Here is a 230,686-nt window from a genome sequence, read left to right as displayed (position 1 = left end):
GGGCGTAATATGCTGCTGAACTGCGCATGGAAAATGGAAAATCAATCTGAATTACCGCTGAAGGAAATATCAATGATCAAAGCATTCTGTACAGAAATGGCACAAAGGGTCATTGATAATTGCATGCAAATTTGCGGTGGGATGGGGTTGACGAACGAAATGAAACTTGAAAAAGCGTGGAGATGGGCAAGGATGATGCGTATTCCAGATGGGACAACCGAGATTCAAAAAAGAACAATTGCGAAAAAATTGTTGCAAGGCGATTTGCAATTTTGATTTGAAAAAGAAATGAAAGCGGTTACTTTCATAAGAAGAGGAGTGAGATAGATGAAAAAGGTTTTCGCTATTTTGGGCTTGGCGTTTCTATTAATCCTAGGTGCTTGCAGTAAAGTGGACAGTGGTTCAGAGAACAGTGACTCTAAAAAAGTATACGAGTTGAACGTCAGTAACATTCAGCCTTCCACGCATCACTACGTGTACAACGTTTATGAACCATGGACAGAATTTGTGGAAAAAGAAACTAATGGACGTGTGAAGGTAAATGTATATCACGGAGGGACTTTAGGAAAGCCGACTTCAGCTTTTGAAGATACCCGAGGTGGTATTGCCGATATAGGGTTGGTCATTTCAACATACTATTATGATAGTATTTTCTTCCCTTACACAATTGGAAACTTGCCGTTCGCTTTCCCGGATTCTCAGGTAGGCAGTGAAATCATGACGAAGTTCGGGGAAAAATACGCTGTCGATGCAATTGAAGAAGAAGTTCATTATTTGGGTGGAAGTTATGTAACCGATCCATATAATCTATTTTCCCAAAAACCAATTCGAAAAATTGAAGATATAAGAGGATTGAAAATGAGAGTTCAAGGTAAGTCGGATGTCCCGCTTGTAGAAGCGTGGGGCGGTGTTCCTGTATCGATTCCTTTGGATGAAACGTATGAAGCTTTGCAAAAGGGTACGTTGGATACCGCTTTCTATTCGACAATCGGCGTTTTGGGTCACAAATACTATGAGGTGGCACCAAATGTAATGAAATTGGGAACAACCGTTACGCCTGTTACGCCAATCATGAACAAAGAATACTATGAATCGCTGCCAGAAGACTTGCAAAAAATGTTTGATGAAGTGCTTGGACCGAAATTGGCTGAGTTGTTGAGTGAGACGCACAAAAAGGAATTGGACAAAGCGTATGTCGAACTGGATAAGCTAATTGAAGGCAAGGGAGAAATCATTGAATTGGCTCCTGAAGAAGAGGCGAAATTTAAAGCTTCCGCAAAGACGATTTGGGATGATTGGGTCGCAGATGCGAATGCGAAAGGTTATCCGGGAGATCAGATGATGGAGGACTTTAAAAAAATGATTCTTGAAGAAGGATTACAACTACCGTTCTAATTTTAGTGGAAAAGAATATGTCTTGGTTGTCAATCAAGACATATTTTTTACATATGGAGGTGAAATAAATGGGAATTGTGGAGAAGTGGATAGGGTTTCTAACGACAATTTCAAGATGGATTGCGATTTTCACAATGACGAGTATGGTGATTTTTACGACTTATGCAGTCATCAGCCGTAACTTGGGTGCTCCAGTCGTGGGAGATGTTGAATTCATGCAACTTGGCATGGTCGTGTTAATTATGTTCGCGCTCGCATACACGCAAAAAGAGAATGCCCATATTTCCATCGGATTGATTGTCGATCGGTTACCGCGAAAAGTTCAAGAATTTATAGATGTCATCAGCTATCTTTCCACGTTCATCATTTGTATCCTCATTGGATGGGTCAGCTTAAAGATTGGATTGAATTCAATGATCGGGAATGTGAAAACGACAGATTTGCTTGGCGTCCCACATTTTCCGTTTCGATTCATCATCGCATTAGGTTTTACGATGTGGGGGCTGGAAGCCCTGTTAAAGGTAGTCCGTTCCACTGTTATTTTCTTTGCTGGAAAGGAGGAGTAATGTGAACATCGAGCTAATCGGATTGATGGGCATTGTGTTAATGTTCATTCTCATGTTTTTGAGATTCCCGATTGCCATTGCGATGGCGATACCCGCTTTTCTTGGAATATGCTATTTAAAAGGCTGGAACACACTTACTACCGCTATTGAGACAATTATTTGGGATCATAGCTTCAGTTATACACTAACTACAATTCCTCTTTTTATATGGATGGGCGAATTGCTATTTGTGTCAGGCATTAGTAATGAATTGTTTAAAATGTTCCGCTTGTGGATGGGGCGTTTAAGAGGGGGACTCGGCTTAGCGACAATTGGTGCGTCAGCGATTTTTGCGGCTGCTTCCGGCTCTAGCTTGGCGACAACTGGAACAATGGGTGCGATTGCATCGAAGGAGATGGATCGATTCGGATATAAAGATTCGTTCTCCGCTGGGACAATTGTTGCTGGAGGAACGTTGGGGATTCTTATTCCACCGAGCACGGCATTTATCGTTTATGGCATGTTAACCGAGCAATCCATCGGAAAGCTTCTTATTGCAGGTATTATCCCGGGCATTATGTTAACCGGGTTATATATGTTAACAGTCTATATTTCAGCGAGGCTTGATCCGGACATTGCCCCTGTAACATCTGGCGGTGGATGGAAGGAAAGAATCCTTTCTCTCAAATCGACAATTTGGATCTTAATCTTATTTAGCGTCGTTATTGGCGGAATGTATATCGGTTTCTTCAGTCCGACGGAAGCAGCAGCAGTGGGTGCATTTGGAGCCATGCTTACAGCTTTACTGAATCGGAAATTGACGTTCAGGAATTTTATCGAGTCTGCCTCCAATACGTTAAAAACTACCGGTTTCTTGTTTGCCATCATGTTGGCAGCATTCATGTTAAATTATTTTCTTGCAATTACGAGAGTTCCGATGCTTATGGCGGATGCGATTGATTCACTTTCTATGCCGAACTTTGTCATATTTATGCTAATCATCGTTATGTATCTCATTCTTGGTGCTTTCATGGATTCTTTGGCGATGATCGTCATTACGATTCCAATTATTTTACCAATCATAAATGCAATGGATATGGATTTAATATGGTTTGGGGTGATTATTGTTTTGATCATTGAATTAGGGTTAATCACACCACCGGTAGGGATGAATTGTTATGTATTGAAAGGAGTTTCTAATTATTCACTTGAAACTATCTTCAAAGGTGCAGCCAGGTTTATTATTCCAATCATTGTAATGATTCTCATCTTGTACTTCTACCCTGAAATTGCATTGTTTCTACCATCCAAAATGTAATGAATCATATGGGAAGAAATGCTAGTTTCAGACAAATAGAAATAGAGAGTGGAAATGCATTCATTTCTTCACTCTCTATTTTTTTTCGTCAATCGTGTTTAACGAGCCGATGGATGATGATGGCGATTTGAAGGTTCAGACGGTTTTGTGTGTGCGCTAAATCGATTTCCAGTATTTCTTCAATCCGGTTTAACCGATAGCGCAGAGTGTTGTAGTGTATATGTAGCTTTTCAGCTGACACTTGAATAGCTGATTCGTTATCCAGAAACACCTCTAATGTTTTCAGTAACTCAGATTTGTTTTGATTCTCATATTTAATGATTTTTCCGAGGTATCGATCCATAAATTCTTTCATGTACTCCGTATTTTCCGTATTGAATAACAACCCAATGATTCCAAGTTCCTTGAAATGTACAATGGGTGTTTTGAATTGAAATGAATGGGCGAATTCAGCAGCTTTTTTCGCCTCGTTGAATCCTTTTAGATAGTCTTTTACTTGTACTATGGCGTTGCTAATCCCGATGCGGAATTGTAGGTCAGGATGCTTGTCCTCTACGTAGTTGAGCGCGAATTTTGCTACGGTCCGGATATTTTTTTCAGGTGTGACGAGGATGATTTTTTGACCTTGAATCATGCTAAGTGGCAATAGTTCCTTATCAATCAGGTAACTGAACTTTTCCAGCACCCGATTCAGCGATGCCGTATGGTCCTCTTCACCTTCTATTGGGCTCATTACAAGAATGGCGTACGTCTTTTCAAATGAGATGTTTAAATAACGCGCTCTTCGAATGAGATTTTCCTCTGTTTCCAGCCCTGATATCAAATCATGCAAATAGTCTTGGCGCAATCGATTTTCAACTTCAATGCTCGTTTTCTCTTGGTTGATTTGCAGTGCAAGGACGTTTTTGGCTTGCTCGATTGCAACGACACTCAACCGATCAAATGCATTCATTCTTTTAGGAACGATTACATATGCAACAGTCCGATTATGCAGGGTAATCGTGAAAACGGAGAAGGTTTGATTCTTATGGATTACTTCAAAAGAAGTTTGATGATTATACTCGGATTGAAGGACACATTTATACAACTCCGCGTGATTGAAATGGTCAATGTTGTAAGTCGCATTTCGCGGCGCTGCTTCGTAAATGCAATTGCCAAATTCATCGAGCAATAAAATCGGTTCTTCAATGAAATTGGCCACTTTTTGTAAAATCCCTTCGTTTCCGCCCTTATTGAGTGCTTCTTCAAAGAGTTCGTCGTGCAGTTCACTTACCCGGACTTCATTTGAATACAGTTTTGCATTTGAAATGGACAGTGCTGTTTGGTAACAAAAGTTTTTGAGCATTTGCAGTAAAGGCAGCTTGGAATGATACAAAACGGTTCGAGCTAAAAAGATGATGCCAATCCGTTCGCCATGAGCAACCAATGGGGAACAGATAAGGGAAACGATGTTTTTTTCCTTCAGGTTTTGAAGAAGTGGGCTTTCCAAAGATGTATGCTCGGAAATATCCGCCAAGATGAACGGTTCCTGATTGTTCGATAATTGCATTTGAAACGGTGAATGTAGAGATTCCTCGAAAAACAACAGATCGGATTTCCCGATACCGGCAACTGCTTCGATACGCATGCAAGCTTTCTCATGATTTATCATTCCGACGAGGACAGAGTGTGCTTTGGAAACATCCAATAGATGCGTAGCACTTAAATTCAGAATATCGGTCAGCGGGGCTAGAGAAGCGACTTCCAAGTTGATTTGATGCAGGATTTCGAATGTACTGGTAGAGAATTTCAAGAAATCCGCTTTCTGCTTTAAAGTTTGAAGTGCATAAAAGTGTGATTGTAATTTTTCATCTCTGTAATCCTCATGAAGTCTCGCTTTTAATGCATCCCATTTTATCTCATCGTAATGGTTGCTTTGGATGAGTGGAATCAGTTCACCAATAAAGTCACTGTAAGTGAGTTCGCTTTGGATCATCGGAAGGCTCCTTTCAATTCTCTCATTTTTAAATCTATTAATTAGTATGAATTATACAACAAAGTGAGTGAGTATTGTAGTTAATTGACATAGTTGACCTTTTAGAAAAGAAGTAAAATGAGGGAAATAGTGTAGATGAAAGGGGTTATTCAATGAGATTTCAAGATCGGATCGCAATCGTGACGGGCGGGGCGGATGGAATTGGCAAAGAAATTGCTCGCAAAATGCTTGCTGAAGGCGCTACAGTCATCATTACCGATATTAATAAAACCGCTTGTGAAGATACGGTGACGGAATTTCAAATGGACGGTTTCAACGTTCATTCATTTCCAGCGGATGTTTCACAAAAAAAAGAAGTAATCGAAGTGATTGAAAAAACAAAAGAACAGTTTGGAAAGATTGATATTTTAGTGAACAATGCGGGGGTTGTCCGTGATGCAAGGATAACTGAAATGGAAGAGGAAGATTGGGATCTTGTAGTAGATGTCTGTTTAAAAGGTTCCTTCCTTTTTGCTAAATATACGGCTGAGCATATGATTTCTCAAGAATACGGGAAAATTGTCAATATTGCTTCCCGTGCTTATTTGGGAAATCCGGGACAGTCCAATTATTCCTCTGCAAAGTCCGGTGTTCTCGGTCTGACGAAAGCGCTTGCAAAGGAATTGGGCAGGTACAACATTACTGTAAATGCGATTGCGCCAGGTTTGATTGAAACAAATGCATTACGGAACCATCCGAAGGCCGAAAAGATTAAAGAGCTTCAAAAGCGTGATTCACCCATCAAACGTGTAGGCACAACCGAAGACGTTGCAGATGCAGTGATGTTTTTCGCATCGGATGCTTCCTCTTATATTACAGGGGATATTTTACACGTGACAGGCGGAAGATTCGGCTAATCGAACGGGAGGCGAACGCAATGGCAAATATCGAACGTAAAGCCATTCCCATAATGGATGGTTTGTGGCAAATGGAAGCAGATGACAATCCACACTTGATGGGAAGTCGATGCAGGGCGTGTGGAGAGATGTTTTTTCCTCGAAAAACCCTGAATTTTTGTATGCATTGTCATAAAGAGTCATTGGAAGAGATACTATTTTCCGGCAAAGGACGCGTCTTGATGCTAACAAAAGTGGAAAGACAACCAGCTGGCGGTTTTTATAAAGGTGAGGTTCCTTATACATATGGAATCGTGCAATTGGATGAAGGAATAAATATATTCTCACAGCTCGTGGATGATTCTACGCTATCGGCTGATGAACGTGTCGAGATGGTTGTAGTGAAGTTGTATGAAGAAGATGAGCACGATGTCATGACTTTCAAGTTCAAAGCGGATAGCACGCTCCGGGAAGGGGTGAGAGATGATGGTGAATAACGCCCAATGGAAAGATGTATATGTTCAAGGAACCTATACAACAAAGTGGGGTTTTTTCCCTGGTGTTTCTACCAGTTCGATGGGAGCAGAAGCGATTGTAGCTGCCTTAAAAGACGCTCAAATCAAGTGGGGAGAAGTGGACGCAGTTTTTGCAGGAAGTGTCTATCAAGGAACAGCTTCCGGGCATCGAGTAGTAGGTGAAGTTGGATTTACGGGCATTCCCATCGTCAATGTAGAAAATGCTTGCTCAAGCGGAGCTACAGCTTTTCGACTTGCTTACGATTCAATTCGTTTAGGGCAATACAAAACCGTACTCGCCATCGGATTTGAAAAAATGCCCAGGGGACCGATTCCGAGTACTGCTTTTCCAAGTTGGCAGTTAGCGATGGGCTTTAATGTGCAACCGGCTAATTATGCACTGGAAACGATGGAATACATGCACCAATACGGAGCTACTGTAGAGGATTTCGCGAGAGTCAGTGTGAAAAACAGGCGAAACGGTTCGCTAAATCCCAATGCCCGATTCCAAAAAGATGTCACCGTAGAGGAAGTGCTCCAATCGGCAATGGTCGCATCTCCACTTCGTTTACTGAATTGCTGTCCATTGGCGGATGGGGCGGTCGCGATGATTTTGACGAATAAGCCGACGAGCGATCGTGCAATTCGTGTTGCAAGTTCCGTATTGGTATCGGGTGTATACGGGGAAGAATCGTATCAATCCGGCATTACGGCAAGCGTCCACCACTACCCTTCGGAAGGCATTGTCGAAAAGTCAGCCCGGGAAGCGTACGAAAAGGCAGGCTGCGGTCCAGAGGATGTCCAGGTCGTGCAAGCATACGACAGTATGGGACCTGGTGAATTGTGGGACATTGAAAAACTTGGTTTTTGTGCAAGAGGAGCAGCACCTGAATTGTTGCGCGAAGGTGTCTTCGATTTGACGGGAAGATTGCCGGTTAACACGGATGGCGGACTGTTATCCAGAGGTCATCCACTTGGTGCGACGGCTTTGGCACAAATTCATGAGATTGTATTGCAATTACGGGGAGAGGCCGGTCATCGACAAGTGTCCGATCCTAAGGTCGGTTTGGCACATGCGATGGGGGCAGGTCCAAATAGTGCAGTAACAATATTACAGCGGTGAGGGGGTAGAAAAGGATGGAAGATAGTGGGCTGTTCTATGAGGATTTTCAAATAGGAGATAAATTCTTATCTCCTTCACGTACTGTTACAGAAACGGATGTCGTCAATTTTGCAGGATTATCAGGTGATTATAATTTGCTTCATATGGATAAGGAGTATGCCAAAAACACAGTTTTTCAAGAACGGATTGCTCATGGGTTGTTAGGCCTGTCTATCGGGTCCGGCCTGTTTACACGCACAGAGCTGAATCGACGAATGAGTAAAAATCTGATTGCACTTTTAGGTCTTGAATCATGGAAGTTTTTAGCGCCTATCAAAATTAGCGATACGATTCACCTGGAAATTGAAATCATTGATAAGAAGGATACGAGCAAACAAGATCGTGGAATAGTGAAATTTAATCGGAAAATCATAAATCAAAACGGAATCACGGTTCAAGAGGGATTGACACCGATGATGATTGCAAGGAGAACGAACTAGGGGGATTTGGAATGGCTTATCAATTAACGGATGAACAAGTAATGATCAAAGAGACATTGGTGAAATTTCTTGAAAAGGAAATTGCACCTATGGTGGAAGAATATGAACGAAATGAAAAACCTGTTACAAAGGAGATTGTGCAGAAGCTTGTCCCTTTTGGCTTTTTGGGTGGGCTGCTACCCGAGGAAGCAGGCGGCCATGGTCTGGATTACACAACCTATTTTACAATGATAGAAGAATTATCCCGAGTATGGCCTTCTTTACGAGCGACGGTCGGCATTTCCAACTCCGTCCTCACGCATATCTATGAATATGGGACGGAGGAACAGAAGGAAAAACACTTAGGTCCGTTGCTGCGCGGGGAAAAGCTCGGTTTCTTTGCCCTTACGGAGCCGAATGTCGGATCGGACGCATCAAGCGTTGAAATGCGTGCTGAATTAAAGGATGAAAAATGGATTCTGAATGGCACTAAAATCTTCATCACCAACGGCTTGGAAGGTGAAATTGGCATTGTCATCGCACAGACAGATCAAACATTAGGGAATAAAGGGATTGCCGCTTTGCTGATTGATAAAGAAGAAACATCTTTTCTAGCTACAAAAATCGAGAAAATGGGTACTGTAAGTTGTCCGTTTGCTGAACTGGTTTTCGAAAACAGTGAAGTCCCTGCCGAAAATGTTCTAGGCAATGTAGGAGAAGGATTGAAACAAGGGTTGAAATTTTTGAACAGTGCACGTGCCATGGTTGCATATATTGCCACAGGCATTTCTCAAGCTTGTTTGGATGCTTCCATTAAATATGTGAAGGAGCGCCATCAGTTCGGGAAGCCGATTGGAAGTTTTCAATTGATTCAGGAAAAGATAAGTGAAATGATTACGTTGACGAATGCGATGCGCTTGCTCGGGCAGCAAGCAAGCTCCTTGCTTGACCAAGGGAAAGATGCAAAAGTGGAATGTTCAATGGCCAAATACTTTGCAACGGATCGCGTACTAAGAGTAGCGGAAGAGGCTTTGCAGATCCATGGAGGGTACGGGTATACAAAAGAGTTTCCTGTAGAGCGCTATTATCGTGATATCCGGTACTTTACCATTGCTGAGGGAACAAACGAAATACAAAAATTGATCATCGGACGAGAAGTGTTAGGCATATCCGCTTTTGTGTGACCACAATTGGAAATGAATGAGAGAGGTGACCGAAGTGAGAATGCTAGAAGGAATCAAGGTTGTGGACTTGACGAATTTATTGCCGGGTCCTTTTGCAACCAATATTTTGGCGGAATTAGGGGCCGAAGTGATAAAAGTGGAGCGGCCTGATGGCGGTGATCCGGCTCGTCATATGATTCCAGGGTTATTTGAAACATTGAATAGACAAAAAACGAGTGTAGTGCTCGACTTGAAAAACAAGCAAGATCAGGAAACACTCAGGGAATTGATTGAAAACAGTGACGTACTAATTGAAGGTTTTAGACCAGGGGTTATGGAAAGATTAGGTTTCGGGAAAGAGGATGTTGCAAAACTTAATCCAGAACTCATTTATTGTTCCATCTCGGGCTACGGGCAAAATGGACCGTACCGCAATCTTCCGGGACATGATTTGAACTACTTGGCGGTCGCTGGTGTCCTGAGTATCAGCGGGCAGCCGAATGGAGCCCCGGAAGCGGCTGGAGGTATTCAAATCGCAGATCTTGCTGCTTCACTCTATGCGACGATTTCAATTTTAGGGGCATTATTGAATAAAGTGCGTACGAATTCAGGCGGCGTTTATCTCGATGTATCTTTGGTGGAAAGTGCACTTGCTTTAATGGGTCCCCGCATTGCGGAGTATTATGGAAGGAACGAACCAACCAAGTCCGATTTTATGAGCAGGGGAGCATACAACACATTTCTGACGAAAGACATGAAATATATTTCTATTGCTTGTGTAGAAGAGAAGTTTTGGGAAACTTTTTGCGAAACTGTTGGAATGAAAGAATTTTTACTCGACAATTTGTTTAACAGTTGGACGAAGCGAATGGAAAATGCTGAAATCATTAATCGCAAAATTGAAACGATAATTGCTCAAAAAACATTGTCCGAATGGCTGGCGATATTCAATGAAGTCGACTTACCCGTCAGTCGTGTCAACATGATTAACGATTTGTTGAAAGATCCGCATTTGAAGTATCGGAATGCAATCATCGAAGAAGATAATCGGATTAAAATCCAATATCCAGTGAAGATAGCGCTTCAAAATGATTAAAGTAAAGGGGAAGTAAAGATGGGTCTTTTAGATGGAAAAGTTGCGATTATTACAGGAGCAGGAAGAGGAATCGGCAGAGAAACTGCATTGTTGTTCGCAGAAAATGGTGCAATTGTTGTCATTTCAGATTTGGACACACAACCTGCGGCTGAAGTGGAAAGCGAAATCGTGAAAAACGGAGGCCAGGCTCTTGCGATTTGCGGGGATATTACAAATTCGGAGTTTCCACGTCTGTTGATAGAAGAAACGGTAGAGAAGTTTGGAAGAATCGATATTTTAGTGAATAACGCCGGTGTGACACGTGATAGTTTGATCCATAAAATGACGGATGAACAGTTTCAACAAGTGTTGGATATCCATTTGGTCGCTCCTTTTCGATTAATCCGCGAGGCGGCTCCTTATATGCGAGAAGCAGCAAAAAATGAAATCGAACAAGGGATTGTGAATTACCGGAAAATCATTAATGTCTCATCCGTTTCAGGTCTTCGGGGAAATGTGGGACAAGCAAACTATTCGTCTGCCAAAGCAGGAGTTGTTGGATTGACAAAAGTCGTTGCCCAGGAGTGGGGGCGTTATAACATCAATTCAAATGCGGTAGCGTTTGGGTTCATCGAAACAAGGATGACACAATCACTTGAATCTAGTGAAGACCAGACAGGCATTCCAGACAAAGTGAGGCAAATGTTTATCGACAAAGTCCCGCAAAAAAGGACGGGGCAGACGCGGGAAGCAGCGGAGGGAATCCTTTACCTTGCTTCTCCAATGTCCAATTATGTGAATGGCCAAGTGTTACAAATTAACGGTGGTTCTTACACTTGATTTGACAATAAGAAGGAGACGGGTGGTGATGGGATGTATGAAAAAATCGGACCCATTGAAATTTTTGGAGACAATTCAAGCAAAGTGCCGTTTTGTACGACATTGCTGCTGACGAACGACCGGGAATCCGCATTATTGGAATGCGGAGCCGGTTTCGACAGTTTGAAGTATATTGAAAAAAACTATTTCGTGCGTGATATTTACTTAACCCATCATCACATCGATCACGTGTGGGGCGTCCCTTTTTTCCCGAAAGCTAACGTGTATATCAATCCGTTTGATTTTGAAAAAGCTTCGGATATCCATGCCATCTCGCATGCGGACGGAATGCTAGCATTTCAAGATGAGAAGACATTTCCAATTTGGTTGAAGCAACAGGAAAACAGGCATTTCGGGGACATCTCCATTGGAAAACGTACAATTCAGGCGGATTATATATATCCGATGGATAAGCCGATTGAAATTGCGGGCATCGATGTACATTTTATCCATGCCCCGGGCCATTCGGAAGGGTATACGGTCCCATATATTGAAAAATACGGAATTGCCTATGTAGGAGATTTCGACTTGACATCCTTTGGTCCATTTTATAATGAATTGGAAGCCGAAATCGACGATTTTATCACATCCGCAAAAAAAGTTGGAGATCTTGGAGCCAAGTACTTTGTAACGGGGCATCATAAAGGAATCGTTTCCAAAAAGGAGTATAACGAAAAAGTCATCGATTTTTTAAATATAATTGAAAAGCGGCATGAGAAAATTTCCCGGTGTATCCGTAATGGGGTCTCCCCGGATCAATTGATTGAACAAGACATTTTTTATCGGAAAGAACAACGAGAAGGTTCGATTTTACGTTTAAAGAATGAAGTCATCGGCATCTATAAACATTTGCAACAGTTGCTGAGGGATGATGAGGTTTGTACGCAATTTGTTGAGGCGTTTATTCAGACCCATATTGCTAGGCCGGAATACTTGAAATGGTAGTGGAAAGGGGCTTGGAAAATGAGAAGAAAATGGCATGATTTTTATCCTGAAGGAATTCCTTATGACGTGGAAATTCCAACGGATGTATCAATTTACGATACCTTCGAAGAGGCAGTTGGAAAATCCCCATCATCACTCGCTGTCATTGATGAGGAACTTGTGATGACCTATTCGGAATTAAAGGTAGCCACGGAGCGTCTTGCTAAATATCTTTATAAGCAGGGTATGAAAAAAGGCGATCACGTCGCGGTGATGTTACCGAATTGTGCAGAATACGTCGTGTGCTATTTTGCCCTACAACGGCTTGGCTGCACGCAAGTCCAAGTAAATACACTCTATCAGTCGAGCGAACTTACCCATATCTTGAATGATAGTAAGGCTAAATGGATTGTATGTGATGACGCCCAAGTCCCTAAATTGAAGGCAATCGAATTAAGTTCAGAAATCGAAAAAGTTGTTTTTGACGCGGAAAGGGATTTATTTCAACGTATCTGCTTTCATGATGAGGAGACAGCAAACATCCAATTGCCGAATGTCCCAATCAATCCAATGGAGGACGTCGCCTTCATTCAATACACAGGCGGCACAACCGGTAATGCAAAAGGTGTAATGCTGACACATTATAACATAGTCGGCTATATCATTCAAAACCGTGTATTCTACTTTTTAAGGGAAAATGAAGAGATTACACTCGGCAATACACCAATGGCTCATGTAATGGGGATTGGCTACCTTAATCTTACAATCGCTGTGGGTGGTACCTATATTATTGTGAGACGGTTTAACATCCTAAAAGTGAAAGAGTTGCTGCTAAAATATGCTCCTACTATTTTTATCGGCGCGCCAACCATTTATATCGCTTTACTGAACAGTGATGAGATTGACGACGATGATTTAAAAAGTTTGAAAATATGTACATGCGGAACAGCACCGTTACCGTTGGAAGTGATCAAGGAATTTGAAGAACGTTCTGGTGCGCAAATTATGGAAGGCTATGGAATGTCAGAAGTACTTGTTACACATCGCAATCCACTATCGCAAAAAAAGACTGGTAGTATCGGAATTCCAATCCCGGGCGTCGATTGCAAAATCGTCAAGCTGGAAGATCGAAATGTGGAAGTTCCCGCAGGCGAAGAAGGGGAATTGCTGATCAAAGGACCGCAAGTGATGAAGGGATACTGGAACAACCCGGATGAAACCGCTCAAGCATTGATTGACGGATGGATGGCAACGGGCGACATCGCGGTGATGGATGAAGACGGCTATTTCTTTATTGTGGGAAGAAAAAAAGATTTGATCATTGCAAGCGGCTATAATATTTATCCGATAGAGGTTGAAAATGTAGTTTATGAACATCCTGCCGTATTTGAAGCGTGTGTGTTCGGCGTGCCAGATTCGTATCGTGGAGAAACGGTTAAATGTGTTATTGTGCTGAAGGAAGGTCAAAAGATGACTGAAGAAGAAATCATATCCTTTTGCAAAGAAAGGCTTGCAACGTATAAAGTGCCGAAAATTTTTGAATTCCGTAAGTCTCTTCCTAAAACAGCGGTCGGAAAAATAATGAAACGGCAACTGATGAAAGAAGAGTTAATGAAATGAACCCAGCTTAGATGGTAACGGAATGTTACTGTTTAAGCTTTTTTATTACTTTGCTTTGAGTGTATATGGAGTTAACAATAAAAACTAAGTTCTTTGTAGGTTTCCTACATAGTAAGAAGCATAGAACAAACGGTAAAGTGGTAGTAATCTTTTGAATAAAAGAAAAATGGTGTGAGAAAAAGTTGACATTTATAAAAAGGGGGATACGTGCATGAAAAGAAAAGTCAAAGTGATTGGCGTCGACATGGTGAAGTTTGTAAAGCCCGGTATGCAGGATCCATACGAAGTGATGGCATCCAAAGCGATTAAAGGTGCAATTAAAGATGCGGGAATTGAGTTCAAAGAAATAGAACATGCCTATGCCAGTTATGTTTATGGTGACAGTACTTCTGGACAAGCGGCCTTGTATAAAGTCGGTGTAAGCGGGATACCTGTTTTTAACGTCAATAATAATTGTTCATCCGGCTCTACGGCTCTATTTCTGGCCCGGCAGGCAGTCGAGAACGGTATTGTTGAATGTGCGCTAGCGTTCGGCTTTGAAGAGATGAAGCCCGGAGCGCTTTCGACAGTGTACGGAGATCGAACGACGCCGATGAAGGCATTTGTCGATCGATTAGAAGAGTTGATGCCTGGTTATTCATTGGAATCTCCACGTGCAGCTAGAATGTTCGGATCTGGCGGAATGGAATACATCGAAAAATATGGGGCGAGCCCGGATATTTTCGCCAAAGTGGCGGTGAAGACGCGCAGCCATGCCATTCATAATCCTTACTCGATGTTCGACAAGCCTTTGACAGTTGAGGAAGTGCAGAATTCACCGATGATTTTCCCTCCCTACTTGACAAGATTCTGTGCATGCCCACCATCTTGCGGTGCCGCGGCTGCAATTATCTGCAGCGAGGATTTCGCGAAAAAGCATGGGCATGAGGATGCTGTCGAAATTATCGCCCAGGCGATGGCTACAGATAACGAGCTGACATTTACAACAGGTGCGATGAATTTGGTAGGAGCGGACATGACGAAACGGGCTGCGAGTCAAGTATTCGAACAAGCGGGTATCGGTGTAGAAGACATTGATGTCGTCGAACTGCATGACTGCTTCACCCCGAACGAAGTGATCACCTATGAAGGGCTTGGCCTATGCGAAGAGGGGGGAGCCGAGAAGTTCATCAATGACGGTGACAATACGTACGGTGGAAAGTTCGTTGTCAATCCTTCGGGCGGCTTGATGTCCAAAGGCCATCCGATCGGAGCGACCGGTTTGGCGCAATGTACCGAATTGGTCTGGCAGCTTCGGGGAGTGACCGGGAAAAGACAAGTGGAACATGCGCGCGTAGCTTTGCAACACAACCTTGGTCTTGGCGGTGCGGTCATTGTGACGATGTATAAAAAAACATGATGGGGGTGGCTAAATGCGGTATGACCATTATCATTCAATCGACATCCGGATGGATGGAGCAGTCTGTATCGTTTCATTGAATAAACCTGAATTGCGCAATGCGCTTGCCGAGGAGATGCGAGAAGAATTGAAGGAATTCTTCCAAATGGTTGGTGATGACCGTTCAGTTCGATCGATTGTTTTGACAGGCAAAGGAAACGTGTTTTCAGCGGGCGGCAATTTAAAAGCACTTCAACTACTAGATTCTAAAGAGATTCAAAACAGGATGGAAAGAAGTCATGAACTGATCCGACTCATGCTTCGTTTGCAAAAACCGATCATCGCAGCAGTCCACGGTGCAGCTGCGGGTGCCGGCTTTAGCTTAGCACTTGCGTGCGATATGATTTTCGCAGCGAAATCTGCGGTTTTTATACAAAGTTTCATCAAAATTGGAGTTGTTCCCGATTTAGGTTCACTATACTTCCTCCCGCAACTCGTTGGCAGGCATAAAGCGATGGAACTGATGCTTCTTGGGGAGAAAGTGCATTCTGATGAAATGCAGAAGCTGGGTGTTGTCAATCGTGTAGTGGAAGATGGAGAGCTGCTCGGGGAAACATTGCGTGTTGCAAGGCAAGTGGCGGGAAATCCAACATTAGCAATGGGGCTTATTAAACAAATGGCAACCTCAGGTACGTTGGAAGAATTGGAAAAGACGTTTGAAGCTGAAAAACAGTCACAAAGCATTTGTTTTGAATCCGACGACTTCAAAGAAGGTGTGCAAGCATTTTTCGAAAAACGAAAACCCGTCTATCATTGATGCTTTAGACGGAAAAAGGAGGGAACTTGCTTGGTCTATGCCGATCCGCGTTTAGAACAAATCAAAAATACGAAGATTGATTCATTCACCTATAGGATTGAAAAAGGGAAGATAAAGGAATTCGCCACCGCCCTTGGCTATACCAGTGAAAAGTACTTAAATGGCGATGCAGTGCCGCCAACTTTTCCGACTGTCATTGAATTTTGGGGCGGGCAAATTTCCATGTCAAAGGTTCTCGGATTGAACTTGTCCAAAGTGCTGCACGGGGAGCAAAGTTACGAGTATGCCGGCGTTCTAGAAGCAGGGGATGAAATCACCGTTCATACGGAAGTCGAAAAAGTTTTTATGAAAGCAAAGATGAATTTTATCGTGTTGAAAAAGACATTTCTAAATCAGCACGGGGAATTGGTGCTTATAAGCCGCTCAACAATTATTGAAAGACATTAGGAGGCGATTGGTTTGACGGTTAGCCGGCATTTAGAAACGTTGCAGAAAGAAAAGATAACCCATACACAGATTGTCCGGTATGCTGGGGCATCAGGTGATTTCAACCCGATCCATACAGTCGTCCCTTTTGCGCAAGAGGCGGGGCTAGGAGACGTCATTGCACATGGCATGATGATTATGGGCTTTGTCGGCCAGGCGATTGAAGGTTGGTTCCCATCGGGCCGGTTAGATAACTTTACAGTTCGTTTCAAGGCGATGACAAGACCCGGCGAAAAAATCATGATCAATGGCTGTGTTACGGATGATGCTGGCGACCGGCTGCATTGTGAGGCATCTGCGGCCAATGAAGCGGGAGAAGTGAAAGTGGAAGCCAAGTTCACAATCCGCATACAGCGATAGGAGTGAGGGAAGTGGACATAGTGGATGGGAAGGAAAAGAAGATGCTCGGGAAGACAATCATTCCGGTCATTATGGCACCAATGTTCCTAGTCTCTAGCCCGGAATCAGTCATTGAAGCTTGTAAAGCAGGTATAATCGGGACATTTCCTCTGCTGAATGCACGGAGTCCCGAAGCGCTGGAAAATTGGTTTCAGACGATTCGTGAAGCATTAGATCCGGCGAAACTCAATACGTCAGAAATCATTTCGCCATGGGGAGTCAATCTTATTGTACATAAGACGAACAGGCAGCTAGATGTACATTTGGAGGCAATTCGGAAATACGAGCCTCCGATTGTCATTACTTCACTTGGCAATCCCCAGGCGATTGTAGATATTGTCCATGATTACGGTGGCGTGGTCCTGTCGGATGTCATCTCCACCAAGCATGCCCGAAAAGCGGCAGAAGCGGGTGTGGATGGGCTCATCCTTGTCTGCAACGGTGCTGGTGGTCATGGCGGTACGCTGAATCCGTTTGCATTTGTGGGTGAGGTTAAGCAATTTTGGCAAGGGCTAACAATTGTAGCGGGCTGCATTTCGAACGGTCGGGACATTGCTGCCGTACAAGCGTTAGGAGCGGATTTCGCTTATATGGGTACGAGATTCATAGCGGCGGAGGAGACGTTGGCGGACGCTGAGTATAAGGAAATGCTACTTGAAGCTACAGCGACGGAGATTCTTTACACCGGTGCCATCTCGGGCGTCAAAGGAAATTATTTGATCCCAAGCATCGTGAAGGCTGGTCTCGATCCCGAAAATTTACAGCAGAAACGAGATTTTAACTCCAACTTCCGCGAAAATGAACCGAAAGCATGGAAAAATATTTGGGGTGCTGGGCAAGGCGTCGGGGCAATCACAGAAATCCAATCGATTGCATCAATCGTGGAAAGGTTACAGGAGGAGTATCTTCAAACAGTAGAGCGATTACGGCATATTTGAAAATACGTGTTGAATATACAATGGAGGTTTTGTTGAATGAACATTTATGTACTTGTAAAACGAACATTCGATACTGAAGAAAAAATCACAGTGAAAGACGGGAAAATTGTAGAAGACGGAGCCGAGTTCATCATCAACCCGTACGATGAATACGCGATAGAAGAAGCGATTCAAATCCGTGACGCACAAGGCGGTGAAGTGACGGTCTTGACAATCGGCGATGAGGAAGCGGAAAAGCAATTGCGCACAGCACTCGCAATGGGGGCGGACAAAGCCGTTCTTATCAATACGGAAGATCTTGATGAAATGGACGAATTCACGGCGGCAAAAATCATCGTTGACTATTTGGACGACAAAAAGGTAGATCTGATCCTTGCAGGAAACGTTGCAATCGATGGGGGTTCCGGCCAGATCGGTCCACGAGTCGCCGAATTGCTAGGCATCAACTATGTTACGACAATCACAAGCCTGGAAATAGATGGTTCATCCGTGAAAATCGTCCGTGACGTCGAAGGGGATTCCGAGACACTCGAAACATCACTCCCATTGTTGGTGACTGCGCAACAAGGCTTGAATGAGCCACGCTATCCATCCTTGCCTGGCATCATGAAAGCGAAGAAGAAACCGCTTGAAGAGCTAGACCTTGACGATCTGGACATTGACGAGGACGATGTGAAAGCAAAAACGGAAACGTTGGAAGTATACTTGCCGCCACAAAAAGCGGCTGGCCGTGTACTGGAAGGCGATATTGCAGCGCAAGTACAAGAACTTGTCGCTTTGCTCCATTCAGAAGCAAAAGTCATTTGACAGATTCATAAATCAGGAGGGATTCATTATGTCTAAAAAAGTGTTAGTGTTCGGGGAAGCACGCGAAGGGACTTTACGATATGTTTCATTTGAAGCAATTGCTGCTGCGAAAACGGTGGCAGGAGCCGGCGAAGTTGTAGCAGTCCTGCTCGGTGATGGTATTGCTTCGCTAGCAGAAGAATTGATTCAATATGGGGCGGACCGTGTTGTAACAGTGGAACACCCACATTTGAAATATTACACATCGGATGGTTACAGCCAAGGATTCATGGCCGTGTACGAACAGGAAAAACCGGAAGCGATCGTTTTCGGCCATACGGCACTAGGGAAAGATTTGTCACCGAAAATAGCTAGTAAACTATCAACCGGCTTGATCTCCGATGTGACAGCGATTGAAGGGGAAAACGATGATGCGCTTTTTATCCGGCCCATCTATTCTGGGAAAGCGTTCGAAAAAGTGAAGCACAAGGATGGCATGCTACTTTTCACTGTCCGTCCAAACAACATCGCTTCTCTTGAAAAAGACGGCAGTCGTACTGGCGACGTCACTTCCTTGTCGGTTGATATTACAAATCTCCGCACCGCCATCAAAGAAGTGGTACGCAAATCGACAGAGGGCGTCGATCTTTCCGAAGCAAAAGTGGTCATTGCTGGCGGTCGGGGCGTGAAAAGCGCAGACGGTTTCAAGCCGCTGCAAGAGTTGGCGAATCTTCTCGGCGGTGCAGTCGGCGCATCCCGCGGTGCATGTGACGCGGATTACTGTGATTACTCCTTGCAAATAGGGCAAACAGGTAAAGTCGTTACACCGGATCTTTACATCGCGGCAGGAATTTCGGGGGCCATTCAGCATATGGCTGGGATGTCCAATTCGAAAATCATCGTAGCCATCAATAAGGATCCTGAAGCAAACATATTCAAGGTAGCCGATTACGGAATTGTCGGCGATCTGTTTGAGGTTATCCCAATGATGATTGAAGAAATCAAACAGTTGCATGTGCATGCATAACACCTAAAAATAGCGCAATCAAAATCAGCTTTCCGACAGGTAAACCTCGGTTTAAAGGAGAAAGATGGGTAAGTAAAATCGTTCTAGCAATGCAGTAGGCAAGGAAAACTATCAAAAACACTTTGACAAACCGGGCTATCGTATTCACTTCTTTAAGTGCGTACGATAGCTCGTTTTTTTATTTGGACACGAAGTAATCGAGTCGCTTAATTTTGATGAAAAGTCTAACACTTTCCGTTATGAAAATTCATATTGACATTCCAAATCCAAAAGAATACACTTTTTGAGTAATGTGTTACACTATTTGCTTGAGAACATCATTAGAGTAACCTTTTGAGAACCGTCTACCGCAATGTGGTACCGGTTACACACTAAAGAAGTAATTGGACATAGAGATAAACTTGTCTACGAAGAAGGAAAAACAACAGGTTGCCATATTTTTTATTAAAAATGTGTAACCGGTTACCTACTTTTCCGAAAACTGAGGAGGATTTTGAGAATGAGTATAGTATGGGGGATCTTCGGATGTGCGGTTATTTTATTTATTGCATATCTTATGTCCGAAAACAAAAAGATTATTAACGTTCGAACAATGCTCGTTGGATTTTTTGCACAGGTCCTATTAGGATTTATCGTCCTTAAATGGGGAGCTGGAATTGCAGTCGTTGAGTTTGTATCTGACGGTGTCAATAAAGTGATGGGGTACGGGATGGAAGGTCTCTCCTTCGTATTCGGTTCATTAGCAGATAAAAACGGTCCGGTTGGATCTATATTTGCCATCAATGTACTAACCATTATGGTTTTCCTATCTGCTTTGATTTCACTTTTATATTATTTCGGGATTATGCAGCTGATTGTAAAAGTGCTCGGTGGATTAATTTCAAAGTTCATGAAAACGGGGTATGTCGAATCGACAAATGCCGCGATGAATATCTTCTTAGGGATGACACAGTCGGCTATTTCCGTAAAGCCGTATATTAGCCGGATGTCTAGGTCGCAAATTTTCGCCATCATGGTTGGTGGATTGGCTTCCGTTTCGGGGGCAGTTTTAATCGGGTTGGCTGCAATGGGTATTCCAATCGAGTACTTGCTATCTGCAGCGATAATGTCCGCGCCCGCAGGTTTAATGCTTGCAAAGCTGATCATTCCTGAGACAGATCCTCTCAATCCAGATGAATGGAAAGAGATGGACGACTATATGGGTGAATCTAAAAAAGACACCAATATTATGGATGTCATTATCAATGGCTCTAGGGAAGGGTTAAACCTCGCTGTCAATGCAGGGATCATCTTGATTTCTATTATTGGACTTGTTGCATTGTTGAACGGAATATTAGGCGGGGTCGGATCATTATTCGGATTCCCTGAGCTCTCATTTGAAACGATCACGGGGTATATCTTTGCGCCGGTCGCGCTCATCATCGGTATTCCTTGGGATGAAGCACTTGCTGCAGGGAACTTGCTTGGACAGAAAATGATTTTAAATGAATTCGTTGCATTTACATCGTTTTCAACGATGATTGAACAATTCTCCGAAAAATCGATTGCAATTCTGACATTTGCATTATCCGGCTTTGCGAATATCGGATCAATCGGAATCATTCTCGGGATTATGATCGGTGTAGCACCGACTCGTAAAAAGGATATTCAAGCGATGGCTCTTAAAGCATTGATTGCTGCTACATTAGCTAACTTGCTAAACGGAGCGATTGTAGGAATATTCTTCTTCTAAATCTACTAGAGAATCTTGACGCATACCCTTTTGTCATGCACACTATGTGTAACCGGTTACCGATAATTACCAATGGAGTGATTTGGAATGGCTTCTATTAGAGATGTTGCAAAACATGCAAGCGTATCCGTTGCAACCGTGTCACGGGTGTTGAATGACAAAGGGTATGTGGGTGCAGAAACACGGAAGAAAGTGGAGGCCGCGATCGCGGAATTAAACTATCGACCAAATGAAGTTGCAAGAAGCTTGTTCAAAAAGCAATCGAAAACGATCGGTTTGATTCTGCCGGATATTATGAATCCTTTCTTTCCTGAATTAGCTCGGGCGATTGAAGATACTGCATCCAAACTAGGATATACCGTGATTTTATGCAATTCCGATGAAGATGAGGAAAAAGCACAGCGGTACGTAGATGTTTTGCTTCAGAAATATGTAGATGGCATTATCATCTCCTCCAACACAATACAGGAAAAAACGATTCGTGAGCTGACTATACCTGTCGTTTGCATAGACAGGGAAATTAGTAAAGATATCCCGACAATTGTCGTTGACAATAAAAACGGCGCGCGAATGGCTACCCGCTTTTTAATAGAAAAAGGGCGTAGGAAAATCGCACATATTAGAGGGCCGCTCGATATAGTAAACGCCAATGAGCGCTGTGAAGGCTATCGAGAAATAGTGGCTGACGAACAATGGTTCAACGAAAGTTATATCGTCAATGGGAATTACCGTATGGAAACGGCAACAGAGGCGGTGTTGGAGCTTTTACGGCAGCATCCCGAAATTGATGGGATTTTTGCTGCGAATGATACGATGGCGATTGGTGCGATGAAAGCGGCCTACCAGCATGGATTAAAGGTTCCTGAAGATATTTCGATCATTGGATTTGATGGCATCGCTTTAGGGAAGGCGTCAATACCAGAACTGACAACGATTGAACAGCCTTTGTATGAGTTAGGGCAGAAGGCGGCAAAGGTGCTCATCAAGCTCATAAAAGGGCAAGTCATCGAAGAAACATTTTATCAATTTGATGTTCAATTAGTGGAGAGAGATTCAACGTAAGGAGGGTGGAATCATCATGGGACAAGCCCCTAACATAACAATCGTCGGAAGCATCAATATGGACATCGTGACGATTACCGATCAACTGCCTAAAATGGGCGAAACGATACTCGGTCAGCAGTTTCAAATGAATCCAGGTGGTAAAGGTGCAAACCAAGCAGTCGCGTCCGCGAGACTTGGCGCAGCCGTTCAAATGATTGGCTGTGTAGGTGAAGATCTTTTCGGTAATGAGATGATTGCACACCTTAACAGCGAAGGCGTTGACGTGAGCAATGTGGAACAAGTTGCTACACAGACTGGAACTGCTTCCATCACCGTTTCCAATAAAGATAATAATATTATTGTTGTACCAGGTGCGAATAATCATGTGACGGCTTCATTCGTGGAAGCTAAGAGAGACGTAATTGCGGAGAGCGATATACTAATCCTGCAGCTTGAAATTCCGTTGGATGGTGTCCTAAAGGCAGTTGAAATTGCGACGAAAAATGGCGTTATTGTCATATTGAATCCGGCTCCTATCCGTGAGCTGCCAGCTGATCTACTGAACAAAGTCGATTATTTAACTCCGAACGAACATGAAATCAAGCATTTGACGAATGAGAAAAATCATGCAGAACTCATTGAGAAAGTGATCCTGACAAAAGGCAGTGAAGGTGTTTCTTATTTCCAGAAGGGGAAGGAGATAAACATTCCGGCTTACACCATTGACGTTGTAGATACGACGGGTGCTGGCGATTCATTCAACGCCGGCTTTGCTGTTGCATTAGGGCAAGGGTTATCTGTAGAAGCTGCTTGTCTTTATGGAAATGCAGTAGCTGCTTTATCAACGACAAGGCTCGGCGCTCAAACGGGAATGCCGACTGCTGATGAAGTGCAGGAGTTTCTAAGCAATAAAAACTAAGTAAGAGGAGTGAGTGGTTTGAAAAAGGTCATTTTAGACGTGGATACGGGTGTAGATGATGCACTCGCCATCCTTTATGCAGTTAATAGTAAACAACTAGATATTCTTGGTATTACAGCAGTATCCGGTAATGTTCCGCTTGAGCAAGTGAATATCAATACAAACAGGATCGTAAAGCTATTGGGAGTGGAAGACCAAATCAATGTGTATAAAGGTGCAGACCGTCCACTCTTAAAACAGCCTTATCACGAGTTCAGAGTACACGGGAATGACGGCGTCGGCGGAGCGCTTGACGATATCGCGATCGATTTTCCTGAACATGATGTCTTTGCTCCGGATTTTATTATCGAGCAAGCGAAAAAGCATAAAGGCGAACTTACGCTAATTGCAGTCGGACCGCTTACGAACGTTGCGTTGGCTGTACGTAAAGAGCCAAGGTTAGCTGAATGGCTGAAAGAAGTCATCATTATGGGTGGCCTCGTCCAATCAGCGGGAAGAGGAAATACGATTCCGACATCTGAATTCAATATTTACGCGGATGCAGAAGCAGCAAAAATCGTTTTCCATTCAGGAATGAACATAACATTAGTAAGTTTAGACGTTACGAGACAAGTGTTGCTGACAGAAGAGCATATCGAGGAATTAAAAGGTACGAAGTATTACGATTTTGTTAAGCAAAGCACTGTCGATTACAGACAATTTTCGATTGACCTCTACGGCATAAATGGTTGCGCGTTGCACGATCCATTGTCGGTCGGTGTCGCTCTAGATCCGACGTTCGTTCAAACAGAAAAATATTATGTCGATGTAGAAACAGAATCCGAGCTCAGCTACGGTCAAACGATCTGTGACTTCAGAAACATCCTGAAAAAAGAACCAAACGTCAACATCTGCGTCGGTGTAGACAGCGAAAGATTCCTGGAAAATTTCTTAGAGTACTTAAAGAGATAATGAAAAAAATACCGCCAGGTTCATCGCCTGCAGCGGGATTTTTTACCTTTCTGTTCAGCGATTAAAAACCAGCTATCAAACGAGTAGTTAACTCGATGGAATAGCTGGTTTTTATGTTATACTAATATGCTTGCTAGTACCTGTTTTGAACTGGCACTAACTAATGAAAATGATAAAGTTGAGGAATGCATATGTCGAATGAACAATTGAAAAAAGGGAGTCTTTTGGCGTTTTTGCCGCTCATTGTCTTTGTTGTCCTGTTTATCGGCTCAGGAATCGTGACGAAAGACTTTTACAATATGCCTTTGAACGTCGCGATGCTTATCGCGGCAGCCGTGGCGCTTACAATGAATCGGCGGGAGACGTTCAGTAAAAAGGTCGATGTTTTTATGAAGCATGCGGGGCATCCGAATATAATATTAATGGCTGTCATTTTTCTTTTGGCGGGTGCCTTTGCGGGCGTGGCGAAAGGAATGGGGGCCGTTGAATCGACGGTCAATTTAGGTTTGTCGTTGCTGCCCGCGAATTTGCTTATAGTCGGCTTGTTTGTCATCGGCTGTTTCATATCGATTTCGATGGGGACGTCAATGGGTACGATTGTCGCGTTGGCTCCAATCGGTGTAGGGATTGCCTCCCAAACTGACGTCCCGGTAGCGCTCGCCATGGCAACAGTTATTGGCGGCGCGATGTTTGGGGATAATTTGTCGATGATTTCGGATACGACGATTGCGGCGGTCCGGACGCAACAGACAAAAATGAAGGACAAGTTCAAAGTGAACTTCTTCATCGTTCTTCCTGGTGCGATAGTGACCATGATTCTCCTCGCTCTGTTGACACATGGCAATTCGGCGGAATTAATGGGTGAATATCCATTCGAATTGATTAAGATCTTGCCGTATGTAGCTGTTTTAGTGGCAGCACTGCTCGGTGCGCATGTATTGATTGTGCTAGTTGGCGGAACAATTTTTGCTGGCGTCATTGGATTGCTGGATGGTTCCTACCAGTTGGATACCTTCTTGCAGACGGCATCAGCCGGGATTATGTCGATGGAGGACTTGGCGATTGTTTCTATTTTGATTGGCGGAATCGTGGGGATCATTCAGCATAATGGAGGTCTGGATTATTTGCTGCGTGTCATTACGAGTAAGATCAAGTCGAAAAAAGGCGCCGAATTCGGCATTGCAGGGTTAGTGAGTGCGGCGGATATTGCAACCGCCAATAATACAATAGCAATCATCATTACGGGTCCCGTCGCAAAACGCATCGCGGATGAGTACGGTATCGATCCCCGGAAGTCGGCCAGTTTGCTCGATACATTCTCAAGCGTCTGGCAAGGCGTCTTGCCGTACGGTGTCCAAGTATTGGCGGCTGCAGGATTAGCTGCTATTTCACCGTTAAGCATCATTGTCTATTCGTTTTATCCTGTCCTGATGGGGATTTGCTGTGTCATTGCGATTTTGATAGGTTATCCGCGGTTTAAAAAAGCATAGGTGAAAAATAAAACCCCTTGAAATTTCAACGTTTCAAGGGGAAGGGACGGTTTTTGAAGCTGTTCCTTTATTTTATTCATCCCAATTTTGATCACAGGATAAGTTGCTCGATTGAAAAAGTAATCGGGAATAAAAAGTCGTCCAGAAAGTCGATGAATTGATTTTCTGGACGCTTTTTATATATTATCATTCAATAGATCAAAATTTAAATCGATGTACCGTCTTACTCAATTCCTCGCTTAGTTCTGTCAACGTTTCTGCAGCCTCGGTTACTGTTTGAATCGCGCGTAACTGTTCTTCTGAAGATGCACTTACTTCTTCGCATGCTGCTGCGGTTTCTTGTGAAGTGGCTGCCATTGTTTGGATTGTTTCGCTCACTTCGTCTTTGTAGCCGGCAACTTTTTGAATCTCCTCGTAGATTGAGCTGATTGATGATTCCATATCGGACATAACTGCAGTTAGTTGACCGAAAGTTGCTTCGGTGTCGTTGACAACATGGCCTTGTTTACGGAAGTTTTCCCTTGTGTCAATCATTTGTTGAGAGACTTGTTGAGCGCCTTCTTGTAATTCAATGACAGTCATTTTTACCTCTTCCGTCGATCGAACCGATTGTTCAGCCAATTTACGGACTTCATCTGCAACGACTGCAAAGCCTTTGCCATGTTCTCCGGCGCGTGCTGCTTCAATGCTTGCATTCAGTGCTAGCAGATTTGTTTGCGATGAAATCTCGGTGATCGTTTCCATCACACCGCCGATTGCCTTCACTCTTTCTTCGAGTGTGTCAATCACGTCGGCCATGGACCGCATTTCAATCTCCCAGTCTCCAAAAGATTGTTTTAGCTCGTTCATTTGAATTTGTCCATTGGAATTCATGTCACTGACCCTTGTGGCAAGTTCCTGCATTTGGGCCGCTTTCTTCTCAATTTCATTAATTTCCTTACCTAATAATTCGGCTTGTTCCGTAACTGCTTCAGCATCTTCAGCAGAGCGGGATGCACCATTCGCGATTTCTCCGACAGCGTGAGCGACTTCATTGCTTGAGGCGTTTGTTTCCTCCGCGGTCGCGCTTAAGGTTTCAGAACGTGTGTGTACGTCCTCAGCAGATTGATTGACGACAGCGATTACAGCATTTGTGTCTTCAATCATATTATTGAAGTAGTTTCCAAGTTCACCGATTTCATCTTTTGTTTTAATGGACGATCTGACAGTCAAATCACCATTAGAAACTGCTTGCATAAGAGTTTTCAACTTGCCGATTGGTTTTACTGTGCGGTTTATGATCGGGTAGAGAACTGCGATGAGTAATACTAAAATACCACCGGCAATAATGATCATGCCAAATCGCATAGAGTTGGCCAACAGATCAATTTCTTTCGTATCGTATATCGCGGCTACCTTCCATCCTAAGCCGGACACTGTCGCAAATGTATTGACTCTTGAAACTCCGTCATCAGTGTATTGAATTTCGCGACGTTCGCTACCGCTTTGATAATCATACATTTCAGCTACGTAAGGCAAGTCGATAATATTTTCCCCTGCCAATACTGGATGTACCATCGCTGTTCCTTCTGCATCGAAAAGTGCGATAAATCCGTTATGACCAATGTCCTTATTCGAAACAGTTGCTGCCAATTTGTCCATACGAATATCAAGACCTAACACGCCGACAAGCTCCCCATTTTTTTGAACTGCTTTTATAGCGCTGATCGTGTATTCGCCTGTCGCACGATCTATATGCGGTTCTGTCCAATAAACTTTGTCGGGATTTGCGGCCGCTTCTTGGTACCATTCATACTCAGTTGGATTATAGTCACTGCCCAAATCAGCGTTCGGAACGGTTAGCATCTCTTTCGATGGCAAAGCGAAATAAAGCATAGACGTATTATCATATAAAGTTTGGAATGAATAGAATTCCTGTTCCATTGCGGTTATGTATTCTTCAAAATTGCCATCTACATTAGCAAAATCCGTTACGTAAGAGGAATTAGCCAACTGAGTGAGCCCTTTCTCATGCAAATCAATGAAGTTTTCAACATAAGAACCTATTTCATGTACAAGCACTTCACTTTGCATGATTAGATTTTCCCTTGTTTTATCCTTCACATGAATACTTGAAAGTACAGTCATGAGAGTCATGCCGATAATGAACAAGACTGATACTGTAACGATAATTTTGGTTTTAATTGACGTAAACATAGGTGCACCTTCTCTTTCTATAGGTAAAATTACATACAACCTTACATTTCGGACCATTACGAAAAATGTTTAGCTATTATTAAATAATAATAGTGTTCATAATTTGTTTACTATTTTAATATTGAGAAGGAAGCGATTTCAGAATCTTTTCGGTGCCAATTTTTTCAGTGCCTGTGTAAGAAACTATTCAGACTATGCACTACAATTGTATAACCAAAACCAACAAGTCAGTAGTCTCAACTGAGGGTTCACAGATATTTGTATTTTTATCAATTTAGATGAATTGTCATAAATGTGTGATGCACAGGCACCGTTTTGTGATGCAGAGCACCGATTTGAAGAGTCCACAAAAAATAAATCCCGCCTGGCGAATAGCCAATGCGGGATTTATTTGGTGGTTCACATTTTAAACCGGTCGATTGCAAGGTTCAGTTTTTCACTTAAGTCTGTCAGTGTTTCTGCAGCATCTGTGACGGATTGGATTGCACGGAGCTGCTCGTCAGTTGAAGCGCTGACTTCCTCGCATGCTGCCGCTGTTTCTTGGGACGTGGCCGCCATTGTCTGGATCGTCATCGTAACTTCATCCTTATGATGGGCTACGCTATGAATTTCATTGGAAATCGAGTCGATTGAAGCTTGCATCGTCTCCATTAAATCGGATAGTTGGGCGAATGTCTTTTCCGTTTCTTGGACGACGCTTTCTTGGTCACGGAATGTAGCGATTGTTTCATCCATCTGGGATGTTACGAGTCGTGACTCTTCTTGCAATTGCAGGACGGTCACTTTGACTTCTTCCGTAGCACGTGCGGACATTTCCGCAAGTTTCCGGACTTCTTCTGCGACGACCGCAAAGCCTTTTCCATGTTCGCCTGCGCGAGCTGCTTCAATGCTTGCGTTCAGTGCGAGAAGATTCGTCTGTGAAGAAATGTCAGTGATCGTTTCCATGACTCCGCCGATCTCCTTAACCTTTTCGCCGAGCGTACTAATTGCGTCGTTCATCGACTTCAGATTTGCACCTGACGATTCGAATGTCTGTTGAAGATTGTGCATTTGGGTTTGGCCGTTCGCATTCATCTCGCCTGTATGCTCTGCGATTGTCTTCATTGAAATCGCGCGTTCTGTAATGTCATTAATCTGCCGCCCGAGTTCATCGGACTTTTCCGTTACCGTTTCGGCATCTTCCGCGGATCTTGAAGCGCCATGTGCGATTTCATTGACAGCATGTGCGACTTCCGAGCTGGATGCACTCGTCTCTTCTGCCACGGCACTTAAACTTTCCGAGTTTGTCCTGACATTGTCTGCGGATTGATTTACAACTGAAATGATGTCATGCATGTTGGCAATCATCTTGTTGAAGTTTTCGCCAAGCTGTCCAATCTCATCTTTCGTACGGATATCCGATTGAACGGTCAAATCGCCTTCTGCGACGTCATCCATCAAGCTTCGGAGACGGGCAATCGGTTTCAACATCCTGCTAATGAGGAAGTACAGACCGATACCGACAACTGCGAGTGTAATAATTGAAATGATGAAAATGGAAAGTAACAGCTGCCGGGACATTTCCATAAGTTTATTCTGTTCATAGACTGTGCTGACCTTCCAACCAAACTCGGGGATTGTCGAATGGACACTGATCATCTTTTTGCCATTCTCATCTTTGAATGCCTCATCCCCCTGGTCCGAACTGTACATATTCTTGACATAGGCAGTCTCCATCAAATTTTCCCCGCTTAACGTCGGGTGTGCAATCGCCGTGCCGTTTTCGTCAAAAAGTGTGGAATAGCCATCATGCGGAATATATGTCGAGTTCAGCATGTCGGTGATCGCGGACAACATGAGGTCAACCCCGGCCACACCGACTACTCTTCCGTTCTTCTCGACAGCAATGGAAGCAGTAATCATGAAGTTGCCGCTGACCTCATCGATGTATGGTGACGACCATTGAACCTTGCCAGGTTCACCAATCGCGATTTCATACCATGGACGGCTCGTCGGATCGAAGCCGCTCAAATCGGACACCGGGTAGATGACCGTATGCTTGGATGGTTGTGCATAATAGACTGCCACTGCATCGGAATAGACTTCCAAAAAGCTTTCCAGTCTTTGAACCAACTCCGCTTCACTTACAATTGAGCCTCTAGGGCCAGTGAAGTCCATGATTTCATCCGAGTCGGTAAGTGAATCAATGCCTTTCGAATATTGTGCAAGAAAGTTCTCCACAGCGTGCCCGATCTGGTTCGAAATGGCATCACTTGAATCGATTACGCTTTCCAACGAACGTTTCTTCACTTGTCCATTGAGCATGAATGCCATGAGTACAGTTCCCACAAAGAATAAAATAAGAGCCGCAAAGATGATTTTTGTTTTTAGCGATTTGGCCATAACTATTTCCCCTTATTAGTAAATTTGGTCTATATGTTTTATTTCGACAAAATCTGATGCGATTCAAGTGGTATCCCGGTTGGGTGAATAATATATTTCAGCTATTACTATTTTCCGAATTTTTCCGGTGCCTGTGTAAGAAACTATTCAGACTATGCACTACAATTGTATAATCAAAACCATTAAGTCAGCTGTTTCAACTGTTTGTTTACAGATGTCAGTATTAATATTAATTTAGATGAATTGTCATAAATGTGTGATGCACAGGCACCGAAAACTGAATAATGAACAAGTTTTCTGGAATTTTCATTCATTTGTTTAAAAGTATCGTATAATAAAAGAAAAAACGACGGGGGAATTCCATTGGACTATTTATATAATCCTTACACGACAACTCGCCACACTGTATTTGCTCGGAAAGGAATGGTGGCGACGTCGCAACCGCTAGCGGCTCAAGCGGGCATTGAAGTGATGCAAAAGGGCGGGAATGCGGTGGATGCGGCGATTGCAACTGCCGCTGCGCTCACTGTCGTTGAACCGACTACGAATGGAATGGGCGGCGATGCGTTTGCGATTGTGTGGATGAAGGATAAGCTTTACGGCTTGAATGCGTCGGGGCCAGCGCCGGAAGCATTGACGCATGAGGCGATGAAAGAGGCGGGGCATGAAAAGATACCTGCAATGGGTTATGCGCCAATTACGGTGCCCGGGGTTCCGTCTGCTTGGGCAGAGCTGTCGAAACGATTTGGCAAGCTGCCTTTGATTGAGTCGCTTGCTCCGGCAATCCGCTACGCGGAGGAAGGGTACCCGCTTACGCCGATTTTAGGGAAATATTGGCGCATTGCTTACAAGAAATTCGTAGAGCATGATTCCGCTGAATTCGACGAATGGTTCAAAGTGTTCGCGCCGGATGGCCGGGCTCCTGAAATCGGGGAAATGTGGAAGTCACCGGATCATGCGAAGACTTTGCGTTCCATCGGTGAAACGAATGCGGAGTCGTTTTACAGAGGAGAGCTTGCGGATTTGATTGATGCGCATGTAGCGAAAAACAATGGCTATCTCCGTAAATCTGATCTGGAAAAGTATAAAGCAGAATGGGTCGACCCGATCTCGACAAATTACAAAGGCTATGACGTATGGGAAATACCGCCGAACGGGCAAGGCGTCGTTACGTTAATGGCGCTTAATATCTTCTCGGAAATGAATCCAGCGGTACTAAACGACGTAGAGTCGCTACACGAACAGATCGAGGCGATGAAGCTGGCGTTTACCGATGGAAAGGCGTTCATTACTGAAGAAAAGGATATGCCGATCGACATCGAGCACTTGCTGTCGAAGGAATATGCGAAGAAGCGGGCTGCTACAATTACAGAACGGGCATCAGTTCCGGAGCCGTACGACTTGCCGAGAAGCGGGACGATCTATTTGGCGACTGCAGATGAAGAGGGCAATATGGTTTCATTCATCCAATCGAATTATATGGGCTTCGGATCCGGTGTTGTCGTGCCGGGAACGGGCATCACGCTTCAAAACCGCGGCATGGATTTTTCGCTCGATCCGGCACATCCGAACGTATTGAAGCCAGGCAAACGTTCCTATAACACGATCATCCCGGGATTCCTGACGAAGGACGGACAAGCGGTAGGGCCGTTCGGAATCATGGGCGGGTTCATGCAGCCGCAAGGCCATTTCCAAGTCATCGTCAACACGATCGATTACCATCTGAATCCGCAAGCGACGCTCGATGCACCGCGCTGGCAATGGATCGAGGGGAATAAAGTTCATGTCGAACCGAATTTCCCGAACCATATCGCGCAGGCACTCACCCGATTGGGACATCAGATTGTACCGACATTGGACAGCGGATCATTCGGCAGAGGACAAATCATTTGGCGCAATCCGGAAACAGGCGTCCTTTCAGGCGGCACAGAATCAAGGACGGATGGAACGATTGTAGCTTGGTAAGCGAATATCTCCTTTCTGGTTTTCTACCGGCAAAGGAGGTTTTTTTTATTTATCTACCGACAATGTCATCCAATTCAGAACAGTCTTATGATAAAATAGTTAGAAAGAGACACTGGGGTAGGTGAGATTCCATGCAGACAAAGCCCATATTACTATCCAAGCTGATGCCTCCGACTCCATCCGCCACGTACATGCGGAGAGCTTCGTTCATTAAAAAGATGAAGATGGTGGACCGGGTGAAGCTGACGTTGTTGCATAGCGGGGCGGGGTATGGGAAGAGTTCGGGGCTTTCTGCGTATTTCCATGACACAAAAGCTGTGTATAGCTGGTATTCGGTGACAGGTGAAGACGATGACGTCTATCCGTTCATCACTTATCTGACGCAAAGCATTCGCCGTGTCGTGCCGGAGTTCGGTGCATCGTTATCCGAATGGGACAGGCCGAATTTGCATCCAAAGGAATTGGATCTCGAACGATGGCTCGCCCTTTTCATCAATGAGCTTTGTGAAATCGATCCACCTCTCTTCATTGTCATCGACGATTTCCATCACGTCGACCATGTATTTTTAGTGAATTATCTTGTTGAAAAGATGATTGATTCATTACCTCCCAACACCCGCATAATCGTAGCAACGAGGAACCGTCCACGTTGGGCGAGCCTCGTAAAGTTGAAAGTGACGGGGCAACTATGCGAATTGACGGAAGAGGACTTTCTGTTTTCGGAAGAGGAAGTGGCCGTCTTCTATGAGGATTATTTTGATCAAACACTTACCGATGCAGAGGCAGCTTCTGTCATCCGGTTGACGGAAGGATGGGCGATTGCCGTCAATCTGCTCGCACTCCATCTCGCGGGTGGTGAAACCCATTTGCCGACCGCAATGAAACCCGCATTGCATGACTTGTTTGCCTATCTTTCCGAGGAAGTTTTCAATCGGATGGGTGAAGAAGAGAAGGAATGGTTATTGGCCTTTTCGATTTTCCCAACGTTTTCATTGGAGATAGTCGAAAGTTTTTATGGGAATGAAGCGGCAAGCACACTCCGGAAGCTTGCGGAACGCCATGTGTTCATCCAATCGCTAGGGGAAGGGACATACCGGTATCACGCGCTGTTCCAACAATTTCTGGAACGGAAATGGCAAGCGGTCAATTCTGACCAGTTTTATTCAACCCAAAAACAGGCAGCGGAATTTTATCTTCGGCAATCAAACCCGATTCAAGCGATTTCCCATGCCGTGAAAAGCGGGGATGCGTCATTCATCGGGCAAATTATCGTCGACAACGGCGTTGCTCTGATTAAAGCGGGCCAGTTCGAGTGGCTGCTTGAAATCATCAAAAGCTTGTCGCCGGACGTTTTCGCACAGTTCTACCCTCTCTATTTCTTCGAAGGAGAGGCGCATCGGTACCGTGCTTTTTACGAGAAAGCACGAGTGGCATATTCGGCATGCATCGAAGCGGCCGAAAAACGGGGTGACGATTATTTTGCGGGGCGTGCACATGCCGGCATCGCAAATATTTACCTTGATACGATCCAACCAGGATTGGCAGATCCGTATTTAATGAACGCAATCCTCTTCGCCGAGAAGAGCGATAGGACGAGCGTATTGGAAATGGAATTGTTGAAACGGCAATTCGCGGAAAATCTCGTCAACCTGGGGAAGGCATCTGATGCTGCAAAGTGGGTGGAGCAGGAAATCCATGATAAAAGCATCCTACGCGAAGGGAATTTGGATGCGAGGATTGCGTTGCGCACGGGAAAACTACGGGAGGCGCAGGCGTACTTGTCGGAACGGGTGGACAGTTTGACGCTGCCTGATGCATACCGGGAAACGGATATCCTCCTATCCTTGATCTACTCGATGACCGGCGAGAATGGACTTGCTTTGGAGAGTGCTGCAAGGGGGATACAGCTTGGTCGGAAGGAGAAATCGGGCTTTATCGAAGCGGTCGGGCTTATTCGTATGGGGCATGCGAAAATTATAGCCGATCGGGGCGATGTGGCGATTGCGAAAGACCATTATATCCGGGCGATTGAGCGGATGGATGAGCTGAACGTTTCGCGCGGTAATGCAGAGCCGTATATGGGATTGTCTATCGTGGCTGCACGGCAAGGGGATTTTGCAGAAGCGATCCGGTACGGGGAAGCAGGCTTGCGGGAGACGGAGCGCGTCAATGATGGCTGGTTGTCTGCATTGATCCATATTGGACTTGCAATAGTACATTTTTACGCGAACAACGAAACGGATATGGAACAGCATCTGAATGAGGCGGGGCGGCTTTTCGGGGAGTGCGGTGATTTGTACGGGGAAATGGTGACTGCGTTTTGGTCGATGAATTTGTATGACCGGACAAAGGCGGACCGGCATTACTCACAGCATGCGGAACGTTTTTTCACGCTTTGCCGAGACTACCTTTTCTTTTTGACGAACGACACAATCTTCGGCCCATTCGACCGCCAGTCCATTCATCCTTTAGTACTCAAGGCTGCACGTATCCATAAAGAAAACGGCGACATTCAGCACGCAATCCACCTACTTGGTTTGGAGGACACCGTTTCACATCCCGGGTATAAAATGGAAGTTCAATTATTAGGACCGTTCGCGATTCATCTTGGGCTTGAGGAAGTGGCCGACCGAAAGTGGCAACGCGATAAGTCGAAGGAGATTTTCATTTATTTGCTGTTGAATAAAAATCGATACGTCCCGAAAGAGGAAATTATGCAAGCGCTATGGGAAGATGCCGATGACAAGAGCGCCGACCGGGATTTCAAAGTGGCATTGAATGCTTTGCTGAAAGTGATTGAGCCGAATCGCAGTGCGCGAGAAAACCCGTTTTTCATTCTCCGGAAGCAGACGATGTACCGGCTGAATCCGAGAGCGGATATCAGGACAGATCTTGAACGTTTCAAAAGGCATGTGGAAACGGGACTGTCGGAGAAGACCGCCGAAAAAGCGGTCGACCACCTATTGAAAGCAGCCGCGCTCTACAGAGGGAAACTGTTTGAGGAAAAGCTGTCCGTCGATTGGATTGCGCAAGAGCGTGAACGTGTCGAGCAGCTGTACATCCAAGCACTCGAACGCCTCGCCCAGTCATATACGAGATTGCAAGACTATGGCAAAACGATCGAGTGGGCTGAGAAGCTTTTGCGGATCGACCAGACGTGGGAGGAAGCATACCGTCTGCTCATGTACGCCCACTATCAGTTGCAAAACCGCCCGCAATCGATTAAATGGTACCGGAAGTGCAAATCCGTTTTACAAGAAGAGCTCTCCATTGAACCGATGGAAACGACAGAGCAAATGTACAAGATGATTATGAATGAATTATAGAGAAGTTTTGACTAGAATGGATCCTTCGCTCTTGCAAGGGTCCATTCTTTGTACTTCAGGGTCCATTCAATTGAGTCAAAGGTCCATTTACCTCACGTCAAGGTCCATTCTTCTCAACAAGGGCTCGTTCTTCCAACGGCAAGGTCCATTCTTTCGCAGCCAGGGTCCATTCTTCCTAATTCAAGGTCCATTCCCCTCTGTAACTCATTTGCAACTCCCATCCAATAGAGTAGTAGACAGAAAGAAAGCGTTTACAAAACGAGTGGAGAGAGGAGTTGCAGTATGAAGAAGAAATTGTGGTTGGTCTTATTGTTTGCAATGGTGCTTGTCATCAGTGCGGCTTGCAGCAAATCGGAAGAAGGGGAAGCGTCAACGGAAAAAGAAACACCATCGAAAACGACACCGGTGTCTGGAGATAACAAAACTGAAGAGCAAGGCACGATCAAAATCGGCGTCCTCGCCTCATTAACCGGTGCGCTTGAGTCATACGGTAAACAGACAAAGCAAGGTTTCGAGCTCGGTCTTGAATATTCGACGGGCGGCACGATGGAAGTCGCAGGAAAGAAAATCGAAGTCGTTTATGAAGACACGGAAACGAAGCCGGAAGTCGCTGTCCAAAAAGCGACGAAGCTTCTTGAAGAGGACGAAGTTGATTTCCTCGTCGGTTCCTCCAGTTCAGGTGACACGCTCGCAGTCCTTCCTTTAGCGGAAGAGTACGAGAAAATCATGATCGTCGAGCCGGCGGTTGCGGATAGTATCACTGGTTCCGAATTCAATCCATTCATTTTCCGGACGGGGCGTAACTCATCTCAAGATGCTGTCGCGGGGGCGGCTGCCATCGCAGGTCCTGGTGTGAAAATCGCGACATTCGCACCGGATTATTCATTCGGCTGGGATGGTGTAGCGGCGTTCAAGAAGGCGGCTGAAGATCTAGGTGCTGAAGTCATCATCGAAGAATTCGCGGATCCTGCAGCAACGGATTTTACATCCAATTTGCAGAAGATCATTGAAGCGAAACCGGATTATATGTTTGTCGTCTGGGCTGGAGCGAACTCGCCTTGGAACCAGATCGCAGATTTGAAGATGCAGGAGAAAGGCATCAAGATCTCTACAGGTGCACCGGATATCCCGGCACTTTCCATTATGGAGCCGCTTGTCGGCATGGAAGGGTTCTCCGTCTACTATCACACGCTTCCTAATAACGAAGTGAATGATTGGCTAGTGAAGGAACATAAGGCTCGCTATAACGGCGAAGTTCCGGATTTATTCACACCGGGCGGCATGTCCGCAGCAATCGCAATCGTCGAAGCATTAACGAAGTCGAATGGCAATGCGGATGGCAACGAACTGATCAAAGTCATGGAAGGAATGTCTTTCGAAACACCGAAAGGAACGATGACTTTCCGTTCAGAAGATCACCAAGCATTGCAGACGCTTTATTCCATCAAACTCGAAAAACAGGATGGCGTCCCGTATCCGGTTCCAGTTCTTATCAGAGAGCTTTCGGCTGATGAAACCGAGCCGCCGATCAAAAACTGATCACCGACGGCAATAAAATACAGTAGGACAGTGGTATCGCTGTCCTTCTCAATCGGATGGAAATCTCTATCCGATCGAGAAGGACGGGGAAGGAGGAGAACGATTGGAACCGATCATACGAACAGAAAACCTGACCATCCGATTCGGTGGGCATACGGCCGTATCGCATGTGAATTTTGAAATGCCGCCACGGCACTTGAAATCGATCATCGGGCCGAACGGGGCGGGTAAAACGACATTTTTCAACTTACTCAGCGGCGAACTGAAGCCCACGGAAGGGGACGTCTATTTCAAGGGGGAATCGATGGCTTCCTTATCGGCTGTAGCCCGGACGCGGAAGGGGCTCGGCCGTTCATTCCAAATTACGAATGTGTTTCCGAATTTGACCGTGCTGGAGAATGTCCGGCTGGCTGTCCAATCAAAGGAGAAGATCCGATATCAAATGGTCCGCCACTTCCTTCATTATAAACAGCTCATCGAAGAGGCGGAGAAACTGATCGCCCTCGTACTGCTCGATGGAAAGGAACTTGCCATCGCTAGCCAATTATCCCATGGCGAGAAGCGGAAGCTCGAAATCGCGATGCTGCTAGCGCTCGATACGGAAGTGCTGCTGCTCGATGAACCGACGGCAGGCATGTCCCTCGAGGAAGTGCCAGCGATTTTGGACGTCATCCGGAAGATCAAACAGACCGGTGAGAAAACGATTTTGTTGATCGAACACAAGATGGATATGATTTTGGACCTGTCGGATTCCATCATGGTGCTCTTCAACGGCAAGCTGCTGGCGGATGGAAGTCCGCAGGAAATCATGGACAATGAAACCGTACAAAATGCGTATTTGGGAGGACTTTACGATGAAAACCTTGCTGAAAGTTGAGGACATCCATACGCATATCGGCCAGTACCATATCCTTCAAGGGGTATTCTTCGAAGCGCGTGAAGGGGAAGTGAGCGTGCTGCTCGGGCGCAACGGGGCGGGGAAGACGACGACGTTGAAGACGATTATGGGCTTGACCCCGGCTTCGAAAGGCGCAGTCCTTTTCAATGGACAGGACATCACGAAAAAGCCGACATATACGATTGCGAACGGTGGCATCGGCTATGTCCCGGAAGACCAGGGCATCTTCGGCGATTTGACCGTCGAGGAGAATATGAAAGTTGCCATGCGGAAGGAAGACGAAGCTGCGTTTGCCCGACAGGATTATGTGCTGGAGCTGTTCCCGGATTTAAAGACGTTCTGGAAGAAGGACGGCGGGCATCTTTCTGGCGGTCAGAAGCAGATGCTTGCGATGGCCCGGGCGTTCGTCAATGACAGCAAGCTGCTCCTCATCGATGAGCCGTCGAAGGGACTCGCGCCGATCGTCATCGAGAAGGTGATGGAAGCGATTACGGAGATGAAAAAAAGTACGACGATTGTACTTGTCGAACAGAATTTCATGATGGCGAGCCGGATCGGAGACCGTTATACGCTCATCGATGACGGGGAGACGGTTCATGCGGGTGAGATGAAGGATCTGATCCACAATGAAGAAGTGAAACGAAAATACTTAGGAATCGGATGAAGGGGGCTGCACGATGGAATTACTCATCAATTTGACGGTGAACGGTTTGGCGACGGGCATGCTCATCTTCCTTCTTGCTTCCGGATTGACGCTCATTTTCGGTCTGATGAGCGTGCTGAATTTCGCGCATGGCGGACTGTTCGCGTGGGGCGCTTACTCGGGCGTCTGGTTCTATACATTGTCAGGAAGCTTCCTTATCGGTATTCTTGGCGCCATCATTACGGGAATCATTCTCGGTTACATTACCGAAAAGCTGATCATCACGCCGGTTTACGGCAATCACGTACAACAGATCCTCATTACGCTCGGCTTCATGCTTGTCCTGACGGAGCTGTTGAAAGTCGTTTGGGGTCCGAATCAAATGGCTGCGAAAGTACCGTCGTACTTGGCGGGAAGCTGGGAATTCGGGGATGTCCTTATCATTAAATACCGGCTATTCATCATCATTGTAGGCTTCGCGGTATTCGGCGTTTTCCAATACATGCTTCAGAAGACGAAAATCGGCTTGATCGTCAGGGCGGGAGTCATGGATAAAGACATGGTGCAAGCGCTCGGCATCAATATTAAACGCGTTTTCCTGTATGTTTTCATGGCGGGCTCTGCACTTGCGGCGTTGAGCGGTGTATTGATGGCGCCATATTCCGGAGTTATCTATGCGGAAATGGGCTTTGAGTTTGCGATTTTGGCGTTCATCGTCGTTGTCATCGGCGGAATGGGCAGCTTTCCGGGATCGTTGTTCGCCGCTATTCTAGTCGGCCTCGCGGGAAGCTATATGGCGTACTACGTTCCTGCTCTATCACTTGCGGTCAATATGATGCTCATGGCTATCGTATTAATTTTCCGTCCGCAAGGGCTTTTTACGGCAAAGGGGTGACGGCATGAAAAACAAATTTCACTGGAACAACCTGTTTCTCGCAATCATTGTTGTTGTGCTCGCCGTTTTCCCGTTTGTTTCGGATTCAAGGACATGGACGATTTTATTGACACAGATTTTCATCTTTTCGATTTTGGCGATGAGCTATGATATTTTGCTCGGCTATACGGGCATCGTGTCGTTCGGGCATGCGATGTTCTTCGGGATGGGGGCGTATACGACAGCCGTTATGCTGAAGCGGATGGAGCCGACAATCGGCGTCTTCATTCTGTCGATCGTTTGCGGAATGCTGCTCGCGGCATTGATCAGTTTTTTCATCGGCCTGTTGACGTTGCGGCTGAAAAGTCATTTCTTCGCAATGCTCACTTTGGCCGTTTCAGGGCTGTTTCTAGTGCTTGCGGAAAAGTGGCGCACGGTGACGCACGGAAATGACGGCTTTACGTTCAAGGCACCCGAGTTTTTCAAGGACCGGATGATGTTTTATTTCGTAACGCTCATCTGCCTTGTGCTCGTCTACTTGCTGTTGCGACGTTTCGTCAATTCCCCGTTCGGACGCGTCCTTGTCGCGGTGAGGGAAAATGAACAGCGTACAAGATCACTCGGATTCAATACTTTACATTACAAAGTCATCGCATCCGTCGTCGCGGGCGTCATCGCTAGCTTGGCGGGCTCGCTGTACGCGGTATCCTTGCGGTTCGTCAATACAAGTGTTCTGACGATGGATATTACGCTCGACGCCTTGCTTATGACGATCATCGGCGGCGTCGGAACGTTGATCGGCCCGATTGTCGGTGCAGGTGTCATCGAATTGACGCAGCATTATTTATCCGGACTGGCGAAAGATTATCCGATTTTCGAACGATGGATCATTTTCTTCGGCATCGTCTATATTCTGGCGGTAATCTTCTTCCCGCGCGGCATCGTTGGAACGGTTCGTGAAAAACTTTGGAAACGGAAAACGAAAACGCGTCCTGTCGGGAAGGGGGAGGTCTCATGACGATTGTCGGGATTGTCAGTACAGGCACGTATATCCCATCGACAAAAATGTCTGCTGCAGAAATCGCTGAACGGTCCGGATTGCCCGCGGACGTTGTGAAAACGAAGATGGGGATTACGGAAAAACCGATTCCTGGGGAGCATGATCACACCGTCGCGATGGGCGTCTGGGCGGCTCGCGAGGCGCTCCGGAAAGGGCAAGTCGACCCGAAGGAAATCGACGTCATCATCTATATCGGTGAAGAGCATAAGGAATATCCGTTATGGACCGCCGCCATCAAGATGCAGGAGGAGCTTGGCGCTTATCACGCTTGGGCCTTTGATGTAGCGCTCCGTTGCGGTACAACAATCATGGCAATGAAAGTGGCGAAAAGCCTTATGTTGGCGGACCCGGACATCCGGACAGTCCTTCTCGCTGGCGGTTATCGGAACGGTGATTTTATCGATTATGGCAATGAAAGGACCCGATTCATGTTCAACTTGGCTGCAGGCGGGGCTGCGATGATTCTGCGGCGCGACCACACGGAAAATATCGTACTCGAGGCGGAGCTCATTACAGACGGATCGTTTTCCGAGGATGTCGTCGTTCCGGTCGGCGGGACGAAAAGGCCGTTGACGGCAAGTGATCTTGAAGAAGGGCTATATCGCCTTGACGTGCTCGATCCGATTGGCATGAAAGCGCGGCTCGAACAGAAATCGATGGAAAACTTCCTAAAGGTCATCCGCAGTTCGTTGCAGAAAAGCGGATTTACGGAAAAGGACATCGAATACTTAGCAATCTTGCATATGAAGAAATCCGCGCATGAGTATGTCCTGCGGGAGCTTGGGCTGAATGAAGAGCAATCGGTTTATTTGCATGAATACGGGCATATCGGGCAAATGGACCAGATTTTGTCATTAGAGCTTGCGCTAGCGGAAAATAAGTTGAATGATGGAGATATCGCCGTTCTCGTCAGCGCAGGAATCGGGTACGCGTGGGGGGCAATCACGGTGAAATGGGGAAACAGTGAGGGGGAGAAGGAAAATGGCGTTTCAAAAAGTAGGACTGAAGAAAGTGACCTTGGCGAACGGTGAGCAGATTGCCTACCGGGAGCGGGATGGCGGCGAGCAGGTCGTCGTCCTCGTCCACGGGAATATGACATCGTCGAAGCATTGGGACGTTCTGATCGACGAGCTAGATTCGAAGTATAAGATTTATGCGCCGGATCTGCGGGGATTCGGGGAATCTACGTACAACGATAGAGTGACGGGCATCCGTGACTTTTCGGAGGACCTGGCGGGTTTTATTGAGACATTAGAACTTGAAAAATTCCACTTAGTCGGTTGGTCGACGGGCGGCGCGGTCTGCATGCAATATGTAGCGGATCATCCGGGTAAATGCGAAAAGCTTCTGCTGCTCGCATCCGCATCGACACGCGGGTATCCGTTTTTCGGGACGAAGGAGGATGGCAGTCCTGATCTCGAACATCGGCTCCAAACGATTGAAGATGTCGAGCAGGATGCCGGCAAGACGCTTGCGATGCAAGGACTGTATGATAATCAAAACCGGGATGGACTGAAGGCGGTATGGAACGCTTTGATCTACACGCATAACCAGCCTGACGCAGCGAAATACGATGAATATGTGGACGATATGCTCACGCAGCGGAATTTAGCGGACGTCTACCATTCTTTGAACACGTTCAATATTAGTCCACATCATAATGGCGTCCACGAAGGGACTAACCAGGCGAAAGATATCGACATTCCAGTGCTCGTCTTGCATGGCGACCGCGACTATGTGGTGACAGCACAGATGCAGGATGAAATCATGGAAGACCTCGGAGACAATGCGATGTTCATTTCACTCGAAGATACGGGGCATTCACCACTGGTCGATAGCTTGGAACAACTGACAAAAACAATCGAAACATTTCTGAAGTAAGGGGATGACAACATGAGACTATCGGGAAAAGTGGCAATCATCACTGGAGGAGCGAATGGAATCGGCCTCGCTGCATGTGAGCGGTTTGCGGAAGAGGGAGCATCCGTCATGATGGCGGATTTCGATGAGACGGCAGGCAGAGAGCATGAGGTAATGCTGAAGGAAAAAGGGCATGACGTCACATTCATGCAAGTCGATGTCGTCAATCGTGAAAGCGTCAACCGATTAGTGGAACAGACGCTTGAACAGCATGGGAAAATCGATGTGCTCATCAATAACGCGGGCATCACGAAAGACGCGACGCTCTTGAAAATGGATCCTGCGGATTTCCAACGTGTACTTGACGTCAACTTGACTGGCGTCTTCAACTGTACGCAAGCAGTTGCACCGCACATGATCGAAACGGGCGGCGGGAAGATCATCAATACGTCCTCCGTCAGCGGCGTCTATGGGAATTTCGGGCAGACGAATTACGCAGCGACAAAAGCGGCAATCGTCGGAATGACAAAGACGTGGGCAAAGGAACTTGGACGGAAAGGGATTAATGTCAACGCGGTGGCGCCAGGATTCACGGCGACAGCGATGGTTGCGAAGATGCCGGAAAACGTCATCAAGCAGATGGCGTCGGTCGTTTCATTGCAACGACTCGGGAAACCGGAAGATATTGCGAACGCGTATCTATTTTTGGCAAGCTCAGAATCGGATTACATCCACGGCCATGTTTTGCATGTTGACGGCGGCATCATGATGTAAGGGAAGGAGGGGTTCCGCGTGTTCCATGAGCATGGCTGGATAATGAAAAGGGCCGCACTCTCCGCGGAACGGCCTGCGTTGATCGACGTCCATTCGGAAACGTGCTGGACGTACGCGGATTTGAGAAATCGAATCATTCGCTGGGCCTCCTTTTTCCAGGCACAAGGCTATGAGCGAGGAGATCGTATCGCCGTTTATTCGCCGAACAGTCCGGAGTTATTCGCCGTCCTGTTCGCGTGCGAGTTGCAAGGGTTAATTTACGTCCCGCTTAATTGGCGGCTGAGCCAATTGGAACTGCAGTCGCTGCTAGACGATTGCTTGCCTGCATTGCTTTTATTCCATGATGATTTTGGAGATCGAATCGATGGATTGAAAGTGAGAAACACGGGTTCACTGTCAGTCATCGGGACGGTGCTAACCCCGGAAAATTGGCATCCGGCCGAAAAAGGCAACCGTTCCGATACGTGGATGATCATCTACACCGGCGGTACGACCGGTTTGCCGAAAGGTGTCATGCTTTCCTATGAAGCGGTCAATTGGAATGCGCTTAACACGATTACAAGCTGGGGATTGTCGGATCGCGACAAGACGATCAATTATATGCCGCTTTTCCATACGGGCGGCTTGAATGCATTATGCATCCCATTGCTCATGGCGGGCGGGACTGTCGTCATTGGACATCAATTCAAGCCGGAAGAAGCATTATTGGCAACGGATCAATATGAAGCGACGATTTCTTTATTTGTTCCGACGATGTACCAGATGATGATCCAGACACCCTATTTCCATCAATCATCCTTCCCGTCGATGAATGTATTCTTATCAGGCGGTGCGCCTTGTCCGAAGACGATCTATCAATCATTCCACCGGAAAGGTTTGCGGTTCAAGGAAGGATACGGGTTGACGGAGGCGGGACCGAATAATTTTTTCATACGCCCGGAAGATGCAGTGCGCAAGATCGGATCAGTCGGGAAAAGCATGCTGTTTAATGAAATCCAAGTGCTGGACGAAAAAGGGAAGCGATGTGTGAATGGGGTAATCGGTGAATTATTGTTAAGAGGTCCGCATCTGTTTTCCGGATATTGGAATAAACCGCGTGAAACAGAGGAAGTCATGAGGGACGGATGGCTTCGGACGGGTGATCTCGCTAAAATCGACGACGACGGGGACGCATTTATCGTTGGAAGAAAAAAAGATATGATCATTACGGGCGGAGAAAATGTTTATCCACAAGAAGTTGAACAATGTCTTATCACGTATAATGGAATCCGAGAAGCGGCGGTCGTTGGGTTGGCGGATGCAGTGTGGGGAGAAACGGTCGTCGCTTTTGTATCAATTGATGAAGAAAATAGATTTGATCAGGAAACACTGATTATGCATTGCAAAGCTTCATTGGCGTCTTACAAAGTTCCGAAAAAAATCATCGTCCTGCCGGAGCTGCCAAAAACCCATGTCGGGAAGATCGACAGTGGAAGCCTGTGCAAAATGTTAATGAACTAATAGGTGTCTCGTAAGCCGGTCTGTGGCTTGGAGACACCTATTTTATTTGTTACCATGGAACATAACAACCATCTTAAACTTATATATTATTTAAAAATATAGTGAAGTCACGGACCGGGGGAATGTTGGATGATTAAGACGGATGGGAAAAAGCTTCATTGTCGCGATGAAGTTTTGTCGCTTACAAAGAAGCTTGTAGGCATTGAAAGTATTGTGAATACGGATGGAGAACAGGACATTGCTAAATTCATTTATGAGTATTTGGATGCGCATCCGTATTTTTCGGAAAACCGTTCCCAACTCGTCATGGAACAAACGACCAAAGACGATAGAGAACGATATAACGTCCTGGCGTTCGTGAAAGGAACAAAGGGAGAAAGCAATCGCACAGTCGTTTTAATGGGGCATCTCGATACGGTCGGAGTTGATGATTTCGGCAAACAGCGAGATTTGGCTTTTTCACCTGACGAATGGATGGACTACCTACAAAACGAAAACATACCGGAACAAGCACAAATGCAGTTGGAGTCAGGCGATTGGCTTTTCGGCCGGGGAGTTCTTGACATGAAAAGCGGTCTTGCGAGCAATATGTATTTGTTGACCTATTATGCAGAACATCCTGAGCTGCTCGAAGGCAACCTCGTTTTTATCGCTGAATGTGATGAAGAGGATAGTTCTCACGGTATATTGTCTGCACTAAAAACATTGAAGAAGTGGAAAAAGGAGTACGCATTTGAGTATGTAGCAGCCATTAATAGCGATTTTGTCGCCCCGGCATATGAAGGTGATGAAACTCGTTATGTATATAAAGGCACGGTCGGCAAATTATTGCCTTCCTTTTTCATTACAGGTGAAGAAACCCATGTCGGATCAGCTTTTGATGGCCTGGACCCGAATTTCATCGCTGCTGAATTAACGAGGCAGATCAACTATAATCCAGATCTGAGTGATACGGCTTTAGGTGAAACAACAATTCCACCGGTTTCATTGAAGCAAACAGATTTGAAACCGTCTTATACTGTACAAACCGCTCTAGCAGCGTATGTGTACTTTAACTTCTTCGTCCACTCCTGGTCTCCGGAAAAGGTACTTGATTTATTGAAAGACCAAGCAACCGTCGCTTTCACGAATGCCTTAACGTCATTTGAAGAACGTTATCGTACCTATTGCAGGATGAGTGGTCAGCCAACTCGTTCGATTCCTTGGAAGCCAAGAGTGTTTACGTATCATGAAATGCAAGAGATGTTAACAAAGGCGCATGGCGAACAATTTGAAAACCATATGGGTGATTTCAAAGAGGAATTAATGCAAGATGAAACGCTTGATACTCGAATGTTTGCTGCCCGTGTTGTCGAAGAATCTTGGAAGTTCATGCCGGATAAAAGTCCAGCTATCATCATCTTTTATTCATCATTGTACTCACCGCGCGTTGCACTGACAGGGAATACGGAAGATGAACAAAGATTATTGCAGACACTGGATAATGCAATTAATGCGGTACAGCCGGATTACGAACATCCGATAGTTGCAAAAAACTTCTTCCCGCATATATCAGATATGAGTTTCATTGCCATGAGTGATGATATGGATGATATCGAATATATGGTGGAAAATACGCCATCATGGGGCAAAAAACTACATGTCGCATATGAAGATGTGCACGAGTTGAATATTCCAGTCATCAACATAGGTCCATACGGAATTGACGGCCATAAAAAACTTGAGCGGATGGAAATGACATATTCATTGGAGATTGTTCCGAACTTGACGAATCATGTGATTCAGGATGTATTGACCAATGAGCTATAGTAATGGCGAGCGGCCTACGGGTTGCCGCCATTTTTCATTTCCAATTATACGGATATTTTTACCGAATCCACTCAACTATCATAGGTATCAGCCGATATAAGCAACAATGGGATTTTCGATATCAGGGAGGCTGGGAATATGGTTGGACGCATTGGAGGAGCGAACGGCACGCAGCAATTGAGCGCAAAAGTGGAAAGCGCAGCACCCGACAGGGGAGTCGTGGTGGCGGAAGTACAGGCCGTTTCAGTACAAAACCAAGAACAAACAAGGGAAGAACGTCAACTGCCCGTTGAAAAAGCGCAGCAGATGACCGATAGTATGAATAAGTTCCTGGAAAGCGTGAACACGCAATTACGATTTAAACTGCACGACGAATTAAAGGAATACTACGTGACAATCGTCGACTCGAAAACAGACGAGGTGGTCCGAGAAATTCCTTCGAAAAAACTGATGGATGTCTACGCAGCCATGAAGGAGTTTGTCGGATTGCTCATCGACCGGAAAATTTGAGGAGGTACCTAACTTATGCGAATTAGCGGACTAGCAACAGGGATGGATACGGAACAGATCATCAAAGACATGATGAAAGCCCACCGCCTCCCGATGGATAAGATTACACAAAAGAAGCAGTATTTAGAGTGGCAGTTGGATGATTATCGTGGTGTGAACCGCCAATTGTTTGATTTTAGCCAGAATACTTTCAGCAACATGATCTTGTCGACGAATTTTCAGGCGAAATCAGTTAGTGTTTCGTCAACTGATGTATCCATTAAAGGAGCAGGCTCAACGAGTGATTTTGCTGGAACAATCAATGTTACGCAACTGGCTAAGTCTTCGACTGCAAAAAGTGCGACACCACTTGCCGAAGGAGTTACAAGTAGTTCTACATTGGAATCTTTAGGTTTAAACGGAGATGTCCCGATAGAAATAAATATCCAGGCATTAGATGAAAATGGAGTCCCTCAACCACTAAAAAAGCCATTGGTTTTTAATAAAACAGATACGCTTCAAACTGTGCTAAATAGAATAAATAAGGATAGTGGGGTCAATGCTTTCTTTGACCCGAAAACTAGACAGATTGCAGTAACTTCCAAGCATGGTGGTGCATTGCCTGTTGGGTCAAAAGAAATAGAAATGACTGGAAATCTTGCTGGTGTTCTTAAATTGGAAGGTGTAGAAGTCGTTAAAGGTCAAGAAGCCAAGTTCTCTATAAACGGACTAGATATGACCCGCTCAACAAATAATTTCAAATTAAACGGGTTCGAATTCACTTTGAACGAAGCGAATTCAAAAGATATTTCATTTAGTTCTACTGCAGACACGGAAAAAGTTTTCGAAAATGTCGTCAAATATGTCGACGAATACAACAAACTCATCGAAGATCTAAACAAACAAATCCGCGAGCCGAAATACCGCTCTTTCCAACCGCTATCTACTGAACAGAAAAGTGAAATGAAAGAGAAAGAGATCGAGCTTTGGGAAGAGAAGGCAAAAAGCGGTACATTGCGCAACGATGCTGAGATTACTAGCATGCTCTCCAAAATGCGGACTGCATTAATGGGAGCTTTGGATGGTCAAACGTTGAGGGACATCGGAATTACTACATCCCCGAATTATTTGGATAACGGGAAATTAATCATCAATGAAGAAACGTTGAAAAAAGCGATTTCTGAGGATCCAGGTAAAGTTCACGAAATGTTTTCGAAGGATGCAGGCAAGGATGCCAAGATCGGTGAGCATGGTTTTGCCCGCCAACTGCGTATGATCGTTGACGATACACAAAAAGCAATCGCCAAACGTGCAGGTAAAGTCGGCGATGTGAATGACACATTTACACTGGGTAAAAACTTGAACGATATGAATAAGCAGATTGAACGTTTCGAGGAGCGTCTGCGCATGACCGAAGACCGTCTTTGGAAACAATTCACCGCAATGGAACGCGCAATTCAACGTTCGAACGCTCAATCCGCTAGCTTAATGAACGCATTTGGCGGCGGAATGTAATAGTAGGATAGAAGAATGATTTCTTCACTGTTATTTTTCGGTTTCTGTTGATTGAAGCGGAAAGCGTCCGCCTGTAGCGGAATTCAATAGCAATGATTAACGACGCTGTCCAAAAAAAGGAGATATGCAAATCTATGGCAATTAACAATCCATATGCAACGTATCAGAACAACACTGTGAATACATCGACGCCTGGCGAATTGACGCTCATGCTCTACAACGGATGCTTGAAATTCATTCAACAGGCGAAGAAGGCAATGGAACAAGGCAATATTGAAGAGAAAAATACAGCAACGCAAAAAGCACAGGCAATCGTGTCCGAGCTGATGGTCACATTGGACATGTCCGTGCCGGTTTCCGAAAATATGATGGTTCTTTATGACTTTGTCAACAACCGCCTCATTGAAGGGAATATTAAAAACGACATCGCGCTCTACGATGAAGCTGCCGGAATCATTACGGAGTTTCGCGATACGTGGAAACAAGTGATTCAAATTAATCGCACGAAGCAGTACGCGAATACGGACGAAATATGATTCGGCCTGCTATGATCCGGTGGCAGGAAACGGCGCAGCAACTTCTGTCCGCGACAAGCCGAACCGATGAAGAGCAACGTGATACTGTCATCGATGAAATCAACGGACTGCTTGATGAAAGAGACTCCTTGCAGACAGAAATTGCTGCTCCTTTTACACCAGAAGAAGAAGAGTTGGGCAAGGAGCTTGTCGCACTTGAAAAACTAGTAGCCTCAGCTCTCGCCTCTTATATGAAATTGATCCGTTCGGACATCACCGCCGCCCAATCCAAGAAAGAACATGTCAAAAGCTACGTCAATCCGTATGGTAAGGTGGCACGGGATGGAACGTTCTACGATACAAAGCAATAAGCCAATCAGGTACCTCCTGGTTGGTGTTTTCCGCGTTAGTGTGAATGACTGCTCATTCACTAGGTAGATACATATATTAACTCTAGTTCGGGGGTTTTTTGATGAATATGAATGAATTGTTAAAACAAGATTGGCTACAAAAGAATCGTATTATGATCATAGGATTTGGGATTGCGGGAGGTCTAGGGTTGATTGCGCAGCTCATTCAGCAATCACCACAAGCCATCATCCTATCGGTCGCAGTACCGTTTACGCTGGCGCTTCTCTTTTACTTTTCGAGTTTGAAATGGGACAGGCTTGCCCCTTTCGTTCCTTATGTATTGCTCTTAATGAATTTCTCGGTAGCGCTCGGTGTCATTTATTTCTCAGAAGCGAATTTAGGGTCCATCGGAATTATCGTGCTCATTTTAGCTCTGTCCGCAATCCATGGCAAAATGCTGATCATGGGGTTCGGATTATTGCTTGGCTTCATTGCACTCTTATTGAATCATTTGAATTTCGTTGAACCGGAACTTGCTTTGGCAAGTGGTAACAATCTGTTGCTGTTATTCTTCCTTGCTGGCATTGTGTTGTTTTTAGTTGTCCGGCAGAATGGCAAGGTGTTTGTAAAAGTAGAAGAGTTGATGGAGTTAACGCAAGCAAAAGTTCAAGAAGAAGAGCGATTGAAAAATAATATGGAACAAGCAGTCGAGACGATTACGGAATACCTTGCACAGCTCCGTACCAGTTCTGAAACATCTGCAGCTTCTCAGCGTGAAATGCTTTTGGCAGTCAATGAAGTGAGCGCTGGCAGTCAGCATCAGGCTGATCATATTTCGGACATCGCCGATGAGACGGAGCGGACGAATGATGTGGTCGGCAGCGTATCAATTGGTCTTGAAAACATCGTCAGCCAGTCTGAAAAAGCTGGTGAGCAGGCGGAAACAGGTTCTGCGAACATGTCCGAATTGAAAACGAATATGGATTTATTCTCAGATTCTTTCAAGGATCTCAATGAAACCTTCCGAGGATTATCAGCTAAGATTACGGAGACGAATGAATTTGCGACGTCCATTCAAGAAATTACGAATCAGACGAATTTATTGGCGTTGAATGCTTCGATCGAGGCAGCCCGTGCAGGGGAATTCGGCAAAGGATTTGCGGTTGTTGCCGAGGAAATCCGGAAGCTTGCGGGCATGACGGACCAAACACTCCATAAAATTAACCAGAACTTGCATGACGTGAATGAATACAACGAATTGGCAGTCACAAAAATGGAGGAGGGACTTGGACAATTGACTGTCCAGTCGACGGTTGCGGAAGAGTCGATGCATTCCTTCCACTCCCTTTACAATGCAATGGATGCGTTGAAAGCCAATCTGATTACATTCATAGATGAGTTTCAAACGATTTCGCAAAATAGCGAACGGATACAGCACCGGACGATGGATTTCGCTTCCATCGTTCAACAGAGCACTGCGGCGATTGAAGAATTGAATGCTACGTTGACTGAATCCGTTGATGAACAGCGCATGATGGCTTCGTACATTCAAAAGACGCATGAAGAAGCGATCCGTTTGAAGCAATAGAAATAAGGTGCCCGGAGTTCTTCCGGGCTATTATTTTATATGGAGCTATTTGACTATTCGTGATACATTGAATACATAGGCAAGAGATTAACAGGACGGGTAAGGGGGAATGGAAATGGGAGCAGAACATGTGGATAAATTAATGCAGGAGCAATTTGCGAAGAAGAACTTCATATTATTCATTACACTCGGTGCGTCTAGCCTGATCGGTGCCATCTATTATTTCTTGACCGGACAGGATGCGTTGAAGACGATCAGCATGACAATTCCGATGACGACGTCGATTATCCTTTATCTTTTATCAAAAAAATTCATGTTCTTTGAAAAGTTATTCCCTTGGTTCATCATCGGAATTACTGGCGCTGCAGCAATTTTTAATGGTGTTGTCGGGGATCCGTCAATTGCGACTGCAGGTATCGCATTTTTCATTGCGGGAATCGCTAGCGTACACGTTTCGATGCGGATTATGTCTTTCGGCTTCATCATGTCGATGCTCGTGCTGATTGTGTTCTTGACGAAGTACCCTTATCAGGAACAGATTTCGTCAAGTAAAGGGAGTATGGTCTTACCGCTCATCCTCATGGCTGTCGGGTTGCTGATCCAAATTAGACAGACGAAGAAGCTGGAGGCGCGTGTGAATCAATTCACGGCGGAGCAGTCGGAGCTGGCACTGGAAGAGGAACGGAAGCACCGGAGCTTGAATGAAAACGTTGAGCAAGTTGCTGAAGATCTCATGACAATCGGCACGACAGCAGAGCAGCATCTCGCTTCACAGCAGGAATTACTCGGCATTATGAACACTCTTGCCGAGGGTGTGGAGCAGGAAGCCGAGCAGATCGGCAGTATTGCCCAAATTGCAGAACGGACCCAGACCGATGTGCTGGAAATGCAAAACGAGACGCATTCGATGGTTGTAGAAGCCTCGGAATTGCGCAGAGAGTCCAATGAAATTGTAGACATGATGCGCGAGGTGCGGACCGGTATGGAAGAGGTAGAGCAGCTGTTGAATGAATTGAATGGTTCATTCGGGACACTCACTCAAAACATCGAACAAACCAATGCACTTGCCAAATCTATTGAAACAATCACCGGGCAGACGAATCTATTAGCATTGAATGCATCAATCGAGGCGGCACGCGCTGGAGATCACGGAAAAGGGTTTGCAGTCGTTGCAGAAGAAATCCGGAAGCTTGCCAATATGACTGCTGAGACGCTTACGGAAATCAATGGCAACTTGAATGATGTCAATACGATGAACGGCCAATCGCAGGAAAATTTGGCGGCAAGCACCGGAAAATTGAAGTCGCAAGGCGCGATGACCGTTCAGGCAGAGAAGAAAATCGAATTGATGCACCAGACGTTGGATGGACTCCATCGAAGGTTTGAACTGTTTGATTCTAAAATGAAAGTCATTGCGGATGAGACTTCAGGTATAGGTGAAATGACGGTCGCATTCGCGGATCTGCTGGCGCAATCAAGCGCCTCCGTTGAAGAGGTGAATGCAACCGTACACGCGACTGTATCAGATAACGAACGAATCGTCAGAACGCTGGACGGAACAATGAGACGGACGAAAGACTTGGTTGAAGTTCGATAATTGTTCCCAGATTTGGTATACTGAATATAGGGAATAGATAAGTAACCAGTTGAACTGGCAGAAAAACCGAGAAACTCCAACGTGATGAATCCGTCACATTTCGACAAGATTTTAATTTTCCTTCGAATAAAAGAAGGAGATTAGAATATAGATGTAGAAGTATACAGTAACGGTTAATTAAAGGAGGAGTTCATATGCTAGACTTTAACATCCGAGGGGAAAACCTTGAGGTAACTCCGGCAATTCGTGAGTACGTCGAGAAGAAAGTACTAAAACTCGAAAGATACTTCACAGAGGGCGCAAATGCAACAGCCCATGTAAACCTGAAAGTGTATAACGACAAACAGACAAAAGTGGAAATTACAATTCCGATGAAGAATTTGACTCTTCGGGCGGAAGAACGCCATGACGATATGTACGCGGCAATCGATTTGATCGTCGATAAGCTTGAGCGTCAAATTAGGAAATATAAAACAAGAGTGAACCGCAAATTCCGCGAACGCGAAGGCGTCGCAGCCTTCCTCCAATCCGTTGAGAAGGAAAGAAGCAACAATGAAGAGCAGTCAAACGACGAATCTGATTTCGAAGTCGTCCGCACAAAGCAATTCGATTTGAAACCGATGGACCAAGAAGAAGCCATCCTTCAAATGAACATGCTTGGCCACAGCTTCTTCATTTTCACAGACGCCGATTCCGACGGTACACACATCGTGTATAAGCGTAAAGACGGAAGATACGGTTTGATTGAAACCAACTAAATGTATATGCACCGCCCCCGGAGAAATCCGGGGGTTTTATATTGGGGAACAATTTTCGAGAAAATACGTTCTAAATTACCCAGACTATTTGCACGGCGCTTTTCAGAGTGTTAAAATGAAGGGTGAACTTAATGAGGATGTGACCTAAATGCTTGGCGTATTGAATAAAATGTTTGATCCGAATAAAAGAGATTTGAAACGTCTAGAAAAGATTGCAGATAGAGTAGAAGAACATGCAACTGAAATGGAACAGCTTTCCGATGAGCAACTGAAAGCGAAAACGGCTGAATTCCAGGAGCGGGTTGCGAACGGCGAGTCGATTGAAGACATTCAGCCGGAAGCGTTCGCGGTCGTCCGTGAAGCTTCAAGACGCGTGCTTGGCATGTATCCGTTCCGTGTGCAAATCATGGGTGCGGCTGCCTTGAACGAAGGGAATATCGCGGAGATGAAGACCGGTGAAGGGAAGACGTTGACGTCAACGCTCTCGGTTTATTTGAACGCGCTTGACGGCAAGGGCGTCCATGTCGTGACGGTGAACGAATACCTAGCAAGCCGTGACGCGACTGAGATGGGCGAGCTATTCGAGTTCCTTGGAATGACGGTCGGTTTGAACTTGAACAGCCTGTCGAAAGAGGAAAAGCGAGAGGCGTATGCCGCGGACATCACGTATACGACGAACAATGAGCTCGGGTTTGACTATTTGCGCGACAATATGGTGTTGTACGACGAGCATAAAGTGCAGCGTCCTCTTCATTATGCGGTCATTGACGAGGTCGACTCGATTTTGATCGATGAAGCGCGTACGCCATTGATCATTTCAGGGCAAGCGGCGAAATCTGCGGAGCTTTACCGTTTGGCGAACCGTTTCGTCATTACGTTGAAGAAGGAAGAGGATTATTCGTACGACGAATCAACAAAAGGTGTCGTTTTGACAGAAGCGGGTATTGAAAAAGCTGAGAAGGCGTTCAGCATCGAGAACTTATTCGATTTGAAGCATGTCACGTTGAACCATGCCATCAACCAATCGTTGAAGGCGCATGCGAGCATGCATATCGACATCGACTATGTGGTACAAGAAGGCGAAGTCGTCATCGTCGATTCATTCACGGGCCGTTTGATGAGTGGCCGCCGTTACAGCGATGGCTTACATCAGGCGATCGAGGCGAAGGAAGGCTTGGAAGTCCAGAACGAAACGATGACGCTTGCAACGATCACGTTCCAGAACTTCTTCCGGATGTATGACAAGCTGTCCGGGATGACAGGTACTGCGAAGACGGAAGAGGAAGAGTTCCGTAATATATACAACATGAATGTCATCGCCATCCCGACGAATCGCCCGATTGCACGGGACGACCGTCCGGATCTGATCTACGCATCGTTGGATGGAAAATATAAAGCGGTTGCCGAAGACATTAAAGAACGCCATCTGAAAGGGCAGCCAGTGCTAGTCGGTACGGTGGCGATCGAAACGTCTGAAATCATCTCGAATTACTTGAAGAAATATGGTATACCGCATAATGTATTGAATGCGAAAAACCATGGCCGTGAAGCCGAAATCATTTTGGAAGCCGGGCAAAAAGGCGCGGTGACGATAGCGACAAACATGGCGGGACGTGGTACGGACATCAAGCTTGGAGAAGGCGTACAAGATGTCGGCGGACTTGCGGTCATCGGTACGGAGAGGCATGAGTCACGCCGTATCGACAACCAGCTGCGCGGACGTTCAGGCCGTCAAGGAGATCCGGGTGTGACACAGTTCTACCTGTCACTTGAGGACGAGCTGATGCGCCGGTTCGGTTCCGAGCAGATGAAAGGCATGATGACGAAGCTCGGCATGGACGATACGACGCCTATCCAATCGAAAATGGTGTCTCGTTCCGTTGAATCTGCGCAGAAACGGGTCGAGGGGAATAACTTTGATTCCCGGAAACGTTTGCTGCAATATGACGACGTGCTCCGTCAACAGCGTGAAATCATCTATAAGGAACGTAATGAAGTGCTTGCGTCCGAAAATATCCGTGAAGTTCTCGAAGGAATGCTGGAGAGTGTCATTGACCGGGTCATTGCGATGCATGCACCTGAAGATAAAGATTCCGAGTGGAAATTGAAAGGTTTAGAAGATTTCCTTGGAGCAAACCTTCTTCCTGAAGGCCGCTTGACTGTCGCGGATATGGAAGGAAAAACCGAAGAAGAATTGAAATCAATGATTCACGATGCGGTCATTGAACGATATAATGAGAAGGAAGCCGAAATGTCCGAGGATAAGATGCGCGAGTTTGAAAAGGTCGTCCTTCTGCGGGCGATCGATTCGAAATGGACGGATCATATTGATGCGATGGACCAATTGCGCCACGGTATTCATTTACGTGCATATGGCCAGACAGATCCGCTCCGTGCATATCAATCGGAAGGCTTTGCGATGTTCGAGGAAATGGTGACGGCAATCGAAAATGATGCCGCGAAATATGTCATGAAGGCTGAAATCCGCAACAACCTCGAGCGTGAGGAAGTGGCGAAAGGGCAGGCCGTCAACCCGAAAGAGGACGGCGAAAAAGTGACGAAGAAGCCGGTGCGCCGCTCGGTCAACATCGGCCGCAACGATCCGTGTCCATGCGGAAGCGGCAAAAAATATAAAAACTGCCACGGCAAATAATAATTGTCTGGCAGGCAAAGCAACAACTTGACTTCCCATCAGTAGACGCGGGATTCCGCGTTTGCTGATGGAAGTTTCATTTTATCTACAGTACAATTACCATGGTAAAGTATTATCGAACGCTTAGGATAGGAGCGGAAGGCGGCGACTCCGGCGGGAAAAGCGTGTCCGGGTGAGACCCCGCAGTCGCTTGCGACGAGGAGGCTCACGGACCGCCCGCGGAAAGCGTCCGCCTGCAGCGGATATCCGTTAGGTTACCTAAACCCATTTTTTTATTTTCAGGAGGAACTACTATGATGGAATTATCCGATGTACGCAACGAGCTCGACAAAACAGCTAAGAAATTAGCGGACTTCAGGGGGTCTCTTTGACTTAGAAAACAAAGAGGCACGTATACAGGAACTAGACGAAGTGATGCTGGAGCCAGGCTTCTGGGATAACCAGGAAAACGCACAAAAAGTCATCTCCGAATCGAATGCATTGAAGGATACAGTCGGTGAATTCAACGAACTCAACGACACGCAGGAAAACCTCGAAATGACATTGGAATTGCTTCGCGAAGAAGCCGATGAAGAATTGCAGGAAGAGCTCTTTGCCGAATTAAAAGAGTTCAAGAAAAAAATGGATGACTTTGATTTACAAATGCTGTTGAGTGATGAATACGATAAAAGCAATGCTATCCTGGAAATCCACTCAGGCGCAGGCGGAACGGAATCTCAAGACTGGGCTTCCATGCTGCTGCGTATGTACACTCGTTGGGCTGAACACCAAGGCTTCAAAGTCGAGACGCTTGATTACCAGGCGGGCGATGAGGCTGGCGTCAAATCGGTAACACTATCGATTAAAGGCCATAACGCATATGGTTATTTGAAGGCGGAAAAAGGTGTACATCGACTTGTCCGTATATCTCCTTTTGATTCATCAGGAAGACGACATACCTCATTTTCTTCTATCGAAGTCATGCCTGAATTTGACGGGGACGTCGATATTGATTTGAAAATGGAAGACGTTAAAGTCGACACATACCGTTCAAGTGGAGCAGGCGGGCAGCACGTCAACACGACTGATTCAGCAGTCCGGATGACGCATATTCCGACAGGTGCAATCGTCACATGCCAAACTGAACGGTCGCAAATAAAAAACCGTGAACGTGCTCTCAACTTATTGAAAGCGAAAATCCTCCAAATTAAACTCGAGGAAGAAGAAGCAAGACTCCTTGAAATCCGTGGCGAGCAAAAAGAAATCGGCTGGGGAAGCCAGATCCGCTCATACGTGTTCCACCCTTATTCCATGGTGAAAGACCACCGTACGAACGAGGAATCAGGAAACGTCGGCGCCGTCATGGACGGGGAAATCGATATGTTCATCAACGCCTATTTACGTTCTAGAATTTCATAATGAAATCAGAAAAAGCGCACTCCGGTGCGCTTTTTTTGATTCAGCCGGATACAAATGTCGTGTCCGGGTTATCGATCATTTCCCGAAGTTTATCGATCAATTCCTAGCGGATATCGATCATTTGCGCCGACTTATCGATCATTTCCCGCAAGATATCGATCATTTCCCAACTTATATTGTCATTTTGGGACTAATGACTCACCAGAAGAACATCCGCATATCCCGTAAAAAGGTTTGAATTTCCGTTATACGTCTATAGTAAAAGATAAAGGCAAATGGAATTGATCCGCTTGGTGAAAAACTTTCCAATTTGTCATCAATTTGATAAAAATGGGCACCTTCCCTTGCGGAGTATAATCCTCGTCCTTTGGTATACTAAGGGATGTAGCAGAGAACTAATGATAGGAGGAAACTACATGAAGAACAAGCTTGTAGCAATGATGTTTGGCGCGGCGCTTGTACTTGGCGCTTGTGGCGGCGGCGGAGACAATGCAAAAGACAACGGCAATGGAAACGGTGAGACAGCCGCGGTAGATGAGGACAAGGTTTTCCAAGCCAACTGTGCGACTTGTCATGGAGGCAATCTTGAAGGACGCGGTAATGCTCCGGCATTGACGAACGTCGGATCAGAGCTTTCCGAAGAGGAAATTCACGACATTATTCAAAACGGTCAGAACGGCATGCCAGGTGGTTTGATCCAGGGAGAAGAATTGGATGCAGTTACTAAATGGCTTGCAGAAAAGAAATAAGTAATGTAAAAAACGCAAAGGCTCCTATTTTGGGCCTTGCGTTTTTTTGTTGATTAAAATGGAAAACACAGCCTTGACTATTGCATGGATATTACAATGGAACGCATTTCATACACCGATCCCAATGTTTATATCAAATGAAATGCAAGCAGTTTCATAGTGAAAAAGGGAACGTGGCGCATAGTATGTCGATTTGCGGCCATCCCAAAATAACTATTGAATCGTTCAGGACAAATGAAACATATCTGTAATACTTAGCAAGCCTATACATGTTATAATAAATCTGTCGGCAAAAAATGACGAAGACAATACGATTCAGGTGGTTTTTACATGATTGTGATGAAAGATGTTTATAAGAAATACCCGAACGGTGTCGTTGCTGCGAATGGCATCAACGTCGAAATCGGTCGAGGCGAGTTTGTTTATGTCGTTGGGCCGAGCGGAGCGGGGAAATCGACATTCATTAAAATGATGTATCGCGAAGAATCCCCGACAAAAGGCGACATTATCATTGACGGCATTAATCTTGCGACGCTAAGGAGTAAGAGAGTCCCTTATTTGAGAAGGCAGATTGGCGTCGTGTTCCAAGACTTTAAACTACTTCCTAAATTGAATGTTTACGAGAATGTCGCTTTCGCGCTTGAAGTGATTGAGGAATCACCGAAGCAGATCCGAAAAAAAGTGAATGATGTATTGGCGCTGGTCGGATTGACTCAAAAGGCGAGGATGTTCCCGAATGAGTTATCGGGCGGCGAGCAGCAACGGGTTTCCATTGCCAGATCAATCGTCAATGTCCCGAAGGTCGTCATTGCGGACGAGCCGACAGGTAACTTGGATCCCGATACGTCTTGGGAAATCATGAAGATTTTTGAACAGATAAATGCGCGCGGTACGACAATTGTCATGGCCACGCATAATAAAGAGATCGTAAATACAATCAGACATCGGGTCATCGTCGTCGATGGCGGGATGATCACGAGAGATGAATATGAAGGAGTATACGGTTATGAAAGCTAGGACGATGGGGCGCCATGTCAGAGAAAGCCTGAAAAGCCTCGGCCGGAACAGCTGGATGACGTTCGCTTCTGTCAGTGCGGTTACCGTCACACTTCTGCTCGTCGGGGTGTTCATCGTCATCATGATGAACTTGAACCAATTAGCAGATAATCTAGAGAATGATGTGGAAATAAAAGTCATCACGGAACCGGCTGCAGATGCCGAGGCTGTGAAAACGTTGGAAGAGCAAGTCCGGAATACACCAGGTGTAAGCGAAGTCGTCCATGCGACAAAGGACGAAGAACTTGAAAAAATGATTAAATCCTTCGGGGATGAATTGAACTTGTACAAGCAGAGCAACCCATTAGGGGACGCGCTCTATGTGAAAGCGAAGAATCCACACGAGACAGCTGAAGTCGCTCAAAAGATCGATTCATACGACTACACATACGAAGTCGTTTACGGTGAAGGGAAAATCGAGAAATTGTTCAATGTTCTCAATATGAGCAGGAACATTGGATTGGTGCTTATTCTAGCACTGTTATTCACTGCGATGTTCTTAATTTCAAATACGATTCGTCTCACAATTGTTGCAAGAGGACGAGAAATCGAGATTATGAAACTAGTAGGTGCAACGAATGGCTTCGTACGGATTCCGTTCGTACTCGAAGGGGTTTGGCTAGGCATACTCGGAGCAATCATTCCGATGGTCGTCATTTCCGTTTCGTATTACGAGCTGTATACACAATGGCAGCCAAGATTGCAGAACGAATTATTCCAATTATTGAATACAACACCTTTTATTCTTCAGGTGAATGGCCTGCTTCTTTTCATGGGCGTGTTTATCGGAGTATGGGGCAGTTTCATGTCTGTCCGCAAATTTCTTAGAGTCTAACAGGCTGTCACGAAAGAGGGGAACGCTGTAGTCCCCGGCAACAGCCTGATTGTGAACGAATCAACCTGCAGCAGTAGCTTAAAGGGGGAAATAAGAAGTTGAACAATCGTAGATGGATTGTATTAAGTTTTGTCATCGTCTTCCTGATGACCTCGGTACTAGGTCAATCAGAGGCTTTGGCAAGCACATTGAATGATTTGAAGAATGAACAAAAGCAGAACCAACAGAAAAAGCAGAATCTGAAATCCAATATGGAAACTAAAGATAATGCTATTAAGAAAACTGAAAACGAAATTGATAAGTTTTTGAAGCAAATTAGTGACTTGAATAAAGAAATTGAAGAAGCCAATGCAAATATTAACCGCGTCATCGATAAGATCAACAAAACGAATGAAGAAATCGATGCATTGAAGGAATCTATCAAGGATCTTGAAAACAAAATCGCTGAACGAGACGTCGTCCTTAGGGAACGAGTGCGAGCGATGCAAGTGAAGGGCAACGATGTGAATTACATAGACGTCCTGCTTGGGGCAAACAGTTTTGCTGATTTCATCGACCGTTTTTCCACAGTAACAACGCTGATGGACGCAGACCGTGATATTATGCGTAGACAGCAGGAAGATATAGAGCAACTCGAAGCTGAAAAGGCGCTTGTTGAAAAGAAATTGAAAGAACTGAGAGAAAACAAGGCGAAACTCGAAAAGCTGAAAGAGCACTTAAAAGCTAGAAAAAATGAAAAAAATAGAGTGATTGATCAATTGGAAGCGGAGCAGGAAAGGCTTTCAAGGGAAAAGAAACAATTAGAGAAAGAATTCCACGAAGCAATTGAAGTGGATGCTCAGTTGGAGAAGAAAATCGTCGCCGAGCAGAAGCGTATTGCGGAAATCGCCCGTAAAGAAGCGGAACGAAAACGGAAAGCGAGAGAGGCGGCAGCAAAAGCAAAGAAACCAGGCACGTTGCCGCAAGTCTCAAATGGTTTCTGGACGAGACCTGCGAATGGAACTTATTCCTCTTCGTTCGGTTGGCGGATACACCCGATCTATGGCACGAAGCGTCAGCACCGTGGTGCTGACATTGCAGCACCAATCGGAACGCCGGTCGTGGCGGCTGGGGACGGAGTCGTCTCCTATGCGGGAACTATGGGCGGATTCGGGAATGTCATTATGATTACACATTCAACAGACGGCGGTATTTTCACGACGGTCTATGCACATCTATCGAAGATCAGTGTAAGCACCGGACAAGTCGTTGACAAAGGTTCATATATCGGAGCCATCGGGAATACAGGAGCATCAACGGGTCCACACTTGCATTTCGAAATGCACATCGGGAACTGGACTGCTTCCGGTCCAAGCGCTGTGAATCCATTGCGATATGTATCTTTTTAAGTAAGTCTCTAAGGAACTGCACCCAATCGTCAATCGGTTGGAGTTGCAGTTCCTTTTTTATTTGGTGAAACTTCACAAAGTCTTGCCATTTATCCGCGATACTGGAAGCAGTATGCTCGCACGGTATAAGTTTTTCCTTTAGCATAGCCATATAAACATCAAAGGGGTTAAACTCTTATGACTGTCACCAAATTGTTTTTAATCGGTAATTTCACGGCGCCGTCCACGTGGATCGCTCTCATCATTGCATTCATTCTTTCATATATTGCTGTCCGGCTGAAGTTTGGAAAGCAGTCTGCAAATCGGTTCGGAGACGCTATTTTTTATGTCATCATCATCTGGAAATTGTCGGTCATCATTACCGATTTCAAGATTGTCATCAATGCGCCGTTCGCGCTTCTTTATTTCAACGGAGGGATTATCGGGTTCATCCTCGGATTGTCTTTCGTCGCGTTCCGGACATGGCTTGATTGGCAAAAGAAACGGATTGACAAGGATATGCTCGTTGCCTTATTCATAGGTGCCGTATCCGTCCAAGCCGTATTCCAAGTGATGATGGCACTGTTGAATGAAGGAAGTCTGTTCGCGCGTGTCGGAACGGCTGTCGTCTTTCTGAGTCTCCTATTTTTCATTTGGAAAAACATCGAACAGAGCGAAAGCCATATTGTTCAGCTATCCTTGCTGTTCATGGCGGCACATGTCTTTGTTGCAGTAATCCAGCCGAAAGGGTTGATGAATCCACCGCTGCTCGTGACAGTATTGATTGGATTGTTTTTCACTTTATTGTTCGTGAAAGAACCTATAGGACAAACGGAAGGGGGTAAAGCAGGATGAATAAAAAAGTGATCGGGTACATAATTGCTGCATTGCTCATCGGATCGATGGTCGTGATCATGGTCAACCAGAATGTGAAGAAGGCAGATCCTATAGATAAATCGAGCGTCCTGATTGAACCGAAAGACGGGGCCGGGGCTGCCGGGAAAGGTGAAATCGGATTGGATTTTGGAAATATCCCGCCCGACTTCGAACTCGCTACATTGGACGGTGAAACACTTACATTGTCCGAACTGAAAGGGAAAAAAGTCGTCCTAAATTTCTGGGCAACATGGTGCCCGCCATGCAAGGCGGAAATGCCGCATATGCAAAACTACTACCGGAATTCCGCAGAGGAAGATAACGTGGAAATTGTCGCTGTCAATTTGACGAGCAGCGAGAACCGGGGCGTGAAAGTCGTCCAAGAATTCATTGAATCATACGGGTTGACGTTCAAGATACCTTTGGATGAAACAGGAATCGTCGGAGAGGAATATCAAGTATTCCAAATCCCGACAACGTATATGCTGAACGCGGATGGAACGATTTCCCAAATTGTAAAAGGGCCGATGGATGAATCGACCTTGAAAACACTAATCGACGATCTTGATTGATTATAAAAGCCGGATTTCTGTTGTCGTAACAGACCGATTTCGTTCATATAGTGGACGGAGGAGGGATGTTATCGATGCGCAGAAGCCGGTTTTTAGTTTTTGCGTTACTGGCGGTAATGGCGGCAGGCGTATTTTTAGTGTTGGACGGCTGCTCAGCGGATAAAGGGAATAGGGCGGATTCGGCTTTGAAAGGGGCGTTCCCGGTCATTGACGAAGCGTATAGCATCATTCAGGAGAAAGCGGTGTACCCGGTCGAAGGGGACAGGCTCATCGAAGGGGCGCTGCGCGGCATGGCGGATGTCATCGGAGATCCATATTCCACGTACCTATCCGAGGAGGAAGCGGAGTCGCATCGTGAGTCATTAGCCGGTGAAAAAGTAGGCATCGGTGCGGAAATCACGAGGTCAGGCGGCAGGTATATCATTGTTGCACCAATCAAAGGGTCCCCTGCTGAGAAAGCGGGTCTGCAGCCTTATGACGAAATCGTCCGCATCAACGGGGAAGCGCTCGGAGGCTTGACGCTGCAAGATGTCGTCAGGAAAATCCGGGGCAAGGAAGGTACTGCATTGGAAATGACGATATACAGGCCAGACTTGAATAAGCATCTTGAGTTGAAAGTGATGCGTGATGTCATTCCGGTAAAAACGGTGTCAGCTGAATTGATGGAAGAAAGGGGCACAAAATTCGGTTACATAGCGTTGACGATGTTCGGTGATGAAACGGCGGCCGAATGGAAAAAGGCGACCGATGAATTGATCAAAGGCGGCGCCGAGGCGCTTGTGATCGATGTGCGCGGCAATCCGGGCGGTTATTTGCGTGCCGTCGGTGAGGTTGCCGGAAGTTTGTTGCAGGAAGATACGGTTTTTGCCTATATGCAAAACGTGAAAGGCGAATTGACGCCGCTCGTTGTGGAACCTTCCGAAAACTTCAAGTTTGATGAAAAACTTAAAAAGATGCCTGTCGTCCTGCTTCAGGATAAAGGGAGCGCATCGGCGAGCGAAGTGTTGAGTGGTGCATTGCAAGATTTGCGAAGAGGCTTCATCATCGGACAGGTCAGTTTCGGAAAAGGGACCGTCCAAGATACGATGGAGCTGTCGAACGGCGGCGAAATGAAGTTATCCACGCATAAATGGCTGACGCCGAAAGAGACATGGATCCATGGTAAAGGCGTCCCTGCCGACCTGGAGTCCGAGCAAAGCAAGCTATTCACCGAGCATATCCGGTTCTCCACGGATGTCTACGCAACCGGAGATTACCATGAGGATATCGCTTATGGACAACGGCTCCTTACCGGCCTCGGCTATAAACTCGAACGAGATGACGGCTACTTCGATGAATCGACAGCGGTTGCCGTCCACGAGTTCCGGGTCGATGCAAAAGTATCCCCCGAGAGCCTTATGGACCGTAAATTCTTTGCCGCCATCCGCGAACGGGTTGAGGACTATCGTAAAGACAAAGCGAACGACACGCAGCTGCAAGTGGCAATCGGCTATGTGCATCATATTTTGAATGACTGAACTAGGAAGGGCTCCTTTATTCCAACAAGTGCTCAATTAATCTCGCAAAGGCTCAATTATTCCAGCAAGGGCTCATTAAATTGCACAAGGGCTCAATTAATCTTGCAAAGGCTCAATTACTGTCAAACACTCCAAACTCCCTGCACTCGCAGGGAGTGTTTTTATTGAGAATAATAGTAATTGCCTGGCAAAGAAGACTCAATTCAAAGAAAATTTATCGGCCGTCTCACACGTGAGGCGTTTCTTTTGATACAATAGGGAATAATCATGTTTTCGGGGATAGGATGGTGATGGTTGATGAGTGAACAAGTACTAATGGATCTGTTACAAGCGATTGCACTATTTTTCCTGAATCCAGTTTGGTTGATTGCCATAGTGGCAGCGGTCGGATTAGGGTACTTCCGGGTGAAGCGGGAACGGCGCAGTTTCCTTGTGCGACTTCACCCCGGCTTGACAGAAATGAAAAGGCTGCTTGCTGAATCGTGGCTACCGGCGCTGATCGTTTCAATCCTCATATCTGGAATCGGCTTGACTGTCGATATTACCTGGATTGCGCTATTTTCTGCAGTCGCCATTTTATCGATGATCTCATTTTATTATCTAGCAGCATCGCCGATTTATTTTGCGGCCATCGCATTTTTCGGCTTATATGCGTTTCAGCAATGGGGTCCCAACTTTGCATATCGCGGGTGGACGCCAGCTGATGTCGATCTGTTCGGGGGCATGGCGTTGACGGTCCCGGTCATTGCGGGAATTTTCCTCATCGTCGAAGGGTTCCTCGTCCGTCGTCATACTGCCGCTTATGCCTCTCCTTTCTTGACGAAGACGAACCGCGGATTGCGGGCGGCTGCATTTAAATCGAAGCGGCTCTGGCTGCTGCCGATTTTGTTTCTCGTGCCAGGGGATTTCCTGTCGGGAATCGCGCCATATTGGCCTCAATTTACGTTAGGAGCTACCGCGTTCAGCTTCCTTCCTGTGCCGATTATAATCGGATTTTCGCAAGTCGCAAGAGCTAGTTTTCCGGATGTTCTATTCCCGAAAATTGGACAAGCAATCACATTCATTGGTGCGGTTGTCATTGCCGTCGGTGCATTTGCATGGTGGATGCCGATTCTTGGATGGGCAGCACTGCTTATAGGCGTTGTCGGCAGGCTGGTGCTATCGATCCTTGTCGCTGTACGGGAGCGCAAAGGAGGATTTGCGGCGGCGCCTCAATCGGCTGGCGTCATCATCGCAGGCATCTTACCGGACTCGCCGGGTGAAAAACTCGGGTTGGTTCCAGGGGAGTGCATCCGGAAGGTCAATGGCATCCAAGTTTCGAATGAAAAGGAATTGTATGATGCGATTCAAGTGAACGCGGCCCATTGCCGACTGCAAGTGATCGGCCGGGACGGTGAAGTACGGCTTATGCAACAAGTGCTCTACCGTCATGATCATCACCGGTTGGGGCTGCTCGTTGTCCGTTAATTGAATTCAGTTAAGCCTCCGGCGGATGTCACAGATTTTCATTCGGAAGGTTTGGTGTAAAATGGATATCGCTACATTGGAAACGAAATTAATGCTAGCCTTGTTCCTGCCGGGATTGCTCGTCGTGTTTTTCACACGCGTTACATTCCACCATTTCGTCGGGCTCGCGTTGACGATTGCGCTCATCGCTGCGTCGGTTTACGCAGGGTATACGCATAACTGGATTCTGTACGCGGCGGATGCGCTTTCGTTGACTGTCGGTTTTTGGTACGCGACGCGGATGGTGAAGAAGGCGAGAAGGTTAGGCAATGAAGTGGATGAATGAGGAATGGCCGCTCCGGTTATGGGGCGGCCTTTTTTTACCGTTTGTGTGGTATTTATGATCACTTGCGGAGGTTTAAGATCAGTTGCGAGGATTTATGATCACTCGCCAAGATGTACTTACATAAAAAATCCGTAAATGGCGAGTACACCAATCGTGCCGAGGACGACTGGCATGACGCCGCCTCCGAGAAAAGCGATCAGGAAGGCGGTTGCAGCACCGATGATGCCGAATAGGATGTTGCCTTCTTGAACGAAGATGATTGCCGGGAAGATGAGTGCCCCAAGTACGGCGTATGGGATATTGCTGAGGACGCCGCTGACAATCGGCGGCAATTCTTTGCCGTCGAGGAATGTAAGGGGCACCATTCGCGGGATGTACGTGACAACCGCCATTCCGAAGAGCATCCACCAATAGGTCTGGCCCATTATGATTCCTCCATTTCTTTCTGCAGGGCGGTAACGTTTTTACTGCGCCGTGCAAAGATGACTTCGATAAGTATCGCCGATCCGAGCGTCGAGACGAGGATGGCCCAACCGGTCGATAGCAGTTCACCGATATAGATGATGCAGTGGATGGCTGCGGCGAGTGCTGCGAGCATAATTACTTTCCGGTTCCCTTTCATAGCCGGAACGAGCAGGCCGATGAACATGGCGTACAGGGCAATGGACATGGCGACTTGCAGGAACTCGGGCAGATTGGCACCGACGACGTGGCCGGCCGCTGTGAAGCTGACCCAGCTGCCGTAGGCGATGATCGTCACTCCGAATGCGTAGGCGGTCGGGATTTTTTCTTCTTTTCCTGTTGCCAGGACGGAAAACGATTCATCCGTAATGCCGAATGAGTAAATGGCTTTCACCCATTTCGGTGCGCGGTGCATCTTTTCATTCAGCGAAGCCGTCATTAGAAAGTGGCGGATGTTGACGATGAATGTATTGATCACGATCGTGACTGGGTCGACACCGAATGAAATCAGATTGAGCGATATGTATTGGGCTGCTCCGGCGTAGACGAATATGCTCATGGCGGTAGCCTCCATGAGGGAGAGGCCTGTTGTTTTGGCGAGCAGCCCGAAAGTGAGCGCGATCGGGAAGTAGCCGATGGCGATGCTGAGGCCCGCTTTCAAGCCCGCTAAGAATTGATTTTTCATTAAGCTGTCACGTCTTTCTTGTATGTATGATTGAAATTATACTATATTTTGATGTTTTGGTGTTATTCTATAAGGGAAAAGGGAATATTCGAGAGTATATAGGAAGTATGTGAAGTGTCGATTGTTGATAGGCGAGGGTGTTGCATATGGATGAATGGCTGGATGTAGATAAGATCATTGAGTTATCAGGGCATTATAAGGCGTTAGGGCCGTTTTTCGGTCTGCTGCTACCTTTCATAGAGTCGTTTTTGCCATTTTTACCGCTGTTTGTGTTCGTGTTTGCGAATGCAGGCGCATATGGGCTTTGGTTCGGGTTCATTTTGTCGTGGGCGGGCACTGTTGCGGGTTCGTATGTGGTGTTTTTAATCATCAGGAAGTATGGGCGCAGCCGTTTTTTGCGTTTTTTGACGAGGCATAAGCGTGTGCAGCAGCTGATCGGCTGGGTTGAGCGGAACGGTTTCGCTCCGCTGTTTTTACTCATCTGTTTTCCGTTCACGCCTTCCGCTTTGGTGAATCTCGTGGCGGGCTTGTCGAATATGAAGAAGAAGAGCTATTTGATTATTTTGATGGCGGGTAAGTTCGTCATGATTTTCACGATCAGCTTCATCGGGTATGATTTGAAGGCGTTGTTGACACAGCCATTGCGGACAGGAATCGTCATTGGGATCATCGTTCTATTATGGCTCGTGGGCAAGTGGCTTGAGAAGCGGCTTGATCGGAAAGTGGAAGAGGAATCCAGTACGATTTTCAAAGAGGAAGAGGAAGATTAAGCGAGCGGTTATGCATGATAAATTGGATTTATGCGCGATTCTAGCGAATTATGCGTGAATGAATTGATTTATAAGCTTTTCGAGCGTTTTATGCGGGAATAAACCGATTTTTGCGCTTTTCGAACGTTTATGCGTGATTCGTGAACCGCGGGAGGTATTATATTCCTGCGTTTTGCTAGTCGCGCTGGATGCATTTTACAAATCAATGGCACTACTATGTTAATAGTTCCTGTCCTCCTAAACTTTCGGTACAATGAAGGGAAGGATGATAGGAATTTTTATTATCTTCATTCAGCAGGTTTCAAACACCTGCTGAATGAAGATAAAGCCTCCGGCGGATGTCACAGATTTTGAAGGGAGTTAATGAGGGCAACCTAAGTACGCCGCGTCCTGCGGCAACGGTTGCATGACCAACATCCTGTTGGCCTCAATTCAAAATCTGGACGCAATTACGCCGAGGCGTAATTGATTTACGAAAGGAGAGAGTGCCATGACATTGCGGTTTGTGACCGGGAGAGCCGGGACGGGTAAGACGACGATGATCGAGCGGGAGATTGCGGCGGATCTTCAACGGGATCCTTTGGGGCCGGCAGTCATTTTGATCGTGCCTGATCAGATGTCGTATTCCATGGAGCTGAGCTTGTCAGTGAATTTTGGCCTGAATGGCTTGATCCGTGCGCAAGTATCCACTTTCAAGCGGCTTGCGTGGCGTGTGCTGCAGGAGACGGGTGGCATTACTCGTAAAGAAGTCGACGGGTTCGGCTACAGGATGCTCGTTCGGAGCGTACTGGAGGAGAACCGGGAAGAGCTGAAGCTGTTCAAGCAGGCAGCGAATAAGAGAGGCTTCACGGAAAGAATAGGCGATCTCATGAAGGAGTTCAGCCGCTATTGCCTTGACCGGGAAACGTTGGCCGAATTCCGCCAGCAGTTGGCCATTGCCGATGCCCCGCGCACTTTGCAGGACAAGGTGAGCGATCTTTCATTGCTTGTATCGAAAATCGAGGAACGTCTCGGCACTTCTTATGTCGACAGCGAGGGGCATTTGGCGTTGCTAGCTTCTCAGATTAAGCACTCGGAGCTTATAAAAGGCGCAGAGATTTATATAGATGGATTTGAGAGTTTCACGGCGAGAGAGTATGAAATCATTACGGAATTGATGAAGCATGGGAATCGGGTGACTGTTGTCTTGCCGATGGAGTCCGATTTATCGGGGCATGCGGATCACGAGTTGTTCTTCAATCCTGTGCGAACATCAATGAAGCTCCGGGAGATTGCTCGTAATGAATCAGTCGACATCGAAGAGGGGATCCATTTGGACCAACCTCTTCGATTCAATAATGACGAGCTTCGCCACTTCGAGAAAGAGTTCGAGAAATATCCTCCGAAGGAAAGACCTTCCGAAGGGGCGGTTTCATTGATCGAAGCGACGGATCGGCGGGCGGAAATCCATGCGGTGGCAAGGAATATCCGCGAACTCGTCATGAAGGGCGGACGATATAAGGAAATTTCGATTTTGTACCGGCAACCTGACAAATACGATGAGCTCATTGAAACGATTTTTTCGCAATATGATATTCCGGTGTTCATCAGCCGGAAAAAGCCGATGCTGCATCATCCTCTCATTGAGTTTTCTAGGTCTGTCCTTGAAGCTGTTACGGCGGGCTGGACATATGAATCGATATTCCGGGCAGTGAAGACCGATCTGTTCTTTCCGCACCGGGAGGATAAGCTCCTTTGGCGGGAAAGGGCGGACCGCCTGGAAAATTATGTGCTTGCCAATGGGCTTTATGGCAATCGATGGTTCGATGAAACAAGGTGGAAAGTGAAGCGGTATCGAGGGCTGGAATTGCATACGACTGTGCAGACCGATGAGGAACTCGCGCTCGAGCGGGAGTTGCATCTGATCCGGAATCTGGTCCGGGAGCCGCTTGCGCAATTGGAAGGCAGGCTGAAACGTTCGAAAAGTGGCCGCGATGTCGCGGAAGCACTGTTTTTATTCATGGAATCACTGCAAGTATTCGATAAGATTATCGACTTGCGCGCTGATGAAGAGCGTGCGGGCCGCCTGCTGAACGCGACGGAGCATGAACAGGCTTGGAATTCGTGGATCAATGTCCTTGACCAGTTTGTCCTCATGTTCGGGGACAAGGAAATGGACTTGAAGGAAGCTGCGCGGATTTTGGATGAAGGGTTCGATACGCTCGAATTCACGCGTATTCCGCCTTCGCTCGATCAAGTGACAGTGACGACGATCGAGCTTGCAAGCCTCATGGAAATTGAAGTGGGATTTGTCATCGGCGTCAATGACGGCGTTTTGCCCCAACGGATCGACTCGGAAGGGCTCTTGTCGGACTCGGACAGGGAATGGTTTGCGATAAACGGCATCGAGCTTGCTCCATCCTCTAAAATGAAGCTTATGGATGAATCCTATATGGCCTACCGGGCATTCACATCGTCGAGGGACAAGCTTTTCATTTCCTATCCGATCGCGGACGAAGAAGGGAAATCATTACTGCCATCGCTTTATATCTCGCGCATACAGCAAGTTCTGCCGGGGGTCGGGCTGCAGTTGGCAGTGACGGATCCGTCCGAATTGCTGAATGAAGAAGAGCAGGCCGATTATATTATCCACCCTCGAACTGCGCTTCCGTACGTATCGATGAAAGTGAAGGAAGCGGAGCAGACCGGCGAGCTTGCAGCTGAATGGCGGGCGGTGCTCGCTTATTACGAGGATGATCCTTTATGGTCGTCCGTCTTGCAATACATTACGAAGCCAATGCATGACCGCAATGAAACGGAGCGGCTTGCGCCAGCTATTACAGAAGGCTTGTATGGCAAGAATTTTGTATCGAGTGTTTCACGTATTGAATCGTATTACAGCTGTCCGTTCCAACATTTCGCTTCGTATGGACTCGGCTTGCAGGAACGGATGGAATTCACACTTGAAGCGCCGTCGATCGGGGATTTATTCCACGCTGCACTGAAATGGGTGTCGGATGAAATGAACCGGACAGGTAGGTCATGGACGGAGTTGTCGAAGGAGCAATGCTGGCAATTGGCGAGGGACGCGATGGAGCATATTACGCCGATGTTCTTTAACCGCATTCTATTGTCGACAAGCCGCTATCATTACATCCGCCGAAAATTGACGCATATCGTGATGCGAACGATTTTTGCACTTGGCAAACAGTCGACAAAGAGCATGTTCCGCCCGATTGCAATCGAAGCGGCCTTCGGACCGGGGGAGCAATTGCCGCCTCTTGAAATTCCTTTACGCCGAGGCAATCAAATGAATTTACGCGGCAGGATCGACCGGGTTGATGCGACCGAAATCGACGGAAAGAATTATGTGCGGATCGTCGACTATAAATCGTCTTCGAAACAGCTTGATCTGACCGACGTCTATTACGGCATCTCCTTGCAGATGCTGACGTATCTCGATGTCGCCGTCGAGCATGCGGAGGAATGGATCGGCTTCAAGGCAGATCCGGCGGGCGTGCTCTATTTGCATGTCCATAACCCGATGATCCGTACGGAGCTTGAGATGACAGAGGATTTAATTGAAGAAGAGATATTGAAGTCCTATAAAATGAGGGGCTATTTGCTTGATGACCCCGATGTTGTCATGGGAATGGATGCACAGCTCGGCAAGACGTCAACTGTCATTCCGGCTGCTTTGAAGACAGACGGGACGTTTACGAAAGCGTCGAAAGTGCTGTCGACGGAAGATCTACAAATCGTCCGCAAGTTCGTGAGGCAGCGCCACCGGCAGGCAGGGGACGGGATGCTTGCAGGGGATGCCCGCGTGTATCCGTACCGTTTGAAGGATAAGATGCCTTGCCAATATTGCTCGTACCGTTCGGTGTGTCAGTTCGACCCGACGAATCCCGAGCAGAAATACAGGCATTATGACAGCCTGAACCCGGAGGAATCCCTTGAGAAGATGCGAAAGGATGTGAATGAAGATGGACATTCCAGTTAAACCGGCAGACGTGACATTCACGGATGCCCAGTGGAAGGCGATCTGGGCGACGGGGAAAGATGTGCTCGTGTCGGCTGCGGCAGGCTCTGGGAAGACGAAGGTACTCATTACTCGGATGATCGAGAAAGTGTTAAGTGAACACAATCCGATTGATGTGGATGAACTGCTCGTCGTCACATTCACAAACGCTGCGGCTGCGGAAATGCGCCACCGGATGGCAGAAGCGTTGGAAGAGGCAATTGCCGCTAATCCGGACTCCATCCATTTGCGCAGGCAGCTAAGCCTGTTGAATAAAGCGCAGATTTCCACATTGCACTCCTTCTGTCTGAACGTCGTCCGCCAATATGCATACTTGATCGACATCGATCCTGGGTTCCGCATCGCGGATAGTACGGAAGCGGCATTGCTGCGGGACGATACGATCGGTGAAGTGCTTGAAGATGCTTATAATGCAGAAAACCCCGAAGCGATGTACCGGCTTGCGGACAGCTTCACGTCGGATCGGAACGACCAGTCGATCGAGACGCTCATTGACAGGCTGTACGACTATTCGCGCGTGCATCCGTCGCCGGAAAGATGGCTGCGGATGATTCCGATGCAATATGAGCTTGATGATGAAGTGACGATTGACGAGCTGGATTTCATCGGCCCATTGAAGACGGCGATCCGCCACACGCTCGAGGAAGCGATTCATCTGACAGAAGACATGAAGCGGATCGCATTGATGCCGGAAGGTCCCGAACCGTTAGCTGCGACAGCCGACGCTGATCTGCAATGGATCAGGGAAGCGAAGCGCAGGATTGAAGAGGGGACTTGGGAAGATACGTATGCGTTCTTCGGCTCTCTCACATGGGTGAAGGCAGGCACGATCCGAAAGAACACTTGCGATGAGGAATTGGCAAAACAGGCGAAAGCGCTCCGCGATTCCGTGAAGAAAATCGTCAATTCATTGAAAGAATCGTATTTTACAAGGACACCGCAGCGCCTATTGGACGAAATCCGTCTCATGGCTCCGATGATGCACACGCTTGTCGGGCTCGTCATCGAATTCGGAAAGAGATATGGCGACGTAAAGATGGATCGCGGTCTTGTCGACTTTTCGGATTTGGAGCATTTTGCATTGCAGATTCTTGCCATGGAGAAGGACGGGGAACTTGTACCGTCTGACATCGCAGTTGATTATTTAAACAGATTTGCGGAAGTCCTTGTCGATGAATACCAGGACGTCAATCTGCTGCAGGAAGCAATCATCCAATTAGTGAAGCGCGGCAGCGAGTCGGACGGGAATCTGTTCATGGTCGGCGACGTGAAGCAGTCGATTTATCGGTTCAGACTGGCGGAGCCGGGACTATTTCTTGGGAAATATAATCGTTTTACGTCGAATGATGAAGAAAACGGTCTGAAAATTGATTTGAACGCAAACTTCCGAAGTCGGAGGGAAGTGCTTGACGCAACGAATTTCATCTTTTCCCAAGTGATGGGGAAACGGGTCGGCGAAGTCGAATACGATGAAGCCGCCGCTTTGAAATATGGCGCCCGCTACCCTGATAAGGAATCACCGGCTGCATTGACGTTACTGTATGAAGCTGACGAAGAGGACATGGAAGACGAAGCGACAGAGCTGACAGGGCAAAGTTTGAAAAGCTCGCAGGCGGAAGCAAGATATATGATCCGGAGAATCAAAGAGCTAATGGCTTCGGGAGCGGAAGTGACGGATGCGTTCACGGATAAACGGCGACCGCTCGAATACCGGGATATCGTTATTCTGATGCGCTCGATGACATGGTCCGGAGAAATTGCCGAGGAGTTCAAGCTTGCGGGCATCCCAATCTACGCAGAATTGTCGCGCGGTTATTTTGAGGCGATCGAAGTGATGATCATGCTCAACACGCTGCGTGTCATCGACAATCCATATCAGGATATTCCGCTCGCCTCTGTCCTTCGTTCACCGTTTGTCGGCATGACGGAAAACGAGTTGGCGCAAGTACGGCTAACGGCGAAAAACAAACCATTCTACGAGGCGCTGAAATTGTTCATGGCGACAGGTGGGGCGGGGATTTCTGCAGAAACGCAAGTGAAAATGCAACGGTTCTTCCTCATGTTCGAGGATTGGCGCAATCTTGCTAGACGCGGTTCGTTATCTGAGCTCATTTGGCAAGTGTATGCCGATACGCACTATTATGAAATGGTCGGCGCAATGCCGAACGGGAAGCAGCGGCAGGCGAATTTACGCGCACTGCATGACCGTGCCATCGATTATGAAAAGACGTCATTCCGTGGGCTATTCCGCTTCCTTCGATTCATCGACCGTATGCAGAAACGCGGAGATGATCTCGGCGCTGCCCGTTTCGTCAGCGAGACGGAGGATGTCGTCCGGATTATGACAATCCACTCATCGAAAGGGCTCGAATTCCCGTACGTGTTCGTCGCGGGAGCGGGCAGGCAGTTCAATAAGATGGACTTCAACGAACCTTACTTATTCGACCAGCATTTCGGTCTGGCGGTGAAGGCGATCGACCCTGAGTTGCGCATTACATACACATCCCTTCCATTCCTAGCGATGAAAGAGAAGAAGGAGCTTGAAATGCGGGCGGAGGAAATGCGCGTGCTGTATGTAGCGATGACGAGGGCGAAAGAGCATCTTGAATTGATTGCCACCGTCAAGGATATTGAAAAGGCGATCGGCAGCTGGCAAGACGCGCAGCTGATTGAGGCGGGCGAAATGCTGCCGGAATATACACGATCCCGTGCAAACGGTTATTTGGATTGGGTGGGGCCGGCCATCGCACGCCATCCGGATTTCGAGAAATTCGGTTTCATGTATGGAGGCCGTCCGGTTGATGATCCTTCTAAATGGGAAATTGCGGCGTATCCAGTCTCTTCATTCCTGATGATGGAAGAACAGGAGGAAGAAACTGTCGATAGACCTATGCCGACAACGACCGAAACTGTCATTGACGCGGATTGGTCCGATGAGGTGAAACGGAGATTCGACTATGTCTATCCGTTCATGGCTTCCGTTGAAAAGCGCTCCAAGCAGACGGTGAGCGACCTGAAAAGGGTGGCGCTGCTCGAAATGGAACCGGACTTCGACGACTTCTTCACAACAAAGGATGATGAAGTGAGCACACCTTATTTGCATGACCGTCCAGCATTCATGCAGTCACGTGCGCTGTCGCGGGCGGAAATCGGTACCGCGATGCATACGATCATGCAGCATATCGATCTGTCGAAGACGCAGACCGTACAAGACGTGGATCGGCTTGTCACTGAATTTACGGCGCGCCAATTATTGACGCTGGAAGAAGCGAATGCAGTCGATGTGAAGGCGGTCGTCCAATTTTTTGGGACACCGCTATTCAAGAGGCTGTCGCAATCTGCAAGGACACTCAGGGAAGTGCCATTCACGTATGCTTATGACGGAAAAGACGGAGATCACCAAATTCTACAAGGGATCGCGGACTGCCTGTTTGAAGAAAAAGATGGATGGGTGCTGCTCGATTATAAGACAGACAGGATCCGCGGAAGATTCCGGTCCGAAGAAGAGATTCAAGCTGAAATGCAAAAGCGATATGGCATCCAATTGAGTCTTTATAAAAAAGCGGTCGAATCGATCGCGGGAATCAAAATAAAAGAAATGGTCCTCTATTTGTTTGACGGGGCGAGGATTATGCATGTTCAGGAGGAATCGGTTTGAATGTAACACCAACGATTGGAAATCGCATTGAAGCGTTGGATACTTTGAGGGGCTTTGCGCTCCTCGGTATTTTTATTGTAAATATGCTCACGTTCCATTCACCTTATTTTTATATCGATGCCCATTCGTACTTCAGTACGCCGAGTGATGTGGCATCTTACAAACTGATCAATATTTTTGTGGAAACAAGTTTTTATCCAATTTTCGCAATGCTATTCGGGTATGGATTGAATATGCAATACGAAAAAGCGATTGCGAATGGTACGTCTTACGTGCCGATGATGGCGAGGCGACTTGCGATCCTTATGGGATTCGGCCTGATCCATGCGCTGTTCATCTGGTCGGGTGATGTTTTATTCACCTATGCGCTCATGGGCTTCATCATGCTGGCGATCGTTCGCGTACCGAAAAAATGGCTGCTATGGATTGCGCTCATCGTCTATATGCTTCCGACCTTCCTTGTTATCGGCGGCATCTATTTGCTGGAGAAGCTTAATCCTAACCAGTTAATGGAAGGGTTCGTAGACATCCAACGGATTGAATTGGCGATTACGGCGTATGCGCACGGGTCTTACGGCGAAGCGCTCGTTTTCCGAATGACGGAATGGCTCCTCATCGGATTGTCGAGTTCCTTCCTAGGCGTCTTCATGGTGCTGCCATTAATCATGCTAGGATCCGCGTTCTCAAAGTGGAAGCTGTTTGAACAGGCGGCGGAATTGAAAGGCAAAATTGCTATAGTCGGCCTCATCGCACTTGCGGCCGGTATTTTCATTAAGTCATGGCCGTATATGGACGGATTTGCCTACCATAATACACTGATCCAGCAGCTGATTGGCGGACCAATTCTGGCGATTGGCTATGCGTCTGTCATTATCCTGCTCTGTCAATTGCCTGTTTTCCGAACGATCTTCCGGCCGATTTCAAAAGCGGGGCGCATGTCATTGACGACATACTTGATGCAATCAATCATTGCAACTCTCCTATTCTATGGTTACGGCTTCGGACTGTATGGAAAAGTGGATTTAGAGACAGGAACAATGATTGCTGTCGGCATTTTTGCCATCCAAGTCATCTTCGCCGAGCTTTGGTTGTTGAAATTCCGGATGGGCCCTTTCGAATGGCTATGGCGGAAAGGGACATATGGGAAAAACATGCCGAAAAAAGAGGAGAAAAGGCAAGCTTTGTAGAAATGTAGTTATGTACCTGGAGAATGTTTAATTGAATGAAAAGGTTATCCACATTATAGGGAAGGATGGGCTTGTACATGAAACTGTTATCGTTCCGGTTTGAAGGAAAGACATTATTGGGTCCGAAAGTGAAGAAAGAGGAAGCGGTCTGGGATGTGAAATCGATTGCCAAAGCATTTGGCGAAACGGATTTCCCTTCAACAATCATCGAAGGCATTGCAGGAGGTTTGGAGTTTGTTGAAAAGGTGAGGAAACTTGCCGAGCAAGCTCGGAATAGTGAAAATCCGGAACAATTCAAGTACGCATTCACTGAAATCGAGTGGCTGTCACCGATTCCGCGCACACCGAAAAACGTTCTCGGTGTCGGTAAGAACTACGCCGACCATTCCGCTGAAATGGGGTCGGATGCGCCGCCTGAAAAGTTATTGATTTTCACGAAATCGCCTACAGCAATCGCTGCAGATGAGCAGGAGCTTTCGGCGCACGCGGATCTTACAGATAGCCTCGATTATGAAGGCGAATTGGCGATTGTCATAAGCAAGAAAGGGCGCAATATCCCGAAACAGCTCGCGTATGATCACGTATTCGGCTATACGATTGCGAACGATATTACGGCGAGGGATATTCAATACGGACATAAGCAGTTCTTCCTCGGAAAAAGCTTGGACGGCGCTTGCCCGTTAGGTCCTTATATTGTTACGAAGGATGAAATTCCGGATGCGCATAATCTGTCGATCGTCACAAAAGTGAATGATGAAGTCCGTCAAAACGGAAATACAGCCGATATGATCTTCAAGATCGACGAAGTGATTGCCGAAATCTCGAAATTTGTCACACTTGAACCGGGTGATGTCATTTTGACAGGCACGCCTGCAGGGGTCGGAAAAGGGATGAACCCTCCGGAATTCCTGAAAGCCGGTGATACGGTGAAGATTTCTGTTGAAGGCATCGGTACGCTCGTCAATCGATTTGTATGAGTTCATTTCCTACTCTGGAAAGCTTTTCTATGATAGGATTAAAAGGAATTTATCTATATTCAGCAGGCGTTCAGACGCCTGCTAAACATAGATAAAGCCTCCGGCGGATGTCACGGATTTTGAAGAGAGTTAATTGTGCAAGCACAATTCAAAATCCGGACGCAATTTCGCCGAGGCGAAATTGATTAATGATGAGGTGAACAGTTTGGACTTTTTATCTAGCACTCCCCATTTTCATATTTTCACATGGGTCGTCGGCATAATCCTTTTCCTCGTTGCGGCTGTCATGGCGAACGGAACGAAAGGGAAAAAGATCACCCATATGATTTCACGCCTTTTCTACGTGCTCATCCTTATTTCAGGAATCGCACTCTTCATTAAAGGCATGGATTACGGCAGAGGAATGGAATACGGTATTAAATTCCTGCTCGGCTTCTTGACGATCGGAATGATGGAAATGGTTCTCGTACGTTCCCAAAAGGGGAAGAAAGTGACAACGTTATGGGTTTTGTTCTTCGTCTTCCTATTTGCAACAATGTATTTAGGCTTCAGATTGCCGATGGGAATTGATTTTCTCGATACACCAAAAGCATAAAATGAAACAGCAGACCGTCGGCGAACATGCCGGCGGTTTTTTCGTGTATCGCCGTCTAGACTACGTGCGTCAGAGACATGCGCCCTCCGCTTATATTTATTTCACAAATTCGACTCATTTATTGGTGACACCGTGATTTTTCATCCCATTCCGTGGCGAGGAGAGCGCCGTTTTGTTAAAATGGCAAGAGATAGCTCGTTTAGGGAGGCTTTATCGTGAATAGGAAACGTTTGATTGGCGTAGCTGCCATTTTTTTATTGTTCTTTTCCGCACTAACACCAGCTGGTGCTGCTGCCAAGTCGGAACACAGTATAATGGATGAAAGCATATATGATCTGTTGGTGGACCGTTTCAATAATGGTGTAGGAAGGAACGACATCGATGTCGATACGCAAAAAGGAGACGCCTTCAATGGCGGCGATTTCATCGGTATCCAAGCACGCTTGCAGCATATTATTGACATGGGCTTTACGATGATTTCGTTAGGTCCCGTCTTCAAGACGGAGACGTATGATGGAAACAGAGCGCTGTCTTATACGGAATTGGAGCCTCATTTCGGCACGGAGGAAGAGCTCGGTGCATTAGTGAAGGAAATCCATAAAAAGAAAATGAAAGTGATTGCCGATTTTCCTCTCGGGAAAGTAAGCGCAGAGCATGAATGGGCGAAAAATCAGACCTATAGATCCATCCATGCCGCAGATGGCACGGTAAATTGGAATCCGGGCGATCGGAATGTAAAGGATGCATTGATCGAAGCCGCAATCGATTTCATCACCGCTTATGAGTTGGACGGTATCCGTCTGACGAAGCTTGAAGGGTTTGATGAAGCTTTCTTGAATGAAATGATCGAAGCAATCCACAATGCCAAAGATGGCGCTTACGTTTTAACGAATGAAGAAAGCGGGGCAGCGTTTGACTTGAAACCGAGCGATGCTAAGATGCAGGCGCTCCGTGAGTCTTACGTGAGATTCGATCCGGATTCCTCCCCAATGGATCTATTCAAAGAAGTTGGGAAGAAGGAATTGCTTCAATACGACGACTTGACGGGTCCACGCTTTACATACGATATCGTGGAAGCACGGATGTTCCCGCCTACCCGGTGGAAAGTTGCGGCGACTGCACTGTTTACGCTTCCAGGCGTCCCCCTTATGACATACGGTACGGAGATCGCGGTGAACGGAAAAGAAGCTCCTGAAAGCCACCCGCTATTCAATTTCAAGACGGATATGGAATTCAAAGATCTGATAGGCAATTTGAATCTGCTCCGAAATGAGTCAGAAACACTGCGTAGCGGGGACTTCGAGATGCTGCACAATGAAGATGGGTTCCTCATCTATAAGCGTACTTCCGAGGATGAAACGTGGCTGATTGCCATTAACAATACATCGAAGACGTCCAATTTGGCAATCCCTGTCGAAAAGATCGGTGAGAACAAGAAATTGCGAGGCGTTTTGGATGGAGATCTCATCCGGGAAACAGATGATGGCATGTTCCACGTCGTTTTGGACAGGGAGCTGGCAGAAGTGTATATCGCGGATGACGATAAAGGCTTCAATACGCCTTACTTGATCGCATCAATTCTCGTCTACGTCATGTTCCTCGGCTTCCTATTCCTCGTCATAAAAAAAGGGCGGGAAAAGAGACGGACGGATAATAAAACAGCATAATAAAAAAATGCCTTTTCGGACGTGGTGATGGTCATGTCAGAAGAGGCATTTTTCATTTGACAGTATTGATATTATTTATTCAAGAAGAAGATTGCAATTGTGCCAGGTCCGGCATGGGATCCGATTGCAGATCCGATCATATGGACTTCCACATCTTTCGGCTGGAACTTCTCTTCAATGAGCGCTTTCATTTCCAAAGCTGTGCTTTCGTCATCCCCGTGGCTGATGGCGATCGTCTGCTTCGATAATTCGGCACCGCGTTCTTCGATCAGCTCGAGCATGCGGCGAAGAACTTTTTTACGGCCGCGATGTTTTTCGATCGGTACAAGTCTTCCGCCTTCAACATGAAGCAAAGGTTTGATGTTCAAGAGGCCGCCGATGAATGCGCTCGCCTTCGATACACGTCCGCCTTTCGCCAAATAATCAAGGTCCTCGACTGTGAATAGGTGCTCCATATGGGCAGCCATGTCTCGGATTTTACGTTCGATCGTCCGGACATCGTCTCCCGCATCCCTCAAGCGGACAGCTTCTTTTACAAGAAGTCCACATCCAAGTGAAGCACAGCGTGAATCGATGAGGACGAGGTTCATGTTCGGATTACCTTCTTTTACTTGGTCTTTCATCATCACGCCAGTGTTATACGTTCCTGATAGCTCGGACGAAAAAGCGATATACAATCCGTCTTCTCCGGACTCTGCAAGCTCTTTCCAGGTGGAAAGGAACTTTTCAGGGGAAGCTTGCGATGTTTTCGGATGTTTCCCATTGCGGATGGCGTCAAACACTTCTTTCGAATCAATTTCAAGGACATCATCGCCTTCCTTGTCATCGATCAAGACACGTAATGGAATGAGCGTCACATCGTTTTCATCGAAAAATGATTTCGGTAAATCTGAACCACTATCAGCAAAAATTCTCATTGTGGATCCCCCTTATATTCTTTTTATATTTTTTTTGATAATAACAATCGTTCCTTCAACACTTCTGCAATGCCATCTTCATTATTCGTCAACGTCACTTCGTCCGCAATGGATTTCAGTCTGTCGATCCCGTTGCCCATCGCAACGCCGACGCCCGCGTAATCAATCATTTCTAGGTCATTGTCTTCATCTCCGAAAGCAATGATTCGTTCCTGCGGGATTCCAAGATGTTTGGCGACATGTGAAATACCGACCGCCTTATTCAACCCATGGCGCACGATTTCAATGACAGCCCATGGCGCGCCCCATCGTCTATGGTCGATCGCCTCGGCATAGACATCGGCCAAATGTCTTCGGATAGGCTCGACATTTTTTGGATCCGCCTGAATAAGCAAACTTGTAGGCTCGACTTGCAATGCCTGTCGGATGTCCCCTTGCTTGATGACTGGATCTCCGAAGGTGAGAATATCCAGTGGCTTTTCATCGTGATATTGCAAGTACACATCGTCCATCACTTCCGCTATTATGTTGTGGAAACGGAAATCATGCAGCGCATCAACGACATCATTGACGACAGGGAGAGGAATCGTTTCATGGACATTTTTCCAAGAACGGTCAGTTGGGTTATGCACGAATGCGCCATTGAAATTGACGATCGGAGTCTTCAATCCAAGCTGGCGATAGTACATCGAACTAGCACGATACGGCCGGCCAGTCGCAATCATCACCTGATGCCCTTGTTCTTCCGCCCGTTTCAATGTATGTGCAGTTTTTTCTGAGATTACTTTCTCGTCCGTCAGCAATGTCCCGTCCAAGTCGAGGACAATCAAATGCGGTTTCATAGTTTTGCCCCCTTTGGAAAGTTTCTATGTTGTATACCCATTTCCTCAATCGCTTCACCTTATATTGTCCAGTTTAGCGTTATCTATCGGAGCAAGTCAAAACATTCCGGAGGGAAACCGTCCTTTTTGTTTTTCTAGTAAAACTTTGGTACGATTTAGAAAAAGTACAGAAGGTGTTTGCATGATTGTAAAAGAAGAAAATTGGAGCAATATACCAATATTACATATTGTGGATGAGCGACACGAAAATAGCAATATACCAACAGTTATCTTTTTGCACGGCTTCACAAGTGCCAAAGAGCATAATTTGCATTACGCATATAATATTGCAAAGAATGGATTTCGCGTCCTGTTGCCCGATGCCCATTTACATGGCACGCGGGATGAAGGATTGGATGAAGTCCAGTTGAGTCTGCGTTTTTGGGAAATCGTCCTGACGTCGATTGAGGAAATGGATGTCCTTCATAAGGAGTTGCAGGAGAGAGGCGTCTCGAAAATCGGCATGGGTGGGACGTCAATGGGCGGAATTACGACGCTCGGCTGCTTGACTGCTTATCCGTGGATCGATGTCGCGACAGTCATGATGGGTGCACCAGGATATGTCGAACTTGCAAAGGCGCAGATGTCACAGTTCGAACGGCGCGGCTTCAAATTGCCGATTACCGATGAAGAACGGAAATCTTTGCTTAATACACTCGCCATTTTTGATTTGACCAAACAAAGGAAAAAGCTCAATAATCGTCCCGTTTACTTTTGGCATGGAGAAAATGATACGACCGTCCCGTTTGAACCGACATTCAATTTCTATAAAGCAGCGAAGAAGGATTATGTGGATGCTCCTGAGCAATTTGAGTTCATGGCGGATCCGACGGCTGGCCACGCCGTTTCTAGAATGGGCATGCTGCGTGCCGCTGATTGGTTCGCATCTTATTTGAATGAATAGGGTATCCTTGCTATGATGGAGGGAGAACAGATTCGGAAAGGGGAATTTCAATGAATGATGATATGAAGGGCAGCTTGATGGGTGCTCTGGAAAACGTGATCGATCCCGAGCTCGGAATTGATATCGTCAATTTGGGGCTTGTTTATGATGCGGAGCTTGATGAAGAAGGCACTGCCAAAGTGACAATGACATTGACTTCAATGGGTTGTCCGATGGGACCGCAAATCGTTTCCAACATCAAACAGGAACTGATGGAATTGCCTGAAGTGAAGGACGCGGACGTCAATATTATTTGGAACCCGCCATGGTCGAGGGATAAGATGTCGCGCTATGCGAAAATGGCGCTCGGCGTACGATAATAATACGTTACTTGAACAAGAAAAAGGTTGTTTGACTTATGTCAGGCAGCCTTTTTTGTTTTGTGTTTATTCCCATCGGTACAGGGGAAATTAAGCATGCGGAATGCTTTACTTGTTGGAATAAAAAGCATATAATTTAATTAATCAAAGATAGTCAAAGTCAAATTAATGAGGTGAATGTATATGAGAATGGATGGCGTACAAGAAGACCAACGTACACCACTTGAACAATTTGGCCGAAATCTCGTTGAAGATGTGAAGAACGGCAAAATGGACCCGGTAATTGGACGGGATGAGGAAATCCGGAATGTCATTCGAATTTTATCGAGAAAAACGAAAAACAATCCAGTACTGATTGGAGAACCCGGAGTCGGTAAAACGGCAATTGTCGAAGGTCTTGCCCAACGGATCGTCAAAGGCGACGTGCCGGAAGGTTTGAAGGATAAGCAGATTTTTGAACTCGATATGAGCTCCCTTATCGCCGGAGCGAAATACCGCGGGGAATTCGAGGAACGATTGAAAGGCGTATTGAAGCAAGTGAAGGAAAGTGACGGAGAAATCATCCTTTTCATCGATGAAATCCATACGATCGTCGGAGCCGGGAAGACGGAAGGTGCGATGGATGCGGGCAATATGTTGAAGCCTATGCTTGCGCGTGGAGAGCTGTATTGCATCGGGGCGACAACGCTTGACGAATATCGAATGTATATCGAAAAGGACCCTGCGTTGGAGCGCCGCTTTCAGCAAGTGCTTGTGCGCGAACCTTCCGTGGAAGATACGATTTCGATCCTTCGCGGTTTGAAGGAACGTTTTGAGTTGCATCATGGAGTCCGAATTCATGACCGGGCATTGGTTGCTGCCGCAACATTATCTGACCGCTATTTGACAGAACGATTCATGCCGGACAAAGCGATCGATCTAATGGATGAAGCGAGCGCGATGATCCGTACGGAAATCGACTCGATGCCTCAAGAACTCGACTCGGTCACACGCCGCATCATGCAGCTTGAAATTGAGGAGCAGGCATTGCGGAAAGAGACGGACGCCATCAGCCAGACGCGCCTCGAAGCGCTCCGTGCTGAGTTGCAGGAACTGAAGGATTCTTCCGCTGGAATGCGGGAACAGTGGAACAAAGAGAAAGAGGCGCTGCGCGGCATCCAGGACAAGCGGGAGGAACTTGACCGCTACCGCCGCGAACTTGAGGATGCACAAAACCGTTTTGATTTGAATAAAGCGGCTGAACTCCAATATGGCAAGATTCCTGAGCTTGAAAAGCAGCTTCATGAATTGGAAGCGACACTCATCACTAACTCCGAGAGCCGATTGCTGCGCGAAGAAGTGACGGAGGATGAAATTGCGATGATCGTCGCTCGCTGGACGGGCATCCCGGTTACGAAGCTCGTCGAAGGGGAGCGGGAGAAATTGCTCCGACTCCGTGAGACGCTAGAAGAAAGGGTCATCGGTCAGGATGATGCTGTTCAACTCGTCACGGAAGCAGTTTGGCGCGCCCGTGCAGGCATCAAGGATCCAGACAAGCCGATCGGATCATTCCTGTTCCTCGGTCCGACCGGGGTAGGGAAGACGGAGCTTGCGAAAACACTCGCAGCAACGCTATTCGATTCGGAAGACCATTTCATCAGGATCGATATGTCCGAATATATGGAGAAGCACAGCGTGTCCCGGCTCGTCGGGGCGCCTCCGGGGTATGTCGGCTATGAAGAGGGTGGACAGCTGACGGAAGCGGTGCGCCGCAATCCGTACTCAGTCGTTCTTCTGGACGAAATCGAGAAGGCGCATCCTGATGTCGCGAATATATTGCTTCAAATCTTGGACGACGGCCGCATAACCGATAGCCAAGGACGGCTCGTAAACTTCACGAACACGGTCGTCATCATGACGTCCAATATCGGATCCGCATACTTGCTGCAAGGCCAGTTCGATTCTGATGAGCATGCCGCCGAGGATTTGGTCATGGCGGAACTGCGCGGCCATTTCAAACCGGAGCTGCTGAACCGGATGGACGACATTATCATCTTCCATTCATTATCAGGCGACTCGTTCCGTTTGATTGCCAAGAAGATGCTTGAGAACCTTGTGAAACGGCTGGATGAACAGGAAGTCGAGTTGGAATACAGTGACAACGTTGTTGACTGGATCGTCCGAGAAGGTACGGACGCAGAGTTTGGCGCACGACCGTTGAAACGCTTCATCCAACGCCACGTCGAAACAGCTGTCGCCAAGGAAATCATCAAAGGCGACTTGAGAGATGATGAGAAGTTGGTACTGCGTATGGAAGATGGAAAGTTGCAGATTGATAAGAAATGATATAAGCCCTGGATGCCGATATCGAATCGGTGTCCAGGGCTTTTTTTGAATTAATTATTTCGAAGAGTTCTCGTTATCGGGTGGCAAGTTCTCGTTTAACGTTGAAGAGTTCTCGTTACCGGGGGCAAGTTCTCGTTTAACGTGGAAGAGTTCTCGTTACCGGGTGGCAAGTTCTCGTTTAACGTCGAAGAGTTCTCGTTATCGGGTGAGAAGTTCTCATTCTTCCTTAAATCTCATTAAGAAGCCATTAGTTTTCATTCCTGCAAATAAAAAAACCATCCACACTGAAGTGAACGGCTTTACGGATGGTCAATAATCTGCGACTTCTCCGTCTGGAGTGATTGCAGTGATGCAAAGGATGATGACTGCCAAGACAATCGAAGCGACAAGTCCCGCTCTGAAGTCGAAAGCCATACCGGCGATTGAACCTGCTACATAGTTAACCATCGTTACAAGTAGAAAAGACCAAACAAATGCCATGATGTATTTCATCGAATTCACCTCATCGTAACTATTTCCTCGTAATCATACCATAGCACGTCCCATCTATAAACAAAATTATGCCTTGTCGATATATTCTTTGGCGAAATCGTGTCGACATATTGAAAAACAGTCTGTAATCTTCTATAATTAATACCAGGTACTAATAATAGATGATAAGGAACGGGGTATGTAAGATGAATGCAGGATTGATCGGCATAGGGAAATTTGTTCCTTCACAAGTTGTAACAAACCATGATCTTGAACAGCGCATCGATACGACGGACGAATGGATCCGTACGCGCACCGGCATTGAAGAAAGGCGCATCGCCGATGATAATACCAATACGTCCGATATGGCGTATGAAGCGGCGGTAAGTGCTATTGAAAATTCGGGCCTCCACCCGGAAGACATCGGAATGATCATCGTTGCTACGGTGACGCCGGATCGTCCTTTCCCATCCGTTGCGACTATGATCCAAGAGCGATTAGGCGCGAAAAATGCAGCCGCGATGGATGTGTCAGCGGCATGTGCAGGATTCATGTACGGAGTCGTTACGGCTAAGCATTTCGTTGAGGCAGGAACGTATGAACATGTACTCGTAGTCGGGGTAGAGAAGCTGTCAAAAATCACGGATTGGGAAGACCGCAACACGGCAGTCCTTTTCGGGGACGGTGCCGGTGCAGCGGTAGTCGGTAAAGTGAGCGAAGGCCGGGGAATCCTATCCTTTGAATTAGGAGCCGATGGTACCGGAGGCAAACACCTATACCAAGATAAGTACCTCCATATGAACGGACGTGAAGTGTTCAAATTTGCAGTTCGTCAAATGGGCGAATCAGCCGTAAGTGTTACGGAAAAGGCGGGTCTGACGACGGAGGATGTCGATTATTTGATTCCACACCAAGCGAATATCCGTATTATGGAGGCATCGCGCGAACGGCTCGGCTTGCCGATCGAAAAAATGTCCAAGTCTGTCCATAAATATGGAAACACTTCGGCGGCATCCATTCCGATTTCATTATACGACGACCTGCAGGACGGCCGCGTGAAAGATGATGATATCATTGTACTTGTCGGATTCGGCGGCGGTCTAACATGGGGTGCGCTCTGCATTAAATGGGGAAAATAACTTCGGATTACTATATACTAAAGTAAATTAGAGATACACTTTTGAACGAAGCGTTATAAGTAATTAAATTTGTAAAAATGAAGGGGAGTTTTCAATAATGGAAAGACGTCGTGTAGTCATTACAGGGGTTGGAGCAGTTTCTCCAGTAGGAAATTCCGCAGAAGAATCATGGGAAGCGGTATTGAACGGAAAGTCCGGGATCGGCCCACTCACAAGACTGGACAGTGATCAATTTCCGGTGAAAGTCGCTGCGGAAGTGAAAGATTTCGACATCGAAGAATATATCCCGCGGAAAGATGCGCGGAAGATGGACCGCTTTACGCACTATGCGCTCGCAGCATCCATCATGGCAATGAAAGACGCGAATCTTGAATTGGATGAAGAGACTGGATTACGTACGGGTGTTTGGATCGGTTCAGGCATTGGTGGCATGGAAACACATGAGCAGCAATTCAAGACGTTCCAAGAAAAAGGATACCGACGGGTCAGCCCGTTCTTCGTTCCAATGATGATTCCTGACATGGCTTCAGGCCAAGTGTCAATCCATCTGGGCGCGAAAGGCATCAACTCATGCACAGTGACTGCTTGTGCATCCGGAACAAATTCAATCGGTGACGCATTCGAAGTCATTAAACGCGGAGATGCGGACGTCATGATCACGGGTGGTGCAGAAGCTCCGATCACGACGATGGCCGTAGCCGGTTTCTGTGCAAATACAGCATTGTCATTGAATCCTGATCCGGCAACAGCTTCCCGTCCATTTGATAAGGAAAGGGATGGCTTTGTCATCGGTGAAGGCGCGGGCATCCTCATTCTAGAGGAATACGAGCATGCAGTGAAACGCGGAGCGAAAATATATGCGGAAATCGTCGGGTACGGTTCAACAGGAGATGCCCATCATATTACTGCTCCAGCTCCTGAAGGTGAAGGCGGAGCACGCGCAATGCGTCAAGCAATCGATGAAGCGGAAATCAGCCCGGACAAAATCGATTACATCAATGCACACGGAACTAGCACGCCGTATAACGACCTGTTCGAAACGCTTGCAGCGAAAACGGTCTTCGGCGAACATGCGTATAAGCTAGCTATGAGTTCGACGAAATCGATGACGGGACACCTGCTCGGCGCTGCCGGAGGATTGGAAGCAATCTTCACGGTGAAGGCATTGCAGGAAGGGATTCTTCCACCTACAATGAATTACGTGAATGAAGACCCTGAATGCGACCTCGACTATGTCGTAAACCAAGCTAGGAAAGCGGACATCCAGTATGCGATGAGCAATTCCCTCGGCTTCGGAGGACATAACGCTTCACTCGTATTCAAGAAAATATGAACGAATAGATGAAAAGCTCCCCATTTAGGATTCTTCTAAATGGGGAGCTTTCATTCATACAATGGAAGAAAAGCAAAAGGGCGATGTATATATGACACGTATCTTCTTCTTCCTCATCAGTTACGGACTCATAGTCATTACGACTACACATATGATCTTCTATTTCAATTATCTATCGCTCGGCTATAGCTGGAAGCAGATCCTGCTGTTCATTATCCAAACGGCTGACTTCACGCTTTTTGTAATGGCAGTCATACTTCTTGCGATTACCGTCTTCTTCCGAGCCCCATCGCATACTCCATTTTTTTAAGTGTGGCGGACGCAATCGCATTCGCTTTATCGGCTCCGCGATCAAGATGGACATCAAGCTCAGAGGAATTGAGAAGCTCCTCATAGCGTTCCTGGATAGGTGTAAGATGTCCGATGACAGCCTCGGCAACACCCGTTTTGAATGCGCCATAGCCAAGCCCTTCGTATTTCGATTCAAGGTCGGCAATCGAGATGCCGCTTAATGCCGATTCAATTGTCAATAGGTTTGAAACACCCGGCTTGTTTTCTACGTCGAATTTCACGATACCATCCGAATCCGTCACCGCACTTTTGATTTTCTTTTCGATTTCCTTCGGTGTATCCAATAGCGAAATCGTTCCTTTTTTATTCGGATCCGACTTGCTCATTTTCTTCAATGGGTCTTGCAATGATTTGATGCGCGCGCCATTTTTCGGTATGCGCACTTCCGGGATGGTAAGCACTTCACCATAACGTCTATTGAAGCGTTCGGCGAGATCCCTTGTCAATTCGACATGCTGTTTTTGATCGTCTCCGACTGGAACGATGTCGGTATTGTAGATGAGAATATCCGCAGCCATCAAAGGCGGGTACGTGAGAAGGCCGGCAGATACTCCTTCTTTCCCGTCAGATTTATCTTTGAACTGAGTCATCCTCTCTAGCTCGCCGATATAGGAGATGCATTGCATCATCCATCCAGCCTGGGCATGCGCTGGCACTTCCGATTGAATGAACAGGAGCGACTTCTCTGGATCAATGCCGCTGGCGATATAGATGGCAGCGAGTGAACGAATCGTCTTCGCAAGTTCATCCGGGTCTTGCTGTACGGTGATTGCGTGCTGGTCGACGATGCAGAATCGGCAGTCGTATTCGTGTTGCAGCTCCGTAAATTGCTTAAATGCCCCGATGTAGTTCCCTAATGTTACTGTCCCTGTGGGCTGAACGCCCGAAAAAATTGTTTTCATGTAAAATTCCTCCTCTGAATAAATACTGTTAATCTTCGCTTCAGGCGGACGCTTTCCAATCGAACAGCGAAGGGTTCGATTTGCCGTATTTCTGCGTTCTTTGCAGAAATTAAGGCAGCCCCTTCCTGCTCGCAACGCTTGGCTTTTGCTCGCAAACGCCGTTCTTCGTGACGGCGTTCGCAGGAGTCGCCGCCTTTCGCTTCAATAAACAGAAGTACCTAAAATCAATAATAAAAAAAAAGAATAAAAAAACATCAGCCATCCCTAAAAAAGGGACGACTGATGTGAATCAACCGTGGTACCACCCGAATCAGCCTGCAAGCAGGCCACTCAAAACCCTTAACGCGGGGAGACGTGATTGGCTACTGGATAATGAATGAACATCTTTTTCGCCAGTCAAGCTCGGGAACCCAATTCCTCTCGTCCGCCATGCCTGTTCGCACCAACCACAGGCTCTCTTCAATGCCGCGACAAGAATACTCTTTCCGTCTTCGCTTTTCGTAATAGTTGTCAAAAGTATAATACGACTTGAAGAATAAAGCAAATAAAAAATCTAATCGGTTCTTTACTATATGCGATTCCTAGCTACTAAAGGATGATTCGACAAAAAAACAGGTTTTTCGACAGGAAATCAAGGGAATAGATGACTTTACCTATTCATATTTTTTTTGCTTTGATAGAATGAGTGAAAGAGAGAGGATGTGTCAGATGAAAAAAATGAAATGGGTCAGCTCGTTAATGCTTGCGAGTGCATTGGCTATGCCACTGTCGGTTCAAGCGGGTGAGACAAAGACCGCTATAAAATTTGCTGAACGTACATATGGTTTTGAAGAAATAGACGAGGGGATTGTTGCCAGTTCAAAATTATACACACATGATTCGGGACTCGTATTTGACTATCCTGACGCAGTGCGGGGTGTTTACGTGACGGGGCATTCGGCAGGGGGCTCTGCGTTCGAGAGATTACTGAAGTTGATTGATTCTACGGACTTGAATGCGATGGTCATCGACATTAAAGAAGACTTCGGTTATTTAACATATAAGCCGCAAGAGGATTCGCCGTTATTCAACATGGGCATTGGGAAACCATACATAAAAGATCCGCGGAAGATGCTAGAGACGCTTGAGGAGCGGAAGGTCTATCCAATCGCAAGAATTGTCGTGTTCAAAGATAGCGTTCTCGCAGAGCAGCGCCCCGAACTGTCATTCATGGATGGTGATAAAGTGTGGAAAAACGGCAGGGGCGAATCCTTCGTCAATCCGTTCATGAAGGAAGTATGGGATCATAACGTCGACATCGCAATTGAAGCGGCGAAGATGGGTTTCAAGGAAATCCAGTTCGATTATGTCCGTTTTCCGGAAGGATTCGAAAAACGGCATGAAACGTTGAAATACTCGATGGATGACTATAAAGAGTCTGAACTAGACCCTGTTCAGCGCAGGGTTGAGGCGGTAACGGATTTCGTGGCATATGCACGAGAGCAGTTGAAACCTTATGACGTGGACGTTTCGGTCGATATATTCGGCTATGCGGCAACGTTGCCCGAAGCGCCTGGCATCGGGCAGAACTTCTCGAAGATTTCCGAGAATGTAGATGTCATTTCCTCGATGATTTATCCAAGCCATTGGACATCTTATTTCGGCATTGCGAAGCCCGACCTTGAACCTTATCGTCTTGTAGCGGAATATGCGAAGGTGGAGAATGCCAAGCTGGGTGCGCTTGATAATCCACCGGTTTCCCGTCCTTGGCTGCAGGATTTCAGTGCACCTTGGCTAGGGAGTGGGAATTATCTTCGCTATGGGAAAGAAGAGGTCGAAGCGCAAATCAAAGCATTGAAAGAAAATGGCATTGATGAGTTCCTTTTATGGAATGCGAAGAATAAATATACAGAGGGCGTAGACTACACGCCTTAATCTTATTCCGGGAGCCTGAGGTAAAGGTTTCCGGAGTTTTTTTGATGTATATTGGAACTTTTCAGGCTTCTATGTCGTACTACTAGTTGTGGAATGATATTTTTCATTCGAGGAAATCTAAATGAGAAAAGAATTATTTCAATCATTGATGTTTAAACTTTTCTTCCATCGGGTATAACAGTAAAGAAGTGTTAAAGTACATAGTTGAAGGAGCTGTAAACCCTATAATATTGCGGAATTGTGACAAGTAAACCATCTGTTCCACTTTTTTGTGAAAAAGTGTATTCATTGAGAATGAATATGTGTATAATAGGAGTTAAGCTTATTACTTTAAAATAATTCTAATTTAATTTTTCTAAATATAAGATAGTTAGCCGACTGAAAGGAAGTGTCAGCGAATGGGAGTTACATTATTTACCTCACCAAGTTGCACATCATGTAGAAAAGCGAAGGCATGGTTAGAAGAGCATGAAATTCCATATTCTGAACGTAATATTTTCTCTGAACCGTTGAATATCGATGAAATCAAACAGATTTTACGTATGACAGAAGATGGAACAGATGAAATCATCTCGACTCGCTCCAAAATCTTCCAAAAACTGAATGTAGATGTGGAAAGCCTTCCACTGCAACGTTTATATGAATTGATTCAAGAACATCCGGGCCTATTAAGAAGACCGATCATCCTAGATGAAAAAAGGCTTCAGGTAGGGTATAATGAAGATGAAATCAGACGCTTCCTACCTCGGAAAGTAAGGGCCTATCAGCTTCTTGAAGCGCGGCGCATGGTAAACTAATAGTAGACATAGTAAAGCTGATAGGGAGTTGACAGGCATTACGCCAATCCTATCAGCTTTTTAATTTTCCCTTGCTAATCATGCAAATGTTCTCTACAATGCTAGTAACATAATTCAGCAAAAACCAACTGAGTTATGTTCTGCCTCACAGCGGATGTGACAGATTTTAAAGGAGATACTAATTTGAAATCTGTACGCAATTACGACGAGGCGTAATTGATTATTATCCGTCCACCTGAGGATAACCCTTTCAAAACCTCCGGGATGGTCATATGATAAGTATAAGCATTGCAGGTTTATTGCGAAAATAAAGAAATGGGCACAAGCCTGTTTGTAAGGAAGGGAGAGAAAAGGGATGGAAATAGAGCGAATCAATGATAATACAGTAAAGTTTTACTTATCGTATATCGACATTGAGGAACGGGGTTTTACACGGGAAGAGGTTTGGTACAATCGTGACAAAAGTGAAGAGCTCTTCTGGGAGATGATGGACGAAATCAACGATGAGACCGAATTCGAAGTGGAAGGTCCATTATGGATTCAAGTCCATGCGATGAATAACGGAATTGAAGTAACCGTGACGCGGGCGCAACTTTCGGACAATGACGAATCAGATGCCCAGTTAAGCATGGATGATTCCCGAAAGACCTTCGAACCAGATCCCAGCTTGTTTGCCGATTCCGAACAACTTATGAATGAATTGAATGATGAGCCTGTTGTATGGACGTCCGATATGTTCGTCTTTGAAGAGTTCGAAAACCTCATTCCACTGTCAAACATCATTCCCCCATACGCAGTTGAATCATCTCTCTATTCATTTGAAAATAAATTCTATCTATACGTGATTTATGATGAATCGAAAATGGATGATGACGATAAATCCGATTTCTGCAGCCTCATTTCAGAATATGGCTCTTTATCCCAAGTGACGATCCACCGTCTAGAAGAATACGGCAAAGTCATTATGGAATCTGACGTATTGGCAACTGTGAAAAAATACTTCGGCAACTAATAACATACACACTGTTCCCCGATAGAAAATGGGGAACAGTTTTTTTATTATCAATCAATCACGCATAAAATCGAAAACTCACGCATAAACCCCTCTAAAAACGCATAACTCGCCAGAAAACCTCATAAATGAATTTATTCACGCATAAACCCCAATAATCACGCATAAACCGCGCAAAGTACTCGAAAACCGTTAGATTCATAATATTTGAAATAACTAGTCCTATTCCTTACAATACAATTGAAAGGAGTGAGGGCTATTTTAACAGCTTGTTCAGATGAAGGAAAAATGATTATATTATCCGCCGAACTGGAACGGCATGAACTGCGAAGGTGGCGGCAGACCCGCAGTTTTTATTGCCCGCAGTGCAAAGGCCAAGTCCAGTTGAAAGTCGGCGACATCGTCATCCCACATTTTGCGCATAAGAGAGACACAGCTTGCAGCGCATCGTTTTCCGAAGGGGAGTCCCAGCAACACTTGAACGGCAAGCGGCTATTGTATCAATTTCTAGTAAATGACCAACGGGAAGTCGAATTGGAACCAACACTAAACAGGGTTTCACAGCGACCTGATCTGCTCGTCAAAACTGGCAAAAAGAGCTACCCGATCGAGTTTCAATGCAGCACCATCCCCATCTCTCTACTGGAAGAACGGACGGAAGGATATCGTAAAGCCGGCATGGACCCTATCTGGATTTTGCATACCCCGGCAAAATTCACAACCCTTCCTGAAGGTGTTGGCTTATTTCAATTCTCAAAGTTCCAAGAGTGGTTCATAGAACGCACATTCCCTGATAATCACGTTCTCCTCACATTTAATCCCCACAATCAGACTTTCCACTATTTCAGCAGTCTGCTGCATGTAGCCGGACAACGGTATATCGGTTTGCACCGAATCCTTCCTTTACCATTTCAAGTTTTCCCTTTCGCGCGCCCGAAAGCACCCACCGAGAATGAGGTAAGTCAATATGGTAATCTATATGAAACGCTTCGCCAGAAAGAGTTGCAGAACCGGATAGTATTGAATAGAAAGGGCATTAAAGACCCATTCTTAAGAAGCTGCTATGAAATGAAAATGCTTCCGACACAACTGCCGCCATGGATCGGTGTGCCCGTTCAGAGGAATTCCGCATTTCGTGAACCGGACGTTGAATGGCAGTTCCGGCTTGTGCACTTCCTGAAACGGAATGAAATACCACATTCGGATGTAGCGCCTTATTCGATTGAACGCTTCGTCCGAAGTTTTAGCGGGGATTATAAAGGGAAAACGATGGCATGCAAGTATTACATCGATTTCATAAGCTGTTATGGCATTGACTCGATAACTCAAAAAACAGATTTGATTGAAAATGTGGTCTTGCGGATTATTTCAGAAAGATTCCTTGCAAATGAGGAACGAAATTGAGAGAATGAAAATGATTCGTTATACGAAGAAAGATGATGGGGAGGATTTTGAATGACGACTGAAACGAAAAACAAAGTATTGACGCGCGATCAAGTGAAAGTGGAAGAAACGTGGCGTCTAGAGGATATTTTCCCGACCGACGAAGCGTGGGAGCAGGAGTTCAAGGAAATTGAAGAGCTCTCAGGAAAAGCGGAAACATTTAAAGGGACGTTGAATCAAGGCGCAGAAGCATTATTCGAGGCGCTTTCCTATCGGGATACAATCTATCAGAGAATGGGGAAACTGTATACGTATGCCCATTTGAAAGGCGATCAGGATACGACGAACAGTTTCTATCAAGCAATGGAGAGCCGTGCAAAAACATTGTACGTCAAAATTTCGACAGCGCTTTCATACCTCACGCCTGAGTTGCTATCCATCCCTGAAGAGGAATTGAACAGTCTCGTAGAAAACAACGAAAACTTGAAACTGTATAAGCATGAGTTCGAAGAAATGAACGCTTATCGCGCGCATATCCTTCCTGCTGAACAGGAAGCAATCCTAGCGCAGATGGGTGAAGTGACGGGCAGCTCGTCGGAAACATTCAGCATGTTGAATAATGCCGATTTGACGTTCCCGATGGTGAAAGATGAAGATGGAGAAGAGGCTGAATTGTCACATGGGCGGTATATCCGTTTCCTTGAAAGCAAGGATGCACGCGTACGTGAAGACGCATTCAAAGCGATGTACGGCAAATATGGCGAGTTTAAAAACACTTTCGCTTCCACGTTGAGCGGAAATGTTAAACGGAATAACGTCAATGCACGCATTCGAAAGTACACATCTGCGCGGGAAGCGGCTTTGTCGAACAATCACATTCCGGAGCAGGTGTATGATAACCTCGTTAATACAATCAATAAAAATCTCGGATTGCATCATCGCTACGTCGCGTTGCGCAAAAAAGTCCTTGGCCTGAATGAACTCCATATGTGGGACATGTTTGCACCGATGGTAAAAGACGTGGAAATGAAGATTCCGTATGAGGAAGCAACGGCAACGATGCTCGAGAGCTTCCATCCGCTAGGCGAAGAATATACTTCAATCGTCAAGGAAGGACTTGAAAACCGTTGGGTGGATGTACGTGAAAATAAAGGGAAGCGTTCAGGAGCTTACTCATCGGGGTCCTATGGCACAAACCCATACATCCTCATGAATTGGCAAGATAACGTCAACAATATGTTCACATTGGCTCATGAGTTCGGCCATAGTGTTCACAGCTACTATTCGAGGAAGAATCAGCCGGTCAACTACAGCGGCTATTCCATTTTTGTCGCTGAAGTCGCATCTACGGTGAACGAAGCGATTCTGAACGATTATTTATTGAAAACGATCGACGATAAGCAGAAACGAATTTATTTACTGAACCATTGGCTTGAAGGCTTCCGTGGTACGGTCTTCCGCCAAACGATGTTTGCTGAGTTCGAGCATCTGATCCATCAGCTTGATCAGCAAGGCGTCGCTTTGACAGCAGACAAATTGTCAGAAGAATATGCTGCGTTGAACAAGAAATATTTCGGTGAAGCAGTGGAAGAAGATAAGGAAATCGCTCTTGAATGGGCGCGCATCCCACACTTCTATTACAATTATTATGTGTATCAATATGCAACAGGCTTCAGTGCCGCGGTTGCGCTCAGCCATCAGATTTTGTCGGAAGGGCAGCCAGCTGTCGACCGTTACATCAATCAATTCCTGAAAGCAGGATCATCCGATTATCCGATCGAAGTTTTGAGAAAGGCAGGCGTCGATATGACGAGCACGCAGCCGATCGAAGAGGCGTGCAAGGTATTTGCGGAAAGGTTGGCTGAGCTGGAAGAATTGCTTGGATAAGTGAAAAACGACCTGACTAAGCGTTTATAGCGCTTATGTCAGGTTTTTTCTGTTTGGATGTTTTTGGGGATGTTTTGGGTTATATTAATATAGTAATGTGTAAAGCGCTTACATTCGAATTTTTGAATGCAGAATCTTTATAGTAAGAGGTTGGAAGTCTTTAGGTATAGGGTTTATTTCGCGATTAATTTGTGACAGACATGTGAAACTTCATGTGAAATGTTGATGTTACTATTATTTTATGATAAGTTATAGATGTGAAATAAATCACATACCAAACATACACCCCTTTTGTTTGAACGTGAACATTTCTCCCATTCCCTTTGTAAAAGAGCATCCCTCTCCCCCAAGAGTGGATGCTCTTTTCTTGTATATAAATATGGGCAGTTAGTTTCCGTTCCAGCACTCGCTTTCCGCGGGCGTTGCCTTAGCCAATCGGACAGCAAAGGGTTCGATTTGCCTTAATTTCTGCGTTCTTTGCAGAAATTAAGGCATCCTACTCCTACTTGCAACGCTGCGCTTTTACTCGCAAACGCCGTTCTTTGTAACGGCGTTCGCAGGAGTCTCGCGCTTTCACTCCAAGCAACTGCAGCTACTCAAATAGCTAGTAAAGCAAAAAAAGATCCCTAAATAATCATAAATAATATGTAGTATCAAATTATAAGTTCATTTTATATACAAATTATTAATTATAAATCGTCTCACCAAGATTGGAGCGGAAGGCGGCGACTCCTAGGGGATTAGCGGGACAGGTGAGACCCTGGACGTAGCGTAGCGAAGGAAGCGGCTCACCACCGCCCGCCCCTCGGAAAGCGTCCGCCTGAAGCGGAAATCCGGCTTTTAGTATCTTTTGTTTGTCTAATAAAAAATAAATAAGCAGATTGCACGGTAATCCATGCAATCTGCTTTTTAAATTCAACGGCGCTTACGCCATAATGTCATATTGGTAAGTGGCAGCCTTTCAATCTTTTGGAGAAGGAGCTGCTTTTTCAATTCGCGCTCGGCTGCTTTTTCCGGGATGTTGTAAATTTCAGCGATTTCATTCGTGGAAATTGAATCGAAACGCTGGAACAACTCATCCAAAGTCGGCGGGGCACCTGGTGTGATTTCGTACCCGACCATTTCTTCCAAAATCTGCTCGTATATATCATAGGAATGCAGCCCGTTCACCTTCAACCCTTCGTCTTCAATATTTTCATTGAAGAAAACGAAGGAAGGTGCGTCTTCCACTTCCATTTCATTCGCCAAATGCAAATCGACCTGCAAGGAACGCAGAACGTGATTCGATGAGAAATCGAGAATGAATTCATCGACATCCAATCCGAGGTTTTCCGCTATTTCAACAAGTACTGAAAAGGAGAGAACGTTCCTCTTTTTCAAATATGTGTATTCGAACAGCTTAGACAGGAATCGGAAAGCTGCACGCTTTCCTTGGAACTCCGCTGCTTTTAAAGCGATGCTCGGAAACGCCGGATGGTTTTTAGTGCACGCCTTCGCATCGTCCATATTGACGAAGCAGCATGAGTTTGTCTTCGTCAAAGAAGTGCGCAGAACGATCTTCAGTGTGAAATAACGTTCGTATTCAACTTGTAATCTCCTTAGCAATGGCTGGAGCGCCCAGCTATTCATGCATAAGGGATCTACGAAGACGTAAATTTCGATGGGCTTTGACAAGGAGGCTGAAGAAGTGGGACCGCTTTCCAACAGAGTTTCCCTGTTCACCGCTCATCCCCCTCGCTTCGATTCACCATATGGTTCGCGGTCATGGCGAGCCTATGATAATACACTTCCCGCAAAGGTCCTTCCAAGCCTACATCGTCCATAGCTTCCGCCATACAAGCGAGCCATGCTGTTGCACGTGCAGGAGTTATCGGAAAAGGCATATGACGCGCTTTCATCATCGGATGTCCGTGCTCTTCCGTGAATAAATTCGGTCCGCCTAAATATTGTGTTTGAAATTGTTTCTGCTTGCGTGCTGTTTCCGTCAGATCTTCAGGGAAAATCGGATATAAGTCCGGGTGGACAGCCACTTTTTCATAAAAACGATCGATGAGTTCCGATAATTTTTCAGCACCGATTTCCTCATAAGGGATCAAAGGTTTTCGTGTCATGTATGCCAATCTCCTTTGTTCTGACTGTATGGACATTTTAACAACGAAACAATTCTTTCACAAACATAATGCCTTCTAGCATAGTGAAATGTTGTCAGATTTCAATGCGATTATAGAAGTTTAGCACTTTGGAAACATATTGTTCAGTTTCCTTAAAAGGCGGTATCCCGCCATATTTTCTGACGTTTCCGGGACCTGCATTATATGCGGCTAATGCCATCTCGACATTGCCGAACTGATCAAGCATTTGTCGTAAGTACTTGGCCCCACCCATTATATTTTGCTCCGGATCGAACCCATCCTTTACACCGAGCAGTTTGGCAGTGCCTGGCATAAGTTGCATCAAGCCCATCGCACCCGCGCCGCTGACTGCTGTGCTGTTGAAGTTAGATTCCTGTTTGATGACGGACGAAATCAGGTTCACGGGCAAGCGGTATGTGTCCGCGGCTCGCTGAATGAAATCACCATAGTCATTATTCGCAACTGAACTTTCACTACCCGTCGGCCGGGAAGCGAAAACAGCTGATTGGAGGCCTGCGGGCAGATAAACGTTGTTCGGACCTGTGTACTGGAGGCTGTTCATCGACTGAATTCCACCTAACATGCCGAAAGATTGAAAAGGAAGCGTCTCCGGTCGTGGAGCGCCGCTCGTCATGCCAGTTAAAACATCATTTATCATCATGCTGAATAAGGAGGAAGATGACTCCTGCCCGTTCGCGAAAGTTTGCACCGAACCTAGTGTCTGCATCGCCTGAATATCCATTATTGTACGAATTGCGCGTGCATCCATTTTGCTACTCCCTTTCTTTAGGACTATCTAAAGTTGCTGCTGAATCAAGTATAGCAAGTTCGGGATAAAAACGCATGCTACAGACTGCGCCAGCGGCTCTCATATGGTAGACTGAACGTAAGATCATTGAAAGGAAGAAGACCTATGCGAATTCAAAACCGAGTGATAAAAGGGCAAGAGAACGGCAATGATATCTTGTTTTTATTGGATGGGAATGCTGAACTGCCAACTGGAACTCCAGCAAAGAAAATGATAACCGATTCCGAGGAACATGCATTTGTCTATTTACTGGACGAAGATGAAGGATATACATACATACATTTCCCGAAAGATACTTGGCCGTATATGGCGCAGGCGCTTAAAGCCGGCAACGACCCGTGCCTTGCGTGGAACGATGTAAAAATACCGTTGCCGGGCTTTATAGAGGAGCTGACGATGCTCGTCTATAATATCGAAGGGAACGACAATTATGGAGAGGCATTCACGACTGCGGTGGAGCAGGAATTCGAGGCCTTCCTCCAAAACATCAATCAATAGTTTGGAGGGCTACTTATGAAGGAGTGGAAGCAATTTCTTGAACCATATAAACAGGCTGTTTCCGAATTGAAGGTGAAATTGAAGGGGCTTCGTGCGCAATACGAACTCGAGGGCGTCCATATGCCCGTGGAATTCGTAACGGGACGGGTGAAACCACTAGCGAGCATCTATGATAAAACCCTTGAAAAGGGAATCCCCTTCAAACCTTCAGCGGAGTTGGCGGAGGAGCTTCCGGATATTGCCGGTCTCCGTATCATGTGCCAGTTCGTCGATGATATCGGAAAAGTTGTTCATACATTGCGGCAGCGGACCGACATGCAAGTCGTTGAGGAAAGGGATTATATCTCTCATAAAAAGCCGAGCGGATACCGGTCCTACCATATGATCATCGAGTATCCAGTCCAGACGATCCATGGGGAGAAGTCGATTTTAGCAGAAATTCAGATCCGTACATTGGCAATGAACTTCTGGGCGTCCATCGAACATTCCTTGAACTACAAATATCAAGGCGAATTGCCGAACGTCATCATGCATCGACTGGAAAGGGCTGCAGAAGCCGCTTTCAGGTTGGATGAAGAAATGTCGCTCATCCGCGATGAAATCCATGACGCCCAGCAATACTTCAGCGCGTTCAAAGAAACCGCCGATAGAGATTACAGTGATAAAAAACGGGAAAGGGGGGGCTATAATGAAATTCGCAATACAGACGAGAAATGATCCGTTGTCGAATCGACTGAAAGATGAAGCTAGGGATTATTTGTCCGATTTCGGACTTGTCTTTGACGAAGATGAACCTGATATCGTTTTATCGATAGGAGGGGACGGCACGTTGCTGCACGCCTTCCATAAATATATCCATCGCCTGAAGGATACAGCTTTCATCGGCATCCATACTGGGCATCTCGGATTCTACGCCGATTGGAAGCCCGAAGAGATGGAGAAACTTGTCCTGTCGATTGCGCGGAAGGAATATAACGTCATCGAATATCCCCTTCTTGAAGTGATCATCAATTACCGACAGTCCGAAAAAGCCGCAAAGTATCTTGCACTCAATGAATCAACGGTCAAATCCCCTGAAGTGACGCTCGTCATGGACGTAGAATTAAACGGTGTGCATTTTGAAAGATTCCGCGGGGACGGACTATGCATGTCAACGCCATCGGGCTCGACCGCTTATAATAAAGCTCTCGGCGGCGCGATTATCCACCCATCCTTGCACGCCATCCAACTGACCGAAATGGCTTCGATCAACAACCGTGTGTTCCGGACAGTTGGATCACCGCTCATCTTGCCTGCACATCATAGTTGCGTGCTGACGCCGGTCAAGGGACCGGATTTCATGGTGACGATCGATCATTTGCAACTGTTGCATAAAGACGTGAAGTCGATCGAGTATAAAGTGGCGGATGAAAAGGTGCGTTTCGGAAGATTCCGTCCGTTCCCGTTCTGGACGAGGGTTCATGACTCCTTCATCGCAAGTGATGAGTGAAGCGATTATGACTGAAAAGAAGTTCACACTTGAGTTCATTGTAGAACAAGATAAGATCTTGCTACGGGAATTCCTGCACGAAAAAGGAATCTCAAAACGGACATTGACAGCGGTGAAATATGAAGGTGGCTTGCTGCTCGTGAACGGGTCGGAGCAGACGGTGAGGCATATGTTGAAGGAAGGGGATTCCGTCACGGTCCAATTTCCACAGGAGGAGCCGAGCGCCGGTCTTGTTCCTGAAACTGGCAATCTGGCAATTGTTTATGAAGATGAAGCGATTCTAATCATCGATAAGCCACCTGGCCAAGGGACAATCCCGTCACGCGATCAGCCGAACGGGACGGTCGCCAATTTCGTTGCCGGAAAGTTCGAAGCCGAGCATGTCCCGTCGACCGTGCATATCCTAACAAGGTTGGATACCGATACGTCAGGCCTTGTTTGCTTGGCGAAGAACCGGCATATCCATCATCTGCTCAGTGAACAGATGCAGAAGATCGGTTTTGAGCGCAGTTATATTGCGTTCGTGGAAGGGTATGTAAAGAAGGATGCCTTCACCATTGAACAGCCGATCGGACGGAAAGACGGTAGTATCATTGAAAGGACGGTCCGGCAAGATGGCCAATATGCGAGGACTGATGTCCAGGTGCTTGGCCGCTTTGAACGAGATGGCGTGCAGCTCACGTCCGTATCTTTGAAGTTGCATACAGGACGGACCCATCAAATACGTGTCCATTTGCAATGGCTCGGCCACCCGCTTGCAGGCGATGACTTATATGGGGGTAGCCGTGGGTTGCTTGGAAGACAGGCATTGCATTGCGCTTGCATAGGCTTCCGACATCCGTTGACGAATGAGTTAATGACGTTCATGAGTGAATTGCCTGCGGACTTGAAACAATTGAAGACCGGTTCGGGTCAATCAAAATAAGTGAATTTCTCTGGAATGAACGGTTGCTTTGAAGGGACGGAGACGATCTCCATTTCTGGATAGCGGACAGCTGTCAGCCTGCCGCCGAACACGCATCCTGTATCGATATTGACGGTCCGGTTTACGAATCTTGCTTCCTTGACCGGCGTATGTCCGTAGACAATCCAGGCGTCCCCGGAATATTTTTTTGCCCAATCCCTTCTGACAGGTCGGCCGTCGGGGAGCGTTTCACCGGTCGTATCCCCGTAGAGGACGAACGACTGTATTTTATTTGAAAAAGGTTCTCCGATCATCTGTTCACGGATTCCCGCGTGTGCAATAATTAGTTTTCCGTTGTCCAGATTTTCATATAGCGGCAAAGCTTCATAGAATTGCCTGTAGCGGTCCAAGAAACGCATTTTTCCCTTTGGCTGCAGGGCATTCAATTCCGCCACTGTCGTTTCAAGTCCGTTTTTCTTTTGGACGTTGCTGCCTTTTGCGAGGCGGTAAAGTTTATTGCAATGGTTGCCGGGGGAATAGATGAGTTTATGATTGTCTTGCAGGTTGAACATGAACTCCAGCGTTTTCAACGAAGACGGACCCCGGTCCATCGCGTCGCCCACAAAAGCGAGCTGCCTTCCATCATCATGGAGCGGCAATCCTGATACAAGTGAATATCCAAGCTTATCGATGAGCGACAGCAATTCGTCATAGCATCCGTGTATGTCACCAATTATATCCAGTTTCATATCAATTCTCCTTTTAGCGATTGTTTTACTCATTATCATACCTATTGCAATGTATTCATGCATGTCGGAGTGGAAAGGAAGGTGCAGCCATGACTGTAAATGAAGAACTTCGTGATGAAAGTATTATCGACGAAGAAAAACTGATAAATTCATTGGAACAGCAAGATATTAAAACATTCCGTGATGAATATTTAATGCTTCACCCGTATGACCGAGCTGTTTTCTATGAGAAGGTGGAGCCGGGTCATCGAAAGACAATGTATTACTTCCTCTCTCCGAAAGAGTTGGCGGAGATATTCGAGACAAGTGAAATCGATGAAGATGAATACAAGCAGTTCCTTCAGGAGATGGACACGACATATGCCGCCGAAATGATCTCACAGATGTTCGTCGACAATGCGGTAGATGTCCTGAAAGAACTTGATAAAGCACAGATTGCCAGCTATTTGACGTTAATGAACAAAGAAGCGGCTGCACAGATCAAGTCCCTCTTGCATTACGAAGAGTATACCGCCGGTTCGATCATGACGACGGAATACGTTTCGATTCCGCAAAATTCGACAGTGCGTTCCGCAATGACAATTCTGCGGAATGAAGCCCCATCTGCCGAAACCATCTATTATGTTTTCGTAGTAGATGAAGATAACCGTCTGACGGGCGTCGTTTCACTTCGTGACCTGATCATTACGGATGAAGATACGTTAATCCAATCAATTATGAATGAACGTGTCGTCAGCGTCCTCGTCTCGGATGACCAGGAAGACGTTGCAAGGATGACCCAGGACTATAACTTGTTAGCGGTCCCGGTCGTCGATTTCCAGCAGCATATGCTTGGAATCATTACAGTCGATGATGTTATCGACGTTTTAGATGAAGAAGCATCCGATGACTATTCCAAACTTGCTGCCGTATCTAATATGGACTCTTTTGACAAAACTTCGTTTGAAGCAGCAAAGAAAAGAATCCCATGGCTGATCATCCTATTAGTGCTAGGCATGCTGACGGCAAATCTAATCGACTTATTCACGGATACGATTTCGCAAGTCGCTCTACTGGCAGCATTTATCCCCTTGATTGCGGGAACTGCCGGTAATAGCGGAACGCAAGCACTTGCTGTAGCAGTTCGCGGTATCGCGACTCGTGATGTCGAGGATGAAAGCAAGTTCAAGTTGTTGCTGCGGGAAGCAGGCACCGGCCTCATAACCGGGCTCGTTTGCGCGATTTTTGTCGTTGGCCTCATATTCATTTGGAAGCATGAATTCATTATCGCATTACTCGTTGGTGCTGCGATTTTCGTTTCCATCTTTGTCGCGACAATTTCAGGATCGTTCATTCCATTGTTCATGCACCGGATGAAGATCGACCCGGCCGTAGCATCAGGCCCGTTCATCACAACGTTGAACGACGTCATCAGCATCATTATATATCTTGGATTGGCGACAATGTTCATCAGCAGCCTGTGAAGTCAGGGAAGAGAACTTCATTCCCGATAGGCGCATATACTACGGACAAAAGGGGGAATCAACATTTCCTACAATGAACCGTTGCTATTTGTGCAGGGGCCTCCCGTCTATGTGAAGATGACTGTTTTAGAGGAAGAAAGCACCTCCGTATTTAACCCGAACGATGGATTGACGAGGGAGACGATCGACATCTTGCCATCCAATCTAACGGCAAGCCAAGTTGTCAACCCCGTCGTTATGAACAAGTTACGCTATTTAAGCGAACCGTTCCAGAAGCAGGCATATACTCCTCTTCAATTCATCATCGATGGGAATACCGTCAAAGGGGCAATTCAAAAAGTAGAGGATAGCTTTGTGTGGATTGAATCTGAAGACAAGATTACCGAAGTTGAAATAGCAAAAATAGAGGATATCTTATGGCGGGGGCAGCCATTTGACACGAGATCATGAAAACAAGGCAGACCGGAGCTATCGGTCTGCCTTGTTTTTATATGGCTGGAGATGGTACAAGGGCTCAATTTTTCCGTCAAGGACTCCATTATTCGTGCAAGGGCTCCATTATTTGATTAAGGGCTCAATTAATCGCACAAGGGCTCCATTATTTGATTAAGGGCTCAATTAATCGCACAGGGGCTCAATTATTTGATCAAGGGCTCAATTAATCGCACAGGGGCTCAATTATTTGATCAAGGGCTCAATTAATTGCACAAGGGCTCCATGATTCTGCGAAGATTCTTCCGGAAAGTTCTTTTTAGATTGTCAAAAGCATTATCTGCGAATTTTTCTACTGGAATTCGAGGAATCCTCCCGCAAGATAGAGATTTTGTCAGGACAAATACGTAGTCATTTCGACAATTTAAGTCAGACTATTCCCAATTACTTCAACTCAAGCTACAATGAGTATGAGGTGATGAAGTGCTAATAAAAAAACGCGAAAAGAATATTGAGATTGACGGATTGATTGCTTTAGAAAAACGAATAGGAAAGGGAGATGTGAATAGGCAGAGAATAGAAGAACGACTTTACAATTTACAAGCGGGGTTTTCCGGAGAAACTCAATACGACAAATACTTAGCAGAATTTAAACCACCTTATCCTCATGCTATTTTGCATGACGTTACACTATGTGACGATGATGTCTTTTTTCAAATGGATTCCATTTTGATTACACCCGCTTTCATCCTGATTTCAGAAGTGAAAAATATCGCGGAAAAAATCAACGTAAAATCAAATCCGCTTCAATTTATAAAGGAATATTCGAATGGAAGACGATTGCCATTGAAAAATCCAATCGTGGAATTGGATAGGAAGATATTTCACTTAGAAAGTTGGTTAAAGAAAAGAAATATAGACATTCCGATAAAGGGAATCGTTGCTTTGCCTATAATAATGAACTATTAATTGAAGAAACTCCTAGTATGGACATCATGTTTACCTACGAAATTTCCGCACACCTAAGAACATTACCGGTAACTCGAGAGATTCTCAACAAGCCGGAAATTCACCGCTTAGCCAAAAAAATCAAAAGCAGTCATCAAGAATTCAATCCTTTTCCCATGATAAAAAAATACAACATCCATCCTGCACATATTAAACCAGGTGTAATTTGCCCTGTTTGCAACAAACTTCACATGATGTGGGAGCAGAAAAGGTGGAATTGTTCACATTGCGGGCACAACGGGAAAAATGAACATGAGCATGCTCTTCAAGATTGGTCGATGCTCATTAAGAACAATATTACAAATAAGGAATTCTGCTATTTTACAAAACTCGAAAGCCGGCACGTCGCCAAAAAGATGTTAGCTCGGTCACCTATAGAACTAAATGGATTCGGTGCAGGTGCAAAATATGAAATCCTTTTGCCATCGTCAATACATGTTAAATCGAAACAATAGTTTGTTGTTTGATGGTCAAAAGCATTTGGCGCGAGAAATGATATCAATTTGAAAGTGAATGTACCCCGCGACTTCCTTAGCGCAGTAATATGCATAGCAATTTCTGAATTCATTCACGCCTCATGCTATAAGGGGAGTCACAAGGGCTCAATTATTCGTGCAAGGGCTCAATTAATCACGCAAGGGCTCCATTATTTGAACAAGGGCTCCATTATTTGATCAAGAGCTCCATTATTCGCACAAGGGCTCAATTAATCATGCAAGGGCTCCTTTATTCGATCAAAGGCTCAATAAATCGTGCAAGGGCTCCATTACTTCCATAAAACCGAAAAACTGCCCGATCGGAGTTCGATCGGGCAGAGTCAGCATCACAGGTTATTCTTTCAATCTTCGTCACAATCGATGAAAACGTCTTTTACGCATTGGATAGCACAGAAGCATTTTAGATCAACAGTTACGCAAGTGCCTGTCGCTTCGAAGTTTTCGACTTCGCAAATTGCGTCGAGATCCAACTTGCCGCCTTTGAACAAGTCGACTTTTCTACCTCTGGCATCACGCGGTTCGAGTACTTGGATTGTTGCGCAGCAATTGTCGAATATGTTTTGAACTCTGAAGAAAATCGAGAAACATGTTGAACAGTCTCTTCGACCTTGTTCGGAGGTTGCGTTCTCACCATCTTCGAACCTTCTTCTTCTCTTAAACATTGCTTTGAATGGATTACCTTTTTCGTCCAATAGCATAAAGACGCGCGTATTGGCTCGTTGTCTAGCAGGGCTTACAAGGCTACCGAGCGGAGTCAGGAAACAATCAGTTCTGCAATCGTCACAATCAAGATCATCGCGAATATCTTGCACGCGCTTAATGGCACGAACAACCTCGCAAATGCAACTGTCATGGCGCCGTACATCACTGACTTCTTCATTTCTTCCACATCCCATTCATTCCACCTCCTTTTCTCAACTCCTTATACCTTATGCACTTGATTGCTCAGGTCTAGGGCAAACATCACGATTGAATAAAAAACTAGTGCGATCACCATACTGTTAAAAAAAGGGGATGGTGGATATTCGTCAATTGATCATGATGCTATGCGTGCTTCTTCTACTGTCCGGATGTATGCCGAATGAATTCAAATTCGAGAACCATACAGAGGAAGACGCAAGCAAAGCGGAAGAGTTATTGAAGAAGGAAAAGCGCGTCAAAGGGGTTGCCGCCCTGTTCCACGAAGATCATTTGCTCGTTGGGATTCGCGTGAAGACCTTTTCCAGGTTCAATAAAAGGAAAATAGCCAGTGAAATCGAAAAGAAGCTAAAGGAAGAATACCCCGATTTAGCAGTTTTCGTTTCTGCGGATAGCAAAATTTTAAATGAAACGAATAAGCTCATCTTGAAAAAAGATGAAAAAGGATTGAAGAAGAAAATCCATCATTTGATATCACTAGCGGAGGAAGAGACATAATGGATAAAGATAAATATGCAAAACTGGAGCAAAAGATCTCGCCGAAACCGCCGCTGCTCAAAAATGTCATTAAAGCATTTCTCGTAGGCGGAACCATTTGCCTCATCGCCCAGTTCATTGCACTTTTCTATATGACCTTCTTCGATTTTACTGAACGGACAGCGAGCAATCCGACGGTGGCAACGATGATTTTCATAGCCATGCTGTTAACCGGGTTTGGAGTTTATAAGAAAATCGGACAGTTCGGCGGAGCGGGTGGGGCGGTCCCGATAACCGGATTCGGGAATGCAGTCGTGTCAGCGGCGATCGAACATAAGTCGGAGGGCTTTGTGTTAGGAGTCGGTTCTAATATTTTCAAGCTGGCTGGGTCGGTCATCGTGTTTGGCGTCTTTTCAGCCTTCCTTGTCGCGCTGATTAAGACCATATTAGTGAAGATGGGGGTCGTTTCATGGTAATGAAAGGTCTGTTGACATTTCCTTCGACTCCTTCCATAGTAGCGACGGGTGTGACAGCCGGACCGCTCGAAAAGAAAAGCGCTTTTCAGTCGAGTTTCGACAAAATGTATGATGACGAACGATGCGGCATGAAAACGAATGAACAAGGCCATTCAAAACTGATGGAAGATGCTTGTATGATCGCGTTAAGCAAGGTTGATAAGATACCGTCGGATGCTGATTTTTTAATAGCAGGGGATCTTGTCAATCAGATGACCCCGTCGAGTTTCTTTGCAACGACTGTCGGCATACCGTATCTCGGGATGTTTTCAGCATGCGCAACATCGGTCTCTTCTTTACTCACGGCAGCCCTTTTGACAGAGGCAGGGATGTCGAAATTGGCCATTGCAGGTTCATCGAGCCAGCATAATGCAGTCGAAAGGCAGTTCCGTTATCCAATTGAATATGGCGCACAAAAAGGCGCCGCAACCCAATGGACTGTTACGGCTGCAGGAGCGGCGGCCGTTGCGCCATACCAAAAAGGTCTTCCTTCCATAGAATGCGGGACGGTTGGAAGAGCGATTGATATGGGAATGTCTGATCCATTGAACATGGGAGCCGCAATGGCGCCGGCTGCCGCAGATACACTGAAACGGCATTTGACTGGTCATGGGACTTCTGCGGGCGATTATGATTTGATCATGACCGGGGATTTGGCTACGGTCGGTTTTTCAATTTTTAAAGAGCTCGTCAAAAACCAAGGAATAACGGAATTTGGAAACTTCAGCGACGCAGGTATGGAGTTTTACGGAAATAATCCGGATTTCAAGGCAGGCGCAAGCGGAGCGGGATGCTCAGCCGCCGTTTACTTTTCGGAAGTCTATCAGAAAATGAAGGATAAGGAATATAAAAAAGTTCTGCTAATCGCGACTGGTGCGTTGCTTTCCCCAATGTCATACCAACAAGGCGAGACGATTCCGTGCATTGCGCACGCAGTCGAATTAACGATGAAATGAGTGGTCTGATTGTTTTCGATTTACATTACTTCCTTTATTGTCGGCGGGCTTATTTGTGTCATTGGCCAACTGATGTTTGACGTGGCGAAGATGACTCCTGCACATACGCTCTGCACTCTCGTCGTGGCGGGTTCCGTACTGGACGGGTTAGGACTATATGAACCGTTGATCGACTTTGCGGGCACCGGCGCGACAATTCCTATCACTTCGTTTGGCAACGCACTGACCCACGGAGCGCTGGCCGAGGCTGAAAAACATGGCCTTATCGGTGTTCTGACAGGGATGTTTGAAGTGACGAGTTCGGGTATCAGCGCAGCTATCCTATTTGGCTTCATTGCATCGTTTATTTTCAAACCAAAAGGATCCGTTTGAAAAAAACTGTGCAAACGCCCCCTTCTTCCCACCGCTATCTGCATAGGATAGACGGAAGGGAAGGAGGGATTTTTTATGTTCGGTGGATGCTATCCTGGCGGTTACGGCGGAGGATATGGCGGAGGAAGAGGCTCATATGGCGGTTCCACTTTCGTTCTGATTGTAGTTCTCTTCATCTTGCTTATCATTGTCGGCAGCAGCTTTTGCTAAGGGGGAGGTTAGAAGATGAATGATTCGTTTTTCAAAAAGATAGAATCAAAGACTGGCGTTCCAATGGAGGAAGTATTTGCATTGGCAAATGCTATCCAATATGCCGATTTCAGCGATGAGCGGCAAGTGCGGAAAATCGTAAGAAAAGTAGGGCGCCTTGCACATAAGGAAGTCCCGCCGCATATGGAAGATGAACTAGTGAAATCAATCGTCAAAAATGGAAATTCCGTTAATTTGAATGATATTCAGCGTATGATGGGGTGACTCCAAACTACATGTATCTCCTTGTCCATTTGTCCTAGTGAATGAAATACGTTTAACCTATGAATCCGCGGGAAAATTGGTAGGAAGCGACCATTTTTCGAGGAATTGTTGAAAAACATGTTTCATATACTATAAAGAAGGTAAAAGGGTAAGTGAGAATATAATGTATAGGGGTGTGGGAAAATGGGCTATATCCTACCAGTCCAACCGTTGCAAGCCGAAATATACGCAAATCGGATGAATGCAGTGCGCAATAATTTTGCGTATGTCGATCGGGTGGAAAAGGTGAACATGGATCCGGACCTGATGGATAAATTCGATGATTCACTCAGGCAAGAACAGGAGCGGATCATGGAGGATGGGGAACCGGTCATCACCAAGTCCCGCCCTCCATACTTGAAGGGGTTCATTTATCCGAATCCTGCCAACCTATCGCCAGAAATTGCACATCTCGTAGGTAAAGGACTCGCAGTGAACGAATATGCGTAACTGGATGAAGCAATGAATTGGCAATCCAAAAAAAGAGCAGACCTGCAACCGGCAACCGGTTTGCGGATCTGCTCTTTTTCTATTGAATTGACGTACCCGTTAAGGAGTGATTTCCTTTTCCATTGCACGGTGCGGAATATCCGCATCCATGAATTCAGGTGACGTTACGGTATATCCGAGTTTTTCATAGAAAGGCACAGCATAGGACTGTGCGTTCAAAATGATTTTCGTCATTTCAGCGGACTTGGCATAATTTTCAAGTTCATGCATGATCAGATTTCCCAGATGCTTCCCGCGCATTTCTTTTAACACACATACCCGCTCAACTTTACCGATTCCCGGACCAATTTCACGGATGCGCCCTGCTCCGATCGGCTGCCGTTCATCATAGACGATGAAATGGGAAGCGGTATTATCGAACTCATCGATTTCAAGACTCAATGGTACCCCTTGCTCTTCCACAAAGACTTTTTTTCGAACATCATACGCATCTGCCTGTTCTTGCTCGGAACTGGCAATCTTCACTTCAATCAATCTTCAGATTTCCTCGCCGAGGCGGAAAGTTTCATAAACTGTCCATGACCCGTCCTCAAGTTGATAAAGAAGGTGAATGCGATCAATAATTTCGGTATGATCTACACCGAACATCTTAATTTGACCGATAATATCGTCATGCTCACCAGAACCTAGTTTTTGGGCGATTGTAATATGCGGGACGAATGAATATTCAGGTTTTTCACCGAAAAAATCTTCATTCAAATCTTTATGAAGTGATAGGATTTCGTCATTCGGTGTCACTTTAAAGAAAATCGTATTGGTGATAGGTGCAAACGTGCTCACTTTTGACACATTCAATTCAAAGGGTTTATGCTTGCGAACAACCTTATGGATTGCTTCCGCCACTTGTTCGATTTCCTTATCATCGGCTTCAAATACACCTTTGACGGTCATGTGAGGCGTGATAAGCGCATAATGTGGATCATAACGTTTCCTGTACCCATTTGCCAAATCCTGGAGTTTCTTTGAAGGGAAAGCTACAATGCCATATTTCATAATAAAAGACCTCCTCATAAAAAAATTATATACAACTTAAAATAATTATAGCAGAATCATCCACTCTTTGTACTGTTTGGCATTAATCGTATTGAAAGGATTCCTTGATAGCCCTTCGAACGTCCTGTTGCCAATACTTCCATGTATGGTTTCCGTCAAATTCTTCATAGAAGTATGAAAACCCTCTTCTTTTGATCAACTTATTCAATTCTCTATTTGGTGTGAGGAAATCCTGTGTGCCATCCTGAGTCGTTTTCACTTCAGTTTCCTCTTCGCCGATGACATGGTAAATTGAAAAAGAGGAAGGATCTTTCAAGGCTTCCACCTTCTCCATCACATACTCATCGACATAGGGGGAATGAAGAATCACCTTGCCAAAGCAGTTCGGATATTTCAAAGCTGTCAATAGCGAAATCGTCGCCGCCAACGAATCGCCGATTAACCCCCTGCCGGCGCCGACTTGGTACGTAGGGTAATTCTCATCGATGTAAGGAACTAGCTCATGCGCTAGGAAACGGATATAATCCTCATGCCGGTCGCCTTCCGGATGATACATTCTTCTGCGTTCCTCTACACTCTTATACGGTATGCCGACGACAATCATATTATTGATGTCGCCTTCGTAAACTAATTCGTCCACTACCCGGCCGATCCTTCCATATTGAAAATAATCCTTCCCGTCGGAAGCGATGAGAACTGAATACTTGTATAATGGTGAATACTGATGTGGCAGGTGGATAAGAAGTTGCATATCCTCATCTAGCGCCTTGCTGTAAAATGTAATCTCTTCAATTTTTCCGTATTCCATCCGCAAGTCCTCCCAGTTGTATGATGTAAGAAGATTGTAACATAAGCGAATGTACAGGTATAATGCTCAATAGCCCGATACATGTGAAAAGAAACAGTCGCAAGATTGAAAAACATCCTAAAGGCTGCCGTCATATTATACGTGACGGGAGAAGTATAGAAAGAGGAGGTAGTGATAAATGTTCACTGGAAAAAACATTGTCCATTCCGATGTCGTAGCAAAAGCTACAAAAGAGGCATTAATCCGAAGAGGCGTCACATTGGAGGACATCGCTAAAATCGTTTACGAAATGCAAGTCCCTTACAATGAAGGGCTGGACCTAGCCGAATGTGTAGATTCAGTCGAAAGAGTGTTGCGGAAGAGGGAACTTCAGCATGCGATCCTCGTTGGAATCGAATTGGATGAGCTTGCTGAACAAGGGAAGCTATCAGCGCCGCTCCAACAAATTGTCACATCTGACGAAGGGCTGTTTGGTGTAGATGAAACAATCGCGTTAGGGGCAGTCTTCACATATGGGTCTATAGCTGTAACGACATTCGGTCATCTTGATAAAAATAAAATTGGCATTATTAATGAGCTGGATACGAAAAAAGGAAATGGCGTCCATACTTTTCTCGATGATCTCGTCGCCAGCGTCGCGTCATGTGCCGCTTCACGTCTTGCCCATCGGAAAAGGGATTTGGATGAAGCAGGCATGACTTATCTGGATGGACACCCGAAATATGATAAATGATTTTTTTAGTGGAATATGAATGTATTCCACTTTCTTTTTTTGTAATGAAATCGCTTGCAAGTTACTGAAAATTTCTAAGAAGGATTGACAAGCGAATGACCAGTCGTGGTAGAATAGGTGTTAAGTTGCAAAACTACTAGACATAAGGGGAGAATGAAACTATGAATAAAAAGAGATTTCGCGTTCTTGCATTCATTTCGATGATTGCACTGCTTGTCCTTTCGGCGTGTAACTCGGGTGATTCCAGCAAGGGGTCCGATTCCGGCAAAACAAAAGAAGATTATGATTTCCTAAGCGTTTTGACAGGTGGTACGCAAGGTACATATTACGCACTTGGCGGAGCACTTGCAGATATCATCTCTCAGGAAACTGGCGTTAAAACGACAGCTGAAGTTTCGCAAGCATCTGCAGCGAATATGACAGCATTGAAAGACGGCAGCGCTGAAATCGCTTTCGTACAAACGGATATCGCTTACTATGCATCAAAAGGTGAAATGATGTTTGACGGAGAAGTCATCGACAACGTTTCAGCAATCGGTGCTCTTTATCCTGAAACAGTTCAGTTGGTAACATTGGAGAAAAACGGCATCAAATCATTCGAAGACTTAAAAGGTAAAAAGGTTTCGGTTGGAGCACCTGGTTCCGGTACGTATGCGAACGCAGAGCAGCTTCTTGAAATCCACGGATTGTCAATGAAAGATATCCAGGCGCAAGACTTGGATTTCGGTGAATCACAAGAGAGCTTACAGGCTGGACAAATTGACGCTGCATTCATCACTGCTGGTACACCAACTGGAGCGGTTGAAGGTTTGAACGCTGTCGCTCAAGTTTATATCGTGCCTGTATCTGAAGATAAAGCTGACGAATTGATCTCGAAATATCAATACTATGCAAAAGAAGTCATTCCTGCAGGAACTTATGGAATTAAAGAAGATACGCCGACTGTATCTGTCGGGGCAATGTTGATCATCCAAAATGACGTGCCTGAAGATCTTGCTTACGAAATAACAAAAGCGATCTACGACAATGCATCAAAGCTTACGCATCCAAAAGGCGCATTGATCAAAGCGGAAACAGGTCTTGACGGTATCGGGATCCCTGTTCACCCAGGCGCTCAAAAATACTTTGACGAAAAGAAATAATTGAATACAAATCAATAGTAGAACGGGGCGGTGAAGCTTTATGCTTCAGCCGTCCCATTCTTCATTGCTACCGGAAAGGGAGAAAAGGATGAAAAGGAAGAAAGTGATCCTCCCCATTCTGCTATCTGCATTATTGGTCGCCTTCGTCTCTCTATTCCTGCCGATACATAAGGTGTTCACCTTCACTGAATATCGTACTGAGCATCCGCAAACCTATTATCTCAAGATGGGGGATGACCGGGAGTTTCAAATTCGATATGTACACTCCATTTTTCTGACTGATGTCATTGAGTCCTACCGGGTCACTGATCAACACGCTATCCAATCACTGTCCATGCAATACGAGGATGTTGGGATCGGCTTGCCAGGGTATGCCGAAGAAGGAGAGTCATTGTCAGTCAAGGATGGAATGTATACGCTTACTTATGATGACAATATTATTCAATCATTTGTCCTCTTTGTTGGGGATGTGAATGCAGATTTAGCTTTCCGGTATAAAGGGCATGAAGTGAACTTGAAAAGCTATTTGACTAGAGGAAAATCGTACACATTTCGTGTGCAGCGCCAATCATTCTACCAATTGTTGAAAGGAGTAAATTTGAATGGCTAAAAATAAGAATCGGGAAGAAGCTCAGCAAGAGTCCCAACTTGATAACAATGAAATGCTTACAGAAGAACAGCAACTAGAAATCCTTCAGAAGTACGATCCCGAATCGAATACACGGAATGTGAAAGGGATTTTCAAAATCCTCGTCTTTGCAGGATTGCTTTCATTCTCTTTATTCCAACTTTACACATCGATCGGAACGCCGTTCACTGCGTATATTCAGCGTTCCATTCACTTAGGATTCGCTCTCTCGTTAATATTCCTGTTATTCCCGGCAATTAAAAAACCGGGCGTCAAGAGGGATAAAGTGCCTTTCTACGATGTCATCCTATCATTGCTTGCCATTGCTGTCGGTTTATACTGGCCGCTATTCTACGGAGATCTCGTCTTCCGTGTTGGAAGGGTATCAGACATAGATCTTATCATCGGAGTCATCGCGATTCTGTTGACATTGGAGGCGGCGAGACGTGCTGTCGGCTTGCCTATTACGATCATTTCGACTGTTTTCTTGATCTATGCTTTTTACGGCAGATATTTCCCGGGCTTCCTTGCCCATCGCGGTCAAGACTTGAAAAGCATTGTACAGCTTATGTTTTACACGACTGACGGAATTTTAGGAACACCGATCAGTGTATCTGCAACGTTCATTTTCGTATTCCTATTATTCGGTGCATTCCTCGTGAAAACCGGTGTCGGGAACTACTTCAATGACTTGGCTGTCGTCCTCGCAGGCCGCTTGACAGGTGGACCCGCCAAGGTTGCAATCTTCTCAAGTGCGTTGCAAGGGACGATTTCAGGTAGCTCAGTAGCAAACGTTGTCGGATCAGGCTCCTACACGATTCCAATGATGAAAAAGCTCGGCTACCGTAAGGAATTTGCCGGCGGCGTTGAAGCTGCTGCCTCTACAGGCGGGCAAATCATGCCACCAATCATGGGAGCTGCGGCTTTCTTGATGGTTGAATTCATCGGCGGAATTACGTACTGGGAAATTGCCAAAGCGGCAGCAATTCCTGCATTGCTTTATTTCACGGGAATTTGGATCATGACCCATTTCGAGGCGAAGCGTGTCGGTCTGGAAGGCATGTCGCCTGACCAGATGCCTGATCGAAAGGCGACTCTGAAAAAGATCTACCTACTCTTGCCGATTTTAGGGATCATCCTATTCCTGTTGTTGGGGATTCCAACAATGAAGGCTGCATTATTGGGGATTGTCCTAACATTAGTTGTCAGCTTCTTTGATAAATCTACACGACTTGGAGCGAAAGATATCATCATGGCACTTGTTGACGGTGCTCGTACTGCATTGGCGGTTGCCGCGGCGACTGCTTGTGCGGGTATCATCGTCGGCGTCGTCGTGAAAACTGGATTGGGGCTCAGCCTTGCAAACGGTCTCGTTTCCGCTGCAGGCGGGAACATCTTATTAACCCTTATCTTCACGATGTTCGCAGCGCTAGTCTTAGGAATGGGTTCACCGACAACGGCGAACTATGTCATCACCTCAACAATTGCCGCGCCAGCTATCATTCTATTGCTTATGGGCGGTGAAATGGGGGCAGGTACTACTGTACCGGTTGTTGTCGCAATCTCTGCTCACTTGTTCGTGTTCTATTTCGGAATTATCGCGGATATTACGCCGCCTGTTGCTCTCGCAGCATTTGCCGCATCGGGCATATCCGGCGGGGATCCGATCAAAACGGGTGTCGTCTCCGCGAAGCTTGCCATCGCGGCATTCATCATCCCGTATATGTTCGTCTTCAATCCGGCCATGCTCATGATCGATTCCAGTCTATTTGAAATCTTATGGGTCACCTTCTCCGCCATCGTCGGAATGATTGCGATCGGAGCGGGGATGATCGGCTATTGGTACCGAAAATGCAATTGGATTGAACGCATCCTTGCTGTCGTAACGGGCTTATTATTGATATATCCAGAAACAATTACGGATATCATCGGGTTGGTCCTATTCGCCATCCAAGTGGCCATCCAATGGAAAACGAAAGATAACAAACCGAAAAATAAAACAGCAGTCGCTTCATAATAATTAAAAGGCTGTCGCAGTTGTCAACTAGACAAATGCGACAGCCTTTTCCATTGTCAAGAACGCATAACTCGCCGTAAACACGCATAAACCTCGCAATCAACGCATAACTCGTCGCAACTACGCATAAACTCCACAATCGACGCATAACTCATCACAAACACGCATAAACTCCGTCATTTACGCATAACTGCCTCAATACATGCATTTATACTGTCGTCTTAGACTCCCAAGAGGAATAAAAGCAAAGTAATCATGAAGTGGTAGTGGAAAGGAAATTATCAAATCAATTAAAAGTATACGTACTATTGAAATATTACAAAAACATCATTATAGTAGAAGAGAGCAACAAAAAATGGAAAAAATACTACCTACTTTTAAAAGTATCTGAAAGGCGGAAGAATAGATGCTTAAATTATCAAATGTGTCAATTGCATATAATGACAAAGCTGTTCTCGATAATCTGGATTTAACAGCGAATATAGGAGAGATCATCGGTGTGGCGGCTCCGAACGGAACGGGGAAATCGACAATGTTCAACGTGATGGCGAACTTTGTGAAACCCAATTCGGGTCATGTAATATTTGACGGTAAATATGCATACCGAAATGAAAAAGAAGAGCTGTTGATCCATAAACGGTTGTGCACGTTCCCTGAACAGAAGGATCTCTTCGAGGAATTATCCGGAGTGGATCACCTGAAACTATATGCAAATATGTGGAAGGGAACGGCAAAGCATGTCCCCGAGGTCATCGAGCGTCTCCATATGGGCAATTATGTGAAAAGGAAGGTCCGTACATATTCATTAGGGATGCGGCAGCGTCTGTGCTTTGCAATGATGGTGGCCGCAGATACACCCGTTATGCTAATGGACGAAGTGATGAATGGACTTGATGTGGATAATGTCGCTTTGCTGTCCGAGTGCTTAATGGAAATGAAGAAGGATAAGCTCATTTTTGTTGCTTCGCATTTACTCTCCAATCTGGATCTATATGCGGATCGAGTCCTTTTTTTGAAAGATGGAAAGTTTGTACATGAACATCGATTTACCGGCGAAAATGATGTTTTTCTTAAAATAGAGATAGCACCAGAACAATACGAGGCGATGAAAGGAAAAGTGAAGCTTCCACAAGGCTATATGTATATAGCAAAACACTTGTTATGCATTCCTCTAAAGGGAATGCGCGAGTCCGAACAGACAAAGTGGATAGAACGGATGCTGGATTATAACGAAAAAGAAATGACGGTCGGTCCATTGGGGACGGTGGAATACTATGATAAGTACTATTCGAAGAATGCCTATTGTTATGGTAAATAAATGAAAAATCAATACTTTACGACCAAAAGGGGAAGCTTTGATGAATCGAAATTATTTGAAGCACGAATTTCTGATTACAGCAAGAAGCAGGCGCAACATTCCATTTATAGTATTCATCGGTGTATTGCTGCTGAGTTATTGTCTCATTCTGCTGCCGAACGAAGAAACAAAAGAAACGTATAATCTTGAAGAGGTTTGGAATTATTTAACGGATCTCGAAGTTGAGCAGAAATTTAGGGAAGAGAAGGGCAATACCGGCATTGTCCACTTTACAGGTATGCCTGTCTATTCCATGAACGCATATTATTATAAACTGAATCAAGCTTTGCTGACGGCGTATGAGGACAAGAACTATCATCGATTTCTTTATTTAAGAAACTTTTCACTACTAGGGAATGAATACGAATATACATCAGATGAAAAACTTTTCGCGCTATCCCCTTATCCAGGAAAGGATCGCTCCCATTTATATAAGCAAACGATGATGCGATTTGAGGATTATTTAACGAATGATTATCCAATTACATATGGTTTGATGTATGAAAAGACCGGGTTGCAAGCACTGCAAAAATTCCTGCAAACAAATGGCATCCTATTCCTCTTGTTTTGTGCAATCTTTTTCAGTAGTGATATGTTATCGAGGGATCGCAAAAATCGGTCAGTTCTGCAAGGAATCCCATTATCCTGGTATCGCCAATTGAACTTAAAATCACTTTCGGCTTTCTTCTATTCGTTGCTCATTAGTAGCGGAATTCTTGTTGTAGGGGTTGTCGTCATGAGCATGCAATTCGGTTTTGGCTATCTTAATTTACATGTGCCGATCATGATTGCACAACAGACCTTTACAATTGAGGATTATGATGTCATTTCAATTGCTGTCTTTGTAGGGAGAACATTGATAGTCGTTCCACTAGTAATCTTCCTCTTTATACGTTTGAACGCCATTTTGGGTCTTCTGTTTAAAAATGAATGGCTCGTTCTGCTAGTCAGCAGTTTACTTCTCTTCTCGGACCGCCTTTTCGTTTCTAGGACGACAAGGGAGATATTCGGAAAAGACATTAGCTTCTTTCCTCAAACGTATTTCGATTTCGGGAAAATTGTAAACGGGGATAAGAACTTTCTATTGAATACAGAGACGATTACCTATATGAAAGGTATTTTCGTGTTGCTCATCACGATTGCCGTGATTGAACTCGTGCTTTTCATTCTCTCAAAGATCATTAACAAACGACGTTTCTATTTTGCATAAAAATATGTAACGAGGAAGGACATAATTATGTTTTGGAAGTATTTATTATTTGAATCAAAACTATTGCTCCATAATCGGAAAAATTGGTTGCTTGGAATTGGCCTTATCCTGTTTTTCCCTTTGTACTATTCCCAATACAGCCAAATAGACATCAAAGACATGCAAAAGCTGAAAAACGAGGAAGCGCAGCATTTTCATACAGTGTTCAATGCGTTTCCTGAAGAACTGAGGGAAACGGTTGAGGGGGAGGCAATTTATTATAATTTGACCCAACAATCTTCTTTAATCAATATGCAAAGGTTTTATTTGTGGAAAAAAGATGATTATGACAAGTATATTGAAGACGGCCTCAAGTTGAACGAATTACGTCTTGAATTACACGAGTTGGGGAATAAAGGAATCCATCCTAACTATGTCATACCAAAGGATGTCATTCAAAAAGAACTAGCGATATTACGCTATTACAAAATTCATAAATTGCCACTTGTTCCAAATCCCTTTGTAGCAAGCAATTACTTGCCGATTGCGTTGAACTTGATCAGCGGGCTGCTATTTTGTCTATTTGTTTTAATCATCGGAAGCAGTATGTTGCTAAATGACCAGCAACATCGATCCGTTGTAGGCGGTTTCCCGATATCATTTATGCAAAAGGTAAGCGGCAAGGTAGCTATCCATTTGGTACAAGTACAGCTGTTCCTTGTACTTGGCGTACTCATCGGAGGCTATTATGTTGCTCAAAAAACAGAGTGGGGAAATTTCATGACGCCCGTTCTTATTTATCGAGAAATGGATTTTGTCGCTGTGTCGACATTCAGGTACGTAACTTACATGTTCATCGCATTTGCGTTGATTGCGTTGTTCCTTTTACTTGTATTTGTTCTCATTAATGTCGTGACGAAGAATTTATACGCGACAATTTTGACGATGATTGTCATTTTACTGCTGCCTGACCTCATAAGTGTTGCAGGCTTGAAATTTAATTGGCTCTATCCATTGAAATTTCTTGATATCAGCTCCGTATTGAATGGAACCGCGGCTATGGAATTCGGTAATGATAAGTTGGACTTCAAACATTCGTATAGTTGGTTAGTTGGACTTAATCTATTAGCTGCAGCTGTTCTATACGGACGGAATAAGCTGCTATACATCCGAAGAGGGGAAGTCGCTTTAAAACCAAACTGATACGCTAGAGGTGTATGGGGCTTAACTGGAGAAAATAAGGAACGGTGGAGTATTATGAAAAACACTTTGCAGAAATGGTTTGAATGGACCGGCGGCAAAATGGGGTCATCTATTTTAATTACATCATGCCTGCTGCTACTGTCAGGCTGTCATCCTTTACAAAAATCGGAGTCTGATAAGCTCGGCCCTTATGAGAAGAATTTCGAAATTGTCGGTCCTGAAAAGGATGACCTGATTGGGAAGGTGAACCCCGCAATTTTCAAGACAGTGGATCGGAGCAATAAAACCGCTGAACAGGTTGACAGAGAAGTCTTTACGCAAGACGGAATCAAAGTCACGCTTCAGCCAGGGAGATATGCGATTTCAGGTTACCCTGCCGGAAACATTTTCATTTATGATGACGACGATGATCTAGTCATCCGCGAAATTGTAGGACATTCAGGAGGAGTCGGCAGTCTAACGGTCGATATTGAAAGTACGTACACTGTTTTTGCGGACGGCGGGTATGACCACGTCAGTTTCATACCGGTACAGACACAGCTGACTACCGATTTGAACGCAGGCATTTGGGACGTCGGATTGGATATTGAAGCTGGTGACTATATATTCGGCAGTGAGTACGGAATGGGATATTTAGAAATTCACGAAAAAGGAAAAGATCCTGTCCTCTATGAAGTGATTGGAGGCAACGACACGGGCTCAAGAAGCCGTGTGAAGTTGACAGAGGGGCAAAAACTTAGGGTCACCGGAATTTCGCTGGTAAATTTTAAGCCGGTGAAAGAATAAATATTTAACATGATCCGCCGTTTTTCAGTAATAGGACCAAAGGGAGTGGTTGACGATGCAAACCGTAATTGACTTGAAGCGTGTTTTCTTCAAAAGAGGCAATAAGGAGATACTAACAAATATCGAGTGGACGATTGAAAAGGATGAGCACTGGGCAATTTTAGGGTTGAATGGATCCGGAAAGACATCACTTCTCAATATCATATCCGCACATCAATTTCCTACTGACGGAGAAGTGCATGTACTTGGGAACCGATTTGGCGAAACGAATTTACCGGAACTGCGAAAAGAGATTGGTTATGTAAGCAGTTCGTTGGAGAGATTCGCTCAAATGTTTCAGCATGAAACTGTCGAACGAGTCATTATTAGTGGGAAATTTGCGAGTTTCGGCCTGTATGAGCATCCATCTCCTGCTGATTGGGAACGAGCGGACGAGCTTTTGCATGATTTTCGATTATTTCACTTAAAAGGAAAACCCATTAACTTGCTTTCTGAAGGTGAAAAACGGCGGATTTTAATTGCCAGGGCGCTCATGAATAAACCCAAAATGCTCATTATGGATGAACCTTGTTCCGGTCTTGATATCTTATCAAGGGAGCAATTTTTACATACGTTAGAAGTAGTGACGACAAACGATTGCCATCTTGTCTATGTGTCACACCATGTCGAGGAATTGATGGAAGACTTAACACATGTACTCCTTTTAAAAGAAGGAAAAATCGTGGCTTCCGGGAAGAAAGAGGATGTAATGACCAATGAATTGCTGACGGAAACGTATAATGTACCAGTGAAAATCCGGTGGGAGGATGGAAGGCCGTATCTTTCGATCAAAAGAAGTGCTGTTGTGCGGTAATGCACTCGTCATGACAGTTGGCGGTTACCAATTCAAGGATTTTGTGAAAATCGGCGTGCCATTGCAATTCATAATGCTCATTGTCATGATGATTGCAATTCCTATTTTGTTCCCGTTCTAAATCATTATCAGTTTGCAAGAAAGCTTGTACATGGTAAACTGAATTGAAGGAATAGTTGAAAAGGGGTCGTGGCAATGGCGGTAGAGGTATATCTTAATTTCAATGGTAATTGCAGACAAGCTGTAGAGTTTTACGCAGAAGTATTCAATACGGAAATCACTCAAATCATGACATTCGGCGAAGCTCCTCAAAGCCCTGATTATCAGTTGCCTGAAGAAGCGAAGGATTTGGTTATGCATGCTCGGTTGAATATCGACGGTAACAGAGTCATGTTCTCCGATACATTTCCGGGCTCTCCTTTTGTCGAAGGTAATAATGTCAGTCTCGCTTTCGTAAACAAGGACATTGACCTTATTAAAAGTGTCTTCGATAAGTTGAAGCAAGGCGGAACAGTAAAGATGGATCTGCAGGAGACGTTCTGGAGTAAAAGCTACGGCTCATTGAAAGACCAATTCGGCATCGAATGGCAGATCAGCCAAGAGGACTGAATAATGTAGTAAGCGGAACGGCGGGGGATGGATTCCCGCCGTTTTTCTGATTTTTTTACAAGGGCCCATTCTTCTCGCTCCAGGGTCCATTCTTCCCCCGTAATCCCGACAATGTTACAATAATGAAAGACAATTGTCACTTCGAAAGGACGACATAACTTGAAAATCAAAGAAATTGAAATATATGCAATCCATTTACCGTTATATGAACCATTCATCATCAGCTACGCGAGATACGATTATATGCCGTCAATCATCGTCAAAATGACTACGGACACGGGACATATCGGATACGGAGAGGCGGTGGCGGACGAGCACGTCACCGGTGAAAGTTGGGAAAGTACATATGCTGTTCTTAAAAATACACTGGCGCCGAAGCTGATCGGCATGAATCCCACTCAAATGGAAAAGATCCACGAGGCCATGGACGCAGAAATTTACGGAGTGCCATCAGCGAAAGCCGCAATGGACATCGCTTGCTATGATGCTGTCGGAAAAGCATTGGGCATTCCTGTTTACGAATTGTTGGGCGGAAGATATCACGATGAATTCCCGATCACACACGTGCTTAGCATCGGCACACCTTCACATATGGCGGCCGAAGCGGAACAACGCGTTAAGGAAGGCTATCGTTCATTGAAAATGAAAGTCGGAACGAACGTATCAGAAGACGTGAAGCGAATCCAGGCAGTCCGCGAACGGGTAGGGGAGTCAATAGCCATCCGCATCGATGTGAATCAAGGATGGGTGAACAGCTCGACGACATTGCAAGCGTTAAGAAAGCTTGAAGATTGCTCACTCGATTGGCTGGAGCAACCTGTGAAAGCGGATGACATCGATGCAATGGTAGAAATTAAATCGAAGACATCCGTGCCTGTCATGATTGACGAGGGGCTGCGCGGCATTCGTGAAATGAGGGAAATCATCGCCAAGCGAGCTGCGGATAAAGTGAACATCAAGCTGATGAAATGCGGTGGTATTTATCCGGCGATGAAACTTGCCCATATGGCGGAAATGGCAGGAATCGAATGCCAAGTCGGCTCGATGGTCGAATCGTCTGTAGGATCCGCCGCAGGATTCCACGTTGCCTTCTCAAAAAAAATTATGACAAGCGTCGAATTGACGGGTCCGTTGAAATTCAGCGAAGATATCGGAAACCTGAACTATGACGTTCCGTTCATCCGTCTGACTGAAAAAGCGGGACTTGGCGTAGATGTGGACGAAGCGGTCTTGAATAAATTGACTGTCTTCTCAGCGAAGGTGGTCGAATGAAGAAAGATCTGACACTGAGAAATGGCCAAGAGGTGACAATTCGAAGCCTGGTCCACAAAGACCTCGAGATAATCATGGGATTGCAGGAGAAAGTAATTGCATCCTTGGAAGTCACTTCTTTTTTACAACCGTTATCCGAAGAGGAATTCCTGGTCATCATAAACGGCAACGGATCAATGATCGGGGCATTCCACAATGACCGTCTCATCGCTTTCAGGGCGATGCTTGAACCGGAAATTGACGAGCACCATTTGGGGAAGGATGCGGGCTTACTTGATTCCGAATTGCCGTCTGTTCTTTATTCTGAAGTGACAAATGTGGATCCCGAGTATAGGGGAAATAGCTTACAACGGATTCTCGGCGAACTCCTCATGGAGAATGTGGACAAGGATCGTCATCGTTATGTATTCGCAACCGTAGCTCCGTTCAATATCGCAAGCCTAAAGGACAAATTCTCGTTAGGCATGCATATTATTTCATTGGAAAAGAAATATGGGAATCTTTTGCGCTACACGTTAATGAAAGATCTGCGTGAGAATAAAAGGCTTAGTACGCTATCCGTCTTGGCCGACATGGCAGATATTTTGAAGCAGCAATCCTTATTGAAAGACGGATGGATAGGCGTCGGTCTGGAAGAGGTCGATGGGACATGGGTAGTGAAATTTCAAAAGAGTGAATAAACAGAGGGGAACCGTACGAAGTGGAAAGTCGCTTCATACGGTTTTTTAGTATGAAAGGACTATGTTCATTCATTTTAAAACTATGAATTTTCTCTCTAGGGTACTTCCGGCTGTTTTCGACAATCTATCTGCCTATGTCTATGCGGAGTGAAGATAGTAGTTTATAATGATGATGGGTTACGAATATAGGGGGATAAATATGAGATATTCAGTAAGGAAAAAGTTGTGGACAGGCTTCCTATCCTTATTACTCTTAATGATTACCGCAGGAGCCTTGAATTATTTAACGATTCCAGACATTAGCAAAGAGTATACGTCATTTATTAACGATCGGATGGAAAAAGTAATACTGCTAGAACAGCTATCAACCAATCAAACTGAGCTGTCTAATGATCTGCGTGGCTATTTACTATATAAAGAAACGAAGTATTTGAAGAATCGCAGCGAATTGCTAGAATCAGTTGATGAAAAATTGAAGCAAATGGACTCCTCTCTCGAATCAGAGAAAAGCAGAGTCTTAATTGAGGAGTTAAAAGAAGCATCAGAGCAATACAAAGTCTATTCTGAAGAGGCACTTGCAGCTTTCAATCAAGGAAAAGATGGGGAAGCGCTCGTTTTGGCCGAAAAAGCGGAGCCTCATCAAAGCCTCTTTATGATAAATGCGGAAAGATTGATTAATTACCAACGTGAGCAGATGCTTGAGGCTGAAGATAAGATTGAACAAAAGGTGAAATCGACAGGCATTTTCATTATAGGAGTTCTCGGTCTGATAACCATTCTGAGCATGATCATCTCTTATCTGATCAGCAACATCATTACTCGACCTGTCAGCAAAATGACAGATGCATTAAAGAAGTTGGCACAAGGGGATTTTGCAGAAGAGCCTTTGCTGATTAAAAATCGGGATGAAATCGGTGAAATGGCGACCGCCTTCAACGAAATGAAGGCTGATCTACGAACTATCATTATGAACACAAGAGATTCATCTTACCAGTTAGCCGCACAAGCCGAACAGTTGACGGCAAGTTCCGAAGAGAGTCTTGCTGCTTCCGAAATGGTAGCTGAAATAGCTGAGAAGAATTTACTTGCAAGCGATATGCAAGTGAATCTTGTCAATGATTCCGCGAGTGCAATGGGTGAAATGGCAAACGGCATCACTCAAATTACAAATGACAATGCCGCGATGCTCGCTTCTTCTGTTGAGGTTTCTCGACTTGTGAGAGAAGGCGCGGGCCTCATGAAAGATGTAACCGATCAAATGTCCAACATATCAACATCCATCCAGCAATCCTCGGAGATCATTACTGATCTGGCGGTTCATTCGGAAAAGATCCGAAATGTAACAGGGCTTATAACGGGTATTGCCGAGCAAACAAATCTGTTGGCATTGAATGCAGCGATTGAAGCGGCTCGCGCGGGGGAGCAGGGCAAAGGCTTTGCTGTAGTGGCGAATGAAGTGCGGAACCTTGCTGAACAATCGAAAACCTCTGCGGCAGAAATCGGCCGAATGATCGACGCCATTATTCAAAACGTCACTTTGGCGGTTGACAGCACGGAAGCCGGCACCGATCGAGTCAAAGAAGGGTTGGGCATCACTGAAAAGACCAATGAAGTATTCAATGAAATCGAATTGGCCTCAAATGATGTTAGCAGCAAAGTCGGAACAGTGTCCGCCGCTATTGAACAGATTCGTACGATGAGCGAGCAAGTGATGGAAAGCTCTAAAAAAGTGCAAGAGCTTGCGATGCAAGCATCAACCGAAGCACAATCGACAAGTGCATCGACGGAAGAACAATTGGCTTCCAACCAAGAAATCGCTTCGAGTGCTCAAACACTATCCGAGGTAGCAGAAAAACTACAAAACGATATGGGACGTTTTACAGTCTGATGAAAGTCTCCACGCCAAACAAACGGCGTGGGGATTTTTTATTATTGAAGAGTATATTCGACCCTATCTAACAGCTCTAATTGATAAACGTTATCAATTAGTGTATAGTTAATAGTAAGAAAACAAATAATTTAAATAGGGGATTAGATAATGCAAATTTACTGGACGAAAATAAATAAGATTATCGCAGAAACGTCTGAGGTCAAAACGTACTTGCTCGACTGTCCGGAAGGCTTCACATGGGAAGAGGGCTCCCACACCCATTTCGCACTGGAAGGTTTTAATGCGGGAGAAAAACCAAACCGCGGCTTGATTCGCCACATGTCCATTTCTACTGTGCCACACGAAAATTCAATCGGTATTACAACACGCATCAGAGAGCAATGTTCTGAATTCAAATCAGTTTTAAGGAAACATCAAGTGGGCGATAAGGTCGCCATATTTAAAACGCACTCGAATGTACCGCTTAAAAGAGAAGACAAAAATGTGTACCTATTGTCATCAGGTGTCGGCCTGGCAACCTTCAGACCGATTGTTCTTGATTATTTCGCACGTGCGGACAATGTCAATCAAATTCATTCCCTCAACATCGACTCATCAAGAAACTACCTTTTCACAGATATTTTCGCATCCGCACCTGACAAGAAGTTCACATCACAGTTCGTCGATAACCGTAAAGACTATTATGAAGAAGTGAAAAATCTTGCTGCAGACAAGGAAGGTCTCTTCTATGTTGTCGGCAGCGACGAATTCCTTGTGCAGAACATTGAAGTACTGCGTGAGCAAGGCATTAACTCCGAACAGATTATGCTCGACAAGCGTGAAAAGCAACTGCCTGAGTTTTTGTCAGTTGAATTGTCATTCTAAGCGAGACAGTATGTCAATTGTATAGAATTTCATTATGAAAGATCTCAGTTTCTTTAAAATGGGGTCTTTTATTTTTCGTCAGAAAGGGGTTACAACGATTCTGAATAAATCATATTGCCTAAAACATCGCATAATGGTACAATCAATTTCTGTCTCAAGTAAACCCCAACATCTCGCCCGAAAAGCAGGACGCAAAATACGCAAAACGGAGGACTGTCCATGCAGAAACATCCCGATTTTGAGTTTGAATTACAGCGCCTTGACTACACGAAGCACTACATGCAAAAGCTCCTTGAGGAGTCGATGCGCGGCGTGCAATCCTCTCAAGATGAAATTCGCCATGCGATGGCCGACTTGGACTATTTGGATTCGAGTTTGAGCTACATTAATATCCTAACGAACACTCGATTTTTTGAAATGGCCCGCTCCCAAAAGGAAGGGCTTGAAGCGATTCAGCAGAAACCTTATTTCGCTCGTATCCATTTTAGGGCGGAAGGGGAGAAGGATGAATTCCTCTATATCGGCAAAACATCTGTTTTTCATCAGGAAACACAGGAACCGATCATCGTCGATTGGCGTTCGCCTGTTGCTAATGTTTACTATGATGGCAGACTGGGAGATTTGACGTATAAAGTGCGCGACGAAGAAATCAGTGGACATCTATATTCGAAGCGTCAGTACAAAATCGAAGAAGGAGAATTGCTGGATGTCCTTGATATCGATTTAACGACGAATGATGAATTGCTCCAGGAAGCATTGTCGGGAAAAGCGGACGTCCGATTGACCGAAATCGTCTCGACAATCCAAGAGGAGCAAAACGAAATCATCCGCGCGAATCTGAAACAGCCAATCATCGTCCAAGGTGCTGCAGGCAGTGGAAAGACGACAATCGCCCTTCACAGGATCTCCTACTTCCTTTACACGATGGGGACCGATTTTCCATCGGAGAAACTGATGATTTTGGCGCCGAGCCGGCTGTTCATGGAATATATCGGAGACGTACTCCCTGAACTGGGTGTCGGACGTATTTGCCAAACGACATTTGCCGAATACGTTTTGGACGCTACTGGTCTGAAGCTGAAACTGGCTGATCCGAATAAAAAGCTAGAGCTGTTGACAGCAGCTGACTCCGTGAATGAAGAACAGCTTTTCATCGCACGGATGAAAGGGACGCTCCGTTACCGTGAGATTATGCAAAGATATGTGGACAAGCTGGAACAGGAAACTGCGGCCCTCTTTGAAGATGTCTATATTGAAAAATACCGGATCATCCGGGCTTCCCGCCTGAAGAAGCTGTTCCTGCAAGACTTCAACTATATGCCTCTCGAGAAAAGGATTGAACGTATCAAGCTCATTATGCAGACTGAAGTGAACCGGAAACGAAAACAACTCTATAAACTCTTATCTGACAAATATGAAGAAGCGCTCGATAAAGCGCTGTACGGCATCCGTGATGATGAGAAGCGGAAGGCACGTATTACAAGGGTCATGGATGAACGTGACGAACGTCTTCCTTCTATTGAAAAGGAAGGGAAAAAGACCGTTTCTTCTTATATGAAGAGATTTAAGAAGTTCAATATAAAAAGCTTATACAGGGATTGGCTGACGAATCCGCAATTACATAATGAACTGGCATGCCACTGGTCCGATTCGGAAAGGGATGCTTTTTTTGACGCGCAAGCTAGTGATGCATGGGAGACAGAAGACTTGGCAGCCCTGTACTTCCTTCATGCCAAGCTGAAAGGCGTGGCGGATGAATGGAAAATGCGTGTCGTCTTCATCGATGAAGTGCAAGATTACAGCGAATTCCAACTTGCTGCATTGCAGGACGGACTGGAAACGGATATGTTCACGATGGTCGGGGATCTGGCACAAGGGATCCATAGCTACCGGGCGTTGACGTCATGGGAACCCGTTCGGGAAATGTTCCCGCGTGCCACGTATACCACCTTGCAAAAAAGCTACCGGACGACAGTCGAAATCATGCAACTCGCGAATAAAGTTCTTGCGCAGATGGACGAAAATTTACCACTTGTTGAACCGGTCGTCCGCCATGGCAGCGACCCGGAGTTTTATAATCTTTCCGCACTCAATGCCTCTAAGGTGAATGAAATCTATGAAGCAATCCTCAGCAGGGGACACCGCTCAATTGCTTTAATTTGTAAAAGCAGAAAAGAGTCCGAGAAGATCTTCAAGCAGCTTGAAAAGTCGGGCATGCCCGTCCAATTACTAGGCGAGAATTCCGACATAAACGGGGATTGCCTTCTCATCGTGCCAAGCCACTTATCAAAAGGCCTTGAGTTCGACGCCGTCATCATCGCCGCATTCGTCGAACCTTTTCGTGACCATCCGATCGATCGGAAGCTGTTATACGTAGCGATGACAAGACCAATGCATGAATTGCATCTGCTTTCAGATACATTAACGCCGTTGATCAAAATAACGGGTGAAAAATAGCCGAACGCTATTTTTCACCCGTTTCATTGTTAACAGTTCTCGTTTCCGTACAAAGACTTCTCATTCTTCGCAGAAAAGTTCTCGTTCCCGCGCAAAGTGTTCTCGTTATTCCGAATTTACATGTTGTGAAAGGTTTCACTTAAACTAACTTGGCAGGTTAACTGAAAAAGTAATCAGATACTTTGTGGTTAAGATGAATCATTTTTTTTACGTTAACGGAGCTGTTATACAAAATAAAAAGAAAAGTAATTGATTCTTTACTAATCATTTTAAATGGTGTACCCTAATTATAGAATGATCGTTCTAAAATGAAATTGCCCATTAAGGAGAAGGAAGTAAAATGGCAAGAAATAAGGAATTTGATGAGAAAGTCGTCCTCAGAAAAGCGATGGAACTCTTCTGGAAGCAAGGATATGAAAAAACAACAATGCAAGATTTGGTTGATTATATGGGCATCCATCGTAGAAGTATATATGATACATTTGGGGATAAACGCTCACTGTTCTTAGCTTCTTTAACTTATTATGAAACGTTTGTTATCGAAAAATTTACTGGAATTATCAGTAACTCTACAACAGTAAAGAAAGCTGTTCGGGATGTTTTTAATTATGTTATACAATCAGCTGAATTAGACGTCTACCCAACAGGCTGCCTATCAGTAAATGCTGCTGTAGAGCTATCCTTACTAGACCAAGATATTAAACATATAGTGACAACAATGTTTAAAGATACTGAGGTTATGTTCGAGCGAATGCTTTTAGAAGGCCAAAAAAAAGGAGAGTTGAATGAAGAGCTAAATCCTCAAATTACTGCCAAATTGCTTCATAATAACCTTGTTGGTTTAAGGGTCATGGTTAAAACGAACTATTCAAAAGAGGAATTAGAAAGTGTCCTTGATTTAATGTTGAAAGTGTTAGATTAGCACTTTCTTTTTTCTTTATTAATTCTAGAACGGTCATTCTCAAAGGGTTCATGTGATCAAACAAAATTAAAAATAAGGAGAATTCAAATGTCAAACTTCACAATACCGACCGAATCAACATTTATAGAGGCGAATGGTACTCGTTTTGCTTACAGAAAATTTGGGACTGAAACAGGTACACCTGTTGTTTTCTTAGTGCATTTTAGAGGGACAATGGAAAATTGGGACCCGAAGATGATTGCTCCAATCGCAAAAGAACGACCAGTTATTCTTTTTGATAATAAAGGTGTAGGGGAAACAAATGGGCAAACACCAGAAACGATTAGTGAAATGGCTCAGGATGCCGCAACGTTCATTAAAGCACTGGATTTAAATAAAGTTGATCTTTTAGGATTTTCAATCGGTGGGATGGTTGCACAAGAATTAGCATTACAAGAAGGAGATCTTATTCGTCGAATTATAATTGCTGGTTCTTCTCCAGAAGCAGGGGTAAATCCAGACCCAGTAATATTTGAGAGAATGAACCGTCACGGAGGAAATGTAGACAATGCTTTAGATGATTTCATGTTCTTCTTCTATCGTTCAACTGAAACAAGTAAAGCTGCTGGGATGAAGTCTCTACAACGAATTATGAATCAGAAACAGGTTGAATGTTCAGATCAAGTACAAGCAGCTCAACTAAAAGCACTTGTAAAATGGGCACAACCGAAGCCTGATCAAGATTATGACTGGTTGAAAAATATCCCTCACCCAGCACTTGTGACGAATGGTATCGAAGATGTGATGGTACCAACAAAAAATAGTTATATCTTAGCTGAGAAGTTACCGATGCCCAATTGATCATTTATCCTGATTCTGGTCACGGACACTTATTCCAATTCCCAGAGTTATTTGCTGAGAATGTGAATTCATTTTTAAATGCCACATCACTATAAGATTTATAATAAGCGAACAAAAGAGGAGCTTGAAACAATAAAATTGGGATTTACTTGGAATTAATGCAGAGAGGCAGGCGTTTTGGCGTGAGAGCATTTGCAATAGAAGAATATAAAAAAGATCCTACTTTTATTGAACGACCAATGCCCAAAATAAGTGATAATGAGGTTTTAGTGGAAGTACATGCAGCGAGTATAAACCACCTTGATACAAAAATACGTAAGGGCGAATTGAAACTTTTGTTGCAATACGACATGCCTCTAACGTTAGGTAACGATTTTAGTGGAACCATTATCGAAGTTGGTAAAGGGGTAACCAAATTCAATGTAGGTGATGAAGTTTACGGTCGTCCTCGTTCAGAAAAGATGGGTACATTTGCAGAATATCTATCTGTTCATGAAGCAGATATTGCTTTAAAACCTAAAAACCTTAGTTTTGAAGAAGCAGCTTCTATCCCTTTAGTTGGATTAACTTCATACCAAGCTCTTCATGATGTATTGAGTGTGAAAAACGGTCAAAAAGTTCTCATTCATGCTGGCTCAGGCGGCGTAGGAACTTTTGCTATACAACTAGCAAAAGAAATGGGAGCGTATGTTGCAACGACTTCTAGCGAAGGAATTGAATTAACCAAATCACTTGGGGCAGATAAAATCATTAATTATAAATCTGTGAATTTCGAAGACGTCATAAAAGAGTATGACGCAGTAATTGATAGTGTTGGAGGTGAAACATTAGAGAAGTCATTTTTGACAGTGAAAAAAGGGGGCAAAATTGTTTCTATTGCTGGAATTCCAAATGGTCGTTTCGCAAAAGAAATGGGACTTGGTTTCATTAAGAAAACAATTCTTTCATTAGTCAGTTCGAAAATAACTGGATTGGAAAAGAAGTATGATATAAAATACACCTTTCTTTTTATGAAGAATAGCGGGAAGCAGTTAGAAATTTTATCAGAACTTTTAGAAGCGGGAACAGTGAAACCAACAATTGACCGAGTGTTTCCTTTTGAAGAAGCTAAACATGCATTAGCGTATACAGAGACAGGTAAAGCTAAGGGGAAAGTACTTCTTAAATTAAGGTGATCCTGAGTGTCTGAATGAGCACCACACAATGTATTGTAAAATACACTTAAAAATTAAAACTTATTATTTAGGAGATGTGGTTAATGAATCACTTAGAAAACTTAAAGAAGATGATGACGGGTGAAATACCTGGCCCCCCAGTTGCACAAGCACTTGGTTTCAAGGTTGTAGAAGTTAAAGAAGGTAGAGTTGTTGTAGAAATGGAAGCTTCCGACAGATTGCATAATCCGATGGGCACCCTACATGGTGGGATACTTTGCGATCTAGCAGATGCTGCGATGGGATTCACTTTTGCTAGTACGCTTGCTGATGACGAACTTTTTACGACGGTGGAGATTAAATTGAATTTCCTTAAACCTGTTTTTAAATCGAAACTTCGAGCCGAGGGGAAAATAATTAAAAAAGGTGCAACTGTTGGATTACTGGAATGCTATATATACGATGAAAAAGAGAGTCTTGTAGCTCATTCAACTAGTACGTGTATGATTTTAAAAGGAAACTCTGAACAAAAAAGAGAAGAGAGGAAAAGGTAAATAAAATGTATAATTTTCAAGCAATGGTATTAGATAAAGTGAATGATCAAACAAAGTTAGAAATTAAACAATTAAGTATTGATGATCTGCCAGAAGGGGAAGTAACTATACGAGTAGCATATTCCAGTGTGAACTTTAAAGACGGTGCAGTAGCCATCCTAAACAAGTTCGTAACCTCCTACCCTATAGTACCAGGAATCGATTTAGCTGGAACGGTTATTGATTCAAAAGATGAACGCTTTACAACAGGTGATGAGGTCATAGTGACTAGCTACGAATTAGGAACAGGATATTTTGGTGGATTTAGTGAAATCGCACGCGTACCAGCAGAGTGGGTTGTTCCTCTTCCAAAAGGTTTATCTTTAAAGGAATCCATGATTCTTGGAACAGCTGGATTTACAGCAGCGTTAGCAGTGCAAAGACTTGAAGATAATGGATTAGAACCTAGTCATGGTCCTGTATTGGTAGCAGGTGCTACTGGAGGAGTGGGCAGTATTGCTGTAAATATCTTAGCTAAAAAAGGCTATGATGTTGTAGCTAGTACGGGCAAATTAAATCAAGAACAATATTTGAAAGGATTAGGAGCAAAACAAATCATTCATCGTGATGAAGTTGTAGATAACGACAGTAAGCCCATGCGCGAAGAAAAATGGGCTGGAGCTATCGATCCTGTAGGCGGGAAAACTCTCCAATACATTCTAAGTACATTGAAATATGGCGCGTCTGTAGCTACATGTGGTTTTACAGGTGGAATGGAAGTTTCCACAACTGTATTTCCTCATATTTCAAGAGGTGTTAATTGGCTTGGCATTGACTCGGTTCAATATCCAATGAAGAAGCGTTTAGAAATTTGGAATCGTTTAGGTGATGATTTGAAACCAACAGCGTTAAATGAAGATATGGTAAATGAAATCTCATTAAAAGAGCTGCCAGAAGTATTAGCAGCTATATTAGAAGGAAAAGTGCGAGGCAGAACTCTAGTTAAACTATAAAAGGATACAATCACAACAAAAACATATGAACTGACCAAGTAATAAAAGATTATCGATGAAGCCACCCGATTATCCGAAATAATATAAATTACAGCCGTATTAAATTTAACGGTCTTAAGGGCGCGATAAGGAATTTAGAAGCGCCATCTTAGCAATGGGATTTTTTCAAGGTGCCTGCATAGCAAACATTTCACGATGGCCGAAGCGTTTCATTTAAGGGACGCATCGTTTTTTATTGCATGAAAAGGCAGGAATTTCTTCTGATTTGTGGTATAGAGAGGAGAGTAGAGGTGAACTTATATCTGAGAAAGGCGGCTGAAAGATAATGAATTCAACCATTAAAATGCCGATAAGCCCCGTAGCGAACCTGAACGAAGAACTGAAATACGCAAATCCTGTTTCGATTGCAATCGGCCATCATAACGATGTTTTCGTCCTGCTGGCAGAAGAGCGGCCTCCGTTAATTAACGGCAGTTTCCCTGCTACGGTTACGGAAGAAAGCTACAGGTATCATGTCGTGCATCTTAAGGATGGGCAGAAGACGGTGCTGCATTTGCCGGATGAGAAGTGGAATTATCATTACATACAACCGATTGATGATGAACATATATTGCTTGTAGGTGCGCGGTCGTATTATCATGATTCTGAGAATATTGAAGAAAACGCACGTGTGTATGATAAAAATGGGCAGTTGATCCGGTCATTTTGTTTAGGTGACGGAATTTGGCATGTGTATGTGGCTGGGAATCAGGAGATCTGGACAGGGTACTTTGATGAAGGGGTCCATGGTAATTATGGATGGAAAGAGCCGATCGGTAGCAGCGGGCTCGTTGGCTGGGATGCGACTGGCCGAAAGATGGATTCACTTGAAGATGACAAGGATTATTACATTTTTGAGTGTTTAGCACTAAATGGTGATGCTGACGGCGGGATTTGGTTTTACTTTAGCATTGATTCGAAGATTGGAGTGCGAATAGAGGGGCGGACAGCGTATTATTCGCCTGAAGGTATAGGTTTCAAATCGTTTGCGGTTGACGGGGAGAAAATTGTTGCGTATGAGGATAGATGGGGACACCGATCACTTTTTGAGCTGCAGCGAGAAGGCGATGAATTTAAGGTCGCTCATGAAATTGAGTTGATTAAACCGGATGGTACGACGATGGAACCTCAATTAGTGAACAACCGGGAGAGCAAGCTGCTGTTTTTGGACAGAGATGAGTTGTATTTGTTTGAGGCGAAATCGGTCGGGTGATCAAATGCTGTGTATAGAGAGTCAATTGAACGTACCGCCTTCTTTCGCAATAGCGATTTCATTATTCATTTATCGGGTTACGCAGTTGAACAGGTATCAAGCTTACTCCATAGATAAATTGATTATGTCCTGTTCTAGAATTTCGTCGCCCAGAGCTTGAACGTGTAAATGATCATGAAGGTATGGCTTATCAATAGCCCAAGTTAAAGAAAAATTACTATCAGTTGGATTTTCTCGAATGTCATATCCGATGAGTTTTCTTTCTGTCCAAGTTTGAGTACCAGTTGGAATCAACCAGAATAAGACTGTTTCTGTATTCTCTGCTTCAACATAAAATGTTATTTGTTTTGTCCCTTTGGGAATGAGCACCCAAATCCCGTCTTTTGGATAATCTGTATAAATCCTTTTAATAGAGGGTGTGGGTGTTGTGATAGGACTTTCTTGATTAATAAATGGCAGATGTGCTGTTAAGATATTTACAGCAAGAAATAATTTCAAAATCATATAATTCACCTCACAAGTAGTATTCATTTTATTAGGATTAATATGCGCTATTTAACTAACCCCGTATGGAATTGAACTGAACTACATATTAGCTGTCACAAAACCCTTTCCTCATTCGTTTTGATTGCAAAACAAATGTGGGAGGGGTTTTTTATGTTTACCTATGATGTTGCGGTCGTTGGTGGCGGATTGGCTGGGTTGACAGCAGCTAATTTTCTGGCGAGGGAAGGAAAAAAAGGTCGTTGTTTTGGAAAAATCGAAACGTCTAGGTGGAAGAGCGATTACAAATGAAAAAAATGGGGTTCTTTTGAACTTGGGACCACATGGATTGTATATGTCAGGGGATGCTGCAAATATTTTAACTGAACTTGGACTATCTCTTCCAGGTGGGAATGCTACGAAAGGTGTTCATATTCACGGCATTTTAAATCATGAAGTTCATGTCATTCCAACAGATTTTCCATCAATCATGTCATCATCACTTCTTTCGTGGAAAGCCAAGTTCATACTCGGTAAATTAATGGGTAAGATTATGAGATTAACTATTTATTCCATTCCGGAAGTTAGCTTAAAGGAGTGGGTGGATTCAGAAATATCCGATCCGATGGTGAGGCATCTATTTTACTCAATTTGTCGATTGACTTCATACACGAATGCCCCGACTTTACAGCTGGCAAAGCCTGTTTTGAAGCAAGTGAAGCGCTCATTACATGAGGGTGTCTTATATGTTGATGGAGGTTGGGATACAATTGTTCAAAGCCTTAAGAAGCAGGCAGAAGCACTGGGAGCTGAAATTGTATCCAATAAAAATGTTATAAATATTGAACATCATGAGCAATATCAAATCATACAATGCTCAGATGGTACGGTCATTCATGTGCCTAATTGTATCATTGCAGCCCCGCCGAAAGAGGCAATGAATATGTTGAATGGTGCAGAATATACTTCTTTACGTTTGTGGAATGAACAAGCAATTCCTGTTACGGCATGCTGTTTAGATATCGGAATTAATAAGTTACCTAACCCAAAACATCAATTTGCGATAGGACTCGACCAAGCTTTGTTTTTTACGAACCAATCAAGAGCTGCAAAATTAAGTGAAGACGGGACATTGGTAGTAAGCATAGCTAAATATCATGATCCAATGGAAGAAATAAACGTAAACGCAGATAAGCAACAATTAGAATCAGTAATGGATTTGCTTCATCCTGGATGGCGAAAAGAAGTCGTGGTGCAACAATTTTTACCTAAACTAACTGTATCGCATGATTTTCCACATGTAAAGCGAAGAGGAAATCCCGGTCCAAGCATACCGGAAATGAAAGGAATCTATATAGCAGGAGAATGGGCGGGCCATGAAGAAGTATTAGCTGACGCTGCTGTTGCGAGTGGGAAGCGTGCTGCGCTAGAAATTTTACATGTAAAAGAAACGATTTTAGCAAAGGAAGGATAATCGTTTTGGAGACTGAACAATTGTATCAGACGTATAAACCTTTGTTATTTTCCATCGCCTACCGAATGACGGGAAGTATTGCAGATGCAGAAGACCTTGTACAAGAGGCGTTTATAACGTATAACCGTGTAAGTAGTGAAAAAGTCATAGAAAACGAGAAAGCGTATTTATGTAAGATTGTGATGAATAGCTCCATAGACAAATTGCGATCAGCTGCAAGTAAGCGCGAAGTTTATGTTGGAGAGTGGCTGCCGGAACCATTGGTAGATGCAGGAAATGACCCTGCACTTACTTATTTGATGAAGGAATCTATCTCGACCGCTTATCTCCTGCTTTTGCAACAGTTAACTGAAGATGAACGAGCTGTTTACCTATTACGAGAAGTTTTTCTGTATAGCTATGAAGAAATTGCGACTATTATTGATAAGTCATCTGCCAATTGCAGGCAGATTTTTCACAGAGCCAAAAAAAGCATGAATAATCGACCGAAAGCTTCTGCACTGGATTTTCAATCAATGAAAAGCAATGTAGAACAATTTACGGTAGCACTTCAAAAAGGGAATATCCCTAAAATGCTAGAGTTATTGAAGGCAGATTCTGTATTTATTTCTGACGGAGGCGGCAAAGTAAAAGCTGCGCTAAATCCAATCTATACATCAGAGCGTATTGTCTTATTGTTTATAAGCATTATGAAAAAGCTGCCTGAAAACTCAAGAATGGAATTCGAAGTTGTAAATGGCTATCCAGGCGTTGTCGTGTCAATTAATGACTCTGTTGCTTATGTCGTCTCGATGGAATTCCAAGACGATAAAATTTCACGTATTTTTATGATGGCTAATCCGGATAAATTGGAGCACTTGCAAAAAAAAACGGAAGTGAATAAAAAGACGGTTGAAGAATAGCAAAACGCTAATCTTCAACCGTCTTTTATTATGAGTTCTCGTTCCTGCGCAAAGAGTTCTCGTTCTTCCCCGAGAAGTTCTCGTTCCCGCGCAAAGAGTTCTCGTTCTTCCCCGAGAAGTTCTCGTTCCCGCGCAAAGAGTTCTCGTTCTTCCCCGGGAAGTTCTCGTTCCCGCGCAAAGAGTTCTCGTTCTCCGAAGAAAAGTTCTCATTCACGCACAAAACCTTCTCATTCCATTACGGTAATTTCACTTCTTCTCTTTATCTTCATAAAACACATTAAAATTCGGATCAATCGTCCCGATGTTCAAATGCCTTGCCTTATAATCGCGTAGCAATTCGAAGAACTTCTTACTCAATACCATAATGACAATCAAGTTGATGAATGTCGGAATCGCAGTTGTGATATCCGCGAAATACCAGACCGCCTTGCCGGGCATGTCGTAGTAAACAGCATAGATGACCATAAGTAAGCCCGGAACCGGATAAAGCCATTTATAGAACGCAATCGTCTTGTTCTTCACTTTGACTTTCTTTTCTCCACCGAACAGATGGCGTAAAATGATTTCATAATACGTGTACCAACCCGTCGTCGTCGTCAAGCCGAATAGGAAGACGGACAAGGCAATGATATACCTGCCGGTTGTTCCGATACCAGCCTCAAACGCGGATAACGTCAACGCAGCGCCATCTAGTCCGGATGACCAAACCCCTGTAATGATGATCGTGAAAGCTGTCATCGAACAGATGATGATCGTATCGATGAATACTTCCATAGCTCCCCACATTCCTTGCTTGATCGGATGATTCGTTTTGGCTGTGGAGTGGATCATTGGGGAAGTACCCCAACCGGCTTCGTTACTGTAAACCGCACGTGCAACCCCCATCCGGATCACTTGTGCAATGACTGCACCCGTAAAGCCCCCGACAGCCGCCATTCCCGTAAAGGCACTGTCGAATATAAGTCCAAAAACGGGAAGGATTTGATCGAAGTTCTTCAAGATGATGAAGAGGGAAGCCAATACATAAAAGATGCTCATGAATGGGATAAGCTTGGTCGCGATTTCACCAATCCGCTTAATGCCCCCGTAAATAATGACGTAAATGAGCGTGACGTAAATCAATGAAGAAGGAATCATGCCGATATTAAATGTAGAGCTTACAGCTTCAGAAACGGTATAGTTTTGAAGGGTTATAAAAAACGTAGTGAAGATACCGAATCCGAAAAGGACAGCTGGTATTTTCCAATACTTGAATTTCTTCTCTTCACCTAATCCTTTTTCCATGTAATACGTCGGGCCGCCGTAAGGGTTCCCTTTTTCATCCGTCCCACGATAATGAACGGCCAATGATACTTCAACTGTCTTCGTCATCATGCCTAATAATGCGGTGACCCACATCCAAAAGACGGCACCTGGTCCACCTACTGCGATTGCAGTAGCAACCCCGCCAATATTTCCAACACCGACGCTCCCGCCAATCGCCGTACTCACTGCTTGAAAAGGAGTTAAGATGCCTTTTGCATCCTCGTCCTTATCCCTCTTAGAAAATAATCTTCCGAATGTAGCCTTGAAAATATGTGGCAAGTAACTAATTTGGAAAAGCTTACTTCCAATTGTGAAATATAGTCCAACAAACAATACCGTGAAGATGAGCGGCAACCCCCATAACCAACCGACAATCGTCTCAAGAAATTGTTCCAACCCTTTCCCTCCTTTATTTCCAGTCTGAATCTTTCGTCTACTGTATGTCGAGTAGGACAAATTGATTCATAGGTTTCAGGATATGAATTAATTAAATATATAGTATAATATTGGAAAGGGAGGATGTTGCTATGCCGCACGTTCACTATTTCTGGGGTATGCCTGATGAAAAAACGTTCGATGGGATTTTGCAATTACATAATAAGATTTTTGTCAATGCTGATGAACTTGCGAAAAAGGCTCCATTACAGCCGAATATCCTATTTGTAGTTGCAATGATAGAGAATCAAGTAGTTGGCTATAAGATTGGATATAGTCTTTCAAAGGACCGCTACTATAGCTGGTATGGGGGAGTTCACGAGGAGTTTAGGGGAAAAGGGATTGCCTCTATGCTTTTGGAGCACCAACATAGACTTGTGAAGGATAAGGGTTATAAAATAATCGAAACGAAGACGAGAAATAAATGGAGAGAAATGTTGATAGTGAATATTAAACATGGATTTGATATAACGGAAACTTTTACTGACGATGAGGGAATTCATCGGATCGTATTAGAGAAAAGCCTGCTCAATAATAAGGAAGGGTGGTGAGAGGGACTTGAAAAAACTTTTGGTTGGTTTATTTGTAATTATGATGCTACTAAGTGGCTGCGGTAAAGAATATTGGGTGCTAGATAAGAAGAGATTGAGTGAAGAACCCGCAGTGAGGCAATACGTCAATTACTTGCAAGATGACAAGACGGAGCGTAAAGGCTTCAAGGTCATTGATATTGCCGAAGGGAAAAAGATGGTGGTCGTTTCTACCGGCACGAATCAACTTGAACTGGAAGCTGTTGATGTTGAAGTGTTGGACGATGAAACAATTGTTACAGTGAGAGAAATAGAAGCGGATAGCGACGAAACCAATCCCTATATTTTAATAGGCCTTGAACGTAAAAACGGCGGAGTGAGAGTCATCAACGAAGAGGGAGAAGAATATGAAATCGGATTTTGAGTCCGATAAGTAATTATTATCCCTTTGTATAATAACTATCGATTTTTCTAATGACGATTAGAAGAGTATAATAGAATTATACACAGGGGGTGTTCATGATGGAATATATTTCACTCTTTTTCATTGGGGCCATTGCAACGACAATCGGTACGTTGGCGGGCGGGGGCGGATTGATCAGTCTTCCCGCAATGCTGCTGCTCGGCATACCAATCCACTCAGCGATCGGCGCGAATAAAGTGTCCAACACGGTCAGCTCGTTCTCAAGCTTCCTTTTCTTGTTGAAGCACAAACAGATTTCTTTACGCGAATCGTTTTGGATCATTCCAGTAAGTCTTATTGGGGGCATCAGTGGCGGGTTCATTGCGACAAAGCTTTCAGAAGATAACTTATATATCTTGGCGATTATCCTCTTGTCGTTTGCATTTATTACATCGTTCATCGGAAAAGGGGATTTCAATGGACAGGAGAAGTTGAAACTTAGCAAAGTGAGTGTGCCTGGGTTATATGGAATCGGGATTTATGATGGATTATTCGGTCCGGGGCAAGGCACATTGATGCTATATTTATTCGGGCACTTGAAAGTGGCATATATACGCGCAGTCGGCTATGTTCGTCTCGCCACATTCTCGAGTTGCTTTGGTGCGGCAATCACTTACATTGCTGCTGGGAAAATCATTTGGCCACTTACTCTACTGTTAATGTTGGGATCTATTACAGGGGCGCAGACAGGGGTACGTATTGCGGAAAAACTGAAACCGAAATTTGTGAAGCCGATCTTACGGGTTGTAACTGTCGCGTTGATTTTACAAATCATTGTAGAGAATATCGGTTCCTAACAGTTAAAACTTCTACAGTGGTAGAGGTTTTTATTTTTGAGTAACAAAAAAGTAGAAGCTGCCCGGAAACCCATCGGACAGCTTCAACTATTATCAGTGCTCTTTCAATTCGGAAATTGCAACTTCAGACCTTTCCTCCATAGCTTGGCGCAAATGAACCGTTGCGGTCCGATCGTCATCGTGGATTTTATCAATCCAGACAGAAACGCCATTATAACTAACCATAATCTCATCCGGTGACGACACAATCTGATGTGCACGTTGACTTTCCAAAGCAAACCCCTCCATTTATATAGACTTCAAGCTTGTTACTATGGATGACAAAATGAAATGTACTCATCCTTCATATAGGTAGATTTTCAAATCATCGCTTCCGTCTACTGTTGCCAGTAAAATGTCATCAGCTGTCACGTTATAAAGTTTGAATTTATTCTGCAACCAGTCCAGATCCTTTCCAACAGACTTCAAAGACGCCTGATCGACTTTGCCTTCTTTCACCACTACGGTTGGAAAGATAAATGGAATTGAAACAAGTTGCATATCTTGAGGTGTCAACGCTTGATGCTGAGGGGATAGGAAGAAAGAAATCGTCCCGTCAGGTTCCCATAATGCTAGTGACACTTTCTGTACATCTTCAATTTTATCCTTGCGAAGCTCTGATAATAAATGATCGATTGTAATTCTAGCTTTTTTTAGATTTGGATACACGATTTCCCCATGTTTGATGAGAGGGTATGGGGATGGTTCAACCAATTTGCGTAACTTCCCCCATTTTAACGTTGCATACAAAGAAGAAATATAAAGGATTATCAATACAGTTGTCGTAATTAGTGACCCTTTCATCCCTAAATTTTCATCAGAAAGGGGGTGGGCTAAAATATTTCCGATAATCAAGGCGATGGTAAAGTCAATCAACCGTAATTGGGAAATGGAACGTTCGCCCATTAACTTTGAAGCGAATAATAAAAAGAAAAAAGCGATCACCGCACGCAGCCCCCATTGGACTGCGGTCAGTGTTTCTTGTGCCTGAAAAAAATCCATCTTAACTTCACATCCCATAAGGTAGAAAACATCTAATGATGAAGGATTCACTTCTGTGCTTACACAAGATAAAAGGCTACCACTCATTTGAGTGGCAGCATTTCTTTTTTAAATTAAGCTTGTTTCACCATTTTCAAAAGCATTTGTGAAAACACGCGCTGCTCTTCTTCAGAACCTGATTTCCAAAGCTCCATTAACACTTTTTCTTCACGGTTACGAGGTTCTTCATGATTGGCAAGATAACCTGCAACGATCTCTGTCGTTTTTGCAAGCTTCTCATCACTTAACCCTAAATTTTCACCAAGCTGTACTTTTTCGGCGAGGTATTGCTTGAAATGGTTAAAATTCTCCAGGATTTGACCTTTATCTTCTCCGTCAATCTTTGCGAGCTCTTTTTGAACTTTGTCTTTCATGTCCATAGCAAGTAACACTCCTTTTATGTTGTTCACATATAGTGCGCTCATTTACAGTAAGTAAACGTGGAAAAACTTGCATAGGAAGAAGTAATGTAAGAAGTTAATGTAGGAGGTAAAGGTAAAATGGTTAAGATACGGTAAGGACAGTCATCGAATGTGGATCGGGAAGTTCATTACGAATGAAAAGAAGGTGGAAAGATGATCTGGACAATGGGACTAACTACAGACAATGAATTCATTTACGGCTTCTCAGTACATGAAATAACGGAGCTCTCTCTACGATGGTACTGGGTTGATTTCGATCAACCGGACGCCGAAGAGGCATCCTTGCTTCAATCATTATTCTCGTTCCATCCATTGGCATTGGAAGATTGTTATGGCCGAATTCAGCGTCCGAAGCTGGACCATTATGAGGGTTATACATTTTTTGCTCTGCACTCCATATGTCACGAGGACTTGATTGCGGAAGAAGTGGATTTGTTCCTAGGTGAAAATTTTGTCATTTCATTTCATTACACGGAATTACAGGAAATCGATAAGGCGCGTGAAGCAATTATGCAAAATCCTGAAAAATGGGAACGTGGCCATGTTCTCGTCATGTACGAAATTATGGATAAACTAGTCGATCAATACTTTCCGATCCTTTATAATATCGAGGATCATTTGGACGAAATCGAAGAGAAGCTATCACCGACAACAGTTCAATTATCTATGGAGTATGTATTTGAAGTGCGTGGCGATTTATTGCGTCTCCGAAGGACGATCTATCCGATGAGGGAGTTGTTGTACAGAATGCTCGAATCGAAAAGATTGGATTTCGCTTCTCATGAGCATACATATTTCTCGGATATTTACGATCATCTCATCCGAATAAGCGATATGTTAGATTCGAATCGACAGTTGACTTCAGATATACGTGATAGCCAACTGTCCATCAATTCCAACCAAATGAACAGTGTAATGATGACGCTGACGATCATTTCTTCTGTCTTTATTCCGCTGACATTCATTGCCGGTGTGTATGGCATGAATTTTGATCATATGCCAGAGCTTCACTTGCGCTACGGCTATCCAATCGTCCTAGTGGTGATGCTGATTATAGGAGTTGCTATGGTCGCTTGGTTTACGCATAAAGGCTGGTTCCGGATCAATAAGTCATAATGTGATCCTCCCTATTAAGAGGGTTAGTTAAACGAAAAAGTTTGGACGGCTTCATATTTCGGAGTCCTTGATGGATGGATTCTAAATAGTGAAAATCCCTTGACGTGAAATGGCACAGGCGTGCATGTTTCTTTTTGAATCGGAGACTCTCCATTGACCTTGCGCTTTTTGGCAATCGTAATATGTGGAGTGAAACGATTATCAGGTTCGATGCCCAATTGATCTGCCCCTATTGCCGCAACCGCTTGCTGCAACGCATCTAGCTCTTGTGATGGTTGGACTGACATATAAACGACACGAGGACCTTTCGGAGATCCGAAATAGGAAAGGCCATCGATGGTCAGTGCGAAATCACTATGTTTGTCGGCTAATGCAGCGAGACTTTCCTGCAAAGGTTCAACTTTCTGTTCAGGAAGTGCCCCGATGAATAGCAATGTAATATGCAAATCATCCACGTGTGGAATGACTTTATAGATGTTCGATAAACCGTATTTATCCCTGTATAGCTTTACAGGATCTTCAATTGAAGCAGGGGCTTTTATTCCGATGAAATAATGATGATGCATCCTTCACGCCTCCTAATAACGATCTCGTCTCCTATTGTAGCCTAAATTCAAATTGATGAAACATGGGAGAGTGCCCAGATGCTATCAACTCGCATATAAATAGGATTGGCGGCTTAGAAATATACGGAAGGGGATTCTTTGGAGAAAAATCAAAACCGGAAAAATGTACAGCTTGACCAGTTCCGAGTTAATAACTATGGCAAGAAATTGACGACGAACCAAGGCCTGAAAGTGTCGGATGATGAAAATTCCTTGAAAGCAGGAGTGCGCGGACCGACATTATTGGAAGATTTTCATCTCAGGGAGAAATTGACCCATTTTGACCATGAACGGATTCCTGAGAGGGTTGTCCATGCAAGGGGGTTTGCGGCCCATGGAGTATTTGAGTTATACAAGTCGATGAAGGAGTTTACGAAAGCCGGATTTCTGCAAAATCCGGGCTCGAAAACGCCAGTGTTCACCCGCTTCTCGACGGTTGTCGGAAGCAAAGGATCCGCTGATACGGTTAGGGACGTTCGCGGATTCGCTACAAAATTCTATACGGAAGAAGGGAACTTCGATCTCGTTGCCAATAATATGCCGGTCTTTTTCATACAGGATGGCATGAAGTTTCCAGATGTCGTGCACGCCATCAAGCCTGAACCTCATAATGAAATGCCACAAGCATCATCAGCGCACGATACGTTTTGGGATTTTGTCGCCAATAATCAGGAATCTGCTCATATGGTGATGTGGCTAATGTCTGACCGGGCAATCCCGAGAAGCTTCAGAATGATGCAAGGGTTTGGTGTTCATACGTTCCGCCTGGTCAATGAGGAAGGTAAAGCTACATTCGTCAAGTTTCACATTAAACCGCTTCTCGGCGTACATTCACTCGTCTGGGATGAAGCGCAGAAGATTGCAGGGAAGGATCCGGATTTCCATCGACGCGATCTATGGGAAAACATTGAGCATGGAAATGTCGTCGAATATGAAATCGGCGTGCAAATGATCAAAGAGGAAGATGAGTTCATGTTCGACTTCGATATTTTGGATTCGACGAAGATTTGGCCCGAGGAAATTGTTCCTGTCCAAATGTTCGGCAAGATCACGTTGAACCGGAATGTGGATAATGTCTTTGCTGAAACGGAACAAGTGGCGTTCCATGTCGGGAACGTTGTGCCGGGGATTGACTTTACAAATGATCCACTCTTGCAAGGAAGGCTTTTTTCATATTTGGATACTCAGTTGATTCGCCTTGGAGGGCCGAATTTCACTGAAATCCCGATCAATCGCCCGATCTGTCCGTTTCATAATAATCAGCGGGATGGTTTCAGCCGCCAGCGAATCGATGTCGGGCAAGTAGCTTATCATAAAAATTCGCTTGCTAATAATACGCCTTCGACTTCTACGTGGAAAGAAGGGGGCTATGTCCATTACGCTGAGAAGGTTGAGGGACGCGTTATTCAAGCGAGAAGCGATTCATTCAAAGACCATTTTTCGCAGGCGAGATTGTTCTGGAACAGCATGACACCACCTGAAAAGGAACATATAAGGGACGCATTCATCTTTGAAGTCGGAAAAGTGAAATCAGACAGCGTCCGGCAACAAGTCGTCGATATGTTTGTTAATGTGGATAAGGAATTGGCGACTGTCATTGCCGATGCAGTCGGAGTCAAACGTCCGAAAGGTCAACAAGTCAACGTTACTGCCGCTTCACCGGCACTTAGCCAAGAGAAGACGCCTAGATATCCGAATACACTTAAAGTAGGCGTTTTGATCGGAAATGGCTTCAATGGCAGAGAAGTGAAAGCGGTCGTAAAAACATTATTGAACCACGGAGTGGCCGTCGACATTGTCGGTGAGCATTTAGGCAGTCTTACTGGCGAAGACGGTGTTAAGGTTGTTTTGAATGAAACCTTTCTAACAACTTCGCCCGTCCTTTACGATTCGTTATATATTGTCGGCGGAAAAGCGAAGAACCAAGCAAAATTCGAAAGTGATATTCAGGAATATATCAATGAAGCGTATCGTCATTTTAAACCGATCGGCGTAGCTGCAACAGGGGAAGCGATTTTTAGAAAGTCCGATGCGAAAATTGGGCCGGGCATTGTGGTTGCATCTGCATCCGGAGCAAATTTTCCAGAGGACTTCATTCAAGCCGTCACTCAACAGCGCTTTTGGGACCGAAATGTCTATTCCGAATGAAATGGCCGCTCCAATACCTTTTTGGAGCGGTATTTTTATGTATAATGAAGTAAAGGGGGAGATGACAGGATGATCCGTACAATTATTTTTGACCTGGACGATACGCTTTTATGGGATGAAAAGAGTATAGCAACAGCGTTCGATAGGACATGTCAATACGCTGAGGAAAGCCTTGATATCCATGCCTCGGAACTGGAGGCGGCGGTCCGTGAAACAGCGCGAGAAATGTACGCAACATATGATACATATGAATTCACACAAATGATCGGAATCAACCCTTTTGAAGGTTTATGGGGGACATTCGACGATCCCGGCGAGGAATTCCAGCGAATGAAGGAAATCATTCCTGATTACCAACGAAGTGCGTGGACGGGCGGGCTTGCGAAACTTGGCATTAAGAATGTGGAATCAGGAGCGGAACTTGCAGCCCGGTTCATTGAGGAACGAAAAAAATCTCCATTCGTTTACGACGAAACTTTTTCGGTTCTGCAGCAGTTGAAAGGTGAGTATACGCTAGTATTATTGACGAACGGCTCTCCGTCGCTTCAAAACACGAAATTGGATTTTACTCCGGAATTAGCCCCTTATTTCGATCTCATTGTCATATCGGGAGCCTTTGGAAAAGGGAAACCGGATCCTTCCATTTTTGAGCATGCATTAGAGAGAACAGGCAGTTCCGCAGCTGAGGCGTTGATGGTTGGCGACAATTTAATGACCGATATTTTGGGCTCATCGAAAGTCGGTATGCGTTCTGTATGGATTAACCGAGAAGGGAAAGAAGGGAACCCGAGTATCCAGCCTACTTTTGAAATTCGCCATCTCGAGCAGCTGTTTCCGATATTGGACAAGGTGAACAAAGAGTGAGCCCGGATTTCGGGACTCACTCTTTTTTAAGTAAGGGCTCTATTAATTGATCAAGGGCTCCATTATTCGTATAAGGGCTCAATTTTTTGCACAAGGGCTCAATTAAGTGCCACAAGACTCATTCTTCCGCGTTACATATTCCGTCAAAGATCGATCGCTTTCACTTCATAAATATCTCCTAGCTCAGTCAAATCCCCAATTTCCGTCTGTTCAACGCCATTATCAATTGTAAGCATCATAATGGCATCACCACCGACTGTGGAACGGCCGACTTGCATCGTCGCGATATTGATGTTTTTCTGTGCCAATAGCGTTCCAACGCGTCCGATCGCTCCCGGCTGGTCTTTATGTTTAATGAATAGAAGATGGCCATCCGGCACAACATCGACCACATAATCATCGACTTTCACGATGCGCGCTCCAAGACCATTCAGCAAAGTGCCTGCCACACGATGTGTAAACTTGGCAGTGACGATTTCTACAGTGATCAAGTGGAGGAAGCCCTTGCTGACCGTCGTTTTATGCTCATTCACTTTAATATCAAAACGGTCGGCTAAAAATTTCGCATTAACATCATTGACGTGGTTGCCAAGGTTGCGCTTTAAAATGCCTTTAACCGTATTACGGGTCAATGCGCGCACATCGTAGTTGGCAAGCTCTCCAGCGTACTTGATATTCACTTCTTCAATCGTCTCATCAGTCATTCGCGATAGGAAAATCCCCAGCTTTTCAGCCAAGTCGTAGAAAGGCGCAATCTTGGCCAACACTTCCTTCGAGACGGACGGCAGGTTGACTGGATTTCGGACAGCATCTCCTTTGAAGAAGTTCACGACATCCATACTGACATCGACGGCGACACTTTCCTGCGCTTCCACCGTGCTGGCCCCTAGATGCGGAGTTGCAATCACTTCAGGCAGCGAGAGCAGTGGATGATCGACAAACGGCTCTGTTTCAAAAACGTCAAGGGCCGCCCCAGCGACTTTCCCCGACACGATTGCACCGTACAATGCATCTTCGTCGATGATTCCCCCTCTGGCGCAGTTAATGATCTGTACGCCGTCTTTCATCTTCCCGAAAGCTTCTTCATTTAATAAATGGCGGGTCTCCTTCAATAAAGGAGTGTGGATTGTAATGAAATCAGCAGCTTTCAAAACGTCATTCACTGTCCCGAAGCCAATCCCCATTTTTTGCGCCTTTTCCTCTGTTAAGAATGGATCGTATGCGATGACGTTCATCCGTTGACCCTTCGCGCGGGCTGCAACTTCTGCACCGATTCTTCCAAGTCCGATGACACCGAGTGTCTTATTTTTCAACTCTACACCGATGAACGATTTACGGTCCCATTCACCGTTTTTCAATGAATTGAAGGCTTGGGGAATTTTCCTGGCCAACGCTGTCAGCATCGCGATTGTATGCTCAGCGGCAGAATTCGTGTTGCCGTCAGGCGCATTGACAACAATGATGCCATGCTCCGTGGCGGCGTCCAAATCGATATTGTCAACGCCGACACCTGCACGTCCGATGATTTTCAGATTACTAGCGGCTTCCATCACTTCTCGAGTCACTTGTGTCTGACTCCGTACGAGAAGAGCATCGAACCCTTTAATTCTTTCAAGCAGCTCCTCTTTTGACAAGTCGGTAGCAATCGTGATTTCCAGCCCATCCGCTTGCCTCAGCGGATGGATCCCTTCCTCACTTAGCGGATCGGCGATCAATATATGATATGTCATCGGTCATTCTCCCCTTTTTCCAAATAGATTCGCTGCGCTGCCGCTACACCTTGGCCGAGCTCTATATTTTTTCCAGCTTTAATTAACCCAATTTCCATCATGCCGAGCGTCTGCAATATATCGGCAGGGGAGCAGTAACCCATATGTCCTATGCGGAAAATCTTCCCCTTCAATCTCTCCTGCCCGCCGGCAATAGAAAGTCCGAATTCCTTCTTGATCACTTTCCGGAACTCCTCAGCGTCAAAATCTTCAGGCTGGACGGCAGTGACTGTATCTGATCCATCTCTGTCATTCGTCAATAAAGGAATTTTGAGTGCCCTGAATGCCGCACGCACCATTTCTTTCATGAGCGTGTGACGTCCATACACGTTCTCGAGCCCTTCCGTGTCCATTAATTCAAGCGCTTGATCGAGCCCGAACAAAAGGGAAAGGGCAGGGGTGAAGGGTGTCGTATCCTTTTCCAGGTCCTTCCGATACTTCGACAAATCCAAATAGAAACCCCGGTTCGGATTGGAATAAATGACTTCCCAAGCCCGCTCGCTTGCCGCGATGAACATTAGTCCGGCAGGCAGCATAAACGCTTTTTGCGAGCCGGTCACCATGATATCTATGCCCCACTCATCCATTTTAGTCTCCACGCCGCCGACACAGGACACCCCATCGACGATAATAAGGGCATCGGATACTTCCTTTACCGCAGAAGCAAGTTCGTGAATCGGATTCATGACACCTGTCGATGTTTCACAATACGTTGCGAAAACGGCACTGACCTCAGGGAATTTCCGAAGATGTTCCTGGATTTCATGAGGGTCAAAGGCTTGGCCCCACTCGACTTCATATATGTGCACGCGAATGCCATACGCTTCACAAATCTGTACAAAACGAGCACCGAATGCGCCGGTCACAATGATAAGCACCTCGTCAAGTGGTTTTACGGCATTGACGACAGCCGCTTCCAAACCTGAAGTTCCACTTCCCGTAATGATCATTACATCCTGGTCGGTCCCGAACACTTTTTTCAGTCGGGGTTTGATGGAGCGGAGCAAATCGGACGTCTCATTTCCCCTGTGGCCAATCATCGGTTTGGCCATCGCCCGTTGTACACTCGGCGGAATGGGCGTCGGTCCTGGAATTCGTAAATATTGTTGATCTTGCAACATGTCAATCTCCTCCTTGGAATATAAAAAAGCTTTCCGTCCCTTGCAAATTAATGCAAGGGGCGAAAAGCTATCAGCTACGCGGTGCCACCCTTTTTCGCTGTCAGGACGACAGCCTTCGTTGCATGCATAACGGGCATGTTCCGGGTGAACCTACTTAACAAGTTGAAAATGAAGTTTCAGTCCACCGATTCAGGAGTGCTGCTCTACGTCAGAAACGCTGATTCTCACCAACCATCAGCTCTCTATGGATTCCGATCCGCAAAACCTGTCTCCGTCCAAATCGTTCATCGAATTATTTAATTAATGACAATCATAACACGCTATTTTAGAATGTCAACCAATCGTTCGTTTATTTACGAAATTAAAATTGATAATTAGTAACTGGAACAAAATAACGTCCCAGAGGCGAATGAAGTGGCATAAATATTACATAATGTTCGTTATCGAGCGACTCAAGTAAAACTGTGGTTACTAAAAATTAATATTGCACAGTATATTACCAAACATTTTGAAAATGTCAACTACAAATTATTAATGCGAAACGAATGTATAAAATACCACGAGCTTCACATCATAATTGCAACACCATAATTATCAATGGAAAAGTTTAAGAAAAGAGGGAGAAAAATTGGGCATTTTAAATGGAAATCCGAAAGAAGAGCCAATGCACTATGGTGAAGTCCTCGGTTGTTGGGCATATGCAGGCGCGAACAAAGGGTTAATTAGCGGATATCAAGGTTTCATCAATCATGCTGGCGATGAGGACTTGATTGAGCTTCTTAAAGACGCGGTTGAAATGATGAAGGACGAGAATAAGGCAGTCGAGAAAGTACTTAAAGAAAACGGTGTAACTCCTCCTCCGACATTGCCTGATCGAGCAGTTGCAAAAGCGGAAGACATTCCGGTCGGTGCACGGTACATGGATCCCGAAATTAGTGGAGCCGTTTCCATAAACGTCGGTCAAGGTCTTGTCTCATGCAGTCAGGTGATCGGCCAATGCTTGAGAGAAGATATTGCAATGATGTTCAGTAAATTTCATGCAGATCGACTTTTGTTTGGTATGAGATTACTCCGTCTGAACAAGGAAAAAGGTTGGATCATCCCTCCTCCTATGCATGGTGCCGCATTCCCGAATAGTAAATAAGATTAGATTGGAGCAGCTGATTATATTCAGCTGCTTTTCATATGCTCACTTTTCAGAACAATGTGGTAAAATATCAATTGTATGAGTAAAAAGGGGGAAATGTAATGGTATTGTTTACTAGAAAAGAGGATGTAGTTGAGAATTTTCATGGGACCGATATTCGCGATCCATACAGATGGTTGGAAAATTCTGAATACCCTGAAGTACAACAATGGGTAGATGAACAAAATAAACGAACTCAAGATTTCCTTGCGACATTCCCGGATCGTGAAAAAGTGAAAAGCAAACTGACAGAAACGTGGAACTATGTAAAGTATTCTGTTCCCCAAAAAGAAGGAAACTATTTTTATTTCCACAAAAACGAAGGCCTGCAAAATCAATCCGTCTTTTACCGTACAAAAGATCTTAACTCCAAAGACTTGGAAGTCGTATTGGATCCGAATACGATGAATGACGGAGGCACTGCTGCCATAACGAATCTCTCATTCTCGAAGGATGGCAAGAGATTGGCATATGGAATTTCACTCAACGGAAGTGACTGGCAGGAAATAAAAATAAAAAACTTGGAGACTGGAAAGGATGAATCCGACCTTATTCAATTTTGCAAATTCTCAAGCATTGCTTGGAATGTAGAAGGTACAGGATTCTTCTACAACCGTTTTCCCGATCCATCCACTGTTTCGGCTGAAGAACAAAGCTATTACAACAAGGTGTATTGGCATGAAGCAGGCACTGGGCAGGACGATGATGTACTCATATATGAAGATCTTGACAACAAAGAGTTCTCATTCAATCCGATGTTATCGGATGACTATCGGTATCTGATCCTGAATGTATGGAAAGGAACGGAAAATAAAAGCAGGATTTATTATAAAGACCTAGAAAAAGATGAGGAATTTGTCTATCTGTTCGATAAAGGCGATGGAGAATACTCGTTCATCGGCAATGAAGGACGCACATTCTATTTCCTTACAAATGTCGATGCACCATACGAAAAAATTATTTCAGTGGATTTGGACAATCCGTCGAAGGAAAATTGGATTGATGTCATTCCGGAGACTACCGATGTATTGTCTTTCGGAAAGATCATCAATGGAAGAATCGTAGTTGGCTATTTGCATAACGCGCATTATGAACTGAAAGTTTTTGACCTGGAAGGCAAGCGTGGCGTTGACGTGAAATTGCCGGGATTCATTTCGCTGACTGGTTTGACAGGCAAGAAAGAGGAAGCATGGATGTTCATCGGATACACATCCTACTTATCTCCGAATGCGATTGCAAGCTATAGCTTCGAGGACGGAGAACTGACTTCAATATTCCAGGAGGAAAATAAATTCACGACGGAAGGATTCGAGACGACTCAAGTCTTTTACCCATCGAAGGACGGAACGATGATCCCGATGTTCTTGACGCATAAAAAAGGACTGGTCCTAAATGGTGAAAACCCAGTCGTACTCTATGGATATGGCGGTTTCAATGTCAGTTTGACACCATCCTTCTCACCAGCATTGCGCATGTGTATTGAGGAAGGTGGCGTATATGCGGTTGCTAACTTGAGAGGCGGCGGCGAATTCGGTGAAGAATGGTACAAGGCAGGTACATTGGAACGTAAACAAAATGTCTTCGATGATTTCATAGCGGCTGCAGAATGGCTTATTGCAAAAGGTTATACGAAAAAGGAGAAGCTTGCAATCATGGGGGGCAGCAATGGAGGCTTGCTTGTTGGAGCAAGCATCACCCAACGCCCGGATTTATTCGGGGCGGCAATATGCCAAGTTCCTGTTATCGATATGCTCCGCTACCACAAATTCACGGTGGGACGCTATTGGGTGACTGATTACGGAAATGCTGAGTTGAATGCCGAAGACTTCGCTACGATGATCAAGTATTCTCCACTTCATAATGTCAAGGAAGGCGTTGAGTATCCACCTACCTTGATTACGACGGCGGATACGGACGATCGTGTCGTACCCGCGCATGCTATGAAATTTGCTGCGACATTGCAAGCAGCTTATTCAGGGGGAAATCCGATCTTGCTTCGTGTCGAAAAGAATGCAGGACATGGTCTCGGAAAGCCGACAGTCAAAATCATTGAAGAACAGACCGATGTCTATTCGTTTCTCTTCAAAACGCTAGGCGTTACTATCTAAAAAAAGAGGTCGTCTCGAGAGCGAGACGGCCTCTCCCTATTTTTGCCGTTCCCAATTCCGAAGGGCTGGATACGGATCGAAAGCCCATTCAGTCCTGCCGTTGTATTTATACAATCCGTAATGGAGATGGGGAGGAAATTTCCCAGATGTTCCTTCTTTCCCATATCCGGTGCTGCCAACAAAGCCAAGAAGGGTCCCGGGCTCTACAATATCGCCTTCTTTGATGCCCTTATCAAAATAAGCCAAATGGGCAAAGTAATGATAGGTGTTATGGTTATCCCGAATACCGATGCGCCATCCCCCGTATTCGTTCCATCCCATCACTTCTATGACGCCATAAGAAGTTGCGACGACAGGAACGCCGTAGCCCGCAAAAAGGTCTGTTCCCTCATGGATGCGGCGACCTCCCCATCCGCGGCTTGTGCCCCATGTACCGCGATACGTATAATGATGTCCTTTCGGGATAGGGAATACATGCTTATCCAGCTCGGCCGTTTCGAAATGCTTATACAGTTTGGCGATTGTAAGAATCTGATTTACCGTCATTTCCCGTTTATAGTAGTGCCATAATGCAGCTTTAAATGAATTTTCATCTGGTCCGTACATCGCTAAATGGGAATACATTGTCATGAGTACATCGGCTGGGTCGGATTGGTCAGCTACCCCATCCCAGTTGCCGTCAGAACCGTGGCCGCCGAAAAGTGCGAGTGTATCCGGTGAATTGTCTGAGGGATCCGGGTTCAATATACCGAACCAATGTTCAACGGGGTATTGAATGGAAATAGGTCCGTCGGCTTTTGGAATATCATTACGCACTTGCTGGATGTTGCGTTCATATTGATCAATTGCAGCAAGGTGATACCAAGGAACCAGTTCGTTCGAGAATTGTAAATAAAAACTCATCCGTTGCTCCATAATTTCCTTTTCACTTTTTTGATCGGAAGCGGAGACAATGTTGATGGACAGACAGAGACAGAATATTGCACTTATCGAAGCAATTATATATTGGATACGCAATGGGAAACCTCCTTTGTTGAATGATTAGAATTCCCCGATCGATCGTTTTCATTACTTTTTGTTTTCGTTAGAGAAGTTGCGTCAAATGATGGTTTCATTTTTCAGTGATATACTTTAGAAGAGATGTTATAGAAGGGGAGAGGACGAATGGAAAAATTACAATCGGTTGAGCAGTTTGAGCAGTTGAAAAATGAGGAGCGGACTATGTTCATGTTTTCAGCGGATTGGTGCCCGGATTGTCGGGTGATTGAACCATTCCTACCGGCTATTGAGGCGGATTATCCGGAGTATCAATTCATTTACGTAGACCGTGATGATTTTATTGAGATTTGCCAACAATTGGATGTCTTTGGGATTCCGAGCTTTATTGCGTTCCATAGTGGGGAAGAGGTTGGGCGTTTTGTAAGTAAGGACCGGAAGACGAAGGAAGAGATTGAGGAGTTTATTAACAGTTTGAGCGCATAATGAGAAGAGATATCGCCATCCTAGTAAGGATTGGCGATATCTTTTTTTTATTATGGAAACGGATCTCTGCTCTGTGCGGAGCTTTTTTCAAGCGGCATCTATCTCCATGTTCTTTTTTAATTGGAAGATAAAAAGGAATACAATTTCTCCGGGTAGTCAGTGAAGATGGCTTGTACTCCGGCTTGTTTCAAGGTCTGTGCGTATGTCTTGTCATTGACTGTAAATGTTCTGACCGGCATGCCGCTGTTTATCACTTCAGCGATGGTCGGACGAAGTGCTGCGGGGAATAGGATATGGAGTGCATCAGTTGGGATTTTGTTGAGATAATCCATTGGGTGGACTAGCACTTCCATGAATAAGGCGGCGGTTTCAATTTGAGGATTAAACCGCTTTACGGTACTGATGGCACTGTGATCGAATGATGAAATGATGATGCGCGATTCCATTTGTCTCTCCGCAATCAAATCAAGAACTTTTTCGACCATTCCTTCGTATGGGAAAATATCCGATTTCAATTCAATGTTCAATTTGTGGTCAGTCGAATCGAAAACCTCGAGGACGTCAGCGAGTGTAGGTATTGTTTCTCCTAGGAATTCGGGTGAAAACCAGTTGCCGAAATCATGTTTCTTTAATTCCGCTAAGGACATATCTTTCACATATCCTGTTCCATCCGAAGTGCGGTCGATCGATTCATCATGGATCACGACAAGCTCTCCATCTGCTGACATATGTACATCGAATTCAACACCAAAAACGGGGAGACGAGCAGCCTCCATGAAGGCGGCGATTGTGTTTTCCGGAAAGTTCCCTGAAGCTCCTCTATGTGCGAATATCTTCATTTAGCTTCCTCCGATTCCGTTTGGTATTACATTTTGTTCACGTCAAAAGGGCACGGTTTTTGACCGTTGCCCATTTACCCGGGAAATGATTATTCCCAAGTCTTTCGTTCTTCAATTTCCTTTTTCAGGATTTCCGCTCCCTCTGGACTAATATACATGCCATTGGATAGCCTCTTGTTTTCTGAGGTGATATTCCCGGTTACGATACAAGCCGAATCCACAACATACTTACGGAGGATGATCATATCGTCATCCACGAAAATTTCCATTGGTGCACCTTTATCAAGTTTCAACGTATTTCTTAATTCCTTAGGGATTACAATCCTGCCGAGATGGTCAACCTTTCTGACAATACCTAAGCTACGCATTATGATCCTCCTTGAAACTTTGTATTATTGTTACTTGTCCTACTATTATACCAGTTAATTATAAAAATACAAAAAAATTAGTATACTCTCTTTTTCTCTCCTATTCTCTCTATTCCTCTTATAACCGCTTTAAAACGTTTAAGTATGTGATTTATTTTGATAGAATAGGAAGGTCGTCTAAGAAAGGGGAACCAATCATGTCATTCATCCAGAAAAGACCCATCGTTTTTGACTATATTCAAATCATTGCAGGAGCGACTCTAGTCGGACTTGCATTCAATATATTTTTCTTGCCGGCGCGTATCGCGGCGGGCGGCATTTCAGGGGTCAGTACAATCCTATATGAACTATTCGAATATAATCCTGCATATGTGCAATGGATGATCAATATCCCGCTCATCATACTGGGGCTATTGCTGGCAGGGAAGGAATTCAGTGCAAAGACAATTGTAGGTACTTTTTTTGTCCCGTTTGTCATTTATTTGACGGGAGACCTTCAGTTATCCGTCGACAATCCGTTTCTAAGTTCTATATATGGCGGCATTATGCTAGGTATTGGGTTAGGAATCGTTTACCGGGGGAATGGCTCGACAGGCGGAACGGCTTTAATTGCCCAACTCCTAAAGAAATACACGGGCATTTCAAGCGGATTCTCCCAACTGATAGTTGATGGGGTTGTCGTTGTCACTTCAGCTTTTGTCTTCAATTTTGAACTCGCTTTATACGCACTCATGTCGATATACGTTACAAGCAAAGTGATTGATTTCGTCCAATTGCAAACGTCGCCCACGAAGCTTGTCCTAATCATTACTGAACACGAAGAGAAGATCCAGTCGGTTATCCAGAATGAAATCGATAGGGGATTGACGAAAGTGAAGTCAACGGGTGGCTATTCAAACGACGAAAAAACAATGATTCTATGCGTTGTGGAACAGTCCGAAGCCGTTTATTTGAAGAAATTGCTTCAGACCGCTGAGCCTTCGTCCTTTGTCATTTTTCTCAATGCATCGGAAATTCTAGGACTCGGTTTTTCGAAAGCGAAAGTTCATCGTTAAAGAAACCGGTATACAATTCGATTAAAGATGATATAATAATCATAATTGAATATTTCTTATCAAGAGAAGCTGAGGGAACTGGCCCGATGAAGCTTCAGCAACCTCTGCAATAGCAGGAAGGTGCTACCTCCAACAAGATGTAAATCTTGAGAGATAAGAACGATAAAACAAATGCAACTCCTCGTTCCTATCTGTTGGAACGGGGGTTTTTATTTGTCGTCTAGACTTCGGGCGCCATAAGCTCGGGTCATAAGTCAAATCTGCTTTGTGGCAAAAAGCGCCACACTGCATCTTCGCCTTATGCCTGTCGCCTATGGGCGGGCGCCCTTCGCTTTTGTATATTAAAAAGGGGGAAACGTAATGCCAATCAATATCCCGGAACAATTACCGGCACGCGAACTGTTGAAAGAAGAAAAGATTTTCGTCATGGATGAAGGGCGGGCAACGACCCAAGATATCCGTCCATTAAATATCCTCATCCTGAATTTAATGCCTGAAAAAGAAAGGACAGAGCTACAATTGCTTCGGCTGCTCGGAAATACGCCGTTGCAGGTCAATGTTTCATTCTTGAACACTGCGACGTACGAATCGAAAAATGTAAGCAAAAATCATTTGGAATCCTTTTACACTACATTCGAGCATGTCAAGAATAGACGCTACGATGGACTGATTATCACAGGAGCGCCGATTGAGCATCTTCAATTCGAAGACGTCGTCTATTGGGAAGAACTGAAACAGATCATGGACTGGTCCAAAACAAATGTAACTTCCGTTTTACATATTTGCTGGGGCGCGCAAGCCGCACTTTATCATCATTACGGCATCGATAAATATGAGTTGCCGAAAAAGCTATCCGGAGTCTTCAACCATCGATTGACTGATTCGACTGTCGAATTGGCACGCGGATTCAATGATCTGTTCACTGCACCTCATTCCCGATATACGTCGGTCTCAATTGATGAGATTGACCAGGATCCTCGCCTTCAATTGTTGGCGGTTTCGGAAGATGCAGGTGCCTTCATCATCCTTTCAAAAGACGGCAAACATATTATGATCACCGGGCACTTGGAGTATGATGCATGCACGCTCGGCGAAGAGTACGAACGGGATTTGAAGAAAGGGATTGATATTGACGTCCCGGCTAACTATTTTCCGGACGACGACCCGACAAAGGAGCCGTCGAACACGTGGCGCTCACATACTCATCTTCTTTTCTCAAACTGGCTGAATTATTATGTCTACCAAGAAACACCTTACGAGTGGGAATGAAAATAATAGCCTGCGAATTCATGAACTGAATTTGCAGGTTTTTTCATCCGTATATTGTCATAGTTCTATCACACACTAGCGTTAGCGGAGGTGTGAATAGATGATTTCAGACGTAATTTCAAAGTTGGACTTTTGGGAAATGATGTTTAGAGCAACTTTTACTTTTATCATTCTCATGCTACTAGCCAGATTCATGGGGAAAAAGCAGATTTCACAACTAACTTTTTTTCATTATGTTACGGGGATTACAATCGGTTCTATCGCTGGTGAGATCTCCGCGCAATCGGAAACCCCTTTTCTGAATGGTGCCATTGCGATGATTTGGTGGGCTATATTAACAGTATTTGTGAACTTTTTAACAGTAAAGTCAAAAAAAGCGCGAATTTTATTTGATGATCAACCAACTATTATTATACACAGAGGAAAAATAAGTGAACAAGGCATGAAAAAGGCCCGACTCACATTGAACGATCTCAATATGATGCTCCGTGAGCAGAGCATTTTCGCTGTTGCAGACGTGAACTATGCAATTCTCGAAACGAACGGCCAGTTAAGCGTCATGAAAAAGGCGGCCCAAGAGACTGCAACACGCAAAGATGTGAAAGCACCTGGCAATGAGCCGAAATATATACCGACTGAAATCATTTCGGATGGGAAATTAATTAAAGAAAACTTGACTGAATTGAAGCTGACTGAAGAATGGGTTTATGAACAGCTGAAGAAAAATGGGTTCAGTAAAGTGGAGCAAGTGTATTATGCAGAAATACTAACTGACGGCACATTGCATATTGATCAGCGAACTGAAAAGAAATAGATAGTGTAAGGGGAGTCTCAATATGAGGGGAAGCTTGTTTTGCCCCTCATATTCAATTAACGGCAACGAGCAAAAACCCCGATTTGCTTATTTTTTATGGTATAATGAATGACAGTCATTCAGTGGGGAGGCGGACGGTAATTGGATAAGAAGGAAAGAATCATAAAAGCGGCGATAGAAGTTTTCCGCAAGCAAGGCATCGAAAAGACGAAGATATCCGATATCGTGAAAGTGGCAGGGATTGCTCAAGGAACTTTCTATTTATATTTCCCATCTAAATTATCACTCATGCCGGCAATAGCCGAAGTGATGGTCGCAAAAACGTTAGAGATTGTGACGGATAGAGTATCGGATAACGCACCGTTCCCAAAACGGATGGAGCAGCTCGTTGATGCGATTTTCGAAGTAAATGAAGAGTATCATGAAATTCAAGCACTTATCTATTCAGGTTTAGCATCGACAGAGCACTTGAAAAATTGGGAGACCGTATACGCGCCTTTCTATAAATGGGTGAGTGAGGGTCTTCAACTAGCAATTGATGAAGGTGTAATCCGGAACACCGTCAATCCTGAGAGGACGGCAAGACTTGTGATTGGTCTCGTGGAATCAGCTGCGGAACAAATTTATTTATACGACACTGACAAGGAAGATGAAGCGGTCATACAAAAGAATGAAGTGAAAAATTTCTTAAAGCATGCCCTTGCGTATTAATGCCTATTATTATTGGCAATAAGCCTTTGACGACTTGTCATTATAAAAATGAATGACAGTCAGTCACCCGCCGAGTTAGGAGAAAATATTATGAACAAATCATGGATTTATGTTGCGCTAACAAGCTTTTTCGAGTTGGTCTGGATTTTCGGTTTCAATGTCGCCTCCGAATGGTGGCATTGGATTCCAATCGTGTTTTTCATCTTCGTCGATTTTCATTTCTTGGCGAAAGCCTGTGAAAACCTTCCGACGGGTACCGTATATGCCATCTTTGCAGCAATCGGAACAGTTGGGACCGCATTGATGGATGTGTTTATATTCGGGGAAACCCTCGGAGCAGGCAAACTGTTTTTCATTGCCATATTAGTTGTAGGCGTCATTGGACTGAAGATTGCTGATGGCGTGGATGAAAAGAAAGGATTGGTTAAGTGATGGGCTGGTTATTTGTATTCGCAGCGGCAATAAGCGAGCTTGTCGGCGTTGTCGGGTTGAATAAATATAGTGAACAGAAGACATTCACCAATACCATTTTGTTCGGCGGAGGATTTGGAGCAGCGTTCGCATTTCTCTATATGTCGTTCAACTATTTGCAAGTAAGCACTGCATACGCAGTGTGGATTGGCATAGGAACTGCAGGTGCAGTATTGATCAATATGCTATTTTTCGGTGAATCAAGAAGCATAGGACGTATCGCCAGCCTACTTTTGATAGTTATCGGCGTTGTTGGATTGAAGGCGTTATCGTGAATAGTAGAAAGCGGGGAACAACTTGAAAGAAAGTTGCTTCCCCGCTTTTATTTTAATTTAATTATAGTGATAGCAAGTTATTTGGCAGTATTATACAATGAAGAGAGTGATGTTAGAATATTTAATGATTTGACGTCCCCTGGAACAAAGAATTTAAAAGTTCTTGCATAGAGGAATTACCGGAAGAAATGAGGGCGTTTTTTTGAACTATGAAATAAAACGCCGGGCGGCTACTGCGCAATGATAATCAAGTTTGCTAATAAATTGGTATTTAGAAGGAGATAGTCATGTTAATTTCGACAATGATCCTGGGGTGGATAGGGGTACTACTATATTTGATCATCATCTTTACATTCAAGAAAATGGCAAGAAGTAATGAATATGCTTTCTTGCATCTACTGATGGCATTAATGTACGCAATGTGGCTTCCTTTACCTCTCGCGCTCCATCAATTAATAGAATCAGACGCTTTATTAGTAGGTACCGTCTTTGGCTTAGCCTATTTAATCATGCTAGTCATTTCGATGGTCCTTCAAACGGGGCATATAGCCTTTATAAGTAAATGCAACGAGGATTATTCAATTACAGAAAAACATACGGAATATATGATGGCAACATTTACGAAGCCCTTTGAAAGTTTACTTGGTATTTTTAAAAGTATATGGGCGTTATTTTTAGCAATTTCCTTCTGGCAAAGTGACGAGTATACTACGGCGATTATCATGTTCTTATTTGGTCTGTTCATCTTTTATTATTTGCTTATCACGTTAGACGCCAGTTTAGTGAAACGAGTGAAACTGCTCTCCAAAGTTAAGCCGAATGTAGTTATAGTCAACCTAGAAATAGTGGCATTTTTCATTATTTTGATGAGTTATGTCACTCTTAACGCATAACTTATAAACCTATTTAGGCCAAATTGTGCGTTAGAAGAAGGGGGATTCATGAGTTGTACAGAATCTATTGATGATAAATTAAGCGGGGCATTTGAACTCTTTGAGAACAATCAACTTATTGAAGCAGAAGGAATATATCAGGACTGCCTCAGTTTAATGGATATAAGGTCAACCAAATACGAAGCCGCATTGCATTGGTTGGGTTATGTAAAAAGTGAACTGAAGAAATTTGATGAAGCGCGGTCAATTTATGATGAGCTTAGAGGAATAGCTAAGTCGAGTTTAAATTATCAAGATGAACTCATCGCGATCCATCAGTTGGGCATGGTGGAGCGGATGGCAGAGAACTACGATAAAGCACAAGAATTATTTAATGAGGAATTAACATTATTGAGTAGCAGTAATCCAAATTGGCATTTAGGCTTTGCGGCTAATTATTACGAGCAAGGTTATATTTTATTAAAGAAAAATAATTTGTTCGAGGCTGAAAAACTGATGTATCAATCCCTTCAATATGCTGAACAATCGAACGATCAGATTGCACTTGGATGTTCTCTGCGAGGGCTTGGAGAAATTAATAAAGCCAAAGGGGAGATTGGAAAGGCTAAGCGCTACTTCGAACAATCTATATTAGCGTTTATAGAAGGAGAGAATCTTGTCGGAGTGACTGAGGTAAATGGAATGCTTGATGAAATTTGACCGACACAACGATTGATATCTTCTGTAGGCTATATAGCTGCCTAAACCTGCTTTTGTAAATAAGGCCAAATAATAGTGCTAGGAAAAGGGAGAAGTACATTGAAAAAACTACGTGTCATCTACGCAGGTATACTGCTGGTGTTATTAGTTGGTTGTACAAAGGAAGAAGGGGCAGAGCAAACTGCAACTACAAAAGTAAATGGGGATTTAGAAGAACAACTATCACAATTGAATGAGCAACTTATCGAAAGTGAGAATAAAATTAAAGAGTTGTATGTCATGTTGGAAAGCAGGGCCAGGGATGAAAACGAAGCCTATAATGAACTACATAATAAGATCTATATAATGGAGAACCTTTTGTCTCGTGTTCCTGGCATTAATAGTCGGCAAGGATTTGTTAAAGACGTTAATACAAGTGGGGCTACTATTACATTAGAAGTTAAATTCGCTGAAAAGAAAGAGGATAATGAAGCGCCGAATGGTTTTGTAATAGAGGAGCAAGAGACAAAAATTGTCACCGTGGATTTGGATGCAAATTACTTTATTCTTAAAGGGGATAAATTGCAAACTATACCAACTGCCGACGAGTTTAAAGAAGCCGCAAATGAATATGATCGCTTCTTCAACATTTATATTGTGGAAAATAAGATCGTAATGCTGACTGAACAATACTTGCCATAGCACTTATTGCCGATACCAACGAATAACTGATTGTCACAGATGAATAGTGAGATGAAATAATAGGAGGATACATATGCGGCGGATTCCAATCGTTACGCTCTGTTTATTGTTCATACTGATTCTCTCAGCCTGTAATAATGATGTATACGAAAAACAACCGGAGAAAAGCGTAGAGGATATACCCGGTATTTCTGAAAATAACGGTGGCAAAGCTCAAATTCTAGAGGTTAGCACAGATTTAGAAAAGGAAAATGGTTGGTCCATTGTTCCGAAAGGTGTTCGTACAATGACTATTTCTGCGGAAGTGGAAAATGTTGAAACAGTATTGTTTTGGATAACCCCAACAGGAACAGCGACTTGGGGTGAACGAACACTTATTGGAATTGACATAGATGGGGATGATGGTTGGTCATTTGAATGGGAATTCGGTGATAGGAAATTCCACGATCATATAACAGTTCAGGCCTTGGGAAGTGATAGTGCAACACAAGCACAAGAGACATTAAACGTTCATTCTGTTGATGAGAATGGAGAATAAACGGTGTGGCCAGCAAGAACAGGGCTATAGTAAAGCAGGGCAGCTTTGGCTGCTCTTTTATTATGGGTTTATGGACGGAAAATAAAATCCGTTAGGTATGTAACAAATTGATTTGTTATTCGTATAACTGAGTAGTTGGGAAATATAGTATATGGAAAACAACATCATCTTTTTTGGGGGAATAACAATGTTACTGGCATTTATATTCGTCATTGTTGTTGGTGCGTTTATTATATTTGCTGGTGAAAATAATTAACAAAGGGGACTTTTCATTGCATCCAACAGAATTAATTGAATTGATGATAGTGAGTGGAATCTTCATTGTTATTCTATTCGTTTCATTCGTTTTTAAGGGCAAGCGCAGAAAGTTCGTTCAGAGATTGGCTATTTTCTTTCTGTTTGCTTTTGGAATCTTTTATTTCGCGCGTCCATATTGGATTGATAACCAAATTGAGAAGAAAATTGAGTATGTACAGGAGCACTTAGAAGAACGGTATCCCGAAGAAACGTGGAGTTATAAGAAAGTGCCTCACCGTGAAGCTGGTTATAAACACTTAAATCCATATTACATAGGTGTGATATTTGAAGCCGAGCCAGAAGTGGAATATCAATATTTTGCTCGTAACAAAGATGATATTATTCAGGTTGGCTATTCAATTAAAAATGCCTTGCAAAGTGATCTATTGCATTTGGAGTGAGTATCAAATCTTTTCATAACCGAATTGTAATTAGAAGAACCAAAAAGGACTTCAGAAACTAGAAGTCCTTTTTGGGGTTAAGTTACATGATAGTCCAATTCCTATCCACTGCAATCTGCTTCAAGCGCTCCTCAGGTCTGACAGCAACCGGATTTCCTACTAGCTCCAGCACGGGAAGATCGGAATAGCTGTCCCCGTACGCAAAGCTATGTTCCCAGTCGACCTGCTTGCCAGCCAGCATCTCCATGACCTTTTCTGTTTTCCGATTTCCTTGGATATGGTAAATTTCCTTCTGGCTGTCAAACGCGCCAGCCTCCGTAAACGGTATGTCGGTTCCGATGATCGTATCGAACTCAATGCCTTCCGTCACAGCATGCAATAATGACGTATACGCACCGGATACAAGCATGACATGCATATCATCGTTTTGATGCTGCCGGACTTTAGCCACAACTTCATCGTTGAAATGCTGCCGCATGCTTTCCTTCATATCCTCAAAATATTGATCAAGCTCGGGTTTTGTTAATGAGTTTAATGCATTTGCATAAATCTGCATCGATCCTTCTCTCATTTTTGCTTCCGGAACGATTTTTATTTTGTAACCTATGTATAGTGGGAGAATCCTGCGAAAAAAAGATTTATACTTTGCGCGATGAGTTGGATGCTGTTTTAAATGATCCATCAATAATTGAAAAGTTTCTTTCGAATATAGCGTCCCGTCAAAATCGAATATCGCTACTTTCATCATATACATCCCCCTATTAATACAAACACATTTACTTTTGATGATACCGCGTTTGAAATCAAAGGGCAATTTGTGGATAATTGAAGGAGAGAGTGAGGAGACAGGACATGCATAAGAATCAAAAGAAGAGAAGGGAAGATTCCTTTCTGTTTTCAGTGAATGAAGAAGCGGAACTATTGCCGTTTTTATTGGAAAACATGAAAAAGAACAGCCGAAATTCCGTCAAGTCAATGTTGACGAGAGGGCAGGTCTCCGTTAACGGCAGGGCAGTGACGAAACATAACCATCAACTGCTGCCTGGACATAAAGTCGAAATCCTTGCGAATAAGGCGGCTTTGAATGAAAGCAAACTGACAGGGTTGGAAATTATTTATGAGGATGACGCGATCATCGTTGTCGATAAGGAAGCCAGCCTCTTATCGATGGCCGCAAAAGATAAAAACGAAAGAACAGCATTCAGTGAAGTATCCGCTTATGTTAAAAGACAGGATCCAGGGCAGCGGGTCTTTATCGTCCACCGACTGGACCGCGATACGTCAGGTGTCCTCTTATTCGCGAAAAGCGAACAAGTGAAGATTACACTGCAGGATAATTGGGATGTAATGGTGAAAGAAAGGATCTATACGGCATTAGTTGAAGGGAATGTTCGAAAAGAGTCAGACACGATCAAATCCTGGTTAAAGGAAACGAGGACGTTCAAAGTCTACTCAAACCCGACAGACAACGGAGGCCAACTGGCCATCACCCACTACCGGAAAATAAAATCGAACCGTCAATATTCATTGCTGGAAGTCAAATTGGAAACTGGTCGCAAAAACCAAATCCGTGTGCACATGGAGGAAATTGGACATCCAGTTGTAGGAGACAAAAAGTACGGCTCCACCGTCAATCCAATCAAAAGGTTGGGCTTGCATGCGACAGCATTAACAATCGTACACCCGGGAACAAATGAAGTAATGAAATTCGAGTCGCAAATCCCTTCATCTTTTATCAATAAATCGTTATAAAAGCTGTGTTATTTTGTGTTATTTCACTTTGTTTATTTAAAAAAGCTGCCTTGACATTGCGTCAAGGCAGCTTTTCCTTATTGGACCGTATTATTCGGCATACCTGGCTGACCTACTGTTGCAAAGGCATTTAAAATCGACTGCATATCCTGTTGGGCAAGCTGAGGAACTTGGTAATAATGATGTTTGTTTTGATAAATCGACAGCTCATACGCCATCTCAATGCAGTTCGGAACTGAATCTGCCAATACACGTCTGACGACCGGGTTTGTCGATTCTAGAGCAGCCATTGTTTTTGCACTGGCATTTGTTTTAGCAGATCCAAGAAGAAAGCCGGAAATCATTTCATCATTAATCTCGTTCGCATTTTGCATAGGTTTCTTCGGCTGCGACGGCTTCATTCCGTAAACAAAATCATTTCCCTGCTTCATTTTGTAGCTGCTAGTCGGATGGGAAGGATCCATGCCTGTCTTGAAACATTCCACTGTTATATTGTATTCATCCAAAGTGAAACGGTATTGCCTATCCAAAATATCGAGCAACTCGGGATCTTTAACATGGGGGCGTAAGATCATTGCCTGGTTTAATGAGGCGATAGCGCCAGAAAGAACTTCATGAACATCGAAAACCTCATGTCCTCCATGGTTCATCTGTGGCGGGACTGTTCCTGTGTGCATATTTTGATGTGTTTCACCGAATTGATTTTGCGTCAAAATAGATTTCCTCCTTTTGTAGATGATTTTCAATCGTCAGTAGTATGGCTTCAAAGAGACGGTGTATGCGTGTAAAAATTTCTAAACGCGCATAATCCCTTGCCTTTAAAAATAGCATGGGATAAAGGACATTTTGTCAACGAAAGGAAGTGGATCAAAATTGCTGATACATGTCGTGCAACAAGGGCAAAGTTTATATGGAATCGGGCAAACTTATGGAATCCCTTACGAGGAAATCGCTCAGGCGAATGAGTTGACTAATCCTGCCCGTATTGTTGTTGGGCAAGCTCTCGTCATTCCAATATCCGGTAGTTATCATTGGGTGCTGCCTGGACAATCATTGTATGTCATTTCCCGATTGTATGGAACGACAGTGGAAGAGCTAGCCAGGGTCAATGGCATTTCACAAAACAGCATTTTGCATATAGGCCAACGGTTGACTCTTCCTCAAAGAAGGAAACCGGTCATTGATGTTTTTCTTTATGTGGAACCGAGGGAAGCGATACTTGATGTAATCGTTCAGGAAGTGCGGAACAGAGTAGAAGATTTGACGTATTTAGGGATGTTCAGCTATGAAGCACAACGGGATGGATCATTGAAGGCACCCCCGATAGATGATATTCCAGAGATTGCCGCACAAGCAGGGACTTTGAATGCGATGGTCATCAGCAACTTGGAGAATTTCGCATTCAGTGGGGATCTGGCAAATATCTTCTTTACAAATCAAACGGTACAGAACCGATTATTCGAAAATATTGTTCAAACCGCGAAAAGGTTCGGTTTTAGTGACATTCATTTTGATTTTGAATTTATTAGGCCAGCGGATAGGGAATTGTATAATACATTTCTGAGAAATGCGCGTGCACGCTTCCATCCGGCCGGTTTAACGTTATCCAGTGCACTGCCTCCTAAATCGAGTCCCGCTCTGACAGGGGTTTATGGCGGCATTGACTTCAAAGCACACGGGGAAATATGTGATTTTGTCACATTGATGACGTATGAATGGGGATATTCATATAGTGACCCGCAGCCGGTGAGCCCAATTAATCAAGTGCGTCGAGTTGTTGAATTCGCAGTCAGCCAAATTCCACGGGAAAAGATTTTCCTAGGCCAAAATTTATACGGCTATGACTGGACATTCCCGTACCCGCCCGAAACGGGAATTGCGGCAAAAGCCCTTAGTCCACAGCAGGCGATCAATCTAGCTATTAGCCAAAATGCGAATATCCAGTATGATGCCACTGCCCAAGCGCCGTTTTTCCTTTATTGGGATAGTAATGGCGTGCGTCATGACGTCTGGTTCGAAGATGCACGCAGCATCCAAGCTAAATTCAACTTGATAAAGGAATTTAACTTACGTGGAATAATGTATTGGAAGCTAGGATTAGCATTCCCCCAAAATTGGCTGCTACTCACTGACAATTTCACAGTCCGAAAGCGATAATTCAAAATGAACCATATGTGCAATTTGCACATATGGTTCATTTGATGGGGAAACTGTTATTCTTTTGAAATATAATTTATTACGCTTTGGAAAATGTCTACATCCGGATTGATCAACAGAGCAGGTAGGAATGCGAAAGCCATTACAATCACTAAATTGGCTCCTATAATGGTGCGCAGTATTTTGCTGAATTTCATAAACCATCTCCTCTTTCTCTTTGTAGTTGTTTTCCAAATCGCAAGTAACTGGGCTCTTCATAAGCCTACTAATAATCTATGTTCAGAAATATGTAAATGATTTTCTTTTCGTGCGACGAATTTCGACAGAATTACGTAAATTGACACATAATACTAGGATGGACAACAGTAAACAGAAAAAGATGTTGTATATATTCATGATTTCAGTAATACTTGATAAAACGAAGAAACGATTTTGAAATATTAATTTTCAGGATATCGATAGACACCATACAATGTTTTCTTCGCGATTTATTGAGAAAGGATGAGGCTAATGACAAATATGGAGAACTCCCGAAACAACCGTAGCCGGGCGAATGACTACGTCCATGAAGTATATGAGTTGGTGAAGAAAAGAAATCCGGATGAAAAGGAATTTTTGCAAGCGACGAGGGAAATTTTCGATTCACTTCGACCTGTCTTTGCCCAACATCCTGAATACATTCGGAATGGAATCCTTGAACGTATTACTGAGCCTGAGCGGATCATTTCCTTCCGTGTTGCTTGGGAAGACGACAAAGGGAAAGTTCATGTCAACCGTGGATATCGCGTGCAATTTAACAGCGACCTCGGTCCATATAAAGGCGGCATCCGCTTCCATCCTTCCGTGAACAATAGCATTATGAAGTTCCTGGCGTTTGAACAAATTTTCAAAAATGCGCTGACAGGACAGTCGATCGGCGCAGGAAAAGGCGGCTCCGATTTTGATCCGAAAGGGAAATCCGAGAGGGAAATCATGCGTTTCACGCAAAGCTTCATGACCGAGTTAAGCAAGCATATTGGCCCCGACATTGACGTGCCTGCGGGAGATATCGGCGTCGGCAAACGGGAAATCGGCTATATGTTTGGTCAGTATAACCGGTTGAAAGGCGGTTACGAGGCGGGAGTCCTGACGGGAAAGGATCCGAAGCATGGCGGTTCGCTTGGAAGAAAAGAAGCGACGGGGTACGGCACCGTCTATTTCGTCGAAGAGATGTTGAATGAAAACGGGCTATCCTTCAAAGATAGCACGGTCGTTGTCTCGGGATCTGGAAATGTATCTACGTATGCCATTGAAAAGGCCCAACAACTTGGAGCGAAAGTCATCGCATGCAGCGACTCTGCCGGCTATATCTATGATAAAAACGGCATTAATCTCGACACTGTGAAGCAGTTGAAAGAAGTGGAAAACAAACGGATTTGGGAATACACGAAGGAGCATCCGGACGCAGAGTACCATGATGATTGTTCAGCAATCTGGTCGATTCCTTGTGATATCGCACTTCCTTGTGCAACGCAAAATGAAATCGATGAAATTGCAGCACATATGCTCATCGCTAACGGACTGAAAGCACTTGGTGAAGGTGCTAATATGCCGTGCAATATTGAAGCGATTGATATTTTTCTCGAAAATAACATCCTTTTTGCCCCCGCAAAAGCAGCTAATGCAGGAGGAGTAGCTGTTTCTGCAATGGAAATGTCGCAAAACAGTATGCGCCTTGCTTGGACGGAAGAAGAAGTAGACATGCGCCTGAAAACGGTCATGGAAAACATCTATACAAGTTGCAAAGACGCTGCTGAACGGTTTGGAAAACCGGGCAATCTTGTCATGGGCGCCAACATTGCAGGCTTCCTGAAAGTTGCAGATGCGATGGTGGCACACGGAATAAGATGATTAGTAGAAACTACCTTACAACAGAATGTGAGGTAGTTTTTTTCATTCCGGAAATTAATTTTTCATTCAAATCTATTGATATTCAAATTATATGTGGTATTATAAAAATACATAAAGATGAATAAAGATACAGAGTGATGTATAGAGGAGGATAAATGTATGGGAAATAAAAAAGTCGTTTTAGCGTATTCTGGTGGTCTAGATACTTCGGTGGCAGTACAGTGGTTAACGGATAAAGGGTATGATGTGGTTGCTTGCTGCTTGGATGTCGGGGAAGGGAAAGACTTGCACTTCATCCAACAGAAAGCGTTGCAAGTCGGTGCGGTAAACAGTTATGTCATCGATGCGAAAGAGGAGTTTGCGCAGGAGTATGCATTGCTTGCTTTGCAGGCACGCACATATTACGAAGACAAATATCCTCTCGTATCGGCGCTTTCCCGTCCTTTGATTTCCAAGAAGCTTGTCGAAGTGGCGCATAAGGAAAATGCGACTGCGGTAGCCCATGGCTGCACAGGGAAAGGGAATGACCAGGTGCGTTTCGAAGTGGCAATCAAAGCACTTGACCCGTCACTAGAAGTCATTGCACCTGTCCGTGAATGGAGCTGGTCGCGTGAAGAGGAGATCGCTTACGCGAAAGAGAAGAATATCCCGATTCCAATTGATCTAGACAGTCCTTATTCCATCGACCAGAATTTATGGGGCCGAAGCAATGAATGCGGCATTCTGGAAGATCCATGGGCGGCGCCGCCTGAAGAGGCATTCGGTTTGACAGTATCGATTGAAGAAGCACCGGATAAACCGGATGTCATTGAAATCGAATTTGAAAAAGGGGTTCCGGTTAGTATTGACGGTAAACAATACCCATTGAGTGAGCTGATTTTGAAGTTGAATGAAGTTGCTGGAAAGCACGGTGTTGGAAGAATTGACCACGTCGAAAACCGTCTCGTCGGCATCAAATCACGTGAAGTGTATGAATGTCCAGGTGCTGTCACATTGCTGAAAGCACATAAAGAATTGGAAGATATCACGCTCGTAAAAGATGTCGCCCACTTCAAGCCTCTCGTTTCCCAGAAGCTCAGTGAACTGATCTATAACGGCTTATGGTTCTCGCCATTGCGAAATGCGTTGGAAGCATTCGTCAAAGAGACGCAGCAATACGTCAATGGGGTTGTCCGTGTGAAATTATTCAAAGGGCATGCAATCGTCGAAGGCAGAAAATCAGCGAACTCCCTTTACGACGAAAAATTGGCGACGTATACGTCAGATGACGAATTCGACCAATCGGCAGCTGTTGGCTTCATACAATTATGGGGTCTGCCAACAGAGGTCCATAGCTCGGTGAATAAAAAGCAAAAAGTGAAGAACTGATGTACCAAGCCTTCTGCAGAAAAATGCAGAAGGCTTTTTAATGAGTAGTAAATAACTACTAAACTTGCTGACTAGATATTACTAATCAATTTACGAAATAAGGAACATTTATCCTTTTATTGTAGTAAAATTTGTATGAGATTACCAATCTTTAAAGATATTTATGATGGGGAGGAAATTCAGTGGAGAATGTTCAAGAAACGAAAGCAAAGAGGAAATCGCCCGTACTATTGATTGTCGTGTTGACAGCCGTACTAGTAATTGGTGCTGGAGCCGTTTCCGCATTCTTTTTATTTAACAAATCGCCAAAAGTCAAATACTTGTTGGCCGAAACAAAGACGTTCACTCAAGTCGGAGACCTTTTCGAAGAGCGTTATAAAAACGAGGTAGATTGGCTGAATGTCCAAAAGGCTAAGCCGGTTGAAACTACATATGATCTATCTGCAGAATGGGATGATCCGAGCGCGGGGTATGATATGGTCGAAATGCAGAGGATTCTCAATAACACCACATTCTCCATGACGCAAGTGAAGGATCCTGTGGAAAAGGAATGGGAAATGAATTTCAGCGGAAAATTCGGCTCTATTTCAACGGAATTCGCGACATTGTATTTTACACCTGAAAAGATGATGGCGGCATTGCCATTTACGGAACAACTGTTGTTTTTCATGGATGAGGACTTCGGGAAAATGATGAGGGAAACTGACGCATTTTACGAAGGGCCGGAGAAGCTTGGGCTATCCCGCCTGTTTGAAGAGCAATTTTCGATGGACGGTGAATTCCAGAAATACGTAAAAGAGGAGTATATGGAATACCTCTATCATGAGCTGCCTGAAGATGCGTTCACTAGTGAAAAAGAAGAGATTGATGTTTTCGGTGAGAAGATGAAAACTGAAAAAGTGGTACTGAAACTTTCCGAAGAACAAGTAAAGTCCCTTCTAGTGGATCTTTTCAAGAAAGCGCGTAATGATGAAAAATTGAAGGCGCTTTTAAAAGAACAAATTGCTATTTCTACAATGACTGATGATGTTTCTGATCAAAAACTCACAGAGCTGATTGATGATTTTGAGGAGTCAATGGAAGAAGCGATCAAAGAAGTCAATGGTTTGCACATTCCAAATGGAATCGAATCGAAGATCTGGCATAAGTCGAACAGCATTGTAAAGCGGGAATTCGCCATGTCGATCGGGGAATCCAAAGATAAAATCGCTGCATTGAAATTTGAAGGTGTCCAATTATTGGAGAAGTCAGGACAGAAATGGGATTATTCATTCACTGGCACCGACCCTCAAATGCAGGAAGATGTAGACGTCAATTTCAAAGGTGACTTGACGTGGAAAGATGGAAAGTCGGATGATACGATTACGATCAACGCAGAAGATGTTTCCATTACGTATAAAGGGAAAGAAGAGCTGGATGGAAAAGACCGCACATTCAACCGTGAAATCTCCGTATCCGATGGGGATTTTGCCCCTAAACTCGTTTGGAGCGGAACTGCGGCTCATGAAAAAGATTCGATGAAGGCGGATCACGAGTTCACAATCATCGACCCATCCGGAGCCATTTTCACATCTGACATTTACCTTCGCTTGAAACAGGAAGGGAAAATCGTGAAAAAAGTGGAGATGCCGGATGAATCCAAAAACACTGTAGATGTCGGTAAGATGAGCAGTGACGAATTGGATGACCTTGGAGATGAGTTGGCTCGAGAGTTTGAGGAGTGGGTTACAGAACTTATGGGCGACCTCCAAAGTGAGCTTGAAAACTTCTGATGAATGGAAGTGGGCTGTTTGATATCGATACGAAATATATTGTTTTTCACGAATGAAAACTTGAAACAGCTGAAGAAGAAGCGGGCGACCCTTCTTCTTCTTTTTCTATTTCCAGTTTTTTTGATCGGATTGTTGGTTGGACTCGCTGCAGGTTTACTCATTCCAGCCGAAAACTCTCCGATTCGCGTTGCATTGATTGATGAGGATCAAACGAAGGAATCGAAGCTGATCAGCTCGTTGTTGACGGAGACGGCAAGCGGGCGAAATTACATAGAAATTTTTCCAGCGTCAAGAGAGGAAGCAGAGCAATTAATTAGCAAAAATGAAATTAGCACTTCTTTTTCATTGCCGAAAAATTTCACTGCCGATCTGTACGAGGGTGAATCGGTGACAATTCCTATGGTAGGAAACCCATCCAGACCAATCGACAGCTTCATTGCGAAACAGCTAGTCGATAGTTTGGCCAGATACATTGCTGCCGCACAAGCGAATATCTTGGTGATTAATGACTATGCAAAGGAGACTCCGATGCCTCGCGAAGAGCGGATGGAGATGATGTTTGAGCAATTCGTCGATTTCACTCTCTTTACATTAGGCAAGGATAAACTGTTGGATGAAGAAGTATTGAAGAACTCGGCAACATCGTCGCCAATGAATTATTTTATGTTATCGGGTTGGTTCATCGTCTTTTCTGTCTGGCTGTTATCATTTTACATCGCGCTGGTTGATGTTGAGTCGAAGTCGATGGCCACAAGAATGAAACTATTCGGCGTCAGCGTTGGCCAGCGGGTGGCAGGGAGGCTGATCGTCTCCTTATTCGTTAGTTCACTGCTCGCTGGATTCACTTTTTTCATATTGGTTAATTTGCTGCGAATTGAATTCTACGCGGTGGACATGATGCGATTCGGGTTATTTGGATTGTTGTATGCATTCATTTTGCTAAGTGGCATTGCACTGATCGGCATATGGATACCAGGAAAGAAGATTGTGCTGTTTTTGCAATGCATCTTCGTTTTTAGCGCTGTTCTAGTAAGCGGTGCATTGATTCCGACATTGTATTTTCCACAGTCGTTCCAAAATCTTCTCTCCTATTTATTTTCACCGATTGCCCTTCGGTGGATGATGGATCTAGTGCTGGAAGGCCGGAATTATGCAAATTACACAGCCTTGGTTATCTATTCGTTTAGTGCATCTCTAGTCTTATGGATATCGTTCAGCTTGAAAGAGAGGTGGAGGCAATGAATCGGTTGCCTGCTCAATTTTTCAGATTGAAAAAGGAATGGAAAGGTGTCGGCTTCTGGATGCTCATGCCGATCCTGTTGACGGTTTTCGTAATGAACACATTCGGTGCTTTGCAGGAAGAAGCGAAGGTGCCGATTGCGCTTATTGTTGAAGATTCATCTCCATTGGCAAAGCAATTGGCACATGAAATTGAGAAAAATGACATGTTATCTGTTCATTATATGGAGCTTGACGATGCGCTACATAACTTGAAGCAGCATGAACTCGACAGTGCTTTCGTCATTCGGGAAGGGTACGGCGAATCCGTGCTGGCGAATAAGAGGAACAGGTTGATTGAAGCGTATTCCTCCAATCGCTCCTTCGCATATCCGGCAATTTCCGAAACTGTCATGTCACTTGCCCAGCAGGATATTTCGAGGTCGAAAGCGGCAACGGTCATCAAACAGATGTTGCTTGAATATGGCATGGAAGATAAATGGGATTATGATGAGATTATCCGAAGAAGCGAAGAGAAGCAACGGAATGAAAGCCTACTTCGAACGAACTTTTCATACGGCAAGCAAGCAGGACAGGCCGAGGAAAAGCCGCTGGAACTATTGAATAGCAGGGCGGTTTGGGCGTTTTTCACAATCATCTCCGCCTTTTTCCTGTTCGATTGGATGATCACGGAAAGCCGACCTTCTATGCAAGTGAGATGGCTGTATACATCAAAGTCGTTTAAAAGCCATGCTGTGCGGATGTTAGGCTTGTATTCATTATTGACGTTATTGTCGGATGGTCTCACTTTACTAGTGTTCCAATTTGTTTTACAGGAGCAGGTTACGTTGTCTTTGATCCTCCCGATGCTCGCATTCAGGGTGACACTGAATCTCCTCGCATTTTTGCTGGCGATTGTGTATCAGCAATTGTTCATGTATTACCTGACGGGGATTGCCGCGGCTCTACTATTGACAGTCACTGGTGGCGCCGTCGTGCCGCTCGATGCCTTCTCCCGAAGGTGGCAGTGGGTTGAAATCATCAGTCCGGTGCGCTCATTGATGACGACGACGATTCCGGTCGTGTGGCTCATGTTGTTACTTCTAATGCTGGTTGCTTGGATGGTGAAAGGGGGAAAACGGTTTGCTTGAAGTGGAAGGTGTACAAAAACGGTATAAACGGAGAAGTGTATTGAAAGATGTTTCATTTCAAATGAATGAAGGGGAAATTGTCGGGCTAGTCGGAGAGAACGGTGCCGGAAAATCGACATTATTGCAAATTTTGGCAACGGCAATGGAACCTACCGCTGGCGAATTGCGTTTAGATGGTAAGCGGTATGAGGATGATTTCAAGCAATTACGTCAGATCATCGGTTATGTGCCCCAAGATATTTCTGTGTGGGAGGAGTATACGGTAGAAGAGAATATGCGTTTTTTCGAAAGGCTTTCATGGAAAAAGAGATCGCCGGAAGAATGCAGGAAACTTTGTCTTGATATGCAATTAACCCAGTGGAAGGAACCAGTCCATTCTCTATCTGGAGGGATGAAGCGCAAGCTCAATTTGGCGATCAGCTTATTGCATGACCCAATTCTTCTTTTATTGGATGAACCGACAGTCGGCATCGATTTGAAATCAAAAACGGAAATCGGCAGCTATTTGCTGAACCTTGCCAAAAAGGAAGGCAAAATGATTCTGTATACATCGCATGACATGGATGAAATTACGAATGTGTGCGACCGTGTCTATTCGATCGGTGACGATCCGTTTTATCCAACGTTGCTGAAGGAGCGGGGAATTGAAGTGGAACAGCTGACGTGACGGAATCAGCCATTTTTCACCCCGACATCTCATATACTAAAATTGATTGAATAGGTGATCAAGTGAAGAAAACGAAGAAGTTGGGGATGACAATCGGAATTACGGCAGTGCTGTTCGGCTTAGGAACTTGGCTGTTGTTGGGCAAGTGGATGACTGATGGAATGGAGCCGTTGGCGGATGGCTCGTTGGAATATGCCTTCATCCTCGGTGCTAAGGTCAATGGGGAGACGCCGTCACTCACTTTGCGCTATCGATTGGAAGAAGCGCTCTCCTACGCGGAAGAATATCCTGACGTGAAATTCATCTTGTCAGGGGGCCAAGGTCCGGATGAAGACATTGCAGAAGGGGAAGCGATGCGTCGATATTTGATGGAGTATGGCGTGCAGGAAGAACGTCTGCTGCTTGAGACGGAGTCGACTTCGACGTATGAGAACATCCTTTATTCAAAAAGACTCCTGCCAGATGATGTCGAAGCAGTCACAATCATCACAAGCGATTTTCATTTGGCGAGAGCAAGGATGATTGCGGATAGCATGGATCTCGAGACAGACGCATTGCCTGCGAAGACACCGAAGTCAGTGGAAGCGAAGCACCACATAAGGGAAAGGCTCGCGCTAATTAAGACGGTTATTGTTGGGAAATGAAATAGCAGACAGCCCGCGTCCAAAGCGGGCTGTTTTGTTCTCAAAGAATGTGGTTCCGTGCTCAAAGACCATGGTATCGCGCTCAAAGACCGCTGTATTGCGCTTATAGCCCGTGGTCCGCGCCTAAATCAATCGCCGTCACTCCGCCTAAAGCACTCCTAACGGGTACTTTCTAGTTAACATGCATCAATCGAATGGAAAGACGGTTTCAATCCTTCAAACGTTGCAATATAATTAAAACCGATCGACCGCAACAGCTCCAGCGACTCCTTGAAATCGAAAGCGATGTCTTCCGGCTTATGCGCATCAGACCCAAGCGTAATGATTTCCCCGCCGCATTCCTTATACAGCTTCAACACATCATCACTCGGCAACCCGTTCGGCAGTCCATAACGGACACCGGACGTATTCAACTCGATCCCTTTTCCAGCAGGGATGATCACGCTAAATATTTCACGCAGCACATCATGGAAATCATTATCGATGACTTCAGGCGCATACCGTTTAATCAAATCAACATGTCCTAAAATGGAATAGTTCGTAAAGTTTTTCACACAATGCAGCAATTCATTGTAATACTTCAATGAGGCATCCTCTACGGTAATCCCCTTGAAAAGATCCCCATAATGCAAGCCTTTCCGCTCGACAGTATGCATCGAGCAAATGATGAAATCAAACGACTCCGCTTTCAGCATTTCATCATAGCGGTCCAATAAATGCGGCTGTACACCAATCTCGACGCCCTTCTTGATGTAGATCTTCCCATTATACCGCTTGCGCAATTCATCAATCCGCTCACCATATTTCCGTTTATCAAAATCAAACTCAATTGAATCATCGGGATAATCATAATCGATATGTTCCGTGAAACAGATTTCAGAAAGGCCTTTTGCAATTGCCCCTTTCACCATCTCCTCCATATCAACATTACAATCTCCCGAAAATGAACTATGCATATGGTAATCAAACATAAAAAAATCCTCCTATCAGTTGACAAATGAGAAAAATAGATTTATAGTACGTTATAACTTTAACGTAGTAAAGCGATGAAGTAAAGGTGGTATGCAAATGAATTCCGGATTGAAAGAAGCAGAAACGTACGAGCAAGTGATCAATACGTTAAGCAATACATTTTCAACATATGGGTTCCAACGGATCACGACACCGGCTTTTGAACGATATGATCTTTATTGCAAAGTGACGAGTTCCGTTAACCGGAAAGAGATGGTGAAAGTGATCGATCCATCTGGAGAAGTTCTTGTCCTCAGACCCGATGTGACGATACCGATTACACAGGAATTGTCTCACGCTCACCGCAAGCTGACAAGTGAACACCGCTTTTATTATATACAGGAAGTGTTTCGGCGGGCATCCGACCCGACTGAGAAAACCGAGCGGACACAAGCAGGCATCGAATATTTTTGCAAACGGTCGCCAGAGGTGGATGCGAAAACAATTTCCTTGGCGCTAGAGACGATGAAGGATTTGAAGTTCAATGACATCAAAATTGAAATTGGGCATACCGCCTTCTTCCATGAAATGATGTCGCAGCTTCCATTAACAGAATTACAAAGCGATCAGTTGAAAGTATGTATACAGGCGAAGAACAGTGTTGAGATTGGTGAACTCCTGTCAAACGTTGATGCAGATGATGCAATCAAACATGCCATTACGCAAATTCCTCATCTTTATGGAAAACCGGAAGAAGTGTTGAAACGGGCGGAAGAGATCTCCACTACATCACGCATGCAAGAAACTCTTTCTTATATCGAAGAAGTTTGCAGCCGGTTAAAGGACCTTGACGAGCATCTCGTCCTCGATTTCGGGTTGATTAACCGAATGGACTACTACTCGGGCATCCTGTTTCAAGGATATGTCGGACGTTTTGGCAAACCGGTATTGATGGGCGGGCGGTATGATCAATTGGGCCACGAGTTCGGAGCTGACCTGCCCGCAATTGGATTTGCTTGTGAAATCGAATCATTAGTGAAGGCTTCCGATAATCAGAAGCAAAAGGGGGATGTCTGATGGATTGTTTGACTGTTGCGATGGCAAAAGGAAGGATTGCGAATCAGGCGATTGCACTATTGGAGGAGGCGGGTATCCTATTCTCAGACTTTACCGTTAAAAGCAGAAAGCTCATCTTCATGGAGGATTCGAACTCCATCAAACTGATTTTCGTGAAAGCGGTAGATGTGCCGACGTACGTAGAACAAGGTCCAGCGGATATCGGGGTGATTGGCAAAGATGTTCTGTTGGAAGATCCAAAGGACGTTTATGAACTGTTGGATCTCGTTATAGGGAAATGCAAATTATCCGTTGCGGGATATCCGGAACTGGAGCTCAACGAACTAACTCAGTTGACGGTTGCTTCCAAGTATCCGAAGATAGCAAAGCTCCATTTTGAACAGAGAGGAATCCGCACCAATATTATCGAACTGAATGGGTCAGTTGAATTGGCACCGCTTATTGGTTTGGCAGATTGTATTGTCGACATCGTTGAAACAGGCACAACATTAAAAGAGAATGGCTTAGTCGTAATTGAAGACGTTGCAGAAGTAAGTGCTAGATTGATTGTGAATAAAGCCAGCTATGCCATGAAGACAGAGCGGATCCAGAAATTCATTGCCGATGTCAAGTCAGGGCTGGAGGTGTATTCATGAAAATCGTCACTGCAGAAGACTATAAGGTAGAAATCAAGAGACGGAACGAGCAGTCCATAGATCTGGAGTTTGACCGGAAGGTACTATCGATCATCAACGATGTCCGTATGAACGGGGATGCGGCTTTACATATGTATACTGAACGGTTCGACAACGTGAAGTTGCAGAATTTCATTGTCGCAGATGATGAATTCGATGAAGCCTATACGCTCGTTTCGGAAAATTTCATCGCATCTCTCAAGAAAGCGAAACGGAGAATTACCGACTTTCATGAAGAGCAGAAAGAACGTTCCTGGTTCATCCGACAAGAAAGAGGCATTTTGCTTGGCCAACAAGTGACCCCAATTGAACGGGCCGGCATTTACGTGCCTGGCGGGAAGGCAGCTTACCCATCGACTGTGCTGATGAATGTCATCCCCGCAAAAATCGCAGGGGTCGGCTATATTGCCATTTCGACTCCACCGCAACCTGACGGGAAAGTGAACCCGCATGTATTGGTAGCTGCGAAGGAAACAGGCGTGAACGTCGTCTACAAAGTCGGCGGCGCTCAGGCGATTGCAGCATTAGCCTATGGCACTGAATCGATCCGGAAGGTGATGAAAATTACCGGGCCTGGCAATGCATACGTTGCTAGGGCGAAAAAGTGGGTATTTGGTGACGTTGGAATTGATATGATTGCGGGTCCAAGTGAAATCTGTGTGTTGGCGGATGAAACCGCAAACCCTGCATACGTTGCGGCAGATCTATTGTCCCAGGCGGAGCATGACGAACGGGCGGCTGCCATTTGTGTGACGACTAGCGAACAGTTTGCAGGAAATTTGGTGGCGGAAGTCGAAGAGCAGCTTCCCAAGATGGATCGGACGGAAATTGCGAGCCGCTCCATAAACGATTTCGGTCGCATCATCATCGTTGATTCGCTAACGGAAGCGATTGAAGTAGTGAACGAAATCGCACCGGAGCATCTGCAAGTGATGGTGGAAAATCCGATGGCGCAGTTGCCATTCATCCGGAACGTGGGTGCCATATTCCTCGGGGCTTATTCACCGGAAGCATTGGGCGATTATATGGCAGGACCGAACCATACATTGCCGACTAGCGGAACAGCCGCTTTCTCGTCTCCGTTAGGTGTTTACGATTTTCTTAAAAAGTCGAGCATCATCCATTATTCAAAGCACGCATTCAATGAAGTGGCAGATGACATTATAGTTTTGGCGGAAGCGGAGCGGTTGACGGGCCATGCCGAGTCGATCCGGCTGCGGAAAGGGGAGCGCAATGAGAAGCGGGAAAATTAGTAGAAGCACTGCAGAAACGGCAATTGAACTTGAATTTGCGATCGATGGAACAGGGAAAACGGATATTCGGACGGGTGTCGGATTTCTTGACCATATGTTGACGCTGTTCGCGAACCATGGAAGATTCGATTTGACGGTTGATTGTGATGGAGATCTCGCCGTCGACCAACACCATACGGTTGAAGATATCGGCATCGTGCTTGGCCAGGCGTTCAATCTCAGCATTGGAAAGAAGGAAGGCATTGAACGGTATTCGACTGTGTCGACACCGATGGATGAAGCCTTATCCACAGTATCACTCGACATAAGCGGACGCTCCTTCCTCGTTTATAATGTCGAAGGATTGAAAGACAAAGTAGGGGATTTTGATACCGAGCTTGTGGAAGAGTTTTTCCTCGCTTTCACCCGGCATGCAAGTGTGACGTTGCATATCAATTTACACTACGGGAAAAACAGCCACCATTTCATCGAATCCATTTTCAAAAGTTTTGGTAGGGCTTTGCGCATCGCGAGTTCATTAAACCCTGAAATTGAAGGGGTTCCATCGACAAAGGGGATTTTATAAGGGGGAGTCGACAATGATTTTATTTCCGGCAATTGATATTAGAGGAGGCAAATGCGTCCGTCTTATACAAGGCGACTATGCCCAGGAGACCGTCTATCATGAATCACCATCGGAAGTGGCGAAGGAATGGGAAAGGCAAGGCGCCGAGTACATACACGTCGTCGATTTGGACGGCGCGAAAACCGGTGATTCATTAAATGCTGAAGCAATAAGGGAAATCGTGAAGGCTGTGAATATCCCTATACAAGTCGGTGGAGGAATCCGGTCGATGGAAACGATCGATTCGCTAATCGTAAGCGGCATCAGTAGGGTCATTATCGGGACGGCTGCCATTCAAAACCCACAGTTTGTTGAAGAAGCGGTCGCCAAGTATGCCGAAAAAATCGCAGTGTCGATCGACGCACGAAATGGACTCGTCGCGACGGACGGTTGGACGGAAACGACTGATGTTAAAGCGGTCAAATTGTTGCGATGGCTGGAAGGTGTAGGCGTCAAAACGGTCGTGTATACCGACATCATGAAAGACGGCATGCTGCAAGGCCCGAATTTCGATGAATTATATGTGGTGAGCAAAGCATCCGATATGGACATCATCGCTTCCGGCGGTGTATCGACCAATCTTGACATCGACAAGCTGAAAATGATGAATCTGTATGGCGCCATTATCGGAAAAGCACTGTATGAAGGGAATCTATCTTTGGAAACAGTATTGGGGGGACAGAGATGAAGAAACGAATCATAGCTTGCATGGACGTCGATAATCGGAAAGTTGTGAAAGGGAAGAAGTTCCTCGATGTTCAGGAAGTTGCAGATCCGCTGACGCTTGCGAAAAAATATGTAGCGGACGGTGCGGATGAACTCGTCTTTTATGATATATCTGCCTCTACGAAAAACAGGGAAATGTTCCTCGATTTGATTGCAGAGATTGCGAAAGAGGTACCGATTCCTTTCATCGTGGGGGGAGGCATCCGGACAATCGAAGACATCGGGAAGATTTTTAGTGTCGGCGGGGATAAAGTGTCCATTAATAGTGCCGCTTTGCTGAATCCAGAGTTGATCCGACAAGCTGCGGAGAAATTCGGTTCCGAACGGATTATCCTGTCAATGGACGTTAAGAAGACCGGTCCCGGAAAATGGTCTGTCTTTGCAAAAGGCGGTATGGAAGAGACCGGGCTGGATGCAATCGAGTGGGCAGTGAAGGGTGAGCAACTTGGAGCAGGTGAACTCGTCGTCAACAGCATCGATGAAGACGGCGTGAAGAATGGCTATGATATCGAGCTCTACAGAGCGATGGCATCCGCGGTCGGCATTCCGGTTGTTGCAAGCGGTGGAGCAGGCAAGTCTGAGCATTTCGTGGAAGTGTTGACGGAAGGGAAGGCGAGCGCCGCACTTGCCGCATCGGTCTTCCACTTCGAAGAAATCCATATTGGAGAATTGAAGATGTATTTGGACGAACAAAAACAAGTTGTTGGGAATGAATCATGATGAATATCGATATAGGTGCACTTATATATGATCAGAACGGTTTGATTCCCGCTATCGTACAGGATGAGCGGACAGGGGAAGTGCTCTTGCTCGCTTATATGAATCGGGAATCCATTCAAAAGACGCTTGAAACGAAAGAGACTTGGTTTTATAGCCGTTCGAGGCAGGAGCTTTGGAATAAAGGCGCGACTTCCGGCAATCGCCAAATTATCAAACGGATTTCCGTCGACTGCGATCAGGATGCGATCCTCATCCAAGTGGAGCCGGCCGGGCCCGCTTGCCATACGGGTGAAACGACTTGCTTTCATTCTATCGGCTTTGAAGAGAATAGCTCCGTACGCGGCATCGTCCATGAAATTGTGAACGAAATCAAAGAACGACGAGCGAACCCGATTGAAGGCTCCTACACATCGTATCTGTTCCGCGAAGGAGTGGATAAAGTATTGAAGAAGATTGGGGAAGAATCAACTGAAGTCGTCATCGGGGCGAAAAATCGGAATAAGGATGAATTGACGAATGAACTTGCCGATTTGACGTATCACACGCTTGTCCTCATGGAATTGCTCGATGTGTCAGTCGAAGACGTGAAAGGGATCCTTAAGGAAAGAAGGACTTAGAATAGTGAGGTGTGGCGGAATGAATAAATTTTGGAGCGAAATGGTGAAAAGAACCGAGCCGTATGTGCCGGGTGAACAACTGAATGAGCCGGATATCATCAAATTGAATACGAATGAAAACCCGTATCCACCAAGTCCACGCGTAAAAGAGGCGATATTGGAAGAGTTGGAGGGAAAGCTCCGGCTATATCCATCCCCGACAGCGGACGGACTACGACAAGTCATTGCAGAAACGTACGACTTGTCAAAGGACGAAGTTTTCGTTGGAAACGGGTCGGATGAGGTTCTTGCCTTTTCATTCATGGCCTTCTTCCATCCGGATAAACCAATCCGCTTTCCGAACATCACATATAGCTTTTATCCGGTTTACGCAAAGCTGTTCAACATTCCATATGAGCTAGTTCGTGTGAATGAAGATTTCACTTTGCCCGCGGAATCCTTCTTCGGATCTGAAGGCGGAGTCATCATACCGAATCCAAATGCACCGACGAGCCTTTATATGGAGCTTTCATCAATCGAATCCATTTTAATCAATAATCCCGAAAGAGTAGTCATTATCGATGAAGCGTATATTGATTTTGCAACCGTATCTGCTGTGGAATTGGTGAGGTCCTATAAGAATCTTCTCGTCATTCAGACGACATCAAAATCTCGATCACTTGCAGGCATGCGGGTCGGCTATGCAATCGGCCATCCAGATTTAATTGAGGCACTTGTGCGGATCAAGGATTCATTCAACTCCTATACGGTGGACAGGCTTGCAATCGCCGGGGCGACGGCTGCATTCAAAGACCAGGAGTACTTCGACAGCACGGTATTGAAAATTAAAGAGACACGGGACCGACTTAGTGAAGTTTTGAAGGAGATGGGCTTTTACGTGCTATCGTCACAAGCGAATTTTGTATTCGCATCACATTCCCACAAGGCTGCATCCGAGTTGTATATGCAATTGAAAGAAGAAGGGATTCTCGTCCGTCACTTCAATCAACCTGATATCGATAACTATCTACGCATTTCGGTTGGTACGGACGAACAGATGGACAGCCTGCTTCGAAAACTGGAACAATTGCTTGCAGTCGATAGCCGAAATTGAAAAAGAGGATGGCAATGCGGGACAGGGAACTGCTATACTGTTGTCAAATGGAAGTTTTAGCGTAAAGGAGGAGCATCCAGATGACTACACCGAAATTCATCGATATCGCATTGATCATCTTCTTAGGCTATTTTGCAATAGACCGTTTCACAAAAGGACAGACGGGCATCGCCATTTTCTTCACTGTCTTGGCACTTATGAATGTATTCGTTCTACTTATGAAAATAAAACAGGATAAAAACAAGGCGAATGAGCCAAAGTAATGTAAGCTGTCTGTAGATGAGGCAGCTTTTTTCTTCTGTTTTCGCCGTTTTCATGGTATAATAACCGAATGCAAAAGTGAGAAGTGAGGAATTGACATGAAAAAATCAATTTACGGCTTGACCCTCGAACAGCTGACAGATTGGCTAGTCGAAAATGGACAAAAGAAATTCCGTGCTGCACAAGTGTGGGACTGGCTTTACAAAAAGCGTGTCACGGACTTTGCAGACATGAAAAATATAAATAAAGAGTGCATCCAACTTTTGGATGAGAATTTTGTAATACAGACGCTTGAACAGTCGGTAAAGCAAGTTTCCGACGACGGGACGATCAAATTCCTTTTCAAAATGCAGGACGGGAACTTGATTGAAACCGTTTTGATGAAATTCCCGTACGGCCACTCAGTATGTGTAACAACACAAGTCGGATGCAATATCGGCTGCAGTTTTTGCGCCAGTGGTTTATTAAAGAAAAACAGGGATTTGGATGCCGGGGAAATCGTCGGTCAAATCATGAAAGTGCAACAGCATCTTGATGAAGTAGGAAATGGGGAACGTGTCAGCCATATCGTCGTCATGGGTATCGGCGAACCGTTCGACAACTATACGAATTTGATGAACTTTCTCCGTGTCATTAATGATCAAAAAGGGTTATCAATCGGTGCGCGTCACATCACCGTTTCAACGAGCGGCCTGACACCGAAAATCCGCGAGTTCGCTGAAGAAAATATCCAAATCAATTTGGCGGTATCCCTTCATGCGCCGAACAATGATCTGCGGACGAGAATCATGAAAATCAATAAAGCGTATCCGATTGAAAAGCTGATGGACTCGATCGATTATTATTTGGAAACGACAAACCGCCGGATCACTTTCGAATACATTCTGTTGGATGACGTGAATGATCACGTAGCTGAAGCCGAGCAATTGGCAAAACTACTGTATAATAAACGTCATTTGTCTTACGTCAACCTCATCCCGTATAACCCGGTCGATGAGCACGGGCAATACCAACGAAGCAAACCTGAAGCGATCAAGTCGTTCCACGATACGTTGAAAAAGCGCGGCATTAACTGCGGCGTCCGATGGGAGCAAGGTACGGACATCGACGCGGCTTGCGGACAATTGCGAAGCAAGCAAATCAAGAAAGATAAAGTAGCGAAATAAATCATAAGAACGCATGCCAGTAAAAATGGCATGCGTTTTTTGCATCAAGGGCTCAATTAATCGCGCAAGGGCTTCATTACCAACCTACGCGTTAATCTTCCTATTCTCCTCGCCGATCAACTCACCAGTTTCCGATAGCGGCGCAAAACGTGCATTGAAGAAACGGAGTGTCGGCGGCTCGTAGACCATATTCAACCCGCAAATCGAATCCCTTTTTTCATATAGCGCCAAAATCGAATCGACCACGACATCCATATGATTATTCGTATACACCCTGCGAGGAATCGTCAAACGCACCAGCTCGAGATTCGGCCGATTATGCTCGCCAGTTTTTAAATCTCGTCCCGCGGAAATGATTCCGCGCTCCATGCTCCGCACACCCGAATCCAAATAGAGGGCAGCGGCAAGTGCCTGTGCCGGGAATTCCTCTTGGCTCAAATGGGGGAGGAATGCACGTGCATCCAAAAAGACCGCATGGCCGCCAATCGGCTGCACAATCGGAATTCCTGCATCCAAAAGCTGTTGCCCGAGATGTCTGACCTGACCAATCCGGTGTTCAATATAATTGTCATCGACCGCTTCGCGAATACCGATTGCCATCGCTTCCATATCCCGGCCAGCCATTCCGCCATAGGAAGGCATACCTTCATAAACCACAACGAGCTCGCGTGAACGGATATAGAGATTCTCGTCATTCATCGCGAGGAATCCGCCGATATTCACAAGGCAATCCTTTTTCCCGCTCATCGTGCACCCGTCGGAATACGACATCATTTCCTTTAAAATGTCCGAAACAGGTCGATCCGCATATCCAACCTCACGCTCCTTAATAAAGTAAGCGTTTTCAACGCAACGCGTCGCATCGAGCATAACATCGATATTGTGAGATTTGCACAGTTCATAGACCTCTCTCATATTTTGCATGCTGACAGGCTGGCCGCCTGCCAGATTCACGGTGACCGCCAGGCAGACGTATGGAATCTTTTCAGCACCGACTCTTTGAATCAAATTCCGTAGTTTATCCAAATCGACATTCCCTTTGAACGGCAGGTCGATGGATGGATCATGGGCTTCGTCAATAATGATGTCGACAAACGTTGCCCCATTCATCTCCTGGTGGGCGCGTGTCGTCGTAAAATACATATTGCCTGGTACATAGTCGCCTTCTTTGATTTTTAGCTGCGACAAGATATTTTCCGCACCTCGACCCTGATGCGTCGGCAGTACGAAGCGATAGCCATACACATCACGGACGGCCTGTTCCAGTCGCTTCCAGCTTTTGCTTCCGGCATAAGCTTCATCGCCCGTCATTAGCGCTCCCCATTGCGCGTCACTCATCGCCGTCGTCCCGCTGTCAGTCAACAAATCGATGTACACATCTTGCGAATCAATCAAAAACGTATTATACCCAGCTCGTTCAAGTGACTCTTTGCGTTCCTCATAAGTTAGCATGGAAAGCGTCTCCACACATTTAATCTTGTAAGGTTCGGCCGTTCTTCTTTTCAATAAAAACATCCCCTTTTGAAAAAGATTCTCCCTATTTCACTATATCTCTTGGAAACCTACTATTCAATGAATTTCCAATAGTTTTACTCGAACGCAAAAAAAAGACCGCACTTCATATATATGAGGCGGCCATTCATCCATTCCTATTCTTTTAATTTTCGGATGCCGATGACGATGAATTGCACTATAATGCCGAGCCCAAAACCGAACGTCGTGATGATGAATAACGATAGGACTCCAATTAGGTCTCCAAATCCGTTTTGGTCCATGAGGAAGCTGCGGAAAAACTCAGCGAATCCTAATATGAGGGCGGCCATGAAAATCCGGAAGGCAATCTTCATTTTATAGAAGAGCAAAGAAGACGCCAGTATGCCGACGGTTAGACTGAATACACCGAACGTCAAGTAGTTCTTGAACACCAATTCTGTCCCTAAGACGGTCCGAATCCCTAAGATGAGCAGCACGAACGAAGTCAGAGCTGTAAAAAAACCTATTTTCCATAATTTATTATCCAAAGAATTGCACCTGCTTTCATTACATATCATAACGGAAAAAAGGCGTTACGTGTAGAATGCAGGTACGATTAAATGAAAAGGCGGCTGCTCCCCATTAAAAGTGGGGGATACAGCCGCCAGAATTAAATTACGTTAGAAAATCCAGTAATTGTCCATAAAAAGGCATTACTTCTTCGCGATCAATACAAGTTTTCCGTGGTCAAGCTCTTTTTCTGCATCAGCGGCATCCTCTGCTGTCAATCCGGCTGCCTCCATTTTGCTGCGGAGTTCGTCTCCACGGGAAGTGAACATGTTTTTCATACTGTCAAGGAAGCCTTGTTCCTTCATGCCGACAGTTTCTGTGTCAAGTGCATCCGTAATATGTTCGGTCCTTTTTTTATCATGGGCAAAAATATAGATATCGTCATGAGTATATCCTTGTGTCGTCAATTCATCAATTTCCTTCTTAGCTTGTACTGCATTTTCAACGATTTTTTTCAAAACCATAGTAAAATTACCTCCCAATTGTATTTGTACTATCTATACCTCAAATAAGACAAATTAAACAAAAGGAAGTGCCCCGTACGTTAAATAGAGAAAGGATCGCCTTTTAACCGCTTATAGGATCTGATGAATTCATTTGGATCTTCCTTGACGCCAAAAGTGAAAACTCCCCGATTCGTATGCAGGTAAAAAAGCCCTGTGCCATTTGAAAATGGGCGATACGAAACATCGAGGACATGCTCCAATGAAAAAGTATGTTCCGATGTGACGATTGCTTCCTCGGATAAAAGAAGGGTGCGGGTCGTTTGCTGGTGTTTCTGGGTAAACCAATCGATTGACCGCTCGATTGTGAAATAATGTAAAGAAGAGACGGATTCTTTCAATAGGATTCCTCCTGGAAATTGTATATTGCAACCATGCTATCAGGTTTATGCTTCTGCGCCAATTAATCCGGTATCATTTCACAAGTCGTTCCACTTCACTGATCATTTGTTCTTCAAATGACTCCTCGAAATAACTATATTCATCCACGATATAGCCTTGCTGATCGATGATGTAAAAGTTCGTTCCGTGGATGACTTGCTCGGTTTCATTCGGCTTCTGTACAATCGTTTGGAATTGATTTAATGCCAATTTCTCGATTGTATCCTGCGAATACCCCGTCAATAAATGCCAGTTCGACTCGTCTTCCGAAAACTGTCCAATATATTCCTTTAATAGTTGCGGTGTATCAGTTTCCGGATCGACGGTGAATGTCACGAATTCCACTTCAATGCCTTGCTCCTTGAATGCTGATTGCAAGTCGGACATTTTTTGGGACATTGGAATGCAGACCGATTCGCAGGCGGTGAATATAAAATCTGCAATCCACACTTTTCCGGAAAGCTGTTCGGTGCCGAACAGATCACCATTTTGATCCGTGAATGAGAAAGAGGTCACTTGCCTGCCCGTTTGCTTCGGCTGGCCGCAAGCGGACAACAGAAACCCGGCAATGACAAGCATGAAAAGCAATCTGATTGTTTTCAAGATACATCCCCATCTTTCATCTGATTTACAAAACGGACAGTTACCGTAGTTCCAGCCGCCTCATCGCTTTCGATGGAAAAGGTGCCACCATGCAGACGAATGATCTCCTTCACGATCGATAGTCCGAGTCCCGACCCTCCAGTCGTTCGGTTCCTAGCCTTGTCGGTTCGGAAAAAACGCTCTCCGATCCTGCCGATATCGTCTTCAGGTATGACAATCCCTTCATTTGTCACTTTTAATTCTGCATATTGCCCTACAGACTTAAGCTGAATTGCCATTATCCCTTCATCGGTGGAGTATTTGACGGCATTGTCGATGATGTTGTACAAAACTTGCTGAATCCTCTTCGGATCGCCTGTCAAAATAAGGTCTTCCTCAATATCAATCCGCAATTCCAAACCTTTTTCTGAAATGAGAATGTTGAATAAATCCAGCGTGTCCAAAATGATTTGCGCTATGACAATCGGTTCATCGATAAGGACATACAGTTCCTCCTGTAGGTGATTCAGTTCGACCAAATCATTGATCAGCTTATTCAAACGCACAGTTTCTTTTTCAATCGTCGTCAAGTAGCTCTCCGCTTCTTCGGGTGATGAATAGATCTTTTCCTTCAAGACATGTGTATAGCCGCCAATATACGTCAATGGAGTCCGCAGCTCATGGACGAGGTTGGACGTAAATTCCTTTTTCCGATTTTCCTGCTCCTCGAGTGACAGGCTCATCGAGTTGAATGCATTTGCCAATTGGCCGATCTCATCCTCGCGGTCGGTTTCGATTCGGCTGCTGTAATTCCCTTTAGAAACTTCAGCCGAAAGCCGCTGGAGATCCTGTAACGGTCTGAACAGCGACTGCCATGCACGATTCAAGACAAGAAACAGAACAAAAAAGAACAAAGTGCCTACAGATACCAGCAGGGGAATGCTTTCCCGAAAGACATCTTGAATCGCTGCGAGCGGGATATATATGTAAATGAATCCGAGTAGACCCGTTTCGCCCTTGATTGGGAAAATGGCTCCTAGAACTTCGCGATCCAACTCCTCTACATAGCCTTTTTTCATAATATAAGCGCCTTGATTGAGCCTTTCCCGGTCCGCATTGCTGACAAGATTTTCATAATTGATTTTGTAGGGGAAATAAGAAGTCAGGTCTTCCAACTGGTCCACAACAATTACTTCGTATTCGGAGACGATGTTGTACCATTGGATCTTTTCAATGATTTCATCACTCAACTCGCCGTAATGGTAATGGGATGCAGTCCTCTTTCCTTGATAGACGATTGATTCTTCAATGCTCGAAAGATACAGCTTGGAATAAAGGAAGTGTATAAAGAAAAATGAAAATAGGATCGTGAAAGCGAGGCTCGATAATAGGACAACTAATATCTTTTTGCTCAATGTGAGCTTTTTCATCATTTCACCTCAAGCTTATAGCCGATGCCCCATACCGTTTCAATCATGCTTTCCGCTTCTCCCAATTTTAACCGTAATGTCTTGATATGTGTATCAATGGTACGATCGGTGCTTTTGTGGCGATCCCCCCATACGAGGCTCAATAGTTGTTCCCTCGTATAGACACGTCCAGGTTTTCTAGCAAGCGTCTCCAGGATTCCGAACTCCTTCACCGTTAAAGAAATCGGCTCGTTATTCAAAGTGACCTTATGCGCAAGATGATCGATGACGAGAGGTCCGACTGTTAGTAATGATTGAGATTGATGTTGGTGTTGATACGATCTTCTTAAAACGGATTCCACTCTTGCAATCAGCTCGCCTGGCATGAATGGCTTGACAATATAATCATCGCCTCCAATTTTAAGGCCTTCCACCTTATCCCATTCCTCTCCTCTAGCGGATAAAAAAATTATAGGGATGTTCGTCTTCCGCTTCATTTCTTTGGCAAATTCGAATCCGTTCATATACGGCATCATGACATCTACAATACATAAATGGGGCTGCAGATTATACACTTTCGTCAAAGCGTCCATGCCGTCAGTCGCTTCTTCGACGGCATAACCGTCTTTTGCAAGGAAAGTGCGCACTAAATTCCTCATTTGCGGTTCATCATCTATAATTAAAATCGTATATGGCTTCATCAAAATATCCTCATTTCACAGATATAATCAATTATAATTTACTTGGTAGATGTGAAATACTTATGAACAGCTACACTTCATAGTTACTTCGCATTTACTTGATAATATCATATTAGGTTAATCCGTTTATTCAAATAGAAGAAACAGTGGAGGGAACCATCATGAAAAAGAGATACAAACTGCTTGGCCTGATCATCGGGTTAGGTATGTTATCCGCTTGCGGAAAAGATGTGGATGACGGCTCTGCAGTGGAAGTGCTGCCATTGGAAGTTGACTTGACAGTAACCGAACAGGCCGAAGTGGGCGATACAGTGAATATGGAAGCCCTCGTTACATACGGGGAGGAAAAGGTAAGTGATGCTGATAAAGTCGTCTACCAAGTGTGGGAAGAAGGGAAGAAAGACGACTCAGTCATGATCGACTCCGTCAATGAAAAGGACGGCACCTATACAGCAGAAACATCATTTGAACACGACGGAATATTCCATGTTCAAGTACATGTGGACGCAAGAGATCTGCATACGATGCCCGTGAAACAAGTGACAATCGGTAAAGGTGCACAGGCTGAAGGCGAGGAACAGGGACATGAACACGACCATGGACATGCAGAAGGTTTTGCGCTCCATTTCGTGAAGCCGGAAAATGTTGCGGCGGGTGAAGAAACGGAATTGATGACCCACTTACAGATTGACGGAAAGCCTCTTGTAGATGCGAATGTGCGTTATGAGGTTTCAAGCGATGTCCTCGGTGAAAAGCATCTTTGGATTGATGCAGAGGAAACTACACAAGGTGAATACACAGCGGTCCATCCATTCGAGCAAGCTGGGGTGTACACAGTGAAGATTCATGTGAAAAATAAAGACGGCTTGCATGAGCATGAGGAATTTACAGTAGAAGTGAAGTAAGAATTCATTCCAATTCAATCGTAATGATTGTGACTGTATCGTGAAATTCTAGTATGATGCTGCAAAGTTTACAATCGTTACGTCTGGAAGTATTGACAGGGAATCGATATGATAGAGGTAGATTCAGAAGAGGAGCGATGCATTATGAATGGATTACCAGAAAAGACTTGCTCGGTTGAACGGCTCGTCACTATTCCAGAAGATGTCGAAAGAGTATTAAAAGGTGAAAAAACCGCAACAAGACGGAATGGCGTCTATGCGTATCCAGATGAGATAATGGTGTTAGATGGAAAAGAGTTTAAAATTGATAAGCTCTACAAACAGACACTTGGTGAAATGACCGATGAACATGCGAAGCAGGAAGGGTTTGCTAACATGGAGGATTACAAGCAATCAATTCTTGCTTTGCACCCGAAAATGCCATGGCTTCCGACAATGAGCGTCTGGGTTCACGAATTCAGCCCAGTCTCAAAGTAAGATGACATGAAATACATGTATGGGACAATTGTATTTGTCCACGTCGTCTCCGCAGTCCTTGCAATCGGCCCGTTATTCCTATTGTTGCCGACAATCAAAAGGCTGCGGAACGTCGATCTTCCAACCGAAAATGCATACTTGACGATTATCAAGATTATTATCAGGCTAGTCATGCATGCCGGTCATCTGCTCGTCATTTCCGGCGCATTGCTTTTGCTGACCGGTCCATGGCCATGGTATACATCCTGGGTGATTACGACCCTTGCAATCATGCTAGCATCCGGCGTTTTCCTGTCAAGCGGATTTACAAAGGTTCTCCGAAGATATTATTTACCCAATAGCCATAAAGGGGAAATTCTGACCGTTCTGACGACGACTGCTTGGATCTATATAGGATTGATGCTCGTTATGCTTTGGCTCATGGTGCAAAAACCGATGCTTTGGTGAAATGAATACTAGATTACATAACATGAGGATGTGCAGTCGTTTGCTGCATGTCCTTTTTTATTCATTGAAAAAATACCGTGACAATTCAGTTACTAGAGTATATAATGCTCAGAAACGAAATGGGGGATTTGGATGGAGTTTGTTCAATATGAGGATGCTGAGAAATTTGCGGAGGTGGCGGAGCCGGTCATCGAGAAAAACGAGGATGTATTCAGCCTTTTCTACGGTATCTTGCAAGCGATAAAAGCGGGGAAATATGAAAATCCTTTCATGGCGGTTGTTTTGGATAGGGGAGAGGCGCTTGCTTTATTGCAGATGACCCCGCCACATCCGTTAAATCTCGTCATTGTGGATGAAAGCAGGAAGGATGAGACAATCGATTTCATCGTACGGGAATTGCGATCGGCTTCAGTGCCTGTTCCATCTATCATCAGCGTGAAACAATGGGCGATTGCATTCGCAGACGTTTGGGAGCGTCAAACAGGGAAGAAGCAAAGACTGCTCATGGATCAGGGACTTTATCGGTTGGATGAAGTTGAGGAGAAGCTAGAGATGAGCCCGGGAAGCTGGAGGTTCGCTTCCGGCGAGGATGCTCCGCTAATCGAAAAATGGTTTGCATTGTTCGAGGAAGATGCCAATCTGGATAGGACATTACCGGAGCTCATTCAAGAAAGGGTCGCGGCATTCCTCGATGCCCGGGAAGTTTTCCTATGGGAGGATGAAGGGAAAGTCGTCTCGATGATGAAGAAATCAAGACCTACAAAAAACAGCGTCACCGTGTCTCTCGTGTTTACACCGAAAGAGGAACGGAAAAAAGGTTATGCCCGCACGATGGTCGCGCAAGGTTCGAAGGAGCTATTGAAAGACTATGAATTCTGCATGCTTTATACGGATATGATGAACCCTACATCGAATAAGATTTATAAGGAAATCGGCTATAAACATATCGCGGATTCACTCCATATTGGATTCGAAAAGTAAGAATAGGTATCGCGCGCTCAAAGTGAGCGGTTCCGCGCCCAAAAAGGCAGGTCCCGCGCCCAAAGAAGGCGGTCCCACGCGCATAGAGGTGGGTCCCGCGCCCAAAAAAGTGGGCTCCGCGCTCAAAGAAGGCGGTCCCGCGCCCAAAGAGGTGGGTCCCGCGCCCAAAGAGGTGGGTCCCGCGCCCAAAGAGGTGGGTCCCGCGCCCAAAGAGGTGGGTCCCGCGCCCAAAGAGGTTGACTTACTACCTGTCAATAGGACACTTAATAAAACGCTCAGTAATTTTTGTTGCGCACATCTCATTTATTTACAAATATACCGGTTTGCGACTTGACATGGAGCCTCTGCAGGCATGATTCCCGAACCAGGATAACCAGCCGGTGACAGCTGGTTCTACCCGATGAGGCTATCATGCCTGCTGCTCCACGTAAAGTCGCCAGCCAGTGCCTTGCGTTCCTTCCGCTCAAGCAGCCTCAGTCAGCCGGTAAGCGATTGGACTCTTCTTTAATTTCAATTGCGGCCTCAATTCGTTATAATAGGTGATGTAATCGGTGACGGCTTTGATCATCTCCTTACGGGTCTCCGGAACGGAGAAGCCCGGCATCTCTGTCTTCAACTTGCCGAAGAAGCTTTCGATGCAGGCATTGTCCCAGCAGTTGCCTCTGCGGGACATCGATTGGATGATTTTCATTTCCTTCAACCGGTTCACGTATCTGGGACTTGTGAATTGAACACCTTGATCACTGTGTAGGATCGTGTTCTTTTTTACAAGTCCTTTTTCTTTTAGTTGATCAAGTGCTTTGAACACCAGCCCTGTCGTCATGTCCTCCCCGATACTGTAGGCAACGATTTCATTGTTGTACAGATCCGTGATGGCGCAGAGGAACAGGAAGTTCTCACGTGGCTTGACGACTTTCAGGTAGGTGATGTCGATGCAAAGTTTCTTTCCAGGTCTCTTCGCTTTGAAATTACGATTTAACAGGTTACCTACAATATGATGAATCTCCCCGGCTTTTCTCGGCTTTCTACGTTTCGTCTTCAAAGGAAGGTTATACATCCTCCGCATCCGTGAAATCTTCTTCACATTTACGACGTCACCATATTTTTCATAAAGCTCGATCTTGAACCTCTCATTTCCCAGATTTCCTCCGTGGGTGATATAGAGGGACAACATCTTGTTCAATAACGGCTTATCCCGTTCTTCCCGCGTCGGCCCCTTTTTACCGTCAAGAAGTTTATAGTAATGAGTACGGCTTAGATGATCGGTTATCTTGGTCAACATCGTGATTGAGAACTCATCCTTATGAGCTTCTACAAATTCAAAATCGGCTTGTGTCGCATTCACTCCTCTCTCAGCCGTATAAGCTTTTTTAAATACAAAACCTCTAATTTCAGACGTTCATTTTCCTCTTCGATGGATTCCTTCCTCTTTCTTCCTTTATTCATCAGGCCACGCCGATCCCTTAAGACGTCAAATGAATTGGCATCCCGCACTTTCTTGGACCACTCATAGATTCTTCTTCGGTTGGATATATCAAATCTCTCCATCAACTCTTTAACTGTATAGCCCTCAAAAAATAGTTCCACTACTTCCTTTTTCTCCTCAAACGTATACATCCTTGGCTTTGTTTCCATTTTAGCAACACTCCTATACTATTGATTATAAGTGTGCGCTTTATAGTTTGTCTTATTAGATGGTATTATCTCAGTGGGCTCCGCGCCCAAAGAAGGCGGTTCCGCGCCCAAAAAGGTGGGTCCCACGCCCAAAGCAGACAACCTCGCGCCCAAAGCCACCATTCGTCGCGCGTGAAAAAGGGTCGCCTCAACCGAAGGCGGCCCTTTCATATCATGCTTCACTCACAGAAAATATCCCCAACTTCTCAATTCTGCGGACGGCTTCTGCAATGCGCTCTTCACTTGCCAGCAGGCCGACCCGCACATAACCTTCGCCGTGCGTGCCGAAGCCGTTTCCAGGAGCAACGACGACTCCCGCCTGGTGTAGAAGAATATCCGCAAACGCCTCACTCGTATAGCCTGGCGGAACGGGCAGCCAGGCGAAGAAGGACGCTTTGGGCGCTTCTACATCCCATCCGATCCGTTTGCATTCGGCAATGAGTACATTTCTACGTCTCTCATACAATGCAGTCAGTTCACGTACACATGCCTGATCTTCTGTCAAAGCAGCGATAGCGGCGTGTTGGACTGCTGGAAAAAGACTGATGAATAAGTAGTGCTGAAGTTTATTAATTGCCTCGATCATTTGTCGATTCCCAACGGCAAAGGCGACTCTCCAGCCGGCCATGTTGTATGTCTTCGATAATGTGTACATTTCAATTCCGATCTCTTTTGCACCTTTTGCTTGCAGGAAGCTGACAGGCTTCTCACCGTCGAAACCAATTCCGCCATACGCCATGTCATGTAAAATGAAGATTTCGTTTTCCTTGGCAAATGAAACCGCTTCTTCAAAGAAGGGGACGGTCGCAACTGCGCTTGTAGGGTTGTTCGGGTAATTCAAATACATGATTTTCGCTTTCTGCTTCACGTCTTCAGTTAATGCATCGAAATCGGGCATAAACCCATTTTCCTTAAGGAGAGGCATCGTTTCATAAGTGATGTTCGCAAGACTCACTCCCGATAAATAATCCGGATACCCGGGATCGGGCAGCAATAGCAGTTCGCCTTCATCCATCATCGCCAAAGGAACTTCGACAAGTCCTATTTTGGATCCGCCTAGAACCGCGACTTCTGTATTCGGATCCACATCTACATCATATTCACGTTTGTAAAACTCCGAGATAGCTTCCCGGAATTCCGGAATGCCGTTGAATGGCGAGTATCCGTGAGTTTCCGGACGTTCCGAAGCTTGTTGCAAAGCTTTGATGATATGAGCAGGTGTCGGCTGATCCGGGTTGCCCCTTCCTAAGTTGATAATGTCCAATCCTGCAGCCTTGGCCGCATCGACTTTTTTAACTAATGAAGAAAAGAAATGGGTTGGCATGTTTCGTACACGGTTTGCAATCAACATGTAACGACCTCGTTTTCATAGTTTTTAGACTCGTCTGACTACGCTGTGCTTTCATTCTACTATATGCTTCAGAGGAAACTCAACATGATTTTTTACGGGAAAGGAAAAAGCCGTCGCCCGTTTCGAAACGGGTGGCGGCTTCAATTATTCTGCTTATTATTCATGATGAACGTCAAGAGAGAAACCCAATGGTCGACCTGACGTTGCAAGTCTATATATTCCTTGGAATCCCTTCTCAGCCGTTTATCGAGATTGGCATAGAACCGGATGATGCGGACCGGTTTCGTCTCGTCATCGATAATTATCTTCAATTCAACATTGGCAACTCTGCGGTGAATCGCCTTTTTTGCAATTGGTATCTTTTTATTGATGACCTGTACGACGGATTGGCCGAGCTTTTCGATGCGTTCCATTGTCCCATCGGCTTCGTTCACAACGGTTTGCTGGCGTGTGCCATTTTCATAAACTTCCACCGCCAATAGTGCAGAATAAGGATAGTCAGAAAGTATGTATGGCATTTTGTGAAATGCTTTTGTTATTCGCTTGCCATCGATCAGGGGAGCAGGCTCCCAAAAATGGATTCTGCGATTCCTTTCGTCAACAGCGATTTTTGAAAGTAAATCATCAGCAATAAAAGAATGCGATTCGAAAAAAATCGATGACTTTGGTTGGAAGGTGTCCATATATTCCTTCTGACTTGCTTTCAACTTTTCTTCTGTCCGCGTGGAAAGGGATAAAAAGAGTATTGCAAACCCGAAGAATAAGGCGAAAAAGATAAAGCCGGGAAGGAAGGCATCTCGCTTTATAAAATAAAACATGGCAGCTATTCCAATGATTGGCGCGAGACAGCCGAACCGGACATACCAATTGGATTGTGTAGAAGACAAGTGAACCCCTCATTTCAGAAATGATTAACTAGCAACACGAATAGATTTGTATTTATCATATCGGATGGAAAAACGAATAACAACATCAATAAAAAAGCTGCCCCTCCTTAAAAGGGACAGCTCATCCAAAATCAGTTCACTTGTGCAGCTTCAATCTCTTCAGTCAATTCAACAAGCTGATCAACCAATTCACCGATATACGCAATCGTATCAAGTAAAGGCTGTTCCGTCGTAATATCGACTCCCGCCATTTTGGAGAGCTCGGCAGGGGACTTCGTGCCACCTGCTTGCAATACTTTCAGCCAATCCTCAACAGCTGGTTGCCCTTCTTCCAAAATACGTTTCGAAACTTGAGTGGAAATCGTTAAGCCGGCACTGTATGTGTATGGATACAAGCCCATGTAATAATGCGGTTGGCGCATCCATGTCAATTCCGCGCCTTCGTTGATTTTCACGTCGTCTCCCCAGAATCCTTCAAGGACACCGCGCTTAAGGCTATTCAATACATTTGCATTCACACTGCCGCCTGCATCGATGCGCTCATACACTTTACGCTGGTATGCTGCTTCCAATAAGTGAGTGACGAAGTTATGGTAGTATGTCCGCGCCACGATGGAAGAAATGACCCAACGTTTGAATTTCGGATCATCCGAATTGGAAAGCAAGTGATTCGCCATCAACATTTCATTCATCGTCGAAGGTGCCTCAATGAAGTACATGGATGGACGTGAATTGAAAATGTTCTGGTGCTGGTGGGCGTTATAGAAATGTCCCGCGTGCCCTAGTTCATGCGCTAAAACGAAAACATCTTCCATGCTGCCTGTCCAGGAAATCAAAATATAAGGATGGACGCCATAAGGACTCGAACAGAATGCGCCTGTCGATTTACCCGCGTTTTGTGCAAAATCAGTCCAGCGCTCTTTATAGGACCGATCGATCATATTCATATAATCGTCACCCATGATGGCCAGCGCATCATTGATATATTTCTTGGATTCTTCAATCGTGATTTTCGGCTCATAGTTCGGATCCAATGAAATTTTCAAATCTGAGAAAGTCATCTCGTCAAGGCCGTGAACCTTCTGAAGAAGCTTTGCGTATTTGCGCATATGCGGCGCAAGATGTTTCATGATCAAATCGATTTGGCGGTCGTACATGGAGCGGTCTACTTCCTGGGTGAAGAGGAGGTATTCGAACACATCTTTATAGCCTCTAAGATCTGAAGTCGTTTTCTCCTTCTGCAAATGCATGTCGTATGTCTTTGCAGTCGTATGCTGATACTCTCTCAATTTTGCATGGAAAGCATCATAGGCAGCTCGTCTCTTTTTTGTATCAGTTTCGGACTCCCATCCGCCTTCGAATGTCGTATAGCTTAAGGGATAGTTTTCGCCGTCGACTTCAAAATCATTGAAATTCATGTCAACTAATTTTGTCGTATTGTACAATCCGTATGGGGCGTTCAGTACAGAAGAGAATGCCGCCAATGTCTTTTCCACTTCAGGATGAAGCTTATGCGGCTTTTGACGAATCAGTTCTTCAAGATAGTTTTTATACTCCTCGGATTGGTTCATCGCGTTTTCCAATAACTCACCCGACACTTCTGAAAGTTCACTTGTGAAGAATGATAGCTGGCTCCCGAGTTTGGATGCGATCGAGCCATATTTGCTAGCGCGCATTTGCGCTTCATCATTCGTTTGGTCCACACTATGCGCTAGGCTTGTGTATGTTCCGATCGGCACCATTTTGCCCATGAGGGAAGCATATCCATCTAAAGCTTCGATGATGGTTTTCTCATCATTGATGTTTCCCTTAAAGCGCTCTTCGAAGGATACGACTTCACTTTCGAGCTGTTCAATCGCTGCATTATAGTCCTCTTCAGTTTTAAATAGGTCTTCCAAGTTCCATGTTTCTTCAGTGTTCACTGCTGAACGTGGCGGTAAATTTTTTACCATTCTCATCTCTCCCTTTACCAACATACTTATTACGGACGTCGAACTAATTAATAGTATATAGCAAACTTATAGAAAAGTAAAAATGAATAGTCATTTCTGCACTCTATGATATTTCTTCACTTTCTCGCAAGTCGTTCGATCTCATCGGCGACTACGAAAGCAAGGTCTTCATTGCTGAAAAGTTGAAGGACATCGAGCATCGTTTCATTGTCTATATGAAGGTCGTCAAATCCGTCATCGTCTTCAATTACTTCTTGTAATGCCGTGTTTGCTACTTGTTCGGGATACGCTCTTTTGTAGAGCAGTTGAGGATCCAATTCATTGTTTGCGCACCATTGCACGAACAGGCGAATCATCAGCGTTTCATCCTCCCTGTATTTCTGTATGATTTGTTCATCGATATTTCTGAATTCCATTTCCATCCCTCCGGTGATAAGTTATGATTCTAAGTATATATGAAATGGGGGATTTCAATCATGAAACGAGTCGATGTTGTTTATTCAGCCATCCTAAAAGAGGGAAAAGTGCTTATGGTGAAGAATAGGAAATATGATAACTGGACCTTGCCAGGCGGTGGCGTTGAAAAAGGGGAGACGTTGGAACAGGCAGCGCAGCGTGAAGCTTGGGAGGAAACGGGCCTTACGGTCAGAATAGGGAGTTTGCTGACGGTAAACGAGGCATTCAGGCAGAAGGAAAATAACCATGTTTTGTTTTTCACGTTTATGGCGGAAGTGGTGGAAGGGGAAGTGGAAATCCAAGATAAAGGCGGCATTTTAGAAGCCAGATGGAAAGATCTTTCATTCGCAAATGGAGCAATGCCGTACTATGAAGGCGGTATTGAGAAGCTGCTGGAAACGTCAATAGCGTATACATTCCAAGGAGTGCAGGCTTGATGAATCAACAGCAAATGAGCGGGAGAAATAAAGTAGGCTGGAACCAAAACGCTTATGAAGCATGGTTGACACGACATGGCTCACCTAATGACTACGCAAACGAATTAATGGCAGATCCGTCTAGAAAGGTCAGTTATTATTTGGACGAAATTGGAGAAGTGAAAGGAAAAAGAGTCCTTAATTTACTTGGTTCAAAAGGAAATAAAGCCGTTTGTTTTGCGCTTCTTGGAGCCGACGTCACAGTAGTCGACCTATCTTCCGAAAATAAACGTTATGCAATGGAATTAGCAGAAGCGGCAGGTGTTTCGATTACTTATATTGTCAAAGATGTGCTTGAATTGACCGAAGAAGAAATTACACTATTCGATATCGTCATTCTTGAAATGGGGGTACTTCATTACTTCGTTGATTTACATCCTTTATTTCAAAAGGTATCCACGCTTATGAAAGAGAGAGCTATATTTATTGTAAGAGATTATCATCCAATTGTTTCAAAAACGTTACGTATCATAGATGGAGAAGTGATACTGGATGGTAACTACTTTAGTGATAAGCATTTGGAAGTTGAGGTGGCCTATTCAACTTTACTTCCCAAACAAAGCCGACAAAAAATGGAGAAAAACATAATTCGGCAATGGATGCTATCCGAAGTCGTCAATGCCCTTATTAATTCCGATTTGAAGATAAGAAAAATGAAAGAGGATAAGGGAGTTCACTGGGCATTTCCTGTAGGTTCACCGGAAGGGATTGCTGATAAAATTCCGGGGACTTTTACAATTTGTGCATCTTTATAAAATGATGTTTCTAAAAATAGAATTATGAACTAGTGGCACTAATTGTTGATTGAAGTGGAAGGCGGCGACTCCTGGGGGATTAGCGGGACAGGTGAGACCCTGGACGAAGCGAAGCGAAGGAAGCGGCTCACCGCCCGCCCCCTGGAAAGCGTCCGCCTGTAGCGGAAATCAACATAGAGAAATTCATTGCGCGCTTTCCAGTAAGTTTAATGATAAAAAGGGGAATTTATAGTGGGATATATAGAGGAATTGAGAGAAGTTGTCGGAAACCGGCCTTTACTGCTGACTGGCGCAGGAGTAGGGGTGTTCAATGAAAAAGGTGAGATCCTTCTGCAAAGAAATTTGGATGGACGTTGGGGAATTCCAGGGGGATTCCTGGAACTTGGGGAATCTGCTGAAGAAGCGGCTCGGAGGGAAGTTCTCGAGGAGACGGGCATCCAGATCGGAAAGATGGATCTTGTAACCGTAGTATCCGGCGCACAAACTCATACCGTTTTAAACAATGGCCACGAATATTATTCGGTGACAATCGTTTATGCAACGGACGATATTCGTGGCGGTGAACTGCTAGCTGACGGCGTTGAGACATCAGAAGTAGGCTTCTTTAATTTGCAGGAACTACCTGTTAACTTGAACCCGATGATACGGACGATGATACTGCAATATGCAGCTGCGCATAAATAAGCAATTAAATAGTTTTATGCGTAAATACGTGAGTTTATAAGCTTTTGTGGAGACTTATGCGCATATAGTTGCAGTTATAAGTTTCTCCTAGCGTTTATGCGTCTTTCCACAGTTTTATGCGTGAATTCGCATGCTCGGTGCATATATAGTAGCTTCAGGATTTATTGCTAACGAAGAAACGGACGATCCAATCGACATCAAGTGGCCCATCTACGATTTCATAATAGAGCAGCGAGTTTTGGATGATCAGATTTTCAGCAACGACAATTGTAATGTTATTTCCTTCTGAATCTCTTAAGCTGATGGTAAGTTCATCGATATTGTCATCCGGGTCAATTTCTTCCGGTTTTAATTTCTTAACATGATAGTTTTCCAGGAATTGAAGTAATTCATCGACCTTATGTTCATCATCGATGCTCCACGTTTCTGCGGGAGAGCCGTGCATCATCGGCTTTGTGAAGGTTAGCATAGCGAATTCGGTATCAACTGTATCAATGAATTCAGTGAAACTTTTTTCCTTGAAATCATTGATGGTTTCAATCATTGTATACATCCCACCGATAATGAGTGCGATGAGCAAGAAGGCCCGCATTTTCATGTTCAATTCCTCCAGTCTCCGTTTGTATAGTATACGCAGTGGTTGCTTATATGGAATAGTACTCATGCTATGATTTTTTGGGAAGAATAATTAATGGCGAAGCGAGATAAATGAAATACTTTTTGAAGGCCGAGAAATGCTACTGAAAGAGATACTTGATGATTACTGTTATACTAGTATTCAAATAATAAAGAATATACGGGGGGTAGTGAAATGGAAAAGATTGAAAATGCAATCCAAGACTTTTATGCAGATGACTTCGCCTGGTGCTTCGGATGCGGACGGCTGAACGAGGAAGGATATCACTTCCGAACTGGCTGGGATGGTGAGAAAACGGTTACATACTATGAACCTTTGGAAAAGCATATGGCGATTCCGGGATTTGTATATGGTGGATTAATCGCTTCGTTCGTTGATTGCCATGGAACGGGATCATGCGCACTTGCTTTGTATCGGAAGAACGGCCATGAACCTGGAGATGATGCGGAAGTTCCCCGATTCGTAACCGCCTCGTTGAATGTGAACTATTTGAAGCCTACTCCACAAGGAAAATTACTGAAGGCTGTCGGCAAGGTCGAAGAGATTCATCCAAAGAAATGGAAAGTGAATGTGGAAGTATTTGCAGATGACGTTCTTTGTGCAACCGGGGAAGTTGTCGGAGTGGTCATGCCAGCATCATTCACAGGAAATTAAACCAAGTTAATGAATACATCAGAAGTTCTGTAGTAATAAAGGAAAGGGGAGTTGGAAAGATGCTATACGTAATGGGAATTGTAGCGATTGTTATGTGTGTGCCGATAACCGCCATCTTGACGGACTATAAACGGAAGACGATGAAATTCAAGGCGGAAATGGTAAGGGAAGAAATCGAACTGGAGAAGCTGAAACAACAGAATTTCATCATCGAAACCGAAAAGATGAAGCTTGAGTTGGAGCAGATGAAGCTTGACTATACATCCGGCAAAAATGAGCTACTAAAAATCGACGAAAGAGTGGGATAAGAATGTCCGATAATTCGATGCCTCCATACAATGACCTGATCGGCGATATGTTAAAAAAGCGTGAAAGTGAAGATGGCATGGAGAATTTGAAGGGCTTCGGAAAACCATTGCCGAGTGAGTATTTTTCGGGCGACACGTTCCAGCATTTTCAGCGGATTGCAAAAGACGCAGGCTATAAACCGCATTGGTTGAAATTGCAGCACGAAATCAGTGGCATGATCGGTGTGATCTCAACACTTTCATCGAACGGAGAACAGGACAATCTACAAAAGCGTGTGGATGAAGTGAATGAAAAAATTGCTGAACATAATAGACATTGTCCCCCACCGATGTTAAAGGGCCGCATCTCACTCGATTCCCTGGATAGAGCAAAAGAAATTTGGAGTTGAATTGGAAGAACCCTGCCTCTCGCTATATAGGATTGTTAGTTATTTGCATCCTTTTACTTTTGGCAGGGTGTAGTCCGGCAATGGAGGAATCAGGAAATGAAACCCCTTCATTCAGCGAAAGGGCGCAAGTGACCGAGATGCCGGAAATCACGATTGCCAAGGTGGATTTATTGATGAAAGATATGACGCTGGAAGAAAAGATCGGCCAATTGCTCATCGTCGGGATGAAAGAGAAAACATTTGGCGATGAGTTGGACCATCTAATTCGTCAATATCATGTTGGGGGAATCATTTTACTAGGCAAGAATATTTCGCATCCTGCGGGGATACTGAAGTTATTGAATGAAAGCAAGAGGGCGAATTCGGGTTATGAGATTCCGTTGTTCATTTCGGTCGATGAAGAAGGGGGGCGCGTGTCCCGCCTGCCCTCGAGCATGAGAAAATTGCCTGCGGCGGAATACTTCGGACGTATCGATGATGAAACGCTTGCCTATCAAACTGGTGTATATCTCGCGGATCTGTTGCACGGTTTTGGCTACAATATGAACTATGCTCCTGTTTTGGATGTCCATAGCAACCCGAAAAACCCTGTCATCGGGGACCGATCATTCTCATCCGATCCTTATGAAGTCGCAGATTTAGGCCAGGCTGTGATGAAAGGCATGACGGATAATGGCATCATTTCGGTTGTTAAACATTTCCCGGGGCACGGGGACACGCATGTGGATTCCCATTTATCGTTGCCAGTCATAAAAAAGACGCTCGATGAACTGCGTGAAAATGAGCTGATCCCTTTTCAGCGGGCGATTGAAGAACAGGCTGATGCGATCATGGTAGCCCATATCATGTTCCCTGAACTTGATGATAACCATCCTTCTTCTTTGTCCAAAAAGATCATAACGGATCTATTACGCGAGGAAATGCAGTTTGAAGGTGTCGTCATTACGGACGACTTGACGATGGGGGCAATTGTCAATGACTATACAGTGCCGGAAGCAGCTTTGCAGTCCTTCAGTGCTGGCAGTGATCTGCTGTTGATAGCCGGTGATTATGAAAACCAGGTCGGTACAATCAATGCATTGATGGCCGCCGTGAAAGCAGGGACGATTTCCGAGGAACGAATTGATGCAAGCGTCAGGCGGATATTAAGGTTGAAGGAACGCTATAAACTGAAAGATGATCCAATAGAAGAGATTGATTTAAATTTGATTGAAAAGAAATTCTTTGAATTAATGAAATGAAATTGAAACTTCCTCCTTGCTTATCCGTATATATATATACTAGTACAGTAGAAAACAAGGAGGTAGACGATATGGAAAACACAGGATTGAAAGTGCTCGTTCACGCTAGCGCGTTTTTCGCCCCATTCCTTGTTCCGTTCATAATTTATTTGGTTGTGGATGATCCAGAAGTGAAGAGAATATCCATTCAGGCGCTCTTGTTCCAATTAGTGATGGGCGCATTGATTTTCATATCTGCAATTTTAATCATTTTCTTAATCGGCATTCCGATGATCATCGTTTTCGGTCTGATGACAATCATCGTACCAATCTTAGGGATTGTGAAATCATTGCAAGGTGAGACTTATAATTATCCAATTGTCGGCAGATGGATCTGACAGCCCCCCCTTTTCGCGAAAGCGGTCTGGGGGTTTTTTATTGTCCAGTTTCATTCATGTTACGCACTTGTTTTGTATATGTTGGTAGTAGCAAAGATTCGTACAAATTTAAGAAAGGGGAGAGGCATGAAGATCAAATTCAATCTCGTGACGCAAATTTTTATCGCCTTCGTGTTAGCCATTATTTTGGGCAGTTTGTTCGGAAGTTCCATCAATTTTCTTAAGCCGTTCGGGGATTTATTTTTACGGTTAATTAAATTCATCATCGCTCCGCTCATTCTATCTACCTTGGTCGTCGGTGTTGCAGGTACGTCAGATCCGAAGCAGCTAGGGAGAATGGGTGTCAAGACAGTCGCCTATTATTTAGCGACTACCGCAATCGCCATTATTATTGGGCTTACCGTTGCATTCATGATTTCGCCGGGAAAAGGATTATCAATTTCATCCGATGGATTGGTCGCTCCGGAATCGGCGACGCAAGAACCGCAAAGTACAATTACGACTATATTGAATATCATACCGGAAAATCCGTTCACTGCTTTGGCGACGGGCGGCATTTTACAAATCATCTTCTTTGCATTGTTCGTCGGGCTAGCCATAACATTGGTCGGAGAAAAGGCGCGTCCCGTCTATACGTTCTTTGAAGGGTTTGCCGAAATTATGTACAAAATTACCGGGATTGTCATGAAATTCGCTCCTATCGGCATTTTAGGCCTACTTGCTCCGGTCATCGGTCATTATGGGCTTTCCGTCCTTTTGCCGCTCGTCAAAGTGATTCTGGCAGTTTACATTGCCTGTATCCTTCACGCGGTCGTCGTTTATTCGATGGCGGTCAAGTCATTCGCCGGAATGAGTCCGAAAAGGTTTTTTAAAGGGATATCCCCTGCAGCACTAGTCGCTTTCAGTACTTGCAGCAGTTCGGGGACGCTTCCTGTAACGATTAAAAATACGAATGAAAATCTGGGCGTTCCGAATAGGATATCGAGCTTTGTCCTTCCGCTCGGAGCAACGGTAAATATGGATGGCACGGCCATTTATCAGGGGGTTGCCGTCATTTTCATCGCACAATTTTACAACCTGGAATTGTCATTCCTCCAGTTGCTGACGGTTGTCCTCATTACCATTCTGGCATCAATCGGGACAGCTGGAGTTCCAGGAGCGGGCATGATCATGCTTGCGATGGTGCTGACATCCGTAAATATGCCGCTTGAAGGAATCGCATTGATTGCCGGTATCGACAGGGTGCTCGATATGATGAGAACATCGGTGAATGTCGTCGGGGATGCTTCCGCGGCGGTTGTTGTTGCCGGCACGGAGAAGGTATTGGATAGCGAATGAAAATAAGAAGACCGGAATCCTAAATTGGATTCCGGTCCTTTTTAACGTTCCAAGCGCTGTTCAACTTCATTCACAACATCTTGAACGGACATTCCGTGAATGCTGACGACTGGAAAATCAAATTGATCGACGTTCACATCGCTGACCGCACGTACAACGCCGATGTCATAGCCGTTCAGATTTTCGTCGCTTTCAAACATTTTCACCTCATGCCCTTTTTCCTCCAATGCCACTTTCACATCGTCAAATGGGTTTTCAACTGCAATTTTCGCCATTTGAATCACCTCCGATTTAGTAAAGTGTTTCCGTTCTTTGTTTTCCCGGAATCAACACTACTAAACACGCAGTTCTTAGCACAAGGGCTCCAATAACTGCTTAGAGCTCATATCATTCCCGCGTTGCTTCATTCACATCGCCTTTTTCGTCTCTGAGCTTTCTAAAGCCGGTAAATGCATCGATTATTACTGTTGCAATTGATGCAAGTCCAATAATCATGACAATTAAACGGACCTGTGGAATGATGTCTTCGGGCGACCTCTGGAACACTCCAGCGAGGACGTCAGCCAGATAAGGCAAGATGAGCGATGGATTGAGAAGAAGGACAATGATAACGATTGTCCAAGCGGCGTTAATGATAAGATTGCCGTATGCCAGCCTCGTTGTCCATTTGGGAGATAAGGATTTGTAGGAGGAGAAAACGATCTCCATAGTGAGCAACAGAAGGGTTACCGGAAACAAAGTCATTACGGACATATTGCCAAAGCCAGCCATTTCAACTTCAATCCTTTCGAATGCTAGTACCATGTAATCTACCCGGAAATCCCGTGATTTAATACGGGAGGCGGATGAAAAAAATGACTTTTTCGGATTCTTAACATTCACTCTTTAGATTGCTGTATACTGGAGTTATTGTTTAAATTTATAAAAAAGCGTGGGGATTTCGTTGACAGCTCATAACCAGACACAAAATCCAGCCAACCCGGTCTACCCGATCATGTTTGCCATCGGTGCTTGCCATTTGCTGAATGATACGCTTCAAGCGGTCATACCGGCGATGTTCCCGGTGTTGGAAAAGGAAAGAGGATTAAGTTTTACACAGCTCGGATACATATTTTTCGCTTTAAATATGGTCGCATCCGTACTGCAGCCGGTCGTAGGCTATTTCAGTGACAGAAAACCGATGCCGTATGCGCTTCCTATCGGAATGACTTTCTCCTTGATCGGAATGGCAGGATTGGCAATCGCGCCAAGCTATTGGCTCATTCTCCTGTCCGTCATCATACTGGGGCTTGGATCAGCGGTATTCCATCCGGAAGGATCCCGTGTGTCCTTCTTGGCAGCCGGGTCGAAACGGGGCCTGTCCCAATCAATTTATCAAGTCGGGGGAAATACAGGACAAGCATTGGCACCGCTGATCAGCGCTTTTGTCTTAGTGCCGCTTGGTCAAAAGGGAGCAGCTATTTTCATTGCAGTGGCGGCTCTCGGGATTTTCATCTTGACCAAAATTTCCGCTTGGTATAAACAGACATTAGAATTGGAGAAAAGTAACAACCGGAAAAAGGTGATCCTTTCTTCAATAGGCGATTTGACAAAAAAGCAAATCGGGTTTGCTCTCGCTTTATTGTTGACAATTATATTTGCTAGATCATTCTACGTCACGAATGTTACAAGCTTTTATATCTTTTACTTAATGAATGACTATGGATTGAAAATTGAGCAAGGCCAGCTATACATATTCCTATTCATGGCGCTTGGTGCTGCGGGCACATTTTTCGGCGGACCGATGGCTGATCGGATCGGAAGGAAAAATGTCATCGTGTTGTCATTGTTAGTTCCATTGCCGCTCTGCGTTCTCCTGCCGCATGTTCCGATTTGGGCAGTAGGGCTACTGTTGGTGTTAATCGGATTCTTCATTATGCTTAGCTTCACTGTCACTGTCATTTATGCGCAGGAGCTTGTCCCGAGTAAAATTGGGACTATGGCCGGTTTGACTGTCGGCTTGGCGTTTGGGATGGGAGCGATTGGGGCGGTTGTTATCGGAAGGATGATGGATACAATCGGCATCTTCCCTACGATGGTCATTGCCTCCTTCCTGCCATTCATCGGCTTAGTCGGATTGGCTCTGCCAAAGGATCAAAAAATCATGGCGCCTTCTGCAGAGTGATAAATACTTCCCTTATCGATGAAATAGGGAGGAGTCGCTTGCTTGGAAAGGTGCTTACGCTTAAGGCTGCCATTCATTTGGCAGCCTTTTTGATCCCTTTACAAGAGATTCGAATGGGCGTATATTGAGGAGCAAAGTTTGAAAGGCTTATCAAATGAGGAGAAGATCCTCATGAAAGTACTGAAAAAATATAAAAAAGGAGACTGTTTTCATGAATTATAAAGAACCGATTTGGACAAAGCCGTTCATTAGTCTATTCTTAACGAATTTGTCCGTTTTCATCGTGTTTTATGGTTTGGTATCGACATTGCCGCTTTACGCAAAAGATGCTTTAAGCCGGACGGACGAAGAAGCAGGTTTGTTGATGACGATCTTCTTAGTTTCCGCCATCATTGTCCGTCCATTTAGTGGTAAGTTGCTAGATATTGTAGGGAAGCGGAAAATGTTGTTGATTAGCTTGTTCTTCTATCTTATTTGCACCATACTTTACTATTTCATTACTCCATTCGGAGGATTGCTTGCATTGCGTTTCTTCCAAGGTATCTGGTTTAGCATTGTTACGACAGCAGCAGGTTCACTTGCCGCGGATATCGTTCCGAAAACGAGACGTGGAGCGGGGCTTGGCTATTTCGTCATGTCGACAAATTTGGCTGTCGTCATCGGGCCGTTCATCGCTCTATTCATCATCCAGTCATATTCCTACGATGCATTATTCATTTTGATGAGTGTCCTAATGACCACTGGAGCGCTCGTGGCACTCCTTATTCCGGAGTTGGAAACAGGCCACAATGAGAATAAGTCGAAAGGGTTTACATTGAACGATTTATTTGAGAAGAAAGCAATGCCGATTGCGATATTGGCAAGTTTAATCGCATTTTCGTATGCGAGTGTCCTTTCCTATTTATCGATATACGCTCAAGAGAAAGGCTTATTGCCGCAAGCCAGTTTCTTCTTTGTCGTCTTTGCGGCGGTCATGCTCATTACCCGTCCATTTACAGGAAGGATTTTTGATGAGAAAGGGCCGGCATACATTTTGATCCCCGGTTTCCTACTATTTTTCTTCGGTCTGTTCATACTCTCTTTCATGAGCTCCCCAGGATTATTTCTTATAGCAGGAGCTTTTGTCGGGCTTGGCTATGGAGCATTGGTACCGAGCATGCAGACGCTTGCGATTCAATCGACAACACATCAAAGGAGCGGATATGCGACCGCGACGTTTTTTACGTTATTCGATTCCGGGCTAGCTGTTGGATCATATGTTTTAGGGATTGTCGCAGTTCAGATGGGCTATCGCAATGTGTATTTGCTATCAAGTATTCTCGTGATTGCAGTGCTTGCATTATATATATTGGTTAACCGGAAACGGCAACGCTGAAGGCGAATTGGACTGGATTTTGAAGTTGCACGTTATCTTCCTTCAGTTTAGGGTATAGACTCAGTAACTATGTTTATGGGAGTCGATTTTGCTTTGGATAGGAAGTTTTGGAAGAACCCGGTGTTTTCCATATCGGCTGTCGTCATTTTCGTACTAGTTGTTCTTGGTGCAGTCATACCGAAACCGTTTGAGACGGTTGCAGGACAATTATACGGATTCACGACGGCAAAGTTTGGTTGGTTTTATTTATTGACCGTTTTCATGATCATCGCTTTTTTAATTGGATTGGCAATCAGTAAGTTTGGTGCAATCCGTTTAGGAGGGGATGATGAAAGGCCTGAATATCCGTTTTTCACTTGGATCGGGATGCTTTTTTCAGCCGGCTTTGGAGTAGGACTTGTCTTTTGGGGAGTGGCGGAACCGATGAGTCATTATTTTGCTTCGCCTCTGAATGGCGTCGAGCCGCAATCCGAAAATGCCGCCAGAATTGCAATGGGCTATTCGTTTTTTCATTGGGGGATTTCGCAATGGGGAATTTTTGGCATTGTGGGGCTTGTCATCGCCTTTCTGCAGTTCCGGAAAAAGAAGGATGGCCTTATTTCGACTGCATTGGAGCCCTTGGTCGGTTCCAACCGGTATTTGAAGACGGGAATTGACTCATTTGCCGTTATTGCAACCGTTATGGGAATAGCGACATCGCTCGGGATGGGTGTGTTACAGATGAGCGGTGGATTAGAATATGTCTTCCAAACAAAAAATACATATTGGGTGCAGTTGCTCATTATTTTCGTTGTTTTTGTTGCCTATATGATTTCTGCTTCTTCCGGTTTGGGTAAAGGGATTGCATATTTGGGCAACTTTAATTTAGCGATGGCGATCGCGATGCTTGTCTTTTTCTTCTTCGTCGGTCCGAAAGTATTCATCCTGGAGAGCTTCACATTGGCGATTGGAGACTACATAAATAATTTCATTCGATATAGTTTGAGGCTGCAGCCTTATCAAGGCGGGACTTGGGTGAAGGAGTGGACGATCTTTTATTGGGCATGGACAATTGCTTGGTCTCCGTTCGTCGGTGCTTTCGTTGCCCGTGTTTCTAAAGGCCGTACGATCCGTGAGTTCATTGCGGGAGTGATGATCATGCCGCCCGTGTTCGCCTGCATGTGGATTGCCACATTGGGCGGGACGGCATTGTACAGCGATTTGAACAACGGGACGCGGATTGCTGAAGCGGTAGATGCAGATGTCACTTCAGCCATCTTCGAAACTCTAAAACACTTGCCATTTACAGGAGTCATGTCTTTACTATCAGTCGTTCTTATTTTCACGTTTTTAATTACATCTGCCGATTCCGCAACATATATTTTGGCAAGTATGACGACGAGAGGAAGCTTGTTTCCTCCGCTAGTAGTCAAAATGATTTGGGGTTTCCTCATGTCTGCGATTGCAGCAGTTTTGCTCTATGCAGGCGGCTTGGAGGCTTTGCAATCAGCGTCTCTCGTTTCTGCCCTTCCATTTACGCTCTTTCTCATTTTGCTCATGTTGTCCTTAGGGAAGTTGTTGGGGAAAGAACCGATTACGGTCAGGCCAACTGACATTCGTCAATTTGAAAAGATTGAACAGGAAGTGAAAAAGAAGGCAAGAAGAAGGAAGCGGGATTAATCTTCTGTCTAGTAACATCAAAAGTGGAGGTGGGGAAAATCCCCGGCCTCCACTTTTTCACTTTGTATAAATCCGATTCAATGCGGCTTTGAATGCGGGCTTAATATTTGTTTCGGGGCGGATTGCTTGAGTCATCAGCTCTGCCTCCTCAATATTTTCCGCCTTTCCCAACTCAAGTAGAGTGGCTGCCGCCAGTGTACCGCCTCGTCCTCTTCCTGTATTGCAATGGAAATAGACATTTTTTCCATCTTGGTATGCATCCATTACTTTATTCACGGCTTCGCGAATGGAGTTATCTTGTTCATCTGCATCATCCAATAGAGGCTGATGGACGCTTAGGTCGCTCGGCAATGGTCCGTCCACTTTTGCTCGCAAATCATAGATGACATCAATCTTTTCATTAGCCACTAATTCATCAATTGCATCAACACCGCCGAAGAAGATTCGATCTGTCACTAACGCTTTATACGGTTTGTTTGTCATGAGTTTCCCCTTTTCTTTGCATTCTCTTGTATCACTATTAATGATTCTCTCCAAAGATAATGGTACCATTACCTAAATAATCATGAAAGTAAGAGGAGGATTCCTATGTGTGGCCGTTTCACTTTATTTGCCCCGTATTATGAAATTCTTGACCGATTCGATATTGAATCGGCCTTTGCCGAAAGTGACTATATACCGAGCTACAATATCGCCCCTTCTCAAAATGTAGTCGCCGTCATCAATGATGGGCAGAAGAACCGTCTGGGGCATCTTCGTTGGGGACTCATTCCTCCATGGGCAAAAGATGAGAAGATCGGTTATAAAATGATCAATGCCCGGGCTGAAACGGTAGCCGAAAAACCAAGCTTCCGAAAAGCTTTCCAAAAACAGCGTTGCATTCTTCCGGCGGATTCATTTTATGAATGGCAAAGGAAAGACGGAGAGAAGATTCCAATGCGCATCAGGCTTAAGAATGATGAGTTGTTCGCCATAGCTGGGCTGTGGGAATCATGGAAATCTCCTGACGGTAAGGTCATCCATACATGCACCGCGATTACGACCGCGCCGAATGAATTGATGAAACCGATCCATGACAGGATGCCGGTCATTTTGAAGAGGGAGGACGAGGCGGCTTGGCTTGATCCGAGAAATGATGATGTGGATTTCCTGGGGAATATGTTACGTTCGTTCGATGAGAAGCAGATGGATGCTTATAGTGTCTCATCTGCTGTGAATTCACCGAAGAATAATGAAGCAAATCTTATTGTTCCAGTTTGTTGATTGAAATTTGAAACGAATATCTCCTAATTAACGTCTACTTGTTAATGAGGGAGAGGGGTTGGAATCGTTTGAGATGTAAGAATATACTTCCTGTCGGCCTAATGTTGTTGGTTTTATTATGGTGGAAACCATTGGATGTTTCTGCTTGCTCATGCATCATGCCGCCATCGCCGGAAGAAGCATTAGATAAGGCGGATGCAGTATTCAGTGGCGAAGTGGTGGAAATTGTCGAGAATAAGAAGTTCTTTGGGGGCGCTTATGGCAGAACAGTCCATCTCAAAGTGGATAAAACCTGGAAGGGAATAAAAGAATCCGAGACGTCCATTACTACTGGATATGATGGCGGGGATTGTGGATACTCCTTTGAAAAGGGGCAGAAATATCTTGTGTATGCATCGGCAAGTAACATGTATGTACCGGGCACTTTATCCACGACGATTTGTCATAGGACGACTGAACTTTCCAACGCGGCAGAAGACTTGAACGAACTAGGAGAAGGTCAGGAAGTTAGCAATGATGGCAGTCAAGAGGAAACTTTAGATGAAGGCATCATTCGATGGTGGGTGTTCGGACTTTTCGTTCTTGGTTTACTTGCTATTTTTCTTGGTTTCCGATATAAGAATAAACGAAAAAAAGCGCGCGGCTAACGTTCACTGCGCGTTTTGTTATGTGAATGCCATCATCCGGTCGAGCGGTCCTTGAGGTAGAATGATATCCGCAATATCTAAAATGGGAATCGGGAAGTATGGGAACCCCCATGCATATGGTGTAATTTCGTATAACTGGAAATAAATGATTAGTGAAGTGTCGGCAATATAGAAATCCTGATCAGGTCGAATTATTGTAAATGGGGGGTCCAATAACTGGATGTCCCATTTAGTAATGTCTATTCGGATTATGTCAGATAACTTCTTTACATAATCGCTTCCCGGTTGGAATAGGTCCTTGAGTGCATATTGTTTGCCGGTTTTCGTATCAAACGTAAGCGACTTGATGATTGTATGCCCATGAGCGCCACCAGTGAAAGAGTAAACAATTAAGTTTAAGCTGAGAATCCCACGCTGATTGTTCTTTATTTCGAAATTGGCCAGCAGTTCGACGAGCACAGGATTGTAAAACTGTTGATCGACAAGGACTTCATTGAGGGTGCGGATGATGGCGCTGTTTATTTTCCGTTGAATGAGTGCATCTTTCATTTGTGTCACAACAGGGTAATAGACATTGATTTTGGGCGAGGAATGAGGAAGTTTCTTCGTCAATATGGAAACCGGAAAATCCAACTCGGCAACGTCCTTTCTTTTCCGTAAGTCCTCTAGTATATGAGAAGAGGAATGACAAATGACTTCTTTGAAAAAATACATCGGTTCATGAACATACTGCATAACATTTAGCATTTCGTTCAAAATTATGGTAGGATTTAGATTCACAAAAGAAGAGGACGTGAAAATGAATGATCTCAATTACAATTCCGAAGCCGGATGTCACCATTCAGCAGCGCCAGCAAGAAATGAAAGCAGAGGAAGCGCCGATCAAACCGATCAACGGCTTTATCGATCTGCATGAAATCCCGCGCGATAAAGGGGGACTTATCCTTTTTTACAATAAAAGTGATGAACTACTATTCGCGGGGAAAGCAAGAAAGCTTCGTCAGCGCGTAAAAAAACATCTTGAAGACAATGTGTCACCTGTGAAAAATCACCGAGATGAAATAAACAAAATCTCCGTCATCGTTATCGAAGATCCGATGGAACGGGAAATCTATGAAACGTATATCATCAATACATTGCGCGCAAAATATAATGTAGATAAAGTATTTTTCGAATAACTGAAAGCAGCCGATCACCCGATGTAAAAATGGGCGATCGGCTTTTTTTATATGGATGAATAATTCTGCTTTACAATGTGAAATGAATCGATTATTATAGAGAAGCAAAGTTTCCTTAGGGAAACATTTGGATGATTTATTTTTTTGAGCTTAAAGTTGCCTTCGGGAAACTTCCTGCGACATACAGACATACAGTAGTAACTAAATTGAATTCAGAAAGAGAGATGCTAAAATGACCTATCAAGTAGAGGTGAAAGATTTATCGGTTTCTTATGATGGGGAAAATGTATTGAAAAATATTAATTTCAACGTTGACGGCGGTAAGCTGATCGGCATCATCGGGCCGAATGGGGCTGGCAAATCCACTTTGATGAAAGCAGTTTTGGATTTGATTCATCGAGATCATGGAGAGGTGTTAATAGACGGCAAACCGATGAAAGATGTCCGAAAAAAAGTCGCATATGTCCCTCAACGGGCTGCAATCGATTGGGATTTCCCGATAACAGTTCAGAAGACTGTTCAGTTAGGGACCTATCCACAAGTCGGCATCTTCCGACGTCCTGGAAGGTCCGAAAAGCAGTGGGCACTGGAATGCCTGCAAAAGGTCGGAATGGATCAGTTTGCAAAGCGGCAGATCGGCGAGTTGTCGGGTGGGCAGCAACAACGTGTGTTTTTAGCACGGGCACTTGCACAGAAAGCGAATATATTCTTCTTGGATGAACCGTTCGTCGGCATTGATGTCACGAGTGAGGCACTCATCATCGGCATACTGAAGGAGCTGAGAGATGCTGGGAACTCGGTATTTGTCGTTCATCATGATTTAACGAAAGTGGAAGATTATTTCGATGAACTTCTATTACTGAATAAAGAGTTGGTTACATCTGGTCCGGTGGCACGGGTCATGCAGCCAGAATCATTGAAAACCGCATACCAGTCACAATATGGATTATGGGATACATTGGGGGTCACTATATAATGGACTTCATTTCCGACATCCAAAATTATGTATTTTTGCAGAAGGCATTGTTTACTTCAATTATGGTTGGCATCATATGTGGAGTGATAGGCTGCTTCATCATTCTGAGAGGCATGGCGTTGATGGGAGATGCCATTTCTCACGCGGTTCTGCCTGGCATTGCGGTCTCCTATATGCTTGGCATCAATTATCTTTACGGGGCAGTCTTCACTGGGCTATTGACTTCCGTAGGCATCGGTTTCATTTCACAAAACAGCCGGGTGAAAAATGATTCGTCAATCGGTATCGTTTTCAGCTCTTTTTTCGCACTTGGCATCATCTTGATTGCCAAAGCGAAATCAACCATAGATCTGACAAGCATTTTGTTCGGGAATGTGTTGTCCGTTAGATCCTCAGATATGTGGATGACTTTGGTCATTGGAACGATCGTTTTGCTCGTCGTCATTCTGTTCTATAAGGAACTGCTCGTCAGCACGTTCGATCCGACATTTGCGGCTTCCTACGGATTGCCGAATCGGCTGATCCATTATGTCCTGATGATTCTTCTGACATTGGTGACAGTGGCCTCTCTGCAGACGGTCGGTGTCATTCTCGTTGTGGCGATGCTCATCACTCCCGCTTCGACAGCTTATTTATTGACGAACCGATTGTCTGTGATGATTGTACTTTCTGCGGCGTTCGGCGCGTTTTCAGCAATTGTCGGACTTTATTTCAGTTTTGAGCATAATTTATCATCCGGTGCGGTCATTGTTCTCGTTACAACTGTCTTGTTCCTGATCGCTTTTGTATTCTCACCTAAACAAGGCATCTTTTGGCGTTCCGTTAGGATTCGAAAAAATAGAAATGGAGTAACTACTAGAAAGAAGGAGTCTTTTGAATGAAACGTAAACTTTTGACACTTAGCATTGTGTCCATAATGGCACTGCTTCTCAGCGCTTGCGGCGGGAAAAAAGAGGGGGCGGAGGAGGATAAAATCCAAATCGTAGCTACATTTTCCATATTAACCGATATCGTAAATGAAGTGGGAGGCGACCGGGTCGCCGTGCATAGCATGGTTCCGATAGGCACTGACCCGCATGAGTACGAACCGTTGCCCGAAGATATCAAAAAAGCGGCTGATGCGGATGCGATCTTTTACAACGGCCTGAACTTGGAAGGCGGAAAAACTGGTTGGTTTTCCAAACTGATCGCCTCCGTCGGAAAAGATGAGAATGATGTATATGAATTGATGGCAGGTGTGGAACCGAAATATATTACGACCGCTGACGGAAAAGACGAGGAGATTAATCCTCATGCTTTTCTTGATCCGATCGTAGGCATTCAAATGGTCGAAAACGCGCGCGACGCCCTATCAGAAATCGACCCTGTCCATAAAGACTCCTATGAGAAGAATGCGGACGCATTGCTGAAGGAATTGCATGAGATCGATGAGTTGTATAAGACGAAAATCAGCGAGATTCCTGAACAGCACCGCATCCTTGTCACTAGTGAGCGTGCCTACCAATATATGACGGATCGCTATGGGTTGCAGGAAGCGTTCCTCTGGGATATCGACACGGAGGAAATCGGTACGCCGCGTCAAATCAAGAATTTAGTCGATTTTATCAAGGAGCATGATGTGCCAGCCTTATTTGTTGAAACGAATGTCGATAGACGTCCGATGGAAACCGTGTCGAAGGAGACAGGCGTTGACATCGCTTCAGAACTTTATTCGGATGAGCTCGGTAAACCGGGGACGGACGGCGGGTCATATGTTAAGTTTTTACGATACAATATTGAAAAGATCCATGGCGGATTAGTGCGGTAAATCATGCGTTTGACGGGACATCCTTTCGAAGGGTGTTCCGTTTTTCGTTTGAATTTAATTCCGGCGGGACTTACTGTAAAATGAATGGTAGATTGCATGATCGTGCAATCCTTGAAATGCGCAATTGGAGACTTTTATGCGTCGATTTTGGAATTTATACGTTTCTGACGACGTTTATGCGCAGTTACAGGGAATTATGCGTATTTACGAGCTTTTATGAGCCGTTTCAGAGATTTATGCGTATTTACGAGCTTTTATGTGTCGTTTCAGAGATTTATACGTTTTAAATAGCAAGTAAAATATAGATTATGCAGGGGGTTGAGAGTATTGAAGTTTTTTCATACTGCCGATTGGCATCTTGGCAAGCTGGTGCAAGGCGTGTATATGACGGATGGGCAGCGGCATGTCCTACGGCAATTCGTCGATGCCGTGCGTGAGGAGAAGCCTGATGCGGTCATCATTGCCGGTGATTTGTATGATCGTGCGGTTCCGCCGCCGGAAGCGGTCGCTTTATTGGATGAAGTACTTTGGGAAATTGTCATGGAGCTGAAAACCCCGGTCATTGCGGTGGCGGGGAACCATGATAGCCCAGGACGTCTGCAATTCGGCAGCAGATTAATGCAATCGAACGGCTTTCATATCGTGGGACAAATGTCTGCGCAACCGGAGCCGGTCGTTCTGACGGATTCTTTCGGTGAGGTCCATTTCCATCTCGTACCGTATTGCGATCCGTCGATTGTGAAGCATTTATACGAAGATGGCGACGTCGTCGACCATCATACAGCGATGGAGAAAGTGGTAGAACGAATTTGCGGCTCGATGGATCGGAACGCCCGACATGTGTTTGTGGGACATGCCTTTGTCACTCCTTTCGGCGAGGAAGAGGAGAATACGAGCGATTCGGAGCGTCCGCTCGCAATTGGCGGAGCGGAATATGTTGCTGCCCATCTGTTTACACAATTCGATTACACGGCGCTCGGCCATTTGCATCAGGCCCATTATGTCTCAGATGAAAAAATCCGTTATGCAGGTTCCCCGATGAAATATTCGATTTCGGAAGAACGGCATGCAAAAGGGTTTTTCATCGTGGACATGGACGACGAAGGTAATGTGGAAGTGGAAAAGAGAGCACTGACTCCATTGCATGATATGCGTACAGTAGAGGGGACGATGGATGATATTCTTGCACATCCACCTAGCAGTGACTATGTATTTGTGAAGCTGCAAGACGAGACGCCTGTATTATTCCCGATGGAAAAAGTGAAGTCCGTCTATCCGAATGCCATGCATATTGAAAGGAAATTGGTGAGGACAGCGGCTACAATTGAACATCAATCGGCAGCCGCCACGGAGAAACCGGATGATATGAAACTGTTCAGGTTCTTTTATTCACAGATGAGTGATATGGAACCTGATGCTGAAACGGAGAGGATTTTTGCTGAAGTTCTGCAGGAAGTCAAAGGAGGCGTTGAAAGATGAAGCCGATCCAATTGACGATGACTGCTTTCGGGCCTTACAAAGGGACGGAAACGATCGATTTCCGCCAGCTTGAAGACCATCGGCTATTCGTTGTATCCGGGGCGACAGGTGCTGGGAAGACAACGATTTTCGATGGAATCTGTTTTGCTTTATATGGACAGGCGAGTGGAGAGGACAGAACGGAATTCCGCTCGATGAGAAGCGATTTTGCAGATGATGCTGTTCAGACAGCCGTGGAATTGATTTTTGAAATAAATGGCCGTGCGTTCCGGATTATGAGGCAGATCCCCTATACAAAAAGTGGAAATAAAAGCGAGACGACTGCAAGAAGTGAGTTCTTTGAACTGGTGGACGGCGGAGAAGTGCCATTTGTCGATCGGCAAATCGTCTCGGAGATCAATCGGAAAGTCGAGGAGCTTGTTGGCTTTACACAAGCCCAATTCAGCCAGATCGTCATGCTCCCACAAGGTGAATTCCGGAAGTTCCTTACATCTGATACTGAAAATAAAGAAACGATCATGAGGAAAATCTTCAAAACGGAGGATTACAGAGAAATCGTAAATCGCTTGAAGATGAAAAGAGACAATGCAAATCAACAGTTGATGGATGAAAAAAGGAAAATGGATGGATTTATCCAACAAATTACGAGCATCATTCCACCGAGGGAGTCACTTATCTTTGAAGTTTTATCTCAGGAGTATGCAAACGCTTCGCAAGTGATGGGTGGGCTCGAAAAGGAAATTTCCCATTATGGCATGAAGCGTGCCGAGGATGAAGCAAAGTATACAGCTGCCTATCAACAGCATGCTGAAATGTTGGAGGCGTATCACGCAGCTAAAAAGTGCAATGAGCAATTCGAGCAGCTAAATCAACGTAAAATCGCCCTTGAAAAATTACAGGAGGAAATCTCTTCTGTGGATGTGAAGGAAAAGCGGATTGCTGACGCCGAGCGGGCATCCATCATCCATGAAATCGAAAGCCAATTCCGAGTGTTGGAAGAAGAAGCAAAGTCGAAGGAAAAGGAGCACCAAAATGCAATCGCTGCACTTCAAAATGCGAAGAAATGGCTGGAAGAGAATCAGCATGCCTATAAGGAAGAGGAGGGGAAAGAACAAGAAAGAGGAGCAGTTGCGGAACGACTCATCAGGCTGCGTGATCACCTCCCTGCCGTAACGGATTTGGCAGCCAAGGAAGCAAGTGTACGGAATTTGAAAATGAAGATTGGAAAATTGGAAGGCGAATTCGCAGCGACTTCTGACAGGGTGGAAACAGAAAAAAGAAAAGTGGTCGAACTGAACATACAAATCGAAAAATCGGAACAAACGATCACCAATTACGACGAGCTGCTTGAAGAGTTGAACACAATCAGATTGCATTACAAGACCGTCCGTGATTTTGAAAATCTGAAGAAAGAATACACAATCTGGACAGAAAAGAGAGAGAGTGCATCCGCCAAATTCATTCAAACGAAAAATGAATTTGAGGCTATGCAAAATGCTTGGTTGAATAATCAAGCCGCATTTTTGGCGCAGACGTTACAGGAAGGGGAGGCTTGCCCTGTCTGTGGAAGCGCCCATCACCCGGCGAAAATTACCGGTCATGATGCCGAAACTGTTTCCCGCGATGCACTTGATTTAAAAAGGTCGAATTTGGCGGACGTTGAAAGTGCATTTCGATCAGTTGAGGCGAAATGTGAAAGTGTATTTGCCCTACTTGCAGAAAAAGAACAAGAAATGAAAGAGCTTCAAATCATTGACGGACTCGAAGCATTAGTTGCAAAAGGGCAGGAAACAGCTGAGAAAGTGGAGCGATTAAAAACTGTACGGACTGAACTCGTTTCACTTAAAGAGCAGCAAAAGAAAGCGGACAAGGAAACAACTGATTGGATTGCCCGCAAGACGGAGATCGAACAGGCATTGTTTGAACAAAAAACGTTATATGCGCAGGAATCTGCATTACTGAAACGGGAGATATCTTCAATTCCGGAAGGGCTTCGGGATCTAACTCGTCTTCAAGCGGAAATCAAGGATATGGAAACACAGAAACGACAAATGGATGAAGCATGGCAACGCGCAAGAAAAGACTTGGAAGGTGCAAAGGAACAGCTGGCCACTTCTGTCAATTCAGAGTACCATTTGAAAAGATCTGTAGATGAAAGCGTTGGAAAAAGAGATCTGGCGGCAGATAGATTCCACAAGGCTTTACAAGAATCGGAATTCAGTACGGAAGAAGAGTACCGGCAAGCGAAGATGGCGGAGGGTGACAGGCTCCTTCTGAAGGAATACGTCATGCAGTTCAAACAGCGCCTTCATGCAGTGAAGGAGGCGATTGTTGAGTTGGAAGCCAGCCTTGCTGGAAAAGAGCAGACGAATCTGGACGGTTTACTGGAGACAATTCAATCGTTGAAGTCAGCATATGAAAAAGCATTCACGGAGTGGAATAATTCCATTGAATGTGAAAAGGCATTGCTCCGAATGAAGTTGGATATTGAAAAGGCAGCAAAAAACGTGGAAGATCTGGAAAGGCAAGTCGGTAAAATTACGGACTTATACGATGTCATCCGTGGTCAGAATGATCATAAGCTTTCATTTGAACGTTTCATTCAAATCGATTATTTGGAGCGTATCATACAGTCTGCAAATGAAAGGCTGCGTAATTTATCCAACGGGCAATATGAATTGATCCGCAGCGATCGGCAGGAAGTCCGTGGAAAGCAAAGCGGATTAGGGCTGGATGTATATGATGCCTACACCGGACAAAATAGGGATGTGAAGACATTGTCAGGCGGGGAGAAATTCAATGCTTCACTCAGCTTAGCGCTCGGCATGGCGGATGTCATTCAGAGTTATCAAGGTTCTGTGTCAATTGAAACGATGTTCATCGATGAAGGGTTCGGTACATTGGATGAGGAAGCATTGCAAAAAGCGGTTGACACACTGATCGATTTACAGAAGTCGGGAAGAATGATCGGTGTCATCTCACACGTGGAAGAGTTGAAAACTGCCTTCCCGGCCATACTTGAAGTACAGAAGTCCAGAGAAGGACATAGCGTCACTCGATTTATATTGAAATAAAAGAAGGCAGGGGGGGAACCTTAACTGGTTCGGTTGATGGGGAGAAAACAATAAAAAACACAGCATTTGGGGACACAATTCGCATATGAATTGGTGTCCCCGTTTTTGTTGTTATATCAACGTTTAGATGATTTATATAGACGAACTGGAACCGCAATTAGCACGGGGATTAACAAGAGCACATAAATTTATGTGCCTTTGCTAATTCACTTGTTAAAACACTTGCTAAATGGATATTGGAAAGAAAAATATAGTAGGAAGATGAAAAATCCATGGTAAAATATATTGAAGATTATGAAACGATGTTCTTCAACTAATGGTGCAGTTTAGTTGAAGAGTGTTTCTTAAGTTATGGTCAACAATCGGGGTTTTAAGTGGAATACAGGTAGTCAGATTAAGGGGGATTTTGGTGAGGTTATTGTTATCCATTCTATTAGCTGGACTTTTAGGTATCTTGGCGTTCCTCGGTCCTATTGGAATTTACATCTTATGTGCAATTATTGTTGGAGTCATCTTTAGGTCATTTATTTTAATTAGTGAGGTCCATAAACAAGTAGTACCACCAAATAGTAATGACAAGGTGAAAGATGCGTACGAAAGATATATCAAAGAGAGAGACGAAAAAGAAACGGAAAACTAATGTACGATGTTCTTCAACTAACGGGTGCTTTAGCTTGAAGATCATTGAGCTGCTTAGACGGCTCTTTTTCTTCTTTAACTAACGGTGCAGGTTAGTTCAATAAGGTAAATGTTCTTTCTAAGAATAATTGGTGTAAATGAGGAATAAAGAAAAAACAGTATGTTTAATAAAAGGGAGGATTCACATGAGTAGATTTTTTCTATTATTCTTAACATCAATAATTCTTATAGGGTGTAGTCAAGTTGCTGAAGATGAAGCAAGTTCAAGGTATTTAGATGGAAAAATAATTGTTGATAATAAAGAATATAATTTGATACATGGATACTATACATACAAGGATGAAGAGGTAGAAATAAATAAATTAGACCCTTTCTCCCCAACGGAGGCAGCAGAACAATTCGACACTTTAGCAGTTGCAAAGAATAGTAAAATAGAAATTGTACTTGAAGATAAAACAACTTACATAACTGTTCATCAATGGAATGAAAATGGTGAAATTGAAGAAGTCCTATTAGACGAGAATGTATTAACATTTCCCGCAGAAGAAGGCTACTATGTATATGAAGTAGTCGGGAAATGGAAAAATGGTGAAACTACTTTGGTATTTGATATTGATGTTCAATAAAAGTTTGTGAAGTATTGTACTTAAAGTAACGGGTGCTTTACTTCAAGAAGGGGTAAAGCTTTTTTTCTTATTGAACTAAAGGAGCAGTTTAGTTGAAGAAAAAGGTATTATGCCGATTGTGTTGAATAAGTTAATATATGTAAATTAGTGTGTGGAAAGGGTGCGTTTCTAATAAACTGGAATGGCACTTTTTTTCTTGAACTAATTTGGGCAGTTTACTTCAATTGTGTTGTTCAATAATCAAAAAATGATTCTAAAGAGAGTATTGGGAGGAGTTCAATGAGGTATTTATATTTGTTGTTATTTTTATTATTGATCTCATTAGCAGGATGTTCTTCTGCTTCACTTTCGGATGCAATTGATAAAGATGGAAGAATCAATGTTGAGATCTTGTTTCAAGATGATATAGATAAAGTTGTTCTTTTCTTGAATGAAGATTATTCGGGTCAACCAATGTTAAGCCTAAATACTTTTACTAAGGAAGATTCTAGGTATGCATACAATGCAGGAGGGGAATTCGCTCAAAACGTTGATATAACAAATCATTTTGAAATCATTAAAGTAACCCCCGTTGGACACAGTTCGATTATAGCTTTATGGGGAGGAGTGTTTAACTATCCCAATGCAACGACAGTTAGCTATGTATTGAAAGATGATGAGGATAATGAAATATACAGTTCAAAAGTTAAAATAACAGACAATATTGTATATGAGAAATTACCAGATGGTATTTATGAACAAGCGAAAAGCTTTCACTATAAGATTCTTGATGAAAAAAACAACGTAATAGTTGAATGGTGACACTTCTCTATCGGTATTTTTCTGAAAGATCATTGTTCTGCTTAGAGTCATCTTTTTTCTTGTTCAACTAAAGAAGCAGTTAGTAGAACAAGTGGAAATCTAAATTGCATGGAGATAGAGATTGGGGGCGAAAGAATGAAAAGGACTGTAATTGGCGGTTTTGTAATGATAGGGGGAATATTTACTACACTAACTATAATTCTGATGGCAATGATGTATATGCCCAGCATGACTAGTTGGACTGGTTCACAGTTGTGGTATGCGATTTTTGGGGAAAAGCAATACTATGGGTTTGGGAATGAAGCTGTTCAAAGTTTATTCCTAGGTTTCCCATTTGTTGTAGGATTGTTGTTAACGATTTTGGGGCTAGTAATACTAGCAATGGAGTATTTCGACAAGCCCTTTTTAAAGTGAGTTTTTCACTAACGGGTGCTTTACTTCAAGAAGGAGTAAGCACATTTTCTTATCGAACTAACGGTGCAGTATAGTGGAATAGGTTGTCTTTAGAAACAATGAGGGGGGAAGTATATGAAAAAGGTTTTAATTTTTTTATTAGCAGTAGTTGTGTTAGTAGCCGGGATTTATTTTGTATTTAACCTTACACCACCTAAACCAACTATAACTATTGAAAATAATACAGTAGAAGTGGCACAAGGTTCTTATTGTTGGGGTGGGCTTATTAAGGGGCAATGTGTTGATATGATTTCCCCACCGGAACTTATTAAACATCACGAACTTAAACCTGTTACAGTATCTCCTGGAGCTGAATTGAAAATAAAATTTAATCGTAAACCACAAGAAAATACGTTGGTCGCATCTATATGGTTTAGTAACGATGAAGTGGAAAATGCCTCATTAAATGACAATGTATTAGTAGTACCAAAAGAAAAAGGTGTTTATATTTATAGTGTTTCCGCACGGTGGGAAAAGGGAAGTTCGAGTTATGCCTTTGTAATTGAAGTTAAGTAAGTCTTTTTTCACTAACGGGTGCTTTACTTGAAGATTATTGCCCTGCTTAGAAGGAATAGGTTAGTATGGGAATTGGAACATTTATGAATTGTTAAAGTCATAATAATAATTAAACTAATAGGGGTGTACGTATGAAGCTATTCAGTGTGAGTTCAATAGTCTTTTTATTTATAGGGCTTATTTTCTTTATATTAAACTGGTTTATAGATGATTATGTTGAACCTATTGTACTAACTGGAGTTATTTTAATATTATTAGGGGCTGTATTTAGTTTTATTGCTATCTCTAAAAAAGAAAAAGGAAGTGTAAAATATATATCACTTACTACTTTTTTCGTAATATTATTTTTAGTTACTTGGTTTGAACCATTCCAAGTTCTTCGAATGCTGACTTGGATTAAAAATATTATTTAACTAACGGGTGCAGCATTTTTTCTTATTTGACTAACGCAGCAGTTTAGTTCAATAAGGGGTTAAGCCTTTTTGAACTAAAGGAGCAATTTAGTTGAAGAGTGCTGTTTAATTTGTATTCAACAATCGGGTCATACTGTTTTATGGAGTCGACTCGGTAGAGAAGAAGTGACATTATTTAATTAACTGATAGGAGGAGAACAGCATGACAAAAAAACTTTTTCTTGCGAGTTTGGCAACAGCGATAGCTATCCCTTCGGCAGTCTTTGCACTGTCTAATGAGGTACTCGTTAAAAGTGCTCAGGCAGATAAAATTACTTTTGCTAAGGGAGCATTCAATGATGTATCAAGCGAAAATCCTTATTTTGAACTCATTAATGAAATGCATAACTTAAGCTATATTAGCGGTTACCCCGATGGCACATTTAAGCCAGCAGAAAATATTAGTCGTAAACATGTAGCAGCCCTGTTATCAAGAGTTTTGTCCCTTGAACCAGTAAGGGAAACAAAAGAGTTTAAGGATGTGCCAAAGACACATCCTCACCACGATAGCATTCAAAAGGTCCAAAGAGCAGGTATTATCGATGGAGATGAAAATGGAAACTTCAATCCCGAAGCTTCTTTAACACGTGTACAAATGGCCAAAGTAATCGATTTAGCTTTTGATTTGACTGTGAAATCAAACAAAGACTTTGTTGACGTTCCTTCCACTCATTGGGGGAATAAACACGTAAGGGCTCTGTATTCTAACGGAATCACTACTGGCTATGAGGGATATTTCAAGCCTAATGAGAAAGTTACTCGGGCTCATTACGCTGTATTTCTTCACCGTGCTTTGAATCCTGGAAATGAGGATCAATCTACACCTGCTGATCCATCTTTAGCTGAAAAAATTCCTGGGCAACTTGATCATTACTCGGAAGCCGAATTACGATATCAAATTCCGATGGCAATCACAATGTATACAATGGCTCGTCAAAAAGTAACGATGGATAACCCAAACACGGTTTCCGATGATGAAATCAGATTAAGAAAACAAAATGACCAAGCAGGTCAAATTGCCAAAGAAAATCTTCTTTATTTAAAACGTTTTGTAGAAAAAGATTCGTATTTTGATGAAATCCTGGATAAATGGCTGGATGGTGATTTTTCAGATATCGTTCAAGACTATATTCTTCTATTAGGCTTAGAAAGTGCTGATAATGTAGCTGGTGATCTTGAACTATTCGTGCATGAACGGACAGAAAAAGCAGAAAAATATTACATTAAGGAAGTCTTTGGAGTGGAAGCTTTAAAACGACATAATGAACAATATAAGTAATCTAAACTACAACCTCTCACACCGCTGTACGTATGGTTCCATATACCGCGGCATAATCCTTAATGTAGTGAGGAGCCATCCCACACTTGCCTGTTATTTGTGCTTATTGAACTAACGGGTGCTTTAGTTCAATAAGGATAGTAGAATATTACGCTAAAAAGCACTCAGATTTCTGAGTGCTTTTACTGTTTTCTATATGGCTTTTCACTGTTGAAATATAAGCTAATTAACCTGTTATTTACGTTGTTAATTGCACTTTTCTCCCCATCAACCGAACCCGTTAGGGGAACCTCCTGTCTTCTTTTATTGTAAAAATTACTCTGATTAACCGACAAAATAATATATTCAGGAAACAATTTACTGTTGCATTTTAACGCATAGGGGTTTAATATAAAAAAATGCGATATATTGCATACAACAAAAGAGTGATTCTCAACATGAAGGGGTTCAAAAACTATGCAGAATAAACTGTCTTTTTCATCGTATCTATTAATCGGAATCATGTTGTTTGCCCTTTTCTTTGGCGCCGGAAACTTGATCTTTCCTGCTCAATTGGGTCAGAATGCAGGGACGAATTTGTGGCCTGCAGTCATCGGCTTTCTCATAACTGGGGTAGGATTGCCTTTTCTTGGCATACTTGCAATTGGCTTTTCAGGTAGCCGGAACTTGCAGGATTTGGCGAGCCGAATTCATCCTGTATACGCCGTATTATTTACATCATTATTATATTTAACAATTGGTCCGTTCTTTGCAGCTCCGAGGACAGGAGCGGTCGCATTTGATATTGGCTTTTCCTCATACATTCCGGAAGAGTATATGCAAATCGGTTTATTCATCTTCACACTAATCTTTTTCGGGGTGACATTATGGCTATCGCTTAACCCGGCAAAGATCGTCGACCGGATCGGGAAAATCATGTCGCCGGCTATCATTGTTTTATTGCTCGTGTTGCTTGTCGTAGCTTTTATCAATCCGATAGGAGCGATTCAATCCCCGGTGGATGTGTAT

Annotated in this window: 232 protein-coding genes, 1 pseudogene, 1 riboswitch and 2 other annotated features (2 of these 236 running past the window's edge); of the genes and pseudogenes, 183 read left to right on the top strand and 50 right to left on the bottom strand. The window is 44.5% G+C overall.

From position 1 onward, the window contains the following. From OC538_RS06590 to OC538_RS06575, 4 genes are all read left to right on the top strand, one after another. Positions 1 to 276: the 3' end of an acyl-CoA dehydrogenase family protein gene (locus OC538_RS06590; protein ID WP_262173785.1), read on the top strand. 963 nt of this gene lie to the left of the window's left edge; 276 of the gene's 1,239 nt are visible here — the last part of the coding sequence; the start codon falls outside the window, past its left edge; the stop codon is at positions 274 to 276. Between the two features lie 51 nt (positions 277 to 327). Beyond that, positions 328 to 1,395, top strand: coding sequence for a TRAP transporter substrate-binding protein (locus OC538_RS06585; protein WP_262173783.1), 1,068 nt, complete (start codon positions 328 to 330; stop codon positions 1,393 to 1,395). A 68-nt stretch (positions 1,396 to 1,463) separates the two neighbouring features. Next, positions 1,464 to 1,961 carry a TRAP transporter small permease gene (locus OC538_RS06580; protein ID WP_262173781.1) on the top strand — a complete coding sequence of 166 codons (498 nt, stop codon included), beginning with the start codon at positions 1,464 to 1,466 and terminating at the stop codon, positions 1,959 to 1,961. A 1-nt stretch (position 1,962) separates the two neighbouring features. Then, on the top strand, positions 1,963 to 3,258 hold the full coding sequence (locus OC538_RS06575; protein ID WP_262173779.1) for a TRAP transporter large permease: 1,296 nt from the start codon (positions 1,963 to 1,965) through the stop codon (positions 3,256 to 3,258). 88 nt (positions 3,259 to 3,346) lie between these two features. Here OC538_RS06575 and OC538_RS06570 read toward each other — a convergent pair whose 3' ends face one another. Next, the gene (locus OC538_RS06570) at positions 3,347 to 5,233 is read right to left on the bottom strand and encodes a helix-turn-helix domain-containing protein (RefSeq protein ID WP_262173778.1); all 1,887 of its coding nucleotides are present in this window, start codon (positions 5,231 to 5,233) and stop codon (positions 3,347 to 3,349) included. A gap of 152 nt (positions 5,234 to 5,385) precedes the next feature. Here OC538_RS06570 and OC538_RS06565 point away from each other — a divergent pair, with 152 nt between their 5' ends. The 21 genes from OC538_RS06565 (at position 5,386) to OC538_RS06465 (ending at position 25,832) form a co-directional block, all read left to right on the top strand. Then, positions 5,386 to 6,129: an SDR family NAD(P)-dependent oxidoreductase gene (locus tag OC538_RS06565; RefSeq protein ID WP_262173777.1), complete on the top strand. Its 744-nt coding sequence runs from the start codon at positions 5,386 to 5,388 to the stop codon at positions 6,127 to 6,129. Between the two features lie 20 nt (positions 6,130 to 6,149). Next, entirely contained in the window at positions 6,150 to 6,605 is a 456-nt protein-coding gene (locus tag OC538_RS06560) for a Zn-ribbon domain-containing OB-fold protein (RefSeq protein ID WP_251693904.1), read from the top strand. Continuing rightward, positions 6,592 to 7,746 carry a thiolase family protein gene (locus tag OC538_RS06555; RefSeq protein ID WP_262173776.1) on the top strand — a complete coding sequence of 385 codons (1,155 nt, stop codon included), beginning with the start codon at positions 6,592 to 6,594 and terminating at the stop codon, positions 7,744 to 7,746. Before OC538_RS06560 ends, OC538_RS06555 begins: the two co-directional genes overlap by 14 nt. Before the next feature lie 14 nt (positions 7,747 to 7,760). Further along, positions 7,761 to 8,225, top strand: a complete 465-nt coding sequence (locus tag OC538_RS06550) for a MaoC/PaaZ C-terminal domain-containing protein (protein ID WP_262173775.1) — start codon at positions 7,761 to 7,763, stop codon at positions 8,223 to 8,225. 11 nt (positions 8,226 to 8,236) lie between these two features. After that, a complete protein-coding gene (locus OC538_RS06545; protein WP_262173774.1) occupies positions 8,237 to 9,388 on the top strand; it encodes an acyl-CoA dehydrogenase family protein in 1,152 nt (383 codons plus the stop codon). A 40-nt stretch (positions 9,389 to 9,428) separates the two neighbouring features. Then, positions 9,429 to 10,463 (top strand): CaiB/BaiF CoA transferase family protein, encoded by a 1,035-nt coding sequence (locus OC538_RS06540; protein WP_262175178.1) that lies wholly within the window; start codon positions 9,429 to 9,431, stop codon positions 10,461 to 10,463. Between the two features lie 18 nt (positions 10,464 to 10,481). Then, positions 10,482 to 11,282, top strand: coding sequence for an SDR family NAD(P)-dependent oxidoreductase (locus OC538_RS06535; RefSeq protein ID WP_262173773.1), 801 nt, complete (start codon positions 10,482 to 10,484; stop codon positions 11,280 to 11,282). A 33-nt stretch (positions 11,283 to 11,315) separates the two neighbouring features. After that, on the top strand, positions 11,316 to 12,266 hold the full coding sequence (locus OC538_RS06530) for an MBL fold metallo-hydrolase (protein ID WP_262173772.1): 951 nt from the start codon (positions 11,316 to 11,318) through the stop codon (positions 12,264 to 12,266). A gap of 18 nt (positions 12,267 to 12,284) precedes the next feature. After that, entirely contained in the window at positions 12,285 to 13,865 is a 1,581-nt protein-coding gene (locus OC538_RS06525; RefSeq protein ID WP_262173770.1) for a long-chain-fatty-acid--CoA ligase, read from the top strand. Positions 13,866 to 14,076: 211 nt separating this feature from the next. After that, the gene (locus OC538_RS06520; protein ID WP_251693911.1) at positions 14,077 to 15,264 is read left to right on the top strand and encodes a lipid-transfer protein; all 1,188 of its coding nucleotides are present in this window, start codon (positions 14,077 to 14,079) and stop codon (positions 15,262 to 15,264) included. Positions 15,265 to 15,277: 13 nt separating this feature from the next. Then, the gene (locus OC538_RS06515) at positions 15,278 to 16,060 is read left to right on the top strand and encodes an enoyl-CoA hydratase/isomerase family protein (protein ID WP_262173769.1); all 783 of its coding nucleotides are present in this window, start codon (positions 15,278 to 15,280) and stop codon (positions 16,058 to 16,060) included. A gap of 30 nt (positions 16,061 to 16,090) precedes the next feature. Then, entirely contained in the window at positions 16,091 to 16,507 is a 417-nt protein-coding gene (locus OC538_RS06510; RefSeq protein WP_262173768.1) for a MaoC family dehydratase N-terminal domain-containing protein, read from the top strand. A 12-nt stretch (positions 16,508 to 16,519) separates the two neighbouring features. After that, entirely contained in the window at positions 16,520 to 16,906 is a 387-nt protein-coding gene (locus OC538_RS06505) for a MaoC/PaaZ C-terminal domain-containing protein (RefSeq protein WP_262173767.1), read from the top strand. A gap of 11 nt (positions 16,907 to 16,917) precedes the next feature. Continuing rightward, positions 16,918 to 17,883 carry a nitronate monooxygenase gene (locus OC538_RS06500; protein WP_316044278.1) on the top strand — a complete coding sequence of 322 codons (966 nt, stop codon included), beginning with the start codon at positions 16,918 to 16,920 and terminating at the stop codon, positions 17,881 to 17,883. A gap of 36 nt (positions 17,884 to 17,919) precedes the next feature. Beyond that, positions 17,920 to 18,690 carry an electron transfer flavoprotein subunit beta/FixA family protein gene (locus OC538_RS06495; RefSeq protein WP_262173766.1) on the top strand — a complete coding sequence of 257 codons (771 nt, stop codon included), beginning with the start codon at positions 17,920 to 17,922 and terminating at the stop codon, positions 18,688 to 18,690. Between the two features lie 28 nt (positions 18,691 to 18,718). Further along, the gene (locus OC538_RS06490) at positions 18,719 to 19,696 is read left to right on the top strand and encodes an electron transfer flavoprotein subunit alpha/FixB family protein (protein ID WP_262173765.1); all 978 of its coding nucleotides are present in this window, start codon (positions 18,719 to 18,721) and stop codon (positions 19,694 to 19,696) included. A 499-nt stretch (positions 19,697 to 20,195) separates the two neighbouring features. After that, a complete protein-coding gene (locus OC538_RS06485; RefSeq protein WP_262173763.1) occupies positions 20,196 to 21,428 on the top strand; it encodes a NupC/NupG family nucleoside CNT transporter in 1,233 nt (410 codons plus the stop codon). Between the two features lie 87 nt (positions 21,429 to 21,515). After that, complete coding sequence (locus OC538_RS06480; RefSeq protein WP_262173762.1) at positions 21,516 to 22,490, top strand: LacI family DNA-binding transcriptional regulator; 975 nt, start codon at positions 21,516 to 21,518, stop codon at positions 22,488 to 22,490. A 16-nt stretch (positions 22,491 to 22,506) separates the two neighbouring features. Further along, on the top strand, positions 22,507 to 23,391 hold the full coding sequence (gene rbsK / locus OC538_RS06475) for a ribokinase (protein WP_262173761.1): 885 nt from the start codon (positions 22,507 to 22,509) through the stop codon (positions 23,389 to 23,391). Between the two features lie 18 nt (positions 23,392 to 23,409). After that, a complete protein-coding gene (locus OC538_RS06470) occupies positions 23,410 to 24,342 on the top strand; it encodes a nucleoside hydrolase (protein WP_262173759.1) in 933 nt (310 codons plus the stop codon). 191 nt (positions 24,343 to 24,533) lie between these two features. Continuing rightward, entirely contained in the window at positions 24,534 to 25,832 is a 1,299-nt protein-coding gene (locus OC538_RS06465) for a Na+/H+ antiporter NhaC family protein (protein ID WP_262173758.1), read from the top strand. A 198-nt stretch (positions 25,833 to 26,030) separates the two neighbouring features. On the opposite strand, the gene OC538_RS06460 is transcribed toward OC538_RS06465, so the two are convergent. Beyond that, positions 26,031 to 28,028, bottom strand: coding sequence for a methyl-accepting chemotaxis protein (locus OC538_RS06460; RefSeq protein ID WP_262173757.1), 1,998 nt, complete (start codon positions 28,026 to 28,028; stop codon positions 26,031 to 26,033). A 399-nt stretch (positions 28,029 to 28,427) separates the two neighbouring features. Next, complete coding sequence (locus tag OC538_RS06455; RefSeq protein WP_262173756.1) at positions 28,428 to 30,410, bottom strand: methyl-accepting chemotaxis protein; 1,983 nt, start codon at positions 30,408 to 30,410, stop codon at positions 28,428 to 28,430. A 363-nt stretch (positions 30,411 to 30,773) separates the two neighbouring features. Here OC538_RS06455 and OC538_RS06450 point away from each other — a divergent pair, with 363 nt between their 5' ends. From OC538_RS06450 to OC538_RS06305, 30 genes are all read left to right on the top strand, one after another. Beyond that, the gene (locus tag OC538_RS06450; RefSeq protein WP_262173754.1) at positions 30,774 to 32,375 is read left to right on the top strand and encodes a gamma-glutamyltransferase family protein; all 1,602 of its coding nucleotides are present in this window, start codon (positions 30,774 to 30,776) and stop codon (positions 32,373 to 32,375) included. A gap of 131 nt (positions 32,376 to 32,506) precedes the next feature. After that, positions 32,507 to 35,701, top strand: coding sequence for a BTAD domain-containing putative transcriptional regulator (locus OC538_RS06445; RefSeq protein WP_262173751.1), 3,195 nt, complete (start codon positions 32,507 to 32,509; stop codon positions 35,699 to 35,701). A 282-nt stretch (positions 35,702 to 35,983) separates the two neighbouring features. Further along, complete coding sequence (locus OC538_RS06440) at positions 35,984 to 37,240, top strand: substrate-binding domain-containing protein (protein WP_262173749.1); 1,257 nt, start codon at positions 35,984 to 35,986, stop codon at positions 37,238 to 37,240. Positions 37,241 to 37,343: 103 nt separating this feature from the next. Beyond that, positions 37,344 to 38,117 carry an ABC transporter ATP-binding protein gene (locus OC538_RS06435; RefSeq protein WP_262173747.1) on the top strand — a complete coding sequence of 258 codons (774 nt, stop codon included), beginning with the start codon at positions 37,344 to 37,346 and terminating at the stop codon, positions 38,115 to 38,117. After that, positions 38,095 to 38,802, top strand: coding sequence for an ABC transporter ATP-binding protein (locus tag OC538_RS06430; protein WP_262173746.1), 708 nt, complete (start codon positions 38,095 to 38,097; stop codon positions 38,800 to 38,802). The genes OC538_RS06435 and OC538_RS06430 overlap by 23 nt, the downstream gene beginning before the upstream one ends. A 13-nt stretch (positions 38,803 to 38,815) precedes the next feature. Then, positions 38,816 to 39,676, top strand: coding sequence for a branched-chain amino acid ABC transporter permease (locus OC538_RS06425; RefSeq protein WP_262173745.1), 861 nt, complete (start codon positions 38,816 to 38,818; stop codon positions 39,674 to 39,676). Between the two features lie 4 nt (positions 39,677 to 39,680). Next, positions 39,681 to 40,673, top strand: a complete 993-nt coding sequence (locus OC538_RS06420) for a branched-chain amino acid ABC transporter permease (RefSeq protein WP_262173744.1) — start codon at positions 39,681 to 39,683, stop codon at positions 40,671 to 40,673. After that, complete coding sequence (locus OC538_RS06415; RefSeq protein WP_262173743.1) at positions 40,670 to 41,746, top strand: 3-oxoacyl-ACP synthase; 1,077 nt, start codon at positions 40,670 to 40,672, stop codon at positions 41,744 to 41,746. Before OC538_RS06420 ends, OC538_RS06415 begins: the two co-directional genes overlap by 4 nt. Next, complete coding sequence (locus tag OC538_RS06410; RefSeq protein ID WP_262173742.1) at positions 41,697 to 42,596, top strand: alpha/beta fold hydrolase; 900 nt, start codon at positions 41,697 to 41,699, stop codon at positions 42,594 to 42,596. The genes OC538_RS06415 and OC538_RS06410 overlap by 50 nt, the downstream gene beginning before the upstream one ends. 12 nt (positions 42,597 to 42,608) lie before the next feature. Beyond that, a complete protein-coding gene (fabG, locus tag OC538_RS06405) occupies positions 42,609 to 43,349 on the top strand; it encodes a 3-oxoacyl-ACP reductase FabG (RefSeq protein ID WP_262173741.1) in 741 nt (246 codons plus the stop codon). A gap of 18 nt (positions 43,350 to 43,367) precedes the next feature. Then, positions 43,368 to 44,849, top strand: coding sequence for an AMP-binding protein (locus OC538_RS06400; protein ID WP_262173739.1), 1,482 nt, complete (start codon positions 43,368 to 43,370; stop codon positions 44,847 to 44,849). Between the two features lie 129 nt (positions 44,850 to 44,978). Then, complete coding sequence (locus OC538_RS06395) at positions 44,979 to 46,658, top strand: M20/M25/M40 family metallo-hydrolase (protein WP_262173738.1); 1,680 nt, start codon at positions 44,979 to 44,981, stop codon at positions 46,656 to 46,658. 138 nt (positions 46,659 to 46,796) lie between these two features. Further along, entirely contained in the window at positions 46,797 to 47,168 is a 372-nt protein-coding gene (gene flaG, locus OC538_RS06390; protein WP_251693936.1) for a flagellar protein FlaG, read from the top strand. A gap of 15 nt (positions 47,169 to 47,183) precedes the next feature. After that, on the top strand, positions 47,184 to 48,662 hold the full coding sequence (gene fliD / locus OC538_RS06385; RefSeq protein ID WP_262173737.1) for a flagellar filament capping protein FliD: 1,479 nt from the start codon (positions 47,184 to 47,186) through the stop codon (positions 48,660 to 48,662). A gap of 134 nt (positions 48,663 to 48,796) precedes the next feature. Beyond that, positions 48,797 to 49,198: a flagellar export chaperone FliS gene (gene fliS, locus OC538_RS06380; protein ID WP_262173736.1), complete on the top strand. Its 402-nt coding sequence runs from the start codon at positions 48,797 to 48,799 to the stop codon at positions 49,196 to 49,198. A gap of 11 nt (positions 49,199 to 49,209) precedes the next feature. Then, the gene (locus OC538_RS06375) at positions 49,210 to 49,548 is read left to right on the top strand and encodes a hypothetical protein (RefSeq protein ID WP_262173735.1); all 339 of its coding nucleotides are present in this window, start codon (positions 49,210 to 49,212) and stop codon (positions 49,546 to 49,548) included. 101 nt (positions 49,549 to 49,649) lie between these two features. Beyond that, positions 49,650 to 51,116: a methyl-accepting chemotaxis protein gene (locus OC538_RS06370; RefSeq protein ID WP_262173734.1), complete on the top strand. Its 1,467-nt coding sequence runs from the start codon at positions 49,650 to 49,652 to the stop codon at positions 51,114 to 51,116. 115 nt (positions 51,117 to 51,231) lie between these two features. After that, complete coding sequence (locus OC538_RS06365) at positions 51,232 to 52,713, top strand: methyl-accepting chemotaxis protein (protein ID WP_262173733.1); 1,482 nt, start codon at positions 51,232 to 51,234, stop codon at positions 52,711 to 52,713. Positions 52,714 to 52,907: 194 nt separating this feature from the next. Continuing rightward, entirely contained in the window at positions 52,908 to 53,471 is a 564-nt protein-coding gene (gene hpf, locus OC538_RS06360; protein WP_251693942.1) for a ribosome hibernation-promoting factor, HPF/YfiA family, read from the top strand. 148 nt (positions 53,472 to 53,619) lie between these two features. Further along, positions 53,620 to 56,124 carry a preprotein translocase subunit SecA gene (secA, locus tag OC538_RS06355; RefSeq protein WP_262173732.1) on the top strand — a complete coding sequence of 835 codons (2,505 nt, stop codon included), beginning with the start codon at positions 53,620 to 53,622 and terminating at the stop codon, positions 56,122 to 56,124. A 296-nt stretch (positions 56,125 to 56,420) separates the two neighbouring features. Further along, a protein-coding gene (gene prfB / locus OC538_RS06350) for a peptide chain release factor 2 (RefSeq protein WP_262175171.1) occupies positions 56,421 to 57,522 on the top strand; the annotation gives its coding sequence in 2 pieces (ribosomal slippage) (positions 56,421 to 56,492 and positions 56,494 to 57,522; 1,101 coding nt in all). Between the two features lie 416 nt (positions 57,523 to 57,938). Continuing rightward, entirely contained in the window at positions 57,939 to 58,271 is a 333-nt protein-coding gene (gene cccB / locus OC538_RS06345) for a cytochrome c551 (protein WP_251693944.1), read from the top strand. A 330-nt stretch (positions 58,272 to 58,601) separates the two neighbouring features. Continuing rightward, positions 58,602 to 59,288: a cell division ATP-binding protein FtsE gene (ftsE, locus tag OC538_RS06340; protein WP_251693945.1), complete on the top strand. Its 687-nt coding sequence runs from the start codon at positions 58,602 to 58,604 to the stop codon at positions 59,286 to 59,288. Further along, positions 59,278 to 60,162: a permease-like cell division protein FtsX gene (gene ftsX, locus OC538_RS06335; protein WP_251693946.1), complete on the top strand. Its 885-nt coding sequence runs from the start codon at positions 59,278 to 59,280 to the stop codon at positions 60,160 to 60,162. Before ftsE ends, ftsX begins: the two co-directional genes overlap by 11 nt. A gap of 98 nt (positions 60,163 to 60,260) precedes the next feature. After that, positions 60,261 to 61,550 (top strand): murein hydrolase activator EnvC family protein, encoded by a 1,290-nt coding sequence (locus tag OC538_RS06330; RefSeq protein WP_251693947.1) that lies wholly within the window; start codon positions 60,261 to 60,263, stop codon positions 61,548 to 61,550. Positions 61,551 to 61,727: 177 nt separating this feature from the next. Further along, positions 61,728 to 62,384 carry a hypothetical protein gene (locus tag OC538_RS06325; protein WP_262173729.1) on the top strand — a complete coding sequence of 219 codons (657 nt, stop codon included), beginning with the start codon at positions 61,728 to 61,730 and terminating at the stop codon, positions 62,382 to 62,384. Then, positions 62,381 to 62,977 carry a peroxiredoxin family protein gene (locus OC538_RS06320; RefSeq protein WP_262173728.1) on the top strand — a complete coding sequence of 199 codons (597 nt, stop codon included), beginning with the start codon at positions 62,381 to 62,383 and terminating at the stop codon, positions 62,975 to 62,977. The genes OC538_RS06325 and OC538_RS06320 overlap by 4 nt, the downstream gene beginning before the upstream one ends. A gap of 74 nt (positions 62,978 to 63,051) precedes the next feature. Further along, positions 63,052 to 64,494 carry a S41 family peptidase gene (locus tag OC538_RS06315; protein WP_262173726.1) on the top strand — a complete coding sequence of 481 codons (1,443 nt, stop codon included), beginning with the start codon at positions 63,052 to 63,054 and terminating at the stop codon, positions 64,492 to 64,494. 297 nt (positions 64,495 to 64,791) lie between these two features. Continuing rightward, the gene (locus OC538_RS06310) at positions 64,792 to 65,961 is read left to right on the top strand and encodes a PDZ domain-containing protein (protein ID WP_262173725.1); all 1,170 of its coding nucleotides are present in this window, start codon (positions 64,792 to 64,794) and stop codon (positions 65,959 to 65,961) included. Positions 65,962 to 66,022: 61 nt separating this feature from the next. Further along, complete coding sequence (locus tag OC538_RS06305) at positions 66,023 to 66,286, top strand: CsbA family protein (RefSeq protein WP_285846923.1); 264 nt, start codon at positions 66,023 to 66,025, stop codon at positions 66,284 to 66,286. 116 nt (positions 66,287 to 66,402) lie between these two features. Here OC538_RS06305 and OC538_RS06300 read toward each other — a convergent pair whose 3' ends face one another. Together OC538_RS06300 and OC538_RS06295 are read right to left on the bottom strand one after the other, a co-directional pair. Continuing rightward, positions 66,403 to 66,711 (bottom strand): AzlD domain-containing protein, encoded by a 309-nt coding sequence (locus tag OC538_RS06300; RefSeq protein WP_251693952.1) that lies wholly within the window; start codon positions 66,709 to 66,711, stop codon positions 66,403 to 66,405. Continuing rightward, positions 66,711 to 67,433, bottom strand: a complete 723-nt coding sequence (locus OC538_RS06295) for an AzlC family ABC transporter permease (RefSeq protein ID WP_251693953.1) — start codon at positions 67,431 to 67,433, stop codon at positions 66,711 to 66,713. Before OC538_RS06295 ends, OC538_RS06300 begins: the two co-directional genes overlap by 1 nt. A 146-nt stretch (positions 67,434 to 67,579) precedes the next feature. On the opposite strand from OC538_RS06295, the gene OC538_RS06290 reads away from it, so the two are divergent. The 7 genes from OC538_RS06290 to OC538_RS06260 all read left to right on the top strand — a co-directional run bounded on the left by OC538_RS06290 (position 67,580) and on the right by OC538_RS06260 (position 80,308). Beyond that, positions 67,580 to 68,203: a TVP38/TMEM64 family protein gene (locus tag OC538_RS06290; RefSeq protein ID WP_251693954.1), complete on the top strand. Its 624-nt coding sequence runs from the start codon at positions 67,580 to 67,582 to the stop codon at positions 68,201 to 68,203. A 490-nt stretch (positions 68,204 to 68,693) separates the two neighbouring features. Next, entirely contained in the window at positions 68,694 to 72,185 is a 3,492-nt protein-coding gene (gene addB / locus OC538_RS06285) for a helicase-exonuclease AddAB subunit AddB (RefSeq protein ID WP_262173724.1), read from the top strand. After that, on the top strand, positions 72,163 to 75,882 hold the full coding sequence (gene addA / locus OC538_RS06280) for a helicase-exonuclease AddAB subunit AddA (protein ID WP_262173723.1): 3,720 nt from the start codon (positions 72,163 to 72,165) through the stop codon (positions 75,880 to 75,882). Before addB ends, addA begins: the two co-directional genes overlap by 23 nt. Beyond that, on the top strand, positions 75,879 to 77,069 hold the full coding sequence (locus OC538_RS06275; RefSeq protein ID WP_262173722.1) for a DUF418 domain-containing protein: 1,191 nt from the start codon (positions 75,879 to 75,881) through the stop codon (positions 77,067 to 77,069). The genes addA and OC538_RS06275 overlap by 4 nt, the downstream gene beginning before the upstream one ends. A gap of 77 nt (positions 77,070 to 77,146) precedes the next feature. Further along, the gene (locus OC538_RS06270; RefSeq protein WP_262173721.1) at positions 77,147 to 78,046 is read left to right on the top strand and encodes a fumarylacetoacetate hydrolase family protein; all 900 of its coding nucleotides are present in this window, start codon (positions 77,147 to 77,149) and stop codon (positions 78,044 to 78,046) included. Between the two features lie 205 nt (positions 78,047 to 78,251). Beyond that, positions 78,252 to 78,641 (top strand): YisL family protein, encoded by a 390-nt coding sequence (locus tag OC538_RS06265; protein ID WP_262173720.1) that lies wholly within the window; start codon positions 78,252 to 78,254, stop codon positions 78,639 to 78,641. Positions 78,642 to 78,856: 215 nt separating this feature from the next. Then, the gene (locus OC538_RS06260) at positions 78,857 to 80,308 is read left to right on the top strand and encodes an alpha-amylase family glycosyl hydrolase (protein WP_262173718.1); all 1,452 of its coding nucleotides are present in this window, start codon (positions 78,857 to 78,859) and stop codon (positions 80,306 to 80,308) included. A 71-nt stretch (positions 80,309 to 80,379) separates the two neighbouring features. Here OC538_RS06260 and OC538_RS06255 read toward each other — a convergent pair whose 3' ends face one another. Together OC538_RS06255 and OC538_RS06250 are read right to left on the bottom strand one after the other, a co-directional pair. After that, the gene (locus OC538_RS06255) at positions 80,380 to 81,225 is read right to left on the bottom strand and encodes a DegV family protein (RefSeq protein WP_262173716.1); all 846 of its coding nucleotides are present in this window, start codon (positions 81,223 to 81,225) and stop codon (positions 80,380 to 80,382) included. Positions 81,226 to 81,248: 23 nt separating this feature from the next. Further along, positions 81,249 to 82,067, bottom strand: coding sequence for a Cof-type HAD-IIB family hydrolase (locus OC538_RS06250; protein ID WP_262173715.1), 819 nt, complete (start codon positions 82,065 to 82,067; stop codon positions 81,249 to 81,251). A 181-nt stretch (positions 82,068 to 82,248) separates the two neighbouring features. On the opposite strand from OC538_RS06250, the gene OC538_RS06245 reads away from it, so the two are divergent. The 3 genes from OC538_RS06245 to OC538_RS06235 all read left to right on the top strand — a co-directional run bounded on the left by OC538_RS06245 (position 82,249) and on the right by OC538_RS06235 (position 85,694). Then, on the top strand, positions 82,249 to 83,010 hold the full coding sequence (locus tag OC538_RS06245; protein WP_262173713.1) for a prolyl oligopeptidase family serine peptidase: 762 nt from the start codon (positions 82,249 to 82,251) through the stop codon (positions 83,008 to 83,010). Positions 83,011 to 83,060: 50 nt separating this feature from the next. Continuing rightward, on the top strand, positions 83,061 to 83,369 hold the full coding sequence (locus OC538_RS06240; RefSeq protein WP_251693964.1) for a metal-sulfur cluster assembly factor: 309 nt from the start codon (positions 83,061 to 83,063) through the stop codon (positions 83,367 to 83,369). 177 nt (positions 83,370 to 83,546) lie between these two features. Continuing rightward, a complete protein-coding gene (locus OC538_RS06235) occupies positions 83,547 to 85,694 on the top strand; it encodes an ATP-dependent Clp protease ATP-binding subunit (RefSeq protein WP_262173711.1) in 2,148 nt (715 codons plus the stop codon). A gap of 309 nt (positions 85,695 to 86,003) precedes the next feature. Here OC538_RS06235 and OC538_RS06230 read toward each other — a convergent pair whose 3' ends face one another. Beyond that, the gene (locus OC538_RS06230) at positions 86,004 to 86,186 is read right to left on the bottom strand and encodes a DUF2929 family protein (protein ID WP_251693966.1); all 183 of its coding nucleotides are present in this window, start codon (positions 86,184 to 86,186) and stop codon (positions 86,004 to 86,006) included. 185 nt (positions 86,187 to 86,371) lie between these two features. On the opposite strand from OC538_RS06230, the gene OC538_RS06225 reads away from it, so the two are divergent. The 3 genes from OC538_RS06225 to OC538_RS06215 all read left to right on the top strand — a co-directional run bounded on the left by OC538_RS06225 (position 86,372) and on the right by OC538_RS06215 (position 88,947). Beyond that, positions 86,372 to 87,304: a beta-ketoacyl-ACP synthase III gene (locus OC538_RS06225; protein ID WP_262173710.1), complete on the top strand. Its 933-nt coding sequence runs from the start codon at positions 86,372 to 86,374 to the stop codon at positions 87,302 to 87,304. Between the two features lie 97 nt (positions 87,305 to 87,401). Next, positions 87,402 to 88,637 carry a beta-ketoacyl-ACP synthase II gene (fabF, locus tag OC538_RS06220; protein ID WP_262173708.1) on the top strand — a complete coding sequence of 412 codons (1,236 nt, stop codon included), beginning with the start codon at positions 87,402 to 87,404 and terminating at the stop codon, positions 88,635 to 88,637. Between the two features lie 61 nt (positions 88,638 to 88,698). Further along, complete coding sequence (locus OC538_RS06215; protein WP_262173706.1) at positions 88,699 to 88,947, top strand: hypothetical protein; 249 nt, start codon at positions 88,699 to 88,701, stop codon at positions 88,945 to 88,947. Here OC538_RS06215 and trpS read toward each other — a convergent pair. Continuing rightward, complete coding sequence (trpS, locus tag OC538_RS06210) at positions 88,904 to 89,890, bottom strand: tryptophan--tRNA ligase (protein ID WP_251693970.1); 987 nt, start codon at positions 89,888 to 89,890, stop codon at positions 88,904 to 88,906. The two genes, OC538_RS06215 and trpS, sit on opposite strands and share 44 nt — an antisense overlap. A gap of 268 nt (positions 89,891 to 90,158) precedes the next feature. Beyond that, positions 90,159 to 90,391: a binding site (T-box leader), on the bottom strand. Between the two features lie 216 nt (positions 90,392 to 90,607). Between trpS and OC538_RS06205 the strand changes: the two genes are divergently transcribed. The 5 genes from OC538_RS06205 to pepF (OC538_RS06185) all read left to right on the top strand — a co-directional run bounded on the left by OC538_RS06205 (position 90,608) and on the right by pepF (OC538_RS06185) (position 96,883). Beyond that, the gene (locus OC538_RS06205) at positions 90,608 to 91,804 is read left to right on the top strand and encodes a putative glycoside hydrolase (RefSeq protein WP_410055864.1); all 1,197 of its coding nucleotides are present in this window, start codon (positions 90,608 to 90,610) and stop codon (positions 91,802 to 91,804) included. Positions 91,805 to 92,202: 398 nt separating this feature from the next. Further along, positions 92,203 to 92,601 carry a transcriptional regulator SpxA gene (gene spxA, locus OC538_RS06200; protein WP_060206922.1) on the top strand — a complete coding sequence of 133 codons (399 nt, stop codon included), beginning with the start codon at positions 92,203 to 92,205 and terminating at the stop codon, positions 92,599 to 92,601. Between the two features lie 355 nt (positions 92,602 to 92,956). After that, positions 92,957 to 93,613 (top strand): adaptor protein MecA, encoded by a 657-nt coding sequence (gene mecA, locus OC538_RS06195; RefSeq protein ID WP_262173702.1) that lies wholly within the window; start codon positions 92,957 to 92,959, stop codon positions 93,611 to 93,613. A gap of 249 nt (positions 93,614 to 93,862) precedes the next feature. Beyond that, positions 93,863 to 95,017 carry a competence protein CoiA gene (locus OC538_RS06190; RefSeq protein WP_262173701.1) on the top strand — a complete coding sequence of 385 codons (1,155 nt, stop codon included), beginning with the start codon at positions 93,863 to 93,865 and terminating at the stop codon, positions 95,015 to 95,017. Between the two features lie 51 nt (positions 95,018 to 95,068). Then, a complete protein-coding gene (pepF, locus tag OC538_RS06185; protein WP_262173699.1) occupies positions 95,069 to 96,883 on the top strand; it encodes an oligoendopeptidase F in 1,815 nt (604 codons plus the stop codon). 915 nt (positions 96,884 to 97,798) lie between these two features. Here the strand turns inward: pepF (OC538_RS06185) and OC538_RS06180 are convergent. The 3 genes from OC538_RS06180 to OC538_RS06170 form a co-directional block, all read right to left on the bottom strand. Next, a complete protein-coding gene (locus OC538_RS06180; RefSeq protein WP_251693975.1) occupies positions 97,799 to 98,605 on the bottom strand; it encodes a DsbA family protein in 807 nt (268 codons plus the stop codon). Beyond that, positions 98,602 to 98,994 (bottom strand): globin, encoded by a 393-nt coding sequence (locus tag OC538_RS06175; RefSeq protein ID WP_251693976.1) that lies wholly within the window; start codon positions 98,992 to 98,994, stop codon positions 98,602 to 98,604. The genes OC538_RS06180 and OC538_RS06175 overlap by 4 nt, the downstream gene beginning before the upstream one ends. A 94-nt stretch (positions 98,995 to 99,088) precedes the next feature. After that, on the bottom strand, positions 99,089 to 99,784 hold the full coding sequence (locus OC538_RS06170) for a lytic transglycosylase domain-containing protein (protein ID WP_262173697.1): 696 nt from the start codon (positions 99,782 to 99,784) through the stop codon (positions 99,089 to 99,091). 144 nt (positions 99,785 to 99,928) lie between these two features. On the opposite strand from OC538_RS06170, the gene OC538_RS06165 reads away from it, so the two are divergent. From OC538_RS06165 to OC538_RS06150, 4 genes are read left to right on the top strand one after another with little or no spacing between them, the layout of a single operon-like run. Then, positions 99,929 to 100,321, top strand: a complete 393-nt coding sequence (locus OC538_RS06165; protein WP_251693978.1) for a hypothetical protein — start codon at positions 99,929 to 99,931, stop codon at positions 100,319 to 100,321. A gap of 15 nt (positions 100,322 to 100,336) precedes the next feature. Next, complete coding sequence (locus OC538_RS06160) at positions 100,337 to 101,038, top strand: GTP pyrophosphokinase family protein (protein ID WP_251693979.1); 702 nt, start codon at positions 100,337 to 100,339, stop codon at positions 101,036 to 101,038. Then, on the top strand, positions 101,010 to 101,810 hold the full coding sequence (locus tag OC538_RS06155; RefSeq protein WP_251693980.1) for an NAD kinase: 801 nt from the start codon (positions 101,010 to 101,012) through the stop codon (positions 101,808 to 101,810). The genes OC538_RS06160 and OC538_RS06155 overlap by 29 nt, the downstream gene beginning before the upstream one ends. Beyond that, positions 101,782 to 102,735, top strand: coding sequence for an RluA family pseudouridine synthase (locus OC538_RS06150; protein WP_262173696.1), 954 nt, complete (start codon positions 101,782 to 101,784; stop codon positions 102,733 to 102,735). The genes OC538_RS06155 and OC538_RS06150 overlap by 29 nt, the downstream gene beginning before the upstream one ends. Here OC538_RS06150 and prpE read toward each other — a convergent pair. Further along, a complete protein-coding gene (gene prpE, locus OC538_RS06145) occupies positions 102,723 to 103,463 on the bottom strand; it encodes a bis(5'-nucleosyl)-tetraphosphatase PrpE (protein WP_262173695.1) in 741 nt (246 codons plus the stop codon). The genes OC538_RS06150 and prpE overlap by 13 nt on opposite strands. A gap of 89 nt (positions 103,464 to 103,552) precedes the next feature. Here prpE and mgtE point away from each other — a divergent pair, with 89 nt between their 5' ends. The 4 genes from mgtE (at position 103,553) to OC538_RS06125 (ending at position 106,821) form a co-directional block, all read left to right on the top strand. Further along, positions 103,553 to 104,926, top strand: a complete 1,374-nt coding sequence (gene mgtE, locus OC538_RS06140) for a magnesium transporter (protein WP_262173693.1) — start codon at positions 103,553 to 103,555, stop codon at positions 104,924 to 104,926. Positions 104,927 to 105,037: 111 nt separating this feature from the next. Continuing rightward, positions 105,038 to 105,376, top strand: a complete 339-nt coding sequence (locus OC538_RS06135; RefSeq protein WP_251693984.1) for a hypothetical protein — start codon at positions 105,038 to 105,040, stop codon at positions 105,374 to 105,376. 465 nt (positions 105,377 to 105,841) lie between these two features. Then, positions 105,842 to 106,327 (top strand): nuclease-related domain-containing protein, encoded by a 486-nt coding sequence (locus tag OC538_RS06130; RefSeq protein WP_262173691.1) that lies wholly within the window; start codon positions 105,842 to 105,844, stop codon positions 106,325 to 106,327. A gap of 17 nt (positions 106,328 to 106,344) precedes the next feature. Further along, positions 106,345 to 106,821 carry a hypothetical protein gene (locus OC538_RS06125; protein ID WP_262173690.1) on the top strand — a complete coding sequence of 159 codons (477 nt, stop codon included), beginning with the start codon at positions 106,345 to 106,347 and terminating at the stop codon, positions 106,819 to 106,821. 383 nt (positions 106,822 to 107,204) lie between these two features. Here the strand turns inward: OC538_RS06125 and OC538_RS06120 are convergent, their stop codons facing one another. Then, positions 107,205 to 107,675, bottom strand: coding sequence for a CotY/CotZ family spore coat protein (locus OC538_RS06120; RefSeq protein ID WP_316044297.1), 471 nt, complete (start codon positions 107,673 to 107,675; stop codon positions 107,205 to 107,207). Next, the gene (locus tag OC538_RS17905; protein WP_316044300.1) at positions 107,618 to 107,743 is read right to left on the bottom strand and encodes a hypothetical protein; all 126 of its coding nucleotides are present in this window, start codon (positions 107,741 to 107,743) and stop codon (positions 107,618 to 107,620) included. The genes OC538_RS06120 and OC538_RS17905 overlap by 58 nt, the downstream gene beginning before the upstream one ends. Before the next feature lie 137 nt (positions 107,744 to 107,880). Here OC538_RS17905 and OC538_RS06115 point away from each other — a divergent pair, with 137 nt between their 5' ends. From OC538_RS06115 to OC538_RS06085, 7 genes are all read left to right on the top strand, one after another. After that, entirely contained in the window at positions 107,881 to 108,279 is a 399-nt protein-coding gene (locus OC538_RS06115) for a YhcN/YlaJ family sporulation lipoprotein (protein ID WP_262173688.1), read from the top strand. Further along, complete coding sequence (spoVAC, locus tag OC538_RS06110) at positions 108,279 to 108,734, top strand: stage V sporulation protein AC (RefSeq protein ID WP_251693988.1); 456 nt, start codon at positions 108,279 to 108,281, stop codon at positions 108,732 to 108,734. The genes OC538_RS06115 and spoVAC overlap by 1 nt, the downstream gene beginning before the upstream one ends. Next, positions 108,728 to 109,729: a stage V sporulation protein AD gene (locus tag OC538_RS06105; protein ID WP_262173686.1), complete on the top strand. Its 1,002-nt coding sequence runs from the start codon at positions 108,728 to 108,730 to the stop codon at positions 109,727 to 109,729. The genes spoVAC and OC538_RS06105 overlap by 7 nt, the downstream gene beginning before the upstream one ends. Before the next feature lie 9 nt (positions 109,730 to 109,738). Further along, positions 109,739 to 110,101: a stage V sporulation protein AE gene (gene spoVAE / locus OC538_RS06100; protein WP_251693990.1), complete on the top strand. Its 363-nt coding sequence runs from the start codon at positions 109,739 to 109,741 to the stop codon at positions 110,099 to 110,101. Between the two features lie 75 nt (positions 110,102 to 110,176). Then, positions 110,177 to 110,311, top strand: a complete 135-nt coding sequence (locus tag OC538_RS06095) for a YjcZ family sporulation protein (RefSeq protein ID WP_251693991.1) — start codon at positions 110,177 to 110,179, stop codon at positions 110,309 to 110,311. 15 nt (positions 110,312 to 110,326) lie between these two features. Further along, positions 110,327 to 110,575 carry a stage VI sporulation protein F gene (locus OC538_RS06090; RefSeq protein WP_251693992.1) on the top strand — a complete coding sequence of 83 codons (249 nt, stop codon included), beginning with the start codon at positions 110,327 to 110,329 and terminating at the stop codon, positions 110,573 to 110,575. A 183-nt stretch (positions 110,576 to 110,758) separates the two neighbouring features. Then, complete coding sequence (locus tag OC538_RS06085; RefSeq protein WP_251693993.1) at positions 110,759 to 111,064, top strand: hypothetical protein; 306 nt, start codon at positions 110,759 to 110,761, stop codon at positions 111,062 to 111,064. 99 nt (positions 111,065 to 111,163) lie between these two features. On the opposite strand, the gene OC538_RS06080 is transcribed toward OC538_RS06085, so the two are convergent. From OC538_RS06080 to OC538_RS06070, 3 genes are all read right to left on the bottom strand, one after another. After that, positions 111,164 to 111,598, bottom strand: coding sequence for a GNAT family N-acetyltransferase (locus OC538_RS06080; protein WP_251693994.1), 435 nt, complete (start codon positions 111,596 to 111,598; stop codon positions 111,164 to 111,166). A gap of 3 nt (positions 111,599 to 111,601) precedes the next feature. Then, positions 111,602 to 112,117 carry a YjcG family protein gene (locus OC538_RS06075; RefSeq protein WP_251693995.1) on the bottom strand — a complete coding sequence of 172 codons (516 nt, stop codon included), beginning with the start codon at positions 112,115 to 112,117 and terminating at the stop codon, positions 111,602 to 111,604. 82 nt (positions 112,118 to 112,199) lie between these two features. Continuing rightward, on the bottom strand, positions 112,200 to 112,925 hold the full coding sequence (locus tag OC538_RS06070) for an alpha/beta hydrolase (RefSeq protein WP_251693996.1): 726 nt from the start codon (positions 112,923 to 112,925) through the stop codon (positions 112,200 to 112,202). A gap of 178 nt (positions 112,926 to 113,103) precedes the next feature. Between OC538_RS06070 and OC538_RS06065 the strand changes: the two genes are divergently transcribed. The 22 genes from OC538_RS06065 to OC538_RS05960 all read left to right on the top strand — a co-directional run bounded on the left by OC538_RS06065 (position 113,104) and on the right by OC538_RS05960 (position 136,320). Continuing rightward, positions 113,104 to 113,658: a phosphatidylglycerophosphatase A gene (locus tag OC538_RS06065; RefSeq protein ID WP_251693997.1), complete on the top strand. Its 555-nt coding sequence runs from the start codon at positions 113,104 to 113,106 to the stop codon at positions 113,656 to 113,658. A gap of 161 nt (positions 113,659 to 113,819) precedes the next feature. Continuing rightward, positions 113,820 to 114,800, top strand: coding sequence for a TAXI family TRAP transporter solute-binding subunit (locus OC538_RS06060; RefSeq protein WP_251693998.1), 981 nt, complete (start codon positions 113,820 to 113,822; stop codon positions 114,798 to 114,800). Positions 114,801 to 114,888: 88 nt separating this feature from the next. Next, a complete protein-coding gene (locus tag OC538_RS06055) occupies positions 114,889 to 115,410 on the top strand; it encodes a DUF1850 domain-containing protein (protein WP_251693999.1) in 522 nt (173 codons plus the stop codon). Next, complete coding sequence (locus OC538_RS06050) at positions 115,403 to 117,445, top strand: TRAP transporter permease (protein ID WP_262173683.1); 2,043 nt, start codon at positions 115,403 to 115,405, stop codon at positions 117,443 to 117,445. The genes OC538_RS06055 and OC538_RS06050 overlap by 8 nt, the downstream gene beginning before the upstream one ends. A 406-nt stretch (positions 117,446 to 117,851) precedes the next feature. Next, positions 117,852 to 118,763: an ATP-binding cassette domain-containing protein gene (locus tag OC538_RS06045; protein ID WP_251694001.1), complete on the top strand. Its 912-nt coding sequence runs from the start codon at positions 117,852 to 117,854 to the stop codon at positions 118,761 to 118,763. Between the two features lie 40 nt (positions 118,764 to 118,803). Continuing rightward, on the top strand, positions 118,804 to 120,012 hold the full coding sequence (locus tag OC538_RS06040; RefSeq protein WP_262173682.1) for a hypothetical protein: 1,209 nt from the start codon (positions 118,804 to 118,806) through the stop codon (positions 120,010 to 120,012). Between the two features lie 27 nt (positions 120,013 to 120,039). After that, the gene (locus tag OC538_RS06035; RefSeq protein ID WP_262173681.1) at positions 120,040 to 121,194 is read left to right on the top strand and encodes a hypothetical protein; all 1,155 of its coding nucleotides are present in this window, start codon (positions 120,040 to 120,042) and stop codon (positions 121,192 to 121,194) included. Between the two features lie 54 nt (positions 121,195 to 121,248). Next, positions 121,249 to 121,980, top strand: a complete 732-nt coding sequence (locus OC538_RS06030; RefSeq protein WP_262173680.1) for a hypothetical protein — start codon at positions 121,249 to 121,251, stop codon at positions 121,978 to 121,980. A gap of 55 nt (positions 121,981 to 122,035) precedes the next feature. Continuing rightward, a complete protein-coding gene (locus OC538_RS06025) occupies positions 122,036 to 122,833 on the top strand; it encodes an ABC transporter ATP-binding protein (RefSeq protein ID WP_262173678.1) in 798 nt (265 codons plus the stop codon). Then, the gene (locus OC538_RS06020) at positions 122,823 to 122,954 is read left to right on the top strand and encodes a hypothetical protein (protein WP_262175273.1); all 132 of its coding nucleotides are present in this window, start codon (positions 122,823 to 122,825) and stop codon (positions 122,952 to 122,954) included. Before OC538_RS06025 ends, OC538_RS06020 begins: the two co-directional genes overlap by 11 nt. Positions 122,955 to 123,028: 74 nt before the next feature. Continuing rightward, positions 123,029 to 123,442 (top strand): VOC family protein, encoded by a 414-nt coding sequence (locus OC538_RS06015; RefSeq protein ID WP_251694006.1) that lies wholly within the window; start codon positions 123,029 to 123,031, stop codon positions 123,440 to 123,442. A gap of 159 nt (positions 123,443 to 123,601) precedes the next feature. Continuing rightward, positions 123,602 to 124,714, top strand: a complete 1,113-nt coding sequence (locus OC538_RS06010) for a mandelate racemase/muconate lactonizing enzyme family protein (RefSeq protein ID WP_262173676.1) — start codon at positions 123,602 to 123,604, stop codon at positions 124,712 to 124,714. Continuing rightward, entirely contained in the window at positions 124,711 to 125,394 is a 684-nt protein-coding gene (locus tag OC538_RS06005) for a hypothetical protein (RefSeq protein WP_262173675.1), read from the top strand. The genes OC538_RS06010 and OC538_RS06005 overlap by 4 nt, the downstream gene beginning before the upstream one ends. Before the next feature lie 199 nt (positions 125,395 to 125,593). Beyond that, positions 125,594 to 127,282 carry a methyl-accepting chemotaxis protein gene (locus OC538_RS06000; protein ID WP_262173673.1) on the top strand — a complete coding sequence of 563 codons (1,689 nt, stop codon included), beginning with the start codon at positions 125,594 to 125,596 and terminating at the stop codon, positions 127,280 to 127,282. 150 nt (positions 127,283 to 127,432) lie between these two features. Continuing rightward, positions 127,433 to 128,149 (top strand): dihydropteridine reductase, encoded by a 717-nt coding sequence (locus OC538_RS05995; RefSeq protein ID WP_251694010.1) that lies wholly within the window; start codon positions 127,433 to 127,435, stop codon positions 128,147 to 128,149. Between the two features lie 219 nt (positions 128,150 to 128,368). Beyond that, positions 128,369 to 130,606, top strand: a complete 2,238-nt coding sequence (gene helD, locus OC538_RS05990) for an RNA polymerase recycling motor HelD (RefSeq protein WP_262173671.1) — start codon at positions 128,369 to 128,371, stop codon at positions 130,604 to 130,606. Positions 130,607 to 130,946: 340 nt separating this feature from the next. Continuing rightward, entirely contained in the window at positions 130,947 to 131,528 is a 582-nt protein-coding gene (locus OC538_RS05985) for a TetR/AcrR family transcriptional regulator (RefSeq protein ID WP_262173670.1), read from the top strand. Positions 131,529 to 131,615: 87 nt separating this feature from the next. Continuing rightward, positions 131,616 to 132,368: an alpha/beta fold hydrolase gene (locus OC538_RS05980; RefSeq protein ID WP_262173668.1), complete on the top strand. Its 753-nt coding sequence runs from the start codon at positions 131,616 to 131,618 to the stop codon at positions 132,366 to 132,368. A gap of 182 nt (positions 132,369 to 132,550) precedes the next feature. Then, positions 132,551 to 133,543 carry an NADP-dependent oxidoreductase gene (locus tag OC538_RS05975; protein ID WP_410055850.1) on the top strand — a complete coding sequence of 331 codons (993 nt, stop codon included), beginning with the start codon at positions 132,551 to 132,553 and terminating at the stop codon, positions 133,541 to 133,543. A gap of 83 nt (positions 133,544 to 133,626) precedes the next feature. Next, positions 133,627 to 134,076, top strand: coding sequence for a PaaI family thioesterase (locus OC538_RS05970; RefSeq protein WP_262173666.1), 450 nt, complete (start codon positions 133,627 to 133,629; stop codon positions 134,074 to 134,076). 5 nt (positions 134,077 to 134,081) lie between these two features. Next, on the top strand, positions 134,082 to 135,068 hold the full coding sequence (locus OC538_RS05965) for an acryloyl-CoA reductase (RefSeq protein WP_262173665.1): 987 nt from the start codon (positions 134,082 to 134,084) through the stop codon (positions 135,066 to 135,068). A gap of 325 nt (positions 135,069 to 135,393) precedes the next feature. Further along, positions 135,394 to 136,320: a hypothetical protein gene (locus tag OC538_RS05960; protein WP_262173664.1), complete on the top strand. Its 927-nt coding sequence runs from the start codon at positions 135,394 to 135,396 to the stop codon at positions 136,318 to 136,320. A gap of 102 nt (positions 136,321 to 136,422) precedes the next feature. Here OC538_RS05960 and OC538_RS05955 read toward each other — a convergent pair whose 3' ends face one another. Next, on the bottom strand, positions 136,423 to 136,824 hold the full coding sequence (locus tag OC538_RS05955; protein ID WP_262173663.1) for a hypothetical protein: 402 nt from the start codon (positions 136,822 to 136,824) through the stop codon (positions 136,423 to 136,425). Positions 136,825 to 136,977: 153 nt separating this feature from the next. Between OC538_RS05955 and OC538_RS05950 the strand changes: the two are divergent. Together OC538_RS05950 and OC538_RS05945 are read left to right on the top strand one after the other, a co-directional pair. Further along, a pseudogene (locus OC538_RS05950) lies at positions 136,978 to 138,277 on the top strand (phytoene desaturase family protein). A gap of 5 nt (positions 138,278 to 138,282) precedes the next feature. Continuing rightward, positions 138,283 to 139,179 carry an RNA polymerase sigma-70 factor gene (locus OC538_RS05945; RefSeq protein ID WP_251694017.1) on the top strand — a complete coding sequence of 299 codons (897 nt, stop codon included), beginning with the start codon at positions 138,283 to 138,285 and terminating at the stop codon, positions 139,177 to 139,179. Between the two features lie 246 nt (positions 139,180 to 139,425). Here the strand turns inward: OC538_RS05945 and OC538_RS05940 are convergent, their stop codons facing one another. After that, positions 139,426 to 140,880 carry an alanine/glycine:cation symporter family protein gene (locus OC538_RS05940; RefSeq protein ID WP_251694018.1) on the bottom strand — a complete coding sequence of 485 codons (1,455 nt, stop codon included), beginning with the start codon at positions 140,878 to 140,880 and terminating at the stop codon, positions 139,426 to 139,428. 131 nt (positions 140,881 to 141,011) lie between these two features. On the opposite strand from OC538_RS05940, the gene OC538_RS05935 reads away from it, so the two are divergent. The 3 genes from OC538_RS05935 (at position 141,012) to OC538_RS05925 (ending at position 142,709) form a co-directional block, all read left to right on the top strand. Further along, entirely contained in the window at positions 141,012 to 141,470 is a 459-nt protein-coding gene (locus OC538_RS05935) for a GNAT family N-acetyltransferase (protein ID WP_251694019.1), read from the top strand. Between the two features lie 7 nt (positions 141,471 to 141,477). Continuing rightward, positions 141,478 to 141,873 (top strand): hypothetical protein, encoded by a 396-nt coding sequence (locus OC538_RS05930; RefSeq protein ID WP_251694020.1) that lies wholly within the window; start codon positions 141,478 to 141,480, stop codon positions 141,871 to 141,873. A 98-nt stretch (positions 141,874 to 141,971) separates the two neighbouring features. After that, positions 141,972 to 142,709: a sulfite exporter TauE/SafE family protein gene (locus OC538_RS05925; RefSeq protein ID WP_262173662.1), complete on the top strand. Its 738-nt coding sequence runs from the start codon at positions 141,972 to 141,974 to the stop codon at positions 142,707 to 142,709. A 93-nt stretch (positions 142,710 to 142,802) separates the two neighbouring features. Here the strand turns inward: OC538_RS05925 and OC538_RS05920 are convergent, their stop codons facing one another. The 3 genes from OC538_RS05920 to OC538_RS05910 form a co-directional block, all read right to left on the bottom strand. Next, the gene (locus OC538_RS05920; protein ID WP_262173661.1) at positions 142,803 to 142,982 is read right to left on the bottom strand and encodes an H-type small acid-soluble spore protein; all 180 of its coding nucleotides are present in this window, start codon (positions 142,980 to 142,982) and stop codon (positions 142,803 to 142,805) included. Between the two features lie 63 nt (positions 142,983 to 143,045). After that, positions 143,046 to 143,750 (bottom strand): DUF421 domain-containing protein, encoded by a 705-nt coding sequence (locus tag OC538_RS05915; protein ID WP_262173659.1) that lies wholly within the window; start codon positions 143,748 to 143,750, stop codon positions 143,046 to 143,048. 113 nt (positions 143,751 to 143,863) lie between these two features. After that, complete coding sequence (locus tag OC538_RS05910; protein WP_251700610.1) at positions 143,864 to 144,169, bottom strand: DUF3243 domain-containing protein; 306 nt, start codon at positions 144,167 to 144,169, stop codon at positions 143,864 to 143,866. A gap of 195 nt (positions 144,170 to 144,364) precedes the next feature. Between OC538_RS05910 and corA the strand changes: the two genes are divergently transcribed. Further along, a complete protein-coding gene (gene corA, locus OC538_RS05905; RefSeq protein WP_262173658.1) occupies positions 144,365 to 145,327 on the top strand; it encodes a magnesium/cobalt transporter CorA in 963 nt (320 codons plus the stop codon). A 23-nt stretch (positions 145,328 to 145,350) separates the two neighbouring features. Here the strand turns inward: corA and thpR are convergent, their stop codons facing one another. Next, positions 145,351 to 145,893: an RNA 2',3'-cyclic phosphodiesterase gene (gene thpR, locus OC538_RS05900; protein WP_262173657.1), complete on the bottom strand. Its 543-nt coding sequence runs from the start codon at positions 145,891 to 145,893 to the stop codon at positions 145,351 to 145,353. 138 nt (positions 145,894 to 146,031) lie between these two features. Between thpR and OC538_RS05895 the strand changes: the two genes are divergently transcribed. Further along, positions 146,032 to 148,080 carry a catalase gene (locus OC538_RS05895; protein WP_262173656.1) on the top strand — a complete coding sequence of 683 codons (2,049 nt, stop codon included), beginning with the start codon at positions 146,032 to 146,034 and terminating at the stop codon, positions 148,078 to 148,080. A gap of 69 nt (positions 148,081 to 148,149) precedes the next feature. Beyond that, on the top strand, positions 148,150 to 148,944 hold the full coding sequence (locus tag OC538_RS05890) for an HAD family hydrolase (RefSeq protein ID WP_262173655.1): 795 nt from the start codon (positions 148,150 to 148,152) through the stop codon (positions 148,942 to 148,944). Between the two features lie 143 nt (positions 148,945 to 149,087). Here OC538_RS05890 and serA read toward each other — a convergent pair whose 3' ends face one another. After that, positions 149,088 to 150,674, bottom strand: coding sequence for a phosphoglycerate dehydrogenase (gene serA, locus OC538_RS05885; RefSeq protein ID WP_262173654.1), 1,587 nt, complete (start codon positions 150,672 to 150,674; stop codon positions 149,088 to 149,090). Continuing rightward, positions 150,671 to 151,834, bottom strand: coding sequence for a pyridoxal-phosphate-dependent aminotransferase family protein (locus OC538_RS05880; RefSeq protein WP_262173653.1), 1,164 nt, complete (start codon positions 151,832 to 151,834; stop codon positions 150,671 to 150,673). Before OC538_RS05880 ends, serA begins: the two co-directional genes overlap by 4 nt. A 52-nt stretch (positions 151,835 to 151,886) precedes the next feature. Continuing rightward, positions 151,887 to 152,121 (bottom strand) — a binding site (T-box leader). Positions 152,122 to 152,462: 341 nt separating this feature from the next. Here OC538_RS05880 and OC538_RS05875 point away from each other — a divergent pair. Both OC538_RS05875 and OC538_RS05870 read left to right on the top strand, forming a co-directional pair. Beyond that, on the top strand, positions 152,463 to 152,978 hold the full coding sequence (locus OC538_RS05875; protein ID WP_251625252.1) for a DUF3231 family protein: 516 nt from the start codon (positions 152,463 to 152,465) through the stop codon (positions 152,976 to 152,978). Positions 152,979 to 153,082: 104 nt separating this feature from the next. Next, positions 153,083 to 155,128, top strand: a complete 2,046-nt coding sequence (locus tag OC538_RS05870) for a prolyl oligopeptidase family serine peptidase (protein WP_262173652.1) — start codon at positions 153,083 to 153,085, stop codon at positions 155,126 to 155,128. Positions 155,129 to 155,164: 36 nt separating this feature from the next. On the opposite strand, the gene OC538_RS05865 is transcribed toward OC538_RS05870, so the two are convergent. Next, on the bottom strand, positions 155,165 to 156,139 hold the full coding sequence (locus OC538_RS05865) for a M23 family metallopeptidase (RefSeq protein WP_410055863.1): 975 nt from the start codon (positions 156,137 to 156,139) through the stop codon (positions 155,165 to 155,167). 153 nt (positions 156,140 to 156,292) lie between these two features. On the opposite strand from OC538_RS05865, the gene OC538_RS05860 reads away from it, so the two are divergent. Then, complete coding sequence (locus OC538_RS05860; protein ID WP_251694032.1) at positions 156,293 to 156,610, top strand: thioredoxin family protein; 318 nt, start codon at positions 156,293 to 156,295, stop codon at positions 156,608 to 156,610. A 116-nt stretch (positions 156,611 to 156,726) separates the two neighbouring features. On the opposite strand, the gene OC538_RS05855 is transcribed toward OC538_RS05860, so the two are convergent. Beyond that, positions 156,727 to 157,449 carry a glycerophosphodiester phosphodiesterase gene (locus OC538_RS05855; RefSeq protein ID WP_262173651.1) on the bottom strand — a complete coding sequence of 241 codons (723 nt, stop codon included), beginning with the start codon at positions 157,447 to 157,449 and terminating at the stop codon, positions 156,727 to 156,729. A gap of 89 nt (positions 157,450 to 157,538) precedes the next feature. Next, complete coding sequence (locus tag OC538_RS05850; RefSeq protein ID WP_251694034.1) at positions 157,539 to 157,817, bottom strand: AbrB/MazE/SpoVT family DNA-binding domain-containing protein; 279 nt, start codon at positions 157,815 to 157,817, stop codon at positions 157,539 to 157,541. Positions 157,818 to 158,014: 197 nt separating this feature from the next. Here OC538_RS05850 and OC538_RS05845 point away from each other — a divergent pair, with 197 nt between their 5' ends. From OC538_RS05845 to OC538_RS05795, 11 genes are all read left to right on the top strand, one after another. Beyond that, positions 158,015 to 158,872, top strand: a complete 858-nt coding sequence (locus tag OC538_RS05845; RefSeq protein WP_251694035.1) for a YitT family protein — start codon at positions 158,015 to 158,017, stop codon at positions 158,870 to 158,872. Positions 158,873 to 158,925: 53 nt separating this feature from the next. After that, positions 158,926 to 159,032, top strand: a riboswitch (SAM riboswitch). A 200-nt stretch (positions 159,033 to 159,232) separates the two neighbouring features. Continuing rightward, a complete protein-coding gene (gene metA / locus OC538_RS05840; RefSeq protein ID WP_262173650.1) occupies positions 159,233 to 160,141 on the top strand; it encodes a homoserine O-succinyltransferase in 909 nt (302 codons plus the stop codon). A 100-nt stretch (positions 160,142 to 160,241) separates the two neighbouring features. Then, a complete protein-coding gene (locus OC538_RS05835; protein WP_262173649.1) occupies positions 160,242 to 160,955 on the top strand; it encodes a YetF domain-containing protein in 714 nt (237 codons plus the stop codon). A 141-nt stretch (positions 160,956 to 161,096) separates the two neighbouring features. After that, on the top strand, positions 161,097 to 161,666 hold the full coding sequence (locus OC538_RS05830; RefSeq protein WP_251694038.1) for a TetR family transcriptional regulator: 570 nt from the start codon (positions 161,097 to 161,099) through the stop codon (positions 161,664 to 161,666). A gap of 90 nt (positions 161,667 to 161,756) precedes the next feature. Further along, positions 161,757 to 162,098 carry a DMT family transporter gene (locus OC538_RS05825; protein ID WP_251694039.1) on the top strand — a complete coding sequence of 114 codons (342 nt, stop codon included), beginning with the start codon at positions 161,757 to 161,759 and terminating at the stop codon, positions 162,096 to 162,098. Beyond that, complete coding sequence (locus OC538_RS05820; RefSeq protein WP_262173647.1) at positions 162,098 to 162,412, top strand: DMT family transporter; 315 nt, start codon at positions 162,098 to 162,100, stop codon at positions 162,410 to 162,412. The genes OC538_RS05825 and OC538_RS05820 overlap by 1 nt, the downstream gene beginning before the upstream one ends. 287 nt (positions 162,413 to 162,699) lie before the next feature. Then, the gene (locus tag OC538_RS05815; RefSeq protein ID WP_262173646.1) at positions 162,700 to 163,305 is read left to right on the top strand and encodes a hypothetical protein; all 606 of its coding nucleotides are present in this window, start codon (positions 162,700 to 162,702) and stop codon (positions 163,303 to 163,305) included. A gap of 48 nt (positions 163,306 to 163,353) precedes the next feature. Further along, positions 163,354 to 164,004 carry a tetratricopeptide repeat protein gene (locus OC538_RS05810; protein ID WP_262173645.1) on the top strand — a complete coding sequence of 217 codons (651 nt, stop codon included), beginning with the start codon at positions 163,354 to 163,356 and terminating at the stop codon, positions 164,002 to 164,004. A gap of 99 nt (positions 164,005 to 164,103) precedes the next feature. Next, positions 164,104 to 164,685, top strand: a complete 582-nt coding sequence (locus OC538_RS05805; protein WP_262173644.1) for a hypothetical protein — start codon at positions 164,104 to 164,106, stop codon at positions 164,683 to 164,685. A 73-nt stretch (positions 164,686 to 164,758) separates the two neighbouring features. Then, positions 164,759 to 165,223, top strand: a complete 465-nt coding sequence (locus OC538_RS05800; RefSeq protein WP_262173643.1) for a hypothetical protein — start codon at positions 164,759 to 164,761, stop codon at positions 165,221 to 165,223. A gap of 272 nt (positions 165,224 to 165,495) precedes the next feature. Then, the gene (locus tag OC538_RS05795) at positions 165,496 to 165,921 is read left to right on the top strand and encodes a hypothetical protein (RefSeq protein WP_262173642.1); all 426 of its coding nucleotides are present in this window, start codon (positions 165,496 to 165,498) and stop codon (positions 165,919 to 165,921) included. 82 nt (positions 165,922 to 166,003) lie between these two features. Here OC538_RS05795 and OC538_RS05790 read toward each other — a convergent pair whose 3' ends face one another. Beyond that, positions 166,004 to 166,666 carry an HAD family hydrolase gene (locus OC538_RS05790; RefSeq protein ID WP_262173641.1) on the bottom strand — a complete coding sequence of 221 codons (663 nt, stop codon included), beginning with the start codon at positions 166,664 to 166,666 and terminating at the stop codon, positions 166,004 to 166,006. A 107-nt stretch (positions 166,667 to 166,773) separates the two neighbouring features. On the opposite strand from OC538_RS05790, the gene OC538_RS05785 reads away from it, so the two are divergent. Then, positions 166,774 to 167,673 carry an RluA family pseudouridine synthase gene (locus OC538_RS05785; protein ID WP_262173640.1) on the top strand — a complete coding sequence of 300 codons (900 nt, stop codon included), beginning with the start codon at positions 166,774 to 166,776 and terminating at the stop codon, positions 167,671 to 167,673. Between the two features lie 77 nt (positions 167,674 to 167,750). Here the strand turns inward: OC538_RS05785 and OC538_RS05780 are convergent, their stop codons facing one another. Next, positions 167,751 to 168,386 carry a spore coat protein gene (locus tag OC538_RS05780; protein WP_251694048.1) on the bottom strand — a complete coding sequence of 212 codons (636 nt, stop codon included), beginning with the start codon at positions 168,384 to 168,386 and terminating at the stop codon, positions 167,751 to 167,753. Positions 168,387 to 168,546: 160 nt separating this feature from the next. On the opposite strand from OC538_RS05780, the gene OC538_RS05775 reads away from it, so the two are divergent. From OC538_RS05775 to OC538_RS05740, 8 genes are all read left to right on the top strand, one after another. Further along, positions 168,547 to 169,830, top strand: a complete 1,284-nt coding sequence (locus OC538_RS05775; protein WP_251694049.1) for a LysM peptidoglycan-binding domain-containing protein — start codon at positions 168,547 to 168,549, stop codon at positions 169,828 to 169,830. Between the two features lie 510 nt (positions 169,831 to 170,340). Beyond that, a complete protein-coding gene (gene gdhA, locus OC538_RS05770) occupies positions 170,341 to 171,720 on the top strand; it encodes an NADP-specific glutamate dehydrogenase (protein ID WP_410055849.1) in 1,380 nt (459 codons plus the stop codon). A 159-nt stretch (positions 171,721 to 171,879) separates the two neighbouring features. Beyond that, positions 171,880 to 173,088: an argininosuccinate synthase gene (locus tag OC538_RS05765; RefSeq protein WP_262173638.1), complete on the top strand. Its 1,209-nt coding sequence runs from the start codon at positions 171,880 to 171,882 to the stop codon at positions 173,086 to 173,088. A 182-nt stretch (positions 173,089 to 173,270) separates the two neighbouring features. Next, entirely contained in the window at positions 173,271 to 174,860 is a 1,590-nt protein-coding gene (locus OC538_RS05760) for a DUF6583 family protein (RefSeq protein WP_262173637.1), read from the top strand. A gap of 18 nt (positions 174,861 to 174,878) precedes the next feature. Then, positions 174,879 to 176,102 (top strand): ABC transporter permease, encoded by a 1,224-nt coding sequence (locus tag OC538_RS05755; protein ID WP_262173635.1) that lies wholly within the window; start codon positions 174,879 to 174,881, stop codon positions 176,100 to 176,102. After that, complete coding sequence (locus tag OC538_RS05750; protein ID WP_262173634.1) at positions 176,099 to 177,229, top strand: ABC transporter permease; 1,131 nt, start codon at positions 176,099 to 176,101, stop codon at positions 177,227 to 177,229. The genes OC538_RS05755 and OC538_RS05750 overlap by 4 nt, the downstream gene beginning before the upstream one ends. A 1-nt stretch (position 177,230) precedes the next feature. After that, positions 177,231 to 177,896 carry an ATP-binding cassette domain-containing protein gene (locus OC538_RS05745; RefSeq protein ID WP_316044296.1) on the top strand — a complete coding sequence of 222 codons (666 nt, stop codon included), beginning with the start codon at positions 177,231 to 177,233 and terminating at the stop codon, positions 177,894 to 177,896. A gap of 62 nt (positions 177,897 to 177,958) precedes the next feature. Continuing rightward, the gene (locus OC538_RS05740; RefSeq protein ID WP_262173632.1) at positions 177,959 to 178,540 is read left to right on the top strand and encodes a YdcF family protein; all 582 of its coding nucleotides are present in this window, start codon (positions 177,959 to 177,961) and stop codon (positions 178,538 to 178,540) included. Between the two features lie 176 nt (positions 178,541 to 178,716). On the opposite strand, the gene OC538_RS05735 is transcribed toward OC538_RS05740, so the two are convergent. Then, the gene (locus tag OC538_RS05735) at positions 178,717 to 179,511 is read right to left on the bottom strand and encodes a histidinol-phosphatase HisJ family protein (protein ID WP_262173631.1); all 795 of its coding nucleotides are present in this window, start codon (positions 179,509 to 179,511) and stop codon (positions 178,717 to 178,719) included. Positions 179,512 to 179,608: 97 nt separating this feature from the next. Between OC538_RS05735 and hisZ the strand changes: the two genes are divergently transcribed. From hisZ to rlmN, 10 genes are all read left to right on the top strand, one after another. After that, entirely contained in the window at positions 179,609 to 180,568 is a 960-nt protein-coding gene (gene hisZ / locus OC538_RS05730; protein WP_262173629.1) for an ATP phosphoribosyltransferase regulatory subunit, read from the top strand. Then, on the top strand, positions 180,568 to 181,203 hold the full coding sequence (gene hisG, locus OC538_RS05725; protein ID WP_262173628.1) for an ATP phosphoribosyltransferase: 636 nt from the start codon (positions 180,568 to 180,570) through the stop codon (positions 181,201 to 181,203). The genes hisZ and hisG overlap by 1 nt, the downstream gene beginning before the upstream one ends. Continuing rightward, positions 181,200 to 182,495, top strand: coding sequence for a histidinol dehydrogenase (gene hisD, locus OC538_RS05720; protein ID WP_262173627.1), 1,296 nt, complete (start codon positions 181,200 to 181,202; stop codon positions 182,493 to 182,495). Before hisG ends, hisD begins: the two co-directional genes overlap by 4 nt. Continuing rightward, complete coding sequence (gene hisB / locus OC538_RS05715; RefSeq protein ID WP_262173625.1) at positions 182,476 to 183,060, top strand: imidazoleglycerol-phosphate dehydratase HisB; 585 nt, start codon at positions 182,476 to 182,478, stop codon at positions 183,058 to 183,060. Before hisD ends, hisB begins: the two co-directional genes overlap by 20 nt. Before the next feature lie 13 nt (positions 183,061 to 183,073). Next, complete coding sequence (gene hisA / locus OC538_RS05710; protein ID WP_262173624.1) at positions 183,074 to 183,787, top strand: 1-(5-phosphoribosyl)-5-[(5-phosphoribosylamino)methylideneamino]imidazole-4-carboxamide isomerase; 714 nt, start codon at positions 183,074 to 183,076, stop codon at positions 183,785 to 183,787. Beyond that, positions 183,784 to 184,545 carry an imidazole glycerol phosphate synthase subunit HisF gene (gene hisF, locus OC538_RS05705; RefSeq protein WP_251694063.1) on the top strand — a complete coding sequence of 254 codons (762 nt, stop codon included), beginning with the start codon at positions 183,784 to 183,786 and terminating at the stop codon, positions 184,543 to 184,545. The genes hisA and hisF overlap by 4 nt, the downstream gene beginning before the upstream one ends. Beyond that, on the top strand, positions 184,539 to 185,162 hold the full coding sequence (gene hisIE, locus OC538_RS05700; RefSeq protein WP_251695244.1) for a bifunctional phosphoribosyl-AMP cyclohydrolase/phosphoribosyl-ATP diphosphatase HisIE: 624 nt from the start codon (positions 184,539 to 184,541) through the stop codon (positions 185,160 to 185,162). Before hisF ends, hisIE begins: the two co-directional genes overlap by 7 nt. Before the next feature lie 19 nt (positions 185,163 to 185,181). Further along, entirely contained in the window at positions 185,182 to 186,255 is a 1,074-nt protein-coding gene (gene hisC, locus OC538_RS05695) for a histidinol-phosphate transaminase (protein ID WP_251694064.1), read from the top strand. A gap of 80 nt (positions 186,256 to 186,335) precedes the next feature. Next, complete coding sequence (locus OC538_RS05690; protein WP_251625194.1) at positions 186,336 to 186,518, top strand: hypothetical protein; 183 nt, start codon at positions 186,336 to 186,338, stop codon at positions 186,516 to 186,518. Positions 186,519 to 186,614: 96 nt separating this feature from the next. Continuing rightward, positions 186,615 to 187,682: a 23S rRNA (adenine(2503)-C(2))-methyltransferase RlmN gene (rlmN, locus tag OC538_RS05685; RefSeq protein ID WP_251694065.1), complete on the top strand. Its 1,068-nt coding sequence runs from the start codon at positions 186,615 to 186,617 to the stop codon at positions 187,680 to 187,682. 84 nt (positions 187,683 to 187,766) lie between these two features. On the opposite strand, the gene OC538_RS05680 is transcribed toward rlmN, so the two are convergent. The 7 genes from OC538_RS05680 to OC538_RS05650 form a co-directional block, all read right to left on the bottom strand. Next, the gene (locus OC538_RS05680; protein WP_251694066.1) at positions 187,767 to 189,188 is read right to left on the bottom strand and encodes a tyrosine phenol-lyase; all 1,422 of its coding nucleotides are present in this window, start codon (positions 189,186 to 189,188) and stop codon (positions 187,767 to 187,769) included. Between the two features lie 143 nt (positions 189,189 to 189,331). Then, positions 189,332 to 189,703: a hypothetical protein gene (locus OC538_RS05675; protein ID WP_251694067.1), complete on the bottom strand. Its 372-nt coding sequence runs from the start codon at positions 189,701 to 189,703 to the stop codon at positions 189,332 to 189,334. Positions 189,704 to 189,868: 165 nt separating this feature from the next. Next, complete coding sequence (locus OC538_RS05670; RefSeq protein ID WP_251694068.1) at positions 189,869 to 190,189, bottom strand: general stress protein; 321 nt, start codon at positions 190,187 to 190,189, stop codon at positions 189,869 to 189,871. A gap of 80 nt (positions 190,190 to 190,269) precedes the next feature. Next, positions 190,270 to 190,569: a hypothetical protein gene (locus OC538_RS05665; RefSeq protein WP_251694069.1), complete on the bottom strand. Its 300-nt coding sequence runs from the start codon at positions 190,567 to 190,569 to the stop codon at positions 190,270 to 190,272. A 73-nt stretch (positions 190,570 to 190,642) separates the two neighbouring features. Next, complete coding sequence (locus tag OC538_RS05660; protein WP_251694070.1) at positions 190,643 to 191,212, bottom strand: SCO family protein; 570 nt, start codon at positions 191,210 to 191,212, stop codon at positions 190,643 to 190,645. Then, on the bottom strand, positions 191,209 to 192,621 hold the full coding sequence (locus tag OC538_RS05655) for a sensor histidine kinase (RefSeq protein WP_251694071.1): 1,413 nt from the start codon (positions 192,619 to 192,621) through the stop codon (positions 191,209 to 191,211). Before OC538_RS05655 ends, OC538_RS05660 begins: the two co-directional genes overlap by 4 nt. After that, positions 192,621 to 193,301, bottom strand: a complete 681-nt coding sequence (locus OC538_RS05650; protein WP_251694072.1) for a response regulator transcription factor — start codon at positions 193,299 to 193,301, stop codon at positions 192,621 to 192,623. Before OC538_RS05650 ends, OC538_RS05655 begins: the two co-directional genes overlap by 1 nt. A gap of 161 nt (positions 193,302 to 193,462) precedes the next feature. On the opposite strand from OC538_RS05650, the gene OC538_RS05645 reads away from it, so the two are divergent. From OC538_RS05645 to OC538_RS05630, 4 genes are all read left to right on the top strand, one after another. Next, positions 193,463 to 194,206, top strand: a complete 744-nt coding sequence (locus tag OC538_RS05645) for a FixH family protein (RefSeq protein WP_262173618.1) — start codon at positions 193,463 to 193,465, stop codon at positions 194,204 to 194,206. A 144-nt stretch (positions 194,207 to 194,350) separates the two neighbouring features. After that, positions 194,351 to 194,683: an ASCH domain-containing protein gene (locus OC538_RS05640; RefSeq protein ID WP_251694074.1), complete on the top strand. Its 333-nt coding sequence runs from the start codon at positions 194,351 to 194,353 to the stop codon at positions 194,681 to 194,683. 15 nt (positions 194,684 to 194,698) lie between these two features. After that, positions 194,699 to 195,130, top strand: coding sequence for a hypothetical protein (locus OC538_RS05635; protein ID WP_262173616.1), 432 nt, complete (start codon positions 194,699 to 194,701; stop codon positions 195,128 to 195,130). A gap of 132 nt (positions 195,131 to 195,262) precedes the next feature. After that, positions 195,263 to 196,111, top strand: a complete 849-nt coding sequence (locus tag OC538_RS05630; protein ID WP_251694076.1) for a GNAT family N-acetyltransferase — start codon at positions 195,263 to 195,265, stop codon at positions 196,109 to 196,111. Between the two features lie 463 nt (positions 196,112 to 196,574). Here the strand turns inward: OC538_RS05630 and OC538_RS05625 are convergent, their stop codons facing one another. From OC538_RS05625 to OC538_RS05600, 6 genes are all read right to left on the bottom strand, one after another. Next, a complete protein-coding gene (locus OC538_RS05625; protein WP_262173614.1) occupies positions 196,575 to 197,456 on the bottom strand; it encodes an IS3 family transposase in 882 nt (293 codons plus the stop codon). Further along, positions 197,453 to 197,746: a helix-turn-helix domain-containing protein gene (locus tag OC538_RS05620; RefSeq protein ID WP_262173613.1), complete on the bottom strand. Its 294-nt coding sequence runs from the start codon at positions 197,744 to 197,746 to the stop codon at positions 197,453 to 197,455. The genes OC538_RS05625 and OC538_RS05620 overlap by 4 nt, the downstream gene beginning before the upstream one ends. A 211-nt stretch (positions 197,747 to 197,957) precedes the next feature. Beyond that, on the bottom strand, positions 197,958 to 199,136 hold the full coding sequence (locus tag OC538_RS05615; RefSeq protein ID WP_262173612.1) for a pyridoxal phosphate-dependent aminotransferase: 1,179 nt from the start codon (positions 199,134 to 199,136) through the stop codon (positions 197,958 to 197,960). 140 nt (positions 199,137 to 199,276) lie between these two features. After that, the gene (locus OC538_RS05610) at positions 199,277 to 200,023 is read right to left on the bottom strand and encodes a hypothetical protein (RefSeq protein WP_262173610.1); all 747 of its coding nucleotides are present in this window, start codon (positions 200,021 to 200,023) and stop codon (positions 199,277 to 199,279) included. Between the two features lie 131 nt (positions 200,024 to 200,154). Further along, positions 200,155 to 201,975, bottom strand: a complete 1,821-nt coding sequence (gene pepF / locus OC538_RS05605; RefSeq protein ID WP_251694079.1) for an oligoendopeptidase F — start codon at positions 201,973 to 201,975, stop codon at positions 200,155 to 200,157. Positions 201,976 to 202,091: 116 nt separating this feature from the next. Then, on the bottom strand, positions 202,092 to 202,391 hold the full coding sequence (locus OC538_RS05600; RefSeq protein WP_262173609.1) for a hypothetical protein: 300 nt from the start codon (positions 202,389 to 202,391) through the stop codon (positions 202,092 to 202,094). 60 nt (positions 202,392 to 202,451) lie between these two features. On the opposite strand from OC538_RS05600, the gene OC538_RS05595 reads away from it, so the two are divergent. The 3 genes from OC538_RS05595 (at position 202,452) to OC538_RS05585 (ending at position 204,346) form a co-directional block, all read left to right on the top strand. After that, positions 202,452 to 202,868, top strand: a complete 417-nt coding sequence (locus OC538_RS05595) for an NUDIX hydrolase (protein WP_262173608.1) — start codon at positions 202,452 to 202,454, stop codon at positions 202,866 to 202,868. Further along, the gene (locus OC538_RS05590) at positions 202,868 to 203,662 is read left to right on the top strand and encodes a class I SAM-dependent methyltransferase (protein ID WP_262173607.1); all 795 of its coding nucleotides are present in this window, start codon (positions 202,868 to 202,870) and stop codon (positions 203,660 to 203,662) included. The genes OC538_RS05595 and OC538_RS05590 overlap by 1 nt, the downstream gene beginning before the upstream one ends. A 231-nt stretch (positions 203,663 to 203,893) precedes the next feature. Then, positions 203,894 to 204,346: an NUDIX hydrolase gene (locus OC538_RS05585; protein ID WP_262173606.1), complete on the top strand. Its 453-nt coding sequence runs from the start codon at positions 203,894 to 203,896 to the stop codon at positions 204,344 to 204,346. A 154-nt stretch (positions 204,347 to 204,500) separates the two neighbouring features. Here the strand turns inward: OC538_RS05585 and OC538_RS05580 are convergent, their stop codons facing one another. Then, complete coding sequence (locus OC538_RS05580; protein WP_251700671.1) at positions 204,501 to 204,944, bottom strand: hypothetical protein; 444 nt, start codon at positions 204,942 to 204,944, stop codon at positions 204,501 to 204,503. A gap of 213 nt (positions 204,945 to 205,157) precedes the next feature. Between OC538_RS05580 and OC538_RS05575 the strand changes: the two genes are divergently transcribed. The 6 genes from OC538_RS05575 (at position 205,158) to OC538_RS05550 (ending at position 209,290) form a co-directional block, all read left to right on the top strand. Then, a complete protein-coding gene (locus OC538_RS05575) occupies positions 205,158 to 205,637 on the top strand; it encodes a PaaI family thioesterase (protein ID WP_262173605.1) in 480 nt (159 codons plus the stop codon). Between the two features lie 59 nt (positions 205,638 to 205,696). Further along, a complete protein-coding gene (locus OC538_RS05570; protein WP_251694087.1) occupies positions 205,697 to 205,945 on the top strand; it encodes a hypothetical protein in 249 nt (82 codons plus the stop codon). Between the two features lie 2 nt (positions 205,946 to 205,947). Further along, a complete protein-coding gene (locus OC538_RS05565) occupies positions 205,948 to 206,334 on the top strand; it encodes a DnaJ family domain-containing protein (RefSeq protein ID WP_262173604.1) in 387 nt (128 codons plus the stop codon). 80 nt (positions 206,335 to 206,414) lie between these two features. Beyond that, on the top strand, positions 206,415 to 207,575 hold the full coding sequence (gene nagZ / locus OC538_RS05560) for a beta-N-acetylhexosaminidase (RefSeq protein WP_262173603.1): 1,161 nt from the start codon (positions 206,415 to 206,417) through the stop codon (positions 207,573 to 207,575). A gap of 71 nt (positions 207,576 to 207,646) precedes the next feature. Further along, entirely contained in the window at positions 207,647 to 207,952 is a 306-nt protein-coding gene (locus OC538_RS05555) for a DUF4870 domain-containing protein (protein ID WP_251700674.1), read from the top strand. Positions 207,953 to 208,084: 132 nt separating this feature from the next. Beyond that, a complete protein-coding gene (locus OC538_RS05550; protein WP_410055862.1) occupies positions 208,085 to 209,290 on the top strand; it encodes a dicarboxylate/amino acid:cation symporter in 1,206 nt (401 codons plus the stop codon). Between the two features lie 41 nt (positions 209,291 to 209,331). Here the strand turns inward: OC538_RS05550 and OC538_RS05545 are convergent, their stop codons facing one another. Then, positions 209,332 to 209,565 (bottom strand): YkuS family protein, encoded by a 234-nt coding sequence (locus tag OC538_RS05545; protein ID WP_262173600.1) that lies wholly within the window; start codon positions 209,563 to 209,565, stop codon positions 209,332 to 209,334. Between the two features lie 112 nt (positions 209,566 to 209,677). After that, on the bottom strand, positions 209,678 to 210,094 hold the full coding sequence (locus tag OC538_RS05540; protein WP_262173598.1) for a hypothetical protein: 417 nt from the start codon (positions 210,092 to 210,094) through the stop codon (positions 209,678 to 209,680). A gap of 190 nt (positions 210,095 to 210,284) precedes the next feature. On the opposite strand from OC538_RS05540, the gene OC538_RS05535 reads away from it, so the two are divergent. The 3 genes from OC538_RS05535 to OC538_RS05525 all read left to right on the top strand — a co-directional run bounded on the left by OC538_RS05535 (position 210,285) and on the right by OC538_RS05525 (position 214,488). Continuing rightward, a complete protein-coding gene (locus tag OC538_RS05535; RefSeq protein WP_262175166.1) occupies positions 210,285 to 211,454 on the top strand; it encodes an MFS transporter in 1,170 nt (389 codons plus the stop codon). 211 nt (positions 211,455 to 211,665) lie between these two features. Then, entirely contained in the window at positions 211,666 to 212,829 is a 1,164-nt protein-coding gene (locus tag OC538_RS05530; RefSeq protein WP_262173595.1) for an MFS transporter, read from the top strand. A 75-nt stretch (positions 212,830 to 212,904) separates the two neighbouring features. Then, positions 212,905 to 214,488 carry a BCCT family transporter gene (locus tag OC538_RS05525; protein ID WP_410055861.1) on the top strand — a complete coding sequence of 528 codons (1,584 nt, stop codon included), beginning with the start codon at positions 212,905 to 212,907 and terminating at the stop codon, positions 214,486 to 214,488. Between the two features lie 57 nt (positions 214,489 to 214,545). Here the strand turns inward: OC538_RS05525 and OC538_RS05520 are convergent, their stop codons facing one another. Continuing rightward, positions 214,546 to 214,971 carry a dual specificity protein phosphatase family protein gene (locus OC538_RS05520; protein ID WP_262173592.1) on the bottom strand — a complete coding sequence of 142 codons (426 nt, stop codon included), beginning with the start codon at positions 214,969 to 214,971 and terminating at the stop codon, positions 214,546 to 214,548. Between the two features lie 105 nt (positions 214,972 to 215,076). On the opposite strand from OC538_RS05520, the gene OC538_RS05515 reads away from it, so the two are divergent. Continuing rightward, the gene (locus OC538_RS05515) at positions 215,077 to 215,751 is read left to right on the top strand and encodes an SOS response-associated peptidase (RefSeq protein WP_262173590.1); all 675 of its coding nucleotides are present in this window, start codon (positions 215,077 to 215,079) and stop codon (positions 215,749 to 215,751) included. Positions 215,752 to 215,819: 68 nt separating this feature from the next. Continuing rightward, entirely contained in the window at positions 215,820 to 216,398 is a 579-nt protein-coding gene (locus OC538_RS05510) for a hypothetical protein (protein WP_262173588.1), read from the top strand. A gap of 18 nt (positions 216,399 to 216,416) precedes the next feature. Here OC538_RS05510 and OC538_RS05505 read toward each other — a convergent pair whose 3' ends face one another. Further along, positions 216,417 to 217,031: a DUF3298 and DUF4163 domain-containing protein gene (locus OC538_RS05505; protein WP_262173587.1), complete on the bottom strand. Its 615-nt coding sequence runs from the start codon at positions 217,029 to 217,031 to the stop codon at positions 216,417 to 216,419. A 170-nt stretch (positions 217,032 to 217,201) separates the two neighbouring features. Here OC538_RS05505 and OC538_RS05500 point away from each other — a divergent pair, with 170 nt between their 5' ends. From OC538_RS05500 to brnQ, 14 genes are all read left to right on the top strand, one after another. Continuing rightward, entirely contained in the window at positions 217,202 to 217,576 is a 375-nt protein-coding gene (locus OC538_RS05500) for a nucleotide excision repair endonuclease (protein ID WP_251694101.1), read from the top strand. 232 nt (positions 217,577 to 217,808) lie between these two features. Next, on the top strand, positions 217,809 to 218,552 hold the full coding sequence (locus tag OC538_RS05495) for a metal ABC transporter ATP-binding protein (RefSeq protein ID WP_262173584.1): 744 nt from the start codon (positions 217,809 to 217,811) through the stop codon (positions 218,550 to 218,552). Further along, complete coding sequence (locus OC538_RS05490) at positions 218,552 to 219,433, top strand: metal ABC transporter permease (protein WP_262173583.1); 882 nt, start codon at positions 218,552 to 218,554, stop codon at positions 219,431 to 219,433. Before OC538_RS05495 ends, OC538_RS05490 begins: the two co-directional genes overlap by 1 nt. Beyond that, on the top strand, positions 219,430 to 220,359 hold the full coding sequence (locus OC538_RS05485; protein WP_262173581.1) for a metal ABC transporter solute-binding protein, Zn/Mn family: 930 nt from the start codon (positions 219,430 to 219,432) through the stop codon (positions 220,357 to 220,359). The genes OC538_RS05490 and OC538_RS05485 overlap by 4 nt, the downstream gene beginning before the upstream one ends. A gap of 327 nt (positions 220,360 to 220,686) precedes the next feature. Next, on the top strand, positions 220,687 to 221,838 hold the full coding sequence (locus OC538_RS05480) for an exonuclease SbcCD subunit D (protein ID WP_262173580.1): 1,152 nt from the start codon (positions 220,687 to 220,689) through the stop codon (positions 221,836 to 221,838). Continuing rightward, positions 221,835 to 224,912, top strand: coding sequence for an AAA family ATPase (locus OC538_RS05475; RefSeq protein WP_262173579.1), 3,078 nt, complete (start codon positions 221,835 to 221,837; stop codon positions 224,910 to 224,912). Before OC538_RS05480 ends, OC538_RS05475 begins: the two co-directional genes overlap by 4 nt. A 409-nt stretch (positions 224,913 to 225,321) precedes the next feature. After that, entirely contained in the window at positions 225,322 to 225,552 is a 231-nt protein-coding gene (locus OC538_RS05470) for an ATP-dependent Lon protease (RefSeq protein WP_262173578.1), read from the top strand. A 184-nt stretch (positions 225,553 to 225,736) separates the two neighbouring features. Further along, positions 225,737 to 226,177, top strand: a complete 441-nt coding sequence (locus OC538_RS05465; RefSeq protein WP_262173577.1) for a hypothetical protein — start codon at positions 225,737 to 225,739, stop codon at positions 226,175 to 226,177. 279 nt (positions 226,178 to 226,456) lie between these two features. After that, positions 226,457 to 226,978, top strand: a complete 522-nt coding sequence (locus OC538_RS05460; RefSeq protein ID WP_262173576.1) for a hypothetical protein — start codon at positions 226,457 to 226,459, stop codon at positions 226,976 to 226,978. Between the two features lie 135 nt (positions 226,979 to 227,113). Continuing rightward, entirely contained in the window at positions 227,114 to 227,392 is a 279-nt protein-coding gene (locus OC538_RS05455) for a hypothetical protein (protein WP_262173575.1), read from the top strand. A gap of 114 nt (positions 227,393 to 227,506) precedes the next feature. Continuing rightward, positions 227,507 to 227,947 carry a hypothetical protein gene (locus tag OC538_RS05450; protein ID WP_262173574.1) on the top strand — a complete coding sequence of 147 codons (441 nt, stop codon included), beginning with the start codon at positions 227,507 to 227,509 and terminating at the stop codon, positions 227,945 to 227,947. A gap of 131 nt (positions 227,948 to 228,078) precedes the next feature. Continuing rightward, positions 228,079 to 228,360: a hypothetical protein gene (locus OC538_RS05445; RefSeq protein WP_251693435.1), complete on the top strand. Its 282-nt coding sequence runs from the start codon at positions 228,079 to 228,081 to the stop codon at positions 228,358 to 228,360. Between the two features lie 202 nt (positions 228,361 to 228,562). Then, the gene (locus OC538_RS05440) at positions 228,563 to 229,678 is read left to right on the top strand and encodes an S-layer homology domain-containing protein (RefSeq protein WP_262173572.1); all 1,116 of its coding nucleotides are present in this window, start codon (positions 228,563 to 228,565) and stop codon (positions 229,676 to 229,678) included. Positions 229,679 to 230,134: 456 nt separating this feature from the next. Beyond that, on the top strand, positions 230,135 to 230,686 hold the start of the coding sequence (gene brnQ / locus OC538_RS05435; protein WP_251700689.1) for a branched-chain amino acid transport system II carrier protein. Its footprint extends 825 nt past the window's final position; 552 of the gene's 1,377 nt are visible here — the first part of the coding sequence; it begins with the start codon at positions 230,135 to 230,137; its stop codon lies off the right edge, out of view.

The organism is Saccharococcus sp. Marseille-Q5394, assembly GCF_946901335.1.
GTDB lineage: Bacteria > Bacillota > Bacilli > Bacillales_A > Planococcaceae > Sporosarcina > Sporosarcina luteola_C.
Note: the sequence above shows the minus strand (reverse complement) of the source record. Positions and strands in the feature narration are given on the sequence as shown.

Coding starts and splice junctions, on each gene's coding strand:
- OC538_RS06585 (WP_262173783.1), top strand. CDS start 328: ATGAAAAAGGTTTTCGCTATTTTGGGCTTGGCGTTTCTATTAATCCTA.
- OC538_RS06580 (WP_262173781.1), top strand. CDS start 1,464: ATGGGAATTGTGGAGAAGTGGATAGGGTTTCTAACGACAATTTCAAGA.
- OC538_RS06570 (WP_262173778.1), bottom strand. CDS start 5,233: ATGATCCAAAGCGAACTCACTTACAGTGACTTTATTGGTGAACTGATT.
- OC538_RS06565 (WP_262173777.1), top strand. CDS start 5,386: ATGAGATTTCAAGATCGGATCGCAATCGTGACGGGCGGGGCGGATGGA.
- OC538_RS06560 (WP_251693904.1), top strand. CDS start 6,150: ATGGCAAATATCGAACGTAAAGCCATTCCCATAATGGATGGTTTGTGG.
- OC538_RS06555 (WP_262173776.1), top strand. CDS start 6,592: ATGATGGTGAATAACGCCCAATGGAAAGATGTATATGTTCAAGGAACC.
- OC538_RS06550 (WP_262173775.1), top strand. CDS start 7,761: ATGGAAGATAGTGGGCTGTTCTATGAGGATTTTCAAATAGGAGATAAA.
- OC538_RS06545 (WP_262173774.1), top strand. CDS start 8,237: ATGGCTTATCAATTAACGGATGAACAAGTAATGATCAAAGAGACATTG.
- OC538_RS06540 (WP_262175178.1), top strand. CDS start 9,429: ATGCTAGAAGGAATCAAGGTTGTGGACTTGACGAATTTATTGCCGGGT.
- OC538_RS06535 (WP_262173773.1), top strand. CDS start 10,482: ATGGGTCTTTTAGATGGAAAAGTTGCGATTATTACAGGAGCAGGAAGA.
- OC538_RS06530 (WP_262173772.1), top strand. CDS start 11,316: ATGTATGAAAAAATCGGACCCATTGAAATTTTTGGAGACAATTCAAGC.
- OC538_RS06525 (WP_262173770.1), top strand. CDS start 12,285: ATGAGAAGAAAATGGCATGATTTTTATCCTGAAGGAATTCCTTATGAC.
- OC538_RS06520 (WP_251693911.1), top strand. CDS start 14,077: ATGAAAAGAAAAGTCAAAGTGATTGGCGTCGACATGGTGAAGTTTGTA.
- OC538_RS06515 (WP_262173769.1), top strand. CDS start 15,278: ATGCGGTATGACCATTATCATTCAATCGACATCCGGATGGATGGAGCA.
- OC538_RS06495 (WP_262173766.1), top strand. CDS start 17,920: ATGAACATTTATGTACTTGTAAAACGAACATTCGATACTGAAGAAAAA.
- OC538_RS06490 (WP_262173765.1), top strand. CDS start 18,719: ATGTCTAAAAAAGTGTTAGTGTTCGGGGAAGCACGCGAAGGGACTTTA.
- OC538_RS06485 (WP_262173763.1), top strand. CDS start 20,196: ATGAGTATAGTATGGGGGATCTTCGGATGTGCGGTTATTTTATTTATT.
- OC538_RS06480 (WP_262173762.1), top strand. CDS start 21,516: ATGGCTTCTATTAGAGATGTTGCAAAACATGCAAGCGTATCCGTTGCA.
- rbsK (WP_262173761.1), top strand. CDS start 22,507: ATGGGACAAGCCCCTAACATAACAATCGTCGGAAGCATCAATATGGAC.
- OC538_RS06465 (WP_262173758.1), top strand. CDS start 24,534: ATGTCGAATGAACAATTGAAAAAAGGGAGTCTTTTGGCGTTTTTGCCG.
- OC538_RS06460 (WP_262173757.1), bottom strand. CDS start 28,028: ATGTTTACGTCAATTAAAACCAAAATTATCGTTACAGTATCAGTCTTG.
- OC538_RS06455 (WP_262173756.1), bottom strand. CDS start 30,410: ATGGCCAAATCGCTAAAAACAAAAATCATCTTTGCGGCTCTTATTTTA.
- OC538_RS06445 (WP_262173751.1), top strand. CDS start 32,507: ATGCAGACAAAGCCCATATTACTATCCAAGCTGATGCCTCCGACTCCA.
- OC538_RS06440 (WP_262173749.1), top strand. CDS start 35,984: ATGAAGAAGAAATTGTGGTTGGTCTTATTGTTTGCAATGGTGCTTGTC.
- OC538_RS06430 (WP_262173746.1), top strand. CDS start 38,095: ATGAAAACCTTGCTGAAAGTTGAGGACATCCATACGCATATCGGCCAG.
- OC538_RS06425 (WP_262173745.1), top strand. CDS start 38,816: ATGGAATTACTCATCAATTTGACGGTGAACGGTTTGGCGACGGGCATG.
- OC538_RS06420 (WP_262173744.1), top strand. CDS start 39,681: ATGAAAAACAAATTTCACTGGAACAACCTGTTTCTCGCAATCATTGTT.
- OC538_RS06415 (WP_262173743.1), top strand. CDS start 40,670: ATGACGATTGTCGGGATTGTCAGTACAGGCACGTATATCCCATCGACA.
- OC538_RS06410 (WP_262173742.1), top strand. CDS start 41,697: ATGGCGTTTCAAAAAGTAGGACTGAAGAAAGTGACCTTGGCGAACGGT.
- fabG (WP_262173741.1), top strand. CDS start 42,609: ATGAGACTATCGGGAAAAGTGGCAATCATCACTGGAGGAGCGAATGGA.
- OC538_RS06395 (WP_262173738.1), top strand. CDS start 44,979: ATGATTAAGACGGATGGGAAAAAGCTTCATTGTCGCGATGAAGTTTTG.
- flaG (WP_251693936.1), top strand. CDS start 46,797: ATGGTTGGACGCATTGGAGGAGCGAACGGCACGCAGCAATTGAGCGCA.
- fliD (WP_262173737.1), top strand. CDS start 47,184: ATGCGAATTAGCGGACTAGCAACAGGGATGGATACGGAACAGATCATC.
- fliS (WP_262173736.1), top strand. CDS start 48,797: ATGGCAATTAACAATCCATATGCAACGTATCAGAACAACACTGTGAAT.
- OC538_RS06375 (WP_262173735.1), top strand. CDS start 49,210: ATGATCCGGTGGCAGGAAACGGCGCAGCAACTTCTGTCCGCGACAAGC.
- OC538_RS06370 (WP_262173734.1), top strand. CDS start 49,650: ATGAATATGAATGAATTGTTAAAACAAGATTGGCTACAAAAGAATCGT.
- OC538_RS06365 (WP_262173733.1), top strand. CDS start 51,232: ATGGGAGCAGAACATGTGGATAAATTAATGCAGGAGCAATTTGCGAAG.
- hpf (WP_251693942.1), top strand. CDS start 52,908: ATGCTAGACTTTAACATCCGAGGGGAAAACCTTGAGGTAACTCCGGCA.
- secA (WP_262173732.1), top strand. CDS start 53,620: ATGCTTGGCGTATTGAATAAAATGTTTGATCCGAATAAAAGAGATTTG.
- cccB (WP_251693944.1), top strand. CDS start 57,939: ATGAAGAACAAGCTTGTAGCAATGATGTTTGGCGCGGCGCTTGTACTT.
- ftsE (WP_251693945.1), top strand. CDS start 58,602: ATGATTGTGATGAAAGATGTTTATAAGAAATACCCGAACGGTGTCGTT.
- ftsX (WP_251693946.1), top strand. CDS start 59,278: ATGAAAGCTAGGACGATGGGGCGCCATGTCAGAGAAAGCCTGAAAAGC.
- OC538_RS06325 (WP_262173729.1), top strand. CDS start 61,728: ATGACTGTCACCAAATTGTTTTTAATCGGTAATTTCACGGCGCCGTCC.
- OC538_RS06320 (WP_262173728.1), top strand. CDS start 62,381: ATGAATAAAAAAGTGATCGGGTACATAATTGCTGCATTGCTCATCGGA.
- OC538_RS06315 (WP_262173726.1), top strand. CDS start 63,052: ATGCGCAGAAGCCGGTTTTTAGTTTTTGCGTTACTGGCGGTAATGGCG.
- OC538_RS06310 (WP_262173725.1), top strand. CDS start 64,792: ATGAGTGAACAAGTACTAATGGATCTGTTACAAGCGATTGCACTATTT.
- OC538_RS06305 (WP_285846923.1), top strand. CDS start 66,023: ATGGATATCGCTACATTGGAAACGAAATTAATGCTAGCCTTGTTCCTG.
- OC538_RS06300 (WP_251693952.1), bottom strand. CDS start 66,711: ATGGGCCAGACCTATTGGTGGATGCTCTTCGGAATGGCGGTTGTCACG.
- OC538_RS06295 (WP_251693953.1), bottom strand. CDS start 67,433: ATGAAAAATCAATTCTTAGCGGGCTTGAAAGCGGGCCTCAGCATCGCC.
- OC538_RS06290 (WP_251693954.1), top strand. CDS start 67,580: ATGGATGAATGGCTGGATGTAGATAAGATCATTGAGTTATCAGGGCAT.
- addB (WP_262173724.1), top strand. CDS start 68,694: ATGACATTGCGGTTTGTGACCGGGAGAGCCGGGACGGGTAAGACGACG.
- addA (WP_262173723.1), top strand. CDS start 72,163: ATGAAGATGGACATTCCAGTTAAACCGGCAGACGTGACATTCACGGAT.
- OC538_RS06270 (WP_262173721.1), top strand. CDS start 77,147: ATGAAACTGTTATCGTTCCGGTTTGAAGGAAAGACATTATTGGGTCCG.
- OC538_RS06255 (WP_262173716.1), bottom strand. CDS start 81,225: ATGAGAATTTTTGCTGATAGTGGTTCAGATTTACCGAAATCATTTTTC.
- OC538_RS06250 (WP_262173715.1), bottom strand. CDS start 82,067: ATGAAACCGCATTTGATTGTCCTCGACTTGGACGGGACATTGCTGACG.
- OC538_RS06245 (WP_262173713.1), top strand. CDS start 82,249: ATGATTGTAAAAGAAGAAAATTGGAGCAATATACCAATATTACATATT.
- OC538_RS06240 (WP_251693964.1), top strand. CDS start 83,061: ATGAATGATGATATGAAGGGCAGCTTGATGGGTGCTCTGGAAAACGTG.
- OC538_RS06235 (WP_262173711.1), top strand. CDS start 83,547: ATGTATATGAGAATGGATGGCGTACAAGAAGACCAACGTACACCACTT.
- OC538_RS06230 (WP_251693966.1), bottom strand. CDS start 86,186: ATGAAATACATCATGGCATTTGTTTGGTCTTTTCTACTTGTAACGATG.
- OC538_RS06225 (WP_262173710.1), top strand. CDS start 86,372: ATGAATGCAGGATTGATCGGCATAGGGAAATTTGTTCCTTCACAAGTT.
- fabF (WP_262173708.1), top strand. CDS start 87,402: ATGGAAAGACGTCGTGTAGTCATTACAGGGGTTGGAGCAGTTTCTCCA.
- OC538_RS06215 (WP_262173706.1), top strand. CDS start 88,699: ATGGAAGAAAAGCAAAAGGGCGATGTATATATGACACGTATCTTCTTC.
- trpS (WP_251693970.1), bottom strand. CDS start 89,890: ATGAAAACAATTTTTTCGGGCGTTCAGCCCACAGGGACAGTAACATTA.
- OC538_RS06205 (WP_410055864.1), top strand. CDS start 90,608: ATGAAATGGGTCAGCTCGTTAATGCTTGCGAGTGCATTGGCTATGCCA.
- spxA (WP_060206922.1), top strand. CDS start 92,203: ATGGGAGTTACATTATTTACCTCACCAAGTTGCACATCATGTAGAAAA.
- mecA (WP_262173702.1), top strand. CDS start 92,957: ATGGAAATAGAGCGAATCAATGATAATACAGTAAAGTTTTACTTATCG.
- pepF (WP_262173699.1), top strand. CDS start 95,069: ATGACGACTGAAACGAAAAACAAAGTATTGACGCGCGATCAAGTGAAA.
- OC538_RS06175 (WP_251693976.1), bottom strand. CDS start 98,994: ATGACACGAAAACCTTTGATCCCTTATGAGGAAATCGGTGCTGAAAAA.
- OC538_RS06170 (WP_262173697.1), bottom strand. CDS start 99,784: ATGGATGCACGCGCAATTCGTACAATAATGGATATTCAGGCGATGCAG.
- OC538_RS06165 (WP_251693978.1), top strand. CDS start 99,929: ATGCGAATTCAAAACCGAGTGATAAAAGGGCAAGAGAACGGCAATGAT.
- OC538_RS06160 (WP_251693979.1), top strand. CDS start 100,337: ATGAAGGAGTGGAAGCAATTTCTTGAACCATATAAACAGGCTGTTTCC.
- OC538_RS06155 (WP_251693980.1), top strand. CDS start 101,010: ATGAAATTCGCAATACAGACGAGAAATGATCCGTTGTCGAATCGACTG.
- OC538_RS06150 (WP_262173696.1), top strand. CDS start 101,782: ATGACTCCTTCATCGCAAGTGATGAGTGAAGCGATTATGACTGAAAAG.
- prpE (WP_262173695.1), bottom strand. CDS start 103,463: ATGAAACTGGATATAATTGGTGACATACACGGATGCTATGACGAATTG.
- mgtE (WP_262173693.1), top strand. CDS start 103,553: ATGACTGTAAATGAAGAACTTCGTGATGAAAGTATTATCGACGAAGAA.
- OC538_RS06125 (WP_262173690.1), top strand. CDS start 106,345: ATGGACATCATGTTTACCTACGAAATTTCCGCACACCTAAGAACATTA.
- OC538_RS17905 (WP_316044300.1), bottom strand. CDS start 107,743: ATGAAGAAGTCAGTGATGTACGGCGCCATGACAGTTGCATTTGCGAGG.
- spoVAC (WP_251693988.1), top strand. CDS start 108,279: ATGGATAAAGATAAATATGCAAAACTGGAGCAAAAGATCTCGCCGAAA.
- OC538_RS06105 (WP_262173686.1), top strand. CDS start 108,728: ATGGTAATGAAAGGTCTGTTGACATTTCCTTCGACTCCTTCCATAGTA.
- OC538_RS06095 (WP_251693991.1), top strand. CDS start 110,177: ATGTTCGGTGGATGCTATCCTGGCGGTTACGGCGGAGGATATGGCGGA.
- OC538_RS06090 (WP_251693992.1), top strand. CDS start 110,327: ATGAATGATTCGTTTTTCAAAAAGATAGAATCAAAGACTGGCGTTCCA.
- OC538_RS06085 (WP_251693993.1), top strand. CDS start 110,759: ATGGGCTATATCCTACCAGTCCAACCGTTGCAAGCCGAAATATACGCA.
- OC538_RS06075 (WP_251693995.1), bottom strand. CDS start 112,117: ATGAAATATGGCATTGTAGCTTTCCCTTCAAAGAAACTCCAGGATTTG.
- OC538_RS06070 (WP_251693996.1), bottom strand. CDS start 112,925: ATGGAATACGGAAAAATTGAAGAGATTACATTTTACAGCAAGGCGCTA.
- OC538_RS06065 (WP_251693997.1), top strand. CDS start 113,104: ATGTTCACTGGAAAAAACATTGTCCATTCCGATGTCGTAGCAAAAGCT.
- OC538_RS06060 (WP_251693998.1), top strand. CDS start 113,820: ATGAATAAAAAGAGATTTCGCGTTCTTGCATTCATTTCGATGATTGCA.
- OC538_RS06055 (WP_251693999.1), top strand. CDS start 114,889: ATGAAAAGGAAGAAAGTGATCCTCCCCATTCTGCTATCTGCATTATTG.
- OC538_RS06050 (WP_262173683.1), top strand. CDS start 115,403: ATGGCTAAAAATAAGAATCGGGAAGAAGCTCAGCAAGAGTCCCAACTT.
- OC538_RS06045 (WP_251694001.1), top strand. CDS start 117,852: ATGCTTAAATTATCAAATGTGTCAATTGCATATAATGACAAAGCTGTT.
- OC538_RS06040 (WP_262173682.1), top strand. CDS start 118,804: ATGAATCGAAATTATTTGAAGCACGAATTTCTGATTACAGCAAGAAGC.
- OC538_RS06035 (WP_262173681.1), top strand. CDS start 120,040: ATGTTTTGGAAGTATTTATTATTTGAATCAAAACTATTGCTCCATAAT.
- OC538_RS06030 (WP_262173680.1), top strand. CDS start 121,249: ATGAAAAACACTTTGCAGAAATGGTTTGAATGGACCGGCGGCAAAATG.
- OC538_RS06025 (WP_262173678.1), top strand. CDS start 122,036: ATGCAAACCGTAATTGACTTGAAGCGTGTTTTCTTCAAAAGAGGCAAT.
- OC538_RS06015 (WP_251694006.1), top strand. CDS start 123,029: ATGGCGGTAGAGGTATATCTTAATTTCAATGGTAATTGCAGACAAGCT.
- OC538_RS06005 (WP_262173675.1), top strand. CDS start 124,711: ATGAAGAAAGATCTGACACTGAGAAATGGCCAAGAGGTGACAATTCGA.
- OC538_RS06000 (WP_262173673.1), top strand. CDS start 125,594: ATGAGATATTCAGTAAGGAAAAAGTTGTGGACAGGCTTCCTATCCTTA.
- OC538_RS05995 (WP_251694010.1), top strand. CDS start 127,433: ATGCAAATTTACTGGACGAAAATAAATAAGATTATCGCAGAAACGTCT.
- helD (WP_262173671.1), top strand. CDS start 128,369: ATGCAGAAACATCCCGATTTTGAGTTTGAATTACAGCGCCTTGACTAC.
- OC538_RS05985 (WP_262173670.1), top strand. CDS start 130,947: ATGGCAAGAAATAAGGAATTTGATGAGAAAGTCGTCCTCAGAAAAGCG.
- OC538_RS05980 (WP_262173668.1), top strand. CDS start 131,616: ATGTCAAACTTCACAATACCGACCGAATCAACATTTATAGAGGCGAAT.
- OC538_RS05970 (WP_262173666.1), top strand. CDS start 133,627: ATGAATCACTTAGAAAACTTAAAGAAGATGATGACGGGTGAAATACCT.
- OC538_RS05965 (WP_262173665.1), top strand. CDS start 134,082: ATGTATAATTTTCAAGCAATGGTATTAGATAAAGTGAATGATCAAACA.
- OC538_RS05960 (WP_262173664.1), top strand. CDS start 135,394: ATGAATTCAACCATTAAAATGCCGATAAGCCCCGTAGCGAACCTGAAC.
- OC538_RS05955 (WP_262173663.1), bottom strand. CDS start 136,824: ATGATTTTGAAATTATTTCTTGCTGTAAATATCTTAACAGCACATCTG.
- OC538_RS05935 (WP_251694019.1), top strand. CDS start 141,012: ATGCCGCACGTTCACTATTTCTGGGGTATGCCTGATGAAAAAACGTTC.
- OC538_RS05925 (WP_262173662.1), top strand. CDS start 141,972: ATGGAATATATTTCACTCTTTTTCATTGGGGCCATTGCAACGACAATC.
- OC538_RS05915 (WP_262173659.1), bottom strand. CDS start 143,750: ATGGATTTTTTTCAGGCACAAGAAACACTGACCGCAGTCCAATGGGGG.
- OC538_RS05910 (WP_251700610.1), bottom strand. CDS start 144,169: ATGGACATGAAAGACAAAGTTCAAAAAGAGCTCGCAAAGATTGACGGA.
- corA (WP_262173658.1), top strand. CDS start 144,365: ATGATCTGGACAATGGGACTAACTACAGACAATGAATTCATTTACGGC.
- thpR (WP_262173657.1), bottom strand. CDS start 145,893: ATGCATCATCATTATTTCATCGGAATAAAAGCCCCTGCTTCAATTGAA.
- OC538_RS05890 (WP_262173655.1), top strand. CDS start 148,150: ATGATCCGTACAATTATTTTTGACCTGGACGATACGCTTTTATGGGAT.
- serA (WP_262173654.1), bottom strand. CDS start 150,674: ATGACATATCATATATTGATCGCCGATCCGCTAAGTGAGGAAGGGATC.
- OC538_RS05880 (WP_262173653.1), bottom strand. CDS start 151,834: ATGTTGCAAGATCAACAATATTTACGAATTCCAGGACCGACGCCCATT.
- OC538_RS05870 (WP_262173652.1), top strand. CDS start 153,083: ATGGTATTGTTTACTAGAAAAGAGGATGTAGTTGAGAATTTTCATGGG.
- OC538_RS05860 (WP_251694032.1), top strand. CDS start 156,293: ATGGAAAAATTACAATCGGTTGAGCAGTTTGAGCAGTTGAAAAATGAG.
- OC538_RS05855 (WP_262173651.1), bottom strand. CDS start 157,449: ATGAAGATATTCGCACATAGAGGAGCTTCAGGGAACTTTCCGGAAAAC.
- OC538_RS05850 (WP_251694034.1), bottom strand. CDS start 157,817: ATGCGTAGCTTAGGTATTGTCAGAAAGGTTGACCATCTCGGCAGGATT.
- OC538_RS05845 (WP_251694035.1), top strand. CDS start 158,015: ATGTCATTCATCCAGAAAAGACCCATCGTTTTTGACTATATTCAAATC.
- metA (WP_262173650.1), top strand. CDS start 159,233: ATGCCAATCAATATCCCGGAACAATTACCGGCACGCGAACTGTTGAAA.
- OC538_RS05835 (WP_262173649.1), top strand. CDS start 160,242: ATGATTTCAGACGTAATTTCAAAGTTGGACTTTTGGGAAATGATGTTT.
- OC538_RS05825 (WP_251694039.1), top strand. CDS start 161,757: ATGAACAAATCATGGATTTATGTTGCGCTAACAAGCTTTTTCGAGTTG.
- OC538_RS05820 (WP_262173647.1), top strand. CDS start 162,098: ATGGGCTGGTTATTTGTATTCGCAGCGGCAATAAGCGAGCTTGTCGGC.
- OC538_RS05815 (WP_262173646.1), top strand. CDS start 162,700: ATGTTAATTTCGACAATGATCCTGGGGTGGATAGGGGTACTACTATAT.
- OC538_RS05810 (WP_262173645.1), top strand. CDS start 163,354: ATGAGTTGTACAGAATCTATTGATGATAAATTAAGCGGGGCATTTGAA.
- OC538_RS05800 (WP_262173643.1), top strand. CDS start 164,759: ATGCGGCGGATTCCAATCGTTACGCTCTGTTTATTGTTCATACTGATT.
- OC538_RS05790 (WP_262173641.1), bottom strand. CDS start 166,666: ATGAAAGTAGCGATATTCGATTTTGACGGGACGCTATATTCGAAAGAA.
- OC538_RS05785 (WP_262173640.1), top strand. CDS start 166,774: ATGCATAAGAATCAAAAGAAGAGAAGGGAAGATTCCTTTCTGTTTTCA.
- gdhA (WP_410055849.1), top strand. CDS start 170,341: ATGACAAATATGGAGAACTCCCGAAACAACCGTAGCCGGGCGAATGAC.
- OC538_RS05765 (WP_262173638.1), top strand. CDS start 171,880: ATGGGAAATAAAAAAGTCGTTTTAGCGTATTCTGGTGGTCTAGATACT.
- OC538_RS05750 (WP_262173634.1), top strand. CDS start 176,099: ATGAATCGGTTGCCTGCTCAATTTTTCAGATTGAAAAAGGAATGGAAA.
- OC538_RS05735 (WP_262173631.1), bottom strand. CDS start 179,511: ATGTTTGATTACCATATGCATAGTTCATTTTCGGGAGATTGTAATGTT.
- hisZ (WP_262173629.1), top strand. CDS start 179,609: ATGAATTCCGGATTGAAAGAAGCAGAAACGTACGAGCAAGTGATCAAT.
- hisG (WP_262173628.1), top strand. CDS start 180,568: ATGGATTGTTTGACTGTTGCGATGGCAAAAGGAAGGATTGCGAATCAG.
- hisD (WP_262173627.1), top strand. CDS start 181,200: ATGAAAATCGTCACTGCAGAAGACTATAAGGTAGAAATCAAGAGACGG.
- hisB (WP_262173625.1), top strand. CDS start 182,476: ATGAGAAGCGGGAAAATTAGTAGAAGCACTGCAGAAACGGCAATTGAA.
- hisA (WP_262173624.1), top strand. CDS start 183,074: ATGATTTTATTTCCGGCAATTGATATTAGAGGAGGCAAATGCGTCCGT.
- hisF (WP_251694063.1), top strand. CDS start 183,784: ATGAAGAAACGAATCATAGCTTGCATGGACGTCGATAATCGGAAAGTT.
- hisC (WP_251694064.1), top strand. CDS start 185,182: ATGAATAAATTTTGGAGCGAAATGGTGAAAAGAACCGAGCCGTATGTG.
- OC538_RS05690 (WP_251625194.1), top strand. CDS start 186,336: ATGACTACACCGAAATTCATCGATATCGCATTGATCATCTTCTTAGGC.
- rlmN (WP_251694065.1), top strand. CDS start 186,615: ATGAAAAAATCAATTTACGGCTTGACCCTCGAACAGCTGACAGATTGG.
- OC538_RS05670 (WP_251694068.1), bottom strand. CDS start 190,189: ATGGTTTTGAAAAAAATCGTTGAAAATGCAGTACAAGCTAAGAAGGAA.
- OC538_RS05655 (WP_251694071.1), bottom strand. CDS start 192,621: ATGAAAAAGCTCACATTGAGCAAAAAGATATTAGTTGTCCTATTATCG.
- OC538_RS05650 (WP_251694072.1), bottom strand. CDS start 193,301: ATGAAGCCATATACGATTTTAATTATAGATGATGAACCGCAAATGAGG.
- OC538_RS05645 (WP_262173618.1), top strand. CDS start 193,463: ATGAAAAAGAGATACAAACTGCTTGGCCTGATCATCGGGTTAGGTATG.
- OC538_RS05640 (WP_251694074.1), top strand. CDS start 194,351: ATGAATGGATTACCAGAAAAGACTTGCTCGGTTGAACGGCTCGTCACT.
- OC538_RS05635 (WP_262173616.1), top strand. CDS start 194,699: ATGTATGGGACAATTGTATTTGTCCACGTCGTCTCCGCAGTCCTTGCA.
- OC538_RS05630 (WP_251694076.1), top strand. CDS start 195,263: ATGGAGTTTGTTCAATATGAGGATGCTGAGAAATTTGCGGAGGTGGCG.
- OC538_RS05620 (WP_262173613.1), bottom strand. CDS start 197,746: ATGGAAACAAAGCCAAGGATGTATACGTTTGAGGAGAAAAAGGAAGTA.
- OC538_RS05615 (WP_262173612.1), bottom strand. CDS start 199,136: ATGTTGATTGCAAACCGTGTACGAAACATGCCAACCCATTTCTTTTCT.
- pepF (WP_251694079.1), bottom strand. CDS start 201,975: ATGGTAAAAAATTTACCGCCACGTTCAGCAGTGAACACTGAAGAAACA.
- OC538_RS05600 (WP_262173609.1), bottom strand. CDS start 202,391: ATGGAATTCAGAAATATCGATGAACAAATCATACAGAAATACAGGGAG.
- OC538_RS05595 (WP_262173608.1), top strand. CDS start 202,452: ATGAAACGAGTCGATGTTGTTTATTCAGCCATCCTAAAAGAGGGAAAA.
- OC538_RS05590 (WP_262173607.1), top strand. CDS start 202,868: ATGAATCAACAGCAAATGAGCGGGAGAAATAAAGTAGGCTGGAACCAA.
- OC538_RS05580 (WP_251700671.1), bottom strand. CDS start 204,944: ATGAAAATGCGGGCCTTCTTGCTCATCGCACTCATTATCGGTGGGATG.
- OC538_RS05575 (WP_262173605.1), top strand. CDS start 205,158: ATGGAAAAGATTGAAAATGCAATCCAAGACTTTTATGCAGATGACTTC.
- OC538_RS05570 (WP_251694087.1), top strand. CDS start 205,697: ATGCTATACGTAATGGGAATTGTAGCGATTGTTATGTGTGTGCCGATA.
- OC538_RS05565 (WP_262173604.1), top strand. CDS start 205,948: ATGTCCGATAATTCGATGCCTCCATACAATGACCTGATCGGCGATATG.
- nagZ (WP_262173603.1), top strand. CDS start 206,415: ATGGAGGAATCAGGAAATGAAACCCCTTCATTCAGCGAAAGGGCGCAA.
- OC538_RS05555 (WP_251700674.1), top strand. CDS start 207,647: ATGGAAAACACAGGATTGAAAGTGCTCGTTCACGCTAGCGCGTTTTTC.
- OC538_RS05545 (WP_262173600.1), bottom strand. CDS start 209,565: ATGGCGAAAATTGCAGTTGAAAACCCATTTGACGATGTGAAAGTGGCA.
- OC538_RS05540 (WP_262173598.1), bottom strand. CDS start 210,094: ATGGTACTAGCATTCGAAAGGATTGAAGTTGAAATGGCTGGCTTTGGC.
- OC538_RS05535 (WP_262175166.1), top strand. CDS start 210,285: ATGTTTGCCATCGGTGCTTGCCATTTGCTGAATGATACGCTTCAAGCG.
- OC538_RS05530 (WP_262173595.1), top strand. CDS start 211,666: ATGAATTATAAAGAACCGATTTGGACAAAGCCGTTCATTAGTCTATTC.
- OC538_RS05525 (WP_410055861.1), top strand. CDS start 212,905: ATGGGAGTCGATTTTGCTTTGGATAGGAAGTTTTGGAAGAACCCGGTG.
- OC538_RS05520 (WP_262173592.1), bottom strand. CDS start 214,971: ATGACAAACAAACCGTATAAAGCGTTAGTGACAGATCGAATCTTCTTC.
- OC538_RS05515 (WP_262173590.1), top strand. CDS start 215,077: ATGTGTGGCCGTTTCACTTTATTTGCCCCGTATTATGAAATTCTTGAC.
- OC538_RS05500 (WP_251694101.1), top strand. CDS start 217,202: ATGATCTCAATTACAATTCCGAAGCCGGATGTCACCATTCAGCAGCGC.
- OC538_RS05495 (WP_262173584.1), top strand. CDS start 217,809: ATGACCTATCAAGTAGAGGTGAAAGATTTATCGGTTTCTTATGATGGG.
- OC538_RS05490 (WP_262173583.1), top strand. CDS start 218,552: ATGGACTTCATTTCCGACATCCAAAATTATGTATTTTTGCAGAAGGCA.
- OC538_RS05485 (WP_262173581.1), top strand. CDS start 219,430: ATGAAACGTAAACTTTTGACACTTAGCATTGTGTCCATAATGGCACTG.
- OC538_RS05475 (WP_262173579.1), top strand. CDS start 221,835: ATGAAGCCGATCCAATTGACGATGACTGCTTTCGGGCCTTACAAAGGG.
- OC538_RS05465 (WP_262173577.1), top strand. CDS start 225,737: ATGAGTAGATTTTTTCTATTATTCTTAACATCAATAATTCTTATAGGG.
- OC538_RS05460 (WP_262173576.1), top strand. CDS start 226,457: ATGAGGTATTTATATTTGTTGTTATTTTTATTATTGATCTCATTAGCA.
- OC538_RS05455 (WP_262173575.1), top strand. CDS start 227,114: ATGAAAAGGACTGTAATTGGCGGTTTTGTAATGATAGGGGGAATATTT.
- OC538_RS05450 (WP_262173574.1), top strand. CDS start 227,507: ATGAAAAAGGTTTTAATTTTTTTATTAGCAGTAGTTGTGTTAGTAGCC.
- OC538_RS05445 (WP_251693435.1), top strand. CDS start 228,079: ATGAAGCTATTCAGTGTGAGTTCAATAGTCTTTTTATTTATAGGGCTT.
- OC538_RS05440 (WP_262173572.1), top strand. CDS start 228,563: ATGACAAAAAAACTTTTTCTTGCGAGTTTGGCAACAGCGATAGCTATC.